At 58.0% G+C, this 230,045-nt stretch carries 211 protein-coding genes, 13 tRNA genes, 4 pseudogenes and 1 riboswitch (1 of these 229 running past the window's edge); of the genes and pseudogenes, 123 read left to right on the plus strand and 105 right to left on the minus strand.

What is annotated here, in order from left to right; translation table 11 throughout:
* The 4 genes in view from hlyD to CSK29544_RS18920 are tightly spaced (at most 9 nt apart) and all read left to right on the plus strand, a layout consistent with a single transcriptional unit that may run on beyond the window.
* Positions 1-649, plus strand: partial view of a secretion protein HlyD gene (gene hlyD, locus CSK29544_RS18905; RefSeq protein WP_007902000.1) — the 3' portion only. It extends 353 nt beyond the left edge of the window; only the last 649 of its 1,002 coding nucleotides appear in the window; the start codon falls outside the window, past its left edge; its stop codon occupies positions 647-649.
* Positions 636-2,366, plus strand: a complete 1,731-nt coding sequence (locus CSK29544_RS18910; protein WP_007901997.1) for an ATP-binding cassette domain-containing protein — start codon at positions 636-638, stop codon at positions 2,364-2,366. The genes hlyD and CSK29544_RS18910 overlap by 14 nt, the downstream gene beginning before the upstream one ends.
* On the plus strand, positions 2,363-3,484 hold the full coding sequence (locus CSK29544_RS18915) for an ABC transporter permease (protein ID WP_007901991.1): 1,122 nt from the start codon (positions 2,363-2,365) through the stop codon (positions 3,482-3,484). The genes CSK29544_RS18910 and CSK29544_RS18915 overlap by 4 nt, the downstream gene beginning before the upstream one ends.
* Positions 3,485-3,493: 9 nt before the next feature.
* Positions 3,494-4,600 (plus strand): ABC transporter permease, encoded by a 1,107-nt coding sequence (locus CSK29544_RS18920; protein WP_007901988.1) that lies wholly within the window; start codon positions 3,494-3,496, stop codon positions 4,598-4,600.
* Here CSK29544_RS18920 and CSK29544_RS18925 read toward each other — a convergent pair.
* A complete protein-coding gene (locus CSK29544_RS18925) occupies positions 4,562-4,978 on the minus strand; it encodes a YbhQ family protein (RefSeq protein ID WP_004387496.1) in 417 nt (138 codons plus the stop codon). The two genes, CSK29544_RS18920 and CSK29544_RS18925, sit on opposite strands and share 39 nt — an antisense overlap.
* A gap of 135 nt (positions 4,979-5,113) precedes the next feature.
* Here CSK29544_RS18925 and CSK29544_RS18930 point away from each other — a divergent pair, with 135 nt between their 5' ends.
* Genes CSK29544_RS18930 through CSK29544_RS18940 form a run of 3 tightly spaced genes read left to right on the plus strand, consistent with a single transcriptional unit; the run spans position 5,114 to position 8,141 of the window.
* Positions 5,114-5,875 (plus strand): endonuclease/exonuclease/phosphatase family protein, encoded by a 762-nt coding sequence (locus tag CSK29544_RS18930; RefSeq protein WP_007901986.1) that lies wholly within the window; start codon positions 5,114-5,116, stop codon positions 5,873-5,875.
* The gene (clsB, locus tag CSK29544_RS18935) at positions 5,872-7,113 is read left to right on the plus strand and encodes a cardiolipin synthase ClsB (RefSeq protein WP_029038903.1); all 1,242 of its coding nucleotides are present in this window, start codon (positions 5,872-5,874) and stop codon (positions 7,111-7,113) included. The genes CSK29544_RS18930 and clsB overlap by 4 nt, the downstream gene beginning before the upstream one ends.
* Positions 7,113-8,141 carry a lysylphosphatidylglycerol synthase transmembrane domain-containing protein gene (locus CSK29544_RS18940; RefSeq protein ID WP_029038902.1) on the plus strand — a complete coding sequence of 343 codons (1,029 nt, stop codon included), beginning with the start codon at positions 7,113-7,115 and terminating at the stop codon, positions 8,139-8,141. Before clsB ends, CSK29544_RS18940 begins: the two co-directional genes overlap by 1 nt.
* 700 nt (positions 8,142-8,841) lie before the next feature.
* Here the strand turns inward: CSK29544_RS18940 and CSK29544_RS18950 are convergent.
* The 6 genes from CSK29544_RS18950 to moaA all read right to left on the minus strand — a co-directional run bounded on the left by CSK29544_RS18950 (position 8,842) and on the right by moaA (position 12,348).
* Positions 8,842-9,549, minus strand: a complete 708-nt coding sequence (locus tag CSK29544_RS18950; RefSeq protein WP_004387501.1) for a Bax inhibitor-1/YccA family protein — start codon at positions 9,547-9,549, stop codon at positions 8,842-8,844.
* A 94-nt stretch (positions 9,550-9,643) separates the two neighbouring features.
* A complete protein-coding gene (gene moaE, locus CSK29544_RS18955) occupies positions 9,644-10,096 on the minus strand; it encodes a molybdopterin synthase catalytic subunit MoaE (RefSeq protein ID WP_007896449.1) in 453 nt (150 codons plus the stop codon).
* Between the two features lies 1 nt (position 10,097).
* On the minus strand, positions 10,098-10,343 hold the full coding sequence (moaD, locus tag CSK29544_RS18960) for a molybdopterin synthase sulfur carrier subunit (protein WP_004387503.1): 246 nt from the start codon (positions 10,341-10,343) through the stop codon (positions 10,098-10,100).
* Complete coding sequence (gene moaC / locus CSK29544_RS18965; RefSeq protein ID WP_004387504.1) at positions 10,336-10,821, minus strand: cyclic pyranopterin monophosphate synthase MoaC; 486 nt, start codon at positions 10,819-10,821, stop codon at positions 10,336-10,338. The genes moaD and moaC overlap by 8 nt, the downstream gene beginning before the upstream one ends.
* Positions 10,822-10,824: 3 nt before the next feature.
* A complete protein-coding gene (gene moaB / locus CSK29544_RS18970; RefSeq protein ID WP_004387505.1) occupies positions 10,825-11,337 on the minus strand; it encodes a molybdenum cofactor biosynthesis protein B in 513 nt (170 codons plus the stop codon).
* A 21-nt stretch (positions 11,338-11,358) separates the two neighbouring features.
* Entirely contained in the window at positions 11,359-12,348 is a 990-nt protein-coding gene (moaA, locus tag CSK29544_RS18975; RefSeq protein ID WP_004387506.1) for a GTP 3',8-cyclase MoaA, read from the minus strand.
* Positions 12,336-12,472, minus strand: a riboswitch (molybdenum cofactor riboswitch). Its footprint overlaps the gene before it by 13 nt.
* A 221-nt stretch (positions 12,473-12,693) precedes the next feature.
* Here moaA and yvcK point away from each other — a divergent pair.
* On the plus strand, positions 12,694-13,602 hold the full coding sequence (gene yvcK / locus CSK29544_RS18980) for a uridine diphosphate-N-acetylglucosamine-binding protein YvcK (protein WP_007848476.1): 909 nt from the start codon (positions 12,694-12,696) through the stop codon (positions 13,600-13,602).
* A gap of 327 nt (positions 13,603-13,929) precedes the next feature.
* Here the strand turns inward: yvcK and uvrB are convergent, their stop codons facing one another.
* Both uvrB and CSK29544_RS18990 read right to left on the minus strand, forming a co-directional pair.
* Positions 13,930-15,951, minus strand: coding sequence for an excinuclease ABC subunit UvrB (gene uvrB, locus CSK29544_RS18985; RefSeq protein ID WP_004386467.1), 2,022 nt, complete (start codon positions 15,949-15,951; stop codon positions 13,930-13,932).
* Positions 15,952-16,431: 480 nt separating this feature from the next.
* Positions 16,432-16,668 carry a hypothetical protein gene (locus CSK29544_RS18990; protein ID WP_007848473.1) on the minus strand — a complete coding sequence of 79 codons (237 nt, stop codon included), beginning with the start codon at positions 16,666-16,668 and terminating at the stop codon, positions 16,432-16,434.
* A gap of 173 nt (positions 16,669-16,841) precedes the next feature.
* Between CSK29544_RS18990 and CSK29544_RS18995 the strand changes: the two genes are divergently transcribed.
* Positions 16,842-17,549, plus strand: a complete 708-nt coding sequence (locus CSK29544_RS18995) for an ABC transporter ATP-binding protein (protein WP_007896452.1) — start codon at positions 16,842-16,844, stop codon at positions 17,547-17,549.
* Here CSK29544_RS18995 and bioD read toward each other — a convergent pair.
* The 4 genes from bioD to bioB are packed head-to-tail and all read right to left on the minus strand — an operon-like array spanning position 17,546 to position 21,152.
* Positions 17,546-18,229 (minus strand): dethiobiotin synthase, encoded by a 684-nt coding sequence (gene bioD, locus CSK29544_RS19000; RefSeq protein WP_007896453.1) that lies wholly within the window; start codon positions 18,227-18,229, stop codon positions 17,546-17,548. The genes CSK29544_RS18995 and bioD overlap by 4 nt on opposite strands.
* Positions 18,222-18,980, minus strand: coding sequence for a malonyl-ACP O-methyltransferase BioC (bioC, locus tag CSK29544_RS19005; protein WP_007896455.1), 759 nt, complete (start codon positions 18,978-18,980; stop codon positions 18,222-18,224). Before bioC ends, bioD begins: the two co-directional genes overlap by 8 nt.
* Positions 18,964-20,115: an 8-amino-7-oxononanoate synthase gene (gene bioF / locus CSK29544_RS19010; RefSeq protein WP_029038900.1), complete on the minus strand. Its 1,152-nt coding sequence runs from the start codon at positions 20,113-20,115 to the stop codon at positions 18,964-18,966. The genes bioC and bioF overlap by 17 nt, the downstream gene beginning before the upstream one ends.
* Complete coding sequence (bioB, locus tag CSK29544_RS19015) at positions 20,112-21,152, minus strand: biotin synthase BioB (RefSeq protein ID WP_004385710.1); 1,041 nt, start codon at positions 21,150-21,152, stop codon at positions 20,112-20,114. The genes bioF and bioB overlap by 4 nt, the downstream gene beginning before the upstream one ends.
* An 81-nt stretch (positions 21,153-21,233) precedes the next feature.
* On the opposite strand from bioB, the gene bioA reads away from it, so the two are divergent.
* From bioA to CSK29544_RS19035, 4 genes are all read left to right on the plus strand, one after another.
* Positions 21,234-22,526 carry an adenosylmethionine--8-amino-7-oxononanoate transaminase gene (gene bioA, locus CSK29544_RS19020; RefSeq protein WP_007896457.1) on the plus strand — a complete coding sequence of 431 codons (1,293 nt, stop codon included), beginning with the start codon at positions 21,234-21,236 and terminating at the stop codon, positions 22,524-22,526.
* A gap of 67 nt (positions 22,527-22,593) precedes the next feature.
* Entirely contained in the window at positions 22,594-23,274 is a 681-nt protein-coding gene (locus CSK29544_RS19025; protein WP_007896458.1) for a type 1 glutamine amidotransferase domain-containing protein, read from the plus strand.
* Between the two features lie 13 nt (positions 23,275-23,287).
* Positions 23,288-23,764, plus strand: coding sequence for a kinase inhibitor (locus tag CSK29544_RS19030; protein WP_007896459.1), 477 nt, complete (start codon positions 23,288-23,290; stop codon positions 23,762-23,764).
* Positions 23,765-23,876: 112 nt separating this feature from the next.
* Positions 23,877-25,184: a putative acyl-CoA thioester hydrolase gene (locus CSK29544_RS19035; protein ID WP_007896460.1), complete on the plus strand. Its 1,308-nt coding sequence runs from the start codon at positions 23,877-23,879 to the stop codon at positions 25,182-25,184.
* A gap of 186 nt (positions 25,185-25,370) precedes the next feature.
* Here the strand turns inward: CSK29544_RS19035 and pgl are convergent, their stop codons facing one another.
* On the minus strand, positions 25,371-26,372 hold the full coding sequence (gene pgl, locus CSK29544_RS19040) for a 6-phosphogluconolactonase (RefSeq protein ID WP_007888520.1): 1,002 nt from the start codon (positions 26,370-26,372) through the stop codon (positions 25,371-25,373).
* A 151-nt stretch (positions 26,373-26,523) separates the two neighbouring features.
* Here pgl and CSK29544_RS19045 point away from each other — a divergent pair, with 151 nt between their 5' ends.
* Positions 26,524-27,342 carry a pyridoxal phosphatase gene (locus tag CSK29544_RS19045; protein WP_007888523.1) on the plus strand — a complete coding sequence of 273 codons (819 nt, stop codon included), beginning with the start codon at positions 26,524-26,526 and terminating at the stop codon, positions 27,340-27,342.
* Here CSK29544_RS19045 and modC read toward each other — a convergent pair.
* The 4 genes from modC to CSK29544_RS23385 all read right to left on the minus strand — a co-directional run bounded on the left by modC (position 27,339) and on the right by CSK29544_RS23385 (position 30,155).
* Positions 27,339-28,397 carry a molybdenum ABC transporter ATP-binding protein ModC gene (modC, locus tag CSK29544_RS19050; protein WP_004386736.1) on the minus strand — a complete coding sequence of 353 codons (1,059 nt, stop codon included), beginning with the start codon at positions 28,395-28,397 and terminating at the stop codon, positions 27,339-27,341. The genes CSK29544_RS19045 and modC overlap by 4 nt on opposite strands.
* Entirely contained in the window at positions 28,397-29,089 is a 693-nt protein-coding gene (modB, locus tag CSK29544_RS19055) for a molybdate ABC transporter permease subunit (protein ID WP_007888528.1), read from the minus strand. Before modB ends, modC begins: the two co-directional genes overlap by 1 nt.
* Positions 29,086-29,862 carry a molybdate ABC transporter substrate-binding protein gene (gene modA / locus CSK29544_RS19060; RefSeq protein WP_004386738.1) on the minus strand — a complete coding sequence of 259 codons (777 nt, stop codon included), beginning with the start codon at positions 29,860-29,862 and terminating at the stop codon, positions 29,086-29,088. The genes modB and modA overlap by 4 nt, the downstream gene beginning before the upstream one ends.
* Before the next feature lie 143 nt (positions 29,863-30,005).
* On the minus strand, positions 30,006-30,155 hold the full coding sequence (locus CSK29544_RS23385) for an AcrZ family multidrug efflux pump-associated protein (RefSeq protein ID WP_004386739.1): 150 nt from the start codon (positions 30,153-30,155) through the stop codon (positions 30,006-30,008).
* Positions 30,156-30,283: 128 nt separating this feature from the next.
* On the opposite strand from CSK29544_RS23385, the gene modE reads away from it, so the two are divergent.
* From modE to gpmA, 7 genes are all read left to right on the plus strand, one after another.
* Positions 30,284-31,075, plus strand: a complete 792-nt coding sequence (gene modE, locus CSK29544_RS19070; protein ID WP_007888529.1) for a molybdenum-dependent transcriptional regulator — start codon at positions 30,284-30,286, stop codon at positions 31,073-31,075.
* Positions 31,076-31,146: 71 nt separating this feature from the next.
* Positions 31,147-32,619 carry a molybdate ABC transporter ATP-binding protein ModF gene (modF, locus tag CSK29544_RS19075; RefSeq protein ID WP_007888530.1) on the plus strand — a complete coding sequence of 491 codons (1,473 nt, stop codon included), beginning with the start codon at positions 31,147-31,149 and terminating at the stop codon, positions 32,617-32,619.
* 224 nt (positions 32,620-32,843) lie between these two features.
* Entirely contained in the window at positions 32,844-33,860 is a 1,017-nt protein-coding gene (gene galE / locus CSK29544_RS19080) for a UDP-glucose 4-epimerase GalE (RefSeq protein ID WP_004386741.1), read from the plus strand.
* Positions 33,861-33,870: 10 nt separating this feature from the next.
* Complete coding sequence (galT, locus tag CSK29544_RS19085; RefSeq protein ID WP_007888537.1) at positions 33,871-34,917, plus strand: galactose-1-phosphate uridylyltransferase; 1,047 nt, start codon at positions 33,871-33,873, stop codon at positions 34,915-34,917.
* 2 nt (positions 34,918-34,919) lie between these two features.
* Positions 34,920-36,068 carry a galactokinase gene (gene galK / locus CSK29544_RS19090; RefSeq protein ID WP_007888540.1) on the plus strand — a complete coding sequence of 383 codons (1,149 nt, stop codon included), beginning with the start codon at positions 34,920-34,922 and terminating at the stop codon, positions 36,066-36,068.
* Positions 36,062-37,102, plus strand: coding sequence for a galactose-1-epimerase (galM, locus tag CSK29544_RS19095; protein ID WP_004386743.1), 1,041 nt, complete (start codon positions 36,062-36,064; stop codon positions 37,100-37,102). Before galK ends, galM begins: the two co-directional genes overlap by 7 nt.
* Positions 37,103-37,309: 207 nt before the next feature.
* A complete protein-coding gene (gene gpmA / locus CSK29544_RS19100; RefSeq protein WP_004386744.1) occupies positions 37,310-38,062 on the plus strand; it encodes a 2,3-diphosphoglycerate-dependent phosphoglycerate mutase in 753 nt (250 codons plus the stop codon).
* Positions 38,063-38,404: 342 nt separating this feature from the next.
* On the opposite strand, the gene aroG is transcribed toward gpmA, so the two are convergent.
* On the minus strand, positions 38,405-39,457 hold the full coding sequence (aroG, locus tag CSK29544_RS19105) for a 3-deoxy-7-phosphoheptulonate synthase AroG (RefSeq protein ID WP_007888550.1): 1,053 nt from the start codon (positions 39,455-39,457) through the stop codon (positions 38,405-38,407).
* 324 nt (positions 39,458-39,781) lie between these two features.
* Between aroG and CSK29544_RS19110 the strand changes: the two genes are divergently transcribed.
* The gene (locus CSK29544_RS19110) at positions 39,782-40,174 is read left to right on the plus strand and encodes a protein YbgS (protein WP_007888553.1); all 393 of its coding nucleotides are present in this window, start codon (positions 39,782-39,784) and stop codon (positions 40,172-40,174) included.
* Positions 40,175-40,301: 127 nt separating this feature from the next.
* A complete protein-coding gene (gene zitB, locus CSK29544_RS19115) occupies positions 40,302-41,270 on the plus strand; it encodes a CDF family zinc transporter ZitB (RefSeq protein WP_029038899.1) in 969 nt (322 codons plus the stop codon).
* Here zitB and pnuC read toward each other — a convergent pair.
* The 18 genes from pnuC to cydA all read right to left on the minus strand — a co-directional run bounded on the left by pnuC (position 41,267) and on the right by cydA (position 53,212).
* Entirely contained in the window at positions 41,267-41,986 is a 720-nt protein-coding gene (gene pnuC, locus CSK29544_RS19120) for a nicotinamide riboside transporter PnuC (RefSeq protein ID WP_007888558.1), read from the minus strand. The two genes, zitB and pnuC, sit on opposite strands and share 4 nt — an antisense overlap.
* A gap of 21 nt (positions 41,987-42,007) precedes the next feature.
* Entirely contained in the window at positions 42,008-43,069 is a 1,062-nt protein-coding gene (nadA, locus tag CSK29544_RS19125) for a quinolinate synthase NadA (RefSeq protein ID WP_029038898.1), read from the minus strand.
* 421 nt (positions 43,070-43,490) lie between these two features.
* A tRNA-Lys gene (locus CSK29544_RS19130) sits at positions 43,491-43,566 on the minus strand.
* 96 nt (positions 43,567-43,662) lie between these two features.
* Positions 43,663-43,738: transfer RNA gene (locus tag CSK29544_RS19135), tRNA-Lys, on the minus strand.
* 78 nt (positions 43,739-43,816) lie between these two features.
* Positions 43,817-43,892, minus strand: a tRNA-Lys gene (locus tag CSK29544_RS19140).
* Between the two features lie 3 nt (positions 43,893-43,895).
* A tRNA-Val gene (locus tag CSK29544_RS19145) sits at positions 43,896-43,971 on the minus strand.
* Positions 43,972-44,078: 107 nt separating this feature from the next.
* Positions 44,079-44,154 (minus strand) — tRNA-Lys (locus tag CSK29544_RS19150).
* Between the two features lie 165 nt (positions 44,155-44,319).
* Positions 44,320-45,117, minus strand: a complete 798-nt coding sequence (gene cpoB, locus CSK29544_RS19155; protein ID WP_007893727.1) for a cell division protein CpoB — start codon at positions 45,115-45,117, stop codon at positions 44,320-44,322.
* Positions 45,118-45,126: 9 nt separating this feature from the next.
* Positions 45,127-45,645, minus strand: a complete 519-nt coding sequence (gene pal, locus CSK29544_RS19160; RefSeq protein ID WP_004386751.1) for a peptidoglycan-associated lipoprotein Pal — start codon at positions 45,643-45,645, stop codon at positions 45,127-45,129.
* A gap of 34 nt (positions 45,646-45,679) precedes the next feature.
* Positions 45,680-46,972, minus strand: a complete 1,293-nt coding sequence (gene tolB, locus CSK29544_RS19165; protein WP_004386752.1) for a Tol-Pal system beta propeller repeat protein TolB — start codon at positions 46,970-46,972, stop codon at positions 45,680-45,682.
* 123 nt (positions 46,973-47,095) lie between these two features.
* Complete coding sequence (tolA, locus tag CSK29544_RS19170; protein WP_029038897.1) at positions 47,096-48,364, minus strand: cell envelope integrity protein TolA; 1,269 nt, start codon at positions 48,362-48,364, stop codon at positions 47,096-47,098.
* Positions 48,365-48,403: 39 nt separating this feature from the next.
* Positions 48,404-48,832 (minus strand): colicin uptake protein TolR, encoded by a 429-nt coding sequence (tolR, locus tag CSK29544_RS19175; protein ID WP_004387901.1) that lies wholly within the window; start codon positions 48,830-48,832, stop codon positions 48,404-48,406.
* A 3-nt stretch (positions 48,833-48,835) separates the two neighbouring features.
* The gene (gene tolQ, locus CSK29544_RS19180; protein WP_004387902.1) at positions 48,836-49,534 is read right to left on the minus strand and encodes a Tol-Pal system protein TolQ; all 699 of its coding nucleotides are present in this window, start codon (positions 49,532-49,534) and stop codon (positions 48,836-48,838) included.
* Positions 49,531-49,935, minus strand: a complete 405-nt coding sequence (gene ybgC, locus CSK29544_RS19185) for a tol-pal system-associated acyl-CoA thioesterase (RefSeq protein WP_007893723.1) — start codon at positions 49,933-49,935, stop codon at positions 49,531-49,533. Before ybgC ends, tolQ begins: the two co-directional genes overlap by 4 nt.
* A gap of 133 nt (positions 49,936-50,068) precedes the next feature.
* Complete coding sequence (gene ybgE, locus CSK29544_RS19190; RefSeq protein WP_004387904.1) at positions 50,069-50,362, minus strand: cyd operon protein YbgE; 294 nt, start codon at positions 50,360-50,362, stop codon at positions 50,069-50,071.
* A complete protein-coding gene (gene cydX / locus CSK29544_RS23390) occupies positions 50,362-50,475 on the minus strand; it encodes a cytochrome bd-I oxidase subunit CydX (protein WP_004387905.1) in 114 nt (37 codons plus the stop codon). The genes ybgE and cydX overlap by 1 nt, the downstream gene beginning before the upstream one ends.
* A 13-nt stretch (positions 50,476-50,488) precedes the next feature.
* A complete protein-coding gene (cydB, locus tag CSK29544_RS19195; RefSeq protein ID WP_007848415.1) occupies positions 50,489-51,628 on the minus strand; it encodes a cytochrome d ubiquinol oxidase subunit II in 1,140 nt (379 codons plus the stop codon).
* Positions 51,629-51,643: 15 nt separating this feature from the next.
* Positions 51,644-53,212, minus strand: coding sequence for a cytochrome ubiquinol oxidase subunit I (gene cydA / locus CSK29544_RS19200; protein ID WP_007893722.1), 1,569 nt, complete (start codon positions 53,210-53,212; stop codon positions 51,644-51,646).
* Positions 53,213-53,780: 568 nt separating this feature from the next.
* On the opposite strand from cydA, the gene CSK29544_RS19205 reads away from it, so the two are divergent.
* Positions 53,781-54,478 (plus strand): IS1-like element IS1B family transposase gene (locus CSK29544_RS19205; protein ID WP_095033700.1). Its coding sequence is split into 2 segments (ribosomal slippage): positions 53,781-54,030 and positions 54,030-54,478, totalling 699 coding nucleotides; the frame shifts between segments, so codons are not numbered across the junction.
* 194 nt (positions 54,479-54,672) lie between these two features.
* Here CSK29544_RS19205 and mngB read toward each other — a convergent pair.
* Both mngB and mngA read right to left on the minus strand, forming a co-directional pair.
* The gene (gene mngB / locus CSK29544_RS19210) at positions 54,673-57,315 is read right to left on the minus strand and encodes a mannosylglycerate hydrolase (protein WP_029039338.1); all 2,643 of its coding nucleotides are present in this window, start codon (positions 57,313-57,315) and stop codon (positions 54,673-54,675) included.
* Positions 57,316-57,339: 24 nt separating this feature from the next.
* The gene (gene mngA / locus CSK29544_RS19215; protein WP_007900423.1) at positions 57,340-59,256 is read right to left on the minus strand and encodes a PTS 2-O-a-mannosyl-D-glycerate transporter subunit IIABC; all 1,917 of its coding nucleotides are present in this window, start codon (positions 59,254-59,256) and stop codon (positions 57,340-57,342) included.
* Between the two features lie 181 nt (positions 59,257-59,437).
* On the opposite strand from mngA, the gene CSK29544_RS19220 reads away from it, so the two are divergent.
* A complete protein-coding gene (locus CSK29544_RS19220) occupies positions 59,438-60,154 on the plus strand; it encodes a GntR family transcriptional regulator (RefSeq protein WP_007900427.1) in 717 nt (238 codons plus the stop codon).
* 81 nt (positions 60,155-60,235) lie between these two features.
* Here the strand turns inward: CSK29544_RS19220 and sucD are convergent, their stop codons facing one another.
* The 8 genes and pseudogenes from sucD to sdhC all read right to left on the minus strand — a co-directional run bounded on the left by sucD (position 60,236) and on the right by sdhC (position 70,040).
* A complete protein-coding gene (gene sucD, locus CSK29544_RS19225) occupies positions 60,236-61,105 on the minus strand; it encodes a succinate--CoA ligase subunit alpha (RefSeq protein ID WP_004385340.1) in 870 nt (289 codons plus the stop codon).
* Positions 61,105-62,271 (minus strand): ADP-forming succinate--CoA ligase subunit beta, encoded by a 1,167-nt coding sequence (gene sucC / locus CSK29544_RS19230; protein ID WP_004385341.1) that lies wholly within the window; start codon positions 62,269-62,271, stop codon positions 61,105-61,107. The genes sucD and sucC overlap by 1 nt, the downstream gene beginning before the upstream one ends.
* Before the next feature lie 110 nt (positions 62,272-62,381).
* Positions 62,382-63,605: a 2-oxoglutarate dehydrogenase complex dihydrolipoyllysine-residue succinyltransferase gene (gene odhB / locus CSK29544_RS19235; RefSeq protein ID WP_007900435.1), complete on the minus strand. Its 1,224-nt coding sequence runs from the start codon at positions 63,603-63,605 to the stop codon at positions 62,382-62,384.
* Between the two features lie 14 nt (positions 63,606-63,619).
* On the minus strand, positions 63,620-66,427 hold the full coding sequence (gene sucA, locus CSK29544_RS19240) for a 2-oxoglutarate dehydrogenase E1 component (RefSeq protein WP_007848384.1): 2,808 nt from the start codon (positions 66,425-66,427) through the stop codon (positions 63,620-63,622).
* Positions 66,428-66,796: 369 nt separating this feature from the next.
* Positions 66,797-67,513, minus strand: a complete 717-nt coding sequence (locus CSK29544_RS19245; protein ID WP_004387831.1) for a succinate dehydrogenase iron-sulfur subunit — start codon at positions 67,511-67,513, stop codon at positions 66,797-66,799.
* Between the two features lie 15 nt (positions 67,514-67,528).
* Entirely contained in the window at positions 67,529-69,295 is a 1,767-nt protein-coding gene (gene sdhA / locus CSK29544_RS19250; protein WP_007781922.1) for a succinate dehydrogenase flavoprotein subunit, read from the minus strand.
* Positions 69,296-69,643, minus strand: coding sequence for a succinate dehydrogenase membrane anchor subunit (gene sdhD, locus CSK29544_RS19255; RefSeq protein ID WP_004387833.1), 348 nt, complete (start codon positions 69,641-69,643; stop codon positions 69,296-69,298).
* Positions 69,637-70,040, minus strand: a pseudogene (gene sdhC / locus CSK29544_RS19260) (succinate dehydrogenase cytochrome b556 subunit). The gene sdhD and the pseudogene sdhC overlap by 7 nt, the downstream one beginning before the upstream one ends.
* 317 nt (positions 70,041-70,357) lie before the next feature.
* Here sdhC and CSK29544_RS25235 point away from each other — a divergent pair.
* Complete coding sequence (locus tag CSK29544_RS25235; protein ID WP_418884782.1) at positions 70,358-70,447, plus strand: hypothetical protein; 90 nt, start codon at positions 70,358-70,360, stop codon at positions 70,445-70,447.
* A 232-nt stretch (positions 70,448-70,679) separates the two neighbouring features.
* A complete protein-coding gene (locus CSK29544_RS19265) occupies positions 70,680-71,966 on the plus strand; it encodes a citrate synthase (protein ID WP_004387835.1) in 1,287 nt (428 codons plus the stop codon).
* Positions 71,967-72,196: 230 nt separating this feature from the next.
* Here CSK29544_RS19265 and nei read toward each other — a convergent pair whose 3' ends face one another.
* From nei to CSK29544_RS19285, 4 genes are all read right to left on the minus strand, one after another.
* On the minus strand, positions 72,197-72,988 hold the full coding sequence (gene nei, locus CSK29544_RS19270) for an endonuclease VIII (protein WP_007900450.1): 792 nt from the start codon (positions 72,986-72,988) through the stop codon (positions 72,197-72,199).
* Positions 72,989-73,093: 105 nt separating this feature from the next.
* Positions 73,094-74,089 (minus strand): DUF2891 domain-containing protein, encoded by a 996-nt coding sequence (locus CSK29544_RS19275; RefSeq protein WP_007900452.1) that lies wholly within the window; start codon positions 74,087-74,089, stop codon positions 73,094-73,096.
* Positions 74,090-74,108: 19 nt separating this feature from the next.
* Positions 74,109-75,095 (minus strand): DUF979 domain-containing protein, encoded by a 987-nt coding sequence (locus CSK29544_RS19280; protein WP_029039337.1) that lies wholly within the window; start codon positions 75,093-75,095, stop codon positions 74,109-74,111.
* Positions 75,092-75,814, minus strand: a complete 723-nt coding sequence (locus CSK29544_RS19285; RefSeq protein WP_007900457.1) for a DUF969 domain-containing protein — start codon at positions 75,812-75,814, stop codon at positions 75,092-75,094. The genes CSK29544_RS19280 and CSK29544_RS19285 overlap by 4 nt, the downstream gene beginning before the upstream one ends.
* 243 nt (positions 75,815-76,057) lie before the next feature.
* On the opposite strand from CSK29544_RS19285, the gene CSK29544_RS19290 reads away from it, so the two are divergent.
* Positions 76,058-76,606: a winged helix DNA-binding protein gene (locus CSK29544_RS19290; protein ID WP_004386658.1), complete on the plus strand. Its 549-nt coding sequence runs from the start codon at positions 76,058-76,060 to the stop codon at positions 76,604-76,606.
* 1 nt (position 76,607) lies between these two features.
* Here the strand turns inward: CSK29544_RS19290 and pxpA are convergent, their stop codons facing one another.
* The 7 genes from pxpA to CSK29544_RS19325 all read right to left on the minus strand — a co-directional run bounded on the left by pxpA (position 76,608) and on the right by CSK29544_RS19325 (position 82,432).
* Entirely contained in the window at positions 76,608-77,342 is a 735-nt protein-coding gene (pxpA, locus tag CSK29544_RS19295) for a 5-oxoprolinase subunit PxpA (RefSeq protein ID WP_007900460.1), read from the minus strand.
* Entirely contained in the window at positions 77,332-78,264 is a 933-nt protein-coding gene (pxpC, locus tag CSK29544_RS19300) for a 5-oxoprolinase subunit PxpC (RefSeq protein WP_007900463.1), read from the minus strand. Before pxpC ends, pxpA begins: the two co-directional genes overlap by 11 nt.
* The gene (gene pxpB, locus CSK29544_RS19305) at positions 78,258-78,914 is read right to left on the minus strand and encodes a 5-oxoprolinase subunit PxpB (RefSeq protein WP_007900468.1); all 657 of its coding nucleotides are present in this window, start codon (positions 78,912-78,914) and stop codon (positions 78,258-78,260) included. Before pxpB ends, pxpC begins: the two co-directional genes overlap by 7 nt.
* Before the next feature lie 20 nt (positions 78,915-78,934).
* Positions 78,935-79,678: a type 2 GTP cyclohydrolase I gene (locus CSK29544_RS19310; protein ID WP_007791862.1), complete on the minus strand. Its 744-nt coding sequence runs from the start codon at positions 79,676-79,678 to the stop codon at positions 78,935-78,937.
* A gap of 10 nt (positions 79,679-79,688) precedes the next feature.
* The gene (phrB, locus tag CSK29544_RS19315; RefSeq protein WP_007900471.1) at positions 79,689-81,110 is read right to left on the minus strand and encodes a deoxyribodipyrimidine photo-lyase; all 1,422 of its coding nucleotides are present in this window, start codon (positions 81,108-81,110) and stop codon (positions 79,689-79,691) included.
* 12 nt (positions 81,111-81,122) lie between these two features.
* On the minus strand, positions 81,123-82,076 hold the full coding sequence (locus tag CSK29544_RS19320) for a YbgA family protein (protein WP_007900473.1): 954 nt from the start codon (positions 82,074-82,076) through the stop codon (positions 81,123-81,125).
* Between the two features lie 149 nt (positions 82,077-82,225).
* Positions 82,226-82,432, minus strand: coding sequence for a YbfA family protein (locus CSK29544_RS19325; RefSeq protein ID WP_029039336.1), 207 nt, complete (start codon positions 82,430-82,432; stop codon positions 82,226-82,228).
* A gap of 315 nt (positions 82,433-82,747) precedes the next feature.
* On the opposite strand from CSK29544_RS19325, the gene kdpF reads away from it, so the two are divergent.
* From kdpF to potE, 9 genes are all read left to right on the plus strand, one after another.
* Positions 82,748-82,837, plus strand: coding sequence for a K(+)-transporting ATPase subunit F (kdpF, locus tag CSK29544_RS23405; RefSeq protein ID WP_015386886.1), 90 nt, complete (start codon positions 82,748-82,750; stop codon positions 82,835-82,837).
* Positions 82,837-84,519: a potassium-transporting ATPase subunit KdpA gene (kdpA, locus tag CSK29544_RS19330; RefSeq protein WP_029039335.1), complete on the plus strand. Its 1,683-nt coding sequence runs from the start codon at positions 82,837-82,839 to the stop codon at positions 84,517-84,519. The genes kdpF and kdpA overlap by 1 nt, the downstream gene beginning before the upstream one ends.
* Before the next feature lie 20 nt (positions 84,520-84,539).
* Positions 84,540-86,588, plus strand: coding sequence for a potassium-transporting ATPase subunit KdpB (kdpB, locus tag CSK29544_RS19335; RefSeq protein WP_029039334.1), 2,049 nt, complete (start codon positions 84,540-84,542; stop codon positions 86,586-86,588).
* A gap of 11 nt (positions 86,589-86,599) precedes the next feature.
* Positions 86,600-87,172, plus strand: a complete 573-nt coding sequence (gene kdpC / locus CSK29544_RS19340; protein ID WP_007900481.1) for a potassium-transporting ATPase subunit KdpC — start codon at positions 86,600-86,602, stop codon at positions 87,170-87,172.
* 9 nt (positions 87,173-87,181) lie between these two features.
* Positions 87,182-89,866 (plus strand): two-component system sensor histidine kinase KdpD, encoded by a 2,685-nt coding sequence (gene kdpD / locus CSK29544_RS19345; protein ID WP_007900482.1) that lies wholly within the window; start codon positions 87,182-87,184, stop codon positions 89,864-89,866.
* Positions 89,863-90,540, plus strand: coding sequence for a two-component system response regulator KdpE (gene kdpE, locus CSK29544_RS19350; RefSeq protein WP_004387168.1), 678 nt, complete (start codon positions 89,863-89,865; stop codon positions 90,538-90,540). Before kdpD ends, kdpE begins: the two co-directional genes overlap by 4 nt.
* A gap of 322 nt (positions 90,541-90,862) precedes the next feature.
* Positions 90,863-90,967: a leader peptide SpeFL gene (gene speFL, locus CSK29544_RS23980; RefSeq protein ID WP_015386889.1), complete on the plus strand. Its 105-nt coding sequence runs from the start codon at positions 90,863-90,865 to the stop codon at positions 90,965-90,967.
* A gap of 267 nt (positions 90,968-91,234) precedes the next feature.
* On the plus strand, positions 91,235-93,430 hold the full coding sequence (gene speF / locus CSK29544_RS19355) for an ornithine decarboxylase SpeF (protein WP_007900483.1): 2,196 nt from the start codon (positions 91,235-91,237) through the stop codon (positions 93,428-93,430).
* Entirely contained in the window at positions 93,430-94,743 is a 1,314-nt protein-coding gene (potE, locus tag CSK29544_RS19360; RefSeq protein WP_015386890.1) for a putrescine-ornithine antiporter, read from the plus strand. The genes speF and potE overlap by 1 nt, the downstream gene beginning before the upstream one ends.
* Before the next feature lie 75 nt (positions 94,744-94,818).
* Here potE and pgm read toward each other — a convergent pair whose 3' ends face one another.
* Positions 94,819-96,459: a phosphoglucomutase (alpha-D-glucose-1,6-bisphosphate-dependent) gene (gene pgm, locus CSK29544_RS19365; RefSeq protein WP_007900486.1), complete on the minus strand. Its 1,641-nt coding sequence runs from the start codon at positions 96,457-96,459 to the stop codon at positions 94,819-94,821.
* Positions 96,460-96,483: 24 nt separating this feature from the next.
* Positions 96,484-97,035, minus strand: coding sequence for a replication initiation negative regulator SeqA (seqA, locus tag CSK29544_RS24410; protein WP_007900487.1), 552 nt, complete (start codon positions 97,033-97,035; stop codon positions 96,484-96,486).
* A gap of 183 nt (positions 97,036-97,218) precedes the next feature.
* On the opposite strand from seqA, the gene ybfF reads away from it, so the two are divergent.
* From ybfF to CSK29544_RS19395, 5 genes are all read left to right on the plus strand, one after another.
* The gene (ybfF, locus tag CSK29544_RS19375) at positions 97,219-97,986 is read left to right on the plus strand and encodes an esterase (protein ID WP_007900490.1); all 768 of its coding nucleotides are present in this window, start codon (positions 97,219-97,221) and stop codon (positions 97,984-97,986) included.
* A gap of 128 nt (positions 97,987-98,114) precedes the next feature.
* Positions 98,115-98,396: a LexA regulated protein gene (gene ybfE, locus CSK29544_RS19380; protein ID WP_004387174.1), complete on the plus strand. Its 282-nt coding sequence runs from the start codon at positions 98,115-98,117 to the stop codon at positions 98,394-98,396.
* A 161-nt stretch (positions 98,397-98,557) separates the two neighbouring features.
* Positions 98,558-99,088, plus strand: coding sequence for a flavodoxin FldA (fldA, locus tag CSK29544_RS19385; protein WP_004387175.1), 531 nt, complete (start codon positions 98,558-98,560; stop codon positions 99,086-99,088).
* 290 nt (positions 99,089-99,378) lie between these two features.
* Positions 99,379-99,831, plus strand: a complete 453-nt coding sequence (gene fur, locus CSK29544_RS19390; protein WP_004387176.1) for a ferric iron uptake transcriptional regulator — start codon at positions 99,379-99,381, stop codon at positions 99,829-99,831.
* A 322-nt stretch (positions 99,832-100,153) separates the two neighbouring features.
* Complete coding sequence (locus CSK29544_RS19395; RefSeq protein ID WP_007865711.1) at positions 100,154-100,765, plus strand: helix-turn-helix domain-containing protein; 612 nt, start codon at positions 100,154-100,156, stop codon at positions 100,763-100,765.
* 52 nt (positions 100,766-100,817) lie between these two features.
* On the opposite strand, the gene CSK29544_RS19400 is transcribed toward CSK29544_RS19395, so the two are convergent.
* The 5 genes from CSK29544_RS19400 to nagE form a co-directional block, all read right to left on the minus strand.
* The gene (locus CSK29544_RS19400; protein ID WP_007900500.1) at positions 100,818-103,469 is read right to left on the minus strand and encodes a beta-N-acetylhexosaminidase; all 2,652 of its coding nucleotides are present in this window, start codon (positions 103,467-103,469) and stop codon (positions 100,818-100,820) included.
* Between the two features lie 56 nt (positions 103,470-103,525).
* The gene (gene chiP, locus CSK29544_RS19405; protein WP_007900502.1) at positions 103,526-104,920 is read right to left on the minus strand and encodes a chitoporin ChiP; all 1,395 of its coding nucleotides are present in this window, start codon (positions 104,918-104,920) and stop codon (positions 103,526-103,528) included.
* Positions 104,921-105,362: 442 nt separating this feature from the next.
* Positions 105,363-107,030: a glutamine--tRNA ligase gene (glnS, locus tag CSK29544_RS19410; protein WP_007900504.1), complete on the minus strand. Its 1,668-nt coding sequence runs from the start codon at positions 107,028-107,030 to the stop codon at positions 105,363-105,365.
* Positions 107,031-107,136: 106 nt separating this feature from the next.
* The gene (locus tag CSK29544_RS19415; protein ID WP_004387181.1) at positions 107,137-107,553 is read right to left on the minus strand and encodes a lipoprotein; all 417 of its coding nucleotides are present in this window, start codon (positions 107,551-107,553) and stop codon (positions 107,137-107,139) included.
* A 126-nt stretch (positions 107,554-107,679) separates the two neighbouring features.
* The gene (gene nagE, locus CSK29544_RS19420) at positions 107,680-109,704 is read right to left on the minus strand and encodes an N-acetylglucosamine-specific PTS transporter subunit IIBC (protein WP_007900507.1); all 2,025 of its coding nucleotides are present in this window, start codon (positions 109,702-109,704) and stop codon (positions 107,680-107,682) included.
* 317 nt (positions 109,705-110,021) lie between these two features.
* Here nagE and nagB point away from each other — a divergent pair, with 317 nt between their 5' ends.
* The 12 genes from nagB to CSK29544_RS19480 all read left to right on the plus strand — a co-directional run bounded on the left by nagB (position 110,022) and on the right by CSK29544_RS19480 (position 117,034).
* Positions 110,022-110,822: a glucosamine-6-phosphate deaminase gene (gene nagB / locus CSK29544_RS19425; RefSeq protein ID WP_007670385.1), complete on the plus strand. Its 801-nt coding sequence runs from the start codon at positions 110,022-110,024 to the stop codon at positions 110,820-110,822.
* Positions 110,823-110,843: 21 nt separating this feature from the next.
* On the plus strand, positions 110,844-111,992 hold the full coding sequence (nagA, locus tag CSK29544_RS19430) for an N-acetylglucosamine-6-phosphate deacetylase (protein WP_029039333.1): 1,149 nt from the start codon (positions 110,844-110,846) through the stop codon (positions 111,990-111,992).
* Positions 111,993-112,000: 8 nt separating this feature from the next.
* On the plus strand, positions 112,001-113,221 hold the full coding sequence (gene nagC, locus CSK29544_RS19435; protein WP_004387184.1) for a DNA-binding transcriptional regulator NagC: 1,221 nt from the start codon (positions 112,001-112,003) through the stop codon (positions 113,219-113,221).
* 62 nt (positions 113,222-113,283) lie between these two features.
* Positions 113,284-114,036: an HAD-IIA family hydrolase gene (locus tag CSK29544_RS19440; protein WP_004387185.1), complete on the plus strand. Its 753-nt coding sequence runs from the start codon at positions 113,284-113,286 to the stop codon at positions 114,034-114,036.
* A 298-nt stretch (positions 114,037-114,334) separates the two neighbouring features.
* Entirely contained in the window at positions 114,335-115,999 is a 1,665-nt protein-coding gene (gene asnB / locus CSK29544_RS19445; RefSeq protein WP_007900511.1) for an asparagine synthase B, read from the plus strand.
* Between the two features lie 247 nt (positions 116,000-116,246).
* Positions 116,247-116,323: transfer RNA gene (locus CSK29544_RS19450), tRNA-Met, on the plus strand.
* A gap of 8 nt (positions 116,324-116,331) precedes the next feature.
* Positions 116,332-116,416: transfer RNA gene (locus CSK29544_RS19455), tRNA-Leu, on the plus strand.
* 22 nt (positions 116,417-116,438) lie between these two features.
* Positions 116,439-116,513 (plus strand) — tRNA-Gln (locus CSK29544_RS19460).
* A 36-nt stretch (positions 116,514-116,549) separates the two neighbouring features.
* Positions 116,550-116,624, plus strand: a tRNA-Gln gene (locus CSK29544_RS19465).
* 30 nt (positions 116,625-116,654) lie between these two features.
* Positions 116,655-116,731 (plus strand) — tRNA-Met (locus CSK29544_RS19470).
* A 62-nt stretch (positions 116,732-116,793) separates the two neighbouring features.
* A tRNA-Gln gene (locus tag CSK29544_RS19475) sits at positions 116,794-116,868 on the plus strand.
* A gap of 91 nt (positions 116,869-116,959) precedes the next feature.
* A tRNA-Gln gene (locus CSK29544_RS19480) sits at positions 116,960-117,034 on the plus strand.
* Positions 117,035-117,257: 223 nt separating this feature from the next.
* Here CSK29544_RS19480 and ubiF read toward each other — a convergent pair.
* The gene (ubiF, locus tag CSK29544_RS19485) at positions 117,258-118,433 is read right to left on the minus strand and encodes a 3-demethoxyubiquinol 3-hydroxylase (RefSeq protein ID WP_085959012.1); all 1,176 of its coding nucleotides are present in this window, start codon (positions 118,431-118,433) and stop codon (positions 117,258-117,260) included.
* Positions 118,434-118,578: 145 nt separating this feature from the next.
* On the opposite strand from ubiF, the gene miaB reads away from it, so the two are divergent.
* From miaB to CSK29544_RS19530, 9 genes are all read left to right on the plus strand, one after another.
* Positions 118,579-120,003 (plus strand): tRNA (N6-isopentenyl adenosine(37)-C2)-methylthiotransferase MiaB, encoded by a 1,425-nt coding sequence (gene miaB, locus CSK29544_RS19490; RefSeq protein ID WP_004387188.1) that lies wholly within the window; start codon positions 118,579-118,581, stop codon positions 120,001-120,003.
* 204 nt (positions 120,004-120,207) lie between these two features.
* Positions 120,208-121,269, plus strand: a complete 1,062-nt coding sequence (locus CSK29544_RS19495; protein WP_004387189.1) for a PhoH family protein — start codon at positions 120,208-120,210, stop codon at positions 121,267-121,269.
* Complete coding sequence (gene ybeY, locus CSK29544_RS19500; RefSeq protein ID WP_007900519.1) at positions 121,266-121,733, plus strand: rRNA maturation RNase YbeY; 468 nt, start codon at positions 121,266-121,268, stop codon at positions 121,731-121,733. Before CSK29544_RS19495 ends, ybeY begins: the two co-directional genes overlap by 4 nt.
* Before the next feature lie 102 nt (positions 121,734-121,835).
* Positions 121,836-122,711, plus strand: coding sequence for a CNNM family magnesium/cobalt transport protein CorC (corC, locus tag CSK29544_RS19505; RefSeq protein WP_004387191.1), 876 nt, complete (start codon positions 121,836-121,838; stop codon positions 122,709-122,711).
* Between the two features lie 4 nt (positions 122,712-122,715).
* Positions 122,716-124,257, plus strand: coding sequence for an apolipoprotein N-acyltransferase (gene lnt / locus CSK29544_RS19510; protein ID WP_029039332.1), 1,542 nt, complete (start codon positions 122,716-122,718; stop codon positions 124,255-124,257).
* A gap of 361 nt (positions 124,258-124,618) precedes the next feature.
* Positions 124,619-125,524 carry an amino acid ABC transporter substrate-binding protein gene (locus CSK29544_RS19515; RefSeq protein WP_007900523.1) on the plus strand — a complete coding sequence of 302 codons (906 nt, stop codon included), beginning with the start codon at positions 124,619-124,621 and terminating at the stop codon, positions 125,522-125,524.
* A 162-nt stretch (positions 125,525-125,686) separates the two neighbouring features.
* Entirely contained in the window at positions 125,687-126,427 is a 741-nt protein-coding gene (locus CSK29544_RS19520; protein ID WP_007781806.1) for an amino acid ABC transporter permease, read from the plus strand.
* A complete protein-coding gene (gltK, locus tag CSK29544_RS19525) occupies positions 126,427-127,101 on the plus strand; it encodes a glutamate/aspartate ABC transporter permease GltK (protein ID WP_004387196.1) in 675 nt (224 codons plus the stop codon). Before CSK29544_RS19520 ends, gltK begins: the two co-directional genes overlap by 1 nt.
* On the plus strand, positions 127,101-127,826 hold the full coding sequence (locus tag CSK29544_RS19530; protein WP_007848253.1) for an amino acid ABC transporter ATP-binding protein: 726 nt from the start codon (positions 127,101-127,103) through the stop codon (positions 127,824-127,826). Before gltK ends, CSK29544_RS19530 begins: the two co-directional genes overlap by 1 nt.
* Before the next feature lie 44 nt (positions 127,827-127,870).
* Here CSK29544_RS19530 and CSK29544_RS19535 read toward each other — a convergent pair whose 3' ends face one another.
* Positions 127,871-128,353, minus strand: coding sequence for a zinc ribbon-containing protein (locus tag CSK29544_RS19535; protein ID WP_004387200.1), 483 nt, complete (start codon positions 128,351-128,353; stop codon positions 127,871-127,873).
* A 227-nt stretch (positions 128,354-128,580) separates the two neighbouring features.
* Here CSK29544_RS19535 and leuS point away from each other — a divergent pair, with 227 nt between their 5' ends.
* The 14 genes from leuS (at position 128,581) to lipA (ending at position 143,691) form a co-directional block, all read left to right on the plus strand.
* Positions 128,581-131,163, plus strand: a complete 2,583-nt coding sequence (gene leuS / locus CSK29544_RS19540) for a leucine--tRNA ligase (RefSeq protein WP_007900525.1) — start codon at positions 128,581-128,583, stop codon at positions 131,161-131,163.
* 14 nt (positions 131,164-131,177) lie between these two features.
* The gene (lptE, locus tag CSK29544_RS19545) at positions 131,178-131,774 is read left to right on the plus strand and encodes an LPS assembly lipoprotein LptE (RefSeq protein ID WP_004387201.1); all 597 of its coding nucleotides are present in this window, start codon (positions 131,178-131,180) and stop codon (positions 131,772-131,774) included.
* Entirely contained in the window at positions 131,774-132,805 is a 1,032-nt protein-coding gene (gene holA / locus CSK29544_RS19550; RefSeq protein WP_007900527.1) for a DNA polymerase III subunit delta, read from the plus strand. The genes lptE and holA overlap by 1 nt, the downstream gene beginning before the upstream one ends.
* Positions 132,798-133,457 carry a nicotinate-nucleotide adenylyltransferase gene (gene nadD / locus CSK29544_RS19555; RefSeq protein ID WP_007900529.1) on the plus strand — a complete coding sequence of 220 codons (660 nt, stop codon included), beginning with the start codon at positions 132,798-132,800 and terminating at the stop codon, positions 133,455-133,457. The genes holA and nadD overlap by 8 nt, the downstream gene beginning before the upstream one ends.
* Positions 133,458-133,749: 292 nt before the next feature.
* Entirely contained in the window at positions 133,750-134,067 is a 318-nt protein-coding gene (gene rsfS / locus CSK29544_RS19560; RefSeq protein WP_004387204.1) for a ribosome silencing factor, read from the plus strand.
* Positions 134,068-134,070: 3 nt separating this feature from the next.
* The gene (gene rlmH / locus CSK29544_RS19565) at positions 134,071-134,538 is read left to right on the plus strand and encodes a 23S rRNA (pseudouridine(1915)-N(3))-methyltransferase RlmH (RefSeq protein WP_007699721.1); all 468 of its coding nucleotides are present in this window, start codon (positions 134,071-134,073) and stop codon (positions 134,536-134,538) included.
* Positions 134,539-134,563: 25 nt separating this feature from the next.
* On the plus strand, positions 134,564-136,465 hold the full coding sequence (mrdA, locus tag CSK29544_RS19570; RefSeq protein WP_004387206.1) for a peptidoglycan DD-transpeptidase MrdA: 1,902 nt from the start codon (positions 134,564-134,566) through the stop codon (positions 136,463-136,465).
* Position 136,466: 1 nt separating this feature from the next.
* Positions 136,467-137,579, plus strand: a complete 1,113-nt coding sequence (mrdB, locus tag CSK29544_RS19575; RefSeq protein ID WP_007848231.1) for a peptidoglycan glycosyltransferase MrdB — start codon at positions 136,467-136,469, stop codon at positions 137,577-137,579.
* A gap of 10 nt (positions 137,580-137,589) precedes the next feature.
* Complete coding sequence (rlpA, locus tag CSK29544_RS19580; protein WP_007902785.1) at positions 137,590-138,771, plus strand: endolytic peptidoglycan transglycosylase RlpA; 1,182 nt, start codon at positions 137,590-137,592, stop codon at positions 138,769-138,771.
* A gap of 144 nt (positions 138,772-138,915) precedes the next feature.
* Positions 138,916-140,130, plus strand: coding sequence for a D-alanyl-D-alanine carboxypeptidase DacA (gene dacA / locus CSK29544_RS19585; protein ID WP_004387209.1), 1,215 nt, complete (start codon positions 138,916-138,918; stop codon positions 140,128-140,130).
* Positions 140,131-140,235: 105 nt separating this feature from the next.
* Positions 140,236-140,499 carry a DUF493 family protein YbeD gene (ybeD, locus tag CSK29544_RS19590; protein ID WP_004387210.1) on the plus strand — a complete coding sequence of 88 codons (264 nt, stop codon included), beginning with the start codon at positions 140,236-140,238 and terminating at the stop codon, positions 140,497-140,499.
* Between the two features lie 78 nt (positions 140,500-140,577).
* Positions 140,578-141,219, plus strand: coding sequence for a lipoyl(octanoyl) transferase LipB (lipB, locus tag CSK29544_RS19595; protein ID WP_007902804.1), 642 nt, complete (start codon positions 140,578-140,580; stop codon positions 141,217-141,219).
* Between the two features lie 320 nt (positions 141,220-141,539).
* Positions 141,540-142,535, plus strand: coding sequence for a YbeF family transcriptional regulator (locus CSK29544_RS19600; RefSeq protein WP_007848219.1), 996 nt, complete (start codon positions 141,540-141,542; stop codon positions 142,533-142,535).
* Positions 142,536-142,725: 190 nt separating this feature from the next.
* The gene (lipA, locus tag CSK29544_RS19605) at positions 142,726-143,691 is read left to right on the plus strand and encodes a lipoyl synthase (protein ID WP_004387213.1); all 966 of its coding nucleotides are present in this window, start codon (positions 142,726-142,728) and stop codon (positions 143,689-143,691) included.
* 89 nt (positions 143,692-143,780) lie between these two features.
* Here the strand turns inward: lipA and tatE are convergent, their stop codons facing one another.
* Together tatE and CSK29544_RS19615 are read right to left on the minus strand one after the other, a co-directional pair.
* Positions 143,781-143,984, minus strand: coding sequence for a twin-arginine translocase subunit TatE (gene tatE / locus CSK29544_RS19610; protein ID WP_007865585.1), 204 nt, complete (start codon positions 143,982-143,984; stop codon positions 143,781-143,783).
* Between the two features lie 126 nt (positions 143,985-144,110).
* The gene (locus CSK29544_RS19615) at positions 144,111-144,899 is read right to left on the minus strand and encodes a deaminated glutathione amidase (protein WP_029039330.1); all 789 of its coding nucleotides are present in this window, start codon (positions 144,897-144,899) and stop codon (positions 144,111-144,113) included.
* An 82-nt stretch (positions 144,900-144,981) separates the two neighbouring features.
* On the opposite strand from CSK29544_RS19615, the gene crcB reads away from it, so the two are divergent.
* Entirely contained in the window at positions 144,982-145,365 is a 384-nt protein-coding gene (crcB, locus tag CSK29544_RS19620; protein WP_007902810.1) for a fluoride efflux transporter CrcB, read from the plus strand.
* Between the two features lie 229 nt (positions 145,366-145,594).
* Here the strand turns inward: crcB and cspE are convergent, their stop codons facing one another.
* From cspE to CSK29544_RS19635, 3 genes are all read right to left on the minus strand, one after another.
* A complete protein-coding gene (gene cspE, locus CSK29544_RS19625) occupies positions 145,595-145,804 on the minus strand; it encodes a transcription antiterminator/RNA stability regulator CspE (RefSeq protein ID WP_002439184.1) in 210 nt (69 codons plus the stop codon).
* 190 nt (positions 145,805-145,994) lie between these two features.
* Positions 145,995-146,573, minus strand: coding sequence for a lipid IV(A) palmitoyltransferase PagP (pagP, locus tag CSK29544_RS19630; protein WP_007865575.1), 579 nt, complete (start codon positions 146,571-146,573; stop codon positions 145,995-145,997).
* A gap of 43 nt (positions 146,574-146,616) precedes the next feature.
* Positions 146,617-147,314, minus strand: a protein-coding gene (locus tag CSK29544_RS19635) for an IS1-like element IS1B family transposase (protein ID WP_095033700.1) whose coding sequence is annotated in 2 segments (ribosomal slippage) — positions 146,617-147,065 and positions 147,065-147,314 — 699 coding nt in all. Because the reading frame shifts where the segments join, the coding sequence is not laid out codon by codon here.
* 497 nt (positions 147,315-147,811) lie between these two features.
* Between CSK29544_RS19635 and dcuC the strand changes: the two genes are divergently transcribed.
* Together dcuC and rna are read left to right on the plus strand one after the other, a co-directional pair.
* Positions 147,812-149,173 (plus strand): anaerobic C4-dicarboxylate transporter DcuC, encoded by a 1,362-nt coding sequence (gene dcuC / locus CSK29544_RS19640; RefSeq protein ID WP_029039176.1) that lies wholly within the window; start codon positions 147,812-147,814, stop codon positions 149,171-149,173.
* Between the two features lie 107 nt (positions 149,174-149,280).
* Positions 149,281-150,087 (plus strand): ribonuclease I, encoded by an 807-nt coding sequence (gene rna / locus CSK29544_RS19645; protein ID WP_007897571.1) that lies wholly within the window; start codon positions 149,281-149,283, stop codon positions 150,085-150,087.
* 18 nt (positions 150,088-150,105) lie between these two features.
* Here rna and CSK29544_RS19650 read toward each other — a convergent pair whose 3' ends face one another.
* The 7 genes from CSK29544_RS19650 to CSK29544_RS19680 form a co-directional block, all read right to left on the minus strand.
* A complete protein-coding gene (locus CSK29544_RS19650; RefSeq protein ID WP_012125380.1) occupies positions 150,106-150,390 on the minus strand; it encodes a hypothetical protein in 285 nt (94 codons plus the stop codon).
* A gap of 82 nt (positions 150,391-150,472) precedes the next feature.
* The gene (locus CSK29544_RS19655) at positions 150,473-152,149 is read right to left on the minus strand and encodes a glycoside hydrolase family 13 protein (protein ID WP_007897567.1); all 1,677 of its coding nucleotides are present in this window, start codon (positions 152,147-152,149) and stop codon (positions 150,473-150,475) included.
* The gene (locus tag CSK29544_RS19660; protein ID WP_007897565.1) at positions 152,149-153,804 is read right to left on the minus strand and encodes a glycoside hydrolase family 13 protein; all 1,656 of its coding nucleotides are present in this window, start codon (positions 153,802-153,804) and stop codon (positions 152,149-152,151) included. Before CSK29544_RS19660 ends, CSK29544_RS19655 begins: the two co-directional genes overlap by 1 nt.
* Positions 153,805-153,813: 9 nt before the next feature.
* Entirely contained in the window at positions 153,814-154,929 is a 1,116-nt protein-coding gene (locus CSK29544_RS19665) for an ABC transporter ATP-binding protein (RefSeq protein WP_007865553.1), read from the minus strand.
* A gap of 3 nt (positions 154,930-154,932) precedes the next feature.
* Positions 154,933-155,778, minus strand: coding sequence for a carbohydrate ABC transporter permease (locus tag CSK29544_RS19670; protein ID WP_004387224.1), 846 nt, complete (start codon positions 155,776-155,778; stop codon positions 154,933-154,935).
* Positions 155,778-156,731 (minus strand): carbohydrate ABC transporter permease, encoded by a 954-nt coding sequence (locus CSK29544_RS19675; protein ID WP_007897563.1) that lies wholly within the window; start codon positions 156,729-156,731, stop codon positions 155,778-155,780. Before CSK29544_RS19675 ends, CSK29544_RS19670 begins: the two co-directional genes overlap by 1 nt.
* A gap of 216 nt (positions 156,732-156,947) precedes the next feature.
* Positions 156,948-158,213 carry an ABC transporter substrate-binding protein gene (locus CSK29544_RS19680; protein WP_007897562.1) on the minus strand — a complete coding sequence of 422 codons (1,266 nt, stop codon included), beginning with the start codon at positions 158,211-158,213 and terminating at the stop codon, positions 156,948-156,950.
* Positions 158,214-158,611: 398 nt separating this feature from the next.
* On the opposite strand from CSK29544_RS19680, the gene CSK29544_RS19685 reads away from it, so the two are divergent.
* Together CSK29544_RS19685 and rnk are read left to right on the plus strand one after the other, a co-directional pair.
* Complete coding sequence (locus CSK29544_RS19685) at positions 158,612-159,988, plus strand: GntP family permease (RefSeq protein ID WP_007897561.1); 1,377 nt, start codon at positions 158,612-158,614, stop codon at positions 159,986-159,988.
* Positions 159,989-160,139: 151 nt separating this feature from the next.
* Positions 160,140-160,550 carry a nucleoside diphosphate kinase regulator gene (gene rnk / locus CSK29544_RS19690; RefSeq protein ID WP_004387228.1) on the plus strand — a complete coding sequence of 137 codons (411 nt, stop codon included), beginning with the start codon at positions 160,140-160,142 and terminating at the stop codon, positions 160,548-160,550.
* Positions 160,551-160,617: 67 nt separating this feature from the next.
* On the opposite strand, the gene CSK29544_RS19695 is transcribed toward rnk, so the two are convergent.
* Entirely contained in the window at positions 160,618-161,859 is a 1,242-nt protein-coding gene (locus CSK29544_RS19695) for a zinc-dependent alcohol dehydrogenase (protein ID WP_007897560.1), read from the minus strand.
* 242 nt (positions 161,860-162,101) lie between these two features.
* Here CSK29544_RS19695 and uspG point away from each other — a divergent pair, with 242 nt between their 5' ends.
* Entirely contained in the window at positions 162,102-162,530 is a 429-nt protein-coding gene (uspG, locus tag CSK29544_RS19700) for a universal stress protein UspG (RefSeq protein ID WP_007897559.1), read from the plus strand.
* A gap of 224 nt (positions 162,531-162,754) precedes the next feature.
* On the opposite strand, the gene ahpF is transcribed toward uspG, so the two are convergent.
* Both ahpF and ahpC read right to left on the minus strand, forming a co-directional pair.
* Positions 162,755-164,320 carry an alkyl hydroperoxide reductase subunit F gene (gene ahpF / locus CSK29544_RS19705; protein ID WP_007893640.1) on the minus strand — a complete coding sequence of 522 codons (1,566 nt, stop codon included), beginning with the start codon at positions 164,318-164,320 and terminating at the stop codon, positions 162,755-162,757.
* Positions 164,321-164,576: 256 nt separating this feature from the next.
* Positions 164,577-165,140: an alkyl hydroperoxide reductase subunit C gene (gene ahpC / locus CSK29544_RS19710; RefSeq protein ID WP_007893639.1), complete on the minus strand. Its 564-nt coding sequence runs from the start codon at positions 165,138-165,140 to the stop codon at positions 164,577-164,579.
* 491 nt (positions 165,141-165,631) lie between these two features.
* On the opposite strand from ahpC, the gene citR reads away from it, so the two are divergent.
* On the plus strand, positions 165,632-166,594 hold the full coding sequence (gene citR / locus CSK29544_RS19715) for a DNA-binding transcriptional repressor CitR (protein ID WP_007893636.1): 963 nt from the start codon (positions 165,632-165,634) through the stop codon (positions 166,592-166,594).
* On the opposite strand, the gene CSK29544_RS19720 is transcribed toward citR, so the two are convergent.
* Positions 166,589-167,749, minus strand: a complete 1,161-nt coding sequence (locus CSK29544_RS19720) for a pyridoxal phosphate-dependent aminotransferase (protein WP_029039175.1) — start codon at positions 167,747-167,749, stop codon at positions 166,589-166,591. The two genes, citR and CSK29544_RS19720, sit on opposite strands and share 6 nt — an antisense overlap.
* A 136-nt stretch (positions 167,750-167,885) precedes the next feature.
* On the opposite strand from CSK29544_RS19720, the gene CSK29544_RS19725 reads away from it, so the two are divergent.
* Genes CSK29544_RS19725 through CSK29544_RS19735 form a run of 3 tightly spaced genes read left to right on the plus strand, consistent with a single transcriptional unit; the run spans position 167,886 to position 169,725 of the window.
* Positions 167,886-168,500, plus strand: coding sequence for a methylthioribulose 1-phosphate dehydratase (locus CSK29544_RS19725; RefSeq protein WP_007893630.1), 615 nt, complete (start codon positions 167,886-167,888; stop codon positions 168,498-168,500).
* Entirely contained in the window at positions 168,497-169,186 is a 690-nt protein-coding gene (gene mtnC / locus CSK29544_RS19730) for an acireductone synthase (RefSeq protein WP_007893626.1), read from the plus strand. Before CSK29544_RS19725 ends, mtnC begins: the two co-directional genes overlap by 4 nt.
* A complete protein-coding gene (locus tag CSK29544_RS19735) occupies positions 169,183-169,725 on the plus strand; it encodes a 1,2-dihydroxy-3-keto-5-methylthiopentene dioxygenase (protein WP_007893623.1) in 543 nt (180 codons plus the stop codon). The genes mtnC and CSK29544_RS19735 overlap by 4 nt, the downstream gene beginning before the upstream one ends.
* Before the next feature lie 267 nt (positions 169,726-169,992).
* Here the strand turns inward: CSK29544_RS19735 and CSK29544_RS19740 are convergent, their stop codons facing one another.
* The 3 genes from CSK29544_RS19740 to fes are packed head-to-tail and all read right to left on the minus strand — an operon-like array spanning position 169,993 to position 175,381.
* Positions 169,993-173,910, minus strand: coding sequence for an enterobactin synthase subunit F (locus CSK29544_RS19740; RefSeq protein WP_007893620.1), 3,918 nt, complete (start codon positions 173,908-173,910; stop codon positions 169,993-169,995).
* A gap of 1 nt (position 173,911) precedes the next feature.
* Complete coding sequence (locus tag CSK29544_RS19745) at positions 173,912-174,133, minus strand: MbtH family protein (protein WP_007893617.1); 222 nt, start codon at positions 174,131-174,133, stop codon at positions 173,912-173,914.
* Positions 174,134-174,136: 3 nt separating this feature from the next.
* Positions 174,137-175,381 (minus strand): enterochelin esterase, encoded by a 1,245-nt coding sequence (gene fes / locus CSK29544_RS19750; protein WP_007893615.1) that lies wholly within the window; start codon positions 175,379-175,381, stop codon positions 174,137-174,139.
* A 280-nt stretch (positions 175,382-175,661) separates the two neighbouring features.
* Between fes and CSK29544_RS19755 the strand changes: the two genes are divergently transcribed.
* Together CSK29544_RS19755 and entD are read left to right on the plus strand one after the other, a co-directional pair.
* On the plus strand, positions 175,662-177,935 hold the full coding sequence (locus tag CSK29544_RS19755) for a TonB-dependent siderophore receptor (protein ID WP_029039173.1): 2,274 nt from the start codon (positions 175,662-175,664) through the stop codon (positions 177,933-177,935).
* A gap of 38 nt (positions 177,936-177,973) precedes the next feature.
* Positions 177,974-178,642: an enterobactin synthase subunit EntD gene (gene entD, locus CSK29544_RS19760; RefSeq protein ID WP_029039172.1), complete on the plus strand. Its 669-nt coding sequence runs from the start codon at positions 177,974-177,976 to the stop codon at positions 178,640-178,642.
* On the opposite strand, the pseudogene CSK29544_RS19765 reads toward entD, so the two are convergent.
* Positions 178,611-179,325, minus strand: a pseudogene (locus CSK29544_RS19765) (GNAT family N-acetyltransferase). The gene entD and the pseudogene CSK29544_RS19765 sit on opposite strands and share 32 nt — an antisense overlap.
* 183 nt (positions 179,326-179,508) lie before the next feature.
* Here CSK29544_RS19765 and CSK29544_RS19770 point away from each other — a divergent pair.
* Positions 179,509-180,624 (plus strand): YbdK family carboxylate-amine ligase, encoded by a 1,116-nt coding sequence (locus CSK29544_RS19770; protein WP_004385544.1) that lies wholly within the window; start codon positions 179,509-179,511, stop codon positions 180,622-180,624.
* Between the two features lie 113 nt (positions 180,625-180,737).
* Here the strand turns inward: CSK29544_RS19770 and CSK29544_RS19775 are convergent.
* A protein-coding gene (locus tag CSK29544_RS19775; RefSeq protein WP_095033700.1) for an IS1-like element IS1B family transposase occupies positions 180,738-181,435 on the minus strand; the annotation gives its coding sequence in 2 pieces (ribosomal slippage) (positions 180,738-181,186 and positions 181,186-181,435; 699 coding nt in all).
* A 57-nt stretch (positions 181,436-181,492) separates the two neighbouring features.
* On the opposite strand from CSK29544_RS19775, the pseudogene CSK29544_RS19780 reads away from it, so the two are divergent.
* From CSK29544_RS19780 to CSK29544_RS19805, 6 genes and pseudogenes are all read left to right on the plus strand, one after another.
* Positions 181,493-182,437 (plus strand): annotated as a pseudogene (locus CSK29544_RS19780) (type VI secretion system protein TssA); the annotation flags it as partial.
* A 4-nt stretch (positions 182,438-182,441) separates the two neighbouring features.
* On the plus strand, positions 182,442-183,452 hold the full coding sequence (locus CSK29544_RS19785; protein WP_007894799.1) for a fimbrial protein: 1,011 nt from the start codon (positions 182,442-182,444) through the stop codon (positions 183,450-183,452).
* On the plus strand, positions 183,449-184,786 hold the full coding sequence (locus CSK29544_RS19790) for a GlcNAc-transferase family protein (RefSeq protein ID WP_007894798.1): 1,338 nt from the start codon (positions 183,449-183,451) through the stop codon (positions 184,784-184,786). The genes CSK29544_RS19785 and CSK29544_RS19790 overlap by 4 nt, the downstream gene beginning before the upstream one ends.
* A complete protein-coding gene (locus tag CSK29544_RS19795) occupies positions 184,780-185,379 on the plus strand; it encodes a DotU family type IV/VI secretion system protein (protein ID WP_007894797.1) in 600 nt (199 codons plus the stop codon). Before CSK29544_RS19790 ends, CSK29544_RS19795 begins: the two co-directional genes overlap by 7 nt.
* Positions 185,380-185,382: 3 nt before the next feature.
* Positions 185,383-186,993: an OmpA family protein gene (locus CSK29544_RS24980; protein WP_032975767.1), complete on the plus strand. Its 1,611-nt coding sequence runs from the start codon at positions 185,383-185,385 to the stop codon at positions 186,991-186,993.
* Positions 186,986-187,471 (plus strand): DcrB-related protein, encoded by a 486-nt coding sequence (locus CSK29544_RS19805; protein WP_007894789.1) that lies wholly within the window; start codon positions 186,986-186,988, stop codon positions 187,469-187,471. The genes CSK29544_RS24980 and CSK29544_RS19805 overlap by 8 nt, the downstream gene beginning before the upstream one ends.
* Before the next feature lie 63 nt (positions 187,472-187,534).
* Here the strand turns inward: CSK29544_RS19805 and CSK29544_RS19810 are convergent, their stop codons facing one another.
* The 3 genes from CSK29544_RS19810 to CSK29544_RS19820 all read right to left on the minus strand — a co-directional run bounded on the left by CSK29544_RS19810 (position 187,535) and on the right by CSK29544_RS19820 (position 189,398).
* Positions 187,535-188,488 (minus strand): helix-turn-helix domain-containing GNAT family N-acetyltransferase, encoded by a 954-nt coding sequence (locus tag CSK29544_RS19810; RefSeq protein ID WP_029039170.1) that lies wholly within the window; start codon positions 188,486-188,488, stop codon positions 187,535-187,537.
* Positions 188,489-188,554: 66 nt separating this feature from the next.
* Positions 188,555-189,091: a rhodanese-like domain-containing protein gene (locus CSK29544_RS19815; RefSeq protein ID WP_007894785.1), complete on the minus strand. Its 537-nt coding sequence runs from the start codon at positions 189,089-189,091 to the stop codon at positions 188,555-188,557.
* 1 nt (position 189,092) lies between these two features.
* Positions 189,093-189,398, minus strand: coding sequence for an ArsR/SmtB family transcription factor (locus CSK29544_RS19820; protein WP_007865434.1), 306 nt, complete (start codon positions 189,396-189,398; stop codon positions 189,093-189,095).
* 205 nt (positions 189,399-189,603) lie between these two features.
* Between CSK29544_RS19820 and CSK29544_RS19825 the strand changes: the two genes are divergently transcribed.
* Complete coding sequence (locus CSK29544_RS19825; RefSeq protein WP_007894782.1) at positions 189,604-190,797, plus strand: MFS transporter; 1,194 nt, start codon at positions 189,604-189,606, stop codon at positions 190,795-190,797.
* Positions 190,798-190,863: 66 nt separating this feature from the next.
* The gene (locus tag CSK29544_RS19830; protein ID WP_007894779.1) at positions 190,864-191,217 is read left to right on the plus strand and encodes a DUF1304 domain-containing protein; all 354 of its coding nucleotides are present in this window, start codon (positions 190,864-190,866) and stop codon (positions 191,215-191,217) included.
* A 4-nt stretch (positions 191,218-191,221) separates the two neighbouring features.
* On the opposite strand, the gene CSK29544_RS19835 is transcribed toward CSK29544_RS19830, so the two are convergent.
* Positions 191,222-191,701: an RES family NAD+ phosphorylase gene (locus tag CSK29544_RS19835; RefSeq protein WP_007894776.1), complete on the minus strand. Its 480-nt coding sequence runs from the start codon at positions 191,699-191,701 to the stop codon at positions 191,222-191,224.
* A 50-nt stretch (positions 191,702-191,751) separates the two neighbouring features.
* Positions 191,752-192,135: a winged helix-turn-helix transcriptional regulator gene (locus CSK29544_RS19840; protein ID WP_007894772.1), complete on the minus strand. Its 384-nt coding sequence runs from the start codon at positions 192,133-192,135 to the stop codon at positions 191,752-191,754.
* Positions 192,136-192,235: 100 nt separating this feature from the next.
* On the opposite strand from CSK29544_RS19840, the gene CSK29544_RS19845 reads away from it, so the two are divergent.
* Positions 192,236-192,964: an SDR family NAD(P)-dependent oxidoreductase gene (locus CSK29544_RS19845; protein ID WP_007894769.1), complete on the plus strand. Its 729-nt coding sequence runs from the start codon at positions 192,236-192,238 to the stop codon at positions 192,962-192,964.
* A gap of 182 nt (positions 192,965-193,146) precedes the next feature.
* Here CSK29544_RS19845 and CSK29544_RS19850 read toward each other — a convergent pair whose 3' ends face one another.
* Complete coding sequence (locus tag CSK29544_RS19850; RefSeq protein ID WP_007894764.1) at positions 193,147-193,656, minus strand: AraC family transcriptional regulator; 510 nt, start codon at positions 193,654-193,656, stop codon at positions 193,147-193,149.
* A gap of 356 nt (positions 193,657-194,012) precedes the next feature.
* On the opposite strand from CSK29544_RS19850, the gene CSK29544_RS19855 reads away from it, so the two are divergent.
* The 4 genes from CSK29544_RS19855 to CSK29544_RS19870 all read left to right on the plus strand — a co-directional run bounded on the left by CSK29544_RS19855 (position 194,013) and on the right by CSK29544_RS19870 (position 196,619).
* Positions 194,013-194,405, plus strand: coding sequence for a nuclear transport factor 2 family protein (locus tag CSK29544_RS19855; protein ID WP_007865406.1), 393 nt, complete (start codon positions 194,013-194,015; stop codon positions 194,403-194,405).
* A 72-nt stretch (positions 194,406-194,477) separates the two neighbouring features.
* Positions 194,478-195,164, plus strand: coding sequence for a hypothetical protein (locus CSK29544_RS19860; RefSeq protein ID WP_029039168.1), 687 nt, complete (start codon positions 194,478-194,480; stop codon positions 195,162-195,164).
* 199 nt (positions 195,165-195,363) lie between these two features.
* The gene (locus CSK29544_RS19865) at positions 195,364-196,182 is read left to right on the plus strand and encodes an AraC family transcriptional regulator (RefSeq protein ID WP_007865403.1); all 819 of its coding nucleotides are present in this window, start codon (positions 195,364-195,366) and stop codon (positions 196,180-196,182) included.
* A gap of 74 nt (positions 196,183-196,256) precedes the next feature.
* Positions 196,257-196,619, plus strand: coding sequence for a cupin domain-containing protein (locus CSK29544_RS19870; RefSeq protein ID WP_007894755.1), 363 nt, complete (start codon positions 196,257-196,259; stop codon positions 196,617-196,619).
* A gap of 194 nt (positions 196,620-196,813) precedes the next feature.
* Here CSK29544_RS19870 and CSK29544_RS19875 read toward each other — a convergent pair.
* A tRNA-Arg gene (locus tag CSK29544_RS19875) sits at positions 196,814-196,890 on the minus strand.
* 208 nt (positions 196,891-197,098) lie between these two features.
* On the opposite strand from CSK29544_RS19875, the gene folD reads away from it, so the two are divergent.
* Complete coding sequence (folD, locus tag CSK29544_RS19880; RefSeq protein ID WP_007865396.1) at positions 197,099-197,965, plus strand: bifunctional methylenetetrahydrofolate dehydrogenase/methenyltetrahydrofolate cyclohydrolase FolD; 867 nt, start codon at positions 197,099-197,101, stop codon at positions 197,963-197,965.
* A gap of 1 nt (position 197,966) precedes the next feature.
* On the plus strand, positions 197,967-198,179 hold the full coding sequence (ybcJ, locus tag CSK29544_RS19885; protein WP_004387141.1) for a ribosome-associated protein YbcJ: 213 nt from the start codon (positions 197,967-197,969) through the stop codon (positions 198,177-198,179).
* A gap of 39 nt (positions 198,180-198,218) precedes the next feature.
* Here the strand turns inward: ybcJ and CSK29544_RS19890 are convergent, their stop codons facing one another.
* Positions 198,219-199,163 (minus strand): hypothetical protein, encoded by a 945-nt coding sequence (locus CSK29544_RS19890; protein WP_007894748.1) that lies wholly within the window; start codon positions 199,161-199,163, stop codon positions 198,219-198,221.
* Positions 199,164-199,408: 245 nt separating this feature from the next.
* Between CSK29544_RS19890 and CSK29544_RS19895 the strand changes: the two genes are divergently transcribed.
* On the plus strand, positions 199,409-200,908 hold the full coding sequence (locus CSK29544_RS19895; RefSeq protein ID WP_007894745.1) for a PTS transporter subunit EIIC: 1,500 nt from the start codon (positions 199,409-199,411) through the stop codon (positions 200,906-200,908).
* Between the two features lie 64 nt (positions 200,909-200,972).
* Positions 200,973-201,989 carry a Mal regulon transcriptional regulator MalI gene (gene malI / locus CSK29544_RS19900; protein WP_029039167.1) on the plus strand — a complete coding sequence of 339 codons (1,017 nt, stop codon included), beginning with the start codon at positions 200,973-200,975 and terminating at the stop codon, positions 201,987-201,989.
* A 219-nt stretch (positions 201,990-202,208) separates the two neighbouring features.
* On the opposite strand, the gene cysS is transcribed toward malI, so the two are convergent.
* Positions 202,209-203,594, minus strand: a complete 1,386-nt coding sequence (cysS, locus tag CSK29544_RS19905; protein WP_004387144.1) for a cysteine--tRNA ligase — start codon at positions 203,592-203,594, stop codon at positions 202,209-202,211.
* Positions 203,595-203,770: 176 nt separating this feature from the next.
* Here cysS and ppiB point away from each other — a divergent pair, with 176 nt between their 5' ends.
* The 4 genes from ppiB (at position 203,771) to purK (ending at position 206,697) form a co-directional block, all read left to right on the plus strand.
* On the plus strand, positions 203,771-204,265 hold the full coding sequence (gene ppiB / locus CSK29544_RS19910) for a peptidylprolyl isomerase B (protein WP_004387145.1): 495 nt from the start codon (positions 203,771-203,773) through the stop codon (positions 204,263-204,265).
* Positions 204,266-204,268: 3 nt separating this feature from the next.
* On the plus strand, positions 204,269-204,991 hold the full coding sequence (gene lpxH, locus CSK29544_RS19915; protein ID WP_007891971.1) for a UDP-2,3-diacylglucosamine diphosphatase: 723 nt from the start codon (positions 204,269-204,271) through the stop codon (positions 204,989-204,991).
* A gap of 132 nt (positions 204,992-205,123) precedes the next feature.
* On the plus strand, positions 205,124-205,633 hold the full coding sequence (gene purE, locus CSK29544_RS19920; protein WP_007891970.1) for a 5-(carboxyamino)imidazole ribonucleotide mutase: 510 nt from the start codon (positions 205,124-205,126) through the stop codon (positions 205,631-205,633).
* Positions 205,630-206,697 carry a 5-(carboxyamino)imidazole ribonucleotide synthase gene (gene purK, locus CSK29544_RS19925; protein WP_007891969.1) on the plus strand — a complete coding sequence of 356 codons (1,068 nt, stop codon included), beginning with the start codon at positions 205,630-205,632 and terminating at the stop codon, positions 206,695-206,697. The genes purE and purK overlap by 4 nt, the downstream gene beginning before the upstream one ends.
* Positions 206,698-206,925: 228 nt before the next feature.
* Here purK and CSK29544_RS19930 read toward each other — a convergent pair whose 3' ends face one another.
* The 3 genes from CSK29544_RS19930 to CSK29544_RS24655 are packed head-to-tail and all read right to left on the minus strand — an operon-like array spanning position 206,926 to position 209,685.
* Positions 206,926-208,071 carry a trans-sulfuration enzyme family protein gene (locus CSK29544_RS19930; protein WP_007891967.1) on the minus strand — a complete coding sequence of 382 codons (1,146 nt, stop codon included), beginning with the start codon at positions 208,069-208,071 and terminating at the stop codon, positions 206,926-206,928.
* An 11-nt stretch (positions 208,072-208,082) separates the two neighbouring features.
* A complete protein-coding gene (locus CSK29544_RS19935) occupies positions 208,083-209,453 on the minus strand; it encodes a pyridoxal-phosphate dependent enzyme (protein WP_007891965.1) in 1,371 nt (456 codons plus the stop codon).
* 58 nt (positions 209,454-209,511) lie between these two features.
* Positions 209,512-209,685 carry a hypothetical protein gene (locus tag CSK29544_RS24655; RefSeq protein ID WP_007891963.1) on the minus strand — a complete coding sequence of 58 codons (174 nt, stop codon included), beginning with the start codon at positions 209,683-209,685 and terminating at the stop codon, positions 209,512-209,514.
* Between the two features lie 103 nt (positions 209,686-209,788).
* On the opposite strand from CSK29544_RS24655, the gene mnmH reads away from it, so the two are divergent.
* Positions 209,789-210,922, plus strand: a complete 1,134-nt coding sequence (gene mnmH / locus CSK29544_RS19940) for a tRNA 2-selenouridine(34) synthase MnmH (RefSeq protein ID WP_029039166.1) — start codon at positions 209,789-209,791, stop codon at positions 210,920-210,922.
* On the opposite strand, the pseudogene ybbP reads toward mnmH, so the two are convergent.
* Both ybbP and ybbA read right to left on the minus strand, forming a co-directional pair.
* A pseudogene (ybbP, locus tag CSK29544_RS19945) lies at positions 210,912-213,325 on the minus strand (putative ABC transporter permease subunit YbbP). The gene mnmH and the pseudogene ybbP sit on opposite strands and share 11 nt — an antisense overlap.
* Positions 213,322-214,008, minus strand: a complete 687-nt coding sequence (gene ybbA, locus CSK29544_RS19950; protein WP_004385475.1) for a putative ABC transporter ATP-binding protein YbbA — start codon at positions 214,006-214,008, stop codon at positions 213,322-213,324. The pseudogene ybbP and the gene ybbA overlap by 4 nt, the downstream one beginning before the upstream one ends.
* Here ybbA and tesA point away from each other — a divergent pair.
* The 7 genes from tesA (at position 213,979) to CSK29544_RS19985 (ending at position 220,723) form a co-directional block, all read left to right on the plus strand.
* Positions 213,979-214,605, plus strand: a complete 627-nt coding sequence (gene tesA, locus CSK29544_RS19955) for a multifunctional acyl-CoA thioesterase I/protease I/lysophospholipase L1 (protein WP_007891957.1) — start codon at positions 213,979-213,981, stop codon at positions 214,603-214,605. The two genes, ybbA and tesA, sit on opposite strands and share 30 nt — an antisense overlap.
* Before the next feature lie 28 nt (positions 214,606-214,633).
* Positions 214,634-215,404: an SDR family oxidoreductase gene (locus tag CSK29544_RS19960; RefSeq protein WP_007891956.1), complete on the plus strand. Its 771-nt coding sequence runs from the start codon at positions 214,634-214,636 to the stop codon at positions 215,402-215,404.
* A gap of 58 nt (positions 215,405-215,462) precedes the next feature.
* A complete protein-coding gene (locus CSK29544_RS19965) occupies positions 215,463-216,317 on the plus strand; it encodes a co-chaperone YbbN (protein WP_007891955.1) in 855 nt (284 codons plus the stop codon).
* Between the two features lie 109 nt (positions 216,318-216,426).
* Positions 216,427-217,344 (plus strand): SPFH domain-containing protein, encoded by a 918-nt coding sequence (locus CSK29544_RS19970; RefSeq protein WP_004385479.1) that lies wholly within the window; start codon positions 216,427-216,429, stop codon positions 217,342-217,344.
* A complete protein-coding gene (locus CSK29544_RS19975) occupies positions 217,341-217,796 on the plus strand; it encodes an NfeD family protein (protein WP_004385480.1) in 456 nt (151 codons plus the stop codon). Before CSK29544_RS19970 ends, CSK29544_RS19975 begins: the two co-directional genes overlap by 4 nt.
* Before the next feature lie 93 nt (positions 217,797-217,889).
* Positions 217,890-220,034, plus strand: a complete 2,145-nt coding sequence (locus tag CSK29544_RS19980) for a PA5441 family protein (protein ID WP_007891953.1) — start codon at positions 217,890-217,892, stop codon at positions 220,032-220,034.
* Positions 220,004-220,723 carry a DUF3142 domain-containing protein gene (locus CSK29544_RS19985; RefSeq protein ID WP_007891951.1) on the plus strand — a complete coding sequence of 240 codons (720 nt, stop codon included), beginning with the start codon at positions 220,004-220,006 and terminating at the stop codon, positions 220,721-220,723. Before CSK29544_RS19980 ends, CSK29544_RS19985 begins: the two co-directional genes overlap by 31 nt.
* A gap of 2 nt (positions 220,724-220,725) precedes the next feature.
* On the opposite strand, the gene cueR is transcribed toward CSK29544_RS19985, so the two are convergent.
* The gene (gene cueR, locus CSK29544_RS19990) at positions 220,726-221,136 is read right to left on the minus strand and encodes a Cu(I)-responsive transcriptional regulator (RefSeq protein WP_007891948.1); all 411 of its coding nucleotides are present in this window, start codon (positions 221,134-221,136) and stop codon (positions 220,726-220,728) included.
* 172 nt (positions 221,137-221,308) lie between these two features.
* Positions 221,309-221,536 carry a hypothetical protein gene (locus CSK29544_RS19995; protein WP_007891946.1) on the minus strand — a complete coding sequence of 76 codons (228 nt, stop codon included), beginning with the start codon at positions 221,534-221,536 and terminating at the stop codon, positions 221,309-221,311.
* A 274-nt stretch (positions 221,537-221,810) separates the two neighbouring features.
* Between CSK29544_RS19995 and copA the strand changes: the two genes are divergently transcribed.
* From copA to ybaK, 3 genes are all read left to right on the plus strand, one after another.
* Complete coding sequence (copA, locus tag CSK29544_RS20000; RefSeq protein ID WP_007891945.1) at positions 221,811-224,318, plus strand: copper-exporting P-type ATPase CopA; 2,508 nt, start codon at positions 221,811-221,813, stop codon at positions 224,316-224,318.
* Positions 224,319-224,587: 269 nt separating this feature from the next.
* On the plus strand, positions 224,588-225,388 hold the full coding sequence (locus tag CSK29544_RS20005) for a TraB/GumN family protein (protein ID WP_007891944.1): 801 nt from the start codon (positions 224,588-224,590) through the stop codon (positions 225,386-225,388).
* Positions 225,389-225,589: 201 nt separating this feature from the next.
* Positions 225,590-226,069: a Cys-tRNA(Pro)/Cys-tRNA(Cys) deacylase YbaK gene (gene ybaK / locus CSK29544_RS20010; RefSeq protein WP_007891943.1), complete on the plus strand. Its 480-nt coding sequence runs from the start codon at positions 225,590-225,592 to the stop codon at positions 226,067-226,069.
* 1 nt (position 226,070) lies between these two features.
* Here the strand turns inward: ybaK and ushA are convergent, their stop codons facing one another.
* Positions 226,071-227,723, minus strand: a complete 1,653-nt coding sequence (ushA, locus tag CSK29544_RS20015) for a bifunctional UDP-sugar hydrolase/5'-nucleotidase UshA (RefSeq protein WP_007891941.1) — start codon at positions 227,721-227,723, stop codon at positions 226,071-226,073.
* 520 nt (positions 227,724-228,243) lie between these two features.
* On the opposite strand from ushA, the gene ybaL reads away from it, so the two are divergent.
* Positions 228,244-229,926: a YbaL family putative K(+) efflux transporter gene (gene ybaL / locus CSK29544_RS20020; RefSeq protein ID WP_007891940.1), complete on the plus strand. Its 1,683-nt coding sequence runs from the start codon at positions 228,244-228,246 to the stop codon at positions 229,924-229,926.
* Positions 229,927-230,045: the final 119 nt, after the last annotated feature.

A 230,045-nucleotide genomic window follows, 5' to 3' on the forward strand; every position in this document is an offset into this window, starting at 1 on the left:
GGCGCAGGCCGCGTATGACTACGCGCAGAATTTTTATCAGCGCCAGCAGGGGCTGTGGCGCACCAAAGTTATCTCCGCCAACGATCTGGAAAACGCCCGCTCGGCGCGCGATCAGGCGCAGGCGCAGCTGAAATCCGCGCAGGATAAGCTCAGTCAGTACCGCGCCGGTAACCGCCCGCAGGAAATCGCGCAGGCACAGGCGGCCCTTGAACAGGCGCAGGCGGAGCTGGCCCAGGCGCAGCTTAACGCGCAAGACACGCGCCTGGTTTCCCCGTCTGACGGCACCATCCTGACGCGCGCGGTGGAGCCCGGTTCGATGCTCAACGCGGGCAGTACGGTGTTCACGCTCTCGCTGACCCGCCCGGTCTGGATACGCGCTTACATTGATGAGGTGAATCTGGGCCGCACCGTACCGGGGAGCCATATCCTGATTTATACCGATGGCCGCCCCGACAAGCCGTACCACGGCCAGATTGGTTTTGTCTCGCCGACCGCGGAGTTCACGCCGAAAACGGTCGAAACCGAAGATCTGCGCACCGATCTGGTCTATCGCCTGCGTATTGTGGTGAACGACGCCGACGACGCGCTGCGCCAGGGAATGCCGGTCACGCTGCGTTTCCAGGATGAGGCGGCGGATGGCAACCGCTAACGACAGCATCGTGCTCGATGGCCTGGTCAAACGCTTTCCGGGCCTCGAAAAACCGGCGCTCGCGCCACTCAGCGTAACGATCCGCGCAGGCAGCGTCACCGGTCTGGTGGGGCCGGACGGCGCGGGGAAAACCACGCTGATGCGCATCCTCGCGGGGCTGATGCGCCAGGACGACGGCTGCGTGCAGGTGCTCGGGCTGGACCCGATTGCAGAAGAAAACGCGCTGCACGCGGTGCTCGGCTATATGCCGCAAAAATTCGGCCTGTATGAAGATCTCACCGTTCAGGAAAACCTTAATCTGTATGCGGATCTGCGCAGCGTCACTGGCGCGGTGCGTGAGCAGACGTTCGCCCGGTTGCTGGAATTTACCGCGCTCGGCCCGTTCACCGGGCGGCTCGCGGGCAAACTCTCCGGGGGCATGAAGCAAAAGCTCGGCCTTGCCTGCACGCTGGTGGGCCAGCCAAAGGTGCTGCTGCTCGACGAGCCGGGCGTCGGCGTTGACCCGATCTCCCGCCGCGAGCTCTGGCAGATGGTGCATGAGCTCGCGGGCGACGGGATGTTAATTCTCTGGAGTACCTCTTACCTCGATGAAGCCGAGCAGTGCCGCGAGATACTGCTGATGAACGAAGGCGAGCTGCTGTATCAGGGCGCGCCGCAGGCGCTCACCGAGCAAATGGCGGGGCGCAGCCTGCTGTTGCGCCCGGATAACGGCGATAACCGCGCGCTGCTGCGTGAGGTGATGCAGCGCCCGGACGTCGGCGACGCCACCATTCAGGGCGCGGCGGTGCGGGTGATTTTAAAAGAGGGTGCCGATGCAGACGCCCTGCGCGCCCTGCCCGGCGCGACGCTTCGTGAAACCGCGCCGCGCTTTGAGGACGCGTTTATCGATCTGGCGGGCGGTACCGCGCTGCGCGAATCGCCGCTCGGTGCCATTCTGCATGACATTCCCGGCAGCCGCGACGATGTGGTCATTGAGGCGCGCAAACTCACCAAAACCTTCGGCGATTTCACCGCGACCGACCATGTGAATTTTACCGTGCGGCGCGGCGAGATTTTCGGCCTGCTCGGGCCGAACGGCGCGGGCAAATCCACCACCTTTAAGATGATGTGCGGGCTGCTGAAACCAAGCGACGGCCAGGCGCTGGTGCTGGGCCTCGATTTAAAAACCGACTCCGGCAAGGCGCGCCAGCGGCTCGGCTATATGGCGCAGAAGTTTTCGCTGTACGGCAATCTGACCGTCGAGCAGAACTTACGTTTCTTCTCCGGCGTCTACGGCCTGCGCGGCCGGGCGCAGCAGGAAAAAATGGCGCGCATGAGCGAGGCGTTCGGGCTGAAAAGCATCGCCAGCCAGCCAACGGACGCGCTCCCGCTCGGCTTTAAGCAGCGCCTGGCCTTAGCCTGCGCGCTGATGCACGAGCCGGATATTCTGTTCCTCGATGAACCGACTTCCGGCGTCGACCCGCTGACCCGCCGCGAATTCTGGCGACACATCAACAGCATGCCGGAGAAAGGCGTGACGGTGATGGTCACGACCCACTTTATGGACGAGGCGGAGTATTGCGACCGCATCGGGCTTGTCTATCACGGCAAACTTATCGCCAGCGGCACGCCGGACGACTTAAAGCGCCAGGCGGCGCGCGAGGCAAACGACGAGCCGACGATGGAAGAAGCGTTTATTCGCCTTATCGAGGCCTGGGATAAGGAGCACAGCCAATGATGAAACTGCGGCGCGTGCGCGCGCTGTGCGTGAAAGAGACGCGTCAGATCCTGCGCGACCCGAGTAGCTGGCTTATCGCGGTGGTCATTCCCCTGCTGCTGCTGTTTATTTTTGGCTACGGCATTAATCTCGACTCCAGCCGCCTGCATGTCGGCGTCCTGCTGGAGCAGCGCAGCGAAGAAGCGCTCGACTTCACGCACACCATTACTGCCTCGCCGTTTATCGCCCCGACGGTCAGCGACAACCGCCAGCACCTGATTTCGCTGATGCAGGCCGGGAAAATCCGAGGGCTGGTGGTTATTCCAGTGGATTTCGCGGCGCGGATGGCGCGCCCCGGCGACAGCGCGCCGATTCAGGTGATCACCGACGGCAGCGAACCCAACACCGCCAACTTTGTGCGCGGCTATATGGAGGGCATCTGGCAGCTCTGGCAGGCCGAGCGCGCGGAGGATCGCGGCGAGACGTTCGAGCCGCTTATTGATGTGCAGCTCCGCTACTGGTTTAACCCGGCGGCGATAAGCCAGCACTTTATTATTCCCGGCGCGGTGACAATCATCATGACGGTTATCGGCGCGATCCTGACCTCACTGGTGGTCGCCCGCGAATGGGAGCGCGGCACCATGGAGGCGCTGCTCTCAACCGAAGTCACGCGCGGCGAACTGCTGCTCTGCAAGCTCATTCCCTACTATTTCCTCGGCATGCTGGCGATGCTGCTCTGTATGCTGGTGTCGGTGTTTATTCTCGGCGTGCCGTATCGCGGCTCGCTGCTGGCGCTCTTTTTTATCTCCAGCCTCTTTCTGCTAAGCACGCTCGGCATGGGGCTGCTTATCTCAACGCTCACCCGCAACCAGTTTAACGCCGCCCAGGTCGCGCTGAACGCGGCGTTTCTGCCCTCGGTCATGCTTTCCGGGTTTATTTTCCAGATAGACAGTATGCCCGCCGTTATTCGCGCGGTGACGTATATTATTCCGGCGCGCTATTTCGTCAGTACGCTGCAAAGCCTGTTTCTCGCGGGCACGCTGCCGGGCGTGCTGCTGGTCAACGTGCTGTTTCTGCTGGCTTCCGCCGTGATGTTTATCGGGCTGACGTGGGTGAATACCCGACGCCGCCTCGATTAAGGAGACGCTATGTGGCACCGCTTATGGACGCTTATCCGCAAAGAGTTGCAGTCGCTGCTGCGCGAGCCGCAGACGCGCGCGATTCTGATCCTGCCTGTCGTCTTGCAGGTGTTGCTGTTTCCGTTCGCGGCGACGCTTGAGGTGACCAACGCCACCATCGCCATCTATAACCAGGATAAGGGCGCGCACGCGGTGGAGTTGACCCAGCGCTTCGCCCGCGCCAGCGCATTTAGTCACGTGACGTTGCTTAACAGCGAACAGGCGATCCGCCCCACGATTGATGCGCAGAAGGCGTTGCTGGCGATCAACTTTCCACCCGATTTCTCCCGCAAGCTGGCGCGCGGCGAACCCGCACCGCTGCAAATTCTGCTCGACGGGCGCAACTCCAACAGCGCGCAAATCGCGGCTAATTACCTTCAGCAGATCGTCAAAGATTATCAGCAGGAGCTACTCGCAGGCCGCGCGAAGCCCAACAACAGCGAGCTGATTGTGCGTAACTGGTATAACCCGAATCTTGACTACAAATGGTTTGTGGTGCCGTCGCTGATTGCGATGATTACCACTATCGGCGTGATGATTGTGACGTCACTTTCGGTGGCCCGCGAGCGCGAACAGGGCACGCTCGATCAGCTGTTAGTCTCACCGCTTGCCACCTGGCAGATTTTCATCGGTAAAGCGGTGCCGGCGCTGATTGTCGCCACTTTCCAGGCGACAATCGTGCTGGCGATTGGTATCTGGGGCTATCAGATCCCGTTCGCCGGGTCGCTTGTGCTCTTTTATTTCACGATGGTGATTTACGGGCTGTCGCTGGTGGGATTCGGGCTTTTGATTTCGGCGCTCTGCTCGACCCAGCAGCAGGCGTTTATCGGGGTGTTTGTCTTTATGATGCCCGCGATTTTACTCTCGGGCTATGTCTCGCCGGTGGAGAATATGCCGGTCTGGCTGCAAAACCTGACGTGGATTAACCCGATCCGGCACTTTACCGATATTACGAAGGCGATTTATCTCAAGGATGCCAGTCTCGATATCATCTGGCATAGCGTGTGGCCGCTAATAGTGATTACGGCCACGACAGGGTTAGCGGCGTATGCCATGTTTCGACGAAAAATTGGCTGAATCGCGCTTGCGCTCTTTGGCGAGCAGTGAAAGCAGCGCCGGCCCGGCCAGGATCACCACACCCGCGAGCGCCAGCAGCAGGTTGTTATGCAGGACGCGGGAGAGCAGCCAGAGCGCAATCAGCGCCGCGCCAAAATACCAGGTGGTGGTCAGCTCTTCGAGGAAATCCCCCACCTCGCGCCAGAGACCGTCGTGGTGGCGCTGGAACGCCAGCATCAGCACCACGGTAAGCGCATAAAGCGCGCATAATACCAGGCCGACTTTCACCAGCGACCCGCTCATCCAGCCCATCACCAGCAGGGCCACAACCGCCAGATGCAGCATAATCTGCCAGCAGCTCAGGCCCGTCACCACGCGAATATATTGTTGCCACTTCATGGCCGCACTCCTGTGGAATTTTCAACGCATTCTTCAGAGTACCGCAGTTTACGGAAAATTCCGTATCCCCGCCGCTTTTTGTGACTGGGACTACACTTTAAACACATCAGGAGAATAAGAAGTGGCTGGGGAAACATGGCAGATAACACACAGCGATTTTCATTTAACGTTTTAACGATTAATACCCACAAAGGTTTTACCGCTTTTAACCGACGCTTTATTTTGCCGGAACTGCGCGACGCGGTGCGTACGGTGTCGGCGGATATTGTCTGCCTGCAGGAAGTGATGGGCGCGCACGAAGTCCACCCGCTGCATGTGGAGAACTGGCCGGACACCACGCATTACGAATTTCTGGCCGATACCATGTGGAGCGACTACGCCTACGGGCGCAACGCCGTTTACCCGGAAGGTCATCACGGCAACGCCGTGCTGTCGCGCTACCCGATTGAACATTACGAAAACCGCGACGTTTCGGTGCCCGGCACCGAAAAGCGCGGCGTGCTGCACTGCCGTATTACCCCGCCCGGCTTTCCGAAAGCGATTCATGTGATTTGCGTTCATCTGGGGCTGAAAGAGGCGCATCGCCAGGCGCAGCTCACGATGCTGGCCGAACTGGTCAACAGCCTGCCGGAAGGCGAGCCGGTGGTCGTGGCGGGCGATTTTAACGACTGGCGTCAGCAGGCGAACCGTATTCTGCGTAACAAGGCCGGGCTTGATGAGGTGTTTACCCGCGCCCACGGCCGCCCGGCGCGCACGTTTCCGGTGAGCTTCCCATTGCTGCGCCTTGACCGAATCTATGTGAAAAACGCCTCGGCGAGCGCGCCGACCGCGCTGCCGCTGCGTAACTGGCGCCATCTTTCCGACCATGCCCCGCTGGCAGTGGAGATCCATCTATGAAAACGACCTGGCGTGACGGAAACCATATTGAGCTGTTAGAGAACGGCGACGAGTTTTATCCCGCCGTGTTTGACGCCATCGATAAGGCGCGCAGTAAAGTCATTCTCGAAACTTTTATCTGGTTCGACGATAACGTGGGCCGCCAGTTGCATGACGTCATCCTGAATGCCGCCCGGCGCGGCGTCAGCATTGAAGTGCTGCTGGACGGCTACGGCTCGCCCGATCTCAGTGACGAGTTTGTCGGCACGCTGACCTCGGCGGGCGTAATGTTCCGTTATTACGATCCGCGCCCGCGCACGATGGGCATGCGCACCAATGTGTTCCGCCGTATGCATCGTAAAATCGTGGTGATTGATGGCGAAGTGGCGTTTGTCGGCGGCATTAACTACTCCGCCGAGCATATGAGCGATTACGGCCCGGAGGCGAAACAGGATTACGCGGTGCGCGTCGAAGGGCCAGTGGTGCAGGATATCTACCATTTTGTGCTCAGCAATCTTGGCGAAGAGCGCGTCAGCCGCTGGTGGCAGCGTCACTATCAGCAGGCGGTGGAGAACACCACGCCGGGCGAGGCGCAGGCGCTGTTTGTGTGGCGTGACAATAACGATCACCGCGACGATATCGAACGGCATTACCTCAAGATGCTGGCGAACGCCAAAAAAGAGGTGATTATCGCCAACGCCTATTTCTTCCCTGGTTACCGCCTGCTGCACGCGATGCGCAACGCCGCCCGCCGCGGCGTGAAAGTGAAGCTGATTGTGCAGGGTGAGCCGGATATGCCTATCGTTAAGGTAGGGGCGCGCCTGCTTTATAACTATCTGGTGAAGGGCGGCGTCGAAGTCTACGAGTATCTGCGCCGTCCGCTGCATGGCAAGGTGGCGCTGATGGACGATCACTGGGCGACGGTGGGCTCCAGCAACCTCGACCCGCTGAGCCTGTCGCTCAATCTGGAGGCGAATCTGATTATTCACGACACGCAGTTTAACCAGACCCTGCGCGATAACCTGACGCGTCTGATCCGCGAAGACTGTAAACAGGTGGATGAGAGCATGATGCCAAAGCGCACCTGGTGGAATCTTGCCAAGAGCGTCATCGTGTTCCACTTCCTGCGCCACTTCCCGGCGATGGTGGGCTGGCTGCCCGCGCATACGCCGAAGCTCGCGCAGGTGCCGCCGCCGGTACAACCTGAAATCGAAACCCAGGACCGGGTGGAGACTGAAAATCCGGGAGTGAAACCGTAATGGCGAAATCGCATCCGAAGTGGCGCATCGCGAAGAAAATCCTCACGTGGGTGTTCTTTATCGCCGTCGTCGTGCTGATTGTGATGTATGCGCAAAAAGTCGACTGGGAAGAAGTGTGGAAGGTCATTAAGAATTACGACCGCACCGCCCTGCTTATTTCGGTGGCGCTGGTGATTGTCAGTTATCTGCTTTACGGCTGCTACGATTTGCTGGGCCGCGCCTATTGCGGGCATAAGCTTGCCAAACGGCAGGTGATGCTGGTCTCGTTCGTCTGCTACGCGTTTAACCTGACGCTCAGCACCTGGGTGGGCGGCGTGGGGATGCGCTACCGGCTTTACTCACGCCTGGGGCTGCCGGGGAGCACCATCACGCGCATTTTCTCGCTGAGTATTACGACCAACTGGCTCGGTTATATCCTGCTCGGCGGCGTGATTTTCACCTTTGGCGTGGTGAAGCTGCCTGCGCACTGGTATATCGACGAGATGACGCTGCGCATTATCGGCATCGCGCTGCTCGCCGTGATCGCGGTCTATATGTGGTTTTGCGCGTTCGCGAAGCGCCGCCATGTGACGATCAAAGGCCAGAAGCTGGTGTTGCCGTCATGGAAGTTTGCTATCGCGCAGATGGTGATTTCCAGCGCCAACTGGATGGCGATGGGCGCGATTATCTGGCTGTTGCTGGGCCAGGAAATTAACTATTTCTTCGTGCTGGGCGTGCTGCTGGTGAGCAGTATCGCCGGGGTGATTATTCATATTCCGGCGGGCATCGGCGTGCTGGAGGCGGTGTTTATCGCACTGCTTGGCGGCGAGCATGTGAGCCATGGCGCGATTATCGCGGCGCTGCTCGCCTACCGTATGCTCTATTTCTTCGCTCCGCTGCTGCTGGCTATCGTTATCTATCTGGTGCTTGAGAGCCGCGCGAAGAAGCTGCGCGCCAAAAACGAGCAAAAGCTCGCGAAGGCACAGGGCGGTGATAGCGTGCGTGAGGAGGATGGAGAGCCTTCGCTCAGTCTCGCGAAGGAGAAGTGATGGGTTTTTAGGTGCTGGTGGGTTTGTGGGTAATGGTGGGTTTGTCGGAGCTGGTGGGTGCGCTGCGCTTACCCACCCTACAACATCAAACATCACGCATTTTCGCAGGGCGGGTAAGCGCAGCGCACCCGCCATACAAAACCAACATCAGCCTCATCACTGTAAGGCGGGTAAGCGCCAGCGCACCCGCCATGCAAAACCGGACATTAGCCTCATCACCGTAGGGCGGGTAAGCGCAGCGCACCCGCCTTTTATGGCAGACGTAGCATAAAGTTTTATTTTCCTCCAGGGGGCAGGTGCGAGGTAAATATGTGAGAGACGGTGAAATCGTTCCGTTCGCCATTACGTCATCTCCCTATGTGTATTTCTCTCACATGAACGTGCAAAGGGGGCTCGCCGCCGCCCCCTTTGCAATCCCGGCTCCCGGCAGAAAATCGTCCCTTCGGGTAAGCCTCGCCTTATTCCCTTCGGCCACGGGTCGGGCATGACAATACATCCCCGTATTGTCATGCCCTCGCACCGGGTCCCTCCGGTGCGTCCCGGCCTGCGGCGAAACGGCGCGGCCGATTTTTTTAAGCCGGAGCAAAACCATCATCTTAACGCTAACTTTGAGTGTAGGGCGGGTAAGCAAAGCGCACCCGCCGTGCCCCCCGCCCATAAAAAAACCCTCCGCAGAGGGTTTTTATTGTTTCAAATCCGGTTAGCGGCGGTTGCCGAAAATCCGCAGCAGCATCAGGAACAGGTTGATGAAATCGAGATACAGCGTCAGCGCGCCGAGAATCGAATATTTGCGCAGGTTTCCGTGGTCGTTCACATCAATCTGCTCGCCCAGCGCTTTCAGCTTCTGCGTGTCATACGCCGTCAGGCCCACAAACACGATAACGCCGATATACGTCACCGCCCACATCAGCGCAGTGCTTTTCAGCCAGAAGTTCACCAGTGACGCGATAATCAGCCCAATCAGCGCCATAAACAGGATATTGCCCCAGCCGCTGAGATCGCGTTTGGTCGTATAGCCATACAGGCTCATCACGCCGAACATCCCCGCCGTCACCACAAACGTGCTGGCGATGGACGCGTAGGTATAGACCAGAAAAATAGATGAGAGCGTAAGCCCCGTCAGCGCCGAATAGAGCATAAAGAGCGCGGTGGCGACCGCCGGGCTGAGCTTATGCACAAGCCCTGAGAGAACAAACACCAGCGCGAGCTGGGCGATGATAAGCCCGAAGAACACAAACCGGCTGGAGAAGATATACATCATCAGGTTTTCGTTATTGGCCGAATACCAGGCGACAAAGGCGGTCAGCAACAGACCGCAGGTCATCCAGCCATACACCTGAGCCATAAACGTTTGCAGCCCGGCGCGCGGCTGCACAATGCTTTCATTTGAGCGTGGGAATCGATCCATGACGCTGCCTCATTCAGTCAGTTAACTTCTGTCGAGGCGCAGCTAACATGCGCCTCCCCGCTGTTAATCCTGGAACAAATTTCCTGTGATGTCATTACCAGCGCTTCGCCGCCGCCTGATCGCTGTCGCGCGCTTCCACCCAGCGGTCGCCTTCCGGCGTGGCCTCGCGCTTCCAGAACGGCGCGCGGGTTTTCAGGTAATCCATAATAAACTGCGCCGCGTCAAACGCCTGGCTGCGGTGCGCTCCGGTCACGCCGACAAAAACGATTTCATCGCCCGGCCACAGCTCGCCCACGCGGTGGATAACTGACACGCGTTGCAGCGGCCAGCGTTCACGCGCCTCGGCGACGATCTCCGCCAGCGCTTTTTCCGTCATGCCCGGATAGTGCTCAAGCGTCAGCGCGCTTACGGTATCGCCGAGATTATGGTTGCGCACTTTGCCGGTAAAGGTGACGACCGCGCCGTCTTCATCACACTGCGCCAGCCACTGGTACTCATCGCCGACGCTGAAATTTTCATGGCCGACGCGGATGCGGGTTTCACTCATTTCAGCCTCCGGTCACCGGCGGGAAAAAGGCCACTTCATCGCCATCGGCGATCGGATGGTCAAACGGCACCAGCGTCTGGTTAACCGCCGCCAGCAGCTTGCCCGACTCCAGCGCCAGCGCGTAACGGCCACCACGCGCTGCAAAATGTTCACGCAGCGCCTCAACGGTCGCAAACTCCGCCGCTACCCGTTCGGCGTCCACGCCGATAAGCTCGCGCACCTGCGCAAAGAAAAGCACGTTAATCATGAGCATCCACCTGAAAATCGCCCGACTTGCCGCCGCTCTTCGCAAGCAGCCGCACCGGGCCAATGACCATATCTTTCTGCACCGCTTTGCACATGTCGTAAATCGTGAGCGCTGCCACCGACGCCGCCGTGAGCGCTTCCATCTCGACGCCGGTTTTACCGGTGAGACGGCACAGCGATTCAATCCGCACGCGGCTTCGCGCTTCGTCGGCGAAAAGCTGCACTTCGACTTTGCTCAGCAGCAGCGGATGACAGAGCGGGATCAGCTCCCAGGTGCGTTTGGCGGCCTGAATACCGGCGATGCGCGCCGTGGCGAACACGTCGCCTTTATGATGGCTGCCGCTTACGATCATCGACAGCGTCTCGGGGCGCATTTCAACAAACGCTTCGGCGCGCGCCTCGCGCACCGTCTCCGCTTTACCGGAGACATCCACCATATGGGCTTCGCCCGCGGCGTTGATGTGGGTCAGTTGCGACATAACTTATTTCTTCAGATGGGGATGAAAATTACAGGGGCGCGTGCGGGCGTCGAGCTGCGGCGCAATGATGTTTTCCCAGGCGGTGCGGCAGGCGCGCGTCGAGCCCGGCATTGCGAAAATCAGGGTGTCGTTGGCCATCCCCGCCACCGCGCGCGACTGCATCATCGCGGTGCCAATCTCTTCAAACGAGAGCATACGGAACATTTCGCCAAAGCCCGCGATTTCGCGATCGAACAGCGGCTGTAGCGCCTCCGGCACCTGATCGCCCGCGGTAAAACCGGTACCGCCGTTAATCAACACCACCTGTACGTCGTCGCTCGCAATCCAGCGGGAGACTTCCGCGCGAATGGCGTAACGGTTCTCTTTGACGATAGCTTTATCCACGACCTGATGGCCCGCTTCGTGAGCGGCGTCTCTCAAAAAATGGCCGGAGGTATCGTCCTCTTCCCCGCGACGGCTGGACACCGTAAGAATGGCGACGCGCGCCGGCACAAACTCTGCGCTAACCTGACTCATAGTGACTCCTTGTACGCGGCGTCAGCCGCCGATATAGGACAGATTCTGGGTGATGCCGGTGTTGCCCTGATGCAGGAAATGCGTCTGCTTTTTGCCGAGCAACGCCGTTTCGATACGCGCCATCAGCGCCGCCTGCTGCCCCTCTTCGGCCAGCAGATCGCGAAGATCCACGCCGCCATCGCCAAACAGGCACAGGTGCAGCTTACCGACCGACGACACGCGCAGGCGGTTGCAGCTCGCGCAGAAATCTTTCTCATACGGCATGATAAGGCCGATTTCGCCCTGATAATCGGGGTGGCAGAAGACCTGCGCCGGGCCGTCGGCGCGGCTGCGCAACTGATGGATCCAGCCGCGCTTAAGCAGTTCGTCGCGGATCGTCGCGCCAGAAATATGGTGCTTGCGAAAGAGATCGCTCCCCTCGCCGGTTTCCATCAGTTCAATAAAGCGTAGCTGGATGGGGCGGGACTGGATCCAGTTGAGGAAGGTGTCGAGCTGGTGATGGTTCACGTCGCGCATCAGCACGGTGTTAACCTTCACTTTTTCAAAGCCCGCGTCAAAGGCGGCGTCGATGCCCGCCATCACCTGGCGGAATTTGTCCTGGCCGGTGATCGCGTGAAACTGGCGGGCGTCGAGACTGTCGACACTGACATTCACCGCCGTCAGCCCGGCCTCGCGCCACTGGGCGACATCGCGCGCCAGGCGATAGCCGTTGGTTGTCACCGCAATCTGGCGAATAGAGGGGTTTTCACGCACGGCGGCGATGATGTCGCAAAAATCGCGGCGCAGCGAGGGTTCGCCGCCGGTCAGGCGCACTTTTTCCGTGCCGAGATTCGCGAACGCGCGCGTCACGCGACGAATTTCGTCGAGCGAGAGGAAACCTTTGTTGGTGACGCCTGCGGGCTTGTAGCCATCCGGCAGGCAATAGGTGCAACGAAAGTTGCAGACGTCAGTCACTGACAGGCGCAAGTAATAGAACTTACGCGCAAACGCATCGGTAAGTTGAGAAGCCATGTACACCTTTCCAAATCGGGAGATGCAGTCATTTCTTCCTGCACCCTGGTGGCGTTTCGCCACGGCCAGAGCGCCCTATTTTGTTCAAAACGTAGGCGCAAAGGCTTGAGTGTCATTTTCAGGTTATTAAACCTGCCAGCGGCGATAGTAGCGCGTTATCGCGGTTTTCGCCATGCGCGATTTCGCTGTATAAATTGATACATAACGGCATTTTTCGCGTAACGGGCACCAGAATACGTAAAAACCACGGTTTCACTTTGATGTGTGTCATTTTCAGCGCCAGCAGATCGTTTTTCTCGCGCTTTTCAGCTAACGTAGGCGAGTTTTAAATAATAAGGATTAGGTATGCGCAATCGCACGTTTGCGGATCTCGACCGGGTGGTGGCGCTCGGCGGCGGTCACGGTTTAGGACGCGTTATGTCCTCGCTCTCTTCTCTGGGTTCGCGCCTCACAGGCATTGTCACGACGACCGATAACGGCGGCTCGACGGGCCGTATTCGTCGCTCGGAAGGCGGCATCGCCTGGGGCGATATGCGCAACTGTCTTAACCAGTTAATTACTGAACCGAGCGTCGCGTCGGCGATGTTTGAGTACCGTTTTGGGGGTAATGGGGAACTTTCGGGGCATAACCTCGGAAATCTCATGTTAAAGGCGCTGGATCACCTGAGCGTGCGGCCTTTAGAGGCGATCAATCTTATTCGTAATCTGCTTAAAGTGGACGCGTTCCTGATCCCGATGTCTGAGCAACCGGTCGATCTGATGGCTATCGATCGCGACGATAACGAAGTGTATGGCGAAGTAAATATCGATTTGCTGAGCCATCCGCCGAAAGAGCTGATGCTCTACCCTGCCGTGCAGGCGACGCGCGAGGCCGTTGAAGCGATTGCCGAAGCCGATTTAATCGTGATTGGCCCCGGCAGTTTTTATACCAGCCTGATGCCGCTGCTGCTGCTTGACGATCTCGCCAAAGCGCTGCGCCGCACGCCTGCGCCGATGGTTTACATCGGCAATTTAGGCCGCGAGTTAAGCCCGGCCGCTGCTGCGCTCAGGCTTGAAGAGAAGCTGGCGCTGATGGAAGCGCATATTGGTAAACGCGTGGTGGATGCCGTGGTCGTTGGCCCGAAGGTGGACGTGAGCGGCGCGCAGGACAGAATCGTGATTCAGGAGCCGCTGGAAGCGAGTGATATTCCTTACCGCCACGACCGCCACCTGTTGCGCGCAGCGCTGGAAAAGGCGATTCAGGCGCTGGGGTAAGGGCTATGGGTGCAATGGGGTTACGGCGGGTGCGAGGGTGACGGTTACGGCGGGTGCGCTTCGCTTACCCGCCCTACGGCTCCCGCAATGGGCTTTGATGATATGTAGGGTGGGTAAGCGCAGCGCACCCACCACACAGCCCACGGAGCGGACGTTGATGGAATGTAGGGTGGGTAAGCGAAGCGCACCCACCACACGGCCCACGGAGCAGGCGTTAATGGGGAATGTAGGGTGGGTAAGCGAAGCGCACCCACCAAACCAAACCAAACCAAACCACAGAAAATCACACTACGGCTTCACCACAAAACCCGTCACAACCAGAAGAACTTACGACGCGGCGATAAACAGCTCGCGCAACTGATGAAGCTTATCGCGCAACTGCGCCGCCTCTTCAAACTCCAGGTTCTGCGCGTGTTGCACCATCTGCGCCTCAAGCTGATGAATTTTCTGCTGCAACGCTTTCGGCGTCAGCGCCAGTTCAGCGGCTTCGGCATCTGCCACGGTGCGCCCTTTTCCGCGTCCTTTCGGCTTGGTTTTCGCAATATTCTCGCCAAGCGCCAGAATATCGACCACTTTCTTGTTAAGCCCCTGCGGCACAATGCCGTGTTCTTCGTTATACGCCTGCTGTTTCTCACGACGGCGTTCGGTTTCGCCAATCGCCTTCGCCATCGACGGCGTGATTTTATCGCCGTAGAGAATCGCTTTACCGTTCACGTTACGCGCCGCGCGGCCAATCGTCTGGATAAGCGAACGTTCGGAGCGCAGGAAGCCCTCTTTGTCAGCGTCGAGAATAGCCACCAGCGACACTTCCGGCATGTCCAGCCCCTCACGGAGCAGGTTGATACCCACCAGCACATCGAACTCGCCAAGACGCAGATCGCGGATAATCTCCATACGCTCCACGGTGTCGATATCCGAGTGCAGATAGCGCACTTTCTCGCCGTGCTCTTCCAGATACTCGGTTAAATCTTCCGCCATACGCTTGGTGAGCGTCGTCACCAGCACGCGCTCGTTGATGGCGACGCGCTTGCGGATTTCCGACAGCAAATCGTCCACCTGGGTCGCCACCGGGCGCACTTCGATAATCGGATCGAGCAGACCGGTCGGGCGCACCACCTGGTCGATAATCTCGCCGCCCGATTTTTCCAGCTCGTAGTTGCCGGGGGTCGCCGAGACATACACCGTCTGCGGAGCCAGCGCCTCGAACTCTTCAAACTTCAGCGGGCGGTTATCCAGCGCCGACGGCAGGCGGAAACCATATTCCACCAGCGTCTCTTTACGCGCGCGGTCGCCGCGATACATCCCGCCGATCTGCGGAATGGTGACGTGTGATTCATCGACCACCAGCAGGCCATCCGCCGGCAGATAGTCAAACAGCGTCGGCGGCGCTTCGCCAGGGCCACGGCCAGAGAGATAGCGCGAGTAGTTTTCAATGCCGGAGCAATACCCCAGCTCGTTCATCATTTCGAGATCGAACTGGGTACGCTGGGTCAGGCGCTGTTCTTCCAGCAGTTTGTTATTTTCCAGCAGCACTTTGCGGCGCTCCGCCAGCTCTACTTTGATCTCTTCCATCGCCTGCACAATGCGCTCACGCGGGGTGACGTAGTGCGTTTTCGGGTAGACGGTGAAACGCTGGATAATGGAGTCGACGGTGCCGGTGAGCGGATCGAACAGCGACAGCCGCTCCACCTCTTCGTCGAACAGCTCAACGCGCAGCGCCAGCTCGTCTGATTCCGCCGGGAAGATGTCAATCACCTCGCCGCGCACGCGAAAGGTGCCGCGCTGGAACGCCTGATCGTTGCGGGTGTATTGCAGCTCCGTCAGGCGACGCAAAATGGCACGCTGGTCGATGATCATCCCTTTGGTGAGATGCAGCATCATCTTCAGGTAGAGATCCGGGTCGCCCAGACCATAGATAGCGGAGACCGACGCCACCACCACCACATCGCGTCGCTCCAGCAGCGCTTTGGTGGCCGACAGACGCATCTGCTCAATGTGCTCGTTTACCGACGCGTCCTTCTCAATAAAGGTGTCGGAGCTCGGCACATAGGCTTCCGGCTGATAGTAGTCGTAGTACGAGACGAAATATTCCACGGCGTTTTCCGGGAAGAACTCTTTCATCTCGCCATAGAGCTGCGCCGCCAGCGTTTTGTTAGGCGCCAGCACCATCGTCGGGCGCTGCAAATCGGCGATGACGTTCGCCATGGTGAACGTTTTCCCCGAGCCCGTCACACCCAGCAGCGTCTGGTGCGCCAGCCCGTCCTCCAGCCCTTCCTTGATGCGGCGGATAGCCTCAGGCTGGTCGCCGGAAGGTTTGAAAGCGGAATTGAGTTTGAACGGTTTGCTCATGAAGAAACACCTGATGAAGATTTGCGCGGACAGAGCGTTAATTTTACTCGCCACAGCGATTTTTGCCAGCGATAAATACTGGATATAAAATCAGTGGCAGGTTAGCGGATTTTGTTCACAGCGCATTTTTACCATCTGGTATGAAGTAAATTTGCCCCTGCGCCGGATAAAACACTATACGAGGGCGGTTATCCCCAAAATTTTTTATCCTTTAACATTTGTCAAGCGAGGCTGTGATACTTTTGTTGCAGCAGATGACACTTTTTCTTCAGTGCTTGATTTTAATTAACCTATTAATTTTAAAGTGTTTTCCTGAAAAGACGGCTTTCGCGCCAGATCGGGTGCAAGCCGCATCGGCTCTCGCTTACGGCGCGTTTTCTAACTCTAATACACAAGGTTATCCACAGGAATAGTGGATAACTGCTTCCAGCCCTGAAAGCGCGCCGCGTCGCCGCCTGGCTCGACGTGCCCGCGTCTGGCTCAGAAAAAAATTTTCCCGGCCGGTTTTGAAGAATTTCCCTTGCTTTCCGCGCGGCGCTTTGCGCGATCCTTTTCACACATTTTTGCTTTACTTTTGCGCAACGCTGCACCAAAACCACGCCCTGACCAGCACTCAAAATGTGCACGCCGCCCGGCTTTTTCCAGGATAACCCACTGCGCCTGACGCAGGCTTTCAGGTTTAGTCTCAATTTCAGGCGCGATGGAAGGGCATTTCACTGGCTGGCAAGAGAATTGCAGTATCCCGTTTACCGGAACTACACCCTCTTCCCGTCATTGGCGGGAAGCGACAGCAGGACGCGCGGGCAGGCCGGGGAAGTCACTGTATATGCGGGCGTCAGAGCGCATATACCCATGCTGTATTCCGATACCCTGTCTGAAGGAGAAGCGCCATGTTAAGTCTGCACGCGGTTAACCACTTTTACGGCACGCAGCACACGCTATGGGATGTCAGCCTCGATCTTCTGCCCGGCGAGTGCACCTGCGTTATCGGCGCGCCGGGCATGGGAAAAACCACGCTGCTGAACTGCGTGGCAGGCTATCTGCCGGTTAAGAGCGGCAGCATGCTCTGGCACGAGACTGGCGCCGCGCCGCAGGAGTTAATGCGCGTCGGCCCGGACGCCCGCGCGGCGCTCGGCATCCGCTACGTGCCCCAGGAGCGGCGCTATTTTTCACAGCTGACGGTGGAAGAAAATCTGCATATCGCGCTGCGCGCGCAGCCTGAAAATGCGGCCAGCTCGGAGTCGGTGTTTGATCTGTTCCCGACGCTCTGGACGAACCGCCACACGCAGGCCGCGGGGCTTGAGCCGGAGCTGGCGCTGCAGTTGTCGCTCGCCCAGGCGCTGGTGACGCGGCCTCGTCTGCTGATCCTCGATGAACCGACGCGCGGCCTCGGGCAGGCATTCATTCCGAGGCTTGCGGATCTGCTCACACGGCTTAGCCGCGAATGGGGAATGAGCCTGTTAGTAGTGGAGCGCCATCTGTCGTTTATCCGCCGGGTGGCGGATCGCTTCTGCCTGCTGCACCGCGGGCGCGCCGTGGCCCGCGGTAGCGCGGCGCAGTTAACCGATGCGCGTCTTATGCACTGGATAGCGCCCTAGCGCGCCAGTTTGCTGAGATCGATCCACTGCGCGGCAGGCGTCACGTCAGGCTCGGCCCCCAGCCACGGAATTTCGCCGAGCATCGGGGCCGGTAACATCTGCTCAAGCGTGGCGAGATACTCCTGATGACGGCGGCCTGGCGGCTGCACGTCATTTGCCACCCAGCCCGCGAGACGCAGGCCCGCGGCCTGTACCGCCTGCGCGGTCAGCAGCGCGTGATTGATGCAGCCAAGCTTAACGCCGACCACTAAAATCACCGGCAGGCGCTCCTGCTGCACCCAGTCGGCGAACGTCGCGTCGTCAGAGAGCGGCGTAAACCAGCCGCCTGCGCCTTCCACCTGCACCCAGTCGGCGAGCGGCTCCAGCGCGCGCAGGCCAGCGGACATCACCGTGAAGTCAATCGGCAGCCCTTGCTCCTGGCTTACGATATGCGGCGAGGTGGGCTCTTCGAACGTCAGAGGGTTCACCTGCTCGTAGCGCAGCGCCACGCTGCTGTGTCGCTGCAGCGCCAGCGCATCGCTGTTGCGAAGCCCTTGCGGCGTGATATCGCTGCCGGAGGCGACCGGCTTGTAGCCTGCCGTGCTAAAACCTGCGGCTTTCGCGGCTTCAAGCAACGCGCAGCTTGCAATAGTTTTACCCACTTCCGTGTCGGTTCCGGTGATAAACCAGCGTTCAGTCACGTTCAATTACTCCAGAAATCAGTTGATAAGTCAGCGGAAAACGCCCGTCCTGACGCGGCCAGGCGTCTTCGAGCCTGCGAAGCTCGCGGCGCGTGAGCGTGCGGCTGTCGCGCCCGGCGTGCAGATGCGTGGCACCGATGCCCTTGAGCGACTGCATGGCGCTGAGCGCATCGCCAAAGAGCAGCGTCACGGGATGCTGGCGCAGCGTCATGCGTGTATCAGGAGCGGCAGCGTGAACCGCGTCGGCGCTCACGAAACGGTTGGCGTGCGGGCGGTCATCTACCGCCGCCCACGCCTGATGCAGCTCGCCAAGCGAGCCGTGAGCCAGCGTGCTGAACGCCACGCGTCCGCCGGGGCGCGCCACGCGCAGCATCCCGGCGAGCGCATCTGACAGGCTCTGGCACCACTGCACCGCCAGATTGCTCCACACGAGATCAAAGCTGCCGTCGGCAAACGGCAGCGCCTCGATATCGCCCTGCACGTAGCGGTGCGCCGCGCCGCGTTCGCGGGCGCGCGCCAGCATGGCCGGGCTTAAATCAAAGGCCGTCACGTCGCAGCCGCGCGCGCGCCAGTCGAGGCTGCCCGCGCCGGTACCGCAGCCCGCGTCCAGCACCGTGTTAATGCCCTGCGCGCCGCAGTGTTCGGCAAGCAACTGCGCGCTCTGGCGCTGAAGCGCCGCGAAATCGTCATAGGTTTGCGCCGCGCGACCAAACGCCGCCGCCACCGCGCGTTTATCAACGGCAACCGTCATATAACGCCTCCAGCAGCGCGTCGATGTCGTCATCCTGATGCGCAGCGCTGAGCGTCAGGCGCAGGCGCGCCGTACCCGCAGGCACGGTCGGCGGGCGAATGGCCGTCACCCAGCAGCCGCGTTCACGCAGTTTTTTCGCAAGCGTCAGCGCGGCACTGTTTTCACCGACAATCAGTGGCTGAATGGCGGTCTGCGAATCGGCAAGCGTCAGCGGCAGCGACGCCGCGCCCGCACGAAACCGCGCAATGTTGCGCGCAAGCCGCGCGCGTAAGTCGTCGCCCTCGCGAATAACCGATAAGGCCGCGTTCAGCGCACAGGCCTGGGCGGCGGGCATCGCGGTGCTGTAGATGAGATGCCGCGCGGTTTGCAGCAGATAGTCCGCCATCGGCGCGCTGCACAAGAGCGCCGCGCCGCTAAGCCCGAAGGCTTTGCCAAACGTCGCCAGCAGCAGATCGGGCCGGATGCCCGCCACATCGCAACTGCCCCGCCCTTCGCGCCCCAGCACGCCGACGCCGTGGGCATCATCCACCATCAGCAGCGTCTGCGCGCCCTGCGCGATGCCCGCGATATCCGCAAGCGGCGCGCTGTCGCCATCCATGCTGAACACCCCTTCGGTAAAGACGAGCGTCAGCCCGTCGCAGGGTTTGCCCAGCAGGGCTGCGAGCGCGCCCGAATCGTTATGCGCGAAGCGGCGCAGCGTCGCCGGGCTGTGGCTTGCGGCTTCGAGCAGCGAGGCGTGGCTTAAGCGGTCGGCGAGAATGCGGTCAGACTGCTGCATCAGCGCGGCGACCACCGCCTGATTGGCGGCGAAGCCGGAGATAAACAGCAGCGCGCGGTCAAAGCCGAGCCACTGCGCCAGCGCGTTTTCCAGCGACTGATGCGCGTCGCTGTAGCCGCTGACGTGGCCGGACGCGCCGCTCCCTACGCCATACGTCTGTGCGCCCTGTTGCCAGGCCGCGATGAGCGCCGGGTGCTGGCTTAAGCCCAGATAGTCGTTGCCGGAAAAGTTCCGGTAGCGCACGCCCTGATGCACCAGCGCGCCGCCGGGCGCTGGCGTGCAGACGACGCGGCGGCGCAGGCTGTGGCTGGCTTCGCGCGCGCTCAGCGCTGCATCGATTCTCGCCGGCCAGGTCATACCGCCGCCGCGTTGTAGTATTGCTGATTATCCGCGTCGCGCAGCGCGTGCTCCAGGCGTTCCTGCTGCTCGTTATCGCCCGCCAGCACCGCCGTCTGCTGCGGGTTGAGACCCAGCTTGCGGAACAGCTGCAAATCTTTGTCCTCTTCCGGGTTCGGGGTGGTCAGCAGTTTGCAGCCATAGAAAATTGAGTTGGCCCCGGCCATAAAGCACATCGCCTGGGTCTGCTCGTTCATCTGCTCGCGGCCAGCGGAGAGGCGCACGTAAGACGTCGGCATCATGATGCGCGCCACCGCGATAGTGCGGATAAAATCAAACGCGTCGACATCCTCATTATCGGCAAGCGGCGTGCCCTTGACTTTCACCAGCATGTTGATCGGCACGCTTTCCGGCGGCGTCGGCAGGTTAGCGAGTTGCAGCAGCAGCCCGGCGCGGTCTGTGACGGTTTCGCCAAGCCCCACGATGCCGCCGGAGCAGACCTTAATGCCCGCCTCGCGCACTTTTTCCAGCGTATCGAGACGCTCCTGATAGGTGCGCGTGGTGATGATGTTGCCGTAAAACTCCGGCGAGGTATCGAGGTTGTGGTTGTAGTAATCAAGGCCCGCTTCGCCGAGGCGCTGCGCCTGATCGTCGCTCAGCGTGCCGAGCGTCATGCAGGTTTCGAGTCCCAGCGCTTTAACGCCCTGCACCATCTGCTCCAGATACGGCATATCGCGATCGTTCGGGTTTTTCCAGGCAGCACCCATGCAGAAACGCGTCGAACCCGCTGCTTTGGCCTTGCGCGCGGAATCGAGCACCTGCTCCACTTCCATCAGGCGCTCGGCCTCAAGGCCGGTTTTGTAGCGCGCGCTCTGCGGGCAGTATTTGCAGTCTTCCGGGCAGGCGCCGGTTTTGATCGACAGCAGCGTGCTGACCTGCACCTGGCGCGGATCGAAGTGCTGGCGATGCACCTGTTGCGCTTCAAACAGCAGATCCAGCAGCGGTTTTTCAAATAGTTCAGTGACTTGCGACAAAGTCCAGCGTGAAAGGTGAGCCATCGGGCGTCTCCAAAGGGTTTTATTTATCTGGGTTATGGATATACTCGTAAACCTAAATCTTTTTAAATTGGTTTACAAGTCATGATAACTCCTGCCGATCTCGCCTTCGATCGTGACCATATCTGGCACCCTTACACCTCCATGAGCGCGCCGCTGCCGGTCTACCCGGTGACGCACGCCGCCGGCTGCGAACTGCATCTGGCGAGCGGCGAACGGCTGGTGGATGGCATGTCGTCGTGGTGGGCGGCCATTCACGGCTATAACCATCCGCGCCTCAACGCGGCGATGAAAACCCAGATTGACGCGATGTCGCACGTCATGTTCGGCGGCATTACCCACCCCGCCGCGATAGCCCTGTGCCGCAAGCTGGTGGCAATGACGCCGGAGAACCTCGAGTGCGTGTTTCTTGCCGACTCCGGCTCGGTGGCGGTGGAAGTGGCGATGAAGATGGCGTTGCAGTACTGGCACGCCCGCGGCGAGCCGCGTCAGCGCTTCCTGACCTTCCGCCACGGCTACCACGGCGACACCTTCGGCGCGATGTCGGTGTGCGATCCGGATAACTCAATGCACAGTCTCTGGAAGGGGTACCTGCCGGAAAACCTCTTCGCGCCCGCGCCGCAGAGCAGCTTTGACGGCGAGTGGGATGAGCGCGATCTCGCGCCGTTCGCCCGTCTGCTGGCCGCGCACCGCCATGAGATAGCCGCCGTCATTCTTGAGCCGATTGTGCAGGGCGCGGGCGGCATGCGGATGTATCACCCGGAGTGGCTAAAGCGCATCCGCCGCATGTGCGATCGCGAAGGCATTTTGCTTATCGCCGATGAGATAGCGACCGGCTTTGGCCGCACCGGCAAGCTGTTCGCCTGCGAGCACGCGGGCGTGACGCCGGATATTCTCTGCCTCGGCAAGGCGCTGACCGGCGGCACGATGACGCTTTCCGCCACCCTCACCACGCGGCATGTCGCCGACACCATCAGCAACGGCGAGGCGGGCTGTTTTATGCACGGCCCGACGTTTATGGGCAATCCGCTCGCCTGCGCGGTGGCGGCCGAGAGCCTGGCGCTGCTGGAAACCGGCGAGTGGCGCGCGCAGGTGGCGGCCATAGAGCGGCAGTTGCGTGACGAGCTGGCGCCGTGTCGTGAGCTGCCGCAGGTTGCCGATGTGCGCGTGCTCGGCGCTATCGGCGTCGTGGAAACCACCGCGCCGGTCGAGATGGCCGTGCTTCAGCGCTTTTTCGTGGAGCAGGGCGTCTGGGTTCGCCCGTTTGGCCGCCTGATTTACCTGATGCCGCCCTATATCATCACGCCAGAACAGCTCACGCGGCTCACCCGCGCGGTGGGTGAAGCGGTGAAAAACCCGTCGTTTTTCAGACAGTGAGCGCCCGGCAAGCCTTGAGGGATGCACTACACTTTCAGAATTTGCGATAAACAACCAGGAGAGCGCGATGAAGATTCTGATGGTACTGACCTCCCACGACAAACTGGGTGATACCGGGAAAAAAACCGGCTTCTGGCTGGAAGAGTTTGCGGCACCTTACTTTGTGTTTCGTGACGCGGGGATCGACGTGACGCTCGCCACGCCGCAGGGCGGCCAGCCGCCGCTCGATCCGAAAAGCGACGCGCCGGATGCGCAAACCGCCGACACCCGGCGCTTTCGTGAAGATCATGAGGCTCAGGCCACGCTTGCGAATACCGCGCGGCTCGATGAAATCAACGCCGACGAGTATGACGCGCTGTTTTATCCGGGCGGCCACGGCCCGCTGTGGGATCTCGCCGATCACCCGATTTCTATCGCGCTTATCGAACACTACTGGGGCAGCGGCAAGCCCGTCGCGGCGGTGTGCCACGCGCCGGGCGTACTGCGTCATGTGAAAAAGCCCGACGGCAGCCCGCTGGTGGAAGGCAAACGCGTCACCGGCTTTACCAACAGCGAAGAAGAGGCGGTCGGGCTGACTCATGTCGTGCCGTTCCTCGTGGAAGATGCGCTCAAAGAGGCGGGCGGTCAGTTTGAGCGCACCGATGACTGGGGCGTGCATGTGGTTGTTGACGGGCATCTGGTGACCGGCCAGAATCCGGCCTCTTCCGCCGCCACCGCCGAAGCGCTGTTAAAATTGCTTCATCTGTAAGCGAGGAAACAGCATGAAGTTAATCAGTGTGAATTTTAACGACGGGGACAAGCTCCCCGCACGCCACGTGTTTAACGGCATGGGTTACGAGGGCGATAATATTTCGCCCCATCTCACCTGGGATGAGGTGCCGCCCGGCACCAAAAGTTTTGTGGTGACCTGTTACGATCCGGATGCGCCTACCGGCTCCGGCTGGTGGCACTGGGTCGTTGCGAATCTGCCCGCCGATACCCGCGTGCTGCCGCAGGGCGCGGGGTCTGGTCAGGCTGACCTGCCGGACGGTGCCATCCAGACGCGCACCGATTTTGGCACCGCCGGTTATGGCGGCGCGGCCCCGCCAAAAGGGGAAACACACCGCTATATTTTCACCGTGCACGCGCTGGATGTAGAGCGCATTGACGTTGATGAAAACGCCAGCGGCGCGATGGTCGGGTTTAATGTGCACTTCCACCGGCTCGCCAGCGCCTCGCTGACGGCGCACTACATCTGAATCATTTTGAAGCCGGTTATCACAATCGGCTTCCCGTTTCGCTCAACTTAGTATAAAAAAGCAGGCTCTTGTGCGTTCCCCCATTTTAAACAGGCTTAGCAAGGAGCAACCCTTGAACACATTTTCGGTTTCCCGTCTGGCGCTGGCGTTCGCTTTTGGCGTGACACTGACTGCATGCAGCTCAACGCCACCGGACCAACGTCCTTCTGAACAACGCGCGCCGGGTACGTCGGCTCGCCCGGTGCTGTCTGCGGATGAAGCGAAAAATTTCGTCCCGGCCCGCTATTTCGCCAATATCGATCCGAATGCCGCGCCGTGGGCGCCCTCCCCGATTCGACTGCCTGAAAAAGCAGACTTCGTGGTCGGCCAGGCGGGCGAGCAGGGCGTGACTCACACCAGCATTCAGGCCGCCGTTGATGCCGCGATTGCGCGTCACGCGACGGCGCGTCAGTACATCGCTGTACTCCCCGGCACTTACGAAGGCACCGTTTATGTGCCTGCGGCACCGGGCAGCGTGACGATTTACGGCACCGGCGAAAAACCGCTGGATGTGAAAATCAGCGCCGCGCTGGACAGCGAAATGGATGCCAACACCTGGCGTCGTACCGTGAACCCGTCCGGCAAATATATGCCCGGCAAACCGGCCTGGTATATGTTCGATAACTGCCAGAACCGACGCAACGGCAGCGTCGGCCTGATGTGCTCCGCGGTGTTCTGGTCGCAGAATAATGGCCTGCAACTGCAAAACCTGACCATTGAAAACAGCCTCGGCGACGCCGCGGGCGAAGGTCAGCACCAGGCTGTCGCGCTGCGCACCGATGGCGACCGCGTGCAGATCAACAAAGTGAATGTTCTGGGCCGCCAGAATCCGTTCCTGGTGACCAACAGCGATATTCGCAACCGCTTCACGCCGGATCGTCTGACCCGCACGCAGGTGACGAACAGCTACGTGGAAGGTGATGTGGATCTGGTCGCGGGCCGCGGCGCGGTGGTGTTTGATAACACCGAATTCCGCGTAGTGAACACCCGTACCCAGAAAGAAGGTTATGTGTTTGCGCCAGCGACCATGCCGAACTTCTATTACGGCTTCCTCGCCGTGAACAGCCGCTTTGTCGCGGCCGGTGAAGGCGTGGCGCAGCTTGGCCGCGCATGGGATATGGACGCCGCCAATGGCTATACGCCTGGCCAGACGCCGAACGGTCAGGTCGTTATCCGCGACAGCGTGATTGACGCCGGTTTCAATACCGTGCAGCCGTGGGGCCCGGCGCTGGGCTCACAGCGTCCGTTCACCGGCAATACCGGCGCGCAGGACGATAAAGGCAATATCCAGCGCGATCTGAACGACGCAAATGCCAACCGCCTGTGGGAATACAACAACCGCGGGCTGGGCAGCAAAGTGGTTGCCGAACCGAAAACGTAATCGCACGGCATCTGTCAGGCATCAGAAAAAAGGGGGAGCAATCCCCCTTTTTCTTTGCCCGTTTGTTGACGTAAGGCAATCGCCTGACGGTTACGGCCCGTATGATAAGGGCGTTGAGAACAACAGACGTGCAGGGTGGCTCACCATCGCCCATAAAAAACCTCGCCGCGGCGAGGTTTTTTATTTTTACGCGTCGAAGGCGTTAATGACGACCCACATCGGCCCCTGGCCTACCGCGTAGCGGCCTTTCTCCGCGAGCAGCCCCTGTTCGCCTTCAATGCCGTAAACCGCAATGTGATGCGATTTCTGGCCGGCGGCAATCAGATACTGCCCGCTGTTGTCGATGTTAAAACCGCGCGGCTGGGTTTCGGTGGGCTGATGCCCCTGCACCGCCAGGACGCTGCCATCTTCGGAAACAGTAAAGACCGTAATCACGCTCGCGGTGCGATCGCAGGCGTAGAGGTGACGGCCATCCGGCGTAATATGGATATCCGCCGCCCAGCGGGTGTCGGAGAAATCGGCCGGCATCATATCCAGCGTCTGCACGCATTCGATATTGCCGTGCGGATCGCTCAGCGCCCACACATCCACCGAGCTGTTCAGCTCATTCACACAGTAGGCGAACGGTTTGCTCGGGTGGAAGACCATATGGCGCGGCCCGGCACCCGCGACGGTGGTGACTTCCGCTGGCGTTTGCGGCTCAAGGTGGCCATCGTCTGTCAGCGTAAACAGGCATATGCGATCCTGCTTCAGCGCAGGCACCCACAGCGTGCGGTTATCCGGGGAGATATTCGCGGAGTGGCAGCCTTCCAGCCCTTCGACCACCGTGACAGTCTCGCCCGGCAGGCCATCGTTCAGGCGCACCACGCTTACACTGCCCGCGTTATAGGAGCCGCTGAACAGGAAACGGCCAGTATGATCGGTCGAAATGTGCGTCGGGCTGCCCGGCAGCGGCGCTTCGCCCGCCTCGCTGAGCGTGCCGTCATGGGCGGCGATGCGATACGCGATAACGCGAAACTCCGGGCGCACGCCAACGTACAGGAAACGCTTGTCAGGGCTGATGACCATCGGCTGAACCTGCCCTGGCGCATCCACCACCTGCAACAGCGTCAGCGTGCCCTGCGGCTCCAGACGCCAGACGTGGATCTGCTGGCTTTCCGGGCTTGCGGTATAAACGGTTTGTTTCATGAATACTCCTTGCTTCACTGAGCCTGAAAGACTGTTTCAAGGGTAGCGCGTTTTATCTTCCTGTGCCGACGCAGGCCTTGCGGGTTTCGCGCGATGTCTGTCGCGGTGTACCATCAACCGGATATTCTGACTGACGACTCTGGAAACCTGCATGACTTTTCGCGTAATCGCTCTCGACTTAGACGGCACATTGTTAACCGCTCAAAAAACCATCCTCCCGGAATCCCTCGATGCGCTGGCGCGCGCGAAAGCCGCCGGGCTGAAACCGGTGATCGTCACCGGGCGCCACCATAATGCCATCCACCCTTTTTATCAGGCGCTGGCGCTTGATACACCTGCCATTTGTTGTAATGGCACTTATTTGTATGATTATCAAGCGGAAAAGGTCATTACGGCCAATCCGATGAGCCCGCAACAGGCTGAAGGGCTGCTGGAATTACTGAGCGACGCGGGAATACCGGCGCTGATGTATATGGATGACGCGATGCTGTATGAACACGCCTGCGGCCATATCGAGCGCACTCAGAACTGGGCGCTGCGCCTGCCCGAAGCCCAGCGCCCGGTGTTCCGTCAGGTCGATTCGCTGCGCGAAGCGGCCCGTTCGGTGGAGAATATCTGGAAATTCGCACTCACCGGAGAAGACATTCCGCGCCTGCAAAACCTCGCGCTGACCATTGAGCGCGAGCTGGGCCTCGCCTGCGAGTGGTCATGGCACGATCAGGTGGATGTGGCCGCACCCGGCAACAGCAAAGGCAAACGCCTGGCGCAGTGGGTGGAATCGCAGGGATTATCGATGGATCAGGTGGTGGCGTTCGGGGATAACCATAACGACATCTCCATGCTGGAGCGCGCGGGGCTTGGCATCGCCATGGGCAACGCCGACGACATCGTGAAATCGCACGCCGACAAAGTCATCGGCCCCAATAGCGAGGCCAGCATTTCCGACGCGCTGCGTCAGTGGGTGCTTTAAGTCGTTATCGACACGCTTTTTATCTGGGCGTAGAGCCACAGGCCAGGCTTGATGGCCAGCTCATCGCGCGCCCAGGGGCTGATGCGCGCCCAGAGGGTGCGCGAGCCCACCTCCAGTTGCACTTCCACCTGCCCGTTGTCGTCGTAACACTGCGCGACGCGGGCGCGCAGAATGTTGCGGATGCTGCTTTGCAGCGGCGGCTGTAGCACCAGCGACACGTCAGACGCCTGAATGCGAATGCGCAGCGCCGTCTGGAGCGGTTTTTCGATACGGTTAACCCACAGGTGCTGATCGCCCAGCGCCAGTGCCGTCATGGCGTAGTGTGGATGGTGCTCAAGCACTGTGACTTTCAGCACGCTGCTCTGCTGCTCCGGCGGCAGCCAGGGGTGCATCACGCTGCTGCCCCAGATATCCTCCAGGCTGCCGAACGCTTTCACCTCGCCCTGCTCCAGCACCAGCACTTTATCGGCCAGATGCAGGATCTCCTCCAGCGAATGGCTGACGTAGAGCATCGGGATATTGATTTCGCGCGCCAGCCGTTGCAGGTACGGCAACAGTTCGCGCTTGCGCGGCACGTCGAGCGAGGCGAGCGGTTCGTCAAGCAGCAGCAATTCCGGCGCCGTCAGCAGCGCGCGGCCAATCGCCACGCGCTGTTTTTCACCGCCCGAGAGCGTTCCCGGCAAACGGTCGAGCAGCGGCTCGATGCCAAGCAGCGTCACCAGTTTGTCAAACTGCGACGCCATCTCTTTCGCCATGCCATATTTCAGGTTGCCGCGCACTTTATAGTGCGGAAAGAGGCGCGCATCCTGAAAGACATAGCCGACGCGGCGTTTTTCCGGCGGCAGAAAGGTGTCGGTTTCGGTGTCGCTCAGCACACGGTCGTTTAAGACGATGCGCCCGTGCTGCGGGCGGGTCAGCCCGCTTATCGCGTTAATCAACGAGGTTTTGCCCGCGCCCGACACGCCAAACACGGCGGTAATGCCGCTCCCCGGCAGAGTTTCGTTAACCGTCAGGCGATGCTTGCCGAGCACCTGGGTGAAATTGAGTTCCAGCATCAGGACGCCCCCAGACGGCGGCGGCTCTGGCGCGCCAGCCATTCAGAAAACATCAGCGAACAGAGTGCCAGCACAATGGCGATAACGCACAGGCGCGCGGCGGCACCCTCGCCGCCCGGCGTCTGGATAAGCGTATACATCGCCGATGGCAGCGTGCGGGTTTCGCCCGGAATATTGGAAACAAAGGTAATGGTTGCGCCGAATTCGCCGAGCGAACGCGCAAAGGCCAGCACAGTGCCGACGATAATGCCCGGCAGCGTCAGCGGCAGCGTGATAGTGAAAAAAACACGCCAGCGGCTGGCTCCCAGCGTACGAGCCGCCGCCTCGAGACGGATATCGACCGCCTCCAGCGCCAAGCGAATGGCGCGCGCCATCAACGGAAACGCCATCACCGCCGAGGCGAGCACCGCACCGCGCCAGGTAAACGCGAGCGTGATGCCGAAGAGATCGTAGAGCCATTCGCCTATCAGACCGCGGCGGCCAAACATCACCAGCAGCAGATAACCGACCACCACGGGCGGCAACACCAGCGGCAGATGAACCACGCCGTCCAGCAGCGTTTTGCCCGGGAAGGTGCAGCGCACCAGCACCCAGGCGAGAAGAACCCCGAAGGGCAAACTGATAACTACCGCAAGCGTAGAGACTTTCAGGCTAAGCAGTACCGCCTGCCATTCGGGTTCCGTCAACATCATTGGCTGGTTGTAAATCCGTATCGTTTAAACACTGCGGCAGCTTCCGGGCCCTGCAGATAGCGATAAAACGCGCTGACCGTCGGGTTGTTATGCCCGTCGATGATCGCCAGCGGATATTCCACTTTCTGATGGGAATCCTCCGGGAAGGTGCCAACCACTTTCACACCGTGGCTCGCCACGGCGTCAGAACCATACACGATGCCCAGCGGCGCTTCGTCGCGCTCCACCAGCGCCAGCGCGCCGCGCACATCTTCCGCAGGCGCGAGTTGCGCAGAGAGCGTCTCCCACGCGCCGAGTTTTTGCAATGCCTCTTTGGCGTAAATCCCGGCAGGCACGTGCGCCGGATCGCCCACCGCCAGACGGCCGCCTTTCAGCAGGCTTTTCCAGTCGGTGCTGCGGTTGATCACGATATCGCCCTGCGCGCTTTTCGCCGGTGCCACCACCACAAGACTATTGCCGAGGAGCGTTTTACGGCTCGGCGCGTCAATCGCTTTTTTATCGGCGGCGTAATCCATCCACTTCTGATCGGCGGAGATAAAAATATCCGCCGGCGCCCCCGCTTCAATCTGGCGTGCGAGCGTGGAAGAGGACGCGAACGACGAAACCACTTTCACCTGATGCCCTTTGGCATAGTCTTTAGCGATATCCTGCAGCGCGTTGGTCAGCGACGCGGCGGCGAACACGGTGACCGTGTTGTCCTGCGCCAGAGAAGCGCCCACCGCGCCCGCGCTTAAGGTGACGCCGAGCGCCAGTTTTAACCATAATTGTGCCATGAGACATTCCTTACCGTTTCGTTATATATAAGACAATATAACGCTGCGGGCAGGGTTTTCCCAGCAATTATCTATCGGCAAAAAAAGCGGCGGCTTGAGGGTAGAGAAAGGAAAACGCCCGGCAAAGCCGGGCGCGGGGGGAATCAGCGGTGCTGTTTAGACTGGTCTTTGTGACCGATGCCGGAGAAGATATTGAACACTTCACCGAGGCCCCAGATTAACCCCAGGATCACGGCCATCACCACCGGCACCATAATCACGGCAAACGCCAGACTTTTCAACAACTCGAACATGGTTGCCTCCTGAAAACAGTAAACCGTCATTCTAGCGGCATCCGCGCGAAACATCCTGCCCTTTTGTGCCATTTGCGCCGACCCGCCGCTTTCCTTCACAATAGCCTTTTGCCCGGTTGGAGGCCACCATGCAGGCCGATATTCTCCTTACGCTTAAACTGCACGACAAAATTTTTGCCGACCCACGACGCATCCATCTGCTGAAACAGGTGGCGCTGACGGGCTCTATCAGCCAGGGAGCGAAGCTCGCGGGCATCAGCTATAAAAGCGCGTGGGACGCCATCAATGAGATGAATCAGCTTGGCGATAAACTGCTGGTGGAACGCGCCACCGGCGGTAAAGGCGGCGGCGGCGCGCAGATGACGCCTTACGGCGAGCGGCTTATCGCGCTCTACGATCTGCTGGGGCAGATCCAGCAAAAGGCGTTTGACGCGCTTTCTGACGACGCGCTGCCGCTGGACAGCCTGCTGGCCGCCATCGCCCGCTTCTCGCTGCAAACCAGCGCCCGCAACCAGTGGTTCGGCGAAGTGGTCAGACGCGACGCCTGCCCGGTTCAGGAAACGATTGAGATTGCACTCGCCGGGAGCGGCACGCGAATCAACGCCGCAGTCACCACGCAGAGCGCCGAGCGGCTGGCGCTTTCGCCGGGCAAAGAGGTGCTGGCGCTCGTGAAAGCGCCATGGGTGCATCTCGCCCGCGATCCGCAGGAGGCCGCTCACGCCGATAACCAGCTTACCGGCACCATTCGCCATATCGCCCGTACCCCGCAGCACTGCGAAATTCTCCTGACGCTTAATGACGGCCAGACGCTCTGCGCCACGCTGACGCCGGAAGCCGCGCAGGCGTTAGACCCGCACGAAGGCCTGGCGGTGACGGCCTGGTTTAACGCCGACAGCGTGATCGTCGCCACCCTCTGTTAACGCGCGTCGTTGACATTGCGCCGTGAAAAACGTATCCCTGTGGTTTTACGCTGCAAAAAATGGGATACGGGATGACAACGTTGCAAATTATGCAAGGCACGTTTCGCATTGGCGATACGCGCGCGCTTCATATTGAGGATCTGACTGTCCACGCAGGCGAAAGCTGGGCGTTTGTCGGCGCTAACGGCAGCGGCAAATCGTCCCTTGCGTGGGCGCTGGCGGGCGAGCTCACCACAGAGAAAGGCGAGCGCGTTTGTCACTTCTCCCGCATCGCCCTGCTCTCGTTTGAACAGTTGCAAAAGCTGGTCAGCGCCGAGTGGCAGCGCAATAACACCGATTTGCTGAGCCCGGATGAAGACGACACCGGACGCACCACCGCGCAGATTATTCAGGATGAAATCCATGATCCGGCGCGATGTGCAGCACTCGCGGCGCGCTTCGGCATCGACGCGCTGCTGGCGCGGCGCTTTAAATATCTCTCCACCGGCGAAACCCGCAAAACGCTGCTCTGTCAGGCGCTGATGTCGCAGCCCGATTTGCTGATCCTCGATGAGCCATTCGATGGTCTCGACGTCGCCTCGCGCGAACAGCTCGCGCAGCTGCTTGGCGAGCTGAGCGCGCAGGGCCTGACGCTGGTGCTCATTCTGAACCGCTTTGATGAAATTCCCGATTTTGTGCAGCACGCAGGCGTGGTGGCGGACTGCACGCTGGTAGAGACAGGCGATAAAGCCACACTGCTGAACCAGGCGCTGGTGGCGCAGTTGGCCCACAGCGAGCGATTATCCGGCGTGAAACTGCCGGAGGCGGACGCCCCCGCGGCGCGCCACACGCTCAATGCCAGCGAGCCGCGCATTGTGCTGCGAAACGGCGTGGTTTCGTACAACGATCGCCCTGTCCTTAACAACCTGAGCTGGACGGTCAACCCCGGCGAACACTGGCAGATTGTCGGCCCCAACGGCGCGGGGAAATCGACGCTGTTAAGCCTGGTGACAGGCGATCATCCGCAGGGCTACAGCAATGACCTGACGCTCTTTGGCCGTCGTCGCGGCAGCGGCGAAACCATCTGGGATATCAAAAAGCATATCGGTTATGTGAGCAGCAGTTTACATCTTGATTACCGCGTCAGCGCCTCGGTGCGCAGCGTGATCCTTTCTGGTTATTTCGACTCCATCGGGATTTATCAGGCCGTCTCGGACCGCCAGCAGCAGCTGACGCGCGAGTGGCTCGATATTCTCGGCATGGACGACGCCACCGCCGACGCGCCGTTTCACAGCCTCTCCTGGGGCCAGCAGCGGCTGGCGTTGATTGTACGCGCGCTGGTGAAACACCCGACGCTGCTTATCCTTGATGAGCCGTTGCAGGGGCTCGACCCGCTGAACCGCCAGCTGGTACGCCGTTTTGTGGATGTGTTGATTAGCGAAGGCGAAACGCAGTTGCTGTTTGTCTCGCACCACGCCGAAGACGCGCCACAGTGCATGACCCACCGTTTAACCTTCATTCCTGACGGCGACAGCTATCGTTATCAGTTCGATACGCTGCGTTAACACAGCGCATTCAGGCGGGCCGGGCGTTCCCTGCCCGCGCCCCGCTTTCACTTTCAGATTAGCTGCAAATGCGCGCTTCGCGTTTTGTTTTACAATGGCTTAGCGTTGTGAGCCAGATGAGTGAAAAGCAGTGTAAACGATTCCACTAATTTATCCCATGTCACACTTTTTAGCGCTCTGTTATGCTATGGTTAATACATACCATAAGCGTAATGGAGCCAAATATGCGAGTTCTGGTAACGGGTGGTAGCGGTTACATCGGAAGTCATACCTGTGTGCAACTGCTGCAAAACAATCATGATGTGGTCATCCTTGATAACCTCTGCAACAGTAAGCGCAGCGTTCTGCCGGTGATTGAGCGTCTGGGCGGCAAAGCCGCGACGTTTATCGATGGCGATATCCGCGATGAAGCGCTGCTGCGCGAGATTTTCCACGACTACGCCATCGACACGGTGATCCATTTCGCCGGTCTGAAGGCGGTCGGCGAATCCGTCGCGAAACCGCTTGAGTATTACGACAACAACGTCAACGGTACGCTGCGCCTGATCTCCGCGATGCGCGCCGCGGGCGTCACCAATTTTATTTTCAGCTCCTCCGCGACTGTCTACGGCGACCAGCCGAAAATCCCTTATGTCGAAAGTTTCCCGACCGGCACGCCGCAAAGCCCGTATGGCAAAAGCAAGCTGATGGTCGAGCAGATCCTAACCGACCTGCAAAAAGCCTGCCCGGAGTGGAGCATCGCGCTGCTGCGTTATTTCAACCCGGTGGGCGCGCATCCGTCGGGCGATATGGGCGAAGATCCGCAGGGCATCCCGAACAACCTGATGCCGTATATCGCGCAGGTGGCGGTAGGCCGTCGTGAGTCGCTGGCGGTTTTCGGTAACGATTACCCGACCAAAGACGGCACCGGCGTGCGCGACTATATCCACGTGATGGATCTCGCCGACGGCCACGTGGCCGCGATGCAGCAACTGGCCGACAAGCCGGGCGTGCATATCTACAACCTCGGCGCGGGCGTCGGCAGCAGCGTGCTGGATGTCGTGAACGCGTTCAGCAAAGCCTGCGGCAAGCCTATCAATTATCACTTCGCGCCGCGCCGCGACGGCGACCTGCCCGCGTACTGGGCAGACGCCACCAAAGCAGACCAGGAGCTGAACTGGCGCGTGACGCGTTCATTACAGGAAATGGCGGACGACACCTGGCGCTGGCAGTCACGTCATCCCCAAGGTTATCCCGATTAAAGGAAGTCAGATGGAACAGTTTAACCCCGTGGATCATCCGCACCGTCGTTATAACCCGCTGACCGGACAATGGATTCTGGTTTCGCCGCATCGCGCCAAGCGCCCCTGGCAGGGGGCGCAGGAAACGCCTGCGAAACAGACGCAGCCGCAGCACGATCCCGATTGTTTTCTCTGCCCCGGCAACACCCGTGTCACCGGGGATAAAAACCCGCAGTACACCGGCACCTATGTGTTTACCAACGATTTCGCCGCGCTGATGACCGATACGCCGGACGCGCCGCAAAGCGCCGATCCGCTGATGCGTCTTGAGAGCGCCCGCGGCACCAGCCGCGTGATCTGCTTCTCGCCGGATCACAGCAAAACGCTGCCGGAGCTGACGCTGCCCGCGCTCGAAGAGGTGGTGAACACTTGGCAGACGCAGACCGCCGAGCTTGGCAAAACCTACCCGTGGGTACAGGTGTTTGAAAACAAAGGCGCGGCGATGGGCTGCTCCAACCCGCATCCGCACGGTCAGATCTGGGCTAACAGCTTTTTGCCGAATGAAGCCGAGCGTGAAGACCGGCTGCAGCGCGAGTATTTCGAACAGCAAGGCTCGCCGATGCTGGTGGATTACGCACAGCGTGAACTGGCGGATGGCAGCCGCACGGTAGTTGAAACCGAACACTGGCTGGCGGTAGTGCCGTACTGGGCGGCGTGGCCGTTTGAAACGCTGCTGCTGCCGAAAACGCATATTCTGCGCATGACCGACCTGACTGACGCGCAGCGCAGCTGCCTCGCGCTGGCGCTGAAAAAACTCACCAGCCGCTACGACAACCTGTTCCAGACCTCATTCCCCTACTCGATGGGCTGGCACGGCGCGCCGTTCAATGGCGAAGAGAACACACACTGGCAGCTTCACGCCCACTTCTACCCGCCGCTGCTGCGCAGCGCCACGGTACGTAAATTTATGGTGGGGTATGAAATGCTGGCGGAAACCCAGCGCGATTTAACCGCCGAACAGGCGGCAGAGCGTCTGCGCGCCGTCAGCGACGTCCATTTTCGCGAATCCGGAGAATAACAATGAGCCTGAAAGAAAAGACACATGCCCTGTTTGCCGAAAAATTCGGCTACCCTGCGACCACTCACATTCAGGCACCGGGCCGCGTTAACCTTATTGGCGAGCACACCGACTATAACGACGGTTTCGTGCTGCCGTGCGCTATCGATTACCAGACGGTGATCAGCTGCGCAAAGCGTGACGACCGCCGCGTGCGCGTCGTTGCCGCCGATTACGATAACGAAACCGATGAGTTTTCTCTCGATGAGCCGATCCTGACGCACGACAGCCAGCAGTGGTCGAACTATGTGCGCGGCGTGGTTAAGCATCTGCAACAGCGCGATCCTGGCTTCGGCGGCGCCGATCTGGTGATTAGCGGCAACGTGCCGCAGGGCGCGGGCTTAAGCTCTTCGGCATCGCTGGAAGTGGCGGTCGGCACCGTGTTCCGCCACCTCTATCATCTCTCACTCGACGGCGCGCAGATTGCCCTGAACGGCCAGGAAGCGGAAAACCAGTTCGTCGGCTGCAACTGCGGGATTATGGATCAGCTCATCTCCGCGCTCGGCAAAAAAGACCATGCGCTGCTCATCGACTGCCGTAGTCTCGGCACCAAAGCGGTGCCGATGCCGCAGGGCGTCGCGGTCGTTATTATCAACAGTAATTTCAAACGTACGCTGGTCGGCAGCGAGTACAACACCCGCCGCGAGCAGTGCGAAACCGGCGCGCGTTTCTTCACGCAAAAAGCGCTGCGCGACGTTAGCCTGGATCAGTTTAACGCCGTGGCGCATGAGCTTGACCCGATCGTCGCTAAACGCGTGCGCCACGTGCTGACTGAAAACGCCCGCACCGTCGAAGCGGCTGATGCGCTGGCGAAAGGCGATCTGACCCGCATGGGCGAGCTGATGGCGGAATCTCACGCCTCCATGCGCGACGACTTTGAAATTACCGTTCCTCAGATCGATACTCTGGTGGAGATTGTGAAATCGGTTATCGGTGACAAAGGCGGCGTGCGCATGACGGGCGGCGGCTTCGGCGGCTGCGTCGTGGCGCTGGTGCCGGAAGCCCTCGTGCCGGAAGTGCAGGCTGCCGTGGAAGCGCAATATGAAGCGCGCACCGGTATTAAAGAAACGTTTTACGTGTGCAAACCTTCAGAAGGAGCAGGTCTGTGCTAAAAGAGACGCCACAACTGGCCCCGGATGGCCAGCCGTATCGTATCTCCACCCTGCGCAACGCCGCAGGGATGGTGGTCACCGTGATGGACTGGGGCGCGACGCTGCTGTCGGCCCGCGTCCCGATGAAAGACGCCAGCGTGCGCGAAACGCTGCTGGGCTGTCCGAGCCCGGAAATCTGGCTGGAGCAAACCGCGTTTCTCGGCGCGTCGGTGGGCCGTTACGCCAACCGCATCGCGCAGTCACGCTTTACGCTCGATGGCGAGACGTATTCACTGACGCCAAGCCAGGGCGAAAACCAGCTGCACGGCGGCCCGGAAGGGTTCGATAAACGCCGCTGGCGCATTGTGCGCCAGAATGGGCAGGAAGTGCTTTATACGCTGGATTCGCAGGATGGAGACCAGGGTTATCCCGGCGAGCTGCGTGCCACCGCGCATTTCCGCCTGACCGACGATAACCGCATCAGCATTGAATACCGCGCCCGCGTGGATAAACCGTGCCCGGTCAACCTCACGAACCATGCCTATTTCAACCTGGACGGCGAGCAGAACGACGTGCGCGACCATCGCCTGCAACTCTTCGCAGAGCGTTATCTGCCGGTTGACGAACAGGGCATTCCGCGCGAGGGGCTGGCGGATGTCGCGGGAACCGGTTTTGATTTCCGCGAGCCGAAAAAAATTGCGCAGGATTTCCTGAAAGACGAAGGCCAGCAGCGCGTAAAAGGCTATGACCACGCCTGGCTGCTGGACGCGAAAGGCGACGTGAATCAGCCGGCGGCGCATGTCTGGTCGAGCGATGAAAAGCTCAAGATGACGGTCTATACCACCGCCCCTGCGTTGCAGTTCTACTCTGGCAACTATCTGGAAGGCACGCCCGCCCGCGAACAGGGCACCTACAGCGCCTGGCAAGGGCTAGCGCTGGAGAGCGAATTTCTGCCGGACAGCCCTAATCACCCGGAATGGCCGCAGCCGGACTGCATTCTGCGCCCTGACCAGGAATACCAGAGCATCACGCAGTACCACTTTATTCCTCAGTAACGCAAAGCCCTCTTCAAAGAGGGCTTTTTTTCGCCATTTTGCTGTTATTACCGCCAGTTACTGACAAAAAAATCACGGCCGATTCACATGCGCCTTACACTGCACCGCTATTTTCGCTATGTTAAAGGTTTACGTTGCCGCTAACTTCAACACGGCAATATAATGATAACTGTTATCATTCAATCAGGCTTATGAAGGAGTAATACTATGGCTGTTACTAAGCTGGTTCTGGTTCGTCACGGCGAAAGCCAGTGGAACAACGAAAACCGCTTTACCGGTTGGTACGACGTTGACCTGTCTGAGAAAGGCGTCAGCGAAGCGAAAGCCGCGGGCAAGCTGCTGAAAGACGAAGGCTACAGCTTTGACTTTGCTTATACCTCCGTGCTGAAACGTGCCATCCACACGCTGTGGAACATCCTGGACGGGCTGGATCAGGCCTGGCTGCCGGTTGAAAAATCCTGGAAACTGAACGAGCGTCACTATGGCGCGCTGCAGGGTCTGAACAAAGCTGAAACCGCTGAAAAATACGGTGACGAGCAGGTGAAACAGTGGCGTCGCGGCTTCGCGGTGACTCCGCCGGCGCTGACCAAAGATGACGAGCGCTACCCGGGCCACGATCCGCGTTATGCGAAACTGAGCGAGCAGGAGCTGCCGCTGACTGAGAGCCTGGCACTGACCATCGATCGCGTTATCCCTTACTGGAACGAAACCATTCTGCCGCGCCTGAAAAGCGGTGAGCGCGTAATTATCGCCGCTCACGGTAACTCCCTGCGCGCGCTGGTGAAATACCTGGATAACATGAGCGAAGAAGAGATCCTTGAGCTGAATATCCCGACCGGCGTGCCGCTGGTGTATGAGTTCGACGAAAACTTCAAACCGATTAAGCACTACTATCTGGGTAACGCTGACGAGATCGCAGCGAAAGCGGCGGCTGTCGCAAACCAGGGTAAAGCGAAGTAATTCGCAACCGTAAGCGGTGCAAAAGGCGTGGTGAAGACCACGCCTTTTTTATTGGGGCGTGATAGCGGGTTAGCATGGCGAGTGCGTGAGACAGATATGGCGGGTGCGCTGCGCTTACCCGCCCTACAGTATATGGCGTTTCGCGTGGCATGGCGGGTGCGCTGCGCTTACCCGCCCTACGGCATACGGCATTTCACGTGGCATGGCGGGTGCGCTGCGCTTACCCGCCCTACGGCATACAGCATTTCACGTGGCATGGCGGGTGCGCTATGCTTACCCGCCCTACTACGGTGCGAGAGGTAGGTAGGGTGGGTAAGCGTTAGCGCACCCGCCAACACGAATTTAACCGCGACGCGCTTTCACGGCCTCGGCAAGCTGATGCAGGATGGCGTCGGTATCTTCCCAGCCGATGCAGGCGTCGGTCACGCTCTTGCCATACACCAGCGGCTCACCGCTCTCAAGGCTCTGATTGCCTTCCACCAGATGGCTTTCAATCATCACGCCCATGATGGCGCTTTCGCCACCAGCGATTTGCGCGCAGACATCCGCGCCGACCTCCATCTGCTTTTTAAACTGCTTGCTGGAGTTAGCATGGCTGAAATCGATCATCACCTGCGGCTTCAGGCCCGCTTTCTCAAGACCGGTTTTCACCTCAGCAACGTGCGCCGCGCTGTAGTTCGGCGTTTTACCGCCGCGCAGGATGATATGGCAATCGCTGTTACCGCTGGTGTTAACGATAGCCGAGTGGCCCCACTTGGTGACAGACAGGAAACAGTGCGGCGCGCTGGCGGCGTTGATGGCGTCAATTGCCACTTTGATGGTGCCGTCGGTGCCGTTTTTAAAACCAACCGGACAGGAAAGCCCCGACGCCAGCTCGCGATGCACCTGGGATTCGGTGGTACGTGCGCCGATAGCACCCCAGCTCATTAAATCCGCCAGATACTGTGGCGTAATCATATCCAGGAACTCGCCCGCCGCCGGCAGGCCGGTGTCATTGATATCCAGCAGCAATTTACGCGCAATCTTCAGCCCATCGTTAATCTGAAAACTGTTATCCATATGCGGATCGTTGATAAGCCCCTTCCAGCCCACCGTGGTGCGCGGCTTCTCAAAATAGACGCGCATAACGATTTCCAGCTCATTCTTTAACGCCTTACGCAGCGGCAGCAGACGCGAGGCGTACTCCTTCGCCGCCATCGGATCGTGGATAGAACACGGGCCAATCACCACCAGCAGACGATCGTCGCCGCCATGTAGAATCTGATGAATCGCCTGGCGCGCCGCAGAAACCGTCTCGGCAGCCTTTTCAGTAGCGGGAAATTTTTCCAGGAGTGCGACAGGTGGGAGTAACTCGTTGATGCCATTAATGCGTAAATCGTCGTTCTGATAAGTCATGATGGTTCCAGGAGGCCCTGCAGTTTTGTGGGAAAGCAATCCCCTCAATCTATCTTGTCGCGCCAGTAGTGTAAACACGCATTTACACTTCGCACGGAAAATTCCTGGAAGTTAACTTAAAAACGCCAGAAAGTAGCGTAAAGAGAGATCGAGTCTACACTTTTTATTTGTTAGCACTCTGTTTTATACATTTTACAGAATCACCTGCTGCCTTTTGGCGATGGTGTGGTTTATTCGACCGCAACACACGCGCTGATCAACTTTTTCACAGTGCACTGTTGGAAGAAGTTATCCAGCAATAACGACCAGAACAGGAGCATGACTATGAAACTTAATAAACTGACTTCACTCTTTCTGACCGCCACTCTGACTCTGGCCAGCGGCGCGGCGCTTGCCGCCGATTCCGGCTCATCCACTGGCGGTAGCGACACCGGCTCTGCAAACGCCGCCGCTAACGCAGGCCAGGTAGCGCCGGACGCTAAACAGAATGTCGCTCCGAACGGCGTGGATAACAACAATATCAACACTTCCGGCACTAACTCCGCAAACAGCGGCGTGAATACCGGCACCGGTACCGCCACGGGTACCTCCTCCGGCACCGCGAACAGCACCAGCGGCGAAATGGGAGCTACCGGCAACAGCACGTCCGGTTCTACCGGCAGCGTACAGTGTACTGGCGATGCCTGCCCGAGCACGTCCGGCAGCACCTCCCAGTAATCGCATTTAATGCCTGAATACAAAAGGAGAGCTTCGGCTCTCCTTTATTTTTGCTATTGTGGTAGCGCGCGATGGCCGCGCAATTAACTGATATTAATAATCACAAAAATGTTGAGCGACACACGCTATGGCCCATTCCCATACCCATTCTCATTCTCATTCACACGAGCCCCACGAGCATTCTCATAACAACTCCAACAGTAAACGCCTGCTGATTGCGTTTCTCATCACTGCCATTTTTATGGTGCTGGAGATTGCAGGCGGCCTGCTTTCCGGCTCGCTGGCGCTGCTCGCCGACGCGGGCCATATGTTTACCGACGCCGCTGCACTGCTGGTGGCATTGATGGCGGTGCGATTCGCACGCCGCAGCCCGAACGCGCGTCACACCTTTGGATTGCTGCGTTTAACCACGCTTGCCGCGTTTGTGAACGCACTGGCGCTGCTGGTGATTACGGTGATTATCGTCTGGGAGGCTATCGCGCGTTTTATTACGCCGGAGCCTGTCGCGGGCGCGCCGATGCTCGGTATCGCCATTGCAGGGCTGGTAGCGAACCTGCTTTCATTCTGGATTTTGCATCGCGGCAGCGATGAAAAGAACATGAACGTGCGCGCGGCAGCGTTGCATGTGCTGGGCGATCTGCTGGGCTCCGTCGGCGCGATTGTGGCGGCGGTGGTTATTCTCTGGACAGGCTGGACGCCAATCGACCCGATTCTTTCTATTCTGGTATCGTGCCTGGTGTTGCGCAGCGCCTGGCGACTGCTTCAGGAGAGCATGAATGAATTGCTGGAAGGCGCGCCCCGCGCGGTGGATGTCGATCAACTGCGTCGCAGACTGGTACGTGAAATTCCGGAGGCGCGCGACGTACATCATGTGCACCTGTGGCTGGTAGGGGAAAAACCGGTGATGACGCTGCATGTACAGGTGATCCCGCCGCACGATCATGACGCCCTGATGGCGAGCATTCATGACTATCTGCGACACCACTACCAGATAGCCCATGCGACGGTACAGCTTGAGTATCAGTCATGCAGCGTTAAAGACTGTGATTTAAATGCCGGGGACGCGACACCACACGCCCACGGCCATTCGCATTAATGAGACAGCGCGCGCGAGCCCCGCTCGTGCGCCGCTTTGATCCACATCCGGCTGCCGTTAAGCGCAATAAACGTCAGGATCAGATACTCCAGCGACATCGCATAAACGCCCTGGCGCGCGAAAATCACCACGCTAATGACGTTAATGATGACCCACAGCAGCCAGTTTTCGACATATTTACGGGTCATCAGGATCATCGCCACTACGGACAGAACCGTCATACAGGAATCCCAGAACGGGAAGGCGTCCGGCTGAAGCTGCGGCATAGCCACGTTAAGCCCAAGTGCCTGCATGACCTGAACCGCGATACGCGTCAGAAACGCAAATACCGGGTCAATCCAGACCGTCATCAGACCAATCGCCACCACACAAACCGCCAGCCAGCCAAACGCTTTCGGGCGTGGCAGCCAGCGAATATGCAACGCCGCCTGGTTGTCGCTGCTCTGGCGCGACCACGCGTACCAGCCGTAAATATTCGCCACAAAGAAAAAGACCTGTAGCAGCAGACTCGCATAGAGCTGGATCTGGAAGAAAATAATCGCAAACAGCGTGACGTTAATTAAACCGAACACATAGTTAACGATTTTCTCAAGGCTCGCCAGCCAGATGCACAGCAGGCCCGCGAGCGTGCCGATGGCTTCAATCCATGATAATGAGTATCCGCCTTCGCCGAGCGGAATATGTACCAGAATGTTTTGTACGCTAAAAAAATCCATATCTCCCCGAAGCGTAAATTCTTACGCGTTTCCTTTAACCGAAAGACGAAGTGTAGCCGCAAAATCCAGCATGCGGTTAAGCGGCGTTAACGCGGCTTCTCGCAGGCGGGCGTCAACATGAATCTCATGAGCCGTACCGCCATGCTCGAGCGCATCAGCGATGGCCTGAAGGCCATTCATCGCCATCCACGGACAGTGCGCGCAGCTACGGCAGGTCGCGCCCTCACCGGCGGTCGGTGCTTCAAGCAGCGTTTTTTCCGGACACGCCTGCTGCATTTTGTAAAAAATGCCGCGATCGGTCGCCACAATCAGCTGCGGATGCGGCAGCGTTTTCGCGGCGTTAATCAACTGACTGGTGGAGCCTACGGCATCAGCCATATCGACAATCGCCTGCGGCGACTCCGGGTGTACCAGCACGGCGGCATCAGGATAAAGCGCTTTCATACGCGCCAGCGCCTGCGTCTTAAACTCATCATGCACGATGCAGGCGCCCTGCCAGCAGAGCACATCGGCACCCGTCTGTTTCTGAACATAACGCCCCAGATGCCGGTCCGGCGCCCAGATAATTTTCTCGCCGAGACTATCAAGATGTTCAATCAGCTCTACGGCGATGCTGGAGGTCACGACCCAGTCGGCGCGGGCTTTCACCGCCGCCGAGGTATTGGCGTAAACCACGACGGTGCGATCCGGATGGCTGTCGCAAAACGCAGCGAATTCCTCTTCCGGGCACCCGAGATCCAGCGAGCACTCCGCCTGTAGCGTCGGCATCAGAATGGTTTTTTCAGGGCTTAAGATTTTGGCGGTTTCACCCATAAAGCGCACGCCAGCGACCAGCAACGTAGTGGCAGGGTGATTCGCGCCGAAACGCGCCATCTCCAGTGAATCAGAAATACAGCCGCCCGTCTCTTCGGCCAGCGCCTGAATTTCCGGGTCGGTGTAGTAGTGCGCCACCATGACCGCGTTGCGCTCCTTAAGGAGACGCTTAATTTTTTCGCGGTAAATGGCTTTCTCATCCGCACTCAGCGGCACGGGCTTTGGCGGGAACGGATAAATTGCGGCCTCGGGATCGAACATTACACTCATTTGCACCATCTCGTTTTTTGCACTTAACTAAAGCCGCTTAACCGAGCCGTTGAAAGCCACCTGGCAGCTTCATTTGTTTTATATGCTAAACAAGATAGCGGATTGCACGGCAAAAGTCACAGGAAAAGGTGGCATGGGGTGCGCGTGGCGCATCATCGGATGAAAGAGATGAGCAAGCGTATGGCGGGAAGCATTTTGCAGCGTGCGGATGAGGTTACGTCTGAAAAGCAAAAAGGCGCCTTTAGGGCGCCTTTTTACACTGGTGGGTCGTGCAGGATGACTCGCTTCGCTCGCCCTTCGGGCCATTGCCGCAAGCGGCTCCGTTGCCTCGCCATAAATGGCTCGGCCCGAACCTGTGCAGGTTCGAATCTTTCTTACGTCCAGATAAGCAAAAAGGCGCCTTTAGGGCGCCTTTTTACACTGGTGGGTCGTGCAGGATTCGAACCTGCGACCAATTGATTAAAAGTCAACTGCTCTACCAACTGAGCTAACGACCCTTTCGGGAACTGCTTCTTTCAGAGGGAGGTAGTGGAAGATGTTTGCTGCTTTGCAGCATTATCCTTCACACCTGTCTTTAACACCCACGCTTTGAGTGGTGGGTCGTGCAGGATTCGAACCTGCGACCAATTGATTAAAAGTCAACTGCTCTACCAACTGAGCTAACGACCCATTCGGGTGTTATCTGAAAGATTTACTGCTTTACCAACAAAAGCGTTGGTTGTCCGCGCATGATTTCACATGAAGCGTTGGTGGGTCGTGCAGGATTCGAACCTGCGACCAATTGATTAAAAGTCAACTGCTCTACCAACTGAGCTAACGACCCGAGTGGTGGGTGATGACGGGATCGAACCGCCGACCCCCTCCTTGTAAGGGAGGTGCTCTCCCAGCTGAGCTAATCACCCGATACTACGCTGGTTTACTGCGTGTGGTCAGTCGTGGAGGGGATAACACTAACGAAGCGTTGCAACGTTGCCTTCACGATATCGCTCATTTAAACCACCTGAGCGAGTGGTGGGTCGTGCAGGATTCGAACCTGCGACCAATTGATTAAAAGTCAACTGCTCTACCAACTGAGCTAACGACCCACATTTTTTGCCACCGCGGGTTTGTTTCGTATCCCGTGGCAACGGCGGCATATATTACTGATTTAAGATTCTGACGCAACAAAAATTTCGAGGCAGATCACTTAACTGCTTACGTTTCATGCGGCAAGACCAGAAATAATACGGTATCTGGTCAAGCCGCATGCATTACATCGCATTCAGGCGTTTTTGCGCCTGTTTTGCACCGTCGGTGCCAGGGTATTTGGAGATAACCTGCTGATAAACGGCCTTCGCTTTCGCGGTGTCGCCTTTATCCTGCATGATTACGCCGACCTTATACATCGCATCCGCCGCTTTCGGTGATTTAGGATAGTTCTTCACCACCGAGGCAAAGTAATACGCCGCGTCATCCTTCTTACCTTTGTTGTAATTCAGTTGGCCGAGCCAGTAATGGGCGTTCGGCTGGTAAGTGGAATCCGGGTATTGCTTTATGAAATTGGAAAACGCGGTGATGGCTTCATCCTGACGGGATTTATCCTGCACCAGCGCGATAGCTGCGTTGTAATCGGTATTGGCATCCCCGCTTTGCGTCGGCGCGCTGGCTGTGGGCGCGGAGGCATTCGCATCCGGTGTGGCTTGCGCCGCGCCGTTTTGCGCCTGATCGCCGCCCTGCGCTGCTGCCGCTCCGCCATTGCCATTAGTCAGACTGTCCATCTGCAGCAAAATCTGCTTTTGACGTTCCACAATCTGGTTAAGCTGATACTGATTTTCCTGAATCTGACCGCGCAGGGAATCAATATCGGACTGGTTATCGGAGAGCTGCTGCTGAAGCTGGGTTAAAAGCTGACTGTGAGCGTTGGAAATACGCTCGAGTTGAACGACACGGTCTTCGACCGAGCCTGAGCCGACATCACTGATTGGCGCCTGGGCATTAGCGGCCCAGGGGGCCGCTACGCCAACCAGTAACGACAGACCCAACAGGTGATGTCTGAAGTTACTGATCATGCAATTCTCTTAGTAAACCAGTACGGCGCGACGGTTTTTGGCATATGCCGCTTCGTCGTGACCCAGTACTGCAGGTTTTTCTTTACCGTAAGAAACGATGGAGATCTGGTCAGCAGAAACGCCTTTACCCTGCAGGTACATCTTAACCGCGTTAGCACGACGCTCGCCCAGGGAGATGTTGTACTCCGGGGTGCCGCGCTCATCCGCGTGACCTTCAACAGTCACTTTGTAAGACGGGTTGCTACGCAGGAAGTTAGCGTGCGCATCCAGCATTGCAGCGAAGTCAGAACGGATGTCGTACTTATCCAGATCGAAGTAAACGATGTTGTTCTGCTGCAGCTGCTGCATCTGCAGACGCGCCTGCTCTTCAGAAGACATGTTGCCGCCGTTGCCGTTCATACCAGTGCCGGCACCCAGCATGCCTTCGCCGCTCTGGTCATTGCTGGCGTTCTTGTTAGAAGAACACGCTGCGATTGCCATAACAGGCAGAGCGATCATCAGCCCTTTCAGCACTTTATTCAGTTGCATTTCTTTGATTCCTTTAGTAATCAATTAATTATTATTACAGATACGGCGACCAGGCAGGCGATTTTACCTGTCCATCAGTTGCCGGAAGACGCGCTTTGAAACGCCCATCTGTAGAAACCAGGTTCAGCACGGATCCCATCCCCTGAGAAGAGCTGTAGATAACCATAGTGCCGTTAGGTGCCAGACTTGGCGTTTCATCCAGGAACGTTGACGACAGCGTCTGTACGCCACCCGTTGCCAGATCCAGTTTAGCGATGTTCTGAGCGCCGCCATTGGAGCTCACCATCACCATAAATTTACCGTCGGAGCTGATGTCAGCGTCCTGGTTCTGAGAGCCTTCCCAGGTCACACGCTGCGGCGCACCGCCGTTGATATTGACTTTATACACCTGCGGACGACCAGCCTGGTCAGAGGTATAGGCCAGCGTCTGGCTGTCCGGATACCAGGTCGGCTCGGTGTTGTTACTGCGTCCGTCGGTCACCTGACGGATCTGGCCAGAGCCGATATCCATCACGTACAGGTTCAGGCTGCCGGTTTTAGAGAGTGCGAAAGCCAGTTTGCTGCCATCCGGGGAGAACGCCGGCGCACCGTTGTGGCGCGGGAACGACGCGACCTGACGCACGGCGCCGTTTGCCAGCGTCTGGATAACCAGCGCAGAACGACCGCTTTCAAAGGTCACGTAAGCAAGCTTGCTGCCATCCGGCGACCATGCCGGAGACATCAGCGGCTGCGGCGAACGGTGTACAACGAACTGGTTGTAACCATCGTAGTCAGAGACGCGCAGTTCATACGGGAACTGACCGCCGTTGGTCTGAACCACATAAGCGATACGGGTGCGGAAAGCGCCTTTGATGCCGGTCAGCTTCTCAAACACTTCGTCGCTCGCAGTATGGCCTGCATAACGCAGCCACTGCTTGTTCACTTTGTAGGAATTCTGAGCAAGCACGGTGCCCGGCGCGCCACCGGTATCTACCAGCTGATACGCCACGGTATAGCTGCCGTCGCCGTTCGGCGTCACCTGCCCAACCACGACCGCGTCGATACCAAGCGCAGACCAGGCCGCTGGCTGAACTTCCTGTGCCGTCGCAGGCTGCTGCGGCAGACGAGAGCGATCGAGCGGGTTGAATTTACCGCTGTTACGCAGATCCGCCGCCACGATGCCGCCGATATCTTCAGGCGCAGCACCCGGGCCTGCCCACTTGAACGGCACCACCCCAATCGGACGCGCCGAGTCAACCCCCTGGGTTATCTCGATGCGTACTTCTGCGTGCAGCACAGCTGCCCACAGCATCAGAAAACTAAATGCTAAACGTAATGCCTGCTTCATCATATCTCCCTTATCTGGACTCAGAGCCCACGATAATTTAGCAGAATGTTAACAAACTCAAAGATAGACAACCACATCACACACCGGCTTAAACCGGACAGTGAAGCCCGGTTTTACCGGAAATCACTGCGGTTTGAAAAGCAACGGCGCGTTTTTAAAGACTTCATAAACAGCCTGGCTCGGCGGCTTAGGAATCTTCGCCTGTCGGGCGGCGGAAATGGCTGCCTGGCAAAGCGCAGGATCGCCCCCTTCCGACTGGATATCCAGCAGTAAGCCATCCGGTGCAAGTTTAATACGCAGCGTACAGGTTTTGCCTGAATACGATGACGCATCGTAGAACTTGCTTTCAATGGCCGACTTTATCTGCGAGGCGTAGCCATTGATTTCAGCGCCGCTGGCACCGTTGTTCTTACTATTACCGCTTCCCGCCGGCGCTGCATTACTGCCTTTCGCCCCGCCGCCGGTTTTCGGCGCATTCTTACCTGAGCTGAGATCGCCAAGCAGATCGTCAACGCCTTCCGCCGCGGCCGCTTTCTCTGCAGCGGCTTTCGCAGCTGCGGCTTTCTTCGCCGCCGCTTTTTCGGCGGCCGCTTTCTTATCAGCAGCGGCTTTTTCCGCGGCTGCTTTTTTCTCTGCCGCCGCTTTCTCTGCCGCCGCTTTCTCTGCAGCAGCTTTTTCGGCCGCCGCGGCTTTTTCTGCTGCCGCTTTTTCGGCTGCCGCCTTCTTAGCAGCCTCAGCGGCCGCTTTCTTCTCGGCGTCCTGCTGGGCTTTTTTCGCCGCATCGGCAGCCGCTTTTTTCTCTGCTTCTTCCTGCGCTTTCTTCGCGGCAGCGGCGGCTTTAGCGGCCTCCTCCTGCGCTTTTTTCTGCGCGTCGGCAGCGGCTTTCTTCGCCGCTTCTTCCGCGGCTTTCGCCTGAGCGTCAGCTTTCGCTTTTGCGTCTGCTGCGGCTTTAGCTGCCGCCTCTTCCGCCTGCTTTTGCTGTTCCTGCGCGCGCTTCGCGGCTTCTTCAGCCTGTTTCTGCTGTTCCGCCTGCTGCTGCGCTTTCTCCTGCGCCTCAAGGCGCTCCTGCTCAAGCTTTTTCAGGCGTTCTTGTTCGGCGGCCTGTTTCTCACGCAGTTCCTCCGCCTGCTGCTGCGCCTGTTTCTCGCGCTGTTCGGCGGCTTGTTTAGCGCTTGCCTGCTGTTGCTGCTGGCGGTTGTACTGCTGCACTACCGCACCGGGATCGACCATCACGGCGTCGATAGCCGATCCGCCGCCGCCGCCCGCCGCGTCTTCATTGATATGCTCATCGAACGAACTCCAGATCAGCAGTGCAATGAGCAATACATGCAGCACTACGGAAATGATGATCGCGCGTTTCAGCTTATCGTTTTGTTCGGTTGCCTTTGCCACTCTCGGTTTCCAAAACTTATAGCCCTGTCAGGCGGTGGATCAGATAGGCTGCGTCATCAAGCCGACAGATTTCACGCCAGCCTGATGTAACAGGTTCAGCGCTTTAATAATCTCGTCGTAAGGAACCTCTTTGGCGCCACCGATTAAAAAGACCGTTTTTGGATTTTCCTGCAGGCGACGCTGCGCCTCGGCAACAATTTGCTCAGCAGGCAGTTGATCCATACGATCTTTTTCCACCACCACGCTGTACTGACCCACGCCGGAGACTTCAATAATCACCGGCGGGTTGTCATTGCTGCTGACGGTCTGGGAATCCGTGGCGTCCGGCAAATCCACTTCCACGCTCTGGGTGATGATGGGCGCTGTCGCCATAAAAATCAGCAGCAGCACCAGCAGCACGTCCAGCAGCGGGACAATGTTGATTTCAGATTTCAGATCACGACGACCACGTCCACGTGTTCTGGCCATGACTTACCCCTTGTTGCTTTCGGTGCTGGTGCTGGTGAAAGCCTGGCGATGCAGGATAGCCGTGAACTCTTCCATAAAGTTGTCGTAATTCAGCTCCAGCTTGTTCACGCGCTGGTTCAGACGGTTGTAGGCCATTACCGCCGGGATTGCGGCGAACAGACCAATTGCCGTCGCGATAAGCGCTTCCGCGATACCCGGCGCCACCATTTGCAACGTCGCCTGCTTCACCGCGCCCAGCGCGATAAAGGCGTGCATGATCCCCCACACGGTGCCGAACAGACCGATGTACGGGCTGATGGAACCTACTGTGCCGAGGAACGGGATATGCGTTTCGAGGGTTTCAAGCTCGCGATTCATCGAAATACGCATCGCGCGCGACGCCCCTTCGACAATCGCTTCCGGCGCATGGCTGTTAGCGCGATGCAGACGAGCAAACTCTTTAAAACCCGCGTAGAAGATCTGCTCGGAGCCGGAGAGATTTTCACGACGCCCCTGGCTCTCCTGATACAGGCGAGAAAGTTCGATGCCCGACCAGAATTTATCTTCAAAGGCTTCCGCTTCACGCGACGCGGCATTGAGGATGCGCGTTCGCTGAATGATGATGGCCCAGGACGCGATTGAAAAACCAATCAAAATCAACATGATAAGTTTAACCAGAAGACTTGCCTTCAGGAACAAATCAAGGATATTCATGTCAGTCACTGCTTGAACTCCGCGACAATAGACTTGGGAAGCGCACGAGGCTTCATTAAGAGTGGATCAACGCAGACAATCAGCACCTCGGCTTCATTGAGGAGCTGGTTTTCCGCGTTAACAATCCGTTGCCTGAACACCATGGAGGTGCCACGCAGCGTTGTAATTTCGGTCTGGACTTCGAGCATATCGTCGAGTCGGGCAGGCGCAAGATATTCAAGCGACATCCTGCGAACCACAAAGGCTACTCGCTCCGCCAGTAAATCTTGCTGACTAAAGTGGTGGTGGCGCAGCATCTCTGTGCGTGCTCTTTCATAAAAGGCGACGTAACTGGCGTGATAAACCACACCACCGGCGTCGGTGTCTTCGTAATAGACACGAACCGACCATCGAAACAGCGTTGTGCTCACTCTACATCCCGGTAATGCAAATAAACGCTGCTACTATACGCAAGTGAATGTGGGTTGGGAATGGGGAGAAGTAAACGGAGAGTAAATATTTATGGGCTCCTGAAAGCCCATAGAATCACTGATGTTGCCGCGTTCAGGCGAAGAAAAAAATCAACCCGGCCAGCATCACCAGAAAGGCGATCAGCGGACAGAAAATGCCTTGCCAGTGGACAGCGCGCAGACGAAAACCCACGCCGTGAATCACACCCGCGCAGACGGCCCACATCAGGAACAAGCCCTGCCAGATTTCAAGACCGCTGGTCTTCGCCGCGAAGCGCGACGGGTCCCAGAAGATGCAACCCGCCAGCACCAGCGCCATGATTAAGGAAAGAGCCCTTAGCGGGCTCTTATCCATCAGCGCGTAAAGCGCGGTAATGAGGCGTTTCATCACGACTCGACTTTACCGGCTTTGGTCGCTTCGACATGTTCCAGCGCCAGCGCGGTAATGATCCCGAAAGCACAGGCCAGAAGCGTTCCGAGAATCCAGGCGAAATACCACATAGTCAGCTCCTTATTAGTACAGAGAATGCGTGTTGCTTTCGATATGCTCTTTGGTGATGCGACCAAACATTTTCCAGTAACACCAGGTGGTGTAGAGCAAAATAATCGGTACGAACACCGCGGCGACATAGGTCATCACGGTCAGCGTCAGCTGGCTGGAGGTCGCGTCCCACATCGTCAGGCTGGCGTTCAGCATAGTGCTGGACGGCATGATGAACGGGAACATCGCGATACCGGCAGTCAGGATAACGCAGGCGAGCGTCAGTGAAGAGAACACAAACGCCCAGGCGCCTTTCTCCAGACGCGACGCCAGCACGGTCAGCAGCGGCAGCACGACGCCCAGCGCAGGGATCGCCCACAGAGCCGGCATGTTGTTAAAGTTAGCAAACCAGGCACCCGCCTGACGAACCACTTCTTTATTCATCGGGTTAGAGGCTGCACGCGGATCGATAGCGGATGTCACCACATAGCCATCAATACCGTACATCACCCAGACGCCCGCCAGCACGAAGCAGACCATCATCACCAGGGCTGAAATCTGCGCGGTGGTGCGGGAACGCAGGTGCAGCTCACCGGTGGTACGCATCTGCAGATAAGTCGCGCCCTGCGTCAGGATCATCGCCACGCTCACAACACCTGCCAGCAAGCCAAACGGGTTCAGCAGCTGGAAGAAGTTACCGGTGTAGAACATACCCTGATATTTATCAAAGTGGAACGGCACGCCCTGCAGCAGGTTACCGAACGCCACACCAATCACCAGCGGCGGCACGAAGCTACCGGCGAACACGCCCCAGTCCCACATGTTACGCCAGCGCATATCTTCAATCTTCGAGCGGTAGTCAAAACCGACCGGACGGAAGAACAGCGAGGCGAGCACCAGGATCATCGCGACATAAAAACCAGAGAATGCGGCGGCATACACCAGCGGCCAGGCCGCGAACAGCGCGCCGCCTGCGGTAATAAGCCATACCTGGTTGCCGTCCCAGTGCGGCGCGATGGAGTTAATCATCACGCGGCGCTCGGTATCGGTGCGTCCCAGGATGCGGGTCAGCATGCCGACCCCCATATCAAAGCCATCGGTAACCGCAAAACCAATCAGCAGAATGCCAACCAGCAGCCACCAGACCAAACGTAGTACTTCATAATCGATCATTTTACGTCTCCTCGCTTAGCGTGCCGGCTGAGAAGCCACAGTGGACTGCTCGAAGTGGTAGCGACCCGTTTTCAGGCTGCTCGGCCCCAGGCGGGCGAATTTGAACATCAGGAACAGTTCTGCCACCAGGAAGAGCGTATACAAGCCGCAGATAAGCACCATCGAGAAGAGGATGTCGCCTGAAGACAGGTTAGAGTGCGCCACGGCGGTCGGCAGGACTTCACCGATAGCCCACGGCTGACGGCCATACTCCGCCACAAACCAGCCCGATTCCACCGCGATCCACGGCAGCGGAATGCCGTAAAACGCCGCGCGCAGGAGCCATTTTTTATCGCCGATACGGTTGCGAATAACCGACCAGAACGACGCGCCGATAATCAGAAGCATCAGAATGCCGCACAGCACCATGATACGGAACGAGAAGTACAGCGGCGCCACGCTCGGAATAGAATCCTGCGTCGCTTTCTGGATCTGCGCTTCGGTCGCTTCAGCCACGTTATCGGTATAACGCTTCAGCAGCAGGCCATAACCGAGGTCTTTCTTCACGCTGTTAAACTCATCGCGAAGCGCCTGGTCGTTAGAGCCGGAACGCAGTTGCTCCAGCAGCGCGTACGCTTTCATCCCGTTACGGATGCGCGCTTCATGCTGCACCAGCAGATCTTTAAGACCAATCACCGGCGTATCCACAGAGCGGGTGGCGATAATGCCAAGCGCATAAGGGATTTGAATCGCGAAGCGGTTTTCCTGGGTTTTCTGATCCGGGATACCAAACAGCGTAAACGCGGCCGGTGCCGGCTGGGTTTCCCACTCGGCTTCGATAGCGGCCAGTTTGGTTTTCTGCACGTCGCCCATTTCGTAACCAGATTCGTCACCCAGCACGATAACGGAAAGCACCGCCGCCATGCCGAAGCTCGCCGCGATAGCGAAAGAGCGTTTAGCGAAGGCGAAATCGCGGCCTTTCAGCATGTACCACGCGCTGATACCCAGAATGAACATCGCGCCGGTGCAGTAGCCTGCGGCCACCGTGTGAACGAATTTCACCTGCGCAACCGGGTTCAACACCAGCTCGGAGAAGCTCACCATCTCCATGCGCATGGTTTCGAAGTTGAAATCAGACGCGATCGGGTTCTGCATCCAGCCGTTCGCCACCAGAATCCACAATGCGGAGAGGTTGGAGCCCAGCGCCACCAGCCAGGTAACGGCCATGTGCTGCACTTTGCTCAGGCGATCCCAGCCGAAGAAGAACAGGCCGACGAACGTTGATTCAAGGAAGAATGCCATCAGGCCTTCGATAGCCAGCGGGGCACCGAAGATATCGCCTACATAGTGTGAATAGTAAGACCAGTTAGTCCCGAACTGGAACTCCATGGTCAAGCCGGTCGCCACGCCCAGTGCGAAGTTGATACCAAACAACTTGCCCCAGAACTTGGTCATGTCTTTATAGATTTGTTTACCAGAGAGGACGTAGACCGTTTCCATAATGGCCAGCAGGAACGCCATACCGAGCGTCAGCGGCACAAAAAGGAAGTGGTACATCGCGGTCAAGGCAAACTGTAAGCGCGACAGTTCGACTATATCTAACATCTTGACTCCTTGCTCCTCGCATGAAGACTTCGAGCGTGACACTTTTTAAAGCGCCACAACGCATGCCCCAATACCAATGACATTTGCTCCCGTCAGCCTTGCTTAAATCACTGCGTGTATTTGTGAAAAAGTAATGGCGAAAGGTTACAAATAAGTTAAAAGAATTCCAAATTGATTCGGCGAATATTTTACGCTGCAATCCAGGGATAATAAATAGATTTACTTATCCCTTTATTTGCGTTTTACGACGGCGATCAATTTATACCCAAAACGCCGTGTAAATACCAGATTGATCGACCGCAATTTAGCGCCTTCTCCAGATTTTTTTCAAGCTAAAAACTTTGATTAAAATCAGTTTTTGTACCTATTGTTAATTATGTTTCACCCCGAATGGGTTAAGTGAAAATAATGTTAACGATAAGTGTTTTTTTAACGTAGCGCGGGTTATAAAAGCGCTGCCAATAATAAACCCACGTTATTTTAGTCAATCCTGACATGAGATATTAATCACACGGTGATGCTGCCAACTTACTGATTTAGTGTATGATGGTGTTTTTGAGGTGCTCCAGTGGCTTCTGTTTCTATCAGCTGTCCCTCCTGTTCAGCTACTGACGGGGTGGTGCGTAACGGCAAAAGCACCGCCGGACATCAGCGCTATCTCTGCTCTCACTGCCGTAAAACATGGCAACTGCAGTTCACTTACACCGCTTCTCAACCCGGTACGCACCAGAAAATCATTGATATGGCCATGAATGGCGTTGGATGCCGGGCAACCGCCCGCATTATGGGCGTTGGCCTCAACACGATTTTCCGCCATTTAAAAAACTCAGGCCGCAGTCGGTAACCTCGCGCATACAGCCGGGCAGTGACGTCATCGTCTGCGCGGAAATGGACGAACAGTGGGGATACGTCGGGGCTAAATCGCGCCAGCGCTGGCTGTTTTACGCGTATGACAGGCTCCGGAAGACGGTTGTTGCGCACGTATTCGGTGAACGCACTATGGCGACGCTGGGGCGTCTTATGAGCCTGCTGTCACCCTTTGACGTGGTGATATGGATGACGGATGGCTGGCCGCTGTATGAATCCCGCCTGAAGGGAAAGCTGCACGTAATCAGCAAGCGATATACGCAGCGAATTGAGCGGCATAACCTGAATCTGAGGCAGCACCTGGCACGGCTGGGACGGAAGTCGCTGTCGTTCTCAAAATCGGTGGAGCTGCATGACAAAGTCATCGGGCATTATCTGAACATAAAACACTATCAATAAGTTGGAGTCATTACCTAATCACACTTCCTTGTTAATATCGGCAGCCAAAAAGAATTCATGAGATCAGGATTGATAATTTTATTTCACAACTTATTTACCATTTCCCCTTTAGCCGCATAAAAACGGCACTGTTTTTTTTGAAAATAAAAAAGCCGCCGCCCGTAAAGTACAGGCGGCGGCGTCAATACAATGGCTTAAACAGGGCGACAGACTGTGGCGCTGAAGGTCCGTGATTCGCAAGGTTTCAGCGCGCCGGTGTGGCCATTCGGGAGAATGTTATCCGCACGCGGCGCTTCATCCATACCTGTTTGCTGCCAGGCCTGAAGCGAGGCGCTGAACGTGACCTGCGCCTCGCTCGTTGTCACACAGGACGGGTTATAAACGCGCACGATCAGCGCCTCGCGATCTTCTGCTTTTTTCAGCACGCTGAGTTGTGCACCGCCAGATGTCATCTGCAGGAGGCTATACCGGCACGGCGTGGTTATTCCGGACGGATTCAGCTTCATCGCATCCCAGGGAATTTTGTTATAGCACTGTACGGGGGTAAGCCAGGTGCGCGCCTGCTGCGCCACGCCCGCCGTGAGCGCATCGCCCTGATACGGCCACAGGCTCAGCCGGCAAGAAAACTCGCCCCGCATTTGTGAATCCGGCGTCGGCAGATGAATGCCGGAAGGACGGCCAGGACGGAGCGCCAAATCGGCTTTGCCGAGCGCACCGACGCCACGCAAAAGCGTCAATGCAAAGGTGTCGTGCCGCTCGCCGACAATTTCCACCTCGCGCAACCCTTCGGTAAAAAGCGCTATCCCCTGCCCCTGCTGTTCGAGCACGGCGTAGTTCAGGAAATTCCATACCGGCACCGGCGCTTCTTCCCACCCCTCTTCTTCCCAGCGCGTCATCGCCTCGTCCATAACCGGGCGATACACGCTGCCAAACTGGGTGTCGGTAAGTACCCGCTCGCAGGCGAAAGGCGTCGGAATAAGCAGCCGCACGCGGTGGTCATCCGCCTGGTTGTTCAGCGTCACCGCTACATCAATCCGCGGGCTGTCATGCGAAAGCGTGATACGCAACTGTGCGTCAAGCCGCCCGTCACACTTACGGGCAGCGCGCGCCGCCAGATTTACCGGCACGGGCATGAACAGATTGATAATGGCGTGGCTTTGCCAGGCTTCGTGGATGATTTGGTGCGTCGCCGCCTGTGCGCCGGAACGCAGCACCCACTCCGCGCGGGCAGGTGAATAGTCATACTCGTCGCCATTATCAGAACTCTCTTCCAGCTCAAACACCCGGTCATAGGTCAGGCCGCGCTGCTTATCCTCAAGCTGCACGGTGCCGCTGGCATTAACGCTAATCCGCCAGAAAGGGTTTTCGAGCAGCGAGGCGTGCTGCGGCGGCGAATGGCACAGCAGCCCCGCCACGCCAGATTCAAGGCGTAGCCGGGTGTAGCCCATCGCGGGCAGCGACTGGCAGAGCTGAATGTCATACTCCATAAACGGCTCATCATGACCGTAATGCACCAGTTGCCGGTCCACCAGGCCCGGATCGAGTGTGCGGGCCGCCCGAATGTAATACGCCACCGGCTCGCCCCGATCGTCCCACAGAGCAAAGCGCTGGCCGCGCAACCGCACGGTGGTGTTAACCACCTCATGACGCGGGTGCGGCATCAGGTTAAACAGCGTCAGTGTGTCGCCGTCACAGGCAGGCATGCTGTCAGCGATTTTGCGCATATAAAACGTCAGCAGGTTATCCGCCATATCCTGGGCGAGGCTAAAGCGGCTCATGATTTCGCGGTGTACCACGTCGCTGCAGCAGCAGCCGATGCTGTCGTGCGCGTGGTTTTTTAAAATCTCCTTCCACATCTTTTCAAACAGCCCGTGATGGTACTCAAACCCGAGCGACCAGGCGATAGCGGCGAGCGGCTCCAGCAGATTGACGATACTGTTTTCGATGCGCGCATGGGCGATTTTAATGTCCATTCGCGTGGAGCCAATGGTGCGATGAACGCGCATCGTCTTACCATCGATGAACTCGCCTTTCAGCGTCGGCAGGCGATCGCGCATGGTGTCGATATGCTCAAACACCGTTTCGAACCGGCTCATCACAAATTCGCGCTGCGGGTAGATTTGCCGTAGTTTTTCCATCACCGCGAAAAGGTTCTGCTGAAGCGGCATCTGGTCATGGCCGTTCGGCAGCAGGATTTCTTTCGTCAGCGAGGCCTTTTCCAGTACCGCACAGCACGGGTCGAGCCGCTTACGCAGCGCCGTTTCATCCTCGGGTAAGTACTTACCAATGGCATAGCCCAGCGGCAGCACCTGCGTCGTTACTACGCTGCCATCCGCACTCTGCCAGAGAAATTCCGTTTTATCGCTGCCGTGACGAGGCGAGCAGCCGCGCCAGAACATGGCGCGCGTAATGCCGAACTGGTTATAAATATGCGGCAACTGGCCGGACATGCCGAACGAATCGGGCAGATAGCCGATTTTCATCGGCTCGCCGAACGGGCGGCAGTCGCGCAATCCGTAAAGGAGATTGCGGGCAATCGACTCCCCCGCGACGATTGTCGTATCGGTCTGGGTATACCAGGGGCCGATAATCAGTTTTCCCGCCGCGACCAGCGCGCGGACGCGTTCACGGTACTGCGGCTTCACGGCGAAATAATCCTCCAGCACCGCCGTCTGGCCGTCGAGCACGTAAAAGAGATAGTCCGCGTCCTGTTCGAGGCGCGTCAGGATCTCTTCCATGTTGTTGACCAGCAAAATCCGTGAGGCTTCCGTGGTGAAATACCATTCGCGGTCCCAGTGCATGTGGGGCGTGATATGGACTCGTGATACAGCGTTCATAAGGTCATCCTTGAAAGTGAATGCTTACGGCAACGTGCCGTCGGGGAGATAGCGGCCTGCCTTAACGGCATGGCGACGCCAGAGGATTAAAACGAGTGTCGAGATGGCGCTGCCGATAAGCGCCGCGCCAAACCAGCCAGCAGCGGCTATAAACCGTCCCAGCCCGCCGTCGCTGAGCAAAAACAGCGAGAAAATCCCCGCGCCCGGCGTAGCAAGCCCGAGGTGCAGACTACCGACGATGGCCCCCGTCACCATAGAGCCCGTGACAAACGCGCCAATCACCCGCAGCGGATCTTCAATCGCCATCGGGATAGCGCCTTCGGTAATGCCCGCCAGGCCCAGCAGCCAGGTGGATTTGCCGAGATCCTTTTCAAAGGTTTTAAAGAGGCCTGGTGCCAGCAGCGTGGATGCCGTTACGGTAAAAGCAGACACCATCTTCACCGAAGCAAACATGGCGTAAGGGGCGAGCACGCCATTTGCCATCGCGCCGAGGCAAAACGCATAGGCGGCTTTGTTCACCGGGCCGCCCAAATCGAATGAGCACATAAAGCCGATGACGGCGCCCAGCAGCAGCGCGTTAGAGCCGGAAAGGCCGTTCAGCCAGGCGGTCAACGTATTGTTAATCCAGGCGACCGGCTCGCCGATGACAAACAGCATCAGGCTGCCTGTCGCGAGCGTGCCGACCACCGGATAAACGTAAAATGTCAGAAAACCGTTAAACCGGCTGTTCAGGCGCAGATACGTTTTAATCAGTTGCATCAGTCCGCCTGCCAGCAGCCCGCCTGCCACCGCGCCGATAAACCCGGCGCCAATCATGTTAGCGGCAAGCCCGGCGGCAAACCCCGGCGCCAGCGCGGGTTTATCGGCAAGGGAAAACGCGGTGTAGGCCGCCAGCACCGGCAACATCAGCGTGTCGAGCAAACCGCCGCCGAGTTTACGCCACAGCCACAGCCAGGAGTTGTCCTGCTCAAACAACGCCTGAAGATCGAAAAGCTGTGCTAGCAGCACCGCGACCGCCAGCACCGTGCCGCCTGCGACAATCAGCGGCACCGCAAACGAAATGCCATTCAGCAATGCCTGCTTAACCGCGGTTTTCCACTGCGTACCGATGCCCGCCGCCGCAGGGGGTTGCGGGTTACCGGATGATTGCTGCGCCAGCGCCTGACGCAGCAGGCTTTCCGCCTGTTTAATGGGGGCCGCCACCGGCACGCTGAGCACCGCCCGCCCGGCGAAACGTTCCGCGTCTTTCACGGCGACATCGGCGGCGAAAATCACGCCCTGCGCCGTGGCGATTTGTGCCGCCGTCAGCCGCCCTTCAATGCCATTCGCGCCCTGCTTTTCTGTATATACGGTGATGCCGAGCCGCCGCCCTGCACGCTCCAGATACTCCGCCGCCATGTAAGTGTGCGCGATCCCCGCCGGGCACGCTGTCACGCAGACCACCACCGGCTGGTCTGCGGAGCCAGAGGCAACCGGAGGCGGCAGCGGGCGCGCTTCGAGAATGGCGAGCAACGCCTCCGCTGAAGGCGCGTTTATGGCCGCCTCGCGCACCGCATCGTCCACCAGCAGCGTGGTGAGTTCCGTCAGCAACTGGATATGCGTGGTGCCCGCTTGCGCCGCGGGGATAGCCAGCAGAAAAATGAGCTGTACCGGTTCATCGCCCTCCACACCCTGCCAGGCGACGGGTTCGCGCAGCGTCGCCACGGCAAACGTGGCCTCCCTGACCGCCGCGCATTTCCCGTGCGGCACCGCCAGCCCCTCGCCGAGCGCCGTCGGCCCCAGCGCTTCGCGCTGCATAACCTCGTTTACAAACGCGGTGTGGTCATGCAGCTTGCCCTGCGCCGCCAGCAGACCTGCGAGTGCGGCGATCGCCTCATCGCGCGTGGAAAACGGCGCGTGGATCTGGATAAGCCCCGGATCCGTTAATGCTCTGAGATTCATCATTACCTCCATGGAATGACGCCAGCTTTCGCCAGCAAGGCTTCCGATCCTGCCAGCAATAACCACACCTTTATGGGATCATTTTCATATTACCGATAATTTGTATTTAATTTGTTTTATTTACAGATAATACATTACGGGCATAATCAGAAAATACCAGGACGACGAAACAGGAGACGCTGTGGCCGCCAAACCCAAATATCGCCAGATAGCCGATACCCTGCGCGAGCAGATTCGCGAAGGTGTGCTGAAACCCGGCGACGCGCTGCCGACGGAATCGGCGCTGCAGGCACAGTTCGGCGTCAGCCGTGTGACGGTGCGCCAGGCACTGAAACAGCTCATCAGCGAGCAGATCGTGGAGAGCGTTCAGGGCAGCGGCACCTATGTGAAAGAAGAGCGCGTGCGCTATGACATCTACCAGCTCACCGGCTTTCAGGAAAAGCTGACGGACAGACAAGCAGAGACCCGCAGCGAAGTGCTGCTGTTTGAGGTGATCCGCCCCGATGAGACGCTGGCAATGCGGCTTCAGCTCACCACCGCCGATAAAGTGTGGCACGTGAAACGGGTGCGCTTTATCAAGCAAAAGCCGGTGATTCTGGAGGAGACGTGGATGCCGGTGCGGCTTTTTACCGATCTCACCTGGGAGGTGATGGAGCAGTCGAAATATCACTATATCGAGCAGATGAAAAAGCTCGTTATTGACCGCAGCGAACAGGAGATCCTGCCGGTCATGCCCGATGCTGAAGTGGTGCAGGCGCTTGGCATCGACCCGGCGCAGCCCACGCTTGAGAAGCGCTCACGGGGTTACCTGCACGACGGCCAGGTATTTGAATACAGCCGTAACGTCTTTAAAAGCGACGACTACCAGTTCACGCTGGTGGCGCGCCGCAGGCAATAAAAAAGGCTACCCTCACGAGTAGCCAACCATGTCGAATCTTATTATCGGGTGGTTTAGCCTCCCACCCACGAGGTAATACGTTTACTTCAGGATGGTTTTCAGCGCGTCGCCGATGTCCGCCAGGCTGCGCACGGTTTTCACGCCTGCCGCTTCCAGCGCCGCGAATTTCTCATCCGCCGTGCCTTTGCCGCCTGCGATAATCGCGCCCGCGTGGCCCATACGCTTGCCTTTCGGCGCGGTCACGCCTGCGATGTAGCCCACTACCGGTTTGGTGACGTGATCTTTAATATACGCCGCCGCTTCTTCTTCCGCGCTGCCGCCGATCTCGCCGATCATCACGATCGCTTCGGTCTGCGGATCTTCCTGGAACAGCTTCAGGATATCGATGAAGTTAGAGCCCGGGATCGGGTCGCCGCCGATACCCACGCAGGTCGACTGACCAAAACCGTAATCGGTGGTCTGTTTAACCGCTTCGTAGGTCAGGGTGCCGGAGCGGGAAACGATGCCCACACGGCCTGGCTGGTGGATATGGCCAGGCATGATGCCGATTTTGCACTCGCCTGGGGTGATAACGCCCGGGCAGTTCGGCCCGATCATACGCACACCGGCTTCATCCAGCTTCACTTTCACGGTCAGCATATCCAGCGTCGGGATGCCTTCAGTAATAGTGATGATGAGCTTAATGCCTGCGTCGATGGCTTCCAGAATGGAGTCTTTGCAGAACGGTGCCGGAACGTAGATAACGGACGCGGTCGCACCGGTCGCCTCTACCGCTTCGCGCACGGTGTTGAACACTGGCAGGCCGAGGTGCGTGGTGCCGCCTTTGCCCGGCGTTACGCCGCCAACCATCTGGGTGCCGTAAGCGATAGCCTGTTCGGAGTGGAATGTCCCCTGGCTGCCGGTAAAGCCCTGGCAGATAACTTTGGTGTTTTTATCGATCAGAATGGACATTATTTCCCCTCCACAGCAGCAACAACCTGCTGAGCTGCATCCGTCAGACTTTTCGCTGCAATAATATTCAGGCCGCTGTCGGCCAGTTTCTTCGCGCCCAGCTCGGCGTTGTTGCCTTCAAGACGCACGACAACCGGAACGTTCACGCCCACTTCCGCCACCGCGCCGATGATGCCGTCGGCAATCAGGTCGCAGCGCACAATGCCGCCGAAGATGTTAACCAGTACGGCTTTCACTTTGTCGTCAGACAGAATGATTTTGAACGCTTCGGTCACGCGCTCTTTGGTCGCGCCGCCGCCCACGTCCAGGAAGTTCGCCGGTTCGCCGCCGTGCAGCTTCACGATGTCCATAGTGCCCATCGCGAGGCCCGCGCCGTTCACCATGCAACCGATGTTGCCGTCCAGCGCCACGTAGTTCAGCTCCCACTGCGCCGCTTGCGCTTCGCGCGGATCTTCCTGAGACTGGTCGCGCATTTCACGCAGATCCGGCTGGCGGAACAGCGCGTTGCCGTCAGCGCCCAGTTTGCCGTCGAGGCAGATCAGGTCGCCCTGAGAGGTGATAACCAGCGGGTTGATTTCGATAAGCGCCAGGTCGCGCTCCAGAAAAATGTTCGCCAGCCCCATAAACACTTTGGTGAACTGCTGAACCAGTTTCCCTTCAAGGCCCAGTTTGAAGGCCAGCTCGCGTCCCTGATACGGCATCGGGCCGGTCAGCGGATCGATAGCGACTTTGTGGATCAGGTGCGGGGTTTCTTCCGCCACTTTTTCGATTTCCACGCCGCCTTCGGTAGAGGCCATGAACACCACGCGACGGGAGCCACGGTCAACCACCGCGCCGAGGTAGAGTTCTTTCGCGATATCGGTCGCGGCTTCCACCAGGATCTGGTTAACCGGCTGGCCGTTCGCGTCCGTTTGATAGGTCACCAGGCGTTTGCCCAGCCAGTGCTCGGCAAAGGCGCGAATCTCTTCTTTGCTCTTAACGACTTTTACACCGCCCGCTTTACCGCGGCCGCCTGCGTGTACCTGGCATTTCACCACCCACGGGCCGGAGCCGATTTTAGAGGCGGCTTCTTCTGCTTCACGCGGAGTCGAGCAGGCATAACCTACCGGCGTCGGCAGGCCTGATCTGGCAAACAGCTGTTTCGCCTGATATTCGTGTAAGTTCATCTCTTCAGTCCATCAAGAAAAAGCGCATTCACGCTCGGAGTTCGAAATTGCCGCGCCTTGCGGCGCGACCATAAACATTACCTGAGGGCGGTCGGGCCGCCCTTGTGAAACTACACGTCCAGCAGCAGACGAGTCGGATCTTCCAGCAACTCTTTAATGGTCACCAGGAAACCTACCGATTCACGGCCATCGATCAGACGGTGATCGTAGGAAAGCGCCAGGTACATCATCGGCAGGATCTCAACCTTGCCGTCCACCGCCATCGGACGATCTTTAATGGCGTGCATGCCGAGGATCGCGCTCTGCGGCGGGTTGATGATAGGCGTGGACATCAGCGAGCCGAAAACGCCGCCGTTGGTAATGGTGAAGTTACCGCCGGTCAGGTCTTCTACGGTCAGTTTGCCGTCACGGCCTTTAACCGCCAGCTCTTTGATTTTCTTCTCGATGTCCGCCATGCCCAGCACGTCCACATCGCGCAGAACCGGGGTCACCAGGCCGCGCGGCGTAGAGACCGCCATGCTGACGTCGAAATAGTTGTGGTACACCACGTCGTCGCCATCAATGGACGCGTTCACTTCCGGGAAGCGTTTGAGCGCTTCAACGACCGCTTTCACATAGAAGGACATAAAGCCCAGACGGATACCGTGACGTTTTTCGAAGGCGTCGCCGTACTGCTTACGCAGATCCATAATCGGCTTCATGTTCACTTCGTTGAACGTGGTCAGCATCGCGGTGGAGTTTTTCGCTTCCAGCAGACGCTCGGCCACGCGTTTGCGCAGGCGGGTCATCGGTACGCGTTTTTCGCTGCGGGAACCGAGCTGCGGCTGCGGCGCGGCGGCGGCTTGTTCCGGCGCTTTTGCAGATTCGCTGCCGTTCGCTTTCGCCAGATGTTTTTCCACATCTTCACGGGTCAGACGGCCACCAACGCCGGTGCCTTTGATGGCGGCCGCGTCCAGGTTGTGTTCGGCGAGCAGACGGCGGATAGCCGGGCTCAGCGCGTCGTTATTTTGTTCTTCGAGAGACGCCTGCTGGCGCTGCGCCGGGGTAGATTCTTTCGCTTCCGGTTTGGCGCTGCTCTCTTTGCCCGCGCTGTTGCCTTCGCGCAGGCGGCCCAGGATCTGGCGAGAGGTGACGGTGCTGCCTTCGTCTTCCAGTACCGCATCCAGAACGCCGTCAGCCGACGCCGGTACTTCCAGTACCACTTTGTCAGTTTCGATTTCTACCAGCACTTCATCGCGTTTCACCGCGTCGCCCGGCTTTTTATGCCAGGTGGCGACGGTTGCGTCAGCAACGGATTCAGGCAGGTCGGGAACAAGAATATCTACGCTACTCATTATTTATCCTTTAATTAATTGACGTTCAGCGCGTCATTAACCAGATCTTGTTGCTGTTTCTGGTGAACGGACATATACCCTACCGCCGGCGAGGCGGAGGCCGGGCGGCCTGCATAACGTAATGCAGAGCCAAACGGAATCACTTCACGAAGGTGGTGCTGGCTGCAATACCAGGCGCCCTGGTTGAGCGGCTCTTCCTGGCACCAGACGAAATCATGCACGTGCGCGAACGGCTTCAGCGCTTCCTGCACGGCGTGGTGCGGGAACGGGTAGAGCTGTTCGATACGGACAATCGCCACATCCTTCTGATCATTCTTACGACGCTGTTCCAGCAGGTCGTAATAAACCTTACCAGAACAGAGCACGACGCGTTTCACGCCCTGCGGATCAAGCTCGTCAACCTCACCGATAGCCGGCAGGAAGGCGCCGTTGGCCAGCTCTTCAAGGCTTGATACCGCCAGCGGGTGACGCAGCAGCGATTTCGGTGACATCACCACCAGCGGACGGCGCATACCGCGCAGCGCCTGACGACGCAGCATGTGGTAAACCTGCGCCGGGGTCGACGGCACGCACACCTGCATGTTCTGCTCGGCGCAGAGTTGCAGATAACGCTCCAGACGCGCGGAGGAGTGCTCCGGGCCCTGGCCTTCGTAGCCGTGCGGCAGCAGCATCACCAGGCCACACATACGGCCCCATTTCTGCTCGCCGGAGCTGATGAACTGGTCGATAACCACCTGCGCGCCGTTGGCGAAGTCGCCAAACTGCGCTTCCCAGATGGTCAGCGTGCGCGGCTCTGCAGTCGCATAGCCATATTCGAACGCCAGTACCGCTTCTTCAGACAGCACGGAGTCCCAGACTTTGAACTGGCCCTGGCCGTTATGAATGTGTTGCAGCGGCACCCAGGTAGAACCGTTAGCCTGGTTATGCACCACGGCGTGACGGTGGAAGAAGGTGCCACGGCCGGAGTCTTCACCGGACAGGCGCACCGGAATGCCTTCATCGACCAGCGTCGCATAGGCCAGCGTTTCCGCGCCGCCCCAGTCGAACGGTTTCTCGCCGTTCGCCATCAGCTGACGGTCGCCGTAGATTTTCGCCACGCGCGACTGCATCTCGATGCCGTCCGGCACGGTGCTGATGCGCTTCGCCAGTTCCTGCAGACGCTTCATCTCCACTTTGTTCGGGTAGCTTTCGTCCCATTCGTGGTTGAGATACGGCGACCAGGTAAAGGAGTGCATATTCATCGGACGCCACTCTTTCACCACGCACTCGCCGGCATCCAGCGCGTCGCGGTAGAGATTGACCATTTCGGTCGCGTCTTCGAGTTTCGCCACGCCTTCCTGCTCCAGTTTGTCGGCGTAGATTTTGCGCGGGGTCGGGTGTTTTTTGATTTTCTGATACATCAGCGGCTGGGTGGCGCTCGGCTCATCGGCTTCGTTATGGCCGTGACGGCGGTAGCACACCAGATCAATAAACACGTCGCGCTTAAAGGTGTTACGGAAATCCAGCGCCAAGCGGGTCACAAAGGCGACCGCTTCCGGGTCGTCTGCATTGACGTGGAAAATCGGCGCCATGACCATTTTGCCGATGTCGGTGCAGTACGGGGTGGAACGGGCGTCAAGCGGGTTAGAAGTGGTGAAGCCCACCTGGTTGTTGATAACGATACGGACCGTACCGCCCACTTCGTAGCCGCGCGCTTTGGACATGTTCAGGGTTTCCTGAACCACGCCCTGCCCGGCAACCGCCGCGTCGCCGTGAATGGTGATCGGCAGCACTTTGTTGCTGCTCGGCTCATCCAGACGGTCGAGACGCGCGCGCACCGAGCCCATCACCACCGGGCTGACAATCTCCAGGTGCGACGGGTTAAACGCCAGCGCCAGGTGGACCAGGCCGCCTTCGGTTTCGATATCCGACGAGAAGCCCATGTGATATTTCACATCGCCGGTGCCGAGGTGTTCTTTATGTTTACCGGCGAATTCATCAAACAGATCCTGCGGTTTTTTACCGAGCACGTTGATGAGCACGTTCAGACGACCGCGGTGCGCCATACCCAGCACTACTTCGCGCGTGCCGCTTTTACCGGCGTGGCGGATCATCTCTTTGAGCATCGGGATTAACGCGTCGCCGCCTTCCAGCGAGAAGCGTTTCGCGCCAGGGAATTTCGCGCCCAGATAACGCTCCAGGCCTTCGGCGGCGGTCAGTTCGCTTAAGAAGCGTTTTTTCTCGTCCGCGCTAAAGCCCGCGTGGCCCGCGACCGATTCGATACGCTGCTGGATCCAGCGCTTCTCTTCCGTCGAGGTAATATGCATGTATTCCGCGCCGATGGAGCCGCAGTAAGTCTGCTTAAGCGCCTCGATGAGGTCGCCGAGCTTCATGGTCTCTTTGCCGAGTGCAAAAGAGCCTACGTTAAAGGTTTCCTGGAAATCGGCTTCGGTCAGATCGTGGAACGCAGGGTCCAGATCCGCGACGCGCTCCTGCTGCCACAGGCCCAGCGGATCGAGATTCGCGTGCTGGTGGCCACGGAAGCGATAGGCGTTAATAAGCTGCAGGACTTTAACCTGCTTCGCATTCGTGTCAGGGTCGGAAATCGAGGAAGAGTAACGTGAGGCATCCTTCGCCAGACGACGGAAATAATCACGCGTTTTTGAATGGAATTGATCCGGTTTCGCGCCGGTGCCAGGCAGTTGCTGGAACATAGAGCGCCAGTGGGCGTCCACTGAATCAGGATCGGTTAAGAAGTCTTCATAGAGCTGTTCTATCCAGCTCTGGTTAGAGCCAGAGAGGTAAGAAGAGTCCAGCCAGGCTTTCATTGCGCCGTTCTGCATCGTGATCCCTTAAGCATGTCTGCTTATTTCGCCGTAGAAACTACCACGTACAGTGTTGTACGTGCCGGGGTTCACCTGCGAGCTCTTGTTAGTGGGGCCCGCGAAGGAACCTTTAAAAACTGCCATTAATCTTCTTCGTTCAGGCTGCGACGTTGTTGGCTGCCTTCGCTTACCCCAGTCACATAGTTCACTATGCTCCTGGGGATGCGCTCAGTTGCCGCCTTGTCTCGCTCTGAACGCCTCGATTACTGGTACTACTCTGTAGCGGTTTTTAAAGGTTTCCTGCTTTTCCCTCTCCCCTCAGGGAGAGGGACACTGATATGTAGGGCGGGTAAGCGTAAGCGCACCCGCCACTACCGCAACACTTACTTACGCGCTGCGCTGCAACAACATCGACTTAATATGGCCGATGGCGCGCGTCGGGTTTAACCCTTTCGGACAGACGCTCACGCAGTTCATGATGCTATGGCAACGGAACACGCTGAACGCATCGCTCAGGCCATCCAGGCGCGCGTTGGTTTCGGTATCGCGGCTGTCGATAAGGAAACGGTACGCGGCCAGCAGGCCTGCCGGGCCGATGAACTTGTCCGGGTTCCACCAGAACGACGGGCACGACGTGGAGCAACAGGCGCACAGAATGCACTCGTACAGCCCGTCGAGCTTCTCGCGCTGCTCCGGCATCTGCAAATGTTCACGCGCTGGCGGATTCTGCCCATTATTCAACAAGTAAGGCTTAATCTTCTCATATTGGGCGTAGAACTGTCCCATGTCCACTACCAGGTCGCGGATAACCGGCAGGCCAGGCAACGGACGGATAACGATTTTCTGCTTGCCCGCGCCCAGGCTTGAGACCGGCGTAATACAGGCGAGGCCGTTTTTGCCGTTCATGTTCAGGCCATCGGAGCCGCAGACGCCTTCGCGGCAGGAGCGGCGGAAAGAGAGGCTCGGGTCCTTCTCTTTCAGCAGCATCAGGGCGTCGAGCAGCATCATGTCGCGCCCTTCTTCCTGCTCCAAGGTGTAATCCTGCATGCGCGGCGCGTCGTCGACATCCGGGTTATAGCGATAAATGGAAAACTCGAGTTTCATCACATTGCTCCGCTCTTAATAAGTACGCACTTTCGGCGGGAAAGCCGGGCGCAGCTTAGGCTGCATATTCACTTCGCGACGCGTCATGCTCTCGGTTTGCGGCAAATAGAGGCTGTGGCACAGCCAGTTTTCGTCGTCGCGGTCCGGGTAGTCGAAGCGGCTGTGCGCGCCACGGCTCTCGGTACGGAAGTTCGCCGATACGGCGGTGGCGTAAGCGGTTTCCATCAGGTTATCCAGCTCCAGGCACTCGACGCGCTGGGTGTTGAACTCGCTGGAGGTGTCATCCAGACGGGCGTTTTTCAGGCGCTCGCGGATAGCTTTCAGCTGCTCAAGCCCTTTGGCCATCGCGTCGCCTTCGCGGAATACCGAGAAGTTATGCTGCATACATTCCTGCAGCGCTTTGCGGATTTCGACCGGATCTTCGCCGCTGCGGTTGTTGTTCCAGCGGTTGAGGCGCTCCAGCGAGAACTCCACGTCGGAGTCGCTGGCGTCGCGAAGCTGGCCCTGCTCGGCGATGGATTCCTGCAAATGCAGGCCCGCCGCGCGGCCAAACACCACCAGGTCAAGCAGCGAGTTGCCGCCCAGACGGTTGGCGCCGTGTACCGATACGCAGGCGATTTCGCCAACGGCGAACAGGCCCGGGATCACCACGTCTTCGCCCTTCTCATTCACGGTCAGCGCCTGGCCGGTCACTTTGGTCGGAATACCGCCCATCATGTAGTGACAGGTCGGGATAACCGGGATCGGCTCTTTAACCGGGTCAACGTGAGCAAAGGTACGGGAGAGTTCCAGAATGCCCGGCAGGCGGGATTCCAGGACTTCTTTACCGAGATGGTCGAGCTTCAGCTTGGCGTGCGGGCCCCACGGCCCGTCGCAGCCGCGGCCTTCGCGGATTTCGATCATGATAGAGCGGGCCACGACGTCGCGACCCGCCAGATCTTTCGCGTTCGGCGCGTAACGCTCCATAAAGCGCTCGCCATGTTTGTTCAGCAGGTAACCGCCTTCGCCGCGGCACCCTTCGGTGACGAGTACGCCCGCGCCGGCGATGCCGGTCGGGTGGAACTGCCACATTTCCATGTCCTGCACCGGCACGCCTGCGCGCAGCGCCATGCCGACACCGTCGCCGGTGTTGATGTGGGCGTTGGTGGTAGACTGATAAATACGGCCTGCGCCGCCGGTCGCCAGCACGGTCGCGCGGGCTTTGAAGTAGACCACTTCGCCGGTTTCAATGCACAATGCGGTGCAACCCACCACCGCGCCATCCTGGTTTTTCACCAGATCCAGCGCATACCACTCAGAGAAAATGGTGGTGTGGTTTTTGAGGTTCTGCTGATAGAGCGTATGCAGCAGCGCGTGACCGGTACGGTCCGCCGCCGCCGCGGTGCGCGCCGCCTGCTCGCCGCCGAAGTTTTTCGACTGGCCGCCGAACGGGCGCTGATAAATACGGCCGTCATCAAGACGGGAGAACGGCAGCCCCATGTGCTCAAGCTCCAGAATCGCTTCCGGGCCGGTTTTACACATATATTCAATCGCGTCCTGGTCGCCGATATAGTCGGAACCTTTTACCGTGTCATACATGTGCCATTCCCAGTTATCTTCATGGGAATTGCCAAGCGCAACGGTAATACCGCCCTGGGCGGATACGGTGTGAGAACGGGTCGGGAACACCTTGGAGAGCAGCGCACAGGTCTGGCCGCTCTGGGAAATCTGCAGCGCCGCGCGCATACCTGCGCCGCCTGCGCCAATAACAACGGCATCAAATTCTCTGACTGGCAAATTCATTTACACACCCCACACCACAACAAATCCATAAATCACGTAAACCACCAGCGCGACAACAATCGCGAGCTGCAAAAACAGACGCAGCGCCAGATGTTTTACGTAGTCGGTCAGCACCTGCCACATCCCAATCCAGGTATGGACGAGAATGGAAATCAGGGTCAGCAGGGTGAACACTTTGGTGAAGGTGGATGAGAAGAAACCAGTCCAGACTTCCCAGGTCAGGTCGCCGTTCATCGCGAAGAAACCAATCATATAAATGATATACAGCGTCATTACGATGGAGGTGGCGCGAACCAGGATGAAGTCATGTACGCCGTTGCGTCCTAATGCGGAGGCGTTGCTTACCATACGAGGACTCCTGCGAGAATTGAAAGCACGACAGTGATAATAAAAGCGAACTTAGCGGAGCGTTGGCCTGCTGCGAAGGTTTCTTCAAGATAGCCGAAATCCATCAGCATGTGGCGAACGCCGCCAACAACGTGGTAAGCCAGCGCTGTCAGAATGCCCCACAGGATGAATTTAACGAAGAAGCTGTCCATGATGTTGGACGCAGTCAGAAAGCCTTCTTGAGACGAGAGTGAGAGTCCTAACAACCACAGCAGAATGCCGACGGCGACAAAGGTAATCACGCCGGAAACGCGGTGGAGGATAGAAGCAATCGCGGTGACAGGAAACCGGATCGTTGTCAGATCCAGGTTGACAGGTCGTTGTTTATTCACCTTTTTTATCATGAATGCGCCCACATGCTGTTCTTATTGTGTCCTTCCTCCGGTCTGCAGGCGGGTCAAGCAGCGTCATTTTTCTATAACTCCGCGTCATGCAAAATCACCGCTTCCAAAGGCTGCATGACGCGTTACTACGCTGGGTGGCTCGCGGTTGCAAGGTGTTCCGGAGACCTGGCGGCAGTATAGGATGTTCACAATATCATTACAATTAACCTACAAATTCTTTGGCCGCTTTTGGTCGGAACAGTGACCAGGATCACGATAACAACATTATTTTAAATTTTAATCATCTGATTTGACAAATGTTAAACAAATTAGTTACAAACATCACCAGGAAATGCATATAATTCGCAAAAGTTATGGGGTCATGCTTTCACCTGAGAATAAGTTATGTAACAGTGTGCCAGTATTGACCGCAGTAATTTAGCCCGGTATTAGTGATAAACAGGTTTGACAAATACTGACGGCTAACACCCTGATTTACTGTTGTTTCACCCAGGTTTGAATGGTTGCCTGCAAGCCGCCCATCGCTCTGTACCCTGGTTTCCCCTCTGAAACAGAGCTGCGCGCCACACAACAAACTGGCAACTGTCCCCCTGCTGGCTGGAGGTAAATCGGCGGTTAACCGTCGCAAGCAACAGGCGCTAAGGAGACCGTAAATGGCTGATAAAAAAGCAAACCTAACCTATAACGGTGATGGTGCTATCGAACTGGATGTGCTAAAAGGCACGCTCGGTCAGGATGTAATCGATATCCGTAGTCTTGGTTCTAAAGGTGTTTTCACGTTCGACCCCGGCTTTACTTCCACCGCATCCTGCGAGTCCAAAATCACCTTTATCGATGGTGACGAAGGTATCCTGCTGCATCGCGGTTTCCCTATCGATCAGTTAGCCACTGAATCCAACTATCTCGAAGTATGTTACATCCTGCTCTACGGCGAGAAGCCGACCCAGGAGCAGTATGACGAATTCAGAACCACCGTCACCCGCCACACCATGATCCATGAGCAGATCACGCGCCTGTTCCACGGTTTCCGTCGCGATTCGCATCCGATGGCCGTACTGTGCGGTGTGACCGGCGCGCTGGCGGCGTTCTACCACGACTCGCTGGACGTCAATAACCCGCGTCACCGCGAGATCGCGGCATTCCGTCTGCTCTCTAAAATGCCGACCGTGGCAGCGATGTGTTACAAATATTCGATCGGCCAGCCGTTTGTTTATCCGCGTAACGATCTCTCCTACTCCGGCAACTTCCTGAATATGATGTTCTCCACCCCGTGCGAGCCTTACGAGGTCAACCCGGTGCTGGAGCGCGCGATGGATCGCATTCTGATCCTGCACGCGGATCATGAGCAGAACGCGTCAACCTCTACCGTGCGTACCGCAGGCTCCTCCGGCGCGAACCCGTTCGCATGTATCGCTGCGGGCATCGCCTCCCTGTGGGGACCGGCACACGGTGGCGCTAACGAAGCCGCGCTCAAAATGCTGGAAGAGATCAGCACCGTTGAGCACATTCCGGAATTCGTGCGTCGCGCGAAAGACAAAAACGACTCTTTCCGCCTGATGGGCTTTGGTCATCGCGTTTATAAAAACTATGACCCGCGCGCCACCGTCATGCGCGAAACCTGTCACGAAGTGCTGAAAGAGCTGGGCACCAAAGACGATCTGCTGGAAGTGGCGATGGAGCTGGAAAACATCGCGCTGAACGACCCGTATTTCATCGAGAAGAAACTCTACCCGAACGTGGATTTCTACTCCGGCATCATCCTGAAAGCGATGGGCATTCCGTCTTCCATGTTTACCGTTATTTTCGCGATGGCGCGTACCGTGGGCTGGATTGCGCACTGGAACGAGATGCACAGCGAAGGCATGAAGATCGCGCGTCCGCGTCAGCTGTACACCGGCTACGAGCAGCGTGATTTCAAATCTGACCTGACCAAACGTTAATTTGACGCTGCGGTTAATCTGAAAAACGCGCTTCCGGGCGCGTTTTTTTATGGGCGTTTTGGCGGCGGGTGCGCTACGCTTACCCGCCCTACACCGAACAACCGTTTTTGTATTTAACGTAGGGCGGGTAAGCAACGCGCACCCGCCAGATTTTGTAGGGTGGGTAAGCGAAGCGCACCCACCGGGTTTTCACAAAGGTAAGCAACGCGCACCCGCCATTCACCATAAAACTACGCCTGGCACCCCGGACACCAGTAAAACGGCCGCGACGACAGCGTCGTCTTCTCGATAATCCCCCCGCAGCGGCGGCATTTTTTCCCGGCGCGGTGAAACACCTCGAAGCGAAACAGCGCGCCGTGATGCTTATTCTCATCCACCGTTCCGCGTGTTTCATAAGACAGCCGCGGGATCTCAAGACACGCGCGGGCCAGCGCATCAAGCTGCGTATTATTCAGCTCTATTGCCTTGTGGCGCGGCTCAAGCTGCGCCTGCCAGAGGATCTCCACACGCAAATAATTGCCAAGCCCCGCGAGAAACGCCTGGTCCAGCAGCAGACCGCTGAACTGACGGCGGTGAAAGCGCGGGCTCAGGAGCCGTTCTTTCACCTGCTCCACCGTCAGCGACATATCCAGCACGTCCGGCCCGACGCGCTGCAAAAACGCGTGCGCCGCCACGCCGTCGGCATCCAGCATCTCGATTTCCGAGGCGCTGTAAAGCAGCACCGCGGCATCTTCGGTTTCGAGCCGCACGCGCAGGCTTCGCGTCGTTTGCGGCGTTTCCCCCGCTTTCACCACGCGCCAGACGCCATACAGCTGATTGTGGCTATAGAGCGTCAGCCCACAGGAAAAATGCGTCAGCAGCGCTTTGCCGCGGGTTTCAAAACGCTCAACCCGCGCGCCGGTCAGTTGCGCTTCAAACGGTTTTAATTCAGGAAACGCAAACCAGACGTGGGTCAGCGGTTTGCCCGCGACTGCCGCTTCAAGCTTGTCCGCCGCGCGGCGGATCTCCGGTCCTTCCGGCATCGTTCATCCTTTCAGGTTACTTAAGCATTAAAACGTAAGGATAAACTGTAGCAGCACGGGCGAAGAGAAACAGGCCACCGCCGCAAAAAAGCGGCGGTTAACGGCTTACTCCAGCGCCAGCAGCGCAAAGCTTGCCAGCCAGTGGCCGCCGCTGTAGTGGCTGCCGACCACATGCTCAACGCTTGCCGCGAGATGGCGCTGCACCGCCTCCTGCAGCGCCATCTGCGCAGGGTGATCTTCCGGGAGCGCCGCGGCGATATGCTTCATGCACCAGGCGCGGCTTAAGTTAAGCCCGTCGAGGTGGGCGATTTTCGGGTCGGCGCGATCGCTCACCATTGCCGGGTGCATCAGCGCCGCCACGTTGCCGATATCAGGCAGATACGCGTCAAACCAGGCCGGGAAATTGTCCGCCGTTTTACTCATCAGCAGCGCTTCGGTGAGCGCGCCGGAGAGATACTCATCGCCGCCCGGCTCGTAATGCGCCGGGTAGTCGATGTCGGCCTGATAAAAGCGTGTCGTCGCGTCAGTAATGGCGTGCTCAAGCGTCTCATCACCAAGCGCGCGGGCGTGATCCAGCCCGAGGGCGAGCGCAAATGCCGTGTTGTAATGGGTGCCGACGCGAATCGGGTACGTCAGCTTGCTGAGGTAATCGATAAGGCGCGCGCGGATATCCTGGGTCAGCGGCGCCAGCATTTCATGCCAGCGCGCGGCCTGCGGCAGATCGGATTCGTGCAGCTCCTGGGCGAGCGCCAGCAGCCAGCCGTAACCATACGGGCGCTCAAACGAGGCGCGGAACGGCGCGGTGAAATACGCCACTTCGCGCGCCACATTCGCAGGCGTGATATGTTCATCGAACAGCGCGATAATCTCTTCGCGGCACGACAACGTCGGATAGCGGCGCAGGCAGCGCAGCAGCAGCCAGTAGCCATGCACCGCCGAATGCCAGTCAAAGCAGCCGTAGAAAATCGGGTGCAGCTCGCGCGGCGGCAGCGCGTCGGCGTCATCATTCATCAAATGCATGATGTGGTTCGGATACTCCTGGCGCAGATAGGTCAGAGGCATCCGGGCAAAGGCGTCGGCCTGGGGTTGTGTCAGTGTCATAACAGCTCCTTAGTGGGCCTTAGCGAAATACGATGAAATACATCAGGAAAACGTTCACCACCAGCAGCGTCAGCGCCGTCGGTATCTGAATTTTTATCACCTGATATTTGTCTTTCAGCTCCAGCAGCGCGGCGGGAACGATATTGAAATTCGCCGCCATCGGCGTCATCAGCGTGCCGCAGTAGCCCGCGTACATACCGATAGCCAGCAGCGGTGCCGGGTCGCCGTGGTGATGGTTAATCAACAGCGGCAGCGCGATGCCCGCGCTCAGCACCGGGAACGCCGCAAACGCGTTGCCCATAATCATCGTGAAAAGCGCCATGCCGATGCAGTAGATAACCACCAGCATGAAGCGGTTTTCCGGGTCGACGAACAGGCTCACCACGCGCTGCACCGCCGTGCCGGTATCGGCGGCGACAAACACCCCGCCGAGCATCGCCAGCATCTGCGGCAAAATCACCGCCCAGCCGATGGTATCCACCAGTCGGCGCGACTGGCGAATCGCATGCAGCGGCGTGCCGCGCGTGAGCCACCAGCCCACCAGCAGCGACGCGACACACGCCACGCACAGCGCGGCGAGCGTCAGCTGTTTTTGATCCAGCAGGAACACGCCGCCCACCGAGACGCCTTTTAAAAACAGCGTGCCAATCACCGTCACCACCGGGATAAGCAACGCCGGCAGAAACAGCCAGTTACCCAGACGCCGGGACGACGCCTCGCGCTCCTCCTCGGTGGACATTTTATAGTGCCCCTTCCCGACCAGCCCAAAGCCCGCCAGCAGCGCGATAACAATCACCGCGCCGCCGATGATACGGTAGGCGAGCGAGCGGCCCAGCTCCTGCACCAGCAGATCGCCGAAGAGAAAAATCCCGCCGAACAGGAACCAGAACAGCGCGGTGGTAAAGCGTTTCGGATTACCGCGATCGCGAAGCGTCATCACCACCAGCAGCATGACGATAAAACCAATCAGGTAGTAGACGCGGTTAATGGTCAGCAAGGTACTCATTGCGCGGCCTCCTGATTGCCCTGCTCTGCGCGCCAGGCCATTACCTCGCGGCGAATACTGGCGTCTAAGCGCAGCAGACGCGCCATATGAATAATCAGCGCCGCAATCGCGGTCGGAATGGCCCACAGGCCGATGTGCAGCGGCTCGATGCCGGGAATGCCGTTCTCTTTCAGGAACGCGTCAATCAGCAGCACCGCGCCGAAGGCGATGAAAATATCTTCACCGAAAAACACCGCGATATTGTCGCAGGCGGCGGCGTGGGCTTTGATTTTGTCGCGAATATGCGCAGGCAGCTCGCCATATTCATTGAGCGCCGCCCCTTCGGCCATCGGTGCCAGCAGCGGGCGCACGGTCTGGGCGTGGCCGCCAAGCGACATCAGCCCGAGCGCCGCGGTGCCTTCGCGCACCACGAAATAGAGCATCAGAATACGCGCCGAGGTGGCGCTGGCGATTTTCGCCACCCACGCCTGGGCGCGCTCTTTCAGGCCGTAATACTCCAGCAGGCCAATCACCGGCAGGATCAGAATGAAAGTCGCGAGCGAGCGGCTGTTGACGAACTTTTCACCGAAGGTTTCCAGCAGCATGCCGAAATCCATGCCGACCGTGAGCCCGGTCGTCAGCCCGGCGACCACCACCACCAGCAGCGGGTTAAAACGTAGCGCGAAACCGATAACCACCACCGGAATACCGATGAGCGGCAACAGAGAGGAACCGTCCATACATTGTACCCTTTCCAAAGTGAGCGTTGCACGCCGAAGGCTATTTTGCTCCTTCGCCAGTGGCGAAGCGTGGGCATTGCGGCGAACGTTGTTGTGTGAGAGGCGCTGTGAACGTGCAGAACCTGACCCAAAAGCTATATCTGAACGGTGAAATTATGTAAACAATTTATCAATAAAATGTTTTTATTTTGTCGGTGACGTTTTATAGTTTTTGCCAATACCCCCAAAAGCGTAAGGGATGCCATGAGCCGGAAAAAAGCGGTTGTATCAACTGATAACGACGATATTGCTGACGGGCGCATTGTGTCGTCCCGCCATCTGGTATCGGAGCGTTGCGCGGAATTATCGGAGCTGGAATACGCGCTGATCATGACCAGCAACGCCTTTAACAAATGGATGGTGCGCTGCATGACGGCAGCGGGCGAGCCGGATATGGGCGCGTTTGATGTCTCGCTGTTGCATCACGTCAACCACCGCAACCGCAAGAAAAAGCTCGCGGATATCTGCTTTGTGCTCAACGTGGAAGACACGCACATCGTGACCTACGCACTGAAAAAGCTGGTGAAGGCCGGGTATGTCACCAGTGAAAAGGTAGGGAAAGAGCTCTATTTTTCGACGACAGAGGAAGGTAAAGCGCTGTGTATGAAATACCGCGACGTGCGCGAGGCGTGTCTTATCGCGATTCAGGTCGAGAGCGGCATACCGGGCGCGGCGATTGGCGAAACGGCGCAATTGCTGCGCACGATTGCCTCGCTTTACGACACCGCCGCGCGGGCGGCAGCATCGCTCTGAGTTACGCGCAGACCTGAATCTGGCGCGCGTCGAACGCCTCGCGTAACCGGCGCGCGAACGCCAGCGCGTGCGCGCCGTCACCATGCAGGCAGACCGTCTGGGCATTGACTGTCGCCCACGCGCCGTCGCGGCTGCGCACCCGCCCTTCCTGCACCATCATCAGCGTGCGCGACACCGCCTCGTCGTCATCCTCAATCAACGCGCCCGGCTCGCTGCGCGGCACCAGCGCGCCATCGGCCAGATACCCGCGATCGGCGAAGACTTCTTCGCGCGTGGCGAGCCGATAACGCGCGCCCGCGCGAATAAGCTCGCTGCCCGCCAGCCCCACCAGAATCAGCGACGCATCGAAATCCTTCACCGCCTGCGCGATGGCGTCGGCAAGCGCGGCGTCTTTCGCGGCCTGGTTATAGAGCATGCCGTGCGGCTTCACGTGCGCCAGCCTGCCGCCTTCGGCGCGGGCGATAGCGGCGAGCGCGCCGACCTGATAGAGCGTCTCGGCGTAAATCGTTTCTGGCGGCAGCTGCATCGCCGTGCGCCCGAAATTTTCACGATCCGCGAAGCCCGGATGCGCGCCCATCGCCACGCCGTGCGCCAGCGCCAGCCGCACGCTCTCGCGCATGGTCTGCGCATCGCCCGCATGGAAGCCGCAGGCGATGTTGGCGGAGCTAATCAGCGGCATCAGCTGCGCGTCGTTGCCGCAGCCTTCGCCGAGATCGGCGTTGAGATCAATCTTCATCATTAAGCCGCCATGCCAGTTGTTGCAGATAACGCGCCCGGTCGCTGCGCGCTTCCAGCGCCTCTTCGATGGAGCACGGCACGAAGTGAATCGGCTCGCCGAGGCGCAGCTGCGCAAGGTTGTAGCGATCGGCGTCGATCACGCACGCGATGCGCGGGTAGCCGCCGGTGGTCTGGGCGTCATTCATCAGCACGATGGGCTGGCCACCGTGCGGCACCTGCACCACGCCCGGCAGCAGACCGTGAGACACCAGATCGCGTCTGGTGGTGCGCTCCAGCACGTGGCCGTGCAGGCGATAACCCATGCGGTTACTCTGCGGGCTTAGCTGCCACGGCGTGCGCCAGAAGGCCTCTTTCGACGCCTCGCTGAATTCGTGGTACTCCGGCCCCGGCAGCGCGCGAATGCGGTTGCCCCACAGCAGTTGCTTCACGCCGCGCGCCTCGCGGAAATGGCGCGTGGGCGGATTCACCGGCAGGACGTCGCCGTCGCGCAGGGGGCGTCCTTCAAAACCACCAAGGCCCGCTTTCACATCGGTACTGCGCGAGCCCATGACTTCCGGCACGTCGAAACCGCCCGCGAGCGCCAAATAGCTGCGCATACCGCGGCGCGGCAGTTTGAGGCTCAGGCGCTCGCCCGCGCGGGCAAGCAGCCGCCAGCCGGTCCAGACGGCGCGTTCGTTAAGCGTCGCGTCGCAGCCCGCGCCGGTGAGCGCAAACCAGGTATCTTCGGTGAACTCCACCACGCACTGGCCGAGTGTGATCTCCAGCGCCGCCGCATCAGGATCATTGCCCACCAGCAGGTTGGCGATATGCAGCGACGGGCCATCCAGCGCGCCGCACTGGCTCACGCCGTACTGGCGCAGCCCGAAACGGCCGCCATCCTGAATAGTGGCGTGGATGCCCGCGCGAATAATCTTCAGCATACGCCCTCCTTTTGCGGCACAAAGCGCACGGTGTCGCCGGGCGCGAGCAGGCCCGGCGGATTACTGTGCGGATCAAACAGCGCGCGCGAGGTATGGCCGATAATCTGCCAGCCGCCAGGCGTAGGCAGCGGATAGATGCCCGTCTGGCTGCCGCCGATGCCAACCGATCCTGCGGGCACCTGAAGACGCGGCTCCGCGCGGCGCGGCGTGGCAAGCTCAGGCGCGAGCCCGCCGAGGTACGGAAAGCCTGGCTGAAAACCGATGAAATAGACCACGTAATCGACCTGCGCATGCATCTCCACTACCTGCTTTTCACTGAGCCCGGCGTGGTGTGCGACCACCGACAGATCCGGCCCGGCGTCTTTGCCGTACACCACCGGGATCTCGATGCGCCGCGCTTCGGGGATGATCGCCTCGCTCTCCTCCCACCAGCGTTGCAGCCGCTCGATAGCGTCCAGCGCCATCGTGCCGGGCTCGCGCAGCATCACGGTAATGTTATTCATGCCGGGAATGACTTCCACCACGGCGGGCACGTCCGCGAGGCGCTGCACCAGCCCCCAGATGCGCTGCTGGCTGGCAAGCGTGACGGGCGGCTCCAGCTCCAGTACCACGGCGCTTTCGCCTAACAGATAACAACGGGCTCGCTGCACGTTTTCCTCTCTTGTGTTGATTAAGCCGGGTTCGGGATGTCGATAAAAGTCACATCCAGATCGGTGGTTTCATTCAGCCATTCGCTGAGCGCGCGAATGCCGCCGCGCTCGGTGGCGTGGTGGCCTGCCGCGTAGAAGTGCAGCGACTGCTCGCGCGCCGAGTGGATGGTCTGCTCAGACACTTCGCCGGTGATGAAGGCGTCCACGCCGAAACGCGCCGCGCTGTCGATAAAGCTCTGTCCGCCGCCGGTACACCAGGCGACGCGCTTAATCAGATCCGGCCCGGTATCGCCGCACCACAGCGGACGCCGTCCCAGACGCGCTTCAAGCCAGGAGGCGAACTCCGGGCCTGATACCGCCATCGACAGCTCGCCCCACGGCACCAGCGGCTCGATTTCGCCCTTCACTTCAATGCCGAGCAGCTGCGCGAGCTGGACGTTATTGCCAAGCTGCGGATGCGCATCGAGCGGCAGATGCCAGCCGTAGAGGTTAATGTCGTTAGTGAGCAGCGTTTTCAGACGGTTGCGTTTCATGCCGCGCACCACGGGCGATTCGCCTTTCCAGAAATAGCCGTGGTGGACGATCACCGCGTCGGCTTCCAGGCGCACCGCTTCGTCGAGCAGCGCCTGGCTTGCGGTGACGCCGGTGACGATTTTGCGCACCTCGTCGCGCCCCTCAACCTGCAAGCCGTTCGGGGCGTAATCGCTGAACGTCGCGCTGTTGAGTTTGTCGTTGATCAGTTGTTCCAGTTCGCTGTTTTTCATGGTCTCTCTCTTATTCCTTGCGGGCCGCTTCATACGCCGCGAGCGTTGCGACGCGCGCCTGTTTATGATCGACGATGGGCTGCGGATAACGCAGCGCCTTGCCGTTTTTCTTCGCCCACAGATGCGGCTCATGCACCGCCTTGCCGGGAATATGGCTCAGTTCCGGCACCCAGCGGCGGATAAACTCGCCCTCAGCGTCAAACCGCTGCCCCTGCGTGGTGGGGTTGAAGATGCGGAAATAGGGCGCGGCGTCGGTGCCGGTGGAGGCAGCCCACTGCCAGCCGCCGTTATTGGCGGCAAAATCGCCGTCAATCAATTGCGACATAAAATAGCGTTCACCGCGCCGCCAGTCGACCAGTAAGTCTTTGACCAGAAAGCTCGCGGTGATCATCCGCAGGCGGTTATGCATCCAGCCGGTGGCATTCATCTGGCGCATGGCGGCATCGACAATGGGATACCCCGTGTTGCCTTCGCACCACGCCTGAAAATGGGCGTCGTTCTGCTGCCACGCCACCCGCGCCGTCCAGTCGATAAACGGCTGATGGCGGCACAGGTGCGGCCAGGCGACGATAAGGTGTCGGTAAAATTCGCGCCAGATAAGCTCGTTCAGCCACACCGCCCCGCTGCCGCCTTCCAGCGCGCGCGGGTGTTCGGTTAACAGACGATGCAGGCACTGGCGCGGCGACAGCACGCCGATGGCGAGATATGCCGACAATAAACTGGTGCCGCGAATCGCCGGGAAATCGCGCTTTTCCGGGTAGTCGCCCGCGGCCGTCTGGCAAAACTCCCGCAGACGTTTAAGCGCAGCCTCTTCGCCCGCCGGGAACAGCAGCGCGTCCGGCGACTCACTCGGGTAATCGAACGGCGCAAGCGGTGGTATGTCGGTAATGGCGCCGCCCGCGCGCGGCTTCGGCGCGCTGACGCAGGGCGGTAATCCTTCGCCGAGACGGCGTAAAAACGCCCGGCTGTAAGGCGTGAATACTTTATACATCTCGCCGTTGCCGGTGACGACGCTTCCGGGCGGCAGCATCACGCTGTCGTCAAAGCCCTGACAGGCGACGCGGCCCTCCAGCCTGCGCTCAACGGCGGCGTCGCGCCGGGCTTCGTTCAGCTCATACTGATAGTTATAAAAGAGCGCGGAAACCTGCTGCTCATCGCAAAACGCGGCCAGCGCGTCCACGGCGGCGGCGAAATCGGGCACCTCGCGCGTAAACAGCGCAATGCCACGCTTCGCCAGCGCCTGTTGCAGGGCTTCCAGATTTTGGTGAATAAACGCCGCCTGACGCGGCGCGAGGGTGTGATCGCGCCATTGCTGCGGGGTCGCGATAAACAGGCCGATGACCCGCGCGTCGGGGTCACGGCAGGCGGCGGCGAGCGCCAGATTGTCGTTGACGCGCAGATCCGCGCGAAACCAGACCAGATGCGTGGTCATAACACTCCTTGTTTAACGGCCATAGCGCAGGCGCAGCGCTTCCGGGTACGGCTCGAAGTAGCGTTGTTGATCAAGATAAGCGTCAGGGTATTCCGCCATGTAGTGCTTAAGCAGCGTCACCGGTGCCAGCAGCGGCTGCGTGCCCTGCCGGTAGCGGTCAATAAGCGCGGAAAGCTCCTGACGCTGTCGCCCGTTGAGCTGGTTGCGGAAATACCCCTGCACGTGCATCAGCACGTTGGTGTGGTTGCGGCGGGTCGCATGAATGGAGAGCAGCGTCATCAGGCGCAGACGGTATTCCTCAAAAAACGCCTCCAGCGAATCCCACTGGTCGATAGCGGCCACAAAACGCCCCAGCTCGCGGTAGAGCGGCTGCGAGTGCGCCAGCAGCAGCAGTTTGTAGCGGCTATGGAAGGCGATGAGATTGCCGCGCGTCAGCCCTTCGGCGCGCAGCGCGTGAAGCTCATGCAGCGTATAGATGCGCTCAACGAAGTTTTCGCGAATGGCCGGGTCATGCAGACGTCCGTCCTCTTCCACCGGCAGCCACGGCAGCGCGTTCATCAGAATTTCGGTATAAATGCCGCGACCGGCTTTACGGTTGTTTTTGCCGTCCGCATCGTAGACGCGCACGCGCTCCATGCCGCAGCTTGGCGATTTGGCGCAGACGATATAGCCGCACAGGTGATCGAGACGGCTGACGCGCTCGCGCGAAAAGGTCTGCATCTCAGCGGTTAAATCCCCTTCGCGCTTATCGCTAAAGCGCAGCGCCAGGCCGTCGTCAGTTTTCACCAGGCGCAGCGCCGGGCGCGGCACCGGCAGGCCGACCGCCATCTCCGGGCAGACAGGCTCATATTTCACCCAGGGAGCCAGCTCTTCCACCGCAAAGGCAAGCCGTTTATGGCCGCCGTCAAAACGCACATTTTCCCCTAAAAGACAGGCGCTAATGCCAACAGGGATTTTTATACTCATTCGGCCATCCTCATTTTTATACACTCTCAGTGTAGCCAGAGGCGGCCTGTTAACACCAGTCTGATGACAGCGAAAAACGCAGCGGCGCGGCGTATCGCAGGCATAAAAAAACCGCTCCGGGTGAGCGGTTTTTCAGGGAGTCGCGCGAATCAGTAGAAATAGCTGGCGGTTTGTTCCGCCTGCGCCATCCAGACCGGCTGATCGCTGGTTTTCGACCACACGCGATGCAGATAGCTGTAAAAACGCGAACGGTCTTTCCAGAACAGCATCACCGGCAGGGCCGCAATGCCGACCATGAGCACTAACGCGCGACGCAGGAAGACCTGATGCGCAGGATATTTTTTATATAAAGACATAGGTTTTTCCCCCTTACTTAACTTGCCCGGCAATCAAGGCCGGAAACCGGATTTTTTGAGCTGGTTAAAATTGTATCGCTTTGCCTGTAATTTTACTACTCATCCGACCAGCTTTTAGGGTGAATTCTTACCATCTTTACAATTGATATCGTAAATAAGTTACAAAATGGTTAAATAAATACTAACCCGCAGTTAAATCATGGCTTTTGCCATTTTTATATTTTTTTTACACCCCGCTTCGCGATTTTTGCGAAACCTTTACGCCCAAATCCCTACCCTCTGCACATATTCCAAAAAACCCACTGGAGGTGGATTGTGAGTGCAGGCCTGATAACCGGCATCGTGCTGGTTTTCCTGTTACTGGGCTATCTGGTGTATGCCCTGATTAATGCGGAGGCGTTCTGATGGCGGCGTCCGCATTTTTACTTATCGCCAGTTTCCTGCTGGTGCTGATGGCGCTGGCGAAACCGCTGGGCAGCCTGCTGGCCCGGCTGATTAACGGCGAAGCCCTGCCGGGCGTGGGCGGCGTGGAGCGCGCGCTCTGGGCCGTGCTCGGCATTCGTCAGGAAGAGATGGACTGGAAGCGCTACCTGCTGGCTATTCTGCTGTTTAATACGCTGGGTCTGGTACTGCTGTTCGCCATCCTGATGTGCCAGGGCGTGCTGCCGCTGAATCCGCAACACCTGCCGGGAATGTCCTGGCATCTGGCGCTCAATACCGCGGTGAGTTTCGTCGCCAATACCAACTGGCAGTCGTACGCAGGCGAAAGCACCGTCAGCTATTTCAGCCAGATGGCCGGCCTCGCGGTGCAGAATTTCCTCTCGGCGGCGACCGGTATTGCGGTGGCGTTCGCGCTTATCCGCGCCTTTGCCCGCCAGTCGGCGACCACGCTTGGCAACGCCTGGCAGGATCTCACTCGCGTCACGCTGTGGGTGCTGATGCCCATTTCGCTGATTATCGCCCTGTTTTTTATTCAGCAAGGCGCGATTCAGAACTTCTCAGCCTACCAGCCGTTCACCACGCTGGAAGGCGCGCGGCAGATGCTGCCGATGGGGCCGGTGGCGTCGCAGGAGGCGATCAAGATGCTCGGTACCAACGGCGGCGGCTTCTTTAACGCCAACTCCTCGCACCCCTTTGAGAACCCGACGGCGCTCACCAATGTCGTGCAGATGCTGGCTATTTTCCTGATCCCGGCAGCGCTCTGCTTCGCCTTTGGCGATGCGGTGGGCGACGCGCGCCAGGGCCGCGCCATTCTCTGGACCATGACGGTGATTTTCGTGGTCTGCGTGGCGCTGGTGATGTGGGCTGAAACCACCGGCAACCCGCACTTCCTGACGCTCGGTGCCGACAGCGCCGCCAATATGGAAGGCAAAGAGAGCCGCTTTGGCATTCTCGCGAGCAGCCTGTTTGCGGTCGTCACCACGGCAGCCTCCTGCGGCGCGGTAAACGCCATGCATGACTCCTTTACCGCGCTCGGCGGCATGATCCCGATGTGGCTGATGCAGATTGGCGAAGTGGTATTCGGCGGCGTCGGTTCCGGGCTGTACGGGATGCTGCTGTTCGTGCTGCTGGGCGTGTTTATCGCGGGCCTGATGATTGGCCGCACGCCGGAATACCTCGGCAAGAAAATCGACGTGCGCGAAATGAAAATGACCGCGCTGGCGATTCTGGTGACGCCTGCGCTGGTGCTGCTCGGCACCGCGCTCGCCATGATGACCGACGCGGGCCGGGCGGGCATGTTCAACCCCGGCATTCACGGCTTCAGCGAAGTGCTCTACGCGGTGTCGTCCGCCGCCAATAACAACGGCAGCGCCTTCGGCGGCCTTAGCGCCAACACGCCGTTCTGGAACCTGCTGCTGGCGTTCTGCATGTGGTTTGGCCGCTTCCTGGTGATTATCCCGGTGATGGCGATAGCCGGCTCGCTCGCCGCCAAAAAAGCGCAGCCCGCCAGCCCCGGCACGCTGCCCACTCACGGCGCGCTGTTTATCGGCCTGCTGACGGGCACGGTGCTGCTGGTGGGCGCCCTGACGTTTATCCCCGCCCTCGCCTTAGGCCCGGTCGCGGAACATCTTTCTCTTGTGAAATGACCATTGCGGAGTCGCTATCCATGAGTCGCAAGCAACTGGCCCTGTTTGAATCCTCGCTGGTTCGTCAGGCGCTTTTCGATGCTCTTAAAAAACTGAGTCCGCGCGCCCAGTGGCGCAACCCGGTCATGTTTATCGTCTGGGTCGGCAGCCTGCTGACCACGCTGATTGCCCTGGCGATTGCCGCCGGAAAACTGCCTGGCGAGGCGCTGTTTACCGCTGCCATCAGCCTGTGGCTGTGGTTTACGGTGCTGTTCGCCAATTTCGCCGAAGCGCTGGCCGAAGGCCGCAGCAAAGCCCAGGCCAACAGCCTCAAGGGTGTGAAAAAGACCGCGTTCGCCCGCAAACTGCGTGCGCCGCATCACGACGCCCAGCTGGATCACATCCCCGCCGCTGACCTGCGCAAAGGCGATATCGTGCTGGTGGAAGCAGGCGATATTATCCCGTGCGACGGCGAAGTCATCGAAGGCGGCGCGTCGGTGGATGAGAGCGCCATTACCGGCGAATCCGCGCCGGTTATCCGTGAATCGGGCGGCGATTTCGCCTCGGTGACCGGCGGCACGCGTATTCTCTCCGACTGGCTGGTTATCCAGTGCAGCGTCAACCCCGGCGAGACGTTCCTCGACCGTATGATTGCGATGGTCGAGAGCGCCGAGCGCCGCAAAACACCGAACGAAATCGCGCTAACCATTCTGCTGGTGGCGCTGACGATTGTCTTTCTGCTGGCGACCGCCACGCTCTACCCGTTCTCGCAATACGGCGGGACGGCGGTCAGCGTGACGGTGCTGGTGGCGCTGCTGGTGTGTCTGATCCCAACCACTATCGGCGGGCTGCTCTCCGCCATCGGCGTGGCGGGCATGAGCCGGATGCTTGGCGCGAACGTTATCGCCACCAGCGGCCGCGCGGTGGAAGCGGCGGGCGATGTGGACGTGCTGCTGCTGGATAAAACCGGCACCATCACGCTCGGCAACCGCCAGGCGTCTGACTTCCTGCCCGCCCCCGGCGTGGATGAAAAAACGCTGGCTGACGCCGCTCAGTTAGCCTCGCTTGCCGATGAAACGCCGGAAGGCCGTAGCATCGTGGTGCTGGCGAAGCAGCGCTTTAACCTGCGCGAGCGTGACGTTCAGCATCTTCAGGCTACCTTTGTGCCCTTTACCGCCCAGACGCGCATGAGCGGCATCAACGTGCAGGACCGGATGATCCGTAAAGGCTCGGTGGACGCCATTCGCCGCCATGTGGAAGCCAACGGCGGCCAGTTCCCGGCGCAGGTCGACACGCTCGTGGAAGGCGTGGCGCGCACCGGCGGTACGCCGCTGGTGGTGGCCGAAGGCGCGCAGGTGCTCGGCGTTATCGCGCTGAAAGATATCGTCAAAGGCGGCATCAAAGAGCGCTTCGCGCAGCTGCGCAAAATGGGCATCAAGACGGTGATGATCACCGGCGATAACCGGCTGACGGCGGCCGCCATCGCCGCCGAAGCGGGCGTGGACGATTTTCTCTCCGAAGCGACGCCCGAGGCGAAACTGGCGCTGATCCGCCAGTACCAGGCCGAAGGACGGCTGGTGGCGATGACCGGCGACGGCACCAACGACGCCCCGGCGCTGGCGCAGGCTGATGTGGCGGTGGCGATGAACTCCGGCACCCAGGCGGCGAAAGAAGCGGGCAACATGGTGGATCTCGACTCTAACCCCACCAAGCTCATCGAAGTGGTACACATCGGCAAACAGATGCTGATGACGCGCGGCTCGCTAACCACGTTCAGCATCGCCAACGACGTGGCGAAATATTTCGCCATTATCCCGGCGGCGTTCGCGGCGACGTACCCGCAGCTTAACGCGCTGAACGTGATGCATCTGCACTCGCCAGCGTCGGCGATTCTTAGCGCCGTTATTTTTAACGCGCTGATCATCGTCTTTCTCATCCCGCTGGCGCTGAAAGGCGTGAGCTACAAGCCGCTCGCGGCGGCGGCGATGCTGCGCCGCAACCTTTGGATTTACGGTCTGGGCGGGCTGGTGGTGCCGTTTATCGGCATCAAGCTTATCGACCTTGTGTTAACGCTGTCTGGTCTGGTTTAAAAGGAATCATTATGGCTATGTTACGTCCCGCCCTCACCCTGCTGGTTTTCCTGACGATACTCACCGGCGGCATCTATCCGCTGGCGACCACGGTGCTCGGCCAGTGGTGGTTTAAGGACCAGGCGGAAGGCTCGCTTATCCGCCAGCATGATGAAGTGCGCGGCTCGCGCCTGATTGGCCAGGCGTTCAGCGACGCGAAATATTTCCAGGGCCGCCCTTCCGCGACGGCCGAAGCGCCTTATAATCCCATGGCTTCCGGCGGCAGTAACCTTGCCGCCAGCAACCCGGCGCTGGATAAAGAAGTCCAGGCCCGCGTACAGGCGCTGCGCGCCGCCAACCCGGACGCCCGCGCGGCAGTGCCGGTGGAGCTGGTCACCGCCTCCGCGAGCGGTCTCGATTACGGCATAACGCCTGACGCCGCCTTCTGGCAGGCCCCGCGCGTGGCGCAGGCTCGCGGCATTTCTGAAGCGGAAGTGGGACGCCTTATCCGTGAAACCACCGAAACCCCTGTCGCGGGTTTCCTCGGCCAGCCGGTGGTTAACGTGCTGAAACTGAATATGGCGCTGGACGCCCTGCAACCGTAAGGAACCCTCATGACCGAAGAGCCGATGCGTCCCGACCCGGACCGCCTGCTGATACAGACGCAGGGCCGGACGCGCGGAAAACTCAAAATCTTCTTCGGGGCCTGCGCAGGCGTAGGGAAAACCTACGCCATGTTACAGGAGGCTCAGCGCCTGCGGGCGCAGGGGCTCGATATCCTGGTGGGCGTGGTGGAAACCCACGGCCGCCAGGAGACCGCGGCGTTACTTGAGGGGCTGGCTATCCAGCCCCTTAAGCGTATTCATCACCGGGGCCGCGTGGTGCAGGAGTTCGATCTCGACGCGGCGCTTGCCCGTAACCCGGCCCTGATCCTGATGGACGAGCTGGCGCACAGCAACGCGCCTGGCTCACGCCACCCGAAGCGCTGGCAGGATGTCGATGAGCTGCTCGACGCGGGCATCGACGTCTTTACCACCGTTAACGTCCAGCACCTGGAGAGCCTCAACGACGTGGTGGGCGGCGTCACCGGCATTCAGGTGCGCGAAACCGTGCCCGACCCGATTTTCGATGCGGCCGATGAAATCGTGCTGGTGGATCTGCCGCCGGACGATCTGCGCCAGCGGTTGCATGAAGGCAAAGTGTACATCGCAGGCCAGGCGGAGCGCGCCATCGAGCATTTCTTTCGCAAAGGCAATCTTATCGCGCTGCGCGAGCTGGCGCTGCGCCGTACCGCCGACCGCGTGGACGACCAGATGCGCGCCTGGCGCGACCGCCAGGGCCAGGAGAAAGTGTGGCACACGCGCGACGCCATCCTGCTGTGCATCGGCCAGGGCGCGGGCAACGAAAAACTGGTGCGCACCGCCGCGCGTCTGGCGGCGCGGCTCGGCAGCGTCTGGCATGCGGTGTATGTGGAGACGCCGCGCCTGCACCAGCTACCGGAAACATCACGCCGCGCGATTCTGAGCGCCCTGCATCTCGCCCAGGAGCTGGGCGCGGAAACCGCCACCCTCGCCGATCCGGTCGAGGAGAAAGCCGTGCTGCGCTACGCCCGCGAGCATAACCTCGGCAAAATCGTCATCGGGCGGCGCAATAAACGCCGCTGGTGGAGCCAGGATACGTTCGCCGAGCGGCTCGCGCGCCACGCGCCGGATCTCGACTTGCTGATTGTCGCGCTGGACGACAAGCCGACGCCCACCACCGCCAAAGCCGCCGATAACCGCCCGTTTATGGAGAAATGGCGGGTACAGTTGCGCGGCTGCGCGGTAGCGGTAGCGCTCTGCGCGCTGATTACGCTGGTGGCGCACCAGTGGCTTATCGCGTTTGACGCCGCCAACCTGGTGATGGTCTATCTGCTGGGCGTGGTGCTGGTGGCGCTGTTTTATGGCCGCTGGCCGTCGGTGGTGGCAACCATTATCAACGTGGTGAGCTTTGATCTCTTTTTTATCGCGCCGCGCGGCACGCTGGCGGTCTCTGACGTCCAGTATCTGCTTACCTTCGCGGTGATGCTGAGCGTCGGGCTGATTATCGGCAACCTGACCGCGGGCGTGCGCTACCAGGCGCGCATCGCGCGCTATCGCGAGCAGCGCACCCGCCATCTTTATGAGATGTCCAAAGCGCTGGCGGTGGGCCGCAGCGCGCGCGATATCGCAGCCACCAGCCAGCAGTTTATCGCCTCCACCTTTCACGCCCGCGGCCTGCTGCTGCTGCCGGACGAACACGGCAAACTGCAAGCGCCGCAGCCGCTCGCGGAAATCACCCCGTGGGATGAAGCCATCGCCCGCTGGAGCTTCGATAAAGGCTTGCCTGCCGGCGCGGGCACCGACACCCTGCCCGGCGTGCCGTATCAAATTTTGCCGCTGCGCACCGCCGGGAAAACGCTCGGGCTGGTAATTGTCGAGCCCGGAAATCTGCGCCAGTTGATGATCCCCGAGCAGCAGCGGCTGCTGGAAACCTTCACGTTACTGGTGGCAAGTGCTCTTGAGCGGCTCTTTCTGACCGAGAGCGAAGAGCAGGCGCGGCTCGCCAGCGAGCGCGAACAGCTGCGCAATTCATTGCTGGCGGCACTCTCTCATGATCTGCGCACGCCGCTGACGGTGCTGTTCGGCCAGGCGGAGATCCTGACGCTTGATCTGGCAGCCGAAGGCTCAAAACACGCGCCCCAGGCGAGCGAAATCCGCCAGCATGTACTGAACACCACAAGGCTTGTGAATAATTTGCTGGATATGGCGCGCATTCAGTCGGGCGGCTTTAACCTGCGCAAAGAGTGGCTGACGGTGGAAGAAGTGGTGGGCAGCGCGCTCAAGATGCTGGAGCCGGGTCTCGGTGGGCGGCATATCGAACTCAGCCTTAGCGATCCGCTCACCCTCATCCATGTTGACGGGCCGCTGTTTGAGCGCGTGCTGATTAACCTTCTGGAGAACGCCGCCAAATACGCAGGGCCACGGGCGCAGACAGGCGTGCGCACGAGCTGGCGCGACGACCGGCTCGATCTGGAAGTCTGGGATAATGGGCCGGGTATTCCGGCTGGTCAGGAACAGGCTATCTTTGCTAAATTCGCTCGCGGCAATAAAGAATCCGCTATCCCCGGCGTCGGTCTGGGGCTTGCCATTTGTCAGGCGATTGTCGAGGTGCACGGCGGCGAGATTTACGCCCGTAACCGCCCGGAAGGCGGCGCGAGTTTTCATGTGCTGCTGCCTAACGAAACGCCCCCGGAACTGGATATCCACGAGGTCATGTGATTAGCGTTCTGATAGTCGAAGATGAAAAAGAGATCCGCCGCTTTCTGCGCACCGCGCTTGAGAGCGAAGGGCTGCGCGTCTATGACGCCGAAACCCTCCAGCGCGGGCTGATTGAAGCCGCCACCCGCAAGCCCGATCTGGTGATCCTCGATCTCGGGCTGCCGGACGGCGACGGCATCGATTTTATCCGCGACTATCGGCAGTGGAGCCAGACGCCAGTGATTGTTCTGTCGGCGCGCAGCGACGAGCAGGACAAAATCGCGGCGCTCGATGCCGGTGCCGATGATTTTCTCGCGAAACCGTTCGGCATTGGCGAGCTTCAGGCGCGGCTGCGCGTAGCCCTGCGCCGCCACGGGAGTGCAAGCCAGAGCGATCCGGTGGTGCGCTTTTCCGACATTACAGTCGATCTGGCCGCAAGACGCATCACGCGCGGCACGGAGGAGATCCACCTGACGCCAATTGAGTTTCGCCTGCTGGGTGTGCTGCTGAATAACCCTGGCAAGGTACTGACCCAGCGACAGCTGTTAAGCCAGGTGTGGGGGCCGAACGCGGTCGAGCACAGCCATTATCTGCGTATCTATATGGGCCATCTGCGCCAGAAGCTCGAAAGCGATCCGGCGCGCCCGCGCCATCTGTTGACTGAAACCGGCATCGGCTACCGGTTTATGCTTTAACGCTGACGCCGCGTCACGCCTGGCGCGGTTTTAAATATCCCCGCTTTTTATTCTGAATAGCTTTGCACTCCTTCCTTATTTTTATTCATTTATTATTTTCTCTTTAGTCTAAATAAGAAGGGTTTTCGGCCCAAATAAAATGAACACCGTTTATTAACCAGAGACTTACATCTTTACAACCGACAGCGATCTACTCTACATTATGCATAAATGACGACTATTTATTTCTGGTTCAGCGCGTTTTTGTTGATCCTTTTCACAGATTAACCTCTCATCCTGGATAAAATGACCACGCTTTCAATTACTGAAAGGTAATAATCACATGGAAAATAATAATCGGTTTATGCCACATATCAGGCGGACGACCCATATTATGATGTTCGCCCACCGCAACTGCTTTGACTTCCACCTTTTTAACGCCCGCTAGCGTATTGCGCTGCTGCGCGCCGCTTATTCCTGAGAAAGAGCCTAACGCTGTTCATTAACAGGTAACTGCTTGGGAATGCGCGCGCGCTTTTGCCACAACCCTTTGTAATACCGGCATAACGCCGGGTGGGGGTTGTCTGGCCTAAAAAGAGCAAATCTTCTCTACTGCCTTTTAGAGGCAGCGGGAATATGTTGCCCGACATTTATCTTGAGCAATTTTCCGCGAGGAAAAGTGGCGGGATTGCTTTGCCTGAAATAAGGAAACATCATGCAAGCATTAAAAATTGGCGTCAGTCGTTTATGCCCGGACTGTTTTTCAACAGACCGCACGACGATAAATATTCACGAATCTGACTATATTGATATCGCCGCGGCGGTGATGACCGTCAGCGATATTTACCTGGGTCTTATCGATGAAATAGAAATGACCGGATTTGGTATTCCGGTGTTTGTGGTGTGCCAGCCTGAAGAGCGGGTGCCGGCGGAGTATTTGCCACGCGTTGCGGGCGTCTTCGAAGACAGTGAAACGTACCGCGAACACTATGGTCGCCAGCTTGAGGCCGCCGCACAGAAATATGAAACCGCGCTGCGCCCGCCGTTCTTTCGCGCGCTGGTGGATTACGTCAGCCAGGGCAACAGCGCGTTTGACTGCCCAGGCCATCAGGGCGGTGATTTTTTCCGCCGCCACCCCGCGGGGAATCAGTTCGTCAGTTTCTTCGGCGATACGCTATTTCGCGCCGATCTGTGCAACGCTGACGTGGCGATGGGGGATTTGTTAATCCACGAAGGCGCGCCCTGCCTCGCGCAGCAGCACGCCGCAGCGGTGTTTAACGCCGATAAAACCTACTTTGTGCTGAACGGCACCTCTTCGGCCAATAAAGTGGTGCTTAATGCGCTGCTGGCACCGGGCGATCTGGTGCTGTTTGACCGTAATAACCATAAATCGAACCATCACGGCGCGCTGTTGCAGGCGGGCGCGACGCCGGTTTATCTGGAAACCGCGCGTAACCCGTACGGGTTTATCGGCGGGATCGACGCGCATTGTTTCGACGAGCGCTACCTGCGCGAGCGGGTGCGGGAAGTGGCTCCTGCGCGGGCCGCAGAAAAGCTCCCGTTCCGCCTGGCGGTTATTCAGCTCGGCACCTATGACGGCACGATTTATAACGCCCGTCAGGTCGTGGATACGCTCGGGCCGCTGTGTGACTACCTGCTTTTTGATTCCGCATGGGTCGGCTATGAGCAGTTTATTCCGATGATGGCCCCTTGCTCGCCGCTGCTGCTGACGCTTAATGAAAACGATCCGGGCATTCTCGTCACGCAGTCGGTGCATAAACAGCAGGCCGGGTTTTCGCAGACCTCGCAAATCCATAAAAAAGATAGCCATATCAAAGGGCAACCGCGTTATGTGTCGCATAAGCGCATGAATAACGCCTTCATGATGCACGCCTCCACCAGCCCGTTTTATCCGCTCTTCGCGGCCCTGGACATTAACGCGCGGATGCACGAGGGCGAGGCCGGACGCCGGATGTGGATGCGCTGCGTGGAACAGGGCATTGACGCCCGCAAGATGATTTTTGAAAACTGCCGCGCCATTCGCCCGTTTGTTCCGACGACCGTCGATGGCCGCCCGTGGCAGAGCTATGAGACGGCGGAGATAGCCGCTGATTTGCGCTTTTTCCACTTCGAGCCCGGCGAGCGCTGGCACGCTTTTGAGGGCTACGCGCCGCACCAGTACTTCGTCGATCCGTGCAAGCTGCTGCTCACCACGCCGGGGATTAATACCGACACCGGCGAGTATGAGGCTTTCGGCGTGCCCGCCGCCGTGCTCGCAAGCTACCTGCGCGAAAACCACATCATCCCGGAGAAATGCGATCTCAACTCGATTCTGTTCCTGCTGACGCCCGCCGAGGAGATGAGCAAGCTGCAACAGCTGGTGGCGCAACTGGCGCGCTTTGAAGCGCTGCTGGAGCGCGACGCGCCGCTCGTCGACGTGCTGCCCTCGCTCTTTAAACAGCACCAGGTGCGCTACGAAGGCTATACGCTGCGACAGCTCTGCCAGGAGATGCACGACTTTTACGCCAGCCGTAACGTTAAACAGCTGCAAAAAGAGATGTTCCGCAAAGCGCATTTCCCGCGCGTCGTCATGAGCCCGCAGGCGGCCCACCAGGCGTTTATTCGCGGCAATATTGAACTGGTACGGCTTGAACAGGCCGAAGGGCGTATCGCGGCGGAGGGTGCGCTCCCCTACCCGCCCGGCGTGCTGTGCGTGGTGCCCGGCGAAATCTGGGGCGGCGCGGCGCTGCATTACTTTCAGGCGCTGGAAGAAGGGATCAACCTGCTGCCGGGCTTCGCGCCGGAATTGCAGGGCGTCTATGTCGAAACCTGCGATGGCCGCCATCAGGTCTGGTGTTACGTGGTCAGTGAAAACCCTGCCTCGCAACCCCGTACAGAAGGAGCGTTATGATGAGCAAATCCAACAAAATGGGCGTTGTGCCGCTGACTATCCTGACCATGGTCAACATGATGGGCTCCGGTATTATCATGCTGCCGACCAAACTCGCCGAAGTGGGGACGATTTCGATTATCTCATGGCTTGTGACCGCCGTCGGCTCGACAGCGCTCGCCTGGGCGTTTGCCAAATGCGGGATGTACAGCCGTAAATCGGGCGGCATGGGCGGCTATGCGGAATACGCCTTCGGCAAATCCGGCAACTTTATGGCGAACTACACCTACGGGGTGTCGCTGCTTATCGCGAACGTGGCCATCGCTATTTCGGCGGTCGGCTACGGCAGCGAGCTGTTCGGCGCGGCCTTAACGCCGGTGCAAACCGGGATCGCCACCATCGGCGTGCTGTGGATCTGCACCGTCGCTAATTTCGGCGGCGCGCGTATTACCGGCAAGCTCAGCAGCGTGACCGTCTGGGGGGTGATCATTCCGGTGGTCGGGCTGTCGGTCATCGGCTGGTTCTGGTTCAGCCCGACACTGTATGCCGCCTCATGGAACCCGCATCACGTGCCGTTTTTCGATGCGGTCGGATCGTCAATCGCCATGACGCTGTGGGCCTTTCTGGGGCTGGAATCGGCCTGCGCCAATACGGAAGTAGTGGAAAACCCGGAGCGCAACGTGCCGATTGCGGTGCTCGGCGGCACGCTGGGCGCGGCGGTGATTTATATCGTCTCAACCAATGTGATTGCGGGCATTGTGCCGAACCTGGATCTGGCCCACTCCACCGCGCCGTTCGGGCTGGCGTTCGCGCAGATGTTTACGCCGGGCGTCGGGAAAATCATTATGGCGCTGATGGTGATGTCCTGCTGCGGCTCGCTGCTCGGCTGGCAGTTCACCATCGCCCAGGTGTTCCGCTCCTCCGCCGATGAGGGCTATTTCCCGAAAGTCTTTTCCCACCTGAGCCGCGCGGAAGCGCCGGTCAAAGGGATGCTGACGATTGTGATTATCCAGAGCGGGCTGTCGCTGATGACCATCAGCCCTTCGCTTAACAAGCAGTTTAACGTGCTGGTGAACCTGGCGGTGGTAACGAATATCATCCCGTATATTCTGTCGATGGCGGCGCTGGTGATTATTCAGCAGGTGGCGAAAGTGCCGCCGCGTAAGGCGAAACCGGCGAATCTGGTGGCGCTGCTCGGGGCGATTTACAGCTTCTACGCGCTCTACTCGTCAGGCGAGGAGGCGATGCTGTATGGCGCGATAGTCACCTTTATGGGCTGGACGCTGTACGGGCTGGTGTCGCCGCGCTTTGAGCTGACCAATAAACACAGTTAATGAGCGGCATGACGATGAAAACAAAACGGCAACCCGAAGGTTGCCGTTTTTCGCGTCTCCTGTTCAGGAGCGCATTCAGGCGTTTTTCAGCACTTCACTGACGATTTCCACCGCTTCTTTCTCGATCTGCTTGCGGTGTTCTTCACCGAGGAAACTTTCGCAGTAGATCTTGTACGCGTCTTCGGTGCCGGAAGGACGCGCCGCGAACCAGCCGTTCTCGGTCATCACTTTCAGGCCGCCGATAGCCGCACCGTTGCCCGGAGCGGCAGTCAGACGCGCGGTGATGGGGTCGCCTGCCAGCGTACTGGCGCTGACCATTTCCGGAGAGAGCTTCGAGAGCGCCGCTTTCTGCGCGGAGGTCGCGGAAGCCTGTAGACGGTTGTAGCTCGGCGCGCCGAAACGCGCGGCCAGTTCGTCATAGTGCTGCTGCGGGTTTTTACCGGTTACGGCGGTGATTTCCGCCGCCAGCAGGCACATGATGATGCCGTCTTTATCAGTGGACCACGGCGTGCCGTCAAAGCGCAGGAAAGACGCGCCCGCGCTCTCTTCGCCGCCAAAGCCAAAGCTGCCGTCGTAGAGACCGTCAACAAACCATTTAAAGCCAACCGGCACTTCCACCAGCTTACGGCCCAGCGCGTCCACCACGCGGTCGATCATCGCGGAGGAGACCAGCGTTTTGCCAACGGCCACATCCTGACCCCACTGCGGACGATGCTGGAACAGGTAGTTGATCGCCACCGCCAGATAGTGGTTCGGGTTCATCAGGCCCGCAGGCGTGACGATACCGTGACGGTCGTAGTCCGGGTCGTTCGCGAACGCCAGGTCGAACTTATCACGCAGCGCCAGCAGACCGGCCATCGCCGATTCCGAGGAGCAGTCCATGCGGATTGCGCCGTCTTTATCGAGGTGCATAAAGCGGAAAGTCTGATCCACCTGATCGTTAACGATGGTGAGATTGAGCTTGTAGTGCTCCGCGATGCGCTTCCAGTATTCGATACCGGAGCCGCCGAGCGGATCAACGCCAAGCTTCAGGCCCGCTTTCTGGATAGCGGCCATATCAACGATTTCTGCAAGCCCCTCGATAAACGGCTGCACCAGGTCTTTTTCCTGAATGCGGCCGCTCGCCCAGGCCTCGTCCAGAGAGATGCGTTTCACCTCTTTCAGGCCGTTCGCCAGCAGTTCGTTAGCGCGGTTTTCGACCACTTTGGTGACGTTGGTGTCTGCCGGGCCGCCGTTAGGCGGGTTGTATTTGATGCCGCCGTCGTCCGGTGGGTTGTGCGACGGGGTGATGACGATGCCATCGGCCTGCGCGCCGCCGCGTTTGTTATGCTCAAGAATGGCATTCGAAACCGCAGGCGTCGGCGTATAACCGTTGTTCTCCTGCACGATGATATCGACGCCGTTGGCGGCCAGCACTTCCAGCACGGAGATAATCGCAGGCTCGGAGAGCGCGTGCGTATCTTTACCGACATAGCACGGCCCGGTGATGCCGTTTTTCGTACGCTCTTCGGCGATCGCCTGGGCTATCGCCAGAATGTGCGGCTCGTTAAAGCTGTGGCGCGCGGCGCTCCCACGGTGGCCGGACGTACCGAACTTGACCGCGTGTTCCGCATTACCCACTTCCGGCTTCAGCACGTAGTACTGCGCGGTGAGCTGGGCGACGTTGATTAAATCACTCTGTTGTGCAGGCTGTCCCGCACGGTTATTGACTGCCATGGCCTGGTCCTTCTGACGCAAGAGTTAAATGGTGCCGCAAACCTTCTCAATCAATTCCGCCGGGAACTGCATGGTCTGCATGATGTGTTCAATCATGCTGCATTTGCGGCCTGTATTCGTATTCGTAATCACCCAGTACGGTGTGCCCGGCACGTGGCGGGGTTTCGTCTGGTTGCCACTTTGCAGCAGCGTTTGCTCGTCACCGGCGAAATAGACGCGGGTACGGCCGTGTAACGACTCGGTCGCTTCGGCAAATGCGTTTGCATCCAGTGAATAGAGTGTAGACAGCACCAGCATAAAACGATTGACCGCGCGTTTTTGTTCGGCGTATTCATCCGATAACAGCAGTTCACGCATGGCTCGCACGCGGTCGCGCGCCGAGTTCACTGGCTTTTCAGGCTCAGCGGCGGGCGCAACAGTGGCGGGAGTCTCTGCTTTGGCGGGTGTAGCGGCTAATGGCGAGGAGGCGGAAAATTTCAACATGCGCCGTAAAATGTCGGACGCGCTTTCGCCAATATGCAGGGTGTGGCTGGCAATGTAGCGATACAGCTCGTCATCAACTTCAATCGTTTTCATCTTAATCCAGTGCGATATCTTTTCTGAATACAAGTCGTTGGGAGTATAAAGTTAAAACCCAACAGCGGATAGCGTCAAACCAGGAAGGCCGCAAAAGTCGGAATTAACTGGAACCTTGCAGCCGGGCGGCAGAATGGTCAACATGATAACCTAACCTGTCAGTCGCCAAAAAAGAACTTTGCCATGAAATTAAATATCCGCACGCAATCTGCGCAACAACCGACTCAAAATACACCGATTGTGTTAATTCACGGGCTGTTTGGCAGCCTGGATAACCTGGGCGTGCTGGCTCGCGATCTGGTGGACGATCATGACGTTGTGCAGGTTGATTTGCGAAACCACGGGCTTTCCGGGCGCAGCGAGACGATGGATTATCCGGCGATGGCGCAGGATATTCTCGAAACGCTGGATGCGCAGGGGCTGAATAAGGTGATTCTTATCGGTCATTCAATGGGCGGCAAAGCGGCAATGGCGGTGACCGCGCTTGCGCCAGATCGCATTGAAAAGCTGGTGGCGATTGATATAGCGCCTGTGGATTATCAGGTGCGCCGTCACGATGAAATATTCAATGCGGTGAACGCGGTGAGCGACGCGGGCGTTACCTCACGCCAGCAGGCGGCGGAGATTATGCGCCAGCATATCCGCGAGGAAGGCGTGGTGCAGTTTCTGCTGAAATCGTTTGTCGATGGCGAGTGGCGCTTTAATGTGTCGGTGCTGTGGAGCCAGTATTCGCATATCGTCGGCTGGGAAACGGTGCCTGCCTGGCACGGCCCGGCGCTGTTTATTCGCGGCGGCGCGTCGCCTTATGTGGAAGAAGCGCACCGCGAGGCGCTGCTCTCACAGTTCCCCAAAGCCCGCGCGCATGTGATTGCGGGCGCAGGCCACTGGGTGCATGCCGAAAAACCGCAGGCGGTGCTGCGCGCGATTCGTCGTTTTCTGGAAACTGATTAAAAACAGACCGACCGGCGCCGTCGCGCGCCGGATGCGTTGGCGCGCTTCGCTCCCTGATGTATGATGGCGCGCTGAAATACCGCCGGGCTCCGCCACGGCAGCCTGTTTCCCCTGTCTATACTCATACCATGGCAAAAGAACAAACGGACCGCACAACGCTCGATCTCTTCGCGGATGAACGCCGTCCGGGCAGACCGAAAACCAATCCGCTGTCGCGCGACGAACAGCTGCGCATCAATAAGCGCAACCAGCTTAAGCGTGACAAAGTTCGCGGGCTTAAGCGCGTGGAGCTGAAGCTGAACGCCGACGCGGTAGACGCGCTGAACCATCTCGCGCAGGCGCGCAATATCAGCCGCAGCGAGCTGATAGAAGCGATGCTGCTCGCGCAGCTGAAAGCCTTGCAGGAGTAAGGTCTGGTCTGAATTTTACCCAAAAGGACCGGGCAATGTAGCAGAGAGTGCACCCGGTGCCTGATAGCGTTTCCGCACCTTCTTCTGTTCTGCTATGATTGCCCTATCTGTGGGCGTTATGCCAGCACCATCACATTTAGATTCAAGAGGTTATTCTTCTTATGGCAATCGTAGGCATCTTTTTCGGCAGCGACACCGGCAATACCGAAAATATCGCAAAAATTATCCAGAAACAGCTCGGGACTGACGTTGCTGAAGTGCATGACATTGCTAAAAGCAGCAAAGAGGATCTGGAAGCATTCGATATTCTTCTGCTTGGCATCCCGACCTGGTACTACGGCGAAGCGCAGTGCGACTGGGACGACTTCTTCCCGACGCTCGAAGAAATTGACTTTAACGGCAAGCTGGTGGCGCTTTTCGGCTGCGGCGACCAGGAAGATTACGCAGAATATTTCTGCGACGCGCTGGGCACCATTCGCGACATCATCGAGCCGCGCGGTGCGACCATTGTTGGCCACTGGCCGACCGAAGGTTACCACTTTGAAGCTTCTAAAGGCCTCGCTGATGACGACCACTTCGTTGGTCTCGCGATTGACGAAGATCGCCAGCCGGAGCTGACCGCCGAACGCGTTGAAAAATGGGTCAAACAGGTGTCCGAAGAGCTGCATCTGCAGGAAATCATCAACGCCTGATGATAAGCGGCGCGGGCACCGTTCCGCGCCGTTTGATAGATAAAAGCAATGAAAATAATTGCTACAAATTTTTAACTTTCCCTCACTACGCTGTACAATGGCTTTCTTAATTATCAGGCTCTCCACGTGAAAAACGCTGGCTGGCCCACGATTTTTAAGCTCTTTTTTGCCGGACGCTTGCGGTTTTCATTTAGGCATGTCAGTTCTATAATGAGACGCATTCATCTTCGGCGTATCCGATGTATCGCTCCCTTCCGGAGCGAGTCGTTAAGCAACAGGACAGATTCCGCATGACTGACAACAATACCGCATTAAAGAAGGCCGGCCTGAAAGTCACGCTTCCTCGATTAAAAATCCTCGAAGTGCTGCAGGAACCGGTCAATCATCATGTCAGTGCGGAAGACCTCTATAAGCGTCTGATTGACATGGGTGAAGAGATTGGCCTTGCCACGGTCTATCGCGTACTTAACCAGTTCGACGATGCCGGCATCGTCACTCGTCACAACTTTGAAGGCGGTAAATCCGTTTTCGAGCTGACGCAACAGCATCATCACGATCACCTGATTTGCCTCGATTGCGGCAAAGTGATCGAATTCAGTGATGATTCTATTGAAGCGCGTCAGCGTGAAATCGCCACGCGCCACGGCATCCGCCTGACCAACCACAGCCTCTATCTGTACGGTCACTGCGCCGATGGCGACTGCCGCGAAAATGAACACGCCCACGAGGCTGGCGGGAAATAACGCTCGCTATACTGCATTATCCCAGGCCGACATTTGTCGGCCTTTTTATTGCCTGAACCCCCTTTAACAAAAATATAGATGTATTTTTTTAGATAAAATTTGAAAACTGGAGTGTTTTAATACAGCGCACAATGCTTAATTAAACCACATATATTTTTTTAAATCGAAATTCAGAAAAGATAAATATCTTTATCACTCAATCGGTTAGAGATGAGATTATCCCTGTTTTTCCTTTTCTGTTCTCTGCCCCTTATTGCAGCCATAAAAAAGCATCCATTAAGATACAGCAACGATTTAATTTTATTTTATTAAGGTAACCAACATGGTCTTACCCCCTAAACCGCTTGCTGAGATTTACCGTATTGCGGATATTTTTAATAGCTACGGCAACTGGTCTCGTGCAGAGAAAAATACGCTGATCCCGCTTCGGGACGGGGAGATCTGCATCATTCGTGGCGGTCAGTTCTCTCTGATGCGCCAGAGTGACAGGCTGTTGCTGGAAAAAAGCAGCGCACCCTCTGTGCTGGGACTGGCGAGGAATTTAGGCAAAACTCAATTCGCCAAATTACAGGCTGATTCCGAATGCCATTACCAGTTAATTCCTTTTGATTATTTCATTCAGGAAATTGAGAAAAATCACTGCCAGTTACATCTGCTTATTTTGTCCTCATGGTTTATTAATATGCTTTGCTATCGCGAAGAAATTATGATGGGAAGAAACAGCTACAGCATGATTAAAGCGAATATCGATTGTCTCGCGACAATGGATGAGTTCATGCGTAACCGGATTAACGTGGCCGACTATATCGTTAAAAAAACCAATCTTTCCCGCAGCATGGTGATGAAAACCCTTTCTCAGTTGCGCGGTGCGAAAAATATTGAGATAAGCAAAGGCAAACTGGTTGCGGTTCACCATCTGCCTGAATCGCTGTAGAGCGCGCGCCCGTTCATAAGAAAGCCAGCCCGGAGGCTGGCTTTTTATTGCGTTAGGGCTGTACGTTATCCACACGGCTGTAACGTTTACCGTCGCTGCTGACGCTTCGTACCTGTACGGCACCCGTCACGCGTGGCGGCTTCGCATCGTCGTAGCGCTGCCAGTGCGCGCCGCCATCAGTGGAGTATTCCATCGCGACACCTGGCAGACTGACGTTCATCTGCAACACGCCGTCGTGAATGCGCGCGCCCGGCACCGGCAGGCGGAATTGCACGCCCGCTTTTTCAAGCTTCGGCAGCTCACGGCTGCCCGCCAGGTTCGCAAAGCGCGTCCAGTCATCATGCAGCGCTTTTACATCCACCTGATGGGTTTCGCCGCCTTTATATTCGCGACCAGCCTGATAATCCTGCTCCCAGGCCGCGCGATGCCAGGCGCGTTCAGCTACAGCTAACAGACGCGGGTACATCATGTACTCCATTTGTTTATCGGTGCGCACCACTTCGCTCCAGAGCTGCGCCGAGAGTCCATACGCGCCTGGCCAGGGTTTGTCCGACTTAGCGCTGAACGCGTTGCCGTCGCGATCGACGGATGTCTCGGCGTTTTGCGGGAGGTTATCCGGCGCGAAGCTGAAAATCTTACGTTCGTCGCTAAAGCGTGTGCCCCAGTAATAGCCGCTCTCCGCCGGATTCACTTCATTCGGGAAATCGAGGTAGACGTAATCGGGGTTAGAAACCACCACGCGGAAACCTTTATTCGCCCAGTCGTTCGCTGTATCAAAGCCTCCCCAGTAGAGCGTATCCCAGAAGTTGACGTTAACGTGCGAGGTGGCGAAAGCGCTCGCGTCTTTCGCGTCCTTAAGCCCGTCCTGCCACGCCTGCATAGTGTCGATGCCGTGCGCTTTGACTAGTTTGCTCACTTCCACGCCAAAATAGCTGGAGAGGTGCTCGACATCAGCGACGACACCGTCCTGCACCATTTTCTGACACACCGGCGAGCGCGCCCAGGGCTTGTCCTGACGGCTCTGATCGATAATCCCCTTCCCGGCCTCCGGTTTCGCTTTATCCGTATAACCCGCGCCGAGATAGATATTTTTCGCCTCATCGCCGCCAAAATGCCAGGTGGTGAGCGGCTGTCCGGCCTCTTTATGCATCTGCTGGATCTCGCCAATCACTTTATCGACAAAGCGGCGCGAGGAGTCGAGGCACGGATTGAGATAGCCGGTGCGGTTGTAGTACTGCACGCCAGTGGTGACGGACGTATCTTTCGGGTCGAGCAGGCGATACTGGTTTGCCTCTTCGGTTTTACCCGCTTTCTGCAGCCTGTCGTAGCGCGCTTCCATCGCAATCACCGCCGCGCGGGCATGTGCGGGCATGTCGATTTCCGGGATCACTTCTATCTGGCGCGCGGCGGCATATTTCACAATCTCAATATAATCCGCGCGGGTGAAGTAGCCGCTGCCGTTGTTGTTCGTATCTGGCCCGGAGCCGAGCTGCGGCAGCAGGCAGGTTTTTTCGCTGAGATCGTGACAGCGCTTCGCCCCTACATCGGTCAGTTCCGGCAAGCCCGGTATTTCAATACGCCAGCCTTCGTCATCGCTCAAATGAAAGTGGAATTTATTGAGCTTATAGGCCGCCATCTGGTCAAGCAGGCGCAGCACAGCGGCTTTGGTGTGGAAGTTGCGTCCCACATCGAGTTGAATGCCGCGATAATCAAAACGCGGCGCGTCCTGCGCATCGAGCGTGGCGATTTGCTTCGCGCCCTCAGCCGGGATCAGCGACAGCAGCGATTGCAGCCCGTAAAAGACGCCCGCGCGGTCATAGCCGGTAATCGTCGTCTCTTTTGGCCCGATATGCAGCTGATATGCGCCGGATACCGCCTCTTTACCACTAAAGGCGTGGCTGGCAATGGCTGTGCGTACCGGGTAGCCTGCATCAGTTTTTATACCGAGCAGCGCGAAACGGGCGAAAATCGCCTCCTGTGCGGGTTTCTCCAGCGCGGCAATATCGAGCTGAACGCCTTTTTCGAGAGAAACATTTTGCCCGTGTACTTTGACGTGCCGCGGCGTGGGCACGATCTGCCCGCGCAGGCGCTCTGCGTTCAGTGTTTTGACATCGCTGTTTTTATCAAACCGCGCTTCGGCGGTCATCAGGATATTTTTATCATCCGGCGTGCGCTTCCACTGATCGTTCAGCGGGCTGACAAAATCCGTCAGCGTTTCGGTATCGGTACTGGCGATAACCTTCGGCGCGCCGTCATCCGCCGTGACATACCAACGCGGTAGCACGTCGGTGATAAAGAGTTGCCAGTACTCATTGATAATCGGGATCTCCACCGACGATTTCGCCGGGAAGCCGGTAAATTTATCCGTCGGTTCAAGCTTGTGGAGATCGCCCATCACGTGGGTCACTTTAAACTCATCGTTATCGACATTGAGGATCTGGCGAATGCTGTGAAACCAGATAGTCCAGTTTTTGTCGGTCACCGCGTCGCCCGGGTTGGTAAGCGTGATGACGGCTTTATTACATGACGCCCAGTCAGCGCCAAGCGCGGCGCAGTCTGTACCGTGCTGCGCGGCCTGGTTGTCAGTAATGGTGTAATTAATCCCAAACTGGCTGATGCTATCTGTCGTTGACGCCTGTGCGTTGGCACCGGTGAAAAGCCCCATCACCGCTCCCGCTAACATACTGACCTGTAACTTTTTCATCGATTTCTCCTTTTCACTGCCCTTGATGAAAGGCGCATCTGCGCGCCCCTGCGCAATCAGAAAATCGTGAACGGCGCCGTGACGATAAATTTCACGTCGCGTTCGTCCTGGAAGATGTTGCCGTAACCGCCGCCGTAGCTCGGGATGTCGGAATGGTTGTCGTATTGGGTGAAATGCAGCTTAAACATCGTGCCTTTGGCACGGCCATCCTGCAGGGTGTAAACCGCATCGAGGCTGTAAGCGGATTCTTTGAGGCGGTAGTTGGGATCGTAATAGCCGTCAGTGGTCGGCAGCGTAGAGGGTTTCGCATCCCAGGCATAAACGTATGACGCGCCCAGCGCAAACCCAGGCAGGTTCCAGTTTTTCAGGTCATACATCGCGCCGAAGAACACAGCTTTTTCGCCATCGGCGTTAAAATCGGAGCGGTTATCCCACCAGATATCCAGCCGTCCGTTGGAAGACGCATAAGTGGGCGTCATGCGCTGCAGAAAATAGCCCTGTTGCCCTTCGGCGCTCACCCAGGTGCCTTCCAGACGCAGATCAACCTGGCCAATTTTATAGCCAAATGTCAGCGCCTGGAGCCACGCGGTGCCGTCATAAATATCATTGACGCTGCCGTTACTGGCTTTGTCACGCGCGCCATAGAACTGATAACTGGTTGAAAGAGGATTGCCCGCAAGCGGGAAGTTGTAGCTCGCCTTGGCAAAGTATTGATCGATGTACCCTTCCGCCTGGCCAAAAGCCGCTTCGAGCACCAGCGAATTTTTAAAATCATATTTCGCGCCGATCGAGTGGAGATAATCGACCCGCGTGGTTCTGTCGTTCTGGTAGAACTTGTCCATCTCCAGATGCCACGGCGATTTATATTCGTTGGTCCACATGTACGAGAAGCTCAGCGCGCCCGCCTCGCCGTAGTCAAAATTCGCGCCCGCTTCAGCCCCTTGATATGTGCCGGGCATAAAGCTCCAGTGCGGCGCCAGCAGCGTCTGACCGGTGGGCTGCAACCAGCCAGCCCTCGCCCAGAGCGGGCCATATTTAAATTTACCGGCAGCTTTATAAAGGCTGATGCCGCTTTTATCGCCGGACCAGTCTTCGTCGTAGGCTTTGTTACTTGCGGAGAACGCGATTTCATTCGGGTGTCCGCTGTCGCCGTTTTCCGCCATTTCGATGGCCGTGAATGCGGCGATGTCGAGCCCAAACATATCGGCGGCAAACCCTGACTGGAAATCCAGGTTCGCGTTCCAGGTGGAGTGTGAGAGGTTGGTTTTATATTTGTCTTCCACGACATCTTTACGGTCGCGCTCGCGCTGCCAGTAATAGATGCCGCCGGTTAATGTGGAGTCATCAATAAAGCCTGCGGCGTGAACGGGCGGGCTACACAGGCCACCCAGTGCGGTAACGCTGGCGACAGCCAGCGCGACGCCACTACGTTTGTATCTCAACGAACGCATGTGAAATTCCTCTTTGACGTAAAAAAATTCGCAGCGCATATGGCGCATAAAACGAATGAAATAAAAAAATAAAAGTGCTGAAGGAGAACCCCCGAAACAGCCCCTCAAGACTATTTTTCGCGACGCGAATTATCAATCTAAATCCCCTGAATTTTCGTGGCTTTATGACACAGTGCACAAAATAATTTTCATTTTGAAACATTTTCAGAAGACAGCTTTTAATGCGGATAAAAGAAGAGGAATTAGTTAAAGCTATAAAATGAAAGCGATTTCATGCACATCAGCAGATGAAAATAGCAACATGAGGTTTTATGACGGGCTTGCGTTTAACAGGGAACATGTAGATTAATTCGCGTCGCGAATATTTTAATGCTGTTAACGCTTTGAATAGAAAGGCAAAAAAAACGCCGCGCAGAGGCGGCGTCTTGTAACAGGCAAGGTATTACTCGCCGATTTTAGCCCAGGTATCGCGCAGGCCAACGGTGCGGTTGAACACCAGTTTGTCACCGTTTGCATGGCGGCTGTCGAGGCAGAAATAACCTTCACGCTCAAACTGCCAGGCTTTACCCGCTTCAGCGTTTTTCAGGCCCGGCTCAGCGTAACCCTGCTTGATGACCAGCGAGTCTTTGTTGATGGTCGTGAGGAAATCTTCCGCCGCCCCCGGGTTTGGCACGCTGAACAGACGGTCATAGAGACGAATTTCAACCGGCAGCGCATGCGCCGCGCTGACCCAGTGGATCACGCCTTTGACCTTGCGACCGTCCGCCGGATCTTTACTTAGCGTTTCGGCATCGTAGGTGCAGTAGATAGTGGTGATTTCACCCGCGTCGTCTTTCTCCACGCGCTCGGCTTTAATCACATACGCGTTGCGCAGACGCACTTCTTTACCGAGCACCAGACGCTTGTACTGCTTGTTGGCTTCTTCACGGAAATCCGCGCGATCGATCCAGATTTCGCCGCTAAACGGTACGTCGCGGTTGCCCATTTCCGGTTTGTTCGGATGGTTAGGCATCGACACCATTTCGCTGTGGCCCTGCGGGTAGTTTTCGATAACCAGTTTCACCGGATCGATAACGGCCATCGCGCGCGGCGCGTTCTCGTTGAGATCTTCGCGAATGCAGGCTTCCAGCGCCGCCATTTCCACGGTGTTATCCTGTTTGGTCACACCGATACGCTTGCAGAATTCACGGATGGACGCGGCGGTATAACCGCGGCGGCGCAGGCCGGAAATCGTCGGCATACGCGGGTCGTCCCAGCCTTCGACGTGCTTATCGGTGACCAGCAGGTTCAGCTTACGCTTGGACATCACCGTATATTCCAGATTCAGGCGCGAGAATTCATACTGGCGCGGGTGAACCGGAATGGTGATGTTATCCAGTACCCAGTCATACAGACGGCGGTTGTCCTGGAACTCCAGCGTACAGAGCGAATGGGTGATGCCTTCCAGCGCATCGGAGATGCAGTGGGTAAAGTCGTACATCGGGTAGATGCACCACTTGTTGCCGGTCTGGTGATGCTCGGCGAACTTAATGCGGTACAGCACCGGGTCACGCATCACGATAAACGGCGAGGCCATATCGATTTTCGCGCGCAGGCACGCTTTGCCCTCTTCAAACCCACCGGCACGCATTTTCTCGAACAGCGCCAGGTTTTCTTCCACGCTGCGATCGCGGAACGGGCTGTTTTTGCCAGGCGCGGTCAGCGTGCCGCGGTATTCGCGGATCTGCTCCGGCGACAGCTCGTCAACGTAGGCCAGGCCTTTGTTGATAAGCTCAACGGCGTAGTTATAAAGCTGATCGAAATAGTCAGAGGAGTAGCGCACGTCGCCAGACCAGTGGAAACCCAGCCATTGCACGTCATTTTTAATCGACTCGACAAATTCCAGATCTTCTTTGACCGGGTTGGTGTCGTCAAAGCGAAGGTTGCACTGGCCCTGGTAGTCCTGCGCGATGCCGAAGTTCAGGCAGATAGATTTCGCGTGGCCGATGTGCAGATAGCCATTCGGCTCCGGCGGAAAGCGGGTGCAAATCGTGGTGTGTTTTCCAGACGCCAGATCTTCATCGATAATCTGGCGAATAAAGTTAGTCGGGCGGGCTTCTGCCTCACTCATCGCATATTCCTCAAAGCGTCAACATCGTTTAACGGCGTATGATCTTATAAGCAGAGGCGGGAAACAACCTTTAGTTACAGAAAATCCCGCCGCAGAGCACCGCATGTTACTGGCGGGCTTCAGCATACTGCGCCAGTCGACAACGCTCGGGCGTTCTGGCTTTGAGTAATTTGACTTGCGGCCTTAATGACTCGAGATTCCCTTCACGCGGCAGGTAGCCCGGCGCCTCAACGCACCAGCTCCAGGAATAGATCATCGTGCCGTGAAGAAAGAAGATCATGTTTTCCCATTCCGAAACGCGCGAGACGGAAACATGGCCGTTATTATCTGCGGTGAATTTCTCCGGCAACGGGTAATAGCCCGGCGGCATGCGGTGCGTTTGCAGCCAGAACGTGGCATGAGGAATGGGCTCGCCCTGCTCGTTCTGTATATCGACGTCAAGCGCGGGCCGGTGGGTCGCGTAGCGCGGGATGCAGCCACTTAACAGCACGGCGGCGAAAAGGACAAAAATAACCTGACGCATCTGATTCTCCTTAATCTCAGTGACCGCTACCCTACATGGCGTTACGCGGTGCGCGCCAGCCCCAAAAAAAGGCGAAAAAAAACGGCGGGAGTGTTCCCCCGCCGTTCAGGCATAACTCAGAAGTGATTATTTGCCTTTAATTTCATACAGCGCGCTCTGGCCTGCAACCACCGCGCCCTGCGCCTGGATAACCAGACCGCCGAAATCGTCAATGTTGCTGCACACGACCGGGCTGACCATTGAGCGCGCATTGGCGTTCAGGAAGTCCAGATCAAGCTCCAGCACCGGCTGGCCCGCCGTCACCTGCGCGCCCTCTTCCACCAGGCGTTTAAAGCCCTGGCCGTTCAGCGCGACGGTATCAATCCCCATATGCACCACGATCTCTGCGCCGTTCTCGGTTTCCAGGCAGAACGCATGGTTGGTGTTGAAGATTTTCACGATAGTCCCGGCCGCTGGTGCCACCACCAGCTTATCGGTGGGCTTGATGGCGACGCCATCACCGACCGCTTTGCTGGCGAAGGCTTCATCCGGCACCGCATCGAGCGCGACCACTTCGCCTGTCACCGGCGATACCAGCGCGGCGATGGTTTTTGCGTTAGCGACCGCCTGCGGCTTCACGACCGGTGCGACAGGCGCTGCGGTCTGCGCTTTTGGTGCGGAGGCATCGACATGGCCGGTGGTTTTCATCGCGTTGGCAATTTTTTCCGCCACGAAGCCGACGATGATTTGCACGCTGGTTTTGTTAAGGCGAATCACGCCCGTCGCGCCAAGGCGCTTAGCCATCGCTTCATCCACCAGCGCGGAATCTTTCACGTTCAGACGCAGACGCGTGATGCAGGCATCGATACCCGTCAGGTTATCGGAGCCGCCCACCGCCGCGATGTACTGACGCGCAAGACCCGCTGCATCTAGATCTTTCTCATCGCTGACGTTAACGTCCACACCGTCTGCTTCGCTGCCCGCCACGGCCAGCTCACGGCCAGGCGTCATCAGGTTGAATTTAGTGATAGTAAAGCGGAACACCACGTAATAGATGACGAAGAAGACCAGACCCTGCGGAATCAGCATGTACCAGTGCGTCGCCAGCGGGTTACGGGACGACAGCACCATATCCACCAGCCCCGCGCTGAAGCCGAAACCGGCAATCCAGTGCATCGTCGCCGCGATAAATACGGAGATACCCGTCAATACCGCGTGAATGACATACAGCACCGGCGCCACGAACATAAAGGAGAATTCCAGCGGCTCGGTAATGCCGGTAAAGAACGCGGCGAAAGCGCCCGCCATCATAATCCCCAGCACTTTGGCTTTATTTTCAGGACGCGCGCAGTGGTAAATCGCCAGCGCCGCGCCCGGCAGGCCGAACATCATAATCGGGAAGAAGCCCGCCTGATAACGGCCAGTGATACCGACCACGGCTTTACCGGATTCGATAGACTGCGCGCCGCCCAGGAAATTCGGGATATCGTTAATGCCTGCCACATCGAACCAGAATACGGAGTTCAGGGCGTGATGCAGGCCCACCGGGATCAGCAGACGGTTAAAGAATGCATAAACGCCCGCGCCGACCGAACCGAGCTTCTGGATCTGCTCGCCAAAGTCAACGAGACCGCCAAACACGACCGGCCAGATGTACATCATGATGAATGCCACAACAATCATCACGAAAGACGTCAGAATCGGGACCAGACGGCGGCCGCTGAAGAAGGACAGCGCTTTCGGCAACTCAACAGCGCTAAAGCGGTTGTACAGTTCGGCGGCAATAATCCCCACCATAATGCCCACGAACTGGTTTTTGATTTTACCGAAGGCGGCAGGCACCTGATCGGCCGGGATCTTCATAATCATGGCGACAGCCGCTGGCGAGCAGAGCGTCGTCAGCACCAGGAACCCGACAAACCCCGCCAGCGCCGCAGCGCCATCTTTATCTTTTGACATACCGTATGCGACGCCGACTGCAAACAGCACCCCCATGTTGTCGATGATTGCGGAACCGGACTGAATGAAGAAAGCCGCAAGCGCGTTGCCGCCGCCCCAGCCGGTCGGGTCAAGCCAGTAACCGACCCCCATCAGAATGGCTGCCGCAGGCAGCGTAGCCACAGGCACCATCAGCGCCCGGCCTACTCGTTGTAAATAACCTAAAATACTCACTTTTTCCCCCTATGAGACCCCGATGAGGCTCCAGCTAAGCAGTGTTTTTATTGTGCTACTAACTCTGAAACGCGGCGACACTTTGCATCAACCCTGAGTGTCTGCAAAATTAATTCGCCTCGCAAATTAAACGCGTCTTTTCTGTGATTTTTATCACCAAATATTGTTATTGTGCTTCCTTTCCTATGGCCTGAGTCGAAAACTTATTTTATCATTCAAAAAATCGAGACGGATTGCTTCCGCTTTCAGCGAACGGGTATACCCTTACACTGTGAGCCGTTTAATCCGCTCCTGTTTTCTAACTTCCGAGGTGAACAATGAGACTGATTCCGCTGGCTACGCCGCAGCAGGTTGGCAAATGGGCCGCCCGCCATATTGTTAAGCGCATTAACGATTTCAACCCCACCGCTGACCGCCCTTTCGTTCTCGGTCTGCCGACTGGCGGCACGCCGCTTGAAGCTTACAAGGCGCTTATCGAGATGCATAAAGCAGGCCAGGTCAGTTTCAAACATGTCGTAACGTTTAACATGGATGAATATGTGGGCCTGCCGAAAGATCATCCGGAAAGCTACCACAGCTTCATGTACCGTAATTTCTTCGACCACGTTGATATTCCCGAAGAAAATATCAACCTGCTGGATGGCAACGCGCCGGATATTGACGCAGAATGCCGCCGCTATGAAGAAAAAATTCGCGCCTACGGCAAAATTCATCTGTTTATGGGCGGCGTCGGCAACGATGGTCATATCGCGTTTAACGAGCCCGCGTCTTCTCTGGCCTCCCGCACACGTATCAAAACCCTGACGCACGATACCCGTGTGGCGAACTCGCGTTTCTTTGGCGGTGATGTGAATCAGGTGCCAAAATACGCGCTCACCGTGGGCGTTGGCACGCTGCTGGACGCGCAGGAAGTGATGATTCTGGTGCTGGGCCACGTTAAGGCGCAGGCGCTGCAGGCGGCGGTTGAAGGCAACGTTAACCATATGTGGACGATTAGCTGTCTGCAGTTGCACCCGAAAGCGGTTATCGTGTGCGATGAGCCTTCCACGATGGAACTGAAAGTGAAGACGCTGAAATACTTCACCGAGCTCGAAGCTGAAAATATCAAAGATCTTTAAGGACTGGTTACCGGGGGCATTATGTACGCATTAACCCACGGCCGGATTTACACCGGCCACGACATTCTGGATGACCACGCGATTATCATCGCCGATGGCCTGATTGAGCGCCTCTGCCCGCTGGCTGAATTGCCGGCAGGCATCGAGCAGCGCGATATGGGCGGCGCCATTATCGCCCCCGGTTTTATCGACGTGCAGTTAAACGGCTGCGGCGGCGTGCAGTTTAACGACACCGCTGAAGCGGTATCGATTGAAACGCTGGAAATCATGCAAAAAGCCAACGAGAAATCGGGCTGCACCAGCTATCTGCCAACACTCATTACCTGTAGCGACGCGCTGATGAAACAGGGCGTGCGCGTGATGCGCGAATACCTGTCGCGTCACCAGAACCAGGCGCTGGGCCTGCATCTTGAAGGCCCGTGGCTGAATATCGTTAAAAAAGGCACGCATAACCCGGATTTCGTGCGCCAGCCGGACGCAGAGCTGGTCGATTTCCTGTGCGAAAACGCCGACGTCATTACTAAAATCACCCTCGCGCCGGAACGCGTCGCGCCGGACGTTATCGAAAAACTGACCGCTGCCGGCATTGTGGTTTCCGCCGGGCACTCCAACGCGACGCTTAAGGAAGCGAAAAAAGGCTTCCGCGCGGGTATTCGTTTCGCCACGCATCTGTTCAACGCCATGCCTTATATTACTGGTCGCGAACCGGGGCTGACGGGCGCTATTTTTGACGAGCCGGATGTCTGGTGCGGCATTATCGCCGACGGCCTGCATGTCGATTTCGCCAACGTGCGTCTGGCGAAAAAAGTCAAAGGCGACAAGCTGTGTCTGGTGACGGACGCGACGGCCCCCGCAGGTGCCAATATTGATGAGTTCATTTTTGCTGGCAAAACAATATACTACCGCAACGGCCTGTGCGTGGATGAAAACGGCACCCTGAGCGGCTCGGCGCTGACCATGATCGAAGGCGTGCGCAACCTGGTTGAGCATGTCAATATCGCGCTGGACGAAGCGCTGCGTATGGCGACGCTTTATCCGGCTCGCGCCATGGGCGTAGCGCACCGGCTTGGCAGCATTGAAGCGGGCAAAGTGGCGAACCTTACCGCTTTTACCCGCGACTATAAAATCATCAAGACCATCGTTAATGGTAACGAGGTCGTTACTGAGTAAATAAAGGCATGACGACTGGCGGACAGGCTCAAATTGGCAACGTTGATCTCGTAAAACAGCTTAACAGCGCGGCGGTTTACCGTCTTATCGACCAGCAGGGACCGATATCGCGCATTCAGATAGCCGAACAGAGCCAGCTTGCGCCCGCCAGCGTCACCAAAATTACCCGCCAGCTTATTGAGCGCGGTCTGATTAAAGAAGTCGATCAGCAGGCCTCGACAGGAGGCCGCCGCGCAATCTCCATCGTTACCGAAACCCGGCATTTTCAGGCCGTTGGCGTGCGCCTTGGCCGCCATGATGCCACGCTGACGCTGTTCGATCTCAGCAGTAAAGTGCTGGCCGAAGAACATTTTCCGCTGCCCGAACGCACCCAGGAAACGCTGGAACATGCACTCCTGAACACCATTGCGCAGTTTATCGACACCTGGCAGCGTAAAATCCGCGAGCTTATCGCCGTGTCGGTGATCCTACCGGGTCTGGTCGATCCGGAAAGCGGCGTTATTCGCTATATGCCGCACATTAATGTGGAAAACTGGCCGCTGGTGGACGCGCTGCAAAAGCGTTTTAACGTCGCCTGTTTTGTGGGGCACGATATTCGCAGCCTGGCACTGGCGGAGCACTATTTCGGTGCAACGCGCGACTGTGAAGATTCCATTCTGGTGCGCGTTCACCGCGGCACCGGCGCGGGCATTATCTCGAACGGCCGCATATTCATTGGCCGTAACGGCAACGTCGGCGAGATTGGTCATATTCAGGTCGATCCGTTGGGCGAGCGCTGCCACTGCGGCAATTTCGGGTGCCTTGAAACCGTCGCCGCAAACGCTGCGATTGAACAGCGCGTGCGCCAGCTGCTTGAACAGGGCTATCAGAGCCGCCTGACGCCCGATGAGTGCAATATCAAAGCGATTTGCAAAGCCGCGAACCGGGGCGATGCGCTGGCCTGCGAAGTTATCGAGCGCGTCGGTCGTCAGCTCGGTAAAACTATCGCTATCGCTATCAACCTGTTTAACCCACAAAAAGTGGTGATCGCCGGTGAAATCGTTGAAGCGCAGAAAGTGCTGCTGCCCGCTATCGAAAGCTGTATCAACACGCAATCGCTGAAAGCATTTCGTAAAAATCTGCCGGTCGTGCCTTCGCAACTCGATCACCGCTCGGCTATCGGCGCGTTTGCCCTGGTAAAACGCGCCATGCTTAACGGATTGTTATTACAGCGTTTGCTGGAAAGTTAACGAGTGACTGTAGCGATTTGCGCTATAGTTACGCCTTTCTGTTCCCTGAGCCAGAGTAGTCCATGACCATTCAGAACGTAATTTGCGATATCGATGGCGTGCTGATGCACGATAACGTTGCGGTGCCCGGTGCCAGCGAATTTCTGACCCGCATTCTTGAGAAAGGGTTTCCGCTGGTTCTGCTGACCAACTACCCGTCACAGACGGGCCAGGATCTGGCCAACCGCTTTGCCTCTGCCGGGATCGACGTGCCGGACAGCGTGTTTTACACCTCCGCGATGGCCACCGCCGATTTTCTGCGTCGTCAGGAAGGTAAAAAGGCCTATGTCGTCGGCGAAGGGGCATTAATTCACGAACTTTATAAAGCGGGCTTTACCATTACCGATATCAATCCCGATTTCGTTATCGTGGGCGAAACCCGCTCCTATAACTGGGAGATGATGCATAAGGCCGCCTTTTTCGTCGCCAATGGCGCGCGCTTTATCGCCACTAACCCGGACACCCACGGGCGCGGTTTTTATCCGGCCTGCGGCGCGCTGTGTGCGGGCATTGAGAAAATTTCCGGGCGTAAGCCGTTTTATGTCGGCAAGCCAAGCCCCTGGATAATCCGCGCAGCGCTCAACAAAATGCAGGCCCACTCCGAACATACCGTAATCGTCGGCGATAACCTGCGCACCGATATTCTGGCCGGTTTCCAGGCAGGCCTGGAGACGATTCTGGTGCTGTCGGGCGTATCGACGATAAATGACATCGACGCCATGCCGTTCCGGCCAAGCTGGATCTACCCCTCCGTCGCTGAAATCGACGTAATCTGAACCTGACGGCCATTAACGATGGCCGTTTTTTTTGCCCTTCCGACAAACCCCTCGTTTAATAAAAGTGCTCTTTTTTTGCCGATTCGCTAAAAACCGCCCTGCTTTACTGACCATTTTTAAATTATCGCTAACGCTCATTGAACTATTTATGGTTTGAACGCTAAAACGCTTGCACAACCTGCACGCTTTGCGGCATTTTCTTAAACAACGACAGAGGCCGAAGCGAAAAAATTGCATAAACCGCAACGCCTCGCAGACAGACAACACAACATTACCGCCAGGGTTAACGGAGTTCTCTATGTGTTCTATTTTTGGTGTGCTGGATATCAAAACCGACGCGGTCGAACTGCGTAAAAAAGCGCTTGAGCTGTCGCGCCTGATGCGCCACCGCGGCCCGGACTGGTCCGGCGTGTTCGCCAGCGACAAAGCCATTCTCGCGCATGAGCGTCTTTCTATCGTGGACGTCAACGCAGGCGCGCAGCCGCTCTACAACACTGAAAAAACGCACGTGCTGGCCGTTAACGGTGAAATCTACAACCACCAGGCGCTGCGCGCGGAATATGGCGATCGTTTCCAGTTCCAGACCGGCTCTGACTGCGAAGTCATCCTGGCGCTGTATAAAGAAAAAGGGCCGGAATTTCTGGACGAACTGCAGGGCATGTTCGCTTTTGTGCTCTATGACAGCGAAAAAGACGCATACCTGATTGGCCGTGACCATATCGGCATCATTCCGCTCTATATGGGTCACGATGAGCACGGCAACTTTTATGTCGCTTCAGAAATGAAATCGCTGGTGCCGGTGTGTCGCACCATTAAAGAGTTCCCGGCGGGCAGCTATCTCTGGAGCCAGGACGGCGAAATTCGCCAGTACTATCAGCGCGACTGGTTTGAGTATGACGCGGTAAAAGATAACGTGACGGACAAAGCCGAGCTGCGCCAGGCGCTGGAAGATGCGGTCAAGAGCCACCTGATGTCTGACGTGCCTTACGGCGTACTACTCTCTGGCGGTCTCGATTCTTCCATTATTTCGGCCATTACCAAGAAATTCGCAGCGCGCCGCGTGGAAGATCAGGAACGCTCCGAAGCCTGGTGGCCGCAACTGCACTCGTTTGCCGTAGGTCTTGAAGGTTCACCGGATCTGAAAGCCGCGCAGGAAGTCGCCAACCATCTCGGCACAGTACATCATGAAATTCACTTTACCGTGCAGGAAGGCCTGGACGCGATCCGCGATGTGATTTACCACATCGAAACCTATGACGTGACCACGATTCGCGCGTCAACGCCGATGTATTTGATGTCCCGTAAAATCAAAGCGATGGGCATTAAAATGGTGCTTTCCGGCGAAGGTTCAGACGAAGTGTTCGGCGGCTATCTCTACTTCCACAAAGCGCCGAACGCGAAAGAGCTGCACGAAGAAACCGTTCGCAAGCTGCAGGCGCTGCATATGTTTGACTGCGCGCGTGCCAACAAAGCGATGTCAGCCTGGGGCGTTGAGGCGCGTGTGCCGTTCCTCGATAAAAAATTCCTTGATGTGGCGATGCGCATTAACCCGCAGGATAAAATGTGCGGCAACGGCAAGATGGAAAAACATATTCTGCGTGAATGTTTCGAGTCTTATCTGCCGGCGAGCGTGGCGTGGCGTCAGAAAGAACAGTTCTCCGACGGCGTGGGCTACAGCTGGATTGATACGCTGAAAGAAGTGGCGGCAAAACAGGTTTCCGATCAGCAACTGGAAACTGCGCGCTTCCGCTTCCCGTACAATACGCCAGCCTCGAAAGAAGCCTATCTCTACCGCGAAATCTTCGAAGAGCTGTTCCCGGTGCCGAGTGCGGCGGAGTGCGTGCCTGGCGGCCCGTCTGTCGCCTGCTCTTCTGCGAAAGCCATCGAATGGGACGAAGCGTTTAAAACCATGAACGATCCGTCAGGCCGCGCGGTGGGCGTACACCAGTCTGCTTACAAGTAAGCGCTGCCAAACGAATAACGGGCCTTCGGGCCCGTTTTTTATGGGTGTAAAGATGCGCGGCCAGGGACGCTGTTTCTATTGAATTAGTGGATAATTCGCCTGGAATCGCCGAATATTGCATCAAGCTGTTCGCAAGCTAGTCAAACAGTCACTTTACGTCGATTTTCGCCAAAAAAGGTGTTGACGCTTCCAGGCCCAATACGCATAATGCGCCCCGCAACGCCGATAAGGTAACGCGAAAAAAGATGGCTACGTAGCTCAGCTGGTTAGAGCACATCACTCATAATGATGGGGTCACAGGTTCGATTCCCGTCGTAGCCACCATCTTTTTTGCGGGAGTGGCGAAATTGGTAGACGCACCAGATTTAGGTTCTGGCGCCGCAAGGTGTGCGAGTTCAAGTCTCGCCTCCCGCACCACTTCGTAATTGCGTTGCACGGATGGGGTATCGCCAAGCGGTAAGGCACCGGTTTTTGATACCGGCATTCCCTGGTTCGAATCCAGGTACCCCAGCCATATTTCTTCGACTTTTGCGTTTTACGCAGCAGTCGTTGGGGTATCGCCAAGCGGTAAGGCACCGGTTTTTGATACCGGCATCCCCTGGTTCGAATCCAGGTACCCCAGCCAGTCGTTATGTCTGGTAAAGCAGTACACTTTGGCTACGTAGCTCAGCTGGTTAGAGCACAGCACTCATAATGCTGGGGTCACAGGTTCGATTCCCGTCGTAGCCACCATATTTAAAGCGTCTTGCATTTTTTATGCGGGATAGCGCGAAGTAAAATTCGCAAGAGTTTCTTGGGGTGTCGCCAAGCGGTAAGGCAGCGGATTCTGATTCCGCCATTCCGGGGTTCGAATCCCTGCACCCCAGCCACTTTGAAGAAGCGGTTGGCAAGAAGCTAAACGCGCTGGTTAAAGGTTCTTTATTTCTTCCTTTAACTAACAATTCAGCACCAACATTTTGTTGGGGTGTCGCCAAGCGGTAAGGCAGCGGATTCTGATTCCGCCATTCCGGGGTTCGAATCCCTGCACCCCAGCCACTCTTTAAAAGCCTGCTTTCGCAGGCTTTTTTCTTTTGTGCGTTTCCTGTTTCTGTCTATACGTGCAACAAAGTCACGTTGCCATTCAGACACGCAATCCCCATAAAAAAGCCTGCACAGGCAGGCTTCTTAAATAAGCAAATTTTCACTGTAAGGCGACAACGACGACAACGCCCCGGTTATCAACCCTTAATGCACCTTAAAGCATGTTGTAACTAAGGCGTCATAAACCGAGCGCATACCGCAGCGCCTGGCGTTTCAGCACGCCTGAGCGCTGGGCGGCGATAAGCCCAAGATTGCGCAGCACGCGCAGCGGTTTCAGTTTCGCAGTAAACCCGGCATGGAACAGATCCATACCGCTTTGCATCAGCAGGTTATCCGGCATACGACGACGCTGATAGCGCTTAAGCACCGCGCCGGAAGCCCAGTCTTCCGCCGCATTGCGGGCATCAATCACCACCTTCAGCAGCGCGTCCACATCGCGATAGCCGAGATTCACCCCCTGCCCCGCCAGCGGATGAATGGTATGCGCGGCGTCACCAATCAGCGCGACGCCCGGCAGCACATAACGCAGCGCATGGCGACGCACCAGTGGAAACGCGCCGCAGGCGACCGGCGTCACGCGGCCAAGCCGGGCAGGAAATGCGGCGGCTATTTCACGGCCAAGCTGCGTCATGGTCATCGCCTGAAGCTGACGAACACGCGCCGGGCGGTCATACCAGACGAGCGACGCACGGTTATCAAACAACGGTAAAAACGCATGCGGCCCGTTCGGGGTAAAGTGCTGCCAGGTGCTGTCGCCGGGCGGCTGGTCACATTCCACGCTAATCAACAGGCATGACTGCTGATACTGCCAGGCGTTAACGCCGATGCCTGCCCATTTACGCACCTGCGAGCTGGCACCGTCCGCACCGATCACCAGGCGCGCCTGTAAGGTGTCGCCATTAGTAAGCGAGAGCTGATACCCGTTTTGCGACGGCGTCATCTGCGTGAGCGTCGCCGGGCACAGCAGTTGCGCCGCCGGATGCGCCTCCAGCGCCTCCCACAGCGCGCGTTGCAGCACGCTGTTTTCTACCATATAGCCCAGCTCCGGCAGTTGCAGTTCATCGGCGCTGAATTCAACCCGCGCCTCGTTCCACTCCCAGGTTTCGAGGCGGCGATAAGGATGCGCGCGCATCTCAAGCACGCGCTGCCAGACGCCCAGCCCGCGCAGCAGATCCACCGACGCGCAACTGATCGACGAGATCCGCACATCCGGCGGGTTTTGCGGTGAAAACGGCGGCGGCGCGGCATGTTCCACGACGGCGACCTGAAAGCCATTTTGCGCAAGCCCAAGCGCGGCGGCGGCACCCACCATGCCCCCGCCGACAACGACGACTTCAATTGGTTGATTTGTCATGGTCATTTCATCCTTAAGCAATCTCCCTTCAGTTTACCGGATTTTTCGCCGCCTGACGTCTTTGCCTCGCCACTGGTCACGAACCCGTCAAAGCATTACAATACGCGGCCAAAATGAGTGGCTTTAACTGAGCAATGGCAAGTCAATGACAAAAAAACTCCATATCAAAACCTGGGGCTGTCAGATGAATGAATACGATTCATCGAAGATGGCCGATCTGCTGGAAACCACGCACGGCTTTACGCTGACCGACGTGGCGGAAGAAGCAGATATTCTGCTGCTGAATACCTGCTCAATCCGCGAGAAGGCACAGGAGAAGGTTTTCCATCAGTTAGGTCGCTGGAAAACGTTAAAGGAAAAGAACCCGGATGTGATTATCGGCGTGGGCGGCTGTGTAGCGTCTCAGGAAGGTGACCATATTCGCGATCGCGCCCGCTACGTTGACATCATTTTCGGGCCTCAGACCCTGCACCGCCTGCCGGAAATGATCAACCAGGTGAAAGGCACGCGCAGCCCGGTTGTGGACATCAGCTTCCCGGAAATCGAAAAATTCGATCGCCTGCCTGAGCCGCGCGCGGAAGGCCCGACGGCGTTCGTTTCCATCATGGAAGGCTGCAATAAATACTGCACCTACTGCGTGGTTCCGTATACCCGCGGTGAAGAAGTGAGCCGTCCGAGCGATGACATCGTGCTGGAAATCGCCCAGCTCGCCGCCCAGGGTGTGCGTGAAGTTAACCTGCTTGGCCAGAACGTGAACGCCTGGCGCGGCGAAAACTACGACGGCACCACCGGCACGTTTGCCGATCTGCTGCGTCTGGTCGCGGCGATTGACGGTATTGACCGCATCCGCTTCACCACCAGCCACCCGATTGAATTCACCGATGACATCATTGAAGTCTATCGCGACACGCCGGAGCTGGTGAGCTTCCTGCATCTGCCGGTACAGAGCGGCTCCGACCGCGTGCTGAACATGATGGGACGCACCCACACGGCGCTGGAATATAAAGCCATTATCCGCAAGCTGCGCGCCGCGCGTCCGGATATTCAGATTAGCTCCGACTTCATCGTCGGCTTCCCTGGCGAAACCCAACAGGATTTCGAACAGACCATGAAGCTGATTGCCGAGGTGAATTTCGACATGAGCTACAGCTTTATTTTCTCCGCGCGTCCGGGTACGCCTGCCGCCGACATGGTGGATGACGTGCCGGAAGAGGAGAAAAAACAGCGTCTGTACATCCTTCAGGAGCGCATCAACCAGCAAGCGATGGCGTGGAGCCGCCGTATGCTCGGCACGACCCAACGCATTCTGGTGGAAGGCACGTCGCGTAAGAGCATCATGGAGCTTTCCGGGCGTACCGAAAACAACCGCGTGGTGAACTTCGAGGGCTCGCCGGATATGGTGGGTAAATTCGTCGATGTGGAAATCACGGAAGTGTTCCCGAATTCGCTGCGCGGCAAGGTTATCCGCACCGAAGACGAGATGGGCCTGCGCGTGGTGGAATCGCCGGAATCGATCATCGCCCGCACCCGCAAAGAAAACGAACTCGGCGTCGGGATTTTCCAGCCATAATCCGTTCTCTCACGTATGCCGCCCTGGCGCGGCATACGCTTATTTTTACACCATCCGTGCTTGTATTCTGAAGGCGTCACCCAAATATCCGGGTTGTCGCTTGCGCCTTTTTCCCTCGCCGTGAATAATTTCTCTCAGGCCCTGTGAAAATCAGCAGGCATTTTTATTCACCTTAACTGGCCCTGAGTGACCAAGAGGACAAGTTTGAATATCGAAACTCGTGAATTTACGCTGGAACCGGCAGACAATGCCCGTCTGCTTAGCCTCTGTGGACCCTTTGATGACAACATCAAACAGCTTGAGCGCCGCCTCGGCATCGAAATCGCCCGTCGCGACAACCATTTTAAACTGACCGGCCGCACGATTTGCGTCAGCGCGGCGGCGGATATTCTGCGCCATCTGTACGTCGATACCGCCCCGATGCGCGGCGAAATCAAAGAGATCGAGCCGGAGCAAATTCATCTGGCCATTAAAGAATTTCGCGTGCTGGAGCAGAGCGCCGAAAGCGTGCCGGAGTACGGCAAAGCGGTCAATATCAAGACCAAACGCGGCGTGATTAAACCACGCACGCCAAACCAGGCGCAGTACATCGCGAATATTCTCGATCACGACATCACCTTCGGTATCGGCCCTGCCGGTACGGGTAAAACGTATCTTGCGGTCGCGGCCGCCGTGGACGCGCTGGAGCGCCAGGAAATTCGCCGTATTCTGCTGACCCGTCCGGCCGTGGAAGCCGGTGAAAAACTCGGCTTCCTGCCAGGCGATCTCAGCCAGAAAGTGGACCCGTACCTGCGCCCGCTGTATGACGCACTTTTTGAGATGCTCGGCTTTGAGCGTGTGGAAAAGCTGATGGAGCGCAACGTCATTGAAGTCGCACCGCTGGCTTACATGCGCGGCCGTACGCTTAACGACGCGTTCATTATTCTCGATGAGAGCCAGAACACCACCATCGAACAGATGAAAATGTTCCTGACCCGTATCGGCTTTAACTCCAAAGCGGTGATCACCGGCGACGTCACGCAGATTGACCTGCCGCGAAACCTGAAATCCGGCCTGCGTCACGCCATTGAGGTACTTTCGGAAGTCGAAGAGATCAGCTTTAACTTCTTCCACAGCGAAGACGTGGTGCGCCATCCGGTCGTCGCACGCATCGTCACCGCCTATGAAGCGTGGGAAGAGGCTGACCAGAAACGCAAAGCCGAACAGGCCGCGGAACGTAAACGTGAAGCCCAGGCGCTGGCCGCGGGCGCGCAGGAGAGTAAATGAGTCAGGTGATCCTTGATTTGCAGGTGGCCTGCGAAGACACCACCGGGTTACCGGACGAGGCGCAGTTTCAGACATGGCTGAATGCCGTTGTGCCGCAGTTTCAGGAAGAATCAGAAGTCACGGTACGTCTGGTGGATGAAGCGGAAAGCCATGATTTAAACCTGACTTATCGCGGTATGGACAAACCCACCAACGTGCTGTCGTTCCCGTTCGAAGCGCCGCCTGGCATCGACATGCCGCTGCTTGGCGATCTGATTATCTGTCGTCAGGTGGTCGAGCGCGAAGCGCGCGAACAGGAAAAGCCGCTGGAAGCCCACTGGGCGCATATGGTGGTGCACGGCAGTCTGCATCTTCTGGGCTATGACCATATCGAGGATGACGAAGCCGAAGAGATGGAAGGCATCGAAACCGAGATAATGCTTGCCCTGGGCTTTGACGATCCGTACATTGCCGAGAAAGCGTAATCTGTGCGGCAGCCCGCTGCCGCCAGTGATTTCTACCGCCGTGGCGTGAGTTTTCCGCCACGAGCGAGACATAAACCAACATGAGAACCCTGAATTAACGCCATGAGCGACGACAACTCACACAGTAGCGACTCACTTAACAAAAAGGGATTTTTCTCCCTCCTCTTAAGCCAGCTGTTCCACGGTGAACCCAAAAACCGTGACGAACTGCTAGAGCTTATCCGTGATTCCGAGCAGAACGAGCTTATCGACCAGGATACGCGCGACATGCTTGAAGGGGTAATGGATATCGCCGACCAGCGCGTGCGCGACATCATGATCCCCCGCTCTCAAATGGTCACCCTGAAACGCAACCAGAGCCTTGATGAATGTCTTGACGTCATTATCGAATCGGCGCATTCACGTTTCCCGGTGATTAGCGAAGACAAAGATCACATTGAAGGGATCCTGATGGCCAAGGATCTGCTGCCGTTTATGCGCAGCGATGCCGAAGCCTTCAGTATGGATAAAGTGCTGCGCCCGGCGGTTGTCGTGCCGGAAAGCAAACGGGTTGACCGGATGCTGAAAGAGTTCCGCTCACAGCGTTATCACATGGCTATCGTGATTGATGAATTCGGCGGCGTATCCGGGCTTGTGACTATCGAAGATATTCTTGAGCTCATCGTCGGCGAAATCGAAGATGAATACGACGACGAAGAAGATATCGATTTCCGTCAGCTCAGCCGCCACACCTGGACCGTGCGCGCGCTGGCTTCCATTGAAGATTTTAACGATACCTTCGGCACCCAGTTCAGCGATGAAGAAGTCGACACCATCGGCGGTCTGGTGATGCAGGCATTCGGTCATCTGCCTGCGCGCGGAGAAACCATCGACATCGATGGTTACCAGTTTAAAGTTGCCATGGCGGACAGCCGTCGTATTATCCAGGTCCACGTCAGAATGCCGGAAAACTCGCCGCAGCCTAAACTGGAAGACTAATGGAATGGCTCTTGCCTTAATGATTGAACGCCAGCGCGTGCGTCTGCTGCTGGCGCTGCTTTTTGGTGCCAGCGGAACGCTGGCCTTTTCCCCTTACGATTTCTGGCCCGCCGCCCTTATTTCGCTGATGGGCTTACAGGGGCTTACGCTTAACCGTCGCCCGATGCAAAGCGCCTGGATTGGTTTCCTCTGGGGGCTTGGCCTGTTTGGCAGCGGCGTGAACTGGGTCTATGTCAGCATCGCCCAGTTCGGCGGCATGCCGGGGCCGGTCAACGTGGCGCTGGTCGTCCTGCTTGCCGCGTATCTGTCGCTCTATACCGGTCTTTTCGCAGGCGTCCTCTCGCGCCTGTGGCCGAAAACCAGCTGGCTGCGCCTGGCGATTGCCGCGCCAGTCGTCTGGCATCTCACCGAGTTTTTACGCGGCTGGGTGCTGACCGGCTTCCCGTGGCTGCAGTTTGGCTACAGCCAGATAGACGGCCCGCTGAAAGGCCTGGCGCCAGTGATGGGCGTTGAAGCCATCACCTTTTTACTGATGGCAGTGAGCGGCCTGCTGGTGCTGGCGATCGAGCATCGCGCCTGGAAGCCTGCCGTCTGCGCGCTCGTGCTGTTCGCGCTGCCCTTCCCGCTGCGCTATATCCAGTGGTATCAGCCGCATGCCGAACGCGCGATAAACGTCGCGCTGGTGCAGGGCAATATTCCGCAGTCGATGAAATGGGATGAGCGCGAGTTGATGAACACGCTGCGGATTTACTTTAACGCCACGCGCGAGCAGCTCGGTAAAGCCGGGTTGATTATCTGGCCGGAATCCGCCATTCCCGATTTAGAGAGCAATCAGCAACCGTTCCTGCACGATCTGGACACTGTGCTTCGCGATAACGACGCGACGCTGATTACCGGCGTGGTGGATGCGCGTCTTAACGAGAAAAACCGTTACGACACCTACAACACCATCATTACGCTCGGTGCCGGTACGCCATACAGCTACAACTCCGCCAACCGCTACCATAAAAACCATCTGGTGCCGTTTGGCGAGTTCGTGCCGCTGGAATCGATTCTGCGCCCGCTCGCGCCGTTCTTCGATCTGCCGATGTCCTCTTTCAGCCGCGGCCCGTATATGCAGCCGCAGTTACAGGCGCACGGCATGAAGCTCACGGCGGCGATCTGCTACGAAATTATTCTCGGCGAACAGGTTCGTGATAACTTCCGCCCGGATACCGATTTCCTGCTGACTATCTCGAACGACGCGTGGTTTGGCCACTCTATCGGTCCGTGGCAGCACTTTCAGATGGCGCGTATGCGTGCGCTGGAGCTGGCGCGTCCGCTGCTGCGCAGCACCAATAACGGCGTGACGGCGGTTATTGACGCTAACGGTAATGTTCAGTCGATCATCCCGCAGTTCACCCGCGAGGTGTTAAATGCCTCCGTTACGCCCACCAGCGGGCTGACGCCGTATGCCCGTTTTGGCAACGCGATTATCTGGATAATCGTTGCGCTGGGCGGTTTCGTCTCCGTGCTGATGAGCCTCGGCAGACACAGACGTTCGTAAATTACCGCTCCATTTCCCCTAAAAAGGTCAGCTATGCTGGCCTTTTCCTTTTCTGGCACACCCTTTGCTTTAGTTAACCCAATGATTTAGCTGAAACGCCCTGTCGGGCGGCGCAGGCGCGTGATGTGCACCAGCAGCGATCTTTTGCGGCACCACTTTAGTGCAACACCGCATTTTTGCCTCTCATTGGTGCGGCGCGCTTCGCAAAAATAAACAAATTCACAGCAAATTATTTACATCCAGCCAGGCTAAATGGTACCAACACGGTACTAACGCTGCTGGCGGGACGGCAGGATATAACAACACACATTCACAATTGGGTATCAATGGCGTTTCTGGCGCCGCGATAAAGGAGTTGGATATGCAGTTACGTAAACTGACCGCAGCAATGCTGGTAATGGGTCTGAGCGCAGGTCTGGCCCATGCGGAAGACGCAAGCGGCGGTCAAAGCACGCTGGATAAAATCAAAGCGAACGGCGTTATTGTTGTCGGCCATCGCGAATCCTCAGTTCCTTTCTCCTATTACGACAACCAGCAAAAAGTGGTCGGCTATTCGCAGGATTATTCCAACGCTATCGTTGAAGCCGTGAAGAAACAGCTCAACAAGCCGGATCTGCAGGTCAAAATGATCCCGATTACCTCGCAGAACCGTATCCCGCTGCTGCAAAACGGCACCTTTGATTTCGAGTGTGGCTCCACCACCAACAACCTGGAGCGCCAGAAACAGGCGGCTTTCTCTGACACCATTTTCGTCGTAGGTACTCGCCTGCTAGTGAAAAAAGGCGGCCCGATTAAAGATTTCCCGGATCTGAAAGGCAAAGCGGTCGTTGTAACTTCCGGCACGACGTCAGAAGTGCTGCTGCATAAGCTGAACGACGAGAAGAAAATGGACATGCGCATCATCAGCGCCAAAGATCACGGCGACTCCTTCCGTACCCTGGAAAGCGGCCGCGCGGTGGCGTTTATGATGGATGACGCCCTGCTGGCTGGCGAGCGCGCGAAGGCGAAGAAACCGGACAACTGGGAAATCGTCGGCACGCCGCAGTCCAAAGAAGCCTATGGCTGCATGCTGCGTAAAGGCGACGAGTCTTTCAAAAAGCTGGTAGACGAGACCATCGCCAAAGCACAGACCTCAGGCGACGCAGAGAAGTGGTTTGATAAATGGTTTAAAAACCCGATCCCACCGAAAAACCTTAACCTGAACTTTGAGCTTTCTGACGACATGAAAGCCCTGTTCAAAGAGCCTAACGATAAAGCGCTTAACTAATTACAACCATTAAGGGGCGGGTCACCCAGCCCTCATGATTGAAGAAGCAAGCCCGGACAGACTATACGTCGGTTGGCCGTTCCCCAACCGGCGCGAACAGAGAGGCTTCTCATCAATCTTAGGGGGTAGCGCTGCTACCCTTCTTTTTTTTCGGAGTACGTTATGTCTATAGACTGGAACTGGGGCATCTTTCTGCAGGATGCGCCGTTCGGCAACACCACCTATTTAGGCTGGCTATGGAGTGGCTTCCAGGTCACCGTCGCGCTGTCGATAAGCGCCTGGATAATCGCCTTTCTCGTTGGCTCCCTGTTCGGCATTCTGCGCACCGTACCGAACCGTTTTCTCTCCGGCATCGGCACCTGCTATGTCGAACTTTTCCGTAACGTTCCGCTGATCGTCCAGTTCTTTACCTGGTATCTGGTCGTGCCGGAACTGCTGCCGGAAAATCTCGGCATGTGGTTTAAAGCGGAGCTCGATCCGAATGTGCAGTTTTTCCTCTCCTCAATGATCTGCCTCGGGCTTTTTACGGCCGCCCGCGTCTGCGAGCAGGTGCGCGCCGCTATCCAGTCGCTGCCGCGCGGCCAGAAAAACGCCGGTCTCGCGATGGGGCTGACGCTGCCGCAAACCTACCGCTATGTGCTGTTGCCCAACGCCTACCGCGTGATTGTGCCGCCAATGACCTCAGAGATGATGAACCTGGTGAAAAACTCGGCCATCGCCTCCACCATCGGTCTGGTGGATATGGCGGCGCAGGCTGGCAAGCTGCTCGACTACTCCGCGCACGCCTGGGAGTCTTTTACGGCCATCACCCTCGCTTATGTCTTTATCAATGCGGTCATTATGCTGGTGATGAATCTGGTGGAACGTAAGGTTCGCCTGCCGGGCAACATGGGGAGCAAATAATGTACGAATTTGACTGGAGCTCCATTGTTCCCTCCATGCCTTATCTGCTGGCGGGCCTGGTCATTACCTTAAAAATCACCGTCACTGCCGTTATCTTCGGCATCGTCTGGGGCACGTTGCTTGCCGTGATGCGGCTTTCGGCATTTAAGCCTTTGGCCTGGTTTGCCACCGCCTACGTGAACGTATTCCGCTCTATCCCGCTGGTCATGGTGCTGCTGTGGTTTTACCTGATTGTGCCGGGGCTGTTACAGGATGTGCTGGGGATTTCGCCGAAAACCGATATCCGTCTGATCTCCGCGATGGTAGCGTTTTCAATGTTTGAAGCCGCCTATTATTCGGAGATTATCCGCGCCGGTATTCAGAGCATCTCTCGCGGTCAGTCGAGCGCCGCGCTGGCGCTCGGGATGACGCACTGGCAATCCATGAAGCTGATTATCCTGCCGCAGGCGTTTCGCGCCATGGTGCCGCTGCTGCTCACTCAGGGCATCGTGCTTTTTCAGGATACCTCGCTCGTTTATGTGCTGAGCCTTGCGGATTTCTTCCGCACCGCGTCCACCATCGGCGAGCGCGACGGCACTCAGGTGGAGATGATCCTGTTTGCAGGCGCCGTTTATTTTGTCATTAGTTTAAGTGCATCGCTGTTGGTCAGCTGGCTGAAGAAAAGGACGGTATAATGATTACCCTGAAAAACGTTTCAAAATGGTATGGTCACTTTCAGGTGCTTACCGACTGCTCCACGGCGGTGAAAAAAGGCGAAGTCGTGGTGGTGTGCGGCCCTTCCGGCTCCGGCAAATCGACGCTGATTAAAACCGTCAACGGCCTTGAACCCGTTCAGCAGGGCGAAATTGTCGTCAACGGCACGAAGGTTAACGACAGAAAAACCAATCTGGCGCAGCTTCGCTCACACGTCGGCATGGTGTTCCAGCACTTCGAGCTGTTCCCGCATCTCTCTATTATCGAAAACCTGACGCTCGCGCAGGTCAAAGTGCTCAAGCGCGACAAAGCCGCCGCCCGTGAAAAAGGGCTAAAACTGCTGGAGCGCGTCGGGTTATCCGCGCACGCCAATAAATATCCGGCGCAGCTTTCCGGCGGCCAGCAGCAGCGTGTGGCGATTGCCCGCGCGCTCTGCATGGACCCGGTCGCGATGCTGTTTGACGAACCCACCTCCGCGCTCGACCCGGAAATGATCAACGAAGTGCTGGACGTGATGGTTGAACTGGCGCAGGAAGGGATGACGATGATGGTGGTGACGCACGAGATGGGCTTTGCGCGTAAAGTGGCGCACCGCGTTATCTTTATGGATGAAGGCAAGATTGTGGAAGATTCGCCAAAAGAAGAGTTCTTCGCGAACCCGAAATCGGAACGTGCGAAAGACTTTCTCGCGAAAATCCTTCACTAAAACAGCACGACAACAGCGCGGGCTTCGGCCCGCGCGTTGTTTTATTAAGGCTCAAACGGCCGACGCTGGAACTGGTTATGACCGCATTTCGGGCAAACCGGCAGCACTTCCGGGGTGTAAAAGGCCAGATGGTGATGGCAGTTTTCGCACACCAAGTTGCCAAGGCCCACTACCTCGCCGCTGTGATAAACACCGTGATGGTTGAGATCCTGGAACACTTCGCGCCACTCCAGCTGGGTTTTATCGGTAATATCCGCCAGCTCCTGCCAGACACTCTCTTTGATTACCCGGAAAAAGACGCTGTCTGTCAGTTCTTCCTGGCTTTCCTTATAGCTGCGGGCGAACTCTTCCAGATCGCGTCGCACCGCGCGGGTGACTTCCTCTTCTTCCGTGCGGGTAAGTTCGCCGGTGCGGGCAATATGCCTTCTCGCACTCTCCACCAGCGCATCGATATCCCGCTCCCCGTTGCGGACGCGTTCGGTGAGCGAGGCCACCAGTTCACGGTAATATTGCGCAACCTTGTTCATCGCCTTTTCCTCCTGAATGGGTAACCTCTTCTTATTGTAGACGTTAATCCCGCAGCGCTTTGTCAGCCAGCGCACAGCGCCGTGTAAAAGCCTGTATTTCCTTATTCGCGCCCCCTCCGCTGAAAGGCTGTTGTGCGGCGGTCTAATCGGCTATGCTATGCGGATCTGAAATAACACACGTTAAGGCTACATTTGTAGCTGTATTGAAAACAGGACTACTGGCTGCCATGCAAGAGCAATATCGCCCGGAAGAGATAGAATCCAAAGTACAGCTTCACTGGGAAGAGAAGCGCACATTTGAAGTGACCGAAGACGAGAGCAAAGAGAAGTATTACTGCCTGTCGATGCTTCCCTATCCTTCTGGCCGACTACACATGGGCCACGTTCGTAACTACACCATCGGCGATGTGATTGCGCGCTACCAGCGTATGCTCGGTAAAAACGTGCTGCAGCCCATCGGCTGGGACGCCTTCGGCCTGCCGGCGGAAGGTGCGGCGGTGAAAAACAACACCGCGCCGGCCCCGTGGACCTACGACAACATCAACTACATGAAGAACCAGCTCAAAATGCTGGGCTTCGGCTATGACTGGAGCCGCGAGCTGGCGACCTGTACGCCGGAATATTACCGCTGGGAACAGCAGTTCTTCACCGAGCTCTACAAAAAAGGCCTGGTGTATAAGAAAACCTCTGCGGTGAACTGGTGCCCGAACGACCAGACCGTGCTTGCCAACGAACAGGTTATCGACGGCTGCTGCTGGCGCTGCGACACCAAAGTCGAGCGTAAAGAGATCCCGCAGTGGTTTATTAAAATCACCGCCTATGCCGACGAGCTGCTAAACGATCTCGATAAGCTCGATCACTGGCCGGATACCGTTAAAACCATGCAGCGTAACTGGATTGGTCGCTCTGAAGGTGTGGAAATCACCTTTGACGTCCAGAACAGCGACGAAAAGCTGACGGTTTATACCACCCGTCCGGACACCTTTATGGGCGTCACCTATCTGGCCGTGGCGGCGGGTCATCCGCTGGCGCAGGCCGCGGCAGCCGCTAACCCGGCGCTGGGCGATTTCATTGCCGAATGCCGCAACACCAAAGTTGCTGAAGCCGATATAGCGACGATGGAGAAAAAAGGCGTCGATACGGGCCTGAAAGCGATTCACCCGCTAACCGGCGAAGCTATCCCGGTATGGGCGGCGAACTTCGTGCTGATGGAATATGGCACCGGCGCCGTCATGGCCGTTCCGGGTCACGATCAGCGCGACTATGAATTCGCGACCAAATACAGTCTGCCGATTAAGCCAGTTATCCTGACCGCAGAAGGCACCGCGCCGGATCTGAGCGAACAAGCGCTCACCGAAAAAGGCGTGCTGTTCAACTCCGGTGAGTTTGACGGTCTTGATTTTGAAGCCGCCTTTAACGCCATTGCCGACAAACTCGCCGCGAAAGGCGTGGGCGAGCGCAAAGTGAACTATCGCCTGCGCGACTGGGGGGTTTCCCGCCAGCGTTACTGGGGCGCGCCAATCCCGATGGTGACCCTGGAAGACGGCACCGTTATGCCAACCCCTGCCGATCAACTGCCGGTTATCCTGCCGGAAGATGTGGTCATGGACGGCATCACCAGCCCGATTAAAGCAGACCCGGAATGGGCGAAAACCACCGTTAACGGTCAGCCTGCGCTGCGTGAAACCGACACCTTCGACACCTTCATGGAATCCTCCTGGTACTACGCGCGCTACACCTGCCCGCAGTACAAAGAAGGCATGCTGGACGAAAAAGCCGCCAACTACTGGCTGCCGGTCGATATTTATATCGGCGGCATCGAACACGCCATCATGCACCTGCTCTACTTCCGCTTCTTCCACAAGCTGATGCGTGACGCGGGCATGGTGAATTCTGATGAACCGGCGAAACAGCTGCTGTGTCAGGGAATGGTGCTGGCGGACGCGTTCTACTACGTGGGCGCGAATGGCGAACGTAACTGGGTTTCCCCGAAAGACGCCATCGTCGAGCGCGACGAGAAAGGCCGCATCGTGAAAGCGAGCGACGCCGCGGGCCATGAGCTGGTGTATACCGGCATGAGCAAAATGTCGAAGTCCAAAAACAACGGCATCGACCCGCAGGAGATGGTTGAGCGTTACGGTGCGGATACCGTGCGTCTGTTCATGATGTTCGCCTCTCCGGCGGATATGACGCTCGAATGGCAGGAGTCCGGCGTGGAAGGCGCAAACCGCTTCCTGAAGCGCGTCTGGCGTCTGGTGTACGAGCACACGTCGCTCGGTGACGCGCCAGCGCTGAATGTCGATGCGCTGAACGACGATCAGAAAGCGCTGCGTCGCGACGTTCATAAAACCATCGCGAAAGTATCCGATGATATCGGCCGCCGTCAGACCTTTAACACCGCTATCGCCGCCATCATGGAACTGATGAACAAACTGGCGAAAGCGCCGCAGGAAGGCGAGCAGGATCGTGCCTTAATGCGTGAAGCGCTGCTGGCCGTGGTGCGTATGCTCAACCCGTTCACCCCGCACGTCAGCTTTACGCTCTGGCAGGAGCTGAAAGGCGAAGGCGATATCGACAACGCGCCGTGGCCGCAGGCTGACGACAGCGCGATGGTGGAAGATACGACGCTGGTCGTCGTTCAGGTCAACGGTAAAGTGCGCGGTAAAATCACCGTGGCGGCTGACGCGACCGAAGAGCAGGTGCGCGAGCGCGCCGCTCAGGAACATCTGGTGGCGAAATACCTCGCCGGCGTGACCGTGCGTAAAGTGATTTACGTACCGGGTAAACTGCTTAACCTGGTTGTGGGCTAAGCGCAGGAGGAAGCGTGCGACATCTGATTACTCTGTTTGTAGGCCTGGCGGTGATGCTCACCGCCGGTTGCGGCTGGCATTTGCGCAATACCACGCAGGTGCCGGAGCAAATGCATACATTAATCCTTAATTCCGGCGATCCGAACGGCCCACTGACGCGCGCGGTGCGTAACCAGCTGCGTCTGAATGGCGTCGAGATTGTCGAGGCGAGCTCGGTTCGTCAGGATATTCCGTCGCTGCGTATCGGCAGCTCAAGCATTTCTCAGGATACCGCCTCGGTCTTCCAGAACGGTCGTACCGCGGAGTATCAGATGGTGATGACAGTTAACGCCACCGTGCTGATCCCGGGCCATGATATCTATCCGATCAACGCCCGCGTGTATCGCTCGTTCTTTGATAACCCGCTGACGGCGCTGGCGAAGTCGGCTGAACGCAGTATCATCGTTCAGGAGATGTATGACAAAGCCGCTGAACAGTTGATCCGCAAACTGGTGGCGGTTCACGCACGTGATGAGTCGCAAACCCGCGATGCATCACAGGCGACCAGCGCGCCCTCCAGTGCAGCGACGCCAGACAGCGGTCGCGTTTCCACCACGCTCCCCGTTCAGTAATGCTACGGCTTTACCCTGAACAACTCCGCGCGCAGCTCAACGAAGGGCTGCGCGCGGCCTATTTAGTGCTCGGCAACGACCCGTTGCTGCTCCAGGAAAGCCAGGACGCCATTCATCAGCAGGCGCAGGCCCACGGATTTGAAGAGCATCACCGCTTTATTATTGATGTCAGCACCGACTGGCAGGCGATTTTCTCGCTCTGTCAGGCGATGAGTCTGTTCGCAAGTCGCCAGACGCTTTTGCTGGCGCTGCCGGAGAACGGCCCTAACGCGGCCATTAACGAACAGCTCGCCACGCTGGTCAGCCTGCTGCATGACGATCTGCTGCTGATCGTGCGCGGCAATAAGCTTACAAAAGCCCAGGAAAACGCTGCCTGGATAACGGCCCTCTCCGACCGCGCCGTGCAGATAACCTGCCAGACGCCGGAGCAGGCGCAACTGCCGCGCTGGGTGGCGAACCGGGCCAAGCAGATGAATCTGCAACTCGATGACGCCGCCTGTCAGTTGCTCTGCTACTGCTACGAAGGCAACCTGCTGGCGCTTGCCCAGGCGCTGGAGCGGCTGTCGCTTATCTGGCCGGATGGCAAACTGACGCTGCCGCGCGTTGAACAGGCGGTTAACGACGCCGCGCATTTTACGCCGTTCCACTGGGTTGATGCCCTGCTGGCGGGGAAAAGCAAACGCGCGCTGCATATTCTTCAGCAGTTACGGCAGGAAGGTGCCGAGCCGGTGATTCTGCTGCGCACCTTACAGCGCGAGCTGTTGACGCTGGTCACGCTCAAACGCCAGTCGGCAAACACGCCGCTGCGCGCGCTCTTCGATCAACATCGCGTCTGGCAGAACCGTCGCGCGCTTATCAGCGAGGCGCTCTCGCGCCTGAGCGACGACAGGCTCTGGCAGGCGGTGCGCCTGCTGACACAGTGCGAGATCACGCTCAAACAGGATTATGGTCAGAATGTCTGGCCGGAGCTGGAAAGCCTCTCGCTGGTGCTGTGCCACAAAGCGCTGGCCGGAGTGTTTATCGATGACTGACCGCACCCCTGCACTTCAGGCCTGGTATGGCGGTACGTTCGACCCCATTCATTACGGCCATCTGCGCGCCGTAGAAGCGCTAGCCAGAGAAGTGAAACTGACGCAGGTGACGATACTGCCAAACAATGTGCCGCCGCATCGCCCGCAGCCTGGCGCCAGCAGCCTTCAGCGTAAAGCGATGGTGGAGCTGGCGATTGCCGGTCATCCGCTGTTTCGCCTGGATACCCGTGAGCTGCAGCGCGCCACGCCCTCCTGGACCAGCGAAACGATGGCGCAGTTGCGCCTTGAGGCAGGCCCGGACGCGCCGCTGGCGTTTATCATCGGCCAGGATTCTCTGCTGACGCTGCGCACATGGCATAACTACGAGGCGCTGCTGGCGTGCTGCCACCTGCTGGTCTGTCGTCGTCCTGGTTATCCGGTTGAGATGAAAACCGACGAAGACCAACGCTGGCTGGAGCCTCGCCTCGCCCGCCATGTCGATGAGCTTCACCGCGAGCCCGCCGGGAAAATCTATCTTGCGAACACCCCGCTCTACCCGATTTCCGCAACGGACATCCGCGCGCGTCTTGCCAGTCATCAATCGTGCGACGACCTGCTGCCGCCTGCGGTACTGGCGTACATCCAGCGGCACGCGCTTTATCGTCCGGCGTAATATAAAGACTCATGCGTACCGTGGCGCGCTTCTGCTGACGCATGCTGAACCGATTGTGGCACAGGCATTGACACAACGGGCGATACTGTTATCCTCCGCTGCCAGATATTTCCCGCCGCAAGCCGCCTTTCTGAAATTGTTTTACAAAAATGGCGATGCAAACTCTTGCCTGTGGTGGGATGATAGCCCACTTCTGAGCGCAGCCCGCCCGCATTACGCGGCGCTGTACTCGTATCGATTATCCGATGGCGCATACGGCGTCATCTGTGGTTCACATTCCCAGGGGGAAAACTTGCAGGGTAAAGCACTCCAGGATTTTGTCATTGATAAAATCGACGATCTTAAAGGCCAGGATATCATCGCCATTGATGTTAAGGGCAAATCCAGCATTACAGATTGTATGATTATCTGCACCGGCACCTCCAGCCGTCACGTGATGTCTATCGCCGATCATGTTGTTCAGGAATCCCGCAAGGCGGGCATGATGCCGCTCGGCGTTGAAGGCGAAAACGCCGCCGACTGGATCGTCGTCGATCTCGGCGATGTGATTGTGCACGTCATGCAGGAAGAGAGCCGTCACCTGTATGAGCTGGAAAAGCTCTGGGGTTAAGGCGTGAAGCTTCAGCTGGTCGCCGTTGGCACAAAAATGCCCGACTGGGTGCAGACAGGTTTCAGCGAATATCTGCGCCGCTTCCCCAAAGATATGCCGTTCGAGCTCGTTGAGATCCCGGCGGGGAAGCGTGGCAAAAACGCTGACATCAAACGCATTCTGGATAAAGAAGGCGAAATGATGCTGGCGGCGGCGGGGAAAAACCGCATCGTAACGCTCGATATTCCGGGGCGCCCGTGGGATACGCCGCAGCTGGCCCGCGAGCTTGAGCGCTGGAAGCAAGACGGCCGCGATGTGAGCCTGCTTATCGGCGGACCGGAAGGGCTTTCCGATGCCTGCAAAGCGGCGGCGGAACAGAGCTGGTCGCTTTCCGCGCTCACCCTGCCCCATCCGCTGGTACGTGTGATTGTCGCGGAGAGTCTCTACCGCGCCTGGAGTATTACCACTAATCACCCGTATCATCGTGAATAACCACCACAGGTAAGTTAAGCAGCGGATGAAACTCAAGGATTCCTTTCGCGATTATACGGCTGAGTCCGCGCTCTTTGTGCGTCGGGCGCTGGTCGCTTTTGCCGGCATCCTGGTGCTGACCGGGATTCTGATCGTCAACCTCTATCACTTACAGATCCTGCGTTTTAACGACTATCAGACCCGCTCCAACGAAAACCGCATCAAACTGGTGCCGATCCCGCCAAGCCGCGGGATTATCTACGATCGTAACGGTACGCCGCTCGCCCTGAACCGCACTATCTACCAGATAGAGATGATGCCTGAAAAGGTAGACAGCGTGCAGGATACACTGGAGGCGCTGCGCTCGGTGGTCGATCTCAACGATGACGACATCGCGAACTTCAAAAAAGAGCGCGCGCGCTCGCACCGCTTTACGTCGATTCCCGTGAAAACCAACCTGACGGAAGTGCAGGTGGCGCGTTTCGCCGTGAATCAGTACCGCTTCCCCGGCGTGGAAGTCAAAGGCTATAAGCGTCGCTATTACCCTTACGGCGCGGCGCTGACGCACGTTATCGGCTATGTCTCGAAGATTAACGATAAAGATGTCGAACGCCTTGATAAAGACGGCAAGCTCGCCAACTACGCCGCCACACACGATATCGGCAAGCTCGGCATTGAGCGTTACTACGAAGATGTCCTGCATGGCCAGACCGGTTATGAAGAGGTTGAAGTTAACAACCGCGGGCGCGTCATTCGCCAGCTGAAAGAAGTGCCGCCGCAGGCGGGCCACGACATCTACCTGACGCTCGACCTCAAGCTTCAAACCTATATCGAAACGCTGCTTCAGGGCAGTCGCGCCGCGGTGGTTGTCACCGATCCGCGTACCGGCGGTATTCTGGCGATGGTGTCGATGCCAAGCTACAACCCGAACCTGTTCGTGGATGGTATCTCCAGCAAAGATTACTCCGGCCTGCTTAACGATCCGAACACGCCGCTGATTAACCGCGCCACGCAGGGCGTCTACCCTCCGGCATCTACCGTGAAGCCGTATGTGGCGGTTTCCGCGTTAAGCGCGGGCGTCATTAACCGCAACACGTCGCTGTTCGACCCCGGCTGGTGGCAACTGCCAGGCTCTGAGAAGCGCTACCGCGACTGGAAAAAATGGGGCCACGGGCGGCTTAACGTCACGAAATCACTGGAAGAATCTGCAGATACCTTCTTCTATCAGGTCGCTTACGACATGGGCATCGACCGGCTCTCGGAGTGGATGCGCAAGTTCGGCTACGGCAGCCTGACGGGTATCGATCTCTCCGAGGAGCGCTCCGGCAACATGCCGACGCGCGAATGGAAGATGAAACGCTTCAAAAAACCGTGGTATCAGGGCGACACTATTCCGGTCGGGATCGGCCAGGGCTACTGGACCGCCACGCCGGTACAGATGAACAAAGCCATGATGATCCTGATTAACGATGGCGTAGTCAAAGTGCCGCACCTGCTGATGACGACGGTGGTGAACGGTCAGAAAGTGCCGTGGAAACAGCCGGAACAGCCGCCGGTCGGCGATATTCATTCAGGCTACTGGGAAATAGCCAAAGACGGCATGTATGGTGTCGCCAACCGCGCCAACGGCACCGGCCACAAATATTTCGCTGGCGCGCCGTATAAAATCGCCGCGAAATCCGGTACTGCGCAGGTCTTCGGGCTGAAAGCCAACGAAACCTATAATGCGCACCGCATTGCTGAACGTCTGCGTGACCACAAGCTGATGACCGCGTTCGCGCCTTACGATAACCCGCAGGTGGCGGTGGCGATGATCCTGGAAAACGGCGGCGCGGGCCCGGCGGTGGGGACCATCATGCGTCAAATCCTCGACCACATTATGCTCGGGGACAATAACACCGAACTGCCGACGGAAAACCCCGCCACGGCGGCGGCGGAGGATCGATAAGATGACCGACAATCCGAATAAAAAGTCGCTGTGGGATAAAATCCACCTCGACCCAACCTTGATGCTGATAATCCTGGCGCTCTGCTTCTACAGCGCGATGGTAATCTGGAGCGCCAGCGGCCAGGATATCGGCATGATGGAGCGCAAAATCGGCCAGATTATGATGGGCCTGGTGATTATGATCGTGCTGGCGCAGATCCCGCCGCGCGTCTATGAAGGCTGGGCGCCCTATCTGTACATCGTCTGTATCATTTTACTGGTGGCGGTAGATGCCTTCGGGGCGATATCCAAAGGGGCGCAGCGCTGGCTCGATCTCGGCGTGGTGCGTTTCCAGCCCTCGGAAATCGCCAAAATCGCCGTCCCGCTGATGGTGGCGCGCTTTATTAACCGCGACGTCTGCCCGCCAACGCTTAAAAACACCGGTATCGCGCTGGTGCTGATTTTCATGCCGACGCTGCTGGTGGCCGCGCAGCCTGACCTCGGCACCTCGATTCTTATCGCCGCCTCCGGCCTGTTTGTGCTGTTCCTCTCCGGCTTAAGCTGGCGTGTGATCGGCATCGCGGTGGTGCTTATCGCGGCGTTTATCCCCATTCTCTGGTTCTTCCTGATGCATGACTATCAGCGCCAGCGCGTCATGATGCTGCTGGATCCGGAGAGCGATCCGCTGGGCGCGGGCTATCATATTATTCAGTCGAAAATCGCCATTGGCTCAGGCGGGCTGCGTGGCAAGGGCTGGCTGCACGGCACCCAGTCGCAGCTGGAATTCCTGCCGGAACGCCATACCGACTTTATCTTCGCGGTTCTCGCTGAAGAGCTGGGGCTTGTCGGCGTGCTGGTGCTGCTGGCGCTTTATGTCCTGCTGATTATGCGCGGGCTGTGGATTGCCGCGCGCGCGCAGACGACTTTCGGGCGCGTCATGGCTGGCGGCCTGATGCTGATTCTGTTCGTTTATGTGTTTGTGAATATTGGTATGGTGAGTGGTATCTTACCGGTGGTGGGCGTTCCGCTGCCGCTGGTCAGCTACGGGGGCTCCGCCCTCATTGTACTCATGGCAGGGTTTGGCATCGTCATGTCGATCCATACCCACAGGAAAATGTTGTCGAAGAGCGTATAAGAGGTTCGCAATGCGTAAGCAGTGGATTGGCGTCTGCATCGCCGCAGGGTTATTAACCGCCTGCGGCGTCAATAACGAAGGGCAACAACAGGCGAGCGTAGCGCCACAGCAGCCGGTCTGCAACGGCCCCGTCGTTGAGATAAGCGGCGCGGAGCCTCGCTACGAACAGCTGAATCCTTCCGTAAACAGCGATTATGAGCGCGACGGTAAGCGCTACACCATCGTTCAGGATCTCTCGCGCTTCAGCCAGGCGGGCCTTGCCGCTATCTATGACGCGGAGCCAGACAGCAACCTGACCGCCTCGGGCGAACCGTTCGACCCGATGCAGCTCACCGCCGCGCACCCCACCCTGCCGGTGCCGAGCTACGCGCGCATTACTAACCTCGCCAATGGTCGCATGATTGTCGTGCGCATTAACGACCGCGGCCCTTACGGCAACGACCGCGTCATTTCGCTCTCCCGCGCGGCGGCGGATCGTCTGAATACCTCAAACAACACCAAAGTACGTATCGACCCGATTATTGTCGCGCCGGACGGCTCGCTCTCAGGGCCAGGCATGGCCTGTACAACGGTCGCGAAACAGACGTATGCGCTGCCGGCGCGTCCGGATTTAAGCGGCGGCCTCGGCAGCGTCTCTTCTGCCCCCCAGCCTGCCGCGCCGCAGGGCGATATTCGCCCGGTGAGCAACGATACGCTGCAAAGCGATGACGCCACCGGCGCGCCGGTGAAAAGCGGCGGCTTTTTAGGCGCGCCGACGACGCTGGCCTCGGGCGTGCTGGAAAGCGCAACGCCGGAAGCTACACCGCCTGCCGCCACGGCACAGCCGACCACTGACAGTACCGCCGCGCAACCCGCATCTGAACCCGCACAGCTTGCCGCGCCAGCTACCCGTAACGCGCCGGTAACCGCGCCAGGCTCCGTGCAGGGTAGCGTTGCACCTGCCGCCAGCGCTCCTGCGAGTGCGGCTGGTAATTACGTCGTCCAGGTTGGAGCCGTCAGCGACAGCGCGCGCGCCGCGCAGTGGCAGCAAAAGCTGAGCCAGCAGTTTTCCGTGCCAGGACGCGTCAGCCAGAACGGCGCGGTCTATCGCGTTCAGTTAGGGCCGTTCGCCAGCAAAACGCAGGCAGCCTCGCTCCAGCAGCGTTTGCAGAGCGAAGCCCAGGTACAATCGTTCATTACTGTCGCCCAATAATTGCAGGCCGGGCTGGCCTGCCGCTTTGTCAGTTACGGTAAAGACCGTTAACAAAGTCATGCGCAAAGTCGGATGCCAGCCCATAAGGCATTTGCTATAGTAAGGCACTTTTTTTCACTCATCACGGATGTCGTTGTTCAGACCATGAAGACCACTTTCTCCGTTCGTTTTATGCAGCGTCTCGCCGTTACCACGGCGCTTTCTGTCGCAGCCCTTTCCACCGCCGCCCATGCCGACGACCTCAATATCAAAACGATGATCCCAGGCGTGCCGCAGATCGACGCGGAAGCTTACATCCTCATCGATTACAACTCAGGGAAAGTGCTGGCGGAGCAGAACGCTGACGCGCGCCGCGATCCGGCGAGCCTGACCAAAATGATGACCAGCTACGTCATCGGTCAGGCGATGAAAGCAGGTAAATTTAAAGAGTCCGATCTGGTGACTATCGGCAACGACGCCTGGGCCACCGGCAACCCGGTCTTTAAAGGCTCATCCCTGATGTTCCTGAAGCCAGGTATGCAGGTGCCGGTCTCGCAGCTGATCCGCGGCATTAACCTGCAGTCCGGCAACGACGCCTGCGTGGCGATGGCCGATTACGTGGCGGGCAGCCAGGACGCGTTTGTGGGCCTGATGAACAGCTACGTCACCGCGCTTGGCCTGAAAAACACCCATTTCCAGACCGTACATGGTCTTGATGCGGATGGGCAGTACAGCTCAGCGCGCGACATGGCGCTGATTGGCCAGGCGCTGATCCGCGACGTGCCGAACGAATACTCTATTTATAAAGAGAAAGAGTTCACTTTTAACGGCATCCGCCAGACCAACCGTAACGGCCTGCTGTGGGATAACAGCCTGAACGTGGACGGCATTAAAACCGGCCACACCGATAAAGCGGGCTATAACCTGGTCGCGTCCGCTACCGAAGGCCAGATGCGCCTTATCTCCGCCGTGATGGGCGGTCGCACGTTCAAAGGCCGCGAAGCCGAAAGTAAAAAACTGCTCACCTGGGGCTTCCGCTTCTTCGAAACCGTGAACCCGCTGAAAGCCGGGAAAGAGTTTGCGTCTGAGCCGGCGTGGTTTGGCGATAACGACCGCGCCTCGTTGGGCGTGGATAAAGATATCTATCTGACCATCCCGCGCGGTCGCATGAAAGATCTGAAAGCGAGCTACGTGCTGAATACTTCCGAGCTGCACGCGCCGCTCGCGAAAAACCAGGTGGTCGGCACCATTAACTTCCAGCTGGACGGTAAAACCATCGAGCAGCGCCCGCTGGTCGTGCTGGAAGAGATTCAGGAAGGCAATTTCTTTGGTCGCATCATCGATTACATCAAGCTGATGTTCCACCACTGGTTTGGTTAATTACTGACCACTTGAAAGCCTGACTTTCATCCCCATATACTAAGCATCAATGCAACTCCCGCTTCGGCGGGAGTTATTATTTTTTGACGTAACGCTGGAGCTGACATGAAAACCAAACTTAACGAACTGCTTGAGTTCCCGACCCCCTTTACTTACAAAGTGATGGGCCTGGCGAAGCCTGAGTTGGTCGATCTGGTCGTCGAGGTAGTGCAGCGCCACGCTCCTGGCGACTACACGCCGCAGGTCAAACCGAGCAGCAAAGGTAATTACCACTCCGTTTCTATCACCATCAACGCGACGCATATTGAGCAGGTGGAAACGCTCTATGAAGAACTCGGTGATATCGACATCGTGCGTATGGTACTGTGATCCCCGTTACCCGGCCGCGTCCGGGTAACGTCTCTTCGTGATATACTCCCCGCACCTTCTCTCTTCGGAGACGCCGTTTTGCTTCAGGAAAAAATCATCGTTCGCCAGCTCGGGCTTCAACCGTATGAACCCGTTTCGCAGGCAATGCATCAGTTTACCGACGAACGCGCTGAAACCACCCCGGATGAGATCTGGCTGGTCGAGCATACCCCGGTCTTTACACAGGGGCAGGCCGGCAAGGCAGAGCATGTGCTGATGCCGGGCGACATCCCCGTCATCCAGAGCGATCGCGGTGGTCAGGTGACGTATCACGGGCCCGGACAGCAGGTCATGTATGTAATGCTGGATCTCAGACGCCGTAAGCTCGGCGTCCGTGAGCTGGTCACGCTGCTGGAACAGACCGTGGTTAATACGCTTGCAGAGTGGGATATTAACGCTTACCCTCGCCCGGATGCGCCTGGCGTTTATGTCGACGGTAAAAAAATCTGTTCGCTGGGGCTGCGTATTCGTAAAGGCTGCTCGTTTCACGGGCTTGCACTTAATATTAATATGGATTTACGCCCGTTTTTACGAATTAATCCTTGCGGGTACGCCGGAATGGAAATGACGCAGGTTAGCGCCCTTTCTGCTGGCGCAAACCTCGAAGCGGTACAACCCCGACTGGTGCATCACTTTTTAGCGCTACTTAATAATCCCCCGGCGGAATATATCAGCGCTTAAGACTTTCCTTGTTCGCCGCCCTTCTTGTGGCGGCCTTTAATCGTTATGCAATTTGCCGCTTTACATTCCATAACGGATTATTTATTTTCTCTGCGCCTGAATAGATTTTCCTTAATCTCATCAATGGATTAACGGCACGAGAAGATAAGCGGGATTTATCTGAAAACGCCACCCGCCCCTATGCCGTCCATGTAAAGTCCTGTTCACTTTATGCGGGTAAGATCCCCGGAGCGTTTTATTGTCGGCTAAGGGACCTGTTCACAGTTATTATAAATAGAACCTCTCTATTATTTGATTTATCTATACAGTTGGAGCGTAGCGTGGAATTGAACCATCCCCCTGAAAAACCTTCAGCCAAACAGGAAGATGACAGTAGACCGCAAATATTCCAGACTCTGCGAAATATCGATCTAAATCTACTGACGATTTTCGAAGCCGTATACGTGCATAAAGGCATTGTAAACGCGGCAAGAGTACTGAACCTGACGCCATCGGCTATCAGCCAGTCTATTCAGAAACTGCGCCTGATATTTCCCGATCCGTTGTTTATTCGCAAAGGACAAGGAGTAACGCCGACTGCTTATGCGACTCATATGCATGAATATATCAGTCAGGGACTGGAATCTATTCTCGGCGCGCTGGATTTACAGGGCGAGCACGAAAAGCAGCGCACGATTACCATCGCTACGTCCGCCTCGCTGGGCGCCCTGGTGATCCCGCAGATTTATCAGCAGATTCGCGCAGTAAACCCGCACCTGCAAATTCGCAATGTCCCCCTGCAGGACACCGAAACCCAGCTGAGCCAGTTCCAGACCGATCTGGTGGTCGACAGTGGCTCGTGGTCCTCACGAACCCTTAGCACTCACCTGCTCTTTAAAGATCGCGTCGCGGTCGTGTGTCGTCGCGGACATCCGTGCTCTCGTACCGGCAAGCCGGTCACGTCTGACGATTTGCAACAATGGGAGCACACTTTCATTATGCTGCCGGGCGGAATGGTGAACGGCGTACGCAAGCAAATTAATACGCTACTGCCAGATCGAAACGTTTCGTTTAGTAGTTACAATATGGTGACGATTGCGTCTATCATCGGCAGCAGCGATTTAATCGGCTTTATGCCCGCACGAATATTCACGTTATTTAAAGACAGCTTTGGGCTTATTGAAGTGGAAAGCGATGTCGTTATAAAAGAAACCATCGATATTTCATTACATTACAATAAATTCAGCCTGCGTGATCCCGTCGTGCAAAATGTGATTGAAGCGATAGTGGAGGGATTTAATCACCACGCCGTATCGGCTGGTGCGTCGCCTTCATAAGAGCAGCGGCTTAAGGGCACCAAATAACAACTATTTTACAAATTCTTTGTCGTTTCGGGTGCCCTCAGGCTGATTCTGTGTGTCAGTAATGTTATACTGCGTGCCGTTAATTCAAAAATAGTTGATAAATACAACACAAGCTTGAATTTAAACGCTTTCCTTCGTTATCCGCAACTGGAACACGCACGCTATGAGTAAACCCATTGTGATGGAACGCGGTGTGAAATACCGCGATGCCGATAAAATGGCCCTTATCCCGGTTAAGAATGTGGCGACAGAGCGGGAGGCTTTGTTAAGAAAGCCGGAGTGGATGAAAATCAAACTCCCTGCCGACTCTACCCGCATCCAGGGTATCAAAGCGGCGATGCGCAAAAATGGCCTCCACTCTGTCTGTGAAGAGGCCTCCTGCCCGAACCTTGCGGAGTGTTTCAACCACGGCACCGCGACCTTTATGATCCTCGGCGCTATCTGTACCCGTCGCTGCCCGTTCTGCGACGTGGCCCACGGTCGCCCGGTTGCCCCGGACGCCAACGAGCCGCAGAAGCTGGCGCAAACCATCGCCGATATGGCGCTGCGCTACGTGGTTATCACCTCGGTGGATCGCGACGACCTGCGTGATGGCGGTGCTCAGCATTTTGCTGACTGCATTACGGCTATTCGCGAAAAGAGCCCGTCCATTAAAATCGAGACGCTGGTACCTGATTTCCGTGGTCGTATGGACAGAGCGCTGGAGATCCTGACCGCCACGCCGCCGGATGTGTTCAACCACAACCTGGAAAACGTGCCGCGTCTTTATCGTCAGGTACGTCCGGGCGCGGATTATAACTGGTCGCTGAAGCTGCTGGAGCGCTTTAAAGAAGCGCACCCGGAGATCCCAACTAAATCCGGTCTGATGGTTGGCCTGGGCGAGACCAACGCGGAAATCATTGAGGTAATGCGCGATCTGCGTGCGCACGGCGTGACCATGCTGACGCTCGGCCAGTACCTGCAACCGAGCCGTCACCACCTGCCGGTGCAGCGCTACGTAAGCCCGGACGAGTTTGAAGAGATGAAAGCGGAAGCGATGGCGATGGGCTTTACCCACGCCGCCTGCGGCCCGTTCGTTCGCTCTTCTTATCATGCCGATCTCCAGGCAAAAGGCGAAGAAGTCAAATAAACACGTAACAGCTTGTTACGATCGCAGCGTCGCCCACAAAAAAACCGGCCTCTGATGAGCCGGTTTTTTTATGCCGCAAGGGCCGGAAATTATTCTTTATGAGAAAGGCGTTCAGCCGGCGCTTCGGACGCCGCAGGCGTTTTCGCGCCAGTGTCGTCGTCGTTCATCGCTTTCTTGAAACCTTTAATCGCAGCACCCAGGTCTCCCCCAAGCGTACGCAGTTTTTTGGTACCAAACAGCAGAACAACCAGTGCGGCGATCACGAGCAGTTTGGTAATACTAATTTCACCCATACTTACCTTCTTAGAAAATCTGGCGCCAGACGGCGATGTCAAAGACCGCATTTATTAACGGTCATTTAAGCCCGACACACAATAGCAATCTGTAACGAGATGAATCAAGCGCTGGATAAAAAAACATCAAAATAATTGCGGGGCAGCGAAACGGCGATTTTTGAGCACCGGCAGCTGTTCGCGAACCTGCGCCACGCGATGTGCTGAAATCTCCGCAAAAATGAGATCCGGGCATTCACCCGCCGCCGCAATCGTCACGCCAAGCGGATCCACGACGCGGCTCTGACCAATATTACGGTTGCCGCACTCGCCGCTCGCCACCATATAGCAGGTGGTGTCCAGCGCGCGAGCCGCGAGCAGCGTGGCCCAGTGATGCTCTTTGAGCGGCCCGCGCACCCACGCGGCCGGGAGCGCCAGTATCTCTGCGCCCGCAAGCGCCAGGCTCAGCGCCATCTCCGGGAAGCGTAAGTCATAGCACGTCATCAGCCCGACCTTCATGCCTTCCACCTCAATCAACGGCGGCAGCGCGCTGCCCGCGTCCACCAGCCGCGACTCCTGCATCGCGAAGGCGTCATACAAATGGATCTTCTGATACTGCGCGATAATCTCGCCGCCGCGCAGAGCGATGAGCGTATTCGCCGCCCTGCCCTCACGGGTGGGAGTATGAATCGTCAGAAGCGTTGTCAGACGGTTTCTGGCGCTCTCCTCGCGCAACCGCTGCACGTAATCGCCATTGAGCGGCTGGGCCGATTTTACCGACATATCCGGGTCGCTGTCGCTGCGCGCCAGCAGCGCCTCTGGGAGCACCAGCAATGCGGCATTCTGGCTGGCGGCATTCGCCATCAGCTCCACGCAGGTTTGCGCGTTCTGTTGCGCGTCAGGCGTCACTGCAAACTGTCCAACCGCTACTTTCATGTCACATCCCCCTTACGGTAGCCAGCGTACCTGTGCTGACGGTAAACTATTCGCCTTGCAAATAACATTATGACAAACGCCCATGTTGAAAATCATGCTCGCAGTATTTCTCGGCGGCGGCACCGGCAGCGTATTGCGCTGGTGGTTTGGTCTGCGTCTGAACCCTGTGCATCACGCGATTCCCGTTGGTACGCTGACTGCCAACCTTGCCGGAGCGTTTATCATCGGCGCGGGGCTGGCGTGGTTTAACCGTATGACGCATCTGGACCCGATGTGGAAGCTGCTTATCACCACCGGCCTGTGCGGAGGCCTGACGACCTTCTCTACCTTCTCCGCAGAAGTGGTGTTTTTACTGCAGGAAGGGCGCATCGGCTGGGCGGGGCTGAACATGGCGCTAAATCTGTTTGGCTCGTTTATGATGACGGCGCTCGCATTCTGGCTTTTTTCTTCCCTCAGCGTGCGCTAAGCGACGCCTCGTTAATGTTAGCTTAATTTTTCTCTGCCACTATCGGCCTGTCGTCTGTGTCGGGAGGGGCTTATGAAAGCGCAAATGATGAGCGGTCTGGCCGTGTTGTTCAGTATTCTGGTCGTCGCCTTTTTTCTGAAAAGCTTTCTATTTTACTGAGAAAATGTAAAACGACAGGCATAAAAAAACCCGCTGAATCAGCGGGTTTTGAAATTCTTGCTGTATGTAATTACAGAGCGATTACGTTAGCAGCAGAAGGGCCTTTGGCACCGTTAGTGATTTCGAACTCTACACGCTGACCTTCAGCCAGAGTTTTGAAACCATTGCTCTGGATCGCAGAGAAGTGTACGAACACGTCTTTGCTGCCATCTTCCGGAGTAATGAAACCGAATCCTTTGGATTCATTAAACCACTTAACGTTACCTTTAATCTTAGACATCAAAATTACCTTTACATGAAAAATCGACACAAATGCTGTGTCGGATATCAGTACATCAATTGTGGTGGCTTTTGTCCAGTCGAACTTTTAGAAAAAGTGATAAAAGTCGCGAACTTTTTTTGCCGTTGGGCTTGCGAGCCTTGTTTTCTCTGGCTTAGCGCATTTTCTTATGACTGAAAATATTTTGTGCTTAAAACTGCAAGCGCAGCCAGGCGAAGTAAACGTTTCCGTTGTTGTAGGTGCCGGGGATGTACGTCATCTGAAATGTCGCCGGTCCGTAACCCACCGACGCCAGCGGCAGCACCAGCGGAATCGGGATATAGTCCCAGTTATCGCGCGCTGTTACGCCCACGGTATAACCCAGCCCCACATGGAACGCGTCGTCAGTCAGCGGGCGCCACGTCGCTTCCCAGCCGTAACCGGCGATAGGCTCCCATTTGTTGTAGGAGTCTTTAAACGCCATCACATACAGGCCATGCCAGTTGCCTTTTTCATCCCAGCGCGATTTACCCATACCCGCGCCCCACGGACGTTCGTTATAGCGATCGGTTTTCTCTTTGTCATACGCGAACCGCGCATGCCAGGTGATGGCCGGCACATAGAGATCGACATGCTGCGGCTCGTTCCAGGTTTCGGCGATATTATCGCCAAGCACAGAAGCCCAGGCTTTTACGGTGCGTGGCGCTTCCAGCGCCGAGGCATTCAGGGGAAATAATATCTGGCAGAAAAAGATAAGGATTGTCAGAAAGGATTTGTTAACTACGGTCACGTCTTAATTACCACTGTTAGTATGAAGTGGTAATGACTCCAACTTATTGATAGTGTTTTATGTTCAGATAATGCCCGATGACTTTGTCATGCAGCTCCACCGATTTTGAGAACGACAGCGACTTCCGTCCCAGCCGTGCCAGGTGCTGCCTCAGATTCAGGTTATGCCGCTCAATTCGCTGCGTATATCGCTTGCTGATTACGTGCAGCTTTCCCTTCAGGCGGGATTCATACAGCGGCCAGCCATCCGTCATCCATATCACCACGTCAAAGGGTGACAGCAGGCTCATAAGACGCCCCAGCGTCGCCATAGTGCGTTCACCGAATACGTGCGCAACAACCGTCTTCCGGAGCCTGTCATACGCGTAAAACAGCCAGCGCTGGCGCGATTTAGCCCCGACGTATCCCCACTGTTCGTCCATTTCCGCGCAGACGATGACGTCACTGCCCGGCTGTATGCGCGAGGTTACCGACTGCGGCCTGAGTTTTTTAAATGGCGGAAAATCGTGTTGAGGCCAACGCCCATAATGCGGGCGGTTGCCCGGCATCCAACGCCATTCATGGCCATATCAATGATTTTCTGGTGCGTACCGGGTTGAGAAGCGGTGTAAGTGAACTGCAGTTGCCATGTTTTACGGCAGTGAGAGCAGAGATAGCGCTGATGTCCGGCGGTGCTTTTGCCGTTACGCACCACCCCGTCAGTAGCTGAACAGGAGGGACAGCTGATAGAAACAGAAGCCACTGGAGCACCTCAAAAACACCATCATACACTAAATCAGTAAGTTGGCAGCATCACCGTATGAAGTCATATTCTGGGCGATCCTGCCTCAATGAAGACTTAACCGACTGCCAGTTAATTCCTAAAGCAAGCCCGCACGCCTCTGTCAGGCGTTTTTTTCAGACGCTTCTCCCCTGCCCTACCGCGCTGAAAACGTATTAACCCCTATTGCGAAATAATGCGCGTCAATAACCATGCCCTGCGCCGCCCCCTAACGTAAATTCCGTCCATTCTGCGCTTTCACGCCATTCTCTTTGCACTAACAGCATCGCGCTTCCATGCAAGCCATTAATTTAAAATACATTTATTTATCTGAATTTCATCTTTCTGGTAAGCAGAAGGTTTATTGATGTGTATCAGATAACGCTCAGAGTAATTCAGGCACATTCCCCCACAGCTTGCCTGCGCCACGCGCCTGACGTCGCCGGGTTATTTTTTGCAGTCGCTTAACAGAGGCAATTATGGGAACAATTCTGGAACTCCTCACGGGAGCCGTGGTTATTGTGGGAGTCGCACGTTATATCATTAAAGGTTATTCCGCCACGGGCGTACTCTTTGTTGGCGGTATTACCCTGTTAATAATTAGCGCGCTAATGGGTCACGCCATATTGCCCGCCAAAGAAACGAGTACCGGTTACGCTATCAGCGATATTTTTGAATATATTAAAATTCTGCTGATGAGCCGCGGCGGCGATCTCGGCATGATGATTATGATGCTGTGTGGTTTCGCGGCGTATATGACGCATACCGGTGCCAACGATATGGTGGTCAAGCTCGCCTCCCGCCCGCTGCGTTATATCAATTCACCTTATTTACTGATGATTGCCGCCTATTTCGTCGCCTGCCTGATGTCGCTTGCCGTCTCGTCCGCGACCGGCCTTGGTGTCTTGCTGATGGCGACGCTGTTCCCGGTCATGGTCAACGTCGGTATCAGCCGCGGCGCGGCGGCGGCCATCTGCGCCTCTCCGGCGGCGATTATTCTCTCCCCAACCTCTGGCGATGTGGTGCTGGCCGCGCAGGCCTCTGAAATGCCGCTCATCAATTTTGCGTTTAAAACCACACTGCCGATTTCCATCGCGGCCATTATCTGCATGGCTGTCGCCCACTTCTTCTGGCAGCGCTTTCTGGATAAAAAAGAGCACATCTATCACGAAACGCTGGAGGTAAAAGAAATCACCACCAGCGCGCCCGCTTTTTACGCGATTCTGCCGTTCAGTCCGATCATTGGCGTGCTGATTTTCGACGGCAAATGGGGGCCGCAACTGCATATCATCACCATTCTGGTGATCTGCATGGTGCTGACCGCCGTGATTGAATTTCTCCGCAGCTTTAACAGTAAAACGGTGTTTGCCGGGCTGGAAGTGGCGTACCGCGGCATGGCGGACGCGTTTGCAGGCGTGGTGATCCTGCTGGTGGCCGCCGGCGTTTTCGCCCAGGGGCTCAGCGCGATAGGCTTTATCCAGAGCCTTATCTCTATCGCCACCTCGTTTGGCTCGGCCAGCATTATCCTGATGCTGGTGCTGGTCACGCTCACTATGCTTGCAGCGATGACGACCGGCTCCGGCAACGCGCCGTTTTACGCTTTCGTGGAGATGATCCCAAAACTCGCGCACAGCGCCGGGGTGAATCCGGCCTATCTGACGATCCCGATGCTGCAGGCGTCCAACCTGGGACGCACCATTTCACCGGTTTCCGGCGTGGTGGTGGCGGTCGCGGGGATGGCGAAAATCTCACCGTTTGAAGTCGTTAAACGCACCTCGGTGCCGGTGCTGGTTGGATTAATCGTCGTGATCCTGGCGACGCAACTGCTGGTTGCGGCATAATCTGCTGTCCTTAAGCGGAATCTGTCCGAAAAGCGCCCTCGTGGCGCTTTTTTTATGGTTAAATGACACACCCTTGTGATTTATCCCGTCGATTTCGGACCCATACTATGGTTAACAGGAAAGTTTTACTCGCCGCAGGCGCGCTGCTGGCGATGGCGGCGACAACGGCGAGCGCGCAGCCGCTGGAAGCGAAGCAGTATGGCGATTTCGATCGCTACGTGCTGGCGCTCTCATGGCAAACCGGCTTTTGCCAGAGCATGCATGAGCGCCAGCGCGATGAGCCTGCCGAGTGCGCGCTGCAAAAAGAAGAAGACGATAAACGCAATTACCTGACGGTGCATGGTCTGTGGCCGGGGCTGCCGAAATCCATCGCTTTACGCGGCGTCGATGAAAAACGCTGGATGCGTTTTGGCTGCGCCACCCGCCCCATCCCGAATATGCCGCTCGCCCGCGCGGATAAAAAGTGCCAGGCGGCGGAAACCGGCCTGTCGCTGGAAACGGCTGAGAAGCTCAGCGAGACCATGCCGGGCGCTGGCGGCGACTCCTGCCTTGAACGTTATGAGTACGCCAAGCACGGCGTCTGCTTCGGTTTCGACCCGGACGCCTATTTCGGCACGATGGTGCGCATGAACAATGAAGTGAAGCAGAGCCCAGTCGGCGCGTTCCTTGCCGCCAACTACGGTAAAGCAGTCAGCCGCCAGGCGTTTGATACCGCCGTCGCCAAAGCGTTTGGCCGTCAGAACGTGCGGGCGGTGAAACTCACCTGTAACGGCAATCCGGCTTACCTCACCGAGATGCAGATTTCACTGAATGCCGCGAAGATCAACGAGCCGCTTACCGCCGATTCTTTTGCGCCGCAGCCGCATCCGGGTAACTGCGGTAAAAACTTTATTCTCGATAACGTTGGATACTGATCAACTACGCGGGCGCAATCACTCGTTGCGCTCGCGCCATTCGCGGATCATCTCCGCCGTCACCTCACGTTTATAGCAGATGGGTGAATACCCTCCGGCCCGGCTCCAGGCGCTGCGCCCGCCGCAGGCACGGCCATTACGCATCGCGTTATAGGGGCACGGACAGTTGCCGGAATAATTGTCTATCGATTCCTGGATAATTTGTTCTTTGACTTGATCGTCGCTGAGCGCCGCCATGGCGGGTGCCGCATACCACACGGCGAGCAGCGCCAGCGCTGCTATACCTGTTTTACGAATCATCATTTGCGTCCATGTAAAAAAAATCGCGCCATTGTGGCGCGATCTGTCTCGCAAAAAAGATTGTTACGTCACAGGTTTTGATACCTCACGACATCAGTTTATAAACCCGCGTCTCCCACGCGCGTAACCGGTGCGGCTCCTGGGTCTCGCCAAGATTCGCCAGCACGCAGAACGCGCCGTTGAGCGACAACGCCCTGGCGTCCCACTCCGCCGCTTTGCCGGAGAAGTTACACAGCACCACCAGTTGTTCATCGCCCAGCACGCGGCGGTAGGCATAGATCTGCTCGTGATCGTTAAGCACCGTCTCGTAGCGCCCGTAAATCAGCGCCGGCTCGCGTTTTCGCAGGTGGATCATCCGCCGGTAAAAATTGAGCACCGAATGCGGATCGTGCTGCTGGCTTTCGACGTTGATCATCTCGTAATTCGGGTTCACCTTCAGCCAGGGTTCATGGGTGCTGAAGCCCGCATACGGCGACGCGTCCCACTGCATCGGCGTGCGGGAGTTATCGCGCCCGGTGCGCGTCAGGAATTCGACAATCTCCTCCTCGCGCATTCCCTGATCCCGCAAATCGCGCGCTTTGTTATGGGCCGAGACGTCGTCAAAATCGTCCAGGCTCGCAAAACGCGTATTGGTCATGCCGATCTCCTGGCCCTGATAGATAAACGGCGTGCCCTGCATCAGAAAATACATCGCCGCGATGCAGGTCGCGCTTTCGCGCCAGTGATGCTCGGTATCGCCCCAGCGCGAGACCACGCGCGTCACGTCGTGGTTTTCCACATAGAGCGCATTCCAGCCTTTGCCTTCCAGCGCCTGCTGCCAGGCGGTGAAAATGTTGCGCAGCACGGCGGGCGTCGGGCGCAGTCCCGCCTGCGGCTCCCAGAGCCGGACATGCTCAAACTGAAACACCATATTGAGCCGCCCGCGGTTTTCGCCCACCCACTCTTCCGCGTGGGCGGCATCCAGCCCGTTCATCTCGCCCACCGTGACGATGTCGTAGTGGTTAAAGACGTTGCGGCAGATGTCGTCCACATAGTCGAGCAGGCCGTCGTAATTAAGGTGCGACACCATCGACGGCGCGTAGGGCAGTTTTTCGGGGTTCGGCACGTCGCTTAACGTCGGCTCCTTTTTCATGTGCGCGATGGCATCGATGCGAAAGCCGTCGATGCCTTTATCCAGCCACCAGCGCATCATGTCGTAGACGGCGGCGCGCATCTCATGATTTTCCCAGTTGAGATCGGGCTGACGGCTGCTGAACAGGTGCATGAAATACTGGCCGGTCACGTCATCCCGCTTCCAGGCCGAGCCGCTGAAAATCGATTCCCAGTTATTCGGCTCCGCCCCGTTTTTGCCGTCGCGCCAGATATACCAGTCGCGTTTGGGGTTATCCTTTGAGGCGCGCGATTCAAGAAACCACGGATGTTCGTCGGACGTGTGGTTCACCACCAGGTCCAGGATCAGCCGCATGCCGCGCTGATGCACGCCCTCCAGCAGCCGGTCGAAATCGGCCATCGTGCCAAATTCCGCCATGATCCCCTGATAGTCGCTGATGTCATAACCGTTATCGTCGTTGGGCGACGGGTACATCGGGCAGATCCAGATAAGATCGATGCCTAAATCTTTCAGGTAATCGAGCTTTTCGATAATCCCGTTGAGATCGCCAATGCCGTCGCCGTTGCTGTCTTTAAAGCTGCGCGGATAAATCTGGTAGGCCGTTGCCTCTTTCCACCAGCGGCCTTTTACCTGCGTCGGTGCTTCACTCATTACCCCTCCTGATGAATTAACAGCGCAAAAGATTCATAAGGTTGCAGCTCCAGGCTCACAGCCAGCTGGTCACGCGGCGCATAGTTACTGATAAGGCATTCGCCGTGCCACGCCTGCATCGCTTCCGGAATGGGCAACGTAATGGCGTTGCCGAAGAAATTGTTAATCACCAGCAGCGTGTCGCCCTCGTAGCGGCGCACCCAGGCGAACACTTCCGGGTGCTCGGCAAACAGCATCTGATAATCGCCATACACCAGAATCGGATACTGTTTACGCAGCGCCACCAGCTTTTGATAGTGCCAGAGAATGGAATCAGGCTCGGCCAGCGCCTGCGCCACGTTAATCTCGCGGTAATTGGGGTTAACGCCGAGCCACGGCATGCCGGTGGTAAATCCGCCATTCGGGCTGTCATCCCACTGCATCGGCGTGCGGGCGTTATCGCGGCCGTTGGCGTAGATACCGGTCATCATCTCGTCATGCGTCAGGCCGCCAGCAATCAGTTCCCGGTAAAAATTGAGGCTTTCGATGTCGCGATACTCTTCAATCGTGGAGTAACGCACGTTGGTCATACCGATCTCCTCGCCCTGATAGATATAGGGCGTGCCGCGCAGGCAGTGGAGCGCGGTGGCGAGCATTTTCGCCGAGACCTCACGATACTCGCCGTCATTACCAAATTTCGACACCGCGCGCGGCAGGTCATGATTACTCCAGAACAGCGAGTTCCAGCCGCGGTCGGCCAGCGCCGTCTGCCATTTATCAATCACCGCCTTAAAGCGCGGCAGCTCGAACGGTCTGCTGCGCCACTTACCGGCTTTTTCATCCCAGGTCTGTTTAATATGTTCAAACTGAAACACCATCGAGAGTTCCCGGCGTTCCGGGTCGCTGTAGAGCAGCGCGTCTTCCGGCGTGACGCTCCAGGCTTCGCCCACGGTCAGCGAATCGCGCGGGCCGAACGTCGCCTCGTTCATCTGACGCAGCAGCACGTGCAGGTGCTTGCCGTTCGCCATAATCTGCCGGTCGACCTCTTTGCCGATTAAATCGATAACGTCCATGCGGAAACCGCCGATGCCTTTGTCCAGCCAGCGGTTCATCATCGCGTGGATCTCCTCCTGCACGCGCGGGTTTTCCCAGTTGAGATCCGGCTGGCGCACCGAAAACTGATGCAGATAATATTCGCCGCTCGCCTCGTCATACGCCCAGCCGCTGCCGCCAAAATGCGAGCGGTAATCATTCGGCGGGCCGCCGTCCGGCGCCGGTTTGCGCCAGATATAGAAATCGCGGTACGGGTTATCTTTGCCCTTTTTCGCCTCGATAAACCACGGATGCTCGTCAGAGGTATGGTTCACCACCAGGTCCATCAGGATATAGATATCACGCGCCTTCGCTTCCTGAATCAGCTGTTCCATTTCCGCCATCGTGCCGAACTCCGCGGCGATATCGTCGTAGTCGGAGATATCGTAGCCATTGTCGTCCATTGGCGATTTGTAGACCGGCGAGAGCCAGATAAGGTTGATGCCAAGCTGTTGCAGATAGTCGAGCTTGCTGATAATGCCTGCCAGGTCGCCCACGCCGTCGCCGTTGGCGTCCATAAAGCTGCGCGGGTAGATCTGATAGACCACCGCGTTGTGCCACCACTTCTTGTCGATTGCTTTCATCACGCTCCCTTAATGCTGGGTTTTCGGGCCGCTTAAGCGCGCAAACGCGTTGCCCGCGCTGTCAAAAAGGTAACAGTGTTCCACTGGCAGTTTCAGCCCCAGATGATGCTCCGGCCGGACTTCCAGCCTCTCAGTATGGCGCATGACCAGCGGTTCTGCGCCATAACCGCCGTTCACATAAACCAGGGTTTCATTGCCCATATGCTCAACGAATAACACTTCGCCCTCCACGTCTGCTTTCGCAAGCGCCATGACCTCCACATGCTCCGGGCGAATGCCAAGCTGCACCGTGTCGCCCTCCTGCCCGGCGGCGGCCTGCACCGGCAGCGTCAGGCGCAGGCCGTTTTCCAGCTCCACCTCGCAGGCGTGCTCCATCACGCGGAGCATTTTGCCGGGAATGAGGTTCATCTTCGGCGAGCCGATAAACTGCGCGACAAACACGTTGGCCGGGGTGTCGTAAAGCTCAAGCGGTGTACCGACCTGTTCAATCTGGCCCTGGTTTAACACAACGATGCGGTCGGCGAGCGTCATCGCCTCCACCTGATCGTGGGTCACATACAGAATGGTGGCGTGAATGCGCCTGTGCAGCGCCGCTATCTCCATGCGCATCTGCACGCGCAGCGAGGCGTCGAGGTTAGAGAGCGGTTCGTCGAAGAGAAACAGGCTCGGCTCGCGCACAATCGCGCGGCCTATGGCCACGCGCTGGCGCTGGCCGCCGGAGAGATCTTTCGGGCGGCGATCCAGCAGATGCTCCAGCTGTAAAATCCGCGCGCTTTCGCGCACCCGCTCGTCAATCTCCTTCTCGGGCACCTTCGCCATTTCAAGCGCGAACGCCATATTCTGGTAGACCGTCATATGCGGATAGAGCGCATAGGACTGAAACACCATGCCGATGCCGCGCTCGGATGGCGAATCGTCGTTAACCCGCAGGTCATCGATATACATATCGCCGTCGGTTATCTCCTCAAGCCCGGCGACCAGGCGCAGCAGCGTCGATTTGCCGCAGCCGGATGGGCCAACCACCACCACAAATTCGCCGCTGTTGATCTGTAAATCGAGCGGCTTAATCACTTCGGCATGGGTGCCGTAGCGTTTCTGGACTTTCTCTAAACGAAGTTGCGCCATGATTTACCCCTTAATCGCCCCGCTGGTCAGGCCGCTGACAATGCGTTTCTGGAAGATAAGCACCAGGATAATAATGGGCAGCGTCACCACCACCGACGCGGCCATAATGCTGCCCCAGGGCAGCTCGTAGCTCGACGCGCCGCTGAACATGCTGATGGCGACCGGCACGGTGCGTTTGTCGCCGGAAATAATAAACGTCAGCGCGAACATGAATTCATTCCAGGCCCCGATAAACGCCAGCAACCCGGTGGTCACCAGCGCAGGCGCCAACACCGGCGCAAAGACGCGGCGAATAATGGTGCCGGTTTTCGCGCCGTCAACGATCGCCGCCTCTTCCAGCTCCACCGGGATCGACTTCATAAACGTCGTCAACACCCAGACGGTGAACGGCAGCGAAAACGTGGTGTAGGAGATAACCAGCGCACCGAGCGAATCGTAAAGCCCGAGAAAGCGCACCAGTTCAAACATGCCCGTCAGCACCGCCACCTGCGGAAACATCGAGACGCAGAGAATGGTAAAGAGCAGTACGCGACGCCCGCGAAACGGCACGCGCGCCAGCGCAAAGGCGGCCGTCACCGACACCAGCAGACACAGCCCCACCGTCACCACCGCCACCAGCACGGAGTTCAGCAGACTGCGGGCGATGCCGTTATCCACCAGCGCCACCACATAGTTATCCCAGTGCCAGCTGTCCGGGAAATAGGCGGGCGTAAACAGCTCCTGGCCCGCGCGCAGCGAGCTGATAATGGCGTAATAGAAAGGAAAAACGCAGAACAGACAGGCCATCAGCGCGCCGATATAAATCACCGCTTTATGCCCCATCCTGCGCTGCCAGCGCGTGGTTTTCATCAGCTTTTCTCCTTGTCGTTTAAGCGCGCGACGCGGATAAAGCAGGCCGCGATGCCCGCCACCATCATAAAGACCAGCACCGAGGCCGCCGACCCCATGCCCATGTCCTGATAAGAGACGATCTGCTCGCGGGCGTAGCCGGAAATTGACATCGTCGCTTCGCTGTTGGAGGTCAGCACGTAGATGAGATCGAAGATACGCATCGAATCCATCACACGGAAAATCAGCGCCACCACCAGCGCGGGCATAATCAGCGGCAGCGTGATGCGCTTAAAGCGCTGCCAGGGGCTGGCGCCGTCCACTTTCGCGGCCTCGTAAAGATCCGCCGGAATCAGCTGTAGCGCCGCCAGCAGCATCAGCGCCATAAACGGCGTGGTTTTCCAGACGTCGGCAATCACCACCGCCCACATGGAGAGCGACGGCTCGGCAATCCACGCGAGATGCGACGGCAGGCCGATTTTGCCGAGAAGATCGTTCACCACGCCGTATTGGTCATGGAACATCCAGCCCCACATTTTGGCGCTGACGATCGTCGGGATCGCCCACGGGATGAGAATGGCGGTGCGCACCAGCCCCTGACCGCGGAATTTCTCGTTCATCAGCAGCGCCAGCAGCATACCGAGCAACAGCTCCAGCGCGACCGAAGTGAACGTGAACCAGAGTGTGTTGCCGACCGCCTGCCACCAGAGCGGGTCGCTTAGCACGCCGATGCTCACACCATCCTTGCGCGCAAAGTAGTTCGCGATACCCACCATCTGGTAATCCTGAGGCGCGTCGAGCATGGCGTTGGTGAAGCTAAACCAGATGGTGCGAACCAGCGGCCAGCCCGCCGCCAGCGCCAGCAGGAGTAGCGAGGGCAATACCAGCCCCCACGCCACGCGCCGACGACGCTGATGCCAGGAGGCGTTGTGCCGCCGGGGAGACGGCGGCGACGTAAGGCTATCGGATTTCATAGGCGCTCCGTTGAGTATGTTGACGGACACGATGATGTTGCCCTTCCCCCGACGAGCGAGCCTCAGGGTTAACGCCCCACGGCGGGTGCGCTCCGCTTACCCGCCCTACAAAAACCTGTTTCGAGTTCGTAGGGCGGGTAAGCAAAGCGCACCCGCCATAGGGGCCAGGTTTGTTATTGCCAGGAGGCACCCGCCAGCCACAATGTCATCCAGCGCTTACCGCCAGCCAGCCCCCTTCGCGCGGGTCAGACGCTTTTGCAAATCTTCCGTCGCTTTCTTGCCATCCTCTTTGCCGTTCAGCACGCTAAACGTCACGTTGAAAATGGCATTCGACACGCGCGGATACTGCGCTTTGGTCACCGTCGCCGGGCGTGGCACCGCCTGGGCGAAAATATCGCGGAACTGCGTCAGCTCCGGCGCAACGGCCAGCACATCTTTGTTCTCATAGAGCGCGACACGAGTCGGCGCGTGGCCGAGCATTTTCAGGCGTATGATTTGCGAATCGTCATCGCTTAAGATTTTCAGCAGCGCGATGGCGGCCTCCGGGTTTTTGGTGTTAGCGTTTATTGACCACTGCCAGCCGCCGAGCGTCGTCGCCTGACGCCCTTCCGGCCCGGCGGGAAGCTGTATCACGCCCACTTTGCCTTTGAGCGGGCTGTCATCGGCCTGAGATAGCTGCCAGACATAGGGCCAGTTGCGCATAAACAGCGCGTCGCCGTTCTGGAACACGGTGCGCGACTCTTCCTCTTTGTAGCCCAGCACGCCCTTCGGCGTAATCTTGCCCATCCAGCCGCGCGCCATATCCAGCGCCTGCGCCGCTTTCGGGTTATTAATGGTCACGTTCCCTTTTTCATCGACAAACGTGCCGCCGCCGTATGAGTCGATCCACTCCAGCGCGTTACAGGTCAGCCCTTCATAAGATTTGCCCTGGAAGATGTACCCCCAGAAGTTTTTATGCCCCGCCTTGCGCTCTTCGGCCTGAATTTTCGTGGCGATGCGCGTCATTTCGTCCCACGTTTTTGGCGGCTGCTCTTTATATTTCTCCAGTAAATCTTTGCGATAGAACAGCACGCCGGTGTCGATATACGACGGCACCGCTTTCAGGCGTCCGTTGACGGTGTTGTTCTTCCAGGGGCCGGGGAAAAAGTCTTTTTCCATGCCGCCCATCGCGTCGGTGAGATCGAGCGTCTGCTTGTCCAGCAGGCCTATCCAGATGGTGTCGGACTGAAACACATCCACCGCTTTTTCATCTTTAGCGGCGAAGAGTTGTTGCAGCAGCGCCAGCTTTTCATCGGAGGCCGCCGGGAACTCGATAAACTCCAGCTGATTGCCGGTCTGCTTCTCGAAGCGTTCTTTGATGTACTGGCAATACTGTTTGCCACCGGGCGACACGGGGCACTCCATGCGCAGGGTATCGGCAAACGCCAGTGAGCTTGCGCCCGCCAGCGCGACGGTCAGAAAAGTGAAGGTGAGCTTTTTCATGATGTCCTCTTATGCACTGAACAGGGTGCGGAGGCGTTGCGCCGCCGCCCACAGCGCGATGTACGGCAAATCATCACGATCCTAAGCTAGTTAACGTTATGGAATAGCGGCAACTTTGCAGCGACTTCACAACAAAAAAGCTGGATATCGCAAACAAATCTGGTGATTTTGTGAAAAAAACGCATCGGAAAATTTGACAGATCCGCGAGGCGATATATGCAACCGCAAGCGAGAAGCCCGCGTCGCGCGGGAGTTTGACGGTGATCTCAAAATGTTAATAAATATGACAGCCCCTGTTTACAAGCCGCCACATGTTATCGGTATCATGTTACCGGTATCAGTGAGAAAACCGCCGACCAGGCTACGGTTTCACTGTACCCATGTTGAGGATAATAACGATGACAGAAACCACTTTCGCTTATAGCGCCGGTACGCTGCTTGGCATTGCTGCCGGTGCCGTCGTACTGCTGCTGGTACTTATCATGCGCTTTAAAGTGCATGCTTTTCTTGCGCTTACCCTGGTCAGTATCGTGGTGGCGCTGTTGACCAAAGTGCCGTTTGATAAAGTCGTGCCTACGCTACTGACCGGTTTTGGCAGTACGCTTGCGGGCGTTGCGCTGCTGGTGGGCATCGGCGCGATGATTGGTCGTCTGCTGGAAGTGTCCGGCGGCGCGAAAGTGCTGGCCGATACGCTGATTAACAAATTCGGTGAACACCGCGCGCCCTTCGCGCTCGGCGTCGCCTCGCTGCTGTTTGGCTTCCCTATCTTCTTTGACGCGGGTCTTGTCGTCATGCTGCCGATTATCTTCAGCGTGGCGAAACGCTTTGGCGGCTCGACGCTGAAATACGCCTTCCCGGCGGCGGGCGCGTTTGCGGCCATGCATGCGCTGGTGCCGCCGCATCCGGGCCCGGTTGCAGCGAGCGAACTGCTGGGGGCGAATATCGGTTTGCTGGTGATTGTCGGGCTGATTATCGCGATCCCGACCTGGTATTTCGGCGGCTATCTGTATGGTCAGTACGCCGGTAAAAAATTCGATATTAAGCTGCCCTCTTCTTTCCTTGGCGAAGTGGACGCCGATCCGACGCACCGCCCGCCGTCATTCGGCATGGTGTTAACGATCCTGCTGCTGCCGCTGATGCTCATTTTCCTCGATACCGGCCTGAACACCGCCAAAGTGCTGGGCTGGATCAGCGCCGATAACAGCGTGGCGAACTTCCTGCGTATGCTCGGTAAAACCCCGGTCGCGCTGCTGATTACCGTCTTTTTCGCGCTGATGGTGTTCAGCCGCAACCACAGCCGCCAGCATCTGGAGAAAATTTGCGACGGCGCGCTTGGCCCTATCTGCGGGATTATTCTGGTGACCGGCGCAGGCGGCATGTTCGGCGGCGTGCTGCGCGCCAGCGGCATCGGCGACGCGCTGGCGGGTGTGCTCTCAGACACCGGCATGCCGGTGATTCTCGCGGCGTTTGTTATCTCCACCGCGCTGCGCGTGGCGCAGGGCTCGGCGACAGTCGCGCTGACCACCACCGCCGCGCTGGTCGCGCCGATGGTGCAGGCGACGCCTGGCCTAAGCCAGTTTGACCTTTGCTTTATTGTTATCGCCATCGCGGGCGGCGCGACGGTGCTCTCACACGTCAACGACTCCGGTTTCTGGCTGGTAGGCCGTTTCCTTGAAATGGACGAGAAAACCACGCTGAAAACCTGGACCGTGATGGAAACCCTGCTGGGCACCATCGCCTTCCTGCTGGCAGCCGTGGGGAGCATTCTGCTTTAAGCCCCGTTTCGTGAGCTGGCTCACTTCAAACGGCGCGCAAGGCTGAGTATCATCCCCTGACGCGGACCCTCATCGTTTTGACGGTGAGGGTTTTTCTTTGGACGCTTGTTAGCGGCGAAATGCCGCCTGATTCAATGACATGGAGTAAGAAATGTCCCGACCTGCCCTTATCATCAACGAACTCGATGCTGAACGTCTCGACAGCCTGCTGGAGCAGCCGGCGTTCGCGCGTCTGCCGGTGGCTGACGCGCTGAACGATGAGCTGGATCGCGCCCGGATGGTTAGCCCGCAGGCGATGCCGGAAGATGTGGTGACAATGAACAGCCGGGTGAAATTCCGCGATCTGGCGAGCGGCGAAACTTACGAGCGCCTGCTGGTCTATCCGCAAAATGCGGGCAGCAGCCCGGAAGCGCTGTCAGTCATGGCACCGGTGGGCGCGGCGCTGCTTGGCCTGCGCGTGGGCGATGCCATTCGCTGGCCGCTGCCGGACGGCAGCGAAACGCATATCGAAGTGCTTGAGTTGCTCTACCAGCCGGAGGCGGCGGGCGAATACCGCCTTTAACCGCCTGTCTGCGGCAAAAAATAAGAGGATGCCAGGGCATCCTCTTTCTGTTTTTAGTTGCTGAAAATTACGGCTGCAACGGCTGTAACGGCGCGTTCATCAGCGCGGTGACTTTCTCCCGCGCGGCTTCAGGCGTCGCGGCACCCGGCACCAGAATCACCTTGCGGCACTCCTCTTCGCGCTTCTCGAAAATCTTGTAGCCGCGCGCGGCATCTTCCAGCGGCAGATAGTGCGTGACTATCTCTTCCGGCGTCAGCAAACCCTGCTCGATAAGCGGCAGCAGCTCCGGCAGGAACGCATGCACGTGCGTCTGGCCCATCTTAAAGCTGATGCCTTTATCGAACGCATCGCCAAAGAGAAAGCCGTGGATAAAGCCCGCATAGACGCCCGGCACGCTCACCACGCCACCGCGACGCACCGCCGCGATGCACTGGCGCAGCGCTTTGCCGCTGCTGCCTTCGATTTTGAGATTTGACAGCACGGTTTCCGTCAGGCTGCCTTTGGCCTCAAAACCGACCGCATCGATAACGGCATCCACGCCGCGGTTGCCCGGCGTGTTTTCGATAATAAACGCCGCCGGATCGTCGTTTTCATCAAAGTTGATCGGGATAACCCCATAACGCTCTTTCGCAAACGCGAGACGATAATCGTTGTGGTCGACCATAAAAATCTGTTCTGCGCCGAGCAGTCGTGCGCAGGCGGCGCTGAGCAGCCCCACCGGGCCTGCGCCGTAAATCGCTACCTGAGAGCCTTTCTGTACCTGGCCGTTTTTCACCGCCTGCCACGCCGTCGGCAGGATATCGGAGAGGAACAGCGCTTTATCATCAGAAAGCACCGGCGGCACTTTAAACGGCCCGACATTGCCCTTCGGCACGCGTACATACTCTGCCTGGCCGCCCGGAATGCCGCCATAGAGATGGCTGTAGCCGAACAGCGCCGCGGGGGCCGGGATCTGCTTTTTATTCAGCGCCGCACCGGTGCCTTTATTGGTGTTTTCGCAGGCGGAATATTGCTGAAGTTTGCAGAAAAAGCAGTCGCCGCAGGCGATAACGAACGGGATCACCACGCGGTCGCCTTTACGGATATCCTTCACCGCGCTGCCGGTTTCCACCACTTCCCCCATAAACTCATGGCCGAAAATATCGCCGTGATGAACCTGCGGAATTTTGCCGCGATAGAGGTGTAAATCGGAGCCGCAAATCGCGGTCGCGGTGACGCGCAGAATAATATCGTCCTGCGCCTCAATAATCGGATCCGGAACATTTTCGACCTTAACGTTATGCGGCCCGTGGTAGGTTAACGCCTTCATTACGACCTCCTGGCAGTCGGTAAAAAGAGACAGGTTCCAGTGCGAAAGTCTATCTGGACTACACCAAGGGTAGTCGGGATGGGCCGCGAGCCGCCGGATCCGCCGCCAGTGTGGCGGCTTTGAGAGTTTTCCTGGCGAAAGCGGCTGCGTAAAAAAACACAAATTTGTCGGATGTATAAAAGTATCCATGACAAAAACAGGGTTTAATAGGTGCGTTGATAACCGCTAAAGGAGGAGTGACGATGTACAACACCATTCTGATGCCTGTAGATGTGTTTGAAATGGAGCTGAGCGACAAGGCTATCCGCCACGCGGAGTTTCTGGCGCAGGAGGAGGGAATTATTCATCTGCTGCATGTGTTGCCAGGATCTGCCAACCTGAGTCTGCACCGCTTCGCCGCCGATATCCGCCGTTTTGAAGAACATTTAGAGGCCGAGGCGAACCAGCGCCTGCAAACCCTCAAGCAGCATTTCACCCTGCCGGAATCGCGCCTGCGCAGCCATGTGCGTTTTGGCAGCGTGCGTGATGAAGTTAACGCGATGGCCAAAGAGTTACACGCCGACGTGGTGGTGATTGGCTCGCACGATCCGTCGATCACCACGCACCTGCTGGGCTCGAACGCATCAAGCGTGGTACGCCACGCGCATGTGCCGGTGTTTGTAGTGCGTTAAGTTTTGGGGAGTATTGGCGGGTGCGCTGCGCTTACCCGCCCTACAACTACTGAATGCCGGGGTGGCGGGTGCGCTGGCGCTTACCCGCCCTACCTGTCTGTGACGTTAAACGTAGGGCGGGTAAGCGCCAGCGCACCCGCCAGTTACAACAGATCATCCACCCAATCCACCAATAAAAAAGCCGCCCCTGAGGGCGGCTTTTACGCAGGTATCTTACTTTCTTCTTATGCGGTTTTGGTACGAATCAGATAATCAAACGCGCTCAGGGAGGCTTTCGCGCCTTCACCGGTGGCGATAATGATCTGTTTGTACGGCACGGTGGTGCAGTCGCCCGCGGCGAATACGCCCTTCACGCTGGTCTCGCATTTGGCGTCGATGATAATCTCGCCCATGCGGTTACGCTCGACAGCGCCTTCAAGCCAGGTCGTGTTCGGCAGCAGACCGATCTGAACGAAAATCCCCGCCACTTCCAGGTGCTTCACCGAGCCCGTTACGCGATCCTGATAATCAAGACCGGTCAGCTTCGTGCCGTCGCCTTTCACTTCGGTGGTCATCGCGTTCAGGATGATGTCGACGTTTTTCAGGCTACGCAGTTTATCCTGCAGCACCTGGTCCGCTTTCATTTCTGGCGCGAATTCCAGCAGCGTTACGTGCTCAACGATCCCCGCGAGGTCGATAGCCGCTTCCACGCCGGAGTTACCGCCGCCGATAACCGCCACGCGTTTGCCTTTAAACAGCGGGCCGTCGCAGTGCGGGCAGTAAGTCACGCCTTTGGTGCGATACTGATCTTCACCCGGCACGCCCATGTTGCGCCATTTCGCGCCGGTCGCCACGATCACGCTGCGCGCTTTCAGCACTGCGCCGGAGGCGGTTTCAATCTGATGCAGACCGCCTTCGCTCGCCGCCGGAATCAGCTTCGTTGCGCTTTGAGTATCGATAACGTCAACATCGTAATCATCCACGTGCGCCTTCAGCGCGCCTGCCAGTTTCTGGCCTTCGGTTTTCGGCACAGAGATGTAGTTTTCGATATCAACGGTGTCCAGCACCTGACCACCGAAACGCTCGCCCATCAGGCCGGTACGGATGCCTTTACGTGCGGAGTAAATCGCCGCCGCCGCGCCCGCCGGGCCGGAGCCGACAATCAGTACATCGTAAGCGTCGCGCTGGTTCAGCTCTTCCGCCGCGCGTTTTTCCGCGCCGGTATCCACTTTCGCGACGATTTCGGCAAGGGTCATACGGCCAGAACCAAATTCCACACCGTTCATGAAGACCGCCGGCACGCCCATCACGTTGCGCTCGGTGATTTCATTCTGGAACACCGCACCGTCAATCGCCGTATGTTTGATGCGCGGGTTCAGCACGGCCATCAGGTTCAGCGCCTGTACCACGTCCGGGCAGTTGTGGCAGGAGAGCGAGTAGTAGGTTTCAAACTCGAAATCGCCGTCCAGGTCACGGATCTGCTCAAGCAGCGCCTGCGCTTCTTTCGACGGATGACCGCCGGTCCACAGCAGCGCCAGCACCAGCGAGGTAAATTCGTGGCCCAGCGGCGAGCCCGCAAAGCGCGGCCCCTGGTCAGAGCCCGGGTTCGTAATCAAAAATGAAGGTTTGCGCGCCGCGAGCGTGTTGTCTTCCCTGAAGGACACTTTGTCAGACAGCTCGGCGATTTCCAGCAGCAGTTCTTTAATCTCCGCCGATTTCGCGCTGTCATCCAGCGTGGCCACTAACTCAACAGGCTTTGTCAGACGCTCAAGATACGCCTTGAGCTGGGTTTTCATGTTTGTGTCGAGCATAATTTTCTCCTGAGCTTACGCTTCCTCATTTAAGCCGCCTCAGTGCAGCGCCGCCGCGATGCAACTTAAATGAGAGTGCGTAAAAGCGTTTTCAAAAAAACGGGTGCAAGACTGCACCCGTGATAATGTCTTTTTCCGAGTATTTCGCGTTACAGGAAGGCGGCAAGCTTAGGAATCCCCGGGAGCTTACATCAGTAAGTGACCGGGGTGAGTAAGCGCAGCCAACGCACCTGTGGCGTGAAAGACGACAGAAAAATTAGATTTTGCCAACCAGGTCCAGAGACGGCGCTAAGGTCGCATCGCCTTCTTTCCATTTAGCCGGGCACACTTCGCCTGGGTGAGAGGCTACATACTGAGCCGCTTTGATTTTACGCAGCAGGTCAGATGCGTCACGGCCGATGCCTTCAGCAGTAATTTCGATAGCCTGGATAACACCCTGCGGGTCAACGATGAACGTACCGCGGTCAGCCAGACCTTCGTCTTCACGCATGATTTCGAAGTTACGGGTCAGGGCGCCAGTCGGGTCGCCGATCATCGCGTATTTGATTTTCGCGATGGTGTCGGAGCTGCTGTGCCACGCTTTGTGGGTGAAGTGGGTATCGGTAGAAACGGAGTAAACGTCTACGCCCAGTTTCTGCAGTTCTTCGTAGTGGTCAGCCACGTCGCCCAGTTCGGTCGGGCATACGAAGGTAAAGTCAGCAGGATAGAAGAAGAATACGCTCCAGCGGCCTTCCGTGTTTTTCTCGGTAACTTCGATGAACTCACCGTTTTTGAACGCCATGTTTTTGAAAGGTTTGATTTTGGTATTAATCAAGGACATCTATACTTCCTCCGTGTTTTCGATGGGATGTAAGGTATCGAATTTTCGTAACCCAGGCCAATGCGTTTGCGTTATCAAATCAATAAGCAATAGCTAACAACTGATCCGGGCCAACCTTAGTGAACGTTTCTCGCCGTCTCGCGAAAAAATAAAAAAGCCACCTCAACGGGCGGCCTGAGCGCTGAGATACCCGCAGGCCACAGCAGAGCCAGCGTGCTGGCGAAAGCGTTGCGCGCGGTGTTTTGCGACGCAGACGTACCTTCGATTAGAACACTCCCCTGCCTAAAGGGCAACGCACATGAAGATTATTCGTGCCTATGGCTGTGATAGGGAGCGCTTTGCAAAATTCATCGCCTCTCTGATGTGTGAGGCTGCGCCATTTTTTCGGATTATGCCCCGTCTCGCCTGCGCAAAAACATATTCCTTATCTATCATTTACTGAGAACAGATAAACCATAAAAATCCCCTTTTCGTCTCGTTGCGAGGCTGTCATGGCAAATTTGCAGGATTTGAAAAAGTTTGACCTCAATCTTCTGGTGATTTTCGAGTGCATTTATTTGTATCGCAGCGTCAGCAAGGCGGCGGAAGCCCTGTTCCTGACGCCGTCAGCGATAAGCCAGTCGTTACAGCGGCTGCGCAACCAGCTCAATGACCCGCTCTTCGTGCGCTCCGGCAAAGGCATTACGCCGACAACCGTAGGCACTAATCTGCATCACTATCTGGAAGACAACCTGAACCAGCTTGAGCAGACCATTAACATCATGCAGGGCGCGCCGCTGCGCAAAAACTTCGTGCTCTACTGCCCGCCCGCTCTCGCCGCCGATCATCTGCCGGCGTTAGTCAGCGCGTTTCGCGAGCATTACGATTTTGAACTGGAGCATTACGACACCACGCTTGCCAGCGAAACCGTGGAAGATCTGCTGGCCTATCGCAAGGCGGATCTGATTATCGGTATGGCACCGGTTGCCAGTCACTCGCTAATTTGCAAACACTGCTTTAGCGAAGAGACGGTACTGGTGTGCAGCGAAAAGCACCCGCGGCTTGGCGCACATGCCGATGAAGCCGCGCTCACGCAGGAGAAATTCACGCTGTTTAACGGCACTGCGGAAGGCCAGAAACAGTTTCACGTGAAGTCGGCGGAGCTTTTCGGTGAGCGGCAGATAGCCTTTACCAGTAATTCGATCTCCTCGATTATGGCGGTGATTGGCAGCACCGATTTTGTTGGCATTCTGCCTGCCCCCGTGCTGCGCCGTTATCGTCAGCTCTTTGGACTACGCCCCGTCAAGCTGAACTTCAGCCTGCCGCAGTATGATTACTACCTTATTTATAACCGCTCATCGTTAACGAATGCGTCGTTCGTAAGCTTTGTGTCGCTCATCGAACAGCACTTCCTGCGCGATGTGCCACAGGCGCAGAGCCGCAGCACGGCTTCACCCGATCAGCCCACCTTATAACCGCGCCAGACGCTCCGCGGCGGCGAGCAGCGTCGCCTCCTGCTTGGCGAAGCAGAGGCGAATCAGCTTGTGCGGGAACGGGGCGTCGCAGAATACCGACAGCGGAATGGCCGCGACGCCCGCTTCCATGGTCAGCCATTCGCAGAAACTCACGTCATCAAGCGTTGAGATAGCGCTGTAATCCGCCAGCAGAAAATAGGTGCCTTCACAGGGCAGGATTTTAAAGCGGCTGTCACCGAGCGCCTGGATAAAGCGATCGCGGCGCGCGCGGTAAAACTCCGGCAAATCGAGATAGTGCGCAGGCTCGGCGCGCAGCATATCCGCCAGCGCCAGCTGCGCAGGCGTGTTGACGGAGAACGTCAGATACTGATGCACTTTGCGCAGTTCCGCGCTGAGCGCGGCGGGTGCCACGCAGTAGCCCACTTTCCAGCCGGTCATGTGATAGGTCTTGCCGAATGACGACACCGCAATCGCCCGCTCGCGCAGCTGCGGATGCGCCAGCACGCTGGCGTGGCCCTCTTCGGCAAAACAGATGTGCTCATAAACTTCATCGCTCAACACGTAAATTTCACGCTCCTCGATGGCCTGCCAGAGCGCGGCGAAATCCGCGCTACGCCAGACGGTGGCGGACGGGTTATGCGGCGTGTTGAGGATAACCAGCCGGGTGCGCTCAGAGAGCAGCGCGGCGAATTGCGCCCAGTCCACGCGAAAATGCGGCGGCGTCAGCGCGATGCGCTTGAGCACGCCGCCGGACAGCGCCACGGCGGGCGCGTAACTGTCGTAGCTCGGATCGAAGCAGATGACTTCGTCGCCGGGGCGCACCAGCGCGGTAATCGCCGCGTAGAGCGCCTCGGTAGCTCCCGCCGTGACGGTAATATCGCTGTTGGCATCCGGACGGTGGCCGTAGAGCGCCTCGGTTTTATCGGCGATCGCCTCGCGCAGCGCCTGCACGCCGGTCATGGGCGCGTACTGGTTTGCGCCCGCCGCCACGTGGTGCGCCAGTCGCTCCTGTAAATAGCGCGGGCCGTCGAAATCCGGAAACCCTTGCGACAGGTTAATCGCCTGATGCTGCTGCGCCAGCGCGCTCATGCGGGTAAAAATGGTCGTGCCCAGCGCGGGCAGTTTGCTTTCTGGCGTCAACGGGGTATGGCTCATAACGGCTGATCCTTTCGCGCGGTGTCGTGTTGTTTTGATGTTATCTGTCTGTTGCCGACACTATAACACGATGCTACTCTCTGGCAATCAAGACGCTTAGACGTCTAAACGCTAACGATATGCCTGCGGGGATGCGATGAGTAAAGAGAGCCAACTGGAAGCGCTGGTGGCCGCCTGTCACTGGATTGGCGCGAAGGGCTGGGCGCCTGCTACCGGCGGCAATATGTCGCTGCGCGAAGACGCGCGCTGGTGCTGGCTAAGCGAATCCGGCAAAGATAAAGGCAGCCTGACGACAGACGATTTTCTGCAGGTGGAAATTGCCACTAACCTCGCGCCGTCCGGCCGTAAGCCCTCCGCCGAAACCGGGCTGCATACCCTGATTTATCGCCTGTTCCCGGAGGCGAACTGCGTGCTGCACGTGCATACCGTTAACGCGACGGTGCTGTCGCGCGTGGAGAAAAGCGACGCGCTGCATTTGTGCGGCTACGAGATGCAGAAATCGCTGGCGGGACAAATGACGCATCTTGATGATGTGCCTGTTGCCATTTTCGATAACGATCAGGATATTGATGCTCTGGCGGAGCGCATTGCGCGTCACCACCGCCAGTTCCCGCTGCGCTACGGATTTCTGCTGCGCGGCCACGGGCTGACCTGCTGGGGGAGCGATGTCGCCGTCGCGCGTCGCCATCTGGAGGGGCTCGAATTTCTGTTTGAATGTGAAATGCAGCGACGCCTGCTGGAGAGAGCATGATCCGCGCCATAGTTACCGATATTGAAGGCACCACGACCGATATTCGCTTCGTTCATAACGTCCTTTTCCCGTATGCGCGCGAGCGTCTGGAGCGTTTTATCCGCTCGGGCGAGCAGCGCGAACCGGTGAATCTGCTGCTTAACGAGCTGCGCGGCGAGATCCACGCGCCCGCGGCGTCGGTGGATCAGCTGATTGAAACGCTCTTCACATTTATGGATGAAGACCGCAAATCCCCCGCGCTGAAGTCGATTCAGGGCTATATCTGGCGCGAAGGCTACGACAACGGCGATTTTACCGGCCATTTGTACCCGGATGTCGTGCCCGCGCTGCGCCGCTGGAGCGATCAGGATATCGATATTTATATCTACTCCTCCGGCTCCGTTCCCGCGCAGAAGCTGCTCTTTAGCCACAGCGATTACGGCGACGTCACGGAGCTTCTGAGCGGCTTTTTCGATACGCACGTCGGCGCCAAACGCCAGGTGTCGTCGTACCGCAATATCTCCATGAAAACCGGCGTGCCGGTGCATCAGATGCTGTTCCTCTCGGATATCCGCGAAGAGCTGGACGCCGCGCGCGAAGCGGGCTGGAAAACAGTCCAGCTCATCCGCGGCGAGCCTGATACGCAAAGTACCCACCGCCAGGTGTCCAGTTTCGATGACATTCACCCGGAGCAGATCCCGACATGAGCGCACTGACGATTTTTGCCGATAACGGTGCCAGCGAACCGCTGTGGCAGAGCACCGATGCCGACGCTATCCGCGAACAGCTTAACGCGCAGGGCGTGCGTTTCGAACGCTGGCAGGCCGACCGCGAGCTCGGTGATAACCCAACGCCGGAGACGGTGCTGACCGCCTATCAGCACGCGATTGACCTGCTGGTTGCGGAAAAAGACTACCAGAGCTGGGACGTCATCAGCATGCGCGCCGATAACCCGCAGAAAGAGGCGCTACGCGACAAATTTCTCAATGAGCATACCCACGGCGAAGATGAAGTGCGGTTTTTCGTGGAAGGCGCCGGGCTGTTCTGTCTGCACATCGGCGACAAGGTGTATCAGGTGTTGTGCGAGAAGAACGATCTGATCTCGGTGCCCGCCGGCACACCGCACTGGTTTGATATGGGCTCTGAGCCGCATTTCACGGCGATCCGCATTTTCGATAACCCGGAAGGCTGGATTGCGAATTTCACCGGCAGCTCGATAGCCGAAGCGTACCCGCGTCTGGGGTAGCGTGCGGGTGGCAGTTGAATGTAGTGGGTGCCTGTAGAGGCGACATGGCGGGTGCGCTTCGCTTACCCGCCCTACATCCCTTCAGGCACCGGTCTTCGTCGTTTGTAGGGTGGGTAAGCGAAGCGCACCCACCTTTCAGCAGCATTCACAACATGTACGTAGGGTGGGTAAGCGAAGCGCACCCACCTTTTTACAACACTCACAACATGTGCGTAGGGTGGGTAAGCGAAGCGCACCCACCGATGTACCCACCCAATTACACAAAACCTACCCGAGAATTTCCCGCAATACCGGGCCAATCACCTCGAACGCCTGCGGGGAGATAATCTCCACATGCGCGCAATCGACACTGTACACATCAAGCGCCCGCGTCCACGGTGCCCACGCCTCGTAAGGGTTAAGGCCCGGCGTCACGATGCGTTCGGCGACAAACAGCGTCGCGTTACCTTCAAAGCGCGTACTGCGCGCGGTAGAAAGCAGCCGCACCGCGTCGGCGTAATTGCCTTCGATGGTTTCAAAAAGCCTCGTCGACCCCTGCCCCTGCTGCGCGCTCACAAACGCCGCCCGCTCGCGCTCTATCTCCGCCAGCACTTCCGGGTCGAGCTCGCGCCCGCCCTTCTCCTGCCAGTTTTGCGTTTCCGGCGGCCAGGTGTCGAGCAACCCGAGGAACGCCACCTCCTCGCCCGCCGCCTGTAACCGTGCGGCGACGCCATGCGCGATTGTCCCGCCGAGCGAATAGCCAAACAGCCAGTACGGCCCGTGCGGCTGCTGCTCGCGAAGTGTCGCATAATGGCGGTCGCACAGTTCATCCACCGAGGCGCACTGTTGCATCGGCCCATCCGGGCGCGGCGACTGAATGCCCGTTATCGCCCAGCGCGGCGACAGCCAGCGTTGCAGAACGCTGAACTGCCAGGCGAAGCCCGACGCCGGATGGAAGCAGAACAGCGTCGGCCCGCTGCCTTCACGCAGCGGCAGAATGGCGTCAAAACCCGCCTGCTCCGCCTGCGCCTCACTTTGTGCGGCCTCAACGGCCGCCGCGAGTTTTTCCACCGTCGAGGCAATCATTACCTGCCCGACCGTAACAGGACGTTCCAGCTCACGCGTGAGCCTTGCCGCCAGACGCATCGCCAGCAGCGAATGGCCGCCAAGCGCAAAGAAATCGGCCTGGGCGTCGGTCACTTCCATACCTAAAAGTTCCGAAAAAGCGCGGGCGATCGCCGTCTCGCTGCCCGGCGCTACGGCTCTGCCCGGCTCACGCGCGGCAAGCTGCGGCAACGGCAGCGCTTTGCGATCCAGCTTGCCGTTGGCGCTGAGCGGCAGCGCAGGCAACTGAACAAGCGTCACCGGCACCATATGCGCGGGCAGCCATTCGCTTAAGCGCGCGCGCAGTGCGGCCAAATCCAGCGTAGCGCCGGAGGCGGAAACCAGATAACCCACCAGCTGGCGCGCATCGCCGCCCGTTTCGGCATGGCTATTCAGCACGCAGGCGTGCGTCACCGCCTGCGCCACATCCGGCAGGCTCAGCATCACGCGGTCAATCTCGCCAGGCTCAATGCGCTGGCCGCGGATTTTCAGCTGATCGTCGCTGCGCCCGAGATATTCCACCGCGCCGTCCGGCAGCCAGCGCGCCACGTCGCCGGTGCGGTACATCCGCTCGCCGGGTACAAACGGATCGGCGATAAAGCGGCTGGCGGTCAGATCCGGGCGGCCAAGATAGCCCTGGGCCAGCTGAACGCCCGTGAGATAGAGATCGCCCGCCATGCCCGGCGGCACCGGACGCATCCGGCCATCGAGAATGCGCAGGCCGGTATTCCAGACCGGGAAACCAATCGGCACGCTGGCCCCCTTCACCTGCGAAAGCGCCGCGCCGAAAGCCGGATACCCGCTCACATCCACTGCCGCCTCCGTCGGGCCGTAGAGATTATGCAGCGGCACGGCGGTAAGCCGCTCCCAGTCGCGACACAGTGCCGTCGGCAGCGCTTCGCCGCTACAAAACACCTGGCGCAGCGACGCGCAGGCGTCGATCGCCGCTTCAGAAGTGAGCGCGCCGACAAACGCCGCCAGCATCGACGGCACAAAATGCGTCGTCGTCACCCGCCAGCGCGCAAACAGTGTCTGAAGCGCCTGCGGATCGCGGTGCGCCTGCGGCGGTGCCATCACCAGCCGCGCGCCGACGATAAGCGGCCAGAAAAACTCCCATACCGACACATCAAAACTGCACGGCGTTTTTTGCAGCACCACGTCATCCGCGCCGAGCGGATACTGGCTTTGCATCCACAGCAGCCGGTTAACGATAGCGGTCTGACCGACCATGACGCCTTTCGGCCGCCCGGTGGAGCCAGAGGTGAAAATCACATAGGCGGTGTGCGCCGGGCGCGAGCGCAAAAGCGGCTGCGGATCGCTTGCCGGCAGCGGCGCGTCGTAGCAGAACACGGGCAGGCTCGGGAGATGCGCGAAACGCCCCTGCTCTGACGCGGCGGTAATCAGCAGCGCCGGGCGGGCATCCTCCAGCATCATTTGCAGGCGATCGTCCGGGTAGCCCGTATCGAGCGGCAGCCAGGCCGCGCCCGTTTCCACAATCGCCTGTAGCGCCAGTGAGAGAAAGACCGAGCGCGGCAGCGCGACGGCCACGATATCACCCGGCTTAACACCGCGACGCACCAGCTCTGACGCAAGCGTAAGCACTTGCTCACGCATTTCACGATAGGTAAAGGCATAGCGCGCATCCGCAAGCGCCGGGGCCTGCGGCGTCGCCTGCGCCTGTTTCGCCAGCAGGCTGCTGAGCGTCTCCTGCGGCAGTGGCACGGCGGTCTGGTTCACACGCGCAATCAGTGCGTAGTCGTTATCATCCAGCAGATCCGCCTGCGCGCAGGCAAGCTCAGGATCAGCGGCAAACTGTGTGAGCAGATGCGGCAGACGGGCGAGATGGCGCTCAATCTGCGCGGCCTCATAGCGCTGCTGATTCGCGAGCAGTTCCAGCGTCACACCGCCCTGTTCGTCGATATAGAGCGCGATTTCGAGATCTTTCACCGGCCCCGAGGCGAGCTGGTGGGTTATCCCCTCCACGCCATCGAAATCGAGCCGGTAATCAAACATTTTCAGGTTCAGCACCGGGCCATAGAGCGGCGTCTGCTGCGCCACTCTGCCCGCGTCGCGCAGCACCTGCTCGGCGTCATAGCGCTGATGACGACGCAGCGTTTTGAGCGTCTTCGCAAAGGCGGCGGCGAACTGCGCCAGCGTCTGCTCAGGCGCAATGCGCACCGGGCAAGGCAGCACGTTCAGCACCGGGCCGGTGGCGCACAGCGCGGCCGAGCCGATGCGGCGCATAAAGATAAAACCGGCGCTGTAGGCGTCACGCCCGCTCAGGCGGCCAAGCCAGAGCGCCACCAGCGCCAGCGCCACGTCCGGCGCGGCCAGCCCGCCGCTGTTTGCCAGAAGCATGGCGAAGTGGGCGTCATTAAAGCGCAGCGAGCGGCGAATCAGCGAGGTGGTGGAAGATTGCCCGGTAAGCGGCTGGTCAGAGAGCGTCGCCGGCGGCGGCAGGTCGCGCACCTGCTGCGCCCAGAAGGCGGCGTCGCGCGCGCAGGCGTCTGACGCCTGATAGCGCACGTATTCATCAACCACCTCGTTAAACGGGACAAACGGCGAGGCGTCGGGCTGTTCGCCCCGGCGCAGGCTGCCGTAAATATCGGCGATACGACGGGTAATGGCCGTAAAACTGAAACCATCCACCACCAGATGATGATAACGCTGATACCAGAACCAGCGCGTCTCGCCGACACGCAGCAGCGCATGGTGCACCGGCGGTGTGCCGTGGGTGACGCGCAGATCCTGCTCCAGATCGGCATGCATCAGGCGCTGGGCCGTGGTCAGCGGGCAGGCTTCGTGGCGCAGATCGATGATTTCAGGCGTGGCAAAGGTGAGCGATGCGTCAAACCGCTGCGTGACGATACCGTCGCGTTCCTCAAAACGCATTCGCAGCGTGTCGGCTTCCATCATGCCCGCCACGATAGCGCGCGCCAGCAGCGGCGCGTCAACCGTGCCGTTCAGCTCGACGTAATGCGCCACGCTCCAGGCGTTGGCCTGGCGGGAGAGTTTTTCAGCCATCCAGATACCCGGCTGCGCCGCCACCAGCGGCAGCGCGGCCGTGGCCTGCTCCGCAGGGGAAAGAGTTATATCCGTCACGTTAACCTCGGGTCTCGTTGCGGTGGGCGAAATCGGCAGGCTGCAGCGCCTGACCGTGCTCATTAAGCCACGCCTCACACCTCTCCGGAGGCTGTGGCGCGGCCACCACACGCCAGCCCGGCGGCAGCGCGCACGGCTCCGGCCAGAGGCTTATCTGTTTTTCGTGATTTTCGAGCAGCCAGAAACGGCCCTGCAGATTATCGAAGGGATTGCTGAATTCCATACGTCACTCCTGTCCTGAAAAAGGCGTCGGGGCGGGTGTAGCGGCCCAGAGCGCGGCGAGACCGTCGGTCAGGCCGCCGCGCCAGCAAAGCGCGTCGTGGCCGCCCTCCACCTGACGCCAGAAAAGCGGCGGCTGTGTGCGTTGCAGTAAAGAGACCAGGCGCTGATTCGCCTGCAAAATGAGCGGCTCATGAAGGCCCGCTTCAAGATAAATGCGCAACCCGCGCGGATCGAAGCGGCCTGCGGCCAGCTCTTCAACCAGCCAGCCGCCCTCACCGCTCGCCTCGCGCGTTGGCCACCAGAAAGAGCCGGACTGGCTCAGTACGCAACCGAAGCGCTGGGGCCAGCGCAGCCCCGCATAGAGCGCGGCGAGCCCACCGAAGCTCTGCCCGGCAATCACAGTGGTGTCCGGCGCGTCACGCCATCTCGTGTAATGACGCGCCTGCGGCAGTAATTCCTCCCACAGCGCCTCCCAGAAGGCGGCGTTGCAGGGGAGTTCACGGCTGCGGTGCGCGGTGTCAATCACATCCACCAGCAGATAAACAGCAGGCGGCAGAACGCCGCGATCGGTGAGCGCCTGGAGCGCGGGCCAAACCGGCTGGCTGTGCGCCCAGAACTGACCGTCCAGCAAAATAGCGAGCGGGCGCGTCAGGGGCGCATCATCACCGCCGGTAGTAAAGAGCCACACGCGACGCGCGTTGCCGAGCCGCTCGCTGTGCCAGAGAAATTCCTGCGCGGGCGTGTACGCCACGTCTTTTTCTTCCCAGCCTGGCTGAGCGGGCGCGTCTGGCAGATGCAGCGCGCTCATCGGATGACCGCGGCCGCCGCGCCAGTGGTGCGGGTTGAATGGATCAGGAATGGCCTGCGGCAGCAGTGCGCGCCAGCCTTCGCGCAGCGCGTGGCGCGCCGGAACGTCTGCAAAGGCGTCGGGGGCGAAATCATCGGTGTTTGTGGAAGGGATAAAACAGTAACTGCCGCGCCAGGCGGCGTCTAATTCGGTGCGCCAGTACCAGGCGTCGGTGCCCGGCAGACGCGTGAGCGACTGCGGCGCGGAGGGCTTGTGGTGATCGGTGATACCGGTGAGGTAAATCCACACCCGCTTTGTATCAGACGTGCTTTCATCACCTGCCGGATCGCGCCACCAGAACGTCACGCAGCAGGTGCCCGACGCCGTGCCGGAAATCTCCGGAATGCCCTGCGCCTGCTTCGCCTGCCACCAGGCATCACTTCCCGCCGCGTGCTCCGCCACTGCCCAACTCCTTGTTAGTGTTGATAAATATCATCTAATGACGTCAATCCTGATAATTTGATGATAATATTATTGATAATTATTTGCATTTGCAATAGCGTATTGGCGCGCTGTGGGAAGCGCGTCTTTCACTCAAAAAACATTAACCCAGCCAGACGTTTGCGCGCTGCCGCTCCGGGACGAGCGGGGTTTGCGTATAGCGGCTCTGGCCTATTCCCTGCTGCGCCCTGCCCCACTGGGGATGGACTTCCGGGCCGCAGCACAGACAGCAGGATACAAAATGAATAAAAAGCTCCCTCTCTCTCTGGCGATGCTGATTAATCTTGGGATGTATGGCGCTGCGCTGCCCGCCTGGGCGCAGGAGAGCACCGCTCCCGTGGATGGCAACGCAACGGATGGCGATGACACGATAGTCGTCACCGCCGCACAGCAAAATCTTCAGGCACCGGGCGTCTCGACCATTACCGCCGATGAAATCCGCAAAAACCCGCCCGCGCGCGATGTGTCGGAAATCATCCGCACCATGCCTGGCGTCAACCTGACCGGCAATTCCACCAGCGGCCAGCGCGGCAACAACCGCCAGATCGATATCCGCGGGATGGGCCCGGAAAACACGCTGATCCTGATTGATGGCAAACCGGTCAGCAGCCGTAATTCGGTGCGTCAGGGCTGGCGCGGCGAGCGCGACAGCCGCGGCGATACCGCCTGGGTGCCGCCGGAGATGATCGAGCGTATCGAGGTGCTGCGCGGCCCTGCCGCCGCACGCTACGGCAACGGCGCGGCGGGCGGCGTGGTGAATATCATCACCAAACGCAGCAGCAACGACTGGCACGGCAGCTGGAACAGCTACTTCGACGTGCCGGAACACAAAACCGAAGGCGCCACCAAACGCACCAACTTCAGCCTCACCGGGCCGCTTGGCGACAGCGTCAGTTTCCGCCTGTACGGTAACCTGGCGAAAACCCAGGCCGACGCGCAGGACATCAACGCCGGGCATGAATCACTGCGCACCGGCAGCTACGCCGATACCCTGCCCGCCGGGCGCGAAGGGGTGGTGAATAAAGATATTAATGGCCAGGTACGCTGGGAATTTGCGCCGATGCAGGCGCTGGAGTTTGAAGCGGGCTACAGCCGCCAGGGCAATCTCTACGCGGGCGACACTCAGAACACCAACAACGACAACAGCACCAACGGACTGGTGAAAAAATACTACGGCAAGGAGACCAACCGTCTCTATCGCCAGAACTATGCGGTCACCTGGACTGGCGGCTGGGATAACGGCGTAACCACCAACACTTACGCCCAGTATGAACACACGCGCAACTCGCGTCTTGGCGAAGGGCTGACGGGCGGCCTGGAGGGGCTGTTCAACAGCGAGAAATTCTCCGATATCAACCTGAGCGACGTGCTGCTGCACAGCGAAGTGAGCATTCCCTTCGACTGGCTGGTGAACCAGAACCTGACGCTCGGCACCGAGTGGAATCAGCAGCGTATGAAGGATGGCACCTCTACCGCGCAGGCGCTGACCGGCTCCGCCAGCGGCGGCGCTATCCCTGGCGTCGATTCCACCAACCGCAGCCCGTATGCCAAAGCGGAGATCTTCTCGCTGTTCGCGGAAGACAACATGCAGCTCACCGACAGCACCACGCTGACCCCGTCGCTGCGCTTCGATCACCATACCATCGTTGGCAACAACTGGAGCCCGGCGCTGAACCTGACGCAGGCGCTGACCGACGCGGTAACGCTGAAAATGGGCATCGCGCGCGCCTACAAAGCGCCGAGCCTCTATCAGACCAACGAAAATTATATTCTCTACAGCCGTGGCCAGGGCTGCTACGCCAGCGCCACCAATACCGGCTGTTACCTGATGGGTAATGAAGATCTGAAGGCGGAGACCAGCGTCAACAAAGAGATTGGCCTTGAGTATAAGCAGGATGGCTATCAGGCGGGCCTGACCTGGTTCCGTAATGATTACCACGACAAGATCGAAGCCGGTTATACCCGCGTCACGGCCATCAGCAATAAAACGGATCTCTACCAATGGGAGAACGTGCCGAAAGCCGTGGTGGAAGGGCTTGAGGGCACGCTAAACCTGCCGGTGACCGATACCGTTCAGTGGAGCAATAACCTGACCTGGATGTTGCAGAGTAAGAACAAAACCACCGGCGATCGGTTGTCGATCATCCCGGAATTTACGCTGAACTCAACGCTGAGCTGGCAGGTGCGAGACGATCTGTCGCTGCAAAGCACGCTCACCTGGTATGGCCGTCAGAAGCCGAAGATGTACAACTATAAGGGCGAACGCGTGACCGACAGCGGCACCAATGAAGTCAGCCCTTACAGCATCGTCGGCCTCAGCGGCACCTGGGATGTGACCAAAAATGTGAGCCTGACGGCGGGTGTCGATAACGTCTTCGACAAGCGCCACTGGCGCGCGGGCAACGCCCAGACCACCGGTAACGCCAAAACCAACGCCTGGATGTATGGCGCGGGGGCGGAAACCTATAACGAATCGGGCCGGACCTGGTTTATGGGCATTAACACTCATTTCTGATAATGACGACGGCGGGCAGCGATGCCCGCCTTTTTCCGATGCAAACCACTCTCACTTCACTGACCTTTGCCGGGCAACTGCTCTGGCGCGTTGATTTCTCACCCGACACTTTCACACCTGCCGATCTGCTGTGGCTGCCGCACCACGCCATGCTGGCGAACGCTGTCGCGCGGCGTCAGGCCGAGCATCTGGCGGGCCGTATCGCCGCCGTCGCCGCACTGCGGGCGGCTGGCGCGCCATTCTCTCCACCCGGCATCGGTGCGCACCGCGAACCGCGCTGGCCCGTGGGTTTCACCGGCAGCATTACGCACACCTGCCACCGCGCCTGGGCTGCGGTTATCACCACGCCGGGCGGCATCGGGATCGACGTTGAAAACCTGATGGACGCGCAGACGGCGCGCGAGCTGGCGCCCGGTATTATCGACACACAAGAGCGCGCGCTGCTGGCCCGCACGCCGCTGCCCTTCGCCAGCGCCCTGACGCTCGCGTTTTCCGCTAAAGAGAGTCTTTTTAAAGCGCTGTTCCCGCAGGTGGGCGACTGGTTCGGTTTCGAATGCGCGAAAGTCGTCGCGCTGGACGACCATCAGTTAACGCTGCGCCTCGTCTGCCCGGTCGGGCCGTTTGCCTCAGGGCAGTGCTTCACGCTGCACTGGCGTCAGGAGGCGCAGCAGATCCTCACGCTGGTGAACGCGCCCGGAAGTGGCTGAGCGGCTGTTTCTGTATACCGTCGGCGGTGAAATTCTCCGGCGACAGCCAGGCGCGCAGCGCGGCATCGGCCTGTGGCCATTCGCTATCAAGCAGTGAAAACCATTCGGAATCGCGGTTGCGCCCTTTACGCACCATCATCTGACGCAGTCGCCCTTCATACGTGAAGCCAAGCCGTTCAGCGGCGCGGCGCGAAGCGGTGTTCATCGAATCGCATTTCCACTCCACGCGGCGGAAACCGTGCTCAAAGGCATCGCGCATCAAAAGCCACAGCGCCTCGGTGCCGGTGACGCGGTTTTTCATGCGCGGCGACCAGGTTACGTGGCCTATTTCCAGCACGCCGTTAGCCTTATCAATGCGCATAAAACAGACCAGCCCGACCGCCTCGCCGCGCGCGTTATCCATCACCGCGAAAGGCACCAGCGACGGATCCATCACTTTTTGCGCCACCCATTCATGGCACTGCGCGAGCAGTATCGGGGCGATCGCTTGCAAGCCATGTCCAGTCGCGATCGTCCGGCGCGTCCTGATAGGCCGCCAGCAGCGCGGCGGCGTGCGCGTCGGCATTGAGCGGTTCCAGCGTGCAGTAGCGCCCTGCAAGCGTTGTGCGCTCAGGCATCCGTGCGCCGTTCCAGCCCGGCACTGGCGCGCCGACCTGCTGATCGTAATGGTTGAAATAAGCCACAAGCACTCCTCCTGATGGTTGTTAATAAAAAGTTATATCAGGAGTGAAACCAGGAAGATAGCGATAACGCAGCGGGAAAACCGCGCACAGGAACTCGGTTTTATCTGAGCGTTTTCACCGCAACTGGATGATTTCGCATGACTATACTTGGAGCAGAACCCTTTACTGATAAGCGAGCTGCCAATGCCCCTTAAACCGTTTGCCCCTTCCGAACCTTACACCCTGGGCGTTGAACTGGAGCTTCAGGTGGTCAGCCCGCCCGGTTTTAACTTAAGCCAGGATTCCTCGACGCTGATTAGCGCGCTGGAGAGCCGCGTCACGGCGGGTGAAGTGAAGCACGATATCACCGAAAGCATGCTGGAAATCGCGACCGGCGTCTGTCGCGATATCAACCAGGTAGCCGCGGAATTCGCTGCCATGCAGCGTGAAATTCTCGCCTGCGCCCAGCAATATCACCTGATGATAAGCGGCGGCGGCACGCATCCGTTTCAGAAATGGCAGCGCCAGGAAGTATGTTCCAGCGAGCGTTACGCCCGCACGCTGGAGCTGTTCGGTTATCTCATCAAGCAGGCCACGGTATTCGGCCAGCATGTGCATGTGGGCTGTCGCAACGGGGAAGAGGCGATGTATCTGCTGCACGGGCTGTCGCGTTTCGTGCCGCATTTTGTCGCGCTGTCGGCGTCTTCGCCGTATATGCAGGGCGCAGATACCGGCTTTGCCTCCTCAAGACTCAATATTTTCTCGGCCTTCCCGGATAACGGCCCGGCTCCATTTGCCGCCGACTGGACGCAGTTCGAGAACATGTACGCGCGTCTCGAAGGCACGAAGGTAGTGGAGTCGATTAAAGATTTGCACTGGGATATTCGCCCGAGCCCCGGCTTTGGCACCGTGGAAGTGCGCGTGATGGATACGCCATTAACGCTTGAGCGCGCCATTAATATTGCCGGATTTATTCAGGCGATTTCACACTGGCTGCTGGATGAGCGCCCTTATAAACATAAGGCTGAGGATTACCTGATTTACCGGTTTAACCGTTTTCAGGCCTGCCGTTATGGGCTGGAGGGGACGCTGACGGATGTTAGCACTGGCGAGCAACGCACCATCGGGGAAGATATTTTGCGCCTGCTCGACAAGCTTGAGCGCTATGCCCGCCCGCTGAACGCCAGCAGCGCGCTGGAGGCGATCCACCGCTATGTGAAGAATAACGACAGCGACGTACACCGCATTCGTGAATTTACCGCCGATGGCGGCTCGCTCTCTGAACTGGTACGCCTGAATGGAGAAATCTGGGCCGCCTGAAAACCGCGTTACGCCTGACCGGCTCCTGACTGATTAAGGGAATTTACCTTAAACAAGGAACCACCTGCCTGTAAAAGCCAGCCATTTATCGCTGGCTTGGTAATGACTCCAACTTATTGATAGTGTTTTATGTTCAGATAATGCCCGATGACTTTGTCATGCAGCTCCACCGATTTTGAGAACGACAGCGACTTCCGTCCCAGCCGTGCCAGGTGCTGCCTCAGATTCAGGTTATGCCGCTCAATTCGCTGCGTATATCGCTTGCTGATTACGTGCAGCTTTCCCTTCAGGCGGGATTCATACAGCGGCCAGCCATCCGTCATCCATATCACCACGTCAAAGGGTGACAGCAGGCTCATAAGACGCCCCAGCGTCGCCATAGTGCGTTCACCGAATACGTGCGCAACAACCGTCTTCCGGAGCCTGTCATACGCGTAAAACAGCCAGCGCTGGCGCGATTTAGCCCCGACGTATCCCCACTGTTCGTCCATTTCCGCGCAGACGATGACGTCACTGCCCGGCTGTATGCGCGAGGTTACCGACTGCGGCCTGAGTTTTTTAAATGGCGGAAAATCGTGTTGAGGCCAACGCCCATAATGCGGGCGGTTGCCCGGCATCCAACGCCATTCATGGCCATATCAATGATTTTCTGGTGCGTACCGGGTTGAGAAGCGGTGTAAGTGAACTGCAGTTGCCATGTTTTACGGCAGTGAGAGCAGAGATAGCGCTGATGTCCGGCGGTGCTTTTGCCGTTACGCACCACCCCGTCAGTAGCTGAACAGGAGGGACAGCTGATAGAAACAGAAGCCACTGGAGCACCTCAAAAACACCATCATACACTAAATCAGTAAGTTGGCAGCATCACCATTTCATTTTACTGCTGTCACGATTACAGCCGAGGCTTGATGCGGAATATGGTCAATTTATCGAGGCCGCAGAACCCGTAAACTGGGCGGAAATTGAACGTGACTGTTTAGCGCTACTCAACCGCAGTAAAGATATCAGATTGCTGATTATTCTTATGCGGTGCCGCTTGCGACAAACAGGACTGACGGCGCTTGAGGAAGGGCTTATTGCGCTATCTTTTTTTCTCACGCGCTGGCCTGAAGATATTCATCCACAGCTTTATGACGAAGGGGAGTTCGATCCCCTGATGCGTATTAACGCGCTAAATGAGCTGGAAGATATTCATGGCATCATTGGCGATTTGCGTAATCAATTGTTGCCCAAAGCCGCCGGTACGCAGATCACACTTAAAATATTCGAAAAATCGCATGCTCTCCCGCGCGACAGCGATGCATTGCCTGAAATAATGCTTTCCGCCTTACGTCTCGAATGGAAAACGCGGAATGATCCTGTAATCCGCTCCTTACAAGTGGCAAAGGCATGGCTCGATAAGATAAAAAATATAATCCCGCAGAAAACCAATATCGATATGCCTGATTTTCCTCAAATGAGCCAGCTTTTGAGCCTGTTTATCTCAGAGGATGAACAGTCAGCGGTCTATTGCGAAACTCCGGTTGTTCCCCCTCAACCGGGCGCGTCAGGAGAGGAGTCAATAGTGCCTGTGCTGATGCCAGACGTGGTATCTGCGCAAGTAACAATGACAGCGCAACCGCACACTATTAATAGTCGAACGGAGGCGCTTTCCCGGCTTAAAGAAATCCGCGCCTGGTTTATTCATGCCGAGCCAAGTAGCCCCGTTATACCGCTACTGGCTTTTACCGAGCGGACCATCGGAATGCACTTCAATGAGTTATTAAAGTTTATCCCGGCGGAATTAATTTCCCGACTGGACGCAGAAAAGGATTAAAAAAATGAAAAAATGGCTTTCCATTGTGGCGCTATTTGTTATTACTATTGTAAAAGCTCAGGCCTGTGAGGTTGACCTGAGCGACGGCGTCGGCCCCACGACGTTATCCATTCCTTCCCAGACCATTACTATTGATGCCGCGGCGCAAACCAGCACGACAGTGCCTGTTTACAGCTATGATTCCTCATTACAAAGCACGCGAATTTCTTATATTAACTGCCTGAGCGGCACACCATTCGGTAAAAGCCCTTATAATCTTGGCCCACAGGATACCAGCACAAAACTTTACCCAACGTCTGTGCCGGGCATTGGGCTAAAATTGCGCTGGAATAATGCCTCCGCTTTCGGTGATTTTCCCTCCGAAGGTGCCATGAGTTTCCCGTCAACCATGGGGCGATTTATTTATTCTGTAGGCTCTTACTTCCGTATAGAGCTTTATAAAACACAGCCAACCGTTTCTCTGAAAAACCCCGATGGTGATATTCTTTTGCCACCCGGCGACATTGCTTATAACTGGGTTTTGATAAATAACATCGGTCACTATGCTCAAAAACTTAATATCGGACAGATACTGGTGGTGAGTACACCCGCATGCACTTTCAACAATAATAAAGTGGTGGACTTCGGCCTTGTTACCGCAGCGGACCTGGCTGCAGGCGGCATCGAAAAAGATCTCAATTTTGACATTACTTGTCAGTCTGATTATGAGAATTATTCCGCAACAGCCGCCATTTCAACAAATACGCCCTCTGCGGACAATCAATATATTAAAGTCAAAGATAGCGCCGGTAACAGCGACAGGCTTGGCATAGAAATCAAAGACAGCCAGGGGCAGCTGATGTTGTTAGATGGCAGTACCCGCGAGCAACTGACGAATATCGTGGCCAATACCCCGGCGACCTTTCACTGGAAGGCGCACCTTAAACCCACGGCAGGCGTTCTCCATCCGGCGAACGGCGATTTTACCGCTCAGGCTGAAATTATCCTGCAAACTAAGTCGCGGTCTGCCCTATGAATCATTCGCTTTCAACCCTGTTCGTTAGTATTGCCAGTTACCGGGATCCTGAACTGATCCCGACGCTTAAAGATATGCTGCAAACGGCGGCTTATCCTGAACGGTTACATATTTCGGTATGCTGGCAGGACGATAACGATATTAAGCAGTTTCTTAATCAAGGATTTACCGTCGTATTTGTGGAAGGGATGGATAACGGCGCGTTGTATAAACTCAGTTTCGCAGGCGTAGTGATTGATGTAATAAGCCTGCACTACTACACCAGCCAGGGGGCGTGCTGGGCGCGTCATATGGCCGAAACGCGATTTAACGACGAAGACTATTTCCTGCAAATCGATTCCCACTGCCGTTTTATTGAAAACTGGGATCAGGAAATGATTAACACAGTCGAAGAATTGCGCTCATCGAGCTCTAAGCCTGTGTTATCAACTTACCCGCCGCCTTATGACCCGGATAATAGTGAAGACAGAAAGCGTTACATCAGTCGGCTTATTTTCCGTGAGTTTACCCCACAGGGTATTGTCATGCTCTCTTCCCGAACGGTAACGTCGCCATCGCCTTTACGCTGCGGCTATCTGGCTGGCGGTTTTATTTTTGCTGATGGCAGTTTTGTCAAAGAAGTGCCCAACGATCCGCATATTTTCTTCGCGGGTGAAGAGATAGCCATGGCGGCACGCGCATGGACCAATGGCTACGATATTTATTGCCCGCATAAGATCCTGCTCTGGCATTTTTATGGCCGCAGGCAACACCCCAAAGTCTGGGCAGACCACAGTAATCAGGCGAAGGCGACGGGAAGCGTCGCGCTTGCGTGGTGGGAACGAGACCAGGTTGCGAAACAACGCGTTCGGACTTTGTTGGGGCTGGAACAACCGCCATGTGAAATGGGGAAATATGGCCTCGGAAGCGTGAGAGATTTTCACTCCTTTGAGCAGGCCATCGGTGTGAATTTCGGTAAGCGGGCGGTACATCCGTCGGTCGTGGGTGAGAATAAAGTCAGTTTTTTCTCAGCGGATAAATCGGAAGAACCACAGCAAGATATCGCGTTAATTTACCCTTTCAGGAAAGTCGTTAAATTCTCTAAAAAGGAGCTGGATTATCAGCGCTCAGATGTGAGCTGGTGGCATCTCGGTATTTATGATGAGAATAACACCCTGATTTACCGACAGGAGCTGACACCCGACGCGCTGGCGAAAAAAGTGATCGTCGCTGAGGATAATCTGGATATTGTCGTCGAATTTACGAGCCCGGCGGCCGTAGCACCGGTGTGGGTGCGCTTGTCTTCATTCAGCGACAGTCAGGGCTGGGGCGAGGTGTTGCAAAAGCCATGGTAACACCCGACGCATTATTTGAAAAAATACTCACGATAGAAATTCTGCTGTCTATGGATGGCATTATTCCTTCGTTTTCAGAGTTAAAACTCAGGCTGACAGCAACGCTTGACAGATTCTGCCATTCACTGATGACGGCAGGCGCGCCGCAAGAGGATGTCGACAGGCTTTGTAAAATCCTCTGCCTCTGTATAGATGCGCGCGCCCGCACGATGCTCGCGCGACAAGGGCTAAGCTGGGAGGGCCATGCGCTGACCCATCATTATTATGGCTATCACGAGGAACCTGTCATCGTCGCAGAGGTGCTTTCGCCACTGCTGCAACAGCCAGCCTGTCATATTGATCTCTACGCGAAACGGCTTCTGTTTTTACTGGCGGCGCTTTTCCCTACCGACAGCGCACTGCGCACGCTGCGCTTTCAGTATGAAACGGCAATCCCATCTCTAACTTGCGAAAATTTTGTCGCCTCCCCTGTCATGCGTCCTGCCGGCAACGGGATCATTCGTCAGAGAGCCCTTATCGCCTTTGTCATTCTTTTGATGGCCGCGCTTTCGGGTGTGTGGTGGTGGTGCGTACAGCGGCTAAGTGAGCAATAGTAAATGTCGGCATTACATTACAGATCCGCTCGCAGGCTGACGGGCACCACGGCATTGCTGGCGTTTATCGCCACACAACTAATGCCCGGCCCTGCAGGGCTCAACAACGCTTGTGCGATAGTGGCGCTGCTGGCTGGGTTGTGTTTCATTGGCCAACAATTATTACCTGCCAGACAGGGAACGCTGAAAGCCGCGGAGACAGCGAACCACCAACAGGTCATTCTTATCGTCGGGCCCTTTGCCGCGCGCTGGTTTAACCGCACCGGCTATGCTTCGGACTTACGGACAGAGCAGGACACCCTGTGGTTGCTCGCCGCCACAGCGGAGGTACTTCAGACCCGCGTTGAAAAGGTGCGCCTGCAGCACCCACAGGCACAGATCCGGCTCTGGCTTCCTTTGCTGCCGGACGGTTATGACGATGTCGCAACGCTCGCGGCGCAACTGGAGGAGTGGCAACGTTCCGTCGCAGCCCTGGGCCTGGCGCATCCTTTGCCCTGCTGTGTTGCTATTTACGCCAGGCTAAGCAACACCGATAGCGTTTACTGGACCGGTTTGCACTGTCTTTCTCCCTGGACTGAAACACCAACGACAACACCCTTTGAAACGCTTGCACAGGCTTTCGATGCTATGGGCACGTCGAACAACATCGAAACGCGTCAGCGAAGCCTCATGGGCAAACCGTTGCTGAACTGGCTGCAGACCACGCCGTTACGTGAAGCGCTGATGCCACTCACGACACATCCCACGCTATGTCTCAGTGGCATTGTGGTGGCCGATGACGGCCAGGGTTTTACGCGCCACGGGGCGTGGGCGCGCTTTCTGGAAAATCAGTATGGCGTGCTTCCGCCGCTCTCTTCCGCGCTGCTGTTGCCGCCGCTGGCGCCAGCATTAAAAGCTGTCTCGCTCTCACATGACACCGTGAAAAACCGACGCACCGCAGGAGGGTTAATGAGCGTTACCGCCGTTTTCATCCTGCTTGCCGCCTCGCTGCTCAATGCATTTCATCACGCGCGTGAACAGACTCGGCTCACAACGTCCCTGATTGCGCATACCGAAGCCCTCGAACCGTGGCGAATACGCGCCCGACGTGCCGCACTGGCGGCACTTGAAGCGCAGCAACAGCATCTTTTAGCGTGCGCGGAAAAACCGCGGCTCACTGACTGGGGTTTATCGCCGTGCTCACGTCTGCAACAGGAAGCGCAGGCCGTCATCGGGCGCTACAGGAATTTACCTTATTTCAGCTCGCAGGCACCGGTGTCACTCTTTTCATCGGGCAGCGCCCGTCTGCGGCCGCACGGCCCGGACGCACTGCAGCCTTTGTTCACGCTGGTGAATCAACACCCGGAAAAGCGTTTTCTGATTATTGGCCACTCGGATAACACCGGCAGCCCTGAGGTTAACCAGCAGCTTTCCGTGAGCCGGGCGATCGCGGTGCGAGAATGGCTTGTGAAAACAACAAAAAGGCCAGCCACCCAATTTGATATTTACGGTCTCGGCGCCAGCGAGCCTGTCGCCGGTAATGACAATGAAACGGGCAGAGAGCTTAACCGGCGGGTTGAAGCCATCGCGCTGCCCGCCGACTCAATGGAAATAAGGAAATTCAACAATGAGTAATAAAGTGCAGCCCTATTCGCTTTATGAGGGAAATTTTCTGACCACCGCGCCGGTGCTCGACAGAAGCGTTAATGTGCTGATGTTTCGCGACCCGGATAATCAGGAATATAGCCTGATAATTAATCGCGCGACGCTGGATGAAGACCAGACGCCGGAAGCGTTTTGCGAGGCGCAAATGGACATTCTGCGCAACAAACTCCCCGGCTTTCAGCTTGAAGGAAAAATGCTCCGCCACGAGACTGGCCCGTCGCGGCTGCCGGTCGTGCAAATCGCGAACCGCTATTTACAGGAAGGAAAAACCATTCGTCAGGTGCAAACGCTGGTTCAGCTGCCTTTTGACGCAGTTACCAATCCCCTGAACCGGGAAGTCATTATTTTTACGCTTTACGCCGAGGCTGACTTCACCGAGTATCAGCGTAAACACTACGTGCAGATCATTAATAGTTTTAATCCGAACGTATCACCGCTGGTGGAATAGGCTTTTACGCAAAGCCCAAAGAAAATGAGGCGCACTGGCCTCATTTTCTCTTTCTGTATGCATTTATTCAGGACATTTGCGGGTGAACTGCTGTTCCGTAAACATGCTTCCCCACTGAGAGCCCACCCACTCTTTTGTCAGGGTAAAACCAAACGACTCATACAGGCGTCTCGCCGCGGTCAGTTTATTGAATGTCCATAACTGAACGGCAGGAAATTGCCTTTCATCGCAAAACCGCATGGCTTCTGCCATCAGCGTTCTGCCTGCACCGCTGCCACGACAGCCATCATCCAGGATAAACCAGCGCAGATGCGCTTCTCCGCTCCCGAGATCTTCCCCGTCAATGGCCACAGAGCCGACAATGCGCCCGTCGAGCATCGCGAGCCAAATCTGATTGCAGGGTTTATCCAGACGCTCGGCAAAATCAGCCAGCCCCGCGGCCACTTTGCTTTCAAAAAAAGCGCCAAAGTCATGTTCTCTGGCGTAATAACGGCCGTGCATTTCCGTAATGCGGCCAATCATGCCCGGATGATAACCGGTGACAATGTGCAGATTATCGTTATCACCGGTTTTCGCGCCGTTACGGCAGGCTTGCAAAGCCTGGGCGTAATGCGTCAGCCCTTGCGAAACCGTCTCACGCTGGTGCGCAGACAGGTTTTTTAATGCGGTAATAACGCGCTCGTTACCGTAGTGGTTAATCTTTGCGACCGTGGTTTTGCCTTGCGCCGTCAGACGAAGCAACTTGCTTCTCGCATCCCCGGCAGACCCCGTTTCCTGTAATTCCCCGGCCGCGACGAGTTTTGCCAGCATGCGGCTGACGCTCGATTTCTCAAGCCCCAGAACTTGTACCAGATGCGCTGCTGTGATCGTGCCGCAGCGCTCTGCTTCGAGCAGGGTATGAACGACGGAAGGCGAGTAGTTGGTTGCCGCCAGCGTCTGATTCATAAAGCCGAGCTCACGGACCATCAGACGCGAAGCCACACGGATATTTTCAACCAGTTGCGGTTCAATAGTCATTCACAGTGCCCTCAAAGATATAGTTGTATTATACAACTATATCAGGACCGCTTTTGCAAGTGTGGTTCACGAAACCCGGTGCTGATTCCAGGGCATCACGGCCAGCAGTTTCGCCATCCCGCACCAGCCGGTGATACCCGCAAACATCAGCCCCGCCCCGACGAACCCCGGAACGATATAAAACGCAGGCGTCACTACCGCGCCCGCAATAGTGCCGCCAAGCGCCAGCGCACCGGCGACAATCTGCACCTGGCGCATCAGCGGTAACGGCTGGCGCCGGTCGGTAATGACCGGCAGTCCCGCCGCTTTCCATGCGTTCAGGCCGCCCTGCATTATCCGCACGTTTGCCGGATGCGCCGCGGCTGTCAGTTGCTGTTGGGCTTTCTCTGTTCGCATTCCGCTCTGACAGTGAAAAATCACCATGTCGGTTTGCGCCAGCGCGTCTTTATCAAGACAGCCGGGCTGGATCTGCTCCAGCGGTAATGCGCGGGCATCAGCCAGATGTTCCCGCCGCCACTCATCCTGCCCCCGGATATCGATCAGCATGATCTTCCGCCCGGAAAGCGCGTGCACTTCCTCAGGGGTGATAAATATTGATGACATTTTATTCTCCCGGACAATAAATAGTTTTAAGCGTGTGCACCACCGCCACAACCGCCTCATTTTTAATGTGATAACGGATGTACCGCGCCTCGCGAATGCCTTCTATCAGCCCTTCCGCTTTCATCCGCGCCAGATGTTGAGAGGTTGCCGAAGGACTGAGGCCACTCATTTTGCAAAGCTCCCCGGCTTCGGTGCCGGGGTTTTCTATGAGTACGCATAAAATCAGCAATCGCTGCGGGTGGCTCAGCGTTTTGAGAAGCGCGGCGGCACTGGCGGCCTGCCTGTGTAACGCATTCAGATCGGTCATGGTTTAATAATTTAGATTTATCTAAATTTAGAAAATACTAAAATAAAAGCATGACTGTCAATCTCCGCGGCTGTTCTCCCCCGCCTCGCTCGTTTCATTTGGTTACGTTAACGTTGTGTGACTTTTTCTATTGCCTTCATACTTTTGTGATAACAACACGATAACGCTATGACGTACCTTCAAGGATCACAGGGAGATCAAACCGATGCTGCGATCGCTACAGGCACTGTGCCTGATGAGCTTTTTTCTGGCGGATGTGCGCGATGGGCTGGGGCCTTTTCTGGGCATTTTTCTGACGGAGCGGCACTGGCGGCCGGATGACATTGGCTTTGTGATGACGGCGGGCGGGATTGCCGCGCTGCTGGCGACGGTGCCAGCCGGGATTATGATCGACGCCACCCGTAAAAAGCGCCTGTTACTGCTGGCTTGTTGCGCACTGGTGACGCTCGCGACGCTGCTGCTCTGGTACAGCACGCATTACAGCGTCGCTGTGGTGTCGCAAATCGTCTCCGGGCTTGCCGCCGCGTTGATTGGGCCGCTTGTCGCCGGGATCACGCTCGGCCTGACCGGCCAGCATGGCTTCACCCGTCAGATGGGCCGCAACGAAGCGTTTAATCACGGCGGCAATATGGTGGCGGCGGTGCTGGCAGGCGTCGCGATGTGGCTGTGGGGCATCGGTGCCGTATTTATTCTGATGACCGGCATGGCCGTTTTCACCGCGCTTTGCGTAGTGGCGATCCGTGAACAGGATATCGATCACGATGTGGCGCGCGGCATTGAAAAAAATGACCAGGCCCATGCCGTACCGCAACTCTCCGTGCTGCTGCGTAACCCGGTGCTTATCACAACCGGGCTTACGCTGCTGCTGTTTCACTTAGGCAATGCCGCGCTGCTGCCGATGCTGAGCATGCGCGTGGCGTCCACGGGCAGCAGCCTGTGGAGCCCGGGTCTTTACGCCGCGGCAACGGTGGTGATTTCGCAGTGCGTCATGATCCCGGTCGCGCTCTTCACCGCCTCGCAGGCACAGCGCTATGGCTATCGCAGGCTTATTCTGATTGCGCTGATCGTGCTGCCAGTCCGCGCCGCGCTCGCGGCAAGCTTTGCCGGGCCGCTGTCCGTGATACCGGTGCAAATCCTTGATGGCGTTGCTGCCGGGATTTTAGGTGTCGCGGTGCCGGGCTATATCGTTAACGCGCTGCGCGGCTCCGGGCACGTCAATGCCGGGCAAAGCGTCATTATGCTGATGCAGGGCGCGGGCGCGGCGTTCAGCCCGGCGCTGGCGGGCAGTATCGTCGCGCACGCCTCCTGGAGCGCCTCGTTCGCGGCGCTGGGCGTGGTGGCGCTGGCCGCGCTCATCGTCTGGTGGCGTGCGGGCGAGCGGGTATCGGCGACGGCCTGATCGCATCCGTACGGGCCAGCCGCGCGTATACTGTTGTTATTGCATTCTTCCTGATGAGAGTTGCTTATGGTAGCCACCATTCTTATTGCGCTTGTCGCCATTATTCATGTCTATATCGTCGTGCTCGAAATGTTTTTATGGGATACGAAAACAGGCCATAAGGCGTTTAATCTGAGCGCCGACTTCGCGCGCGACAGCCGGGTGCTGGCCGCCAATCAGGGGCTGTATAACGGCTTTTTAGCGGCGGGGTTATTCTGCGGGCTATGGCTCGGCGACAGCGGTTTGCCATTTAAGTTTTTCTTTCTGGTTTGCGTGCTGATTGCCGAGATTTTTGGTGCAATTACCGCCAGCAGGAAAATACTGTATGTTCAGGCGCTGCCCGCGCTGCTGGCGTTAATCGCGCTATGGATGGGGCTGTAAGGCCTCATTCAATCATTCGCACCTGAGCGTGGCTGTTTTCATTCCATGAAAACAGCACCAGATGCCAGAGGCCAGGCGCTTTGCGTGAAGGGTCAATCAGTCCGTTCATGCCCAGTGATTCCAGACGCGCGCGTACCTGCCATGACGGCGGAATGCCGCCTGCTTTCACCGTCTCCTGCCACGGCGCAATCGCGTCATTGATGTCGATACCGGCCGCAATAACGGCATCAGTATTGCGCAGATCAAAAATCTTATCGGCTACGACGCTGACGTTGATAATTTCCAGGCTGGCTCTGTTATCCCAATGCGCTTGCATGGCGGCCTCAACGCCTTGCGGTGAAGAGCTTAGATACAGCGTGGGTTGATCGCCCCGTGAATACCGCCCCGGCGTTCTGGAGCCTGATAACGCAAAGTCCCGGTACGCGGGATCGATCGCCCGATAAAAAACGCCTTCAATGCGGGTGTAAAAAGGGGTGATATCCATAAATTCTCCGCCATGTTTGGTAAGAAGCGATGCCTGAGAGTCCGTATTCGTCAGACGGGCTCATCGGCAGCAAGACGCTCGTCGTAAGCCACCTGCGCCAGCTCTATCGCCGCGCCATGCTGCCTGGCCCAGCCCACCAGCGCTACAAACGGTTCCTGCAGCGTTCGCCCGAGCGGCGTAATCGAATACTCAACCGCCACAGGCGATGACGCAATGACGCGACGGCTGACCAGGCCGTTGCGCTCAAGGCGACGCAGCGCCTCCGTAAGAGCCTTATGCGTGATCGGATCCAGCCTGCGTTTTATGGCGTTAAAGCGCGCGGGCTGGGTGCACAGTACGGTCAGAATCAATACCGACCATTTGTTGGCCACCTGTTCCAGAACAGGGCGGGTGCTGTTGATTTCAGCCAGTTGGGCAGCGATATCCGTCGACATGTGGTTACCTTCTCTATATCTGGTGTACATCAGGTGCGTAATTGACCGTAAATATACAAAATGTATCATCTGGCTTCCACCCCCTCTTTCTGGAGTAGCCATGTTGAAACTTGAAGGAAAGACCGTCCTGGTGACAGGCGGCAACAGCGGTATCGGGCTTGCTATCGCGCGCCGTTTTGTGCAGGAAGGCGCGCATGTGTTTATCACCGCCCGACGCGAAGCGCAGCTCGCCGATGCAGTGGCTGACATCGGCGGTCAGATTGACGCCATTCCCGGCGATCTTACTACAACCGATGATATCACCCGCCTTTTTGACACCATTCAGACAAAAGCCGGACGCCTCGATATTCTGGTCTATTCCTCCGGCGTCTCCGAGCCAGCGAGCCTTGAGGAGACCACGGAGGAGCATCTCGACCACGCTTTCGGCCTCAACGTGCGTGCGATGGTATTAACGACGCAGCGCGCGGTCCGGCATATGAACGATGGTGGAGCCATCGTGTTGCTCGGCTCGATCGCAGGCTCCATGGCCAATGCCGGTTATGGCACCTATTCTGCCACTAAAGCCGCGGTGCGCTCCTATGCCCGCACGTGGAACGCGGAGCTTGCGCCGCGTGGCATCAGGGTGAATACGCTAAGCCCCGGCCCCACGGATACGCCGATGTTTGACAAAGTGAGCGATGAGTTCAGGCATATGATGAACGCGCGCATCCCGGCCGGGCGCTTAGGCCACCCCGACGAAGTGGCCGCCGCCGCCCTGTTCCTTGCCTCGGACGAAAGCACGTATATCAGCGGCGCGGAGCTGGTTATCGATGGCGGTATGACGGCGTAAACGGTATTCATTGCAGTACCGCGCGCCGGTGGCAGAAAAACCGGCGCGCGTATCTCCGGATGCGCTGTCATCACTCACCAGTGACGCCTGCGTTAGCGGCGTCTTTGTACGCAAGCGGTGTCTGGATTAGCGAAGCACGGGCGGAAGAGTGGCTCACGGTTGTTTGTTCAGGCCGCCAGAAATCAAATCTGATACCGGCCAGGCGTCGTGCCAAACACCCGGCGAAATAAGGCAATAAACGTGCTGACATTGTCGTGACCCAAATCCAGCGCAACCGCAGTGACAGGTTTACCCGCCGCCAGAAGTTCGAGCGCTTTTAGCAACCGCACGCGCTGTCGCCACTGTGTAAAGCTGAATCCGGTTTCGGCACTGAATCGTCTCGTCAGCGTGCGTGAGGATAGCCCGGCCCATGCGGCCCATTCCTCCAGTCTGCGAGCGTCATCTGGCCTGGCTGAAAGCGCCCGCGCGATCCTGATAAGGCGCGCATCCTGCGGCATGGGCAGCCCGAGGTTAACCTGGGGCAGTGACGCTATCTCATCAAGAATGACGCCAGCGAGCCGTTGCTGCGATGCTGTAAGATGATTTTCCTTCCAGGTTGCCGCGCGTGTCACCGCCTCTCTTAACAGGCCGGAAAGGGTGAGAATACAGGGGGCATCGGGTAAGGCATCGCAGGCCGCCGCCGCGATATACACATTCCATCCTGAATAAGGGCCATGTGAACATAAACCGTGTGGCGTTGCCGGAGGTATCCAGACCGCATGCGTTGCAGGCACCACCCAACGGGCATTCCCGGCATCAACCGTCAGCAGGCCCTGTTCGGCGCCAAGGAGCTGTCCACGCGCGTGCTGATGCAGGGGCGTTTCCCGTATCGCCCCCGAGCGGCGCAACACGGCCATTAACACGGGTCCGTCTATCGATGAAGCAAGAGATAAGGGGATTAGCGAATCAGTCATCAGTGGCGTCATAAGATTATCAGATGTCTTTTATAGCGTACTGAAGCCACCCTCCTCAACGGTAAACTGCCTGCAAACCACACAGAGGAACTCCCATGCAAACTTTTACCATTGATACCGTTCTGAATGCCCTGCTTAACCAGCAGGAACGCCCGCTTGAAGACGTGCTTGATAGTTACTTTAGTCCTGACTACCGGCAGCGCACCGATGGTGCCTGGGACGACCGTCAGGGGTTCGCACATCATGCACGTAAACTGAGGGAACTCATTTCGTTCGCCAGCATCGATGTGCTTGATGAACTGCGCGACGGAAGACGCTACGCCACCCGGCACCGTGTTCAGTGCACAAAGCGCGACGGAGAAGAGGTGGTGATGGAGGTCTATATGTTCGCCGAAACCGACGACAAGGGACGCTTCACCCGCATTGAGGAAACGACGCTTATGCTCGAGGGTAAAGCGCACGATCGCGATTTAGGCAGCGCGCGATAAAGGCGGCGAATCTGATAGCAATACCTTTCATAATGAATACTCTGTACTAACCCCCATGCTATAAGGTCAGCCATGAAAACAGTCAGTCTGCAAGAGATGTACCGCGCTGCGAACGAGAAGACTCTCGCTATCTGGGCGAAAAACGCAGGCATCGGGGAAGTCAGAAAAGAAAACTACTACGATCCGCTAAAGCTTGCGCTTGCCACCGGCATACAACCGCCCGTACCCGTGAAGGTTTCACGTCTGATGAACGAACTGAAACAACGCAATCAGGAGGATCCGCTTGCCGATATTCTGCCTGCCCACGGTTTTCATTTTACTTTTTTACCTCTGACGTTACCGCTTTATCACGTAAACGAGCCATTGCCCGCGAAAGTGGAGCAACTGACCACAATCTGGCCTCCGTTTGATGCGAAAAAAATTATTATCCGAAATCTTCGGTTAGTGGCGCTGCCCGGTCAGTTACTGCTGGCGGGCATTCCTGAAAACCCGGCGATAGCCCTGCGTCAGTCATTCTGCGAAAAGGTGCTGGAGAGTGACTGGAAAAATGAGTTACTGCAGCGTCATCACGGCAGCGCGTTACCCGCGCCATTCTGGCACAGCACGCTTCTGCGCTATAACGCCGCGTTTTTGCCCGCCACGCTACGTCAATTTTTTCTTAAGCGTCAGGACATAGATTTCGGCGATGTCACCGGCGAATTGATATCAGCGAGGGTTAACTACAACTGGACGCAATGTTATCCATTAAGGATTAACTGAGCGAGGTGATGATATCTCAAAGGCTGGTTTTTCTTTCAGGCCATGCCGGAGCAGAGTAAAGACCAGTGTATTTAACGCGTACGCTGCATTCAACTCGGCTTGCTGATGATTTATCTTCTTGCGGCTTATTTAATTCTTTCAAAAATACCTCTCATCCGTTTATGGTAAATATCCATTCCCGGTGAAAATAAGGTTACCTATGCCTGGCGAAAAAGAGAATAAAGACTGGGTCAAACTCGCACAAACGCCGGGAAAAATAGAACGCATTGAAGCCTATTTCAGTGGACATGGCTATGAACCACATCGGCATGATACCTACGCCATCGGCAGAACATTATCCGGCGTGCAGCGCTTTCATTATCGGGACGGTAAAAAGCACAGCCTGCCTGGTGGGACGATGGTCTTACATCCGGACGAAATTCATGATGGCGAAGCGGGGACAACCGAAGGCTTTCAGTATCGGATGTTGTATATCGATCCTGCGTTAATTCAGAAAATCCTCGGCGGAAAACCCTTGCCCTTTATTCCAGGTGGGATCTCATCCGATCCCCGGCTTTATGCGGCGACGGAACCTCTGTTAAAAGCCCCTGAAGAATCTTTTGATGCACTGGAAGAAGAGGATGCGCTCTATGATCTTGCCCGGACGATGGCGAGTATTGGAGGGCAGCGTTTTCGCCGGTGTCTGGTGGATTACCGTTCTGCGGAAAGCGCACGCGAATATATTCAAACAGAATTTACCCAGAATATTACGCTGGAGACGTTATCCGCCGTCAGTGGCAAAGATCGCTGGAGCCTGAGCCGGGATTTTCGGGCGCTTTATGGCACGAGTCCTTATCGATATGTGACGATGCGCCGCCTTGAATATTGTCGGCGGAAGATTCAGGCAGGGTTGACGCTGGCTGAAGCCGCGACGGAAGCCGGGTTTTCCGATCAAAGCCATATGACTCGCCAGTTTATTAAAACGTTTGGTCTCTCGCCGGGACGCTGGCAAAAATTTATACAAAACAGCCAGCGCTAAGTTGCACGATCGTTCAAGACCATTGCTGTAGCCTTACTCTATCCTCGATGTTCTCAACCACAGGGAGCATGACAATGTATTATCCCATTAATCTTGAACAGAAATTTTCTCTCTTCAATACGTACTGGCAGCCGAAAGTCATCGCCCAAATGAATGACTACCAGTTCAAGGTAGTGAAAATCGAAGGCGACTTTATATGGCATTCGCATCCTGAAACCGACGAAGCATTTATTGTAATTGAAGGCGTATTACGGATTGATTTTCGGGACGGCCACGTGTTCGTCGGCCCGGGTGAAATGTACGTTGTACCCAAAGGCATCGAGCATAAAACCTCTGCTGAGGCGGCGGTAAAAATGATGATGATCGAACCCTGCGGGGTGCTCAATACCGGGCACGAAGGAGGAGCGCGCACCGCAGAGAACGATGTCTGGATCTAACGAGGAAAGAGATCAAACCAGTCGACGGGCTGGTTTGAGAGCGTAACAGCGGTTCTGTCACCTGCCGCGCCATAACCAAACGCTCTTTGCGCACACGCGTGGAAATGAAAGCCACTTTTGACGCTATCGTCCCAAATGTGTCCCACATGGAAAAAAAGGAGGCAAACAGTAAAGAGTAGGTGATTGAATAATCATGGCGCGCCCTGCAGGACTCGAACCTGCGACCCACGGCTTAGAAGGCCGTTGCTCTATCCAGCTGAGCTAAGGGCGCCTCGTGAAGAGGCGTTTCACGTTTTCTCTGCCGGTAGCAGTGTGAAACGCCTGGAATTATACGGTCAGTACCAAGTGAGTCAATGGCTTTCGAACCGCCTGCTGGACAATTGAGCGAAAGACATAAACGAAAACTGACAGCACGGCGCGCTTCTGACAGAATATCCTCATCCCCTCTTCTTTTGATTACAGACGGAATCTTCTCTCTGATGGCAGCAAAGATTATTGACGGTAAAACGATTGCGCAGCAGGTGCGGCTTGAAGTTGCCGAAAAAGTGAAAGCGCGCGTGGCGGCCGGAAAACGCGCTCCCGGGCTTGCGGTTGTGCTCGTTGGCGCGAACCCGGCATCGCAGATTTATGTCGGCAGCAAACGTAAGGCTTGTGAGGAAGTGGGCTTTGTGTCCCGCTCTTACGATCTGCCGGAAACCACCAGCGAAGCTGAGCTGCTGGCGCTGATTGACGAGCTGAACGCCGACGCCGCGATTGACGGCATTCTGGTTCAGCTGCCGCTGCCGGCCGGTATCGATAACGTGAAGGTGCTGGAGCGCATCGCGCCGGATAAAGACGTGGACGGCTTCCATCCGTATAACGTTGGCCGCCTGTGCCAGCGCGCGCCGCGTCTGCGCCCGTGTACGCCGCGCGGTATCGTCACGCTGCTTGAGCGTTACAACATCGACACTTATGGCCTGAATGCCGTGGTGATCGGCGCGTCCAATATCGTCGGCCGCCCGATGAGCATGGAGCTATTACTGGCGGGTTGCACCACCACAGTGACCCACCGCTTCACCAAAAATCTGCGTCAGCATGTCGAAAATGCCGATTTGCTGATCGTCGCGGTCGGCAAGCCGGGCTTTATTCCGGGCGAGTGGATCAAAGAAGGTGCCATCGTGATTGATGTCGGCATCAACCGTCTGGAAAACGGCAAAGTGGTCGGCGACGTGGTGTTTGAAGAGGCGGCCAAGCGCGCCAGCTACATTACGCCTGTGCCGGGCGGCGTTGGCCCGATGACGGTCGCCACGCTTATTGAGAACACGCTGCAGGCGTGCGTTGAATACCATGACGGCGAGGAGGCATAACATGGCAACATTTTCTTTAGGTAAACACCCTCACGTCGAACTGTGCGACCTGCTGAAGCTCGAAGGCTGGAGCGAAAGCGGCGCGCAGGCGAAAATCGTGATTTCCGAAGGTCTGGTGACCGTCGACGGCGCGGTGGAAACCCGCAAGCGCTGCAAAATCGTCGCCGGACAAACCGTCAGCTTCGACGGTCAGAGCGTCACGGTCACGGCGTGAATATCATAAAAACGGCGGGTTTCCCGCCGTTTTGCAGTTCTAATTACAGATTTTCCCTTCTTCACAATGCCATTTGCCGTCAACCAGCACATCACTGGAAGGCACTTGCAAGTCGAACTGACGACCTTCCACTTCCCACTCCAGCAATTTGTCTTTTCCAGGCACGGAAAATTTAATGGTTACCGGCGCGTACCGACGATACTCACTGCCAACCGGGCTCGCTGAGCCGGTAATACCCTGTGCCGCCAGCATGTCTGTCCAGGGTTTCTTTATATGAACCACCGTATTTACCTGGCGGAAATTAATCATAAGCAAAGAGCCTTCGGTCACGCGAGTAAGCATCCGTCCGTTAACCACTGCCGCAATCATCATTACTAATGGTGCAATCCAGAGAAACCGCCGCTGACGGAGCTGACGTCGTGGCACGGGGTTGCGTTTGCTTTCCCGCAGATAAGTCTGAAGCGTTGCAAGCCACAAGGAAATAAATAAACCGCACAGAATAGAGGTAGCCGCAACATACAATAGATCGAGCCAGCTCTTACGACCAATAAGATAAGCATATATCAGGCCGAGACAAGCAAACCCGTACCATAAGCGGCTCAGGCGCGGGAAGCCTTTTGACAGGTAATCATCTTCTCTGTAAGGCTGTTTTTTACGTCGCAATCGGTTTTTGTAGCGAACAGGCATGCCAGGCCCGCGCTTGCGCTGTTGCCGTCTTAAGTGACGAAGCCATAAGACCCCTCCCCAAAGGAGCAAACGCCACAGAATCAAGCCAGGCGCGCCTAAAAGGAGCGAGGTCATAAGCAACATAAATCCGAATGCGACCGCCAGGAGTGAAAAATATATCCCATCGCCTGCCGTGAGATTTTCCGGTACATAACCAATTGAAGCGCAATAGCTAAAAAGCACCATCGCGCCTGCCGCCAGGCTCAACTTAAAAAGCAACGAGACAAATTTATCCAGATTATCCAGCATGTTATTCATTTAATTTCCTGATTTCCCCTTAATCGCGGCCCCCAATAATAGTAGACCGCAATATTAATTCCCCTTATGACGTAAGGTTTTTCCTGACAGACTTCTAAGAATCACAATTTTGTCTAATACGAAATTAAATTTTAATTGCGACGAAAAAATAATTAACAGACGATAGGTAGAACGTTCTACTAGAACGTTCTACCTACTATAAAACAGGGCACAAAAAGTCCGGCTGTTCCAATCGGGGGATCGGTATGAGTCTGATAACAGGTTTCGTTAAATCGCTGTCAAAATTGTCGATGATAGGCCGCGCGCTGATGCTGCCTATTTCGCTGCTGCCCGCCGCCGGTCTGCTGCTGGCGTTTGGCGATAAGTTCCATCTGCCGCTGATGATGAACGCGGGCGGGGTTATTTTCGATAACCTGCCGCTGCTGTTCGCCATCGGCTCCGCCGTCGGTCTGGCGTCGGAATCCGGCATCGCGGCGCTCTCGGCGGCGGTCTCGGTCTTTATCATTAACATCACCATCAGCACGCAGCTTGGCATCACGCAGGAAATGGCGGCGAGCGGCGGCAAATACGCCATGGTGGTCGGCATTCCCACGCTGCAGATGGGCGTGTTCGGCGGGCTGATTTCAGGCATTCTCGCCGCATGGTGTTATAACCGCTTCCACACGCTGCAACTGCCGGAGTTCCTGGGGTTCTTCTCCGGCAAACGGTTTGTGGCGATCGCCGCGGCGTTTCTTTCCTTCCTGCTTGGGCTGGCGCTGCCGTATGTCTGGCAGCATATTCAGGCGGGCATCGACGCGCTGTCGGTTATTGTTAACGGTGATAACCAGGCGGCCTCGACGTTTATCTTCGGGCTGGTAGAGCGCGCGCTGATCCCGCTGGGCCTGCACCATATCTGGTATCCGTCGTTCTGGTATTCGTTTGGCGATTACACCACCCAGAGCGGCCAGGTTATCCACGGCGATCAGACCATCTGGTTCAAAATGCTGGAAGAAGGCGTGAAAAGCTTCAGCAGTAATACCTACCAGAACGCCGGTAAGTTTATGCAGGGCGAGTTCCCGCTGATGCTGTTCGCGCTGCCGGCGGCGTGTCTCGCGATGTATCACGAAGCCAGTACGAAGAATAAGAAAATCGCCTCCGGTATTCTTTTCTCCGCCGCGCTGACCTGTTTTCTGACGGGGATCACGGAGCCGGTTGAATTTACCTTTATTTTTGTCGCGCCGGTGTTGTATGTATTTAACGCCATCATGGCGGGGCTTGCGTATATGTCCATGTATTTACTGGACGCGCATATTGCCAAATCGTTCTCCGCCGGGCTTATCGACTATATTTCGTTCGGCATTCTGCCCTCTTTTAACGGCTATCAGACGCACTATCTGAACGCGGTTATCGTCGGCATTCCGATGGCGATTATTTACTACTTCACCTTCCGCTTTGTTATCCGCCGTTTTGATGTGAAAACGCCGGGCCGCGTGGATGTCACCGCCAGTGCGGATGATAAAACCGATGCGGAACTGGCGGGCAATATTGTGGGCCTGCTGGGTGGTAAAGAGAACATCACCAGCGTCGGCGCCTGTATTACGCGCCTGCGTCTGGAAGTGGCGCGACCGGATCTCGTTGATAAAGACGGGCTGAACGGGCTTGGCGCGCGCGGCGTGGTGTTTGTGGGCGATAACGGTATTCAGGTGATTTTCGGGGCGCGCGCGCAGTTCATCGCGCAAAGTCTGTCAGGCATGACGGGGAAATAGCAGTGCCTGCGCGGGCCTCACGTCAGGCCCGCGACATCAGCGATAAAAGGATAAATCAGGGCAGATGAAAAAGGTCAGCATTATCGATGTGGCGCGCCAGGCGGGCGTTTCGGTCTCGACGGTCTCGCTGGTGCTGCGCGAGAAGGGAAAAATCTCTGCCGCGACCATCGAAAAGGTGCATGCCGCCATTGAGGCGCTGGGCTACGTGCATAACGTCGCGGCCGCTAACCTGCGCGGTAAAACCTCGAACCTGATTGGCCTGGTCGTTGAGGATCTGAACGACCCTTTTTCGACCCGCGTGACGGCAAGCCTGGTGCAGGCGCTGGAAGCGCAGGGTTTCATGGTGTTCCTCACCCAGCCGGGGCGCGACACGAGCCGGCTTGAGAGCTGTTTTGTCTCCTTTACCCGCCAGGGCGTGGCGGGGGTGGTTTATCTCACCGCGGATTCCCGCCACCGCGCGCTGCCCGCGCCGGTCGTGCAGAGCACGCTGCCGCTGGTGGTGGTGTCGCAGTCGCCAGTAGAAGAAAAGCGCAACAGCGTGGTACGCGATAACCGCCAGGCGGGCGGGCTCGCCACGCGTTATCTGATTGAGCGCGGCCACCGTAATATCGCCTATATCGGCGGTACGGCGGGGTGTTTAATCCGTGAGGAGCGGCTTTTCGGCTACCGCGCGGCGCTGTCGCAATACGGCTTGCCGTGGCGTGATGAGTTCGCGCCCGCCTGCGCCGAGGAGACGCTGGCGGTGAGCCAGACGGTGCGCCAGCTTCTTGAGGCGAATAACAAAATCACCGCCCTGCTGTGCCATTCGCCGCACGCGATTATCGGCTGCCTGGAAGCGATTCATCAGGTGGGCCGCACGGTGGGAAAAGATGTGTTCCTGACGCAGCAGGTGTCGTTGATTGGCTTTGAGGACATGATGCACGTGAATCTGACGTCGCCTTCGTTTACCTATGTCTCTTCCGCCAGTGAAGAGACCGGGCATCAGGCGGCGGGGTTGATCGTGCGGCTTATCCGCGAACCAGACTTGCCTGCGCAGCGGATCACGCTTTCGGGCCAGTTGATTGCGCGCGGATCGGCGTGATGGATGACGGTGGGCGCGCGTTTGCTTTTGTGGTGGGTGCGCTTCGCTTACCCACCCTACATGTTTTGCGCTTTCTTCCGTGGTGGGAGCGCTTCGCTTACCCACCCTACAACGGATGTCGCATCGTTTCGTAGGGCAGGTAAGCGCAGCGCACCTGCCGAAACTACCGCAACCACTTAAACCACAGCCATAAAAAAAAGCGGCTTTCGCCGCTTTTTCTTATTTACGTCGCCAGGTCGTGCCCTGTGGGCCATCTTCCAGAATAATGCCCATCTCGTTTAAACGATCGCGCGCGGCGTCCGCTGCCGCCCAGTCTTTCGCTTTACGTGCTTCAAGACGCTTAACGATCAGCGCTTCGATCTCCGCCACTTCATCGTCGTTGGCCTGCGCACCGGATTGCAGGAACTGCTCCGGCGCCTGCTCCAGCAGGCCCAGCACGGCGGCAAGCTTACGCAGATGCGCGGCTAACTGGTTCGCCGCGCTGCTGTCTTCCGCTTTCAGGCGGTTCACTTCGCGCGCCATATCGAACAGCACGGAATACGCTTCCGGCGTGTTGAAATCGTCGTTCATCGCCTCGACAAAACGCGCTTCGAACGCCTCGCCGCCTGCGGCGGTCGCGCTGGCGTCGGTGCCGCGCAGCGCGGTGTAGAGACGCTCAAGCGAGGCGCGCGCCTGCTTCAAGTTCTCTTCGCTGTAGTTCAGCTGGCTGCGGTAATGGCCGGACATCAGGAAGTAGCGCACAGTCTCGGCGTCGTAGTGCTGCAGCACGTCACGCACGGTAAAGAAATTGCCGAGCGATTTGGACATCTTCTCGCGATCGACCATCACCATGCCGGAGTGCATCCAGTAATTCACATACTCGCCGTCGTGCGCGCAGGTGGACTGGGCGATTTCGTTTTCATGGTGCGGGAACATCAGATCCGAACCGCCGCCGTGAATATCGAAATGGCTGCCAAGCTGCTTGCAGTTCATCGCGGAGCACTCGATATGCCAGCCTGGACGCCCGTCGCCCCACGGTGACGGCCAGCTCGGCTCGCCCGGCTTGGACATCTTCCACAGCACGAAATCCATCGGGTTACGTTTGCTGTCGGCCACTTCCACGCGCGCGCCCGCCTGGAGCTGCTCCAGATCCTGACGCGAAAGCTTGCCGTAATCCGCGTCGCTCTCCACCGCGAACATGACATCGCCATTACCCGCGACATACGCATGGCCGCGTGCGATCAACTGCTCAACGATTTCAATAATTTCCGGGATGTGCTGCGTCGCGCGCGGCTCGCTGTCCGGGCGCAGAATATTCAGCGCATCGAAATCTTTGTGCATCTCAGCGACCATACGGTCCACCAGCGCCACGAAATCTTCGCCGTTCTCGTTCGCGCGTTTAATAATTTTGTCGTCAATATCGGTAATGTTGCGCACATATTTCAGCTTATAGCCGAGAAAACGCAGGTAGCGCGCAACAACGTCAAACGCGATGAACGTACGGCCATGACCGATGTGACAGAGGTCGTAAACGGTAATACCACACACATACATGCCGACTTCCCCGGCATGGATAGGCTTAAATTCCTCTTTCTGGCGACTCATGGTATTGAAGATTTTTAACATCAGAAGTTTCCGTGTCAGTGTGTGGTAAGCAGATAAAACCCCTATATTACCCATAATTGAAAGCGCAAGCACCCCACTTTGCAAGGTGAAGCAAGCGGTGAGTTATGCTATAACAGCCTCCTACTGTGGCTTCTTTCGGAAGCCGAAGCACCACTGAAACAAAACAGGATGCAGACATGGTTACTTTTCACACCAATCACGGCGACATCGTAATCAAGACGTTCGATGACAAAGCGCCGGAAACGGTAAAAAACTTTCTGGACTATTGCCGCGAAGGTTTCTACGACAACACCATTTTCCATCGTGTAATCAACGGCTTTATGATTCAGGGCGGCGGTTTTGAGCCGGGCATGAAACAGAAAAGCACTAAAGATCCTATCAAAAACGAAGCCAACAACGGTCTGAAGAACACCCGCGGTACGCTGGCCATGGCGCGCACCCAGGCGCCGCACTCCGCGACGGCCCAGTTCTTCATCAACGTGGTGGATAACGACTTCCTGAACTTCAGCGGCGAAAGCCTGCAGGGTTGGGGCTACTGCGTGTTCGCAGAAGTGGTCGAAGGTATGGACGTGGTTGATAAAATCAAAGGCGTTTCCACCGGCCGCAGCGGCATGCATCAGGATGTGCCGAAAGAAGACGTGATCATCGAGCGCGTAACCGTCAGCGAGTAATTCGTGGCGACGCTCTTTATTGCAGATCTTCATCTGTGCTCAGAAGAACCGGCGATTACCGCCGGTTTTCTGCGTTTTTTAGCCGGTACCGCGCGTGAAGCGGACGCCCTTTACATTCTGGGCGATCTCTTTGAGGCCTGGATTGGCGATGACGACCCGGAACCGCTGCACCGTGAGATAGCTGCCGCGCTGCGCGCGCTCGTACAATCCGGCGTCCCCTGCTATTTCATCCACGGCAACCGCGATTTCCTGCTTGGCCGTCGCTTCGCCCGCGAAAGCGGTATGCAATTGTTGCCTGAAGAGCAGGTGCTGGATCTCTACGGCAGACGCGTGCTGATTATGCATGGCGACACGCTGTGCACCGACGATGCCGGTTATCAGGCGTTTCGCGCCAAAGTGCATAAGCCGTGGCTGCAAACCCTTTTCCTCGCATTACCCCTGCGACTGCGCCGCCGCATCGCCGCCCGCATGCGCGCCGGCAGTAAAGCCTCTAACAGCCAGAAAGATCTCGCCATCATGGATGTCAACCCGCAGGCAGTGGTCGATACCATGGAACGCCAGCAGGTACAGTGGCTCATTCACGGTCACACCCACCGCCCTGCCGTCCACACGCTTGAGGCGAACGGCAAGCCCGCGCACCGCGTGGTGTTAGGTGCCTGGCACAGCGAAGGCTCAATGATCAAAGTCACCCCCGACGACGTGGAACTGGTAGCGTTTCCGTTCTGATCTGCGCGGTACTTTTTGCCGCGCTCGCGCCTACGCAACCGTTTTCCTTGCCGGTTTTCCGTGATATTCTCAAGGCCCTCGTAACGGCGACCCCGTTGATTTTGCCGCCTGACCACAGGAGTTTTGAGACGTATGTCTTCCAGCCACACCCCGGCGCGTATCGCCATCGTAATGGGTTCCAGAAGCGACTGGGCCACCATGCAGTTTGCCGCAGAAATTCTCGATGCTCTGGATGTCCCTCACCACGTTGAAGTGGTCTCCGCGCACCGCACGCCCGATAAACTCTTCAGCTTCGCCGAGCGCGCGCAGGAGAACGGGTTTCAGGTGATCATCGCGGGCGCAGGCGGCGCGGCGCATCTGCCGGGCATGATTGCCGCGAAAACGCTGGTGCCGGTGCTGGGTGTGCCGGTACAAAGCGCGGCGTTAAGCGGGCTGGACAGCCTCTACTCTATCGTGCAGATGCCGCGCGGCATTCCGGTCGGCACGCTGGCTATCGGTAAAGCGGGCGCGGCGAACGCGGCTCTGCTGGCCGCCCAGATCCTGGCGCAGCACGACAGCGCGCTGCTGGCGCGTCTTGAAAAGTGGCGTCAGAAACAGACCGAGGAAGTGCTGGAGAATCCGGACCCGCGGGGTGAGGCATGAAGCAGGTATGCGTGCTGGGTAACGGCCAGCTTGGCAGAATGCTGCGCCAGGCGGGCGAACCGCTTGGCATTCGCGTCTGGCCGGTAGGGCTCGACGCCGATCCGCAGGCGGTGCCGTTCGCACAGAGCGTTATCACGGCGGAAATTGAACGCTGGCCGGAAACCGCCCTGACCCGCGAGCTGGCGCGCCACAACGCGTTCGTTAACCGCGATGTTTTCCCGCTTATCGCCGACCGTTTCACCCAGAAACAGCTGCTCGATAAGCTCAATCTCCCCACCGCGCCGTGGCAGCTGCTGGCAAGCAGCGACGAATGGCCGCAGATTTTTGAGAGCCTCGGTGAGCTGGCTATCGTCAAGCGCCGCACCGGCGGCTACGACGGCCGCGGCCAGTGGCGGCTTCGCGAAAACGAGACGGAGACGCTGCCCGCTGAATGTTACGGCGAGTGCATCGTCGAGCGGGGCATTAACTTTACCGGCGAGGTGTCGCTGGTGGGCGCGCGGGCGCGTGACGGCAGCGCGGTCTTTTATCCGCTGACCCACAACCTGCATCAGGACGGCATTCTGCGCACCAGCGTGGCCTTCCCGCAGGCGAACGCCACGCAGCAGAAGCAGGCCGAAGCGATGCTGCGCGCGATTATGGACGAGCTGAATTATGTGGGCGTGATGGCAATGGAGTGTTTCGTGACGCCGCAAGGGCTGCTGATTAACGAGCTTGCGCCGCGCGTGCATAACAGCGGTCACTGGACGCAGAACGGCGCGTCCATCAGCCAGTTTGAGCTGCACCTGCGCGCCGTCACCAATCTGCCGCTGCCGCAGCCGGTAGTGAGCGGCCCGTCGGTGATGGTGAATCTGATTGGCACCGATCTGAATTACGACTGGCTGAAGCTGCCGCTGGTGCATCTGCACTGGTATGACAAAGAGGTGCGTGAAGGCCGTAAAGTCGGGCATCTCAATCTGAGCGATGCCGAGGCGACGCTGATTGACGCCACGCTGGAAGCGCTCTCGCCGTTGCTGCCACCGGAATACGCAAGCGGCATCGCCTGGGCGCAGGCGCATTTGCGATAAGAAAAGCACCCTGCGGGGTGCTTTTTTATTGGGTGTGGCGGGTGGTTTACTGGTGGGTGCGCTGCGCTTACCCACCCTACCATTCACCTTTTTACGGAGTGTGATGGGTGTTTGAATGGTGGGTGCGCTGCGCTTACCCACCCTACCATTCACCGTCGCTCATGCCCGCCGGGCATAAGGCAGAATTATCGTAGGGCGGGTAAGCGCAGCGCACCCGCCAGTCCAGCATTACGCCTCCAGCGCCTGCTCGAGATCCGCGAGCAAATCCTCCGCGTCTTCAATCCCGACCGACAACCGGATCAACTGCGGCGTAATCCCGTTCGCCAGCCGCTGTTCAAGCGGAATCGAGGCGTGCGTCATACTGAACGGCTGGCTCACCAGGCTCTCCACGCCGCCGAGACTCTCGGCAAGCGTAAAGAGCCGCAGCTTTTTAATCACCTGCGCAGCGCGCTGGTCATCGCCGCGCACCACGATGGAAATCATACCGCCCGCCAGCGCCATCTGACGGCGCGCCAGCGCATACTGCGGGTGGCTTTCCAGCCACGGGAAAAACACTTTTTCCACCTGCGGATGCTGCGCCAGCCGCTGCGCAATCTTTAGCGCACTGGCGCTGTGGCGCTCCATACGCAGCGCCAGTGTGCGAATGCCGCGCAGCGTCAGAAAGCTGCTGAACGGGTCGAGCACGCCGCCGACGGCGTTCTGCAGATAGGCCAGCTGCTGCGCCAGTGCAGGGTTATCGCCCACCACCGCCAGCCCCGCCACCACGTCGGAGTGGCCGTTCAGGTATTTGGTGGCTGAATGCACGACGATATCAAACCCGAGCGTCAGCGGGCGGTGAATGGCGGGCGAGGCGAACGTATTATCCGCGACGCTTATCAGCCCGCGCCTGCGCGCCAGCCCGGCAATCGCTTCGAGATCCGCCAGTTTCAGCAGCGGATTGGTCGGCGTCTCGACCCAGATCATCCGGGTTTCCGGGCGGATCGCCGCCTCCAGCGCCGCGAGATCGTCTGGCTTCACCCAGGAAACGGTCAGCCCGGCGGTGCGCTTACGCACATTTTCCAGCAGCCGGTACGTGCCGCCATAGACATCGTCCACCGCCACGATATGGCTCTCTTTGTCGAGCAGCTCCAGCACCGTGGAAATGGCCGCCAGTCCGGAGGCAAACGCGAATCCCTGGCTGCCCGCTTCAAGCTCCGCGATGGCGCGCTCGAGCGCGTGGCGCGTCGGGTTGCCGCTGCGCGAATATTCATAACCGGTATGCTCGCCGGGCGCGGGCTGCGCGTAGGTGGAGGTGGCGTAAATCGGCGGCATCACCGCGCCATGCTGATCGTGATGCGTGCCGCTGTGCACGCTGAGCGTTGCGAATTTATCCATGATAAAACTCCTTAAGATTCAAGCTGGTTGCGCCAGCGGTTCAGCACATCGGTACGGGTGATAAGCCCGAGAAAGCGCGTCTCGTCGGTAATCACCGCCACCAGACCGCGTTCGAAAACCTCAAACAGTTCCCGCTCGCTGGCGCTTTTATCGAGCGTCACCACTTCGCGGTTCATGGCCGCCGAGACGGGCGTGAGAAAACGCTGACTGTCGCCGCGGATAAACGTCAGCAGATCCCACTCATCGACAATGCCCACCACGCGCCCCTGCGCCAGCACCGGAAGCTGAGAGATATCGTAAAGCCGCATCCGGGCGAGCACCGTCGCGAGCGAATCATCGGGTGCCGCGGTCACGGCCGCGCCTTCATCATGGCGAAACGCGATGTAATCACGCAGATCGCCCACGGTGGGCCGCGTCTGTAGCCCCTGCTGGCGCAGCCAGTCGTCGTTAAACATTTTCGAGAGATATTTATTGCCGCTGTCGCAGGCGAACGTCACCACGCGTTTCGGCGTGGTCTGTGCGCGGCAGTAGCGCAGCGCGGCGGCAAGCAGCGTGCCGGTGGAGGAGCCCGCCAGCACGCCTTCGATTTTCAGCAGATCGCGCGCGGCGGCGAACGCGGCGGCATCGGTCACCCGAAAAGCCTGCCGGACGCCCTCGAGATGCGCGAGCGGCGGAATGAAATCCTCGCCGATGCCCTCCACCAGCCACGATCCCGCCTCGTGATAGCGCCCCGTTTCAACCTGATCGGCCAGGATCGATCCTGCCGGATCGGCGAGCACGAATTCAGTGTGGGGAGAGTGCTCGCGAAACCAGGCCTGAAGCCCGCCGAGCGTGCCGCCGGAGCCAACGCCCACCACGATAGCGTCAATGCGCCCTTCCGCCTGCGCAAAAAGCTCCGGCGCGGTGGTGGTCTGATGCGCCAGCGGGTTGGCGGGGTTATTAAACTGGTCGATATAAAACGCGCCAGGCGTTTCATCGGCGAGGCGCTGCGCGTAATCCTGGTAATAGGCCGGGTGGCCTTTGTTCACGTCCGAGCGGGTGAGCCGCACGTCCACGCCCAGCGCGCGCAGGTGATAAATTTTCTCGCGGCTCATTTTGTCTGGCACCACCAGAATCAGCCGGTAGCCCTTTTGGGCGGCGATAAGCGCAAGGCCAAGGCCGGTATTGCCCGCCGTGGCTTCAATAATGGTGCCGCCGGGCGCAAGCCGCCCCTGGCGTTCAGCCTCGTTAATCATCGAGAGCGCCACGCGGTCTTTAATCGAACCGCCGGGGTTCTGGTTTTCCAGTTTCAGCAGCAGTTCACACGGGCCGGTATCGAGCTTTGCGAGGCGCAGCAGCGGCGTCTGCCCGATAAGAGAGGTTACAGAATCGACTATCGACATGGTCGGTTTATCCAGTCATCAGAGAATGGCCAAATGATAGGACTGCGTTTTTTGGCGGTTAAAGAATCATTCGCGGGTCTTTAGAACCAGATGGAATATTCTCTGCTGTTCTGGCGGTAAAGAAGGAAAGCAGTAAAGTCGTCCAGAAATATCGATGGCTGGATGAGGCATTTTTGCTGCCATTTTCACCGTTTTTTCTTATACAGACGCCCGCTTTTGCCAGTTTGCGCATTTGGATTGCCGGAATTTATCGAAGCCGCCCGGGATGTTTTCCGTATACCCCGGCAAGAGTGAGCGGCGTACAATGGCGGCGTTTTAAAAAAGATGAGAACAACATGCAAAAGGATGCACAACGGCGGCCAGACAGCGACGATGCGCTGGCGCTTATTACACGCGGCGTCACGCTGATTGACGTTCGCGCGCCGGTGGAATTTGCGCAGGGCGCGATGCTAGGTGCGATTAATCTGCCGCTGATGAATAACGACGAGCGCGCGGCGGTCGGCACCTGTTACAAGCAGCACGGCCAGCAGGCCGCACTGGCGCTCGGCCACCGGCTGGTGTGCGGCGAGGTGCGCGAAGCCCGGCTTAACGCGTGGCGTCTCGCCTGCGAGCGTCATCCCGAGGGCTTTCTCTGCTGCGCACGTGGCGGAATGCGCAGCCATATCGTTCAGCAGTGGCTGCGTGAGCGCGGCATCGACTATCCGCTGGTGGAAGGCGGTTACAAACGGCTGCGCCAGGCGGCGATGGACGCTACGGATCGCTTAAGCCGTCTGCCGATGGTGCTTATCGGCGGGTGTACCGGCAGCGGCAAAACGCAGCTGGTGAAAGCGCTGCCGACCGGCATTGACCTGGAAGGGCTGGCGCATCACCGCGGCTCGTCCTTTGGCCGGACGCTGACGCCGCAACGGGCGCAGGCCAGTTTTGAAAACCATCTCGCCGCCGCGATGCTTAACCATCACGCCCGCTGGATGACCCTCAGCAACCCGTTCTGGGTGCTGGAAGATGAAGGCAAAATTATAGGCGCCAACCATCTGCCCGCCGTACTGCGCGAACAGATGCTACAGGCGCCTGTTGCGGTGGTCGAAGAGCCGCTGGAACGCCGTCTGGAGCGGCTGCGTGAGGAGTATTTTGTGCAGATGCAGGCCGCGTTTCAGGCAGCGCTCGGCGATGAAGCCGAAGGCTGGCGCGCTTATGGCGACTACCTGCACCACGGGCTTTACGCCATCCGCCGCCGTCTGGGGCTTGCGCGCTACGCCGAGCTGGCGGCGCTTCAGGAGGCCGCGCTCGCCCGCCAGCAGCGCACCGGTGAAACCCATGCGCATTTCGCCTGGCTTGCGCCGCTGCTGGAGGGCTATTACGACCCGATGTATCGCTATCAGTTAGAGAAAAAAGCGCAGCACATCGCGTTTCGCGGCGACTACCAGCAGGTGGACGCCTGGCTGCGCCACCGCTACTGCGCTAGCCGTTAAACTGGCGAAACAGCGCTTTGCCTTTTAAAAGCCGCACGCCGAGCCAGCCGCCGCACAGCGACAATAACAACCCGCCGCAGAGCGGCAGCATCACCCACAGCCGCCAGTCCGGCTCCCACGGGAAGTCAAACACGCGGGTTTGCAGCACGCCGAGCGCCACTTCCGCCCCGATGGCGGCCACCAGCCCCGCCACCAGGCCAAGCAGCGCGAACTCGCTCCAGAGCGTGGCGCGCAGCAGTTTTTTCTCGGCACCCAGCGTGCGGTAAACCACCAGCTCCTGGCGGCGCTGATGCATGCCCACCTGCACCTGCGCCAGCAGCAGCAACACGCCGCAGACGGTCACCAGCACCACCATCACCTCCAGCGCGCGGCTCACCTGCTCCAGCACCTGGCCTATCTGTCTGAGGATCGCCCCGATATCCAGCACGCTCACCGTCGGAAACTCCCGGTTAAGCTGCGTCAGCATGGCGTCGGCCTTGTCAGCGCGAAAACTGGTCAGGTAGCTTTGCGGCTGCCCGTCCAGCGCGCCCGGCGGGAAGATAAAGAAAAAGTTAGGCCGCAGGCTCTCCCAGTCCACTTTGCGCAGGCTGGTCACTTTCGCGGTAAACGCCTGGGTGTCGCCAGTGAAGGTCACGCTGTCGCCAGGCGCGATATTCAGGCGTTTCGCCAGCCCCTCTTCCATCGAGACTTCGCCCGCGCGCGGCGGCCAGCGTCCTGCGGTGAGCGGATTATGCTCCGGGCGCTCCGCCTGCCAGGTGAGATTGAGCTCGCGATTGAGCGCCTCATCCTCATTACCCACGGTGGCCTTGCCGTTAATCTGCGTCAGCCGCGCGCGAACGATGGGGTAAAACGCCTGCGGGATAATCTGATGCTCCGCCAGAAACGCTTTCACCGCGTCGCGCTCCTCCGGTGCGATGTTAATCAGAAAATAGTTCGGGCTTTCCGGCGGCAACTGCTGCTGCCAGCGGTCGAGCAGATCGCCTCTTAACACCAGCAACAGCGCCAGCAGCATGAAAGAGAGCGAAAATGTCGCGAGCTGGCTCAGGGTTTGCCACGGCTGGCGCAACAGGCGGTTGACCGCCAGACGCAGCGCCAGCGAGCGCAACCGCAGGCGGCGCATCGCCACAGCAGCGCCCAGCCCGCGAACCCGCACAGCGCCGCCAGCACGACGGCACCCGCGAGAACGGCCCAGAGCAGCATCCGGCCGCCCATTAATCCGGCAAGCAGCGCCACCACAATCAGCGCCATTACCGGCAAATAGATTTTCAGCGGCCAGAGATTCGCCACCGCGTCGCGGCGCAGCACACGCAGCGGCTGTGTCGCAAGCAGCAGCCGGTAAGGCCGCAGCCCTACCAGCAGCGAAATTACGACCATCGCGCCCACGGCCCACAGCCACGGCCAGAAACTCGCTTCCGGCAGCGCGGCGGGCAGCACCGGTGCGAGCAACCGCATCAGGATCGCCTCAAAAAGCAGGCCTGCCGCCCCGCCGGTGACAGTCGCCAGCAGCAGCACCATCAGCCACTGGCCGATGATAAGCTTGCGCAGCGCCGCGCGCCCGGCACCGAGCGTTTTCAGAATAGCCACCAGATCATAGCGGCTGCGGCAGTAGTGGTTCATCGCCACCGCCACCGCGGCCACCGCCAGCAGCAGGGTCAGGAGCGCCGAGAGCAACAGGAACTGTTGCGAGCGCTGGAGCGATTTGCCGAGCGCGCTGTCGTCCTGCTCAAGGCCGGTCCAGCGGTGTTCCGGCTGAAGCAGCGGCAGCAACCAGCGTTCATACTGCGCGAGCGCCTCAGGCGCGCCGGCGAATTTATAGCGCCAGGTGAGACGGCTGCCGGGCTGCACCGCGCCGGTCTGTTCGACATCCGCCAGGTTCATCAGCAGTCGCGGGGCCATCTGGAACGGGTTAAAGCCGCTGTCCGGCTCCTGGATCACCTCGCCCGCCACCTTCAGCGTCGCGTCGCCCACATCCACCGGATCGCCGGGTTTCACGCCAAGCAGCGCCATCAAACGCGGTGCGATCAGCACCGTGCCCGGCGCGGGCAGTAGCCCCTGCGGGCGCGTTTGCAGCGTGCCGTAGAGCGGGTAGCGCGTATCCACCGCCTTAACGCTCGCCAGCTGCGGGCGGTCGGCGGCAAACGTCATGGTGGAAAAACTGAGCTGCCGGGAGAGCGTCAGGCCGTCTTCCCCGGCTTTGTCGAGCCATGCCTGCGGCACCGCGCGGGAACTGCGCAATGTCCGGTCGCCCGCCATAAATTCACGGGTCTGCTGGCTTAAGCCTTTCTCCATGCGGTCGCTGATGTTGCCGAGCGCCAGCACGCAGGCGACCGCCAGGCTCAGCGCCAGCCAGACGATTAATAGCGACGGCGAGCGCCATTCGCGCCAGAACCAGCGGGCCGTCATGCTTCCTCCCACAGCTTGCCGTCGCGCAGCCGCAGCGTGCGATCGCAGCGGGCCGCCAGTTCAGGATCGTGCGTCACGAGAATCAGCGTGGTGCCGCTGTCGCGGTTTAAGGAGAAGAGCAGATCGGCGATGCGATCGCCCGTCTGGCGATCCAGATTGCCGGTGGGCTCATCGGCAAAGAGCACCGCCGGGCGACCGTTAAACGCGCGCGCCAGCGCCACGCGCTGCTGTTCGCCGCCGGAGAGCTGCGCGGGCAGGTGATCGAGGCGTTTGCCAAGCCCGAGCTGTTCCAGCAACGCCTGCGCCTGCTGGCGGCTGGCCTTACTGGTTTCGCCGCGCAGCATCGCGGGCAGTTCGACATTCTCCAGCGCGTTGAGTGTCGGGATCAACATGAACGACTGAAACACAAAGCCGACGTCCCGCGCGCGCAGCCGCGCCCGCGCTTCTTCGTCCATCTGATGCAGCGGCTCGCCAAGAAGGCGCACCTCGCCGCTGGTGCCGTCGTCCAGCCCCGCGAGTATGGCCAGCAACGTAGACTTGCCGGAGCCGGACTCGCCCACCAGCGCAATGCTCTGGCCCGGTTTGACAACCAGTTCAACTCCGGTAAGGATGGACAGGGCGTGTTCCCCCTGACCGACGGATTTATTAAGATGATGAACTTCAAGAATGTTTTCCGCTGGCATTTCCCTTTCCTGTTACTGGCGTTATTAAGCTTTCGCGCCGCCGCGGCGGACACGTTGCTGGTGCTGGGCGACAGCCTGAGCGCCGGCTATCGTATGGCGGCGGACGCCGCCTGGCCCGCGCTGCTGAACGATAAATGGCAGCAGCGCGACGTGCGCGTGGTCAACGCGAGCATCAGCGGCGACACCGCTCAGCAGGGGCTTTCGCGCCTGCCTGCGCTGCTTAAACAGCATCAGCCGCGCTGGGTGCTGATTGAGCTTGGCGGCAACGACGGCCTGCGCGGTTTTCCGCCGGATACGCTTTCCGCCACGCTCAGGAAAATCATAGAACAGGTTAAAACCGCGGGCGCGGAGCCGCTGCTGATGCAGATCCGCCTGCCAGCGAACTACGGACGCCGCTACAATCAGGCGTTTGAAGCGATCTACCCGGAACTGGCGCAATCTTTTTCCATCCCCCTGCTGCCCTTTTTTATGGAAGAGGTTTACCTCAAACCGCAGTGGATGCAGGACGATGGCATTCATCCCAATCGCGACGCCCAGCCGTTTATCGCCGACTGGATGGCGCAGCGACTGGCCCCTTTAGTTAAACACGACTCATAACCCTGCGGGGCGCTGAGCGGGTAAAGTTATGCAAAAATCACTCTTAATTACAGGATGTTCCAGCGGTATTGGTCTTGCCTGCGCGCACGAGCTGCGCCGCCAGGGCTTTCAAATCCTTGCGGCCTGCCGCAAGCCGGGCGATGTGGCGCGCATGAATACGCTGGGTTTTACCGGCATTGAACTCGATCTCGATTCGCCGCAGAGCGTGGAGGCCGCCGCGCAGGAGGTGATTCGCCTGACGAATAACCGGCTGTACGGGATTTTCAATAACGGCGGCTATGGCGTGTACGGGCCGCTCTCGACCATCAGCCGCGCGCAGATGGAACAACAGTTCTCGACGAACTTTTTCGGCGCGCATCAGCTCACCATGCTGCTGCTGCCCGCGATGCTGCCGCACGGCGAAGGGCGCATCGTCAACACCAGCTCGGTCATGGGGTTAATTTCAACGCCCGGACGCGGCGCCTACGCCGCCAGCAAATACGCGCTGGAGGCGTGGTCTGACGCGCTGCGCATGGAGCTGCGCTATAGCGGCGTGAAGGTGAGCCTGATTGAGCCCGGCCCTATTCGCACGCGCTTTACGGAAAACGTCAACCAGACGCAGACGGATAAACCGGTCGAAAACCCCGGCATCGCCGCGCGTTTTACACTCGGCCCGGAGGCGGTCGTCGCCAAAGTGCGCCATGCTTTTGAGAGCCCGAATCCGCGTATTCGCTATCCGGTCACGCTGGTGACGCATGCGGTAGGCATACTCAAACGGCTACTGCCGACGCGAATCATGGACAAAATTTTACACGAGTAAGTTGAAGGCGAGCGCCCTGCCCCCATGTAAAAAAGAAATCGACAACAGAGAGTGACTCATGTCCGAACAGAATATTATCAACCTCAGCGAAGCGAACCTGCACCAGATCCTGGAGCAATCCATGACGGTGCCGGTGCTCTTCTATTTCTGGTCCGATCGCAGCCAGCACTGCCAGCAGCTGACGCCGGTGCTGGAAAAACTGGCGAACCAGTATCAGGGCCAGTTTATTCTCGCGAAAGTGGACTGCGACAACGAACAAGCCATCGCCGCGCAGTTTGGCCTGCGCGCCATCCCGACGGTCTATCTGTTCAGCCAGGGGCAGCCGGTGGACGGCTTCCAGGGCCCGCAGCCGGAAGAAGCGATCCGTGCGCTGCTGGACAAAGTGCTGCCGCGTGAAGAAGAGCTGAAAGCGCAGGAAGCGATGGCGCTGATGCAGGAAGGCAAACATCTTGAAGCGCTGCCGCTGCTGAAAGAGGCCTGGCAGATGTCGAACCAGGCGAGCGAAATCGGCCTGCTGCTGGCGCAGGCACAAATAGCGCTTAACCGCTCCGAAGACGCCGAAGCGGTGCTGAAAACCATTCCGTTGCAGGATCAGGATACCCGTTATCAGAGCCTGGTGGCGCAGATAGACCTGCTGAAACAGGCGGCGGACACGCCGGAAATCCAGCAGTTGCAACAGCAGGTGGAGCAACACCCGGATGACGCGCAACTCGCCAGCCAGCTTGCGCTGCAACTGCATCAGGTCGGCCGTAACGAAGAGGCGTTGGAGTTACTTTTCGTCTACCTGAAGAAAGATCTTAACGCCGCCGACGGCCAGGCGCGTAAAATGCTCCAGGAAATCCTGGCCGCGCTGGGCACCGGTGACGCGCTGGCGTCGAAATATCGCCGTCAGCTCTACTCCCTGCTCTACTGATCCCCACCGGCAAGGATGCCATGACGTTCCCCTGCCAGATTCGGGCGCTGCGCCCGGCGCTGGCAGGCGGTAAAATAGTCGCTATTGCACACAACAGGAGGTTGGTTCGATGCTGTTTATTATCCCCGTACTTATTTTCGTCGCGCTGGTTATCGTTATGGCTGGCGTCAAAATCGTGCCGCAGGGTTTCCAGTGGACGGTGGAACGCTTTGGCCGCTATACCAAAACTCTTCAGCCTGGCCTGAATCTCGTGGTGCCGTTTATGGATCGCGTGGGCCGCAAAATCAACATGATGGAGCAGGTGCTCGATATCCCGTCGCAGGAAGTTATCTCTAAAGATAACGCCAACGTCACTATCGACGCCGTCTGTTTTATTCAGGTGATCGACGCGCCGCGCGCGGCGTATGAGGTGAGCAACCTGGAGCTTGCCATCATCAACCTGACGATGACCAATATCCGTACCGTGCTGGGCTCGATGGAACTGGACGAAATGCTGTCGCAGCGTGACAGCATCAATACCCGCCTGCTGCACATTGTCGATGAAGCCACCAACCCGTGGGGCATCAAAGTCACGCGTATCGAAATCCGCGACGTGCGCCCGCCCGCCGAGCTTATCGCCTCGATGAACGCCCAGATGAAAGCCGAACGTACCAAACGCGCCTATATTCTGGAGGCCGAAGGCGTGCGCCAGGCAGAGATCCTCAAAGCCGAAGGCGAAAAACAGTCGCAGATCCTCAAAGCGGAAGGCGATCGCCAGTCGGCGTTCTTGCAGGCGGAAGCCCGTGAGCGTTCGGCCGAGGCGGAAGCGCGCGCCACGAAAATGGTTTCCGAAGCTATCGCCGCGGGCGATATTCAGGCGGTGAATTACTTTGTGGCGCAGAAATATACCGACGCGCTGCAGCAGATTGGCTCTTCCAGCAACAGCAAAGTGGTGATGATGCCGCTGGAGGCCTCAAGCCTGATGGGTTCGATAGCCGGGATCGCCGAACTCATGAAAGAGAGCGGCAACGAGCGTAAACGCCCATGATGACCCTTATCCTCTCTCACCCTCACGTCTTCTGGCTCTGCCTAGGCGGACTGCTGCTGGCGGCGGAAATGCTCGGCGGCAACGGCTTTCTGCTCTGGAGCGGCGTGGCGGCGGTAGCGACCGGGCTGCTGACCTGGCTTCTGCCGCTGGGCTGGGAGTGGCAGGGCGTGAGTTTCGCGCTGTTCATGCTTATCGCCGTCTGGCTCTGGTGGCGCTGGCTGTCGCGTCGCGCACAGCCGCGGCCTGACAATGCGCTGAACCAGCGCGGCCAGCAGCTGATCGGACAGCGCTTTACGCTGACGCAGGCGCTGGAGAATGGCCGCGGGCAAATCACCGTTGGTGATAGCGTCTGGCCGGTCGTGGCGAGCAGCGATTTACCGGCAGGTACCGTCGTGGAAGTGGTCGCGCTCGACGGCATTCGCCTGCGCGTGCAGGCGAGCCGGACGCAATAGCCGATTCTCGCAAGACAGCACTGTTCAATAAAAGCCTGTTCGGGCATGATCCGGACAGGCTTTTTTACAAAATATTCACAAGGAAACGACGTTATGACGCTACGACTAACAGGGATCGCCCTCGCGCTGCTGACGCTGCCCACGCTCTGCGCGCAGGCCTCTTCTGATATTGAAGACTGCACGTGGGGCACGCCGGGCTGCGTTCTGCAAGGCGAGCCCTGGCTTAATGTGAATAACGACACCCGCGATAACCTGATTCGCATGATAAGCGAGCAGAAACATTTCGCGCTGCCGGTCTGGCCGCTGCCCGCCGACACGCGCACCACCCGCGATTATCACTTCGGCTATCACGAAGAAGACGTCACGGAAACTGCCACGCCCGGCACCGCGGCAGGCGATGCGCCGGACCCGCTGGCGACGCTGCTGACCAGCATGCATCTCGACCCGGCCGCCGCGACGCTGAGCGACGCCGACCGTGAAAACCGTTTTGTCTCCAATAATTCGCAGAGCGTCATCGCGTTTCTGACCGCGCTGAATAATGAGAAATCGCTGACCGACGCGCAGCGTCAACACCTGGCGCAGGCGCGTCTGAGTATTTATCAGGCGCCTGACAGCACGCCCGACAGCCTCAACGCGCCGCAGGGTTCTGCTGCCGCTGCGTTCGATGAATATCTTGGCGCGGCGAGCGCGTTTTATCAGGGCGACTACCCCGCCGCGACGGAACGCTTTAGCGCGCTTAAAACCAGCAGCCAGCCGTGGGTGGCGCAGACCGCCGCCTATATGCTGATGCGCGTGGCGCTTAACCAGAGCAGCGCCGCGGCGGTGGACGATGATTACGGCCTGTTTGATACCACTAAAATTGACAAAACCGCCGCGCGCCAGGCGCTCGCTTATTCTGAGGCGTACCTGAAAGCCTGGCCGGAGGGCGACTACGCTGACTCCGCACGCGGTATGCAGCGACGCATCTACTGGTATCTCCAGGACTGGGACGCGCTGGCTCCGCGCTACGAACAGGCGCTGAAAGCGGCGCCGGACGCCGACGCCCTGCGCGCGCTGCTTTTAGAGAACGACACCAAACTGCAAAGCAAAGACGCCAGCGGCGACACCTTTTTTATCAGCAGCCCGGACGCGCCGCTGCTCACCTTTACCCAGACGCTGCGCTGGCTGCGCGAAAATGAACGTAAAGCCGACAAAAACCCGCACGTGACGCGCCAGATGCTCGACGATTACAAACCCATCTATGAAAAAGCGGGGCTGATGCCGCTGTGGAACTACCTGCAAAACGCCTGGCTCTTCTGGCAGCAGCAGGATTACGCGGCCGTCGTGGCGGCGATTAAGCCTGCCGACAGCGTGCCGCAGAACGATATTCTCGCCTTCAGCGAGCAGGTGCTGTACGGCGACGCGCTGGGCGCGCAAAAGCAGTGGGCCGCCGCGCGCGACCACTGGCAGCGCCTGCTGAAATCCGCCAAACCGGGCGCTGAACAGCAGTTGTTGCAGATGAAACTGGCGGCCGCGCTGGTTGAGAACAACGAAACGGCGGCGATTTTCGCGCCGCAGAGCCTGGTGACGGGCCTGCGCTACCGCTCGCTGGTGCTGAAAACCAGAGCGCCGCTGGATCTTCTTAAAGATCAGGCGCTGCACGGCATGAACAACGAAGAGCGCACCATTGCGCTGCACACGCTGCTTACACGCCATCTGACCGAAGGCCGTTATCAGGATTATCTCCAGGATAAAGCGCTGGCCGGCGATCTCAAACCGCTGGATGAGAAGACATACGGTGATGTCAGCCTGACCATTTTCAACTGGAAAGGCGACGACGTGGCGAAAGGCTACGCCTGCAGGCCGCTTGATGAGACCGCGAAAACGCTGGCGGCTCACCCGGACGACAGCCACGCGCTGAACTGCCTCGGCGAGTTTTTCCGCCTGACCGGCGCGCAGGTCAACCCGTGGGGCGACAGCGGCAGCAACAGTACGCTCGATACCGTGACCCGCACCGAACACCCGGTCGGGCTGCCGAATCGTCAGCACTATTACCAGCAGGTGATCGCCAACCCGAAAGCCGAGCCGGAAGATAAAAGCTATGCGCTGTACCGCGCCGTGATGTGCTATGCGCCGTCAGGGTATAACGACTGCGGCGGCGAGGATGTCGATAAAGCGACGCGCAAAGCCTGGTTCGGGCAGCTTAAGAAAAACTGGCCGGGAAGCCCATGGGCGCAGCAGCTCAAATATTACTGGTAAGCCTGCTGCTGGCGACAACGAGCGCGTGGGCGCAGGCGACGCGGGCGAATGACGCCGACTACCGGGCCTTCTGGCTCTGGTCGGGCGTCAGGCCGTCTGCGGCGCTGCGTGAGGCTGAGGTTATCTATCTGCATCAGGGCGATGTGGTGACGCGCCAGGGCAAGCCCGCGTTTGTGCGCCTCGGCCAGCCGGTCGCCCGCCTGCGCGCGCCTGCCCTCTGGCTTACCGTGCGGCTTGAGCGGCTCGATCTCAGCGATGAGATGCTCGACACGCTGGCCCGCCTGCCCGTGCGCTGGGCGCAGGCGGGAAATCCGGTGACCGGGTTACAGATTGATTTTGACGCAGCGACCCGGCGTATCGGGGATTATGGCCAGTTTTTAACGCGGCTGCGGGCGCGGCTGGATGGCCGTTTCGCGCTCGGCGTGACAGGGCTGCTCGACTGGGCGCAGACCGGCAGCGTCGCGCAGCTTAACGCCCTGCCGGTGGATGAACTGGTGGTGCAGACTTATCAGGGGCGACACACGGTGCCGGGCTACGCGCGCTATTTGCCCGCCCTGCTCGGCCTGCGCATTCCGTTTAAAATTGGCATCGCGCAGAATGGCGAGTGGGATAAGGCGCAGGAGAAAACCCTTGCGGCATCGCCCTGGTATCGCGGCGTGGTGATTTTCGTGATGAACGGCGAGCGCTGATCTTACGCGTCAGCGCGTCGGTGGCAGCAGCCGGAAAGGTTATCGATAATCGGGCAGTCGGCGCTGTCATCCCCAGGACACGCGGCGGCGAGATCCAGCAACTGCTGGCGCATCGCCCGCAGGCTTTCGATATGGCTTTCGATTTCCGCCACCTTTTGCAGCGTGCGCGCTTTCACGTCCGCGCTGTGGCGCGCCGGATCGTTAAACAGATGCACCAGTTCGCGACACTCTTCCAGGTTAAACCCCACCAGCCGCGCCTGGCGCAGCAGCGTCAGTTCATCGATATGCCGCTGCGAATAGGTGCGGTAGCCGTTATCGCCGCGCCGCGGCGGCGTCACCAGCCCTTTCTCTTCGTAAAAACGAATCGCTTTGCTGGTCAGCCCGGTTTTTTTCGCCACATCGCTGATATTCACGTTTCCCCCTTCAGGCGTTTGAATGACGCCGTGCCGTAAAGCCCGGTGTTACTCCACCAGATTACGCATACATTGCCATGAATGCGATTTCCCGCGGTAATCCCGGCATTTCGCTAAGGGATTATAACGCACGGCGTCCCGTAAAGGCTGGCAGAAAGTATCACAGGCCGGGTTAATGCTTCGGAATCACTTTTGTGCCGAGAAACCAGCCAGCGAAGGCACCGATCGCAGCCAGTAACGGCGTTCCTACCAGGAAAATGACAAAGTTTTGCGACATTTGATCTTCACCTTGTATCGGCCCCACCACTACGCGACACACCACCGGCAAGATCAGCAGCATCAGCGCTGCGCCGCATACCGCCCCGACCGCAGCAAAAAGCGATAATTTCAGAAATTTCATAACATTTTCCAGAACCCGGTGTCGCTCGTGTACAAGAATTTATCAGCGAACCACGTTAACAGAAACGCCCTGCGCTTTCGCTCTCTTCTGCGGTGCGAACCGGACACATTGCCCACCTTTCTGGCGCTATCTGGACACTTTTTTACACGCGGCTTTCCATCCGTGATTTAAAACCTTGACCTTCCCCTTGATGGAAGGTTTACGCTTAAACACAGTCGAAAGCATTTCGTTTTCTGGTCAACCCGAGGCTGACCGCTTACCGAGGAGACAACGTATGTCAAACACCATAGAACTGGCCCTGGACGGGCTTTCCTGCGGACACTGCGTAAAACGGGTGAAAGAGAGCCTGGAGCAGCGCCCGGACGTTGAACGCGCGGATGTCACGATTGAACATGCCAGCGTCACCACCACTGCGCCTGCGGACGCCCTGATTGAGACGGTGAAACAGGCCGGTTACGAGGCGACGCTCGCACACCCAAAGGCTAACCCGCTGACAGAGTCATCAACCCCGTCGGAAGCACTGACAGCGGCGCAACCTGAGCTTCCGGCAGCGGATAACGCCGACGATGACGACAGCCGACAGCTGCTTATCAACGGCATGAGCTGCGCCAGTTGCGTGAGCCGCGTTCAGAACGCCCTGCAAGGGGTGGCGGGCGTCACGCAGGCACGGGTGAATCTGGCGGAGCGCACGGCGCTGGTGATGGGCCATGCCTCCGCCGCTGATTTAATCGCGGCGGTTGAAAAAGCGGGCTACGGCGCAGAGGCTATTGATGACGACGCCGAACGCCGGGAACGCCAGCAGCAGACCGCGCAGGCGGCTATGAAACGCTTTCGCTGGCAGGCGGCGCTGGCGCTTGCCGTCGGCATTCCGGTGATGATCTGGGGCATGTTCGGCGACAACATGATGGTCACCGACGCCAACCGTTCGCTCTGGCTGGTCATTGGCCTTATCACGCTCGGCGTGATGGTTTTCGCGGGCGGTCATTTTTATACCAGCGCCTGGAAAAGCCTGCGCAACCGCAGCGCGACGATGGATACGCTGGTGGCGCTCGGCACCGGCGCGGCCTGGCTCTACTCCATGAGCGTCAACCTCTGGCCGCAGCATTTTCCGATGGAAGCGCGCCATCTCTATTACGAAGCCAGCGCCATGATTATTGGTCTGATTAATCTTGGTCATATGCTGGAGGCGCGCGCCCGCCAGCGTTCATCGAAGGCGCTGGAGCGTCTGCTGGATCTGACACCGCCGGTTGCGCGCGTCGTCACGTCGGAAGGCGAAAAAAGCGTGCCGCTGGCGGAAGTGACGCCGGGCATGACGCTGCGCCTTACTACCGGCGATCGCGTCCCTGTGGATGGCGACATTACCGACGGCGAAGGCTGGTTTGACGAAGCGATGCTGACAGGCGAACCGGTGCCGCAGCAAAAAGCGGCGGGTGATGCCATTCACGCGGGCACCGTCGTGCAGGATGGCAGCGTGCTGTTTCGCGCCGCTGCGGTGGGCAACCACACCACGCTGTCGCGCATTATTCGCATGGTGCGCCAGGCGCAGAGCAGCAAGCCGGAAATCGGCAAGCTGGCCGACCGCATCTCCGCGGTTTTTGTTCCGGTCGTGGTGCTGATTGCGCTGTTCAGCGGCGCAGTCTGGTATTTCGCAGGCCCGGCCCCGCAGATCGTCTATACGCTGGTGATTGTCACCACGGTGCTGATTATCGCCTGCCCCTGCGCGCTGGGCCTTGCCACGCCGATGTCGATTATCTCTGGCGTCGGGCGCGCGGCGGAGTTTGGCGTGCTGGTGCGTGACGCCGACGCGCTGCAACGCGCAAGCGACGTCGACACGCTGGTGTTCGACAAAACGGGCACGTTAACCGAAGGCAAACCGCAGGTGGCGGCCATCGCGACCACAGGCGGCATCACCGAAGCGGACGCGCTGCGCCTCGCCGCCGCGCTGGAGCAAGGCTCCAGCCACCCGCTCGCACGCGCTATTATCGAACGCGCCGGCGGCGCAGAACTTCCCGCCGTCAGCGGTTTTCGCACGCTGCGCGGGCTGGGCGTTAGCGGTGAGGCAGCGGGGAAAACGCTGCTGCTCGGCAATCAGGCGTTGCTGGAGGAAAACGGTATCGCGACCGACGCGCTGCGCGATGAGGCGCAGCGTCAGGCAAGCCTCGGCGCCACACCGGTACTGCTGGCGGTGAACGGTTCGCTGGCGGCCCTCTTCGCCATTCGCGACCCGCTGCGTGAGGACAGCGCCGATGCCCTGGCGCGTCTGCACCGCGAAGGCTACCGGCTGGTGATGCTGACCGGCGACAACGCCGTCACCGCAAACGCCATCGCCCGCGAGGCGGGCATTGATGAAGTGATTGCAGGCGTCCTGCCGGATGGCAAAGCGCAGGCGATTCAGAAGCTTCAGCAGGCGGGTCGCAAAGTCGCGATGATTGGCGACGGCATCAACGACGCCCCGGCGCTGGCCCAGGCGGAAGTGGGGATCGCGATGGGCGGCGGCAGCGATGTGGCGATTGAAACCGCCGCGATTACCCTGATGCGCCACAGCCTGACCGGGGTCGCCGACGCGATGGCGATTTCCAAAGCGACGCTTGGCAATATGAAACAGAACCTGCTCGGTGCCTTTATCTATAACGCGCTCGGCATTCCCGTGGCGGCAGGCGTGCTGTGGCCGCTGACCGGCACCCTGCTGAACCCGGTGGTCGCCGGCGCGGCGATGGCGCTCTCATCGATTACCGTCGTCAGTAACGCCAACCGGCTGCTGCGATTTAACCCGAAAAAATAAGCGCAAGCCCGCTCCGGCGGGCTTTTTTATGGCCGCAACACAGTGATGCAGATTCGGAAAACCAGCCAGGTTGCCCGCTACGCCGTTTCCCCTGCGCCAGCCATAGTATTTATTACACCGCACCTGAGCCCGGCATTATCGTGCTCGCCGTGTTGCACCACAGCCGCCTGCCTGCCGGTGAACTTTCCGCCCGGAGGGTTTGAGCCCCTCTCGTTTGCACCCGCCCCGCCCGCGCGTTAGCATGGCTTTTTACATCAGGGGAAGTGGTTATGGGCCTGTTACGTCGTCTGCGCACCTGGTTTGACACGCTGCGCCCCGGTTATCCGTGGCCGGCGGTGGATATTACGCTGCCCGGCGGGCGCTACCTGCACCTGGTCGGCAGCATTCATATGGGCACCGCGGATATGGCGCCGCTCCCCGCGCGGCTGGTGGAAAAACTGCGGCGCGCCGACGCGCTGATTGTCGAAGCCGATATTCGCGGCGATAGCTCGCCCTTTGGCGATCAGCCGCCCTGCCCGCCGCTCGGCGAGCGTCTCGACGAGGCGCTGTTTCTCCAGCTTGAAAAACTTATCGACGATCTGGCGCTGCCGCTCTCCCGGCTCGATACGCTGCCGCTCTGGCAGGTGGCGCTGATTTTACAGGCGCACCAGGCGCAGCGCCTCGGCCTGCGGCCCGATTTCGGCATCGATTATCAGCTCTTAAACGCCGCGCAGACGCACCAGGTGAAAGTGAGCGAACTGGAGGGCGCACAGAGTCAGGTGGAGCTGCTGCGTCGCCTGCCGCAGGACGGTCTGGCGCTGCTTGAAGACACACTGACCCACTGGCACACCAACGCGCGTCTGTTGCAGATTATGATGGGCTGGTGGATGGCGCGTCCGCCCGAGGCGGCAGGCAGCGTCGCGCTGCCGAACACGTTCAGCGCCGAGCTTGGCGATATGCTGATGCAGCAGCGTAACCGGCAGTGGCATCACTACCTGCTCTCGCTGCCGCCGGGGCGTTACGTGGTCGCCGTCGGCGCGCTGCATCTTTACGGCGAAGATAACCTGCCGGCGATGTTTCGCGCCTCTTAAAAAGAAGGCCAGTATCGCTACTGGCCCGTCAAAGAGGAACTTTTCGTTATTGTCGTTATGCCGCCCGCGACGGCGGACGGTTGCGGCGATTGTCGCGCAAACCATCCACGCTGCCAATATAATCCCGCAAGCTGATACAATTTTTTCGCCCCTGTCTGGCGCTATGCTGTGCCGACAGGTCACAGAAATGGGAAAGGAAACATGACGCCCGCAGTTAATCTACTCGAAAAAAATAAGATAGCTTTTACGCTGCATGCCTATGAGCACGACCCGAATGAAACCAACTTCGGCGATGAAGTGGTGCGCAAGCTCGGCCTTAATGCAGAGCAGGTCTATAAAACGCTGCTGGTGGCGGTGAATGGCGATATGAAACATCTGGCCGTCGCCGTCACGCCGGTGGCCACACAGCTGGATTTGAAAAAGGTCGCGAAAGCGCTCGGCGCCAAGAAAGTGGAAATGGCGGACCCGATGATAGCGCAGCGCACCACCGGGTATCTGGTAGGCGGCATCAGCCCGCTCGGGCAGAAAAAGCGCCTGCCGACGCTGATTGACGCGCCCGCCCGCGACTTCCCGACCATTTATATCTCCGGCGGCAAGCGCGGGCTGGATATCGAACTGGCGGCGGCGGATTTAGCGACGCTGCTGAACGCGCAGTTCGCCGATATCGCCCGCCGCGACTGAGTTACTGCCAGCTCACTTCGCCTTTCGGCTCAAAGGCGTTTACATCCAGCGGCGAACTCTGCTGGATGTACTGCTTCAGCACTTCAGCATCCACAAAACCGGTATTCACGTAACCCGGCTTTTTATCGATGGGCGGATAACCGTCGCCGCCCGTCGCGTTAAAGCTGAGCGTCGCCATACGGTAGGTTTTCGCCGGATCGACCGGCTCGCCTTTGATTTTGACATCATTCAGCGTGCCGCCCGAGGCCGTAAAGCTTACGTTGGCGAACTGCGGATACGCGCCGGAATCCGGTTTTTTCTGCGCGACAGCGGTCAGGTACTCCAACACCTCTTTACCCGTCATATCGACATACACCAGCGTATTGCCGAACGGCTGGACCTTGAGCACGTCTTTATAGGTAATATCGCCGCCTTCGATGGAATCACGAATGCCGCCGCCGCTCATGACCGCGAAATCCGCGCCGGTGCGGGCTATCTGGGCGTTAAGAATTAAGTGGCCCATGCTGGTCTGCACAAAACGCACTTTGCTGCGATCGCCTTCAAGCCGCCCGTTGACGCTGCCGATTTTGACCATCAGCTGCGCCTGGCCCTTTTTCTGGAATGGCGTCAGCAGCGAGAGCATCTGCGGATTCTCCGGGATCTGCGGCGTGTAGAGCACGCGCTCGGTCTGGCCGTTATCCCACGTTACTTTTTTCTTCAGGTTGATGGGGATGAGCTGATAGCGCACCAGCTTCATTTCGCCATTGCGGAACTGGAAATCCGCGCGGCCGACATATTTGCCCCACTCATGCGCCTGTACAATCCAGGTGCCGTTCTGCCGATCCGGCGCGCACGGCGTGCCCGGCACGTAATCCACCTGTTTTTTATTCTCTGACGCCATACAGACCGGATCTTGTGAGTGACCGCCCACAATCATCGTCAGCGCGCCTGCCGGCAGCGCGCGCGCCAGCTCGACATCCCCCGGCGCGTTAGAGCCGTGGTCGCCGTTATCGTAATGACCCATATGGGTCGCGGCGATGATGACGTCCGGTTTTTCATTCTGCTGCAATTCCTGAATCACCAGCTTCGCTTCGTCGGCAGGCTTGCGGAATTCGATATCGGTGAAATATTCCGGATTGCCGATTTTCGCGGTGTCGTCGGTCGTTAACCCGATCACCGCGATTTTAATGCCCTGCGGTTTGAAAATCGCCCAGGGTTTAAAGAGGCGCTCATTGGTGCTTTTCTGATAGATGTTGGCGGAGAGCAGCGGGAATTTGGCCCACTTTTCCTGCTGGCGCAGCACGCTCAGCGGGTTGTCGAACTCATGGTTGCCGACGGCCATCGCGTCATAACCAATCAGATTCATACCGCGAAAATCGGGCTCGGCGTCCTGTAAGTCAGATTCCGGCACGCCGGTGTTGATATCGCCGCCGGAGAGCAACAGCACGCTGCCGCCCTGCGCGGTGACTTCACGCCGTACGCTGTCCACCAGCGTCTTCTGCGCCGCCAGACCATATTCGCCATATTCGTTGCGCCAGAAATGACCGTGATGATCGTTGGTGTGCAAAATGGTGATGTTATACGTTTTATCCTGCTCCCAGGCGAATGCCCCGCCGCTCAGCAGGCTAAGCCCCGCCAGCAGCGCGACAGCCAACCCTTTTCTGGCTAACCCCATGACAACTCTCCCTATCCTTAACGTGAATGCTGAAATTACAGCGCCTGCCGAACATACTCAACTTTGTTTTCAGATTTGCGACTTTCCTCAAAACCACAGCGTAACGGCAAGCAAGGTTTATGCCTTGTTACAAAAGCGGCGATTTAATGCCTCACAAACAAAAAAAGGGCTCTGCACGGCAAATTCACTGAATTGCTATCACCTTACGTTCATCTTCTCGTCAAAAAAGCGCCATTTTTCATCTGGGGAGCGTTATCAAAGCGTCGTTTACTTTTTCCTTTCGTAAAACACGTACTTTTGTCAGTGAAAGCACAAAATGGCCCGACCTGTTATCCGCATATCTTCTCGGTTTGTTCCTGATAATATGGATTTCTGCGTCTGGTTCGCATTTTTTGCGCTTAATGAGAGATTTAAGAAAGTTTTCGCTAATAAACTGCCCCGCGCTGCCGAAAATTGTCATAAACTGTTACGAGTTGCACGTAAAACATCCGGTGTATCACATTCAACGAAAGGAGACGGAATGCATCACGCCACACCGCTTATCACCACACTTGTCGGTGGCCTTGTTCTGGCCTTTATTCTCGGTATGCTCGCCAACCGGCTGCGTATCTCACCGCTGGTGGGATACCTGCTCGCAGGCGTGGTGGCCGGGCCGTTTACGCCCGGTTTTGTCGCGGATACAAAGCTTGCGCCGGAGCTGGCGGAGCTTGGCGTGATCCTGCTGATGTTCGGCGTGGGTCTGCATTTTTCTCTGAAGGATCTGATGGCGGTAAAGTCTATCGCCATTCCCGGCGCGATTTTGCAGATAGCCGTGGCGACGCTGCTGGGTGTCGGGCTCTCCACCTTCCTCGGCTGGTCGCTGATGACCGGCATCGTGTTCGGCCTATGTCTCTCCACCGCCAGTACCGTGGTGCTGCTGCGCGCGCTTGAAGAGCGGCAGTTGATAGAGAGCCAGCGCGGGCAGATAGCCATCGGCTGGCTTATCGTCGAAGACCTGGTGATGGTGCTGACGCTGGTGCTGCTGCCCGCCGTCGCCGGGATGCTGGAGAAAGGCGATCTCGGTCTTGCGACCCTGAGCCTGGATATGGGCATTACGCTTGGCAAAGTCATTGCGTTTATCGCGCTGATGATGCTGGTGGGCCGCCGCCTGGTGCCGTGGATCCTGGCGCGCAGCGCCGCCACCGGCTCGCGGGAGCTGTTTACGCTTGCGGTGCTGGCGCTGGCGCTCGGCATTGCCTTCGGCGCGGTCGAGCTGTTTGACGTCTCATTCGCGCTGGGCGCATTCTTCGCAGGCATGGTACTGAACGAATCGGAGCTAAGCCACCGCGCCGCGCACGATACGCTGCCGCTGCGCGATGCGTTCGCGGTGCTGTTTTTCGTCTCGGTCGGGATGCTGTTCGACCCGATGATTCTGATTCAGCAACCGCTGGCGGTGCTGTGTACGCTGCTGATTATCCTGTTCGGCAAATCGATCGCCGCGTTTGCGCTGGTGAAACTGTTCGGCCACTCGCGCCGCACCGCGCTGACGATTGCGGTGAGCCTCGCGCAGATTGGTGAATTCGCGTTTATCCTGGCCGGGCTTGGCATGGCGCTGGATCTGCTGCCGCAGGACGGGCAGAACCTGGTGCTGGCGGGCGCGATCCTGTCCATCATGCTTAACCCGGTGCTGTTTGTGCTGCTGGAGCGTTTCCTGTCGCGCCACGACGAGCTGGAGGAGCAGACGCTGGAAGAGGCGATGGAAGAGGAACAGCAGAACCCGGTGGATATCTGCAATCATGCGCTGCTGGTGGGTTATGGCCGCGTCGGCAGCCTGCTTGGCGAGAAGCTTATCGCCGAGGGCATTCCGCTGGTGGTGGTGGAAACCTCGCGCACCCGCGTCGAGGCATTGCGCGAGCGCGGCGTTCGCGCGGTGCTTGGCAATGCCGCCAACGAGCAGACGATGACGCTGGCGCATCTCGACTGCGCGCGCTGGCTGCTGTTGACCATCCCGAACGGTTATGAAGCCGGTGAAATCGTCGCTGCCGCGCGTGAGAAGCGCCCGGATATCGAAATCATCGCCCGCGCGCATTATGACGACGAGGTGGATTACATCACCGAGCGCGGCGCGAATGAGGTGGTGATGGGCGAGCGGGAAATCGCAAGCACGATGCTGCGTATGCTCGATAAGCCCGAGCAGGCGCAGGAGATTTTGAGCCACAGTTGATGGGCGGGAAGGCGTGCGTGACGGTGAAAAAGGTGGGTGCGGCTGCGCCTTACCCATCCTACAAAAACCAGGCCGTTTAACCGCAGGGCGGGTAAGCGTTAGCGCGCCCGCAATAACGT

Origin of the sequence: Cronobacter sakazakii, from assembly GCF_000982825.1 — a bacterium.
GTDB classification, from domain to species: domain Bacteria; phylum Pseudomonadota; class Gammaproteobacteria; order Enterobacterales; family Enterobacteriaceae; genus Cronobacter; species Cronobacter sakazakii.

Coding starts and splice junctions, on each gene's coding strand:
- CSK29544_RS18910 (WP_007901997.1), top strand. CDS start 636: ATGGCAACCGCTAACGACAGCATCGTGCTCGATGGCCTGGTCAAACGC.
- CSK29544_RS18915 (WP_007901991.1), top strand. CDS start 2,363: ATGATGAAACTGCGGCGCGTGCGCGCGCTGTGCGTGAAAGAGACGCGT.
- CSK29544_RS18920 (WP_007901988.1), top strand. CDS start 3,494: ATGTGGCACCGCTTATGGACGCTTATCCGCAAAGAGTTGCAGTCGCTG.
- CSK29544_RS18925 (WP_004387496.1), bottom strand. CDS start 4,978: ATGAAGTGGCAACAATATATTCGCGTGGTGACGGGCCTGAGCTGCTGG.
- CSK29544_RS18930 (WP_007901986.1), top strand. CDS start 5,114: ATGGCAGATAACACACAGCGATTTTCATTTAACGTTTTAACGATTAAT.
- clsB (WP_029038903.1), top strand. CDS start 5,872: ATGAAAACGACCTGGCGTGACGGAAACCATATTGAGCTGTTAGAGAAC.
- CSK29544_RS18940 (WP_029038902.1), top strand. CDS start 7,113: ATGGCGAAATCGCATCCGAAGTGGCGCATCGCGAAGAAAATCCTCACG.
- CSK29544_RS18950 (WP_004387501.1), bottom strand. CDS start 9,549: ATGGATCGATTCCCACGCTCAAATGAAAGCATTGTGCAGCCGCGCGCC.
- moaE (WP_007896449.1), bottom strand. CDS start 10,096: ATGAGTGAAACCCGCATCCGCGTCGGCCATGAAAATTTCAGCGTCGGC.
- moaD (WP_004387503.1), bottom strand. CDS start 10,343: ATGATTAACGTGCTTTTCTTTGCGCAGGTGCGCGAGCTTATCGGCGTG.
- moaC (WP_004387504.1), bottom strand. CDS start 10,821: ATGTCGCAACTGACCCACATCAACGCCGCGGGCGAAGCCCATATGGTG.
- moaB (WP_004387505.1), bottom strand. CDS start 11,337: ATGAGTCAGGTTAGCGCAGAGTTTGTGCCGGCGCGCGTCGCCATTCTT.
- moaA (WP_004387506.1), bottom strand. CDS start 12,348: ATGGCTTCTCAACTTACCGATGCGTTTGCGCGTAAGTTCTATTACTTG.
- yvcK (WP_007848476.1), top strand. CDS start 12,694: ATGCGCAATCGCACGTTTGCGGATCTCGACCGGGTGGTGGCGCTCGGC.
- uvrB (WP_004386467.1), bottom strand. CDS start 15,951: ATGAGCAAACCGTTCAAACTCAATTCCGCTTTCAAACCTTCCGGCGAC.
- CSK29544_RS18995 (WP_007896452.1), top strand. CDS start 16,842: ATGTTAAGTCTGCACGCGGTTAACCACTTTTACGGCACGCAGCACACG.
- bioC (WP_007896455.1), bottom strand. CDS start 18,980: ATGACGGTTGCCGTTGATAAACGCGCGGTGGCGGCGGCGTTTGGTCGC.
- bioF (WP_029038900.1), bottom strand. CDS start 20,115: ATGACCTGGCCGGCGAGAATCGATGCAGCGCTGAGCGCGCGCGAAGCC.
- bioB (WP_004385710.1), bottom strand. CDS start 21,152: ATGGCTCACCTTTCACGCTGGACTTTGTCGCAAGTCACTGAACTATTT.
- bioA (WP_007896457.1), top strand. CDS start 21,234: ATGATAACTCCTGCCGATCTCGCCTTCGATCGTGACCATATCTGGCAC.
- CSK29544_RS19025 (WP_007896458.1), top strand. CDS start 22,594: ATGAAGATTCTGATGGTACTGACCTCCCACGACAAACTGGGTGATACC.
- CSK29544_RS19030 (WP_007896459.1), top strand. CDS start 23,288: ATGAAGTTAATCAGTGTGAATTTTAACGACGGGGACAAGCTCCCCGCA.
- pgl (WP_007888520.1), bottom strand. CDS start 26,372: ATGAAACAAACCGTTTATACCGCAAGCCCGGAAAGCCAGCAGATCCAC.
- CSK29544_RS19045 (WP_007888523.1), top strand. CDS start 26,524: ATGACTTTTCGCGTAATCGCTCTCGACTTAGACGGCACATTGTTAACC.
- modC (WP_004386736.1), bottom strand. CDS start 28,397: ATGCTGGAACTCAATTTCACCCAGGTGCTCGGCAAGCATCGCCTGACG.
- modB (WP_007888528.1), bottom strand. CDS start 29,089: ATGATGTTGACGGAACCCGAATGGCAGGCGGTACTGCTTAGCCTGAAA.
- modA (WP_004386738.1), bottom strand. CDS start 29,862: ATGGCACAATTATGGTTAAAACTGGCGCTCGGCGTCACCTTAAGCGCG.
- CSK29544_RS23385 (WP_004386739.1), bottom strand. CDS start 30,155: ATGTTCGAGTTGTTGAAAAGTCTGGCGTTTGCCGTGATTATGGTGCCG.
- modE (WP_007888529.1), top strand. CDS start 30,284: ATGCAGGCCGATATTCTCCTTACGCTTAAACTGCACGACAAAATTTTT.
- modF (WP_007888530.1), top strand. CDS start 31,147: ATGACAACGTTGCAAATTATGCAAGGCACGTTTCGCATTGGCGATACG.
- galE (WP_004386741.1), top strand. CDS start 32,844: ATGCGAGTTCTGGTAACGGGTGGTAGCGGTTACATCGGAAGTCATACC.
- galT (WP_007888537.1), top strand. CDS start 33,871: ATGGAACAGTTTAACCCCGTGGATCATCCGCACCGTCGTTATAACCCG.
- galK (WP_007888540.1), top strand. CDS start 34,920: ATGAGCCTGAAAGAAAAGACACATGCCCTGTTTGCCGAAAAATTCGGC.
- gpmA (WP_004386744.1), top strand. CDS start 37,310: ATGGCTGTTACTAAGCTGGTTCTGGTTCGTCACGGCGAAAGCCAGTGG.
- aroG (WP_007888550.1), bottom strand. CDS start 39,457: ATGACTTATCAGAACGACGATTTACGCATTAATGGCATCAACGAGTTA.
- CSK29544_RS19110 (WP_007888553.1), top strand. CDS start 39,782: ATGAAACTTAATAAACTGACTTCACTCTTTCTGACCGCCACTCTGACT.
- zitB (WP_029038899.1), top strand. CDS start 40,302: ATGGCCCATTCCCATACCCATTCTCATTCTCATTCACACGAGCCCCAC.
- pnuC (WP_007888558.1), bottom strand. CDS start 41,986: ATGGATTTTTTTAGCGTACAAAACATTCTGGTACATATTCCGCTCGGC.
- nadA (WP_029038898.1), bottom strand. CDS start 43,069: ATGAGTGTAATGTTCGATCCCGAGGCCGCAATTTATCCGTTCCCGCCA.
- cpoB (WP_007893727.1), bottom strand. CDS start 45,117: ATGATCAGTAACTTCAGACATCACCTGTTGGGTCTGTCGTTACTGGTT.
- pal (WP_004386751.1), bottom strand. CDS start 45,645: ATGCAACTGAATAAAGTGCTGAAAGGGCTGATGATCGCTCTGCCTGTT.
- tolB (WP_004386752.1), bottom strand. CDS start 46,972: ATGAAGCAGGCATTACGTTTAGCATTTAGTTTTCTGATGCTGTGGGCA.
- tolR (WP_004387901.1), bottom strand. CDS start 48,832: ATGGCCAGAACACGTGGACGTGGTCGTCGTGATCTGAAATCTGAAATC.
- ybgE (WP_004387904.1), bottom strand. CDS start 50,362: ATGAAACGCCTCATTACCGCGCTTTACGCGCTGATGGATAAGAGCCCG.
- cydX (WP_004387905.1), bottom strand. CDS start 50,475: ATGTGGTATTTCGCCTGGATTCTCGGAACGCTTCTGGCCTGTGCTTTC.
- cydB (WP_007848415.1), bottom strand. CDS start 51,628: ATGATCGATTATGAAGTACTACGTTTGGTCTGGTGGCTGCTGGTTGGC.
- cydA (WP_007893722.1), bottom strand. CDS start 53,212: ATGTTAGATATAGTCGAACTGTCGCGCTTACAGTTTGCCTTGACCGCG.
- mngB (WP_029039338.1), bottom strand. CDS start 57,315: ATGAACGCTGTATCACGAGTCCATATCACGCCCCACATGCACTGGGAC.
- mngA (WP_007900423.1), bottom strand. CDS start 59,256: ATGAATCTCAGAGCATTAACGGATCCGGGGCTTATCCAGATCCACGCG.
- sucD (WP_004385340.1), bottom strand. CDS start 61,105: ATGTCCATTCTGATCGATAAAAACACCAAAGTTATCTGCCAGGGCTTT.
- sucC (WP_004385341.1), bottom strand. CDS start 62,271: ATGAACTTACACGAATATCAGGCGAAACAGCTGTTTGCCAGATCAGGC.
- odhB (WP_007900435.1), bottom strand. CDS start 63,605: ATGAGTAGCGTAGATATTCTTGTTCCCGACCTGCCTGAATCCGTTGCT.
- sucA (WP_007848384.1), bottom strand. CDS start 66,427: ATGCAGAACGGCGCAATGAAAGCCTGGCTGGACTCTTCTTACCTCTCT.
- CSK29544_RS19245 (WP_004387831.1), bottom strand. CDS start 67,513: ATGAAACTCGAGTTTTCCATTTATCGCTATAACCCGGATGTCGACGAC.
- sdhA (WP_007781922.1), bottom strand. CDS start 69,295: ATGAATTTGCCAGTCAGAGAATTTGATGCCGTTGTTATTGGCGCAGGC.
- sdhD (WP_004387833.1), bottom strand. CDS start 69,643: ATGGTAAGCAACGCCTCCGCATTAGGACGCAACGGCGTACATGACTTC.
- CSK29544_RS25235 (WP_418884782.1), top strand. CDS start 70,358: ATGCATATAATTCGCAAAAGTTATGGGGTCATGCTTTCACCTGAGAAT.
- CSK29544_RS19265 (WP_004387835.1), top strand. CDS start 70,680: ATGGCTGATAAAAAAGCAAACCTAACCTATAACGGTGATGGTGCTATC.
- nei (WP_007900450.1), bottom strand. CDS start 72,988: ATGCCGGAAGGACCGGAGATCCGCCGCGCGGCGGACAAGCTTGAAGCG.
- CSK29544_RS19275 (WP_007900452.1), bottom strand. CDS start 74,089: ATGACACTGACACAACCCCAGGCCGACGCCTTTGCCCGGATGCCTCTG.
- CSK29544_RS19280 (WP_029039337.1), bottom strand. CDS start 75,095: ATGAGTACCTTGCTGACCATTAACCGCGTCTACTACCTGATTGGTTTT.
- CSK29544_RS19285 (WP_007900457.1), bottom strand. CDS start 75,814: ATGGACGGTTCCTCTCTGTTGCCGCTCATCGGTATTCCGGTGGTGGTT.
- CSK29544_RS19290 (WP_004386658.1), top strand. CDS start 76,058: ATGAGCCGGAAAAAAGCGGTTGTATCAACTGATAACGACGATATTGCT.
- pxpA (WP_007900460.1), bottom strand. CDS start 77,342: ATGAAGATTGATCTCAACGCCGATCTCGGCGAAGGCTGCGGCAACGAC.
- pxpC (WP_007900463.1), bottom strand. CDS start 78,264: ATGCTGAAGATTATTCGCGCGGGCATCCACGCCACTATTCAGGATGGC.
- CSK29544_RS19310 (WP_007791862.1), bottom strand. CDS start 79,678: ATGAAAAACAGCGAACTGGAACAACTGATCAACGACAAACTCAACAGC.
- phrB (WP_007900471.1), bottom strand. CDS start 81,110: ATGACCACGCATCTGGTCTGGTTTCGCGCGGATCTGCGCGTCAACGAC.
- CSK29544_RS19320 (WP_007900473.1), bottom strand. CDS start 82,076: ATGAGTATAAAAATCCCTGTTGGCATTAGCGCCTGTCTTTTAGGGGAA.
- CSK29544_RS19325 (WP_029039336.1), bottom strand. CDS start 82,432: ATGTCTTTATATAAAAAATATCCTGCGCATCAGGTCTTCCTGCGTCGC.
- kdpA (WP_029039335.1), top strand. CDS start 82,837: ATGGCGGCGTCCGCATTTTTACTTATCGCCAGTTTCCTGCTGGTGCTG.
- kdpB (WP_029039334.1), top strand. CDS start 84,540: ATGAGTCGCAAGCAACTGGCCCTGTTTGAATCCTCGCTGGTTCGTCAG.
- kdpC (WP_007900481.1), top strand. CDS start 86,600: ATGGCTATGTTACGTCCCGCCCTCACCCTGCTGGTTTTCCTGACGATA.
- kdpD (WP_007900482.1), top strand. CDS start 87,182: ATGACCGAAGAGCCGATGCGTCCCGACCCGGACCGCCTGCTGATACAG.
- speFL (WP_015386889.1), top strand. CDS start 90,863: ATGGAAAATAATAATCGGTTTATGCCACATATCAGGCGGACGACCCAT.
- speF (WP_007900483.1), top strand. CDS start 91,235: ATGCAAGCATTAAAAATTGGCGTCAGTCGTTTATGCCCGGACTGTTTT.
- potE (WP_015386890.1), top strand. CDS start 93,430: ATGAGCAAATCCAACAAAATGGGCGTTGTGCCGCTGACTATCCTGACC.
- pgm (WP_007900486.1), bottom strand. CDS start 96,459: ATGGCAGTCAATAACCGTGCGGGACAGCCTGCACAACAGAGTGATTTA.
- seqA (WP_007900487.1), bottom strand. CDS start 97,035: ATGAAAACGATTGAAGTTGATGACGAGCTGTATCGCTACATTGCCAGC.
- ybfF (WP_007900490.1), top strand. CDS start 97,219: ATGAAATTAAATATCCGCACGCAATCTGCGCAACAACCGACTCAAAAT.
- ybfE (WP_004387174.1), top strand. CDS start 98,115: ATGGCAAAAGAACAAACGGACCGCACAACGCTCGATCTCTTCGCGGAT.
- fldA (WP_004387175.1), top strand. CDS start 98,558: ATGGCAATCGTAGGCATCTTTTTCGGCAGCGACACCGGCAATACCGAA.
- fur (WP_004387176.1), top strand. CDS start 99,379: ATGACTGACAACAATACCGCATTAAAGAAGGCCGGCCTGAAAGTCACG.
- CSK29544_RS19395 (WP_007865711.1), top strand. CDS start 100,154: ATGGTCTTACCCCCTAAACCGCTTGCTGAGATTTACCGTATTGCGGAT.
- CSK29544_RS19400 (WP_007900500.1), bottom strand. CDS start 103,469: ATGAAAAAGTTACAGGTCAGTATGTTAGCGGGAGCGGTGATGGGGCTT.
- chiP (WP_007900502.1), bottom strand. CDS start 104,920: ATGCGTTCGTTGAGATACAAACGTAGTGGCGTCGCGCTGGCTGTCGCC.
- glnS (WP_007900504.1), bottom strand. CDS start 107,030: ATGAGTGAGGCAGAAGCCCGCCCGACTAACTTTATTCGCCAGATTATC.
- CSK29544_RS19415 (WP_004387181.1), bottom strand. CDS start 107,553: ATGCGTCAGGTTATTTTTGTCCTTTTCGCCGCCGTGCTGTTAAGTGGC.
- nagB (WP_007670385.1), top strand. CDS start 110,022: ATGAGACTGATTCCGCTGGCTACGCCGCAGCAGGTTGGCAAATGGGCC.
- nagA (WP_029039333.1), top strand. CDS start 110,844: ATGTACGCATTAACCCACGGCCGGATTTACACCGGCCACGACATTCTG.
- nagC (WP_004387184.1), top strand. CDS start 112,001: ATGACGACTGGCGGACAGGCTCAAATTGGCAACGTTGATCTCGTAAAA.
- CSK29544_RS19440 (WP_004387185.1), top strand. CDS start 113,284: ATGACCATTCAGAACGTAATTTGCGATATCGATGGCGTGCTGATGCAC.
- asnB (WP_007900511.1), top strand. CDS start 114,335: ATGTGTTCTATTTTTGGTGTGCTGGATATCAAAACCGACGCGGTCGAA.
- ubiF (WP_085959012.1), bottom strand. CDS start 118,433: ATGACAAATCAACCAATTGAAGTCGTCGTTGTCGGCGGGGGCATGGTG.
- miaB (WP_004387188.1), top strand. CDS start 118,579: ATGACAAAAAAACTCCATATCAAAACCTGGGGCTGTCAGATGAATGAA.
- ybeY (WP_007900519.1), top strand. CDS start 121,266: ATGAGTCAGGTGATCCTTGATTTGCAGGTGGCCTGCGAAGACACCACC.
- corC (WP_004387191.1), top strand. CDS start 121,836: ATGAGCGACGACAACTCACACAGTAGCGACTCACTTAACAAAAAGGGA.
- lnt (WP_029039332.1), top strand. CDS start 122,716: ATGGCTCTTGCCTTAATGATTGAACGCCAGCGCGTGCGTCTGCTGCTG.
- CSK29544_RS19515 (WP_007900523.1), top strand. CDS start 124,619: ATGCAGTTACGTAAACTGACCGCAGCAATGCTGGTAATGGGTCTGAGC.
- CSK29544_RS19520 (WP_007781806.1), top strand. CDS start 125,687: ATGTCTATAGACTGGAACTGGGGCATCTTTCTGCAGGATGCGCCGTTC.
- gltK (WP_004387196.1), top strand. CDS start 126,427: ATGTACGAATTTGACTGGAGCTCCATTGTTCCCTCCATGCCTTATCTG.
- CSK29544_RS19530 (WP_007848253.1), top strand. CDS start 127,101: ATGATTACCCTGAAAAACGTTTCAAAATGGTATGGTCACTTTCAGGTG.
- CSK29544_RS19535 (WP_004387200.1), bottom strand. CDS start 128,353: ATGAACAAGGTTGCGCAATATTACCGTGAACTGGTGGCCTCGCTCACC.
- leuS (WP_007900525.1), top strand. CDS start 128,581: ATGCAAGAGCAATATCGCCCGGAAGAGATAGAATCCAAAGTACAGCTT.
- holA (WP_007900527.1), top strand. CDS start 131,774: ATGCTACGGCTTTACCCTGAACAACTCCGCGCGCAGCTCAACGAAGGG.
- nadD (WP_007900529.1), top strand. CDS start 132,798: ATGACTGACCGCACCCCTGCACTTCAGGCCTGGTATGGCGGTACGTTC.
- mrdA (WP_004387206.1), top strand. CDS start 134,564: ATGAAACTCAAGGATTCCTTTCGCGATTATACGGCTGAGTCCGCGCTC.
- mrdB (WP_007848231.1), top strand. CDS start 136,467: ATGACCGACAATCCGAATAAAAAGTCGCTGTGGGATAAAATCCACCTC.
- rlpA (WP_007902785.1), top strand. CDS start 137,590: ATGCGTAAGCAGTGGATTGGCGTCTGCATCGCCGCAGGGTTATTAACC.
- dacA (WP_004387209.1), top strand. CDS start 138,916: ATGAAGACCACTTTCTCCGTTCGTTTTATGCAGCGTCTCGCCGTTACC.
- ybeD (WP_004387210.1), top strand. CDS start 140,236: ATGAAAACCAAACTTAACGAACTGCTTGAGTTCCCGACCCCCTTTACT.
- lipA (WP_004387213.1), top strand. CDS start 142,726: ATGAGTAAACCCATTGTGATGGAACGCGGTGTGAAATACCGCGATGCC.
- tatE (WP_007865585.1), bottom strand. CDS start 143,984: ATGGGTGAAATTAGTATTACCAAACTGCTCGTGATCGCCGCACTGGTT.
- CSK29544_RS19615 (WP_029039330.1), bottom strand. CDS start 144,899: ATGAAAGTAGCGGTTGGACAGTTTGCAGTGACGCCTGACGCGCAACAG.
- crcB (WP_007902810.1), top strand. CDS start 144,982: ATGTTGAAAATCATGCTCGCAGTATTTCTCGGCGGCGGCACCGGCAGC.
- cspE (WP_002439184.1), bottom strand. CDS start 145,804: ATGTCTAAGATTAAAGGTAACGTTAAGTGGTTTAATGAATCCAAAGGA.
- dcuC (WP_029039176.1), top strand. CDS start 147,812: ATGGGAACAATTCTGGAACTCCTCACGGGAGCCGTGGTTATTGTGGGA.
- rna (WP_007897571.1), top strand. CDS start 149,281: ATGGTTAACAGGAAAGTTTTACTCGCCGCAGGCGCGCTGCTGGCGATG.
- CSK29544_RS19650 (WP_012125380.1), bottom strand. CDS start 150,390: ATGATGATTCGTAAAACAGGTATAGCAGCGCTGGCGCTGCTCGCCGTG.
- CSK29544_RS19655 (WP_007897567.1), bottom strand. CDS start 152,149: ATGAGTGAAGCACCGACGCAGGTAAAAGGCCGCTGGTGGAAAGAGGCA.
- CSK29544_RS19660 (WP_007897565.1), bottom strand. CDS start 153,804: ATGAAAGCAATCGACAAGAAGTGGTGGCACAACGCGGTGGTCTATCAG.
- CSK29544_RS19665 (WP_007865553.1), bottom strand. CDS start 154,929: ATGGCGCAACTTCGTTTAGAGAAAGTCCAGAAACGCTACGGCACCCAT.
- CSK29544_RS19670 (WP_004387224.1), bottom strand. CDS start 155,778: ATGAAAACCACGCGCTGGCAGCGCAGGATGGGGCATAAAGCGGTGATT.
- CSK29544_RS19675 (WP_007897563.1), bottom strand. CDS start 156,731: ATGAAATCCGATAGCCTTACGTCGCCGCCGTCTCCCCGGCGGCACAAC.
- CSK29544_RS19680 (WP_007897562.1), bottom strand. CDS start 158,213: ATGAAAAAGCTCACCTTCACTTTTCTGACCGTCGCGCTGGCGGGCGCA.
- CSK29544_RS19685 (WP_007897561.1), top strand. CDS start 158,612: ATGACAGAAACCACTTTCGCTTATAGCGCCGGTACGCTGCTTGGCATT.
- rnk (WP_004387228.1), top strand. CDS start 160,140: ATGTCCCGACCTGCCCTTATCATCAACGAACTCGATGCTGAACGTCTC.
- CSK29544_RS19695 (WP_007897560.1), bottom strand. CDS start 161,859: ATGAAGGCGTTAACCTACCACGGGCCGCATAACGTTAAGGTCGAAAAT.
- uspG (WP_007897559.1), top strand. CDS start 162,102: ATGTACAACACCATTCTGATGCCTGTAGATGTGTTTGAAATGGAGCTG.
- ahpF (WP_007893640.1), bottom strand. CDS start 164,320: ATGCTCGACACAAACATGAAAACCCAGCTCAAGGCGTATCTTGAGCGT.
- ahpC (WP_007893639.1), bottom strand. CDS start 165,140: ATGTCCTTGATTAATACCAAAATCAAACCTTTCAAAAACATGGCGTTC.
- citR (WP_007893636.1), top strand. CDS start 165,632: ATGGCAAATTTGCAGGATTTGAAAAAGTTTGACCTCAATCTTCTGGTG.
- CSK29544_RS19720 (WP_029039175.1), bottom strand. CDS start 167,749: ATGAGCCATACCCCGTTGACGCCAGAAAGCAAACTGCCCGCGCTGGGC.
- CSK29544_RS19725 (WP_007893630.1), top strand. CDS start 167,886: ATGAGTAAAGAGAGCCAACTGGAAGCGCTGGTGGCCGCCTGTCACTGG.
- mtnC (WP_007893626.1), top strand. CDS start 168,497: ATGATCCGCGCCATAGTTACCGATATTGAAGGCACCACGACCGATATT.
- CSK29544_RS19735 (WP_007893623.1), top strand. CDS start 169,183: ATGAGCGCACTGACGATTTTTGCCGATAACGGTGCCAGCGAACCGCTG.
- CSK29544_RS19745 (WP_007893617.1), bottom strand. CDS start 174,133: ATGGAATTCAGCAATCCCTTCGATAATCTGCAGGGCCGTTTCTGGCTG.
- CSK29544_RS19755 (WP_029039173.1), top strand. CDS start 175,662: ATGAATAAAAAGCTCCCTCTCTCTCTGGCGATGCTGATTAATCTTGGG.
- entD (WP_029039172.1), top strand. CDS start 177,974: ATGCAAACCACTCTCACTTCACTGACCTTTGCCGGGCAACTGCTCTGG.
- CSK29544_RS19770 (WP_004385544.1), top strand. CDS start 179,509: ATGCCCCTTAAACCGTTTGCCCCTTCCGAACCTTACACCCTGGGCGTT.
- CSK29544_RS19785 (WP_007894799.1), top strand. CDS start 182,442: ATGAAAAAATGGCTTTCCATTGTGGCGCTATTTGTTATTACTATTGTA.
- CSK29544_RS19790 (WP_007894798.1), top strand. CDS start 183,449: ATGAATCATTCGCTTTCAACCCTGTTCGTTAGTATTGCCAGTTACCGG.
- CSK29544_RS19795 (WP_007894797.1), top strand. CDS start 184,780: ATGGTAACACCCGACGCATTATTTGAAAAAATACTCACGATAGAAATT.
- CSK29544_RS24980 (WP_032975767.1), top strand. CDS start 185,383: ATGTCGGCATTACATTACAGATCCGCTCGCAGGCTGACGGGCACCACG.
- CSK29544_RS19805 (WP_007894789.1), top strand. CDS start 186,986: ATGAGTAATAAAGTGCAGCCCTATTCGCTTTATGAGGGAAATTTTCTG.
- CSK29544_RS19810 (WP_029039170.1), bottom strand. CDS start 188,488: ATGACTATTGAACCGCAACTGGTTGAAAATATCCGTGTGGCTTCGCGT.
- CSK29544_RS19815 (WP_007894785.1), bottom strand. CDS start 189,091: ATGTCATCAATATTTATCACCCCTGAGGAAGTGCACGCGCTTTCCGGG.
- CSK29544_RS19820 (WP_007865434.1), bottom strand. CDS start 189,398: ATGACCGATCTGAATGCGTTACACAGGCAGGCCGCCAGTGCCGCCGCG.
- CSK29544_RS19825 (WP_007894782.1), top strand. CDS start 189,604: ATGCTGCGATCGCTACAGGCACTGTGCCTGATGAGCTTTTTTCTGGCG.
- CSK29544_RS19830 (WP_007894779.1), top strand. CDS start 190,864: ATGGTAGCCACCATTCTTATTGCGCTTGTCGCCATTATTCATGTCTAT.
- CSK29544_RS19835 (WP_007894776.1), bottom strand. CDS start 191,701: ATGGATATCACCCCTTTTTACACCCGCATTGAAGGCGTTTTTTATCGG.
- CSK29544_RS19840 (WP_007894772.1), bottom strand. CDS start 192,135: ATGTCGACGGATATCGCTGCCCAACTGGCTGAAATCAACAGCACCCGC.
- CSK29544_RS19845 (WP_007894769.1), top strand. CDS start 192,236: ATGTTGAAACTTGAAGGAAAGACCGTCCTGGTGACAGGCGGCAACAGC.
- CSK29544_RS19855 (WP_007865406.1), top strand. CDS start 194,013: ATGCAAACTTTTACCATTGATACCGTTCTGAATGCCCTGCTTAACCAG.
- CSK29544_RS19860 (WP_029039168.1), top strand. CDS start 194,478: ATGAAAACAGTCAGTCTGCAAGAGATGTACCGCGCTGCGAACGAGAAG.
- CSK29544_RS19865 (WP_007865403.1), top strand. CDS start 195,364: ATGCCTGGCGAAAAAGAGAATAAAGACTGGGTCAAACTCGCACAAACG.
- CSK29544_RS19870 (WP_007894755.1), top strand. CDS start 196,257: ATGTATTATCCCATTAATCTTGAACAGAAATTTTCTCTCTTCAATACG.
- folD (WP_007865396.1), top strand. CDS start 197,099: ATGGCAGCAAAGATTATTGACGGTAAAACGATTGCGCAGCAGGTGCGG.
- ybcJ (WP_004387141.1), top strand. CDS start 197,967: ATGGCAACATTTTCTTTAGGTAAACACCCTCACGTCGAACTGTGCGAC.
- CSK29544_RS19890 (WP_007894748.1), bottom strand. CDS start 199,163: ATGAATAACATGCTGGATAATCTGGATAAATTTGTCTCGTTGCTTTTT.
- CSK29544_RS19895 (WP_007894745.1), top strand. CDS start 199,409: ATGAGTCTGATAACAGGTTTCGTTAAATCGCTGTCAAAATTGTCGATG.
- malI (WP_029039167.1), top strand. CDS start 200,973: ATGAAAAAGGTCAGCATTATCGATGTGGCGCGCCAGGCGGGCGTTTCG.
- cysS (WP_004387144.1), bottom strand. CDS start 203,594: ATGTTAAAAATCTTCAATACCATGAGTCGCCAGAAAGAGGAATTTAAG.
- ppiB (WP_004387145.1), top strand. CDS start 203,771: ATGGTTACTTTTCACACCAATCACGGCGACATCGTAATCAAGACGTTC.
- purE (WP_007891970.1), top strand. CDS start 205,124: ATGTCTTCCAGCCACACCCCGGCGCGTATCGCCATCGTAATGGGTTCC.
- purK (WP_007891969.1), top strand. CDS start 205,630: ATGAAGCAGGTATGCGTGCTGGGTAACGGCCAGCTTGGCAGAATGCTG.
- CSK29544_RS19930 (WP_007891967.1), bottom strand. CDS start 208,071: ATGGATAAATTCGCAACGCTCAGCGTGCACAGCGGCACGCATCACGAT.
- CSK29544_RS19935 (WP_007891965.1), bottom strand. CDS start 209,453: ATGTCGATAGTCGATTCTGTAACCTCTCTTATCGGGCAGACGCCGCTG.
- CSK29544_RS24655 (WP_007891963.1), bottom strand. CDS start 209,685: ATGCGCAAACTGGCAAAAGCGGGCGTCTGTATAAGAAAAAACGGTGAA.
- mnmH (WP_029039166.1), top strand. CDS start 209,789: ATGCAAAAGGATGCACAACGGCGGCCAGACAGCGACGATGCGCTGGCG.
- tesA (WP_007891957.1), top strand. CDS start 213,979: ATGAACTTCAAGAATGTTTTCCGCTGGCATTTCCCTTTCCTGTTACTG.
- ybbA (WP_004385475.1), bottom strand. CDS start 214,008: ATGCCAGCGGAAAACATTCTTGAAGTTCATCATCTTAATAAATCCGTC.
- CSK29544_RS19960 (WP_007891956.1), top strand. CDS start 214,634: ATGCAAAAATCACTCTTAATTACAGGATGTTCCAGCGGTATTGGTCTT.
- CSK29544_RS19965 (WP_007891955.1), top strand. CDS start 215,463: ATGTCCGAACAGAATATTATCAACCTCAGCGAAGCGAACCTGCACCAG.
- CSK29544_RS19970 (WP_004385479.1), top strand. CDS start 216,427: ATGCTGTTTATTATCCCCGTACTTATTTTCGTCGCGCTGGTTATCGTT.
- CSK29544_RS19975 (WP_004385480.1), top strand. CDS start 217,341: ATGATGACCCTTATCCTCTCTCACCCTCACGTCTTCTGGCTCTGCCTA.
- CSK29544_RS19980 (WP_007891953.1), top strand. CDS start 217,890: ATGACGCTACGACTAACAGGGATCGCCCTCGCGCTGCTGACGCTGCCC.
- CSK29544_RS19985 (WP_007891951.1), top strand. CDS start 220,004: ATGGGCGCAGCAGCTCAAATATTACTGGTAAGCCTGCTGCTGGCGACA.
- CSK29544_RS19995 (WP_007891946.1), bottom strand. CDS start 221,536: ATGAAATTTCTGAAATTATCGCTTTTTGCTGCGGTCGGGGCGGTATGC.
- copA (WP_007891945.1), top strand. CDS start 221,811: ATGTCAAACACCATAGAACTGGCCCTGGACGGGCTTTCCTGCGGACAC.
- CSK29544_RS20005 (WP_007891944.1), top strand. CDS start 224,588: ATGGGCCTGTTACGTCGTCTGCGCACCTGGTTTGACACGCTGCGCCCC.
- ybaK (WP_007891943.1), top strand. CDS start 225,590: ATGACGCCCGCAGTTAATCTACTCGAAAAAAATAAGATAGCTTTTACG.
- ushA (WP_007891941.1), bottom strand. CDS start 227,723: ATGGGGTTAGCCAGAAAAGGGTTGGCTGTCGCGCTGCTGGCGGGGCTT.
- ybaL (WP_007891940.1), top strand. CDS start 228,244: ATGCATCACGCCACACCGCTTATCACCACACTTGTCGGTGGCCTTGTT.